224 protein-coding genes, 5 tRNA genes, 2 pseudogenes and 2 riboswitches (2 of these 233 cut by a window edge) are annotated in these 219445 nt (G+C 68.8%); of the genes and pseudogenes, 125 read left to right on the forward strand and 106 right to left on the reverse strand.

Annotation, left to right across the window (positions count from 1 at the left end; translation table 11 throughout):
• The 3 genes from KBZ08_RS08770 to KBZ08_RS08780 all read left to right on the forward strand — a co-directional run.
• A protein-coding gene (locus KBZ08_RS08770) for a DUF86 domain-containing protein (protein WP_254972453.1) crosses the window boundary here: on the forward strand, positions 1-83 show its final stretch. It extends 217 nt beyond the left edge of the window; 83 of the gene's 300 nt are visible here — the last part of the coding sequence; the start codon falls outside the window, past its left edge; the stop codon is at positions 81-83.
• Positions 84-264: 181 nt separating this feature from the next.
• A complete protein-coding gene (locus KBZ08_RS08775) occupies positions 265-510 on the forward strand; it encodes a FitA-like ribbon-helix-helix domain-containing protein (protein ID WP_254972454.1) in 246 nt (81 codons plus the stop codon).
• Positions 510-902, forward strand: a complete 393-nt coding sequence (locus KBZ08_RS08780; protein ID WP_254972455.1) for a type II toxin-antitoxin system VapC family toxin — start codon at positions 510-512, stop codon at positions 900-902. Before KBZ08_RS08775 ends, KBZ08_RS08780 begins: the two co-directional genes overlap by 1 nt.
• A gap of 8 nt (positions 903-910) precedes the next feature.
• Here KBZ08_RS08780 and KBZ08_RS08785 read toward each other — a convergent pair whose 3' ends face one another.
• A complete protein-coding gene (locus KBZ08_RS08785) occupies positions 911-2608 on the reverse strand; it encodes a YdiU family protein (RefSeq protein WP_254972456.1) in 1698 nt (565 codons plus the stop codon).
• A gap of 229 nt (positions 2609-2837) precedes the next feature.
• Here KBZ08_RS08785 and KBZ08_RS08790 point away from each other — a divergent pair, with 229 nt between their 5' ends.
• Both KBZ08_RS08790 and KBZ08_RS08795 read left to right on the forward strand, forming a co-directional pair.
• Positions 2838-3044, forward strand: coding sequence for a type II toxin-antitoxin system HicB family antitoxin (locus KBZ08_RS08790; RefSeq protein WP_254972457.1), 207 nt, complete (start codon positions 2838-2840; stop codon positions 3042-3044).
• The gene (locus tag KBZ08_RS08795) at positions 3037-3252 is read left to right on the forward strand and encodes a type II toxin-antitoxin system HicA family toxin (RefSeq protein ID WP_254972458.1); all 216 of its coding nucleotides are present in this window, start codon (positions 3037-3039) and stop codon (positions 3250-3252) included. Before KBZ08_RS08790 ends, KBZ08_RS08795 begins: the two co-directional genes overlap by 8 nt.
• Before the next feature lie 77 nt (positions 3253-3329).
• On the opposite strand, the gene KBZ08_RS08800 is transcribed toward KBZ08_RS08795, so the two are convergent.
• The gene (locus KBZ08_RS08800; protein ID WP_254972459.1) at positions 3330-4889 is read right to left on the reverse strand and encodes an FAD-dependent monooxygenase; all 1560 of its coding nucleotides are present in this window, start codon (positions 4887-4889) and stop codon (positions 3330-3332) included.
• A gap of 133 nt (positions 4890-5022) precedes the next feature.
• Here KBZ08_RS08800 and KBZ08_RS08805 point away from each other — a divergent pair, with 133 nt between their 5' ends.
• On the forward strand, positions 5023-5631 hold the full coding sequence (locus tag KBZ08_RS08805) for a hypothetical protein (protein WP_254972460.1): 609 nt from the start codon (positions 5023-5025) through the stop codon (positions 5629-5631).
• Here the strand turns inward: KBZ08_RS08805 and KBZ08_RS08810 are convergent.
• A complete protein-coding gene (locus tag KBZ08_RS08810) occupies positions 5603-6865 on the reverse strand; it encodes a serine hydrolase (protein WP_254972747.1) in 1263 nt (420 codons plus the stop codon). The two genes, KBZ08_RS08805 and KBZ08_RS08810, sit on opposite strands and share 29 nt — an antisense overlap.
• A 90-nt stretch (positions 6866-6955) precedes the next feature.
• On the opposite strand from KBZ08_RS08810, the gene KBZ08_RS08815 reads away from it, so the two are divergent.
• Entirely contained in the window at positions 6956-7549 is a 594-nt protein-coding gene (locus KBZ08_RS08815; protein ID WP_254972461.1) for a hypothetical protein, read from the forward strand.
• Positions 7550-7555: 6 nt separating this feature from the next.
• Here the strand turns inward: KBZ08_RS08815 and KBZ08_RS08820 are convergent, their stop codons facing one another.
• Positions 7556-8107, reverse strand: a complete 552-nt coding sequence (locus KBZ08_RS08820) for a PadR family transcriptional regulator (RefSeq protein ID WP_106221716.1) — start codon at positions 8105-8107, stop codon at positions 7556-7558.
• A 150-nt stretch (positions 8108-8257) separates the two neighbouring features.
• Here KBZ08_RS08820 and KBZ08_RS08825 point away from each other — a divergent pair, with 150 nt between their 5' ends.
• The 7 genes from KBZ08_RS08825 (at position 8258) to KBZ08_RS08855 (ending at position 16341) form a co-directional block, all read left to right on the forward strand.
• Positions 8258-9472, forward strand: a complete 1215-nt coding sequence (locus KBZ08_RS08825) for an efflux RND transporter periplasmic adaptor subunit (RefSeq protein ID WP_254972462.1) — start codon at positions 8258-8260, stop codon at positions 9470-9472.
• Entirely contained in the window at positions 9472-12588 is a 3117-nt protein-coding gene (locus KBZ08_RS08830; protein ID WP_254972463.1) for an efflux RND transporter permease subunit, read from the forward strand. The genes KBZ08_RS08825 and KBZ08_RS08830 overlap by 1 nt, the downstream gene beginning before the upstream one ends.
• 24 nt (positions 12589-12612) lie before the next feature.
• A complete protein-coding gene (locus KBZ08_RS08835) occupies positions 12613-13665 on the forward strand; it encodes a metallophosphoesterase (RefSeq protein WP_254972464.1) in 1053 nt (350 codons plus the stop codon).
• 54 nt (positions 13666-13719) lie between these two features.
• Positions 13720-13869 (forward strand): hypothetical protein, encoded by a 150-nt coding sequence (locus KBZ08_RS08840; protein ID WP_181280145.1) that lies wholly within the window; start codon positions 13720-13722, stop codon positions 13867-13869.
• A gap of 10 nt (positions 13870-13879) precedes the next feature.
• Complete coding sequence (locus KBZ08_RS08845; protein WP_254972465.1) at positions 13880-14689, forward strand: META domain-containing protein; 810 nt, start codon at positions 13880-13882, stop codon at positions 14687-14689.
• Positions 14690-14781: 92 nt separating this feature from the next.
• The gene (locus KBZ08_RS08850) at positions 14782-15495 is read left to right on the forward strand and encodes a hypothetical protein (RefSeq protein WP_254972466.1); all 714 of its coding nucleotides are present in this window, start codon (positions 14782-14784) and stop codon (positions 15493-15495) included.
• 135 nt (positions 15496-15630) lie between these two features.
• Entirely contained in the window at positions 15631-16341 is a 711-nt protein-coding gene (locus tag KBZ08_RS08855; protein ID WP_254972467.1) for a hypothetical protein, read from the forward strand.
• Here KBZ08_RS08855 and KBZ08_RS08860 read toward each other — a convergent pair.
• The 4 genes from KBZ08_RS08860 to KBZ08_RS08875 form a co-directional block, all read right to left on the reverse strand.
• The gene (locus KBZ08_RS08860; RefSeq protein ID WP_254972468.1) at positions 16293-17288 is read right to left on the reverse strand and encodes a RimK family alpha-L-glutamate ligase; all 996 of its coding nucleotides are present in this window, start codon (positions 17286-17288) and stop codon (positions 16293-16295) included. The two genes, KBZ08_RS08855 and KBZ08_RS08860, sit on opposite strands and share 49 nt — an antisense overlap.
• Positions 17267-17644 (reverse strand): hypothetical protein, encoded by a 378-nt coding sequence (locus tag KBZ08_RS08865; protein WP_106221700.1) that lies wholly within the window; start codon positions 17642-17644, stop codon positions 17267-17269. Before KBZ08_RS08865 ends, KBZ08_RS08860 begins: the two co-directional genes overlap by 22 nt.
• 170 nt (positions 17645-17814) lie before the next feature.
• Positions 17815-18918, reverse strand: a complete 1104-nt coding sequence (gene corA / locus KBZ08_RS08870; protein WP_254972469.1) for a magnesium/cobalt transporter CorA — start codon at positions 18916-18918, stop codon at positions 17815-17817.
• A 51-nt stretch (positions 18919-18969) separates the two neighbouring features.
• A complete protein-coding gene (locus KBZ08_RS08875; protein WP_106221696.1) occupies positions 18970-19872 on the reverse strand; it encodes a prephenate/arogenate dehydrogenase in 903 nt (300 codons plus the stop codon).
• Between the two features lie 43 nt (positions 19873-19915).
• Here KBZ08_RS08875 and KBZ08_RS08880 point away from each other — a divergent pair, with 43 nt between their 5' ends.
• The 3 genes from KBZ08_RS08880 to KBZ08_RS08890 all read left to right on the forward strand — a co-directional run bounded on the left by KBZ08_RS08880 (position 19916) and on the right by KBZ08_RS08890 (position 22119).
• A complete protein-coding gene (locus tag KBZ08_RS08880; RefSeq protein WP_254972470.1) occupies positions 19916-21373 on the forward strand; it encodes a helicase in 1458 nt (485 codons plus the stop codon).
• Positions 21374-21403: 30 nt separating this feature from the next.
• Positions 21404-21655 carry a DUF2839 domain-containing protein gene (locus KBZ08_RS08885; protein ID WP_254972471.1) on the forward strand — a complete coding sequence of 84 codons (252 nt, stop codon included), beginning with the start codon at positions 21404-21406 and terminating at the stop codon, positions 21653-21655.
• Between the two features lie 98 nt (positions 21656-21753).
• Positions 21754-22119, forward strand: a complete 366-nt coding sequence (locus KBZ08_RS08890; protein WP_106221690.1) for a DUF1815 family protein — start codon at positions 21754-21756, stop codon at positions 22117-22119.
• Between the two features lie 48 nt (positions 22120-22167).
• Here the strand turns inward: KBZ08_RS08890 and recA are convergent, their stop codons facing one another.
• The 7 genes from recA to KBZ08_RS08925 form a co-directional block, all read right to left on the reverse strand.
• The gene (gene recA / locus KBZ08_RS08895) at positions 22168-23370 is read right to left on the reverse strand and encodes a recombinase RecA (RefSeq protein ID WP_219904282.1); all 1203 of its coding nucleotides are present in this window, start codon (positions 23368-23370) and stop codon (positions 22168-22170) included.
• Between the two features lie 164 nt (positions 23371-23534).
• Entirely contained in the window at positions 23535-24341 is an 807-nt protein-coding gene (locus KBZ08_RS08900) for an HAD family hydrolase (RefSeq protein ID WP_254972472.1), read from the reverse strand.
• A 21-nt stretch (positions 24342-24362) separates the two neighbouring features.
• Positions 24363-24434, reverse strand: a tRNA-Gln gene (locus tag KBZ08_RS08905).
• A gap of 114 nt (positions 24435-24548) precedes the next feature.
• On the reverse strand, positions 24549-26150 hold the full coding sequence (locus tag KBZ08_RS08910; RefSeq protein ID WP_254972473.1) for an AAA family ATPase: 1602 nt from the start codon (positions 26148-26150) through the stop codon (positions 24549-24551).
• 98 nt (positions 26151-26248) lie between these two features.
• Entirely contained in the window at positions 26249-27310 is a 1062-nt protein-coding gene (locus KBZ08_RS08915) for an LdpA C-terminal domain-containing domain (RefSeq protein WP_254972749.1), read from the reverse strand.
• A gap of 73 nt (positions 27311-27383) precedes the next feature.
• Positions 27384-28643, reverse strand: a complete 1260-nt coding sequence (locus tag KBZ08_RS08920) for a sodium:proton antiporter (RefSeq protein WP_254972474.1) — start codon at positions 28641-28643, stop codon at positions 27384-27386.
• A 47-nt stretch (positions 28644-28690) separates the two neighbouring features.
• Entirely contained in the window at positions 28691-29152 is a 462-nt protein-coding gene (locus KBZ08_RS08925; RefSeq protein WP_254972475.1) for an NAD(P)H-quinone oxidoreductase subunit N, read from the reverse strand.
• Between the two features lie 412 nt (positions 29153-29564).
• Here KBZ08_RS08925 and rplC point away from each other — a divergent pair, with 412 nt between their 5' ends.
• The 30 genes from rplC to prfA all read left to right on the forward strand — a co-directional run bounded on the left by rplC (position 29565) and on the right by prfA (position 46304).
• Positions 29565-30212: a 50S ribosomal protein L3 gene (rplC, locus tag KBZ08_RS08930; RefSeq protein ID WP_106221677.1), complete on the forward strand. Its 648-nt coding sequence runs from the start codon at positions 29565-29567 to the stop codon at positions 30210-30212.
• Positions 30213-30223: 11 nt separating this feature from the next.
• Positions 30224-30859 carry a 50S ribosomal protein L4 gene (gene rplD, locus KBZ08_RS08935; RefSeq protein ID WP_106221675.1) on the forward strand — a complete coding sequence of 212 codons (636 nt, stop codon included), beginning with the start codon at positions 30224-30226 and terminating at the stop codon, positions 30857-30859.
• Entirely contained in the window at positions 30852-31154 is a 303-nt protein-coding gene (locus KBZ08_RS08940; RefSeq protein WP_015109402.1) for a 50S ribosomal protein L23, read from the forward strand. Before rplD ends, KBZ08_RS08940 begins: the two co-directional genes overlap by 8 nt.
• 15 nt (positions 31155-31169) lie before the next feature.
• Positions 31170-32033, forward strand: coding sequence for a 50S ribosomal protein L2 (rplB, locus tag KBZ08_RS08945; RefSeq protein WP_094586022.1), 864 nt, complete (start codon positions 31170-31172; stop codon positions 32031-32033).
• Positions 32034-32068: 35 nt separating this feature from the next.
• On the forward strand, positions 32069-32344 hold the full coding sequence (gene rpsS, locus KBZ08_RS08950) for a 30S ribosomal protein S19 (RefSeq protein ID WP_015109404.1): 276 nt from the start codon (positions 32069-32071) through the stop codon (positions 32342-32344).
• A gap of 4 nt (positions 32345-32348) precedes the next feature.
• The gene (gene rplV, locus KBZ08_RS08955) at positions 32349-32708 is read left to right on the forward strand and encodes a 50S ribosomal protein L22 (RefSeq protein ID WP_015109405.1); all 360 of its coding nucleotides are present in this window, start codon (positions 32349-32351) and stop codon (positions 32706-32708) included.
• Between the two features lie 19 nt (positions 32709-32727).
• Positions 32728-33456: a 30S ribosomal protein S3 gene (gene rpsC / locus KBZ08_RS08960; RefSeq protein ID WP_015109406.1), complete on the forward strand. Its 729-nt coding sequence runs from the start codon at positions 32728-32730 to the stop codon at positions 33454-33456.
• 16 nt (positions 33457-33472) lie between these two features.
• Entirely contained in the window at positions 33473-33931 is a 459-nt protein-coding gene (gene rplP, locus KBZ08_RS08965; protein ID WP_106221673.1) for a 50S ribosomal protein L16, read from the forward strand.
• Between the two features lie 2 nt (positions 33932-33933).
• Entirely contained in the window at positions 33934-34146 is a 213-nt protein-coding gene (gene rpmC, locus KBZ08_RS08970) for a 50S ribosomal protein L29 (RefSeq protein WP_015109408.1), read from the forward strand.
• Between the two features lie 16 nt (positions 34147-34162).
• Positions 34163-34414 (forward strand): 30S ribosomal protein S17, encoded by a 252-nt coding sequence (gene rpsQ, locus KBZ08_RS08975; RefSeq protein WP_015109409.1) that lies wholly within the window; start codon positions 34163-34165, stop codon positions 34412-34414.
• A gap of 10 nt (positions 34415-34424) precedes the next feature.
• On the forward strand, positions 34425-34790 hold the full coding sequence (gene rplN, locus KBZ08_RS08980) for a 50S ribosomal protein L14 (RefSeq protein ID WP_015109410.1): 366 nt from the start codon (positions 34425-34427) through the stop codon (positions 34788-34790).
• A gap of 1 nt (position 34791) precedes the next feature.
• Positions 34792-35148, forward strand: a complete 357-nt coding sequence (gene rplX, locus KBZ08_RS08985) for a 50S ribosomal protein L24 (RefSeq protein WP_106221671.1) — start codon at positions 34792-34794, stop codon at positions 35146-35148.
• Between the two features lie 122 nt (positions 35149-35270).
• Positions 35271-35810 (forward strand): 50S ribosomal protein L5, encoded by a 540-nt coding sequence (rplE, locus tag KBZ08_RS08990; RefSeq protein WP_015109412.1) that lies wholly within the window; start codon positions 35271-35273, stop codon positions 35808-35810.
• A 20-nt stretch (positions 35811-35830) separates the two neighbouring features.
• On the forward strand, positions 35831-36232 hold the full coding sequence (rpsH, locus tag KBZ08_RS08995) for a 30S ribosomal protein S8 (RefSeq protein WP_106221669.1): 402 nt from the start codon (positions 35831-35833) through the stop codon (positions 36230-36232).
• A 16-nt stretch (positions 36233-36248) separates the two neighbouring features.
• A complete protein-coding gene (rplF, locus tag KBZ08_RS09000; RefSeq protein WP_094586015.1) occupies positions 36249-36788 on the forward strand; it encodes a 50S ribosomal protein L6 in 540 nt (179 codons plus the stop codon).
• 32 nt (positions 36789-36820) lie between these two features.
• The gene (gene rplR, locus KBZ08_RS09005) at positions 36821-37186 is read left to right on the forward strand and encodes a 50S ribosomal protein L18 (protein WP_106221667.1); all 366 of its coding nucleotides are present in this window, start codon (positions 36821-36823) and stop codon (positions 37184-37186) included.
• A gap of 14 nt (positions 37187-37200) precedes the next feature.
• A complete protein-coding gene (gene rpsE / locus KBZ08_RS09010; protein ID WP_254972476.1) occupies positions 37201-37863 on the forward strand; it encodes a 30S ribosomal protein S5 in 663 nt (220 codons plus the stop codon).
• 8 nt (positions 37864-37871) lie between these two features.
• Entirely contained in the window at positions 37872-38327 is a 456-nt protein-coding gene (gene rplO / locus KBZ08_RS09015; RefSeq protein WP_254972477.1) for a 50S ribosomal protein L15, read from the forward strand.
• Positions 38328-38434: 107 nt separating this feature from the next.
• Positions 38435-39754: a preprotein translocase subunit SecY gene (gene secY / locus KBZ08_RS09020; RefSeq protein WP_015109418.1), complete on the forward strand. Its 1320-nt coding sequence runs from the start codon at positions 38435-38437 to the stop codon at positions 39752-39754.
• A gap of 24 nt (positions 39755-39778) precedes the next feature.
• The gene (locus KBZ08_RS09025; RefSeq protein WP_106221663.1) at positions 39779-40330 is read left to right on the forward strand and encodes an adenylate kinase; all 552 of its coding nucleotides are present in this window, start codon (positions 39779-39781) and stop codon (positions 40328-40330) included.
• 43 nt (positions 40331-40373) lie between these two features.
• The gene (rpmJ, locus tag KBZ08_RS09030; RefSeq protein ID WP_006173336.1) at positions 40374-40487 is read left to right on the forward strand and encodes a 50S ribosomal protein L36; all 114 of its coding nucleotides are present in this window, start codon (positions 40374-40376) and stop codon (positions 40485-40487) included.
• Positions 40488-40553: 66 nt separating this feature from the next.
• A complete protein-coding gene (gene rpsM, locus KBZ08_RS09035; protein WP_015109420.1) occupies positions 40554-40919 on the forward strand; it encodes a 30S ribosomal protein S13 in 366 nt (121 codons plus the stop codon).
• A gap of 183 nt (positions 40920-41102) precedes the next feature.
• Positions 41103-41495, forward strand: coding sequence for a 30S ribosomal protein S11 (gene rpsK / locus KBZ08_RS09040; RefSeq protein WP_015109421.1), 393 nt, complete (start codon positions 41103-41105; stop codon positions 41493-41495).
• Between the two features lie 82 nt (positions 41496-41577).
• Positions 41578-42516: a DNA-directed RNA polymerase subunit alpha gene (locus KBZ08_RS09045; protein WP_094586008.1), complete on the forward strand. Its 939-nt coding sequence runs from the start codon at positions 41578-41580 to the stop codon at positions 42514-42516.
• Between the two features lie 46 nt (positions 42517-42562).
• Complete coding sequence (gene rplQ, locus KBZ08_RS09050; RefSeq protein ID WP_015109423.1) at positions 42563-42913, forward strand: 50S ribosomal protein L17; 351 nt, start codon at positions 42563-42565, stop codon at positions 42911-42913.
• Positions 42914-42923: 10 nt separating this feature from the next.
• Positions 42924-43769: a tRNA pseudouridine(38-40) synthase TruA gene (truA, locus tag KBZ08_RS09055; RefSeq protein WP_254972750.1), complete on the forward strand. Its 846-nt coding sequence runs from the start codon at positions 42924-42926 to the stop codon at positions 43767-43769.
• 146 nt (positions 43770-43915) lie between these two features.
• Complete coding sequence (gene rplM, locus KBZ08_RS09060) at positions 43916-44368, forward strand: 50S ribosomal protein L13 (protein ID WP_015109425.1); 453 nt, start codon at positions 43916-43918, stop codon at positions 44366-44368.
• The gene (gene rpsI / locus KBZ08_RS09065) at positions 44365-44772 is read left to right on the forward strand and encodes a 30S ribosomal protein S9 (RefSeq protein ID WP_015109426.1); all 408 of its coding nucleotides are present in this window, start codon (positions 44365-44367) and stop codon (positions 44770-44772) included. Before rplM ends, rpsI begins: the two co-directional genes overlap by 4 nt.
• An 8-nt stretch (positions 44773-44780) precedes the next feature.
• Complete coding sequence (rpmE, locus tag KBZ08_RS09070; RefSeq protein ID WP_254972478.1) at positions 44781-45077, forward strand: 50S ribosomal protein L31; 297 nt, start codon at positions 44781-44783, stop codon at positions 45075-45077.
• A gap of 111 nt (positions 45078-45188) precedes the next feature.
• Positions 45189-46304: a peptide chain release factor 1 gene (prfA, locus tag KBZ08_RS09075; protein ID WP_106221659.1), complete on the forward strand. Its 1116-nt coding sequence runs from the start codon at positions 45189-45191 to the stop codon at positions 46302-46304.
• 61 nt (positions 46305-46365) lie between these two features.
• Here prfA and KBZ08_RS09080 read toward each other — a convergent pair whose 3' ends face one another.
• Positions 46366-46866 carry an HNH endonuclease gene (locus KBZ08_RS09080; RefSeq protein WP_106221656.1) on the reverse strand — a complete coding sequence of 167 codons (501 nt, stop codon included), beginning with the start codon at positions 46864-46866 and terminating at the stop codon, positions 46366-46368.
• Positions 46867-46940: 74 nt separating this feature from the next.
• Between KBZ08_RS09080 and alr the strand changes: the two genes are divergently transcribed.
• Both alr and KBZ08_RS09090 read left to right on the forward strand, forming a co-directional pair.
• Complete coding sequence (gene alr / locus KBZ08_RS09085) at positions 46941-48164, forward strand: alanine racemase (RefSeq protein ID WP_254972479.1); 1224 nt, start codon at positions 46941-46943, stop codon at positions 48162-48164.
• An 18-nt stretch (positions 48165-48182) separates the two neighbouring features.
• Positions 48183-48271 (forward strand) — tRNA-Ser (locus KBZ08_RS09090).
• A gap of 86 nt (positions 48272-48357) precedes the next feature.
• Here the strand turns inward: KBZ08_RS09090 and KBZ08_RS09095 are convergent.
• Positions 48358-49008 (reverse strand): GAP family protein, encoded by a 651-nt coding sequence (locus KBZ08_RS09095; RefSeq protein WP_254972480.1) that lies wholly within the window; start codon positions 49006-49008, stop codon positions 48358-48360.
• 5 nt (positions 49009-49013) lie between these two features.
• On the reverse strand, positions 49014-49934 hold the full coding sequence (locus tag KBZ08_RS09100) for a serine hydrolase (RefSeq protein WP_254972481.1): 921 nt from the start codon (positions 49932-49934) through the stop codon (positions 49014-49016).
• 18 nt (positions 49935-49952) lie between these two features.
• Here KBZ08_RS09100 and KBZ08_RS09105 point away from each other — a divergent pair, with 18 nt between their 5' ends.
• The 4 genes from KBZ08_RS09105 to KBZ08_RS09120 all read left to right on the forward strand — a co-directional run bounded on the left by KBZ08_RS09105 (position 49953) and on the right by KBZ08_RS09120 (position 52491).
• Positions 49953-50687, forward strand: a complete 735-nt coding sequence (locus KBZ08_RS09105) for a C40 family peptidase (RefSeq protein ID WP_254972482.1) — start codon at positions 49953-49955, stop codon at positions 50685-50687.
• A gap of 73 nt (positions 50688-50760) precedes the next feature.
• Complete coding sequence (locus KBZ08_RS09110; protein ID WP_254972483.1) at positions 50761-51729, forward strand: glycosyltransferase family 2 protein; 969 nt, start codon at positions 50761-50763, stop codon at positions 51727-51729.
• An 83-nt stretch (positions 51730-51812) separates the two neighbouring features.
• The gene (locus KBZ08_RS09115) at positions 51813-51929 is read left to right on the forward strand and encodes a photosystem I reaction center subunit VIII (RefSeq protein ID WP_015109434.1); all 117 of its coding nucleotides are present in this window, start codon (positions 51813-51815) and stop codon (positions 51927-51929) included.
• Positions 51930-51999: 70 nt separating this feature from the next.
• A complete protein-coding gene (locus KBZ08_RS09120) occupies positions 52000-52491 on the forward strand; it encodes a photosystem I reaction center subunit XI (protein ID WP_106221645.1) in 492 nt (163 codons plus the stop codon).
• A 143-nt stretch (positions 52492-52634) separates the two neighbouring features.
• Here the strand turns inward: KBZ08_RS09120 and KBZ08_RS09125 are convergent, their stop codons facing one another.
• The 6 genes from KBZ08_RS09125 to psaA form a co-directional block, all read right to left on the reverse strand.
• Positions 52635-53759: a hypothetical protein gene (locus KBZ08_RS09125; RefSeq protein WP_106221643.1), complete on the reverse strand. Its 1125-nt coding sequence runs from the start codon at positions 53757-53759 to the stop codon at positions 52635-52637.
• A gap of 235 nt (positions 53760-53994) precedes the next feature.
• Complete coding sequence (locus tag KBZ08_RS09130; RefSeq protein WP_254972484.1) at positions 53995-60966, reverse strand: ExeM/NucH family extracellular endonuclease; 6972 nt, start codon at positions 60964-60966, stop codon at positions 53995-53997.
• Positions 60967-61077: 111 nt separating this feature from the next.
• Positions 61078-64467, reverse strand: a complete 3390-nt coding sequence (locus KBZ08_RS09135) for an alkaline phosphatase (RefSeq protein WP_254972485.1) — start codon at positions 64465-64467, stop codon at positions 61078-61080.
• A 402-nt stretch (positions 64468-64869) separates the two neighbouring features.
• Complete coding sequence (locus KBZ08_RS09140) at positions 64870-71034, reverse strand: choice-of-anchor I domain-containing protein (RefSeq protein ID WP_396122398.1); 6165 nt, start codon at positions 71032-71034, stop codon at positions 64870-64872.
• Positions 71035-71298: 264 nt separating this feature from the next.
• Positions 71299-73521 carry a photosystem I core protein PsaB gene (psaB, locus tag KBZ08_RS09145; RefSeq protein WP_254972488.1) on the reverse strand — a complete coding sequence of 741 codons (2223 nt, stop codon included), beginning with the start codon at positions 73519-73521 and terminating at the stop codon, positions 71299-71301.
• A 20-nt stretch (positions 73522-73541) separates the two neighbouring features.
• Positions 73542-75845 (reverse strand): photosystem I core protein PsaA, encoded by a 2304-nt coding sequence (gene psaA / locus KBZ08_RS09150; protein ID WP_106221632.1) that lies wholly within the window; start codon positions 75843-75845, stop codon positions 73542-73544.
• 423 nt (positions 75846-76268) lie between these two features.
• Here psaA and KBZ08_RS09155 point away from each other — a divergent pair, with 423 nt between their 5' ends.
• Together KBZ08_RS09155 and cobJ are read left to right on the forward strand one after the other, a co-directional pair.
• A complete protein-coding gene (locus KBZ08_RS09155; RefSeq protein WP_254972490.1) occupies positions 76269-77594 on the forward strand; it encodes a hypothetical protein in 1326 nt (441 codons plus the stop codon).
• Positions 77595-77650: 56 nt separating this feature from the next.
• Complete coding sequence (gene cobJ, locus KBZ08_RS09160) at positions 77651-79438, forward strand: precorrin-3B C(17)-methyltransferase (protein WP_396122406.1); 1788 nt, start codon at positions 77651-77653, stop codon at positions 79436-79438.
• Positions 79439-79998: 560 nt separating this feature from the next.
• Here cobJ and KBZ08_RS09165 read toward each other — a convergent pair.
• The 3 genes from KBZ08_RS09165 to KBZ08_RS09175 all read right to left on the reverse strand — a co-directional run bounded on the left by KBZ08_RS09165 (position 79999) and on the right by KBZ08_RS09175 (position 81535).
• Positions 79999-80358, reverse strand: a complete 360-nt coding sequence (locus KBZ08_RS09165) for a DUF302 domain-containing protein (protein ID WP_254947889.1) — start codon at positions 80356-80358, stop codon at positions 79999-80001.
• 8 nt (positions 80359-80366) lie between these two features.
• Positions 80367-80873, reverse strand: coding sequence for a DUF305 domain-containing protein (locus KBZ08_RS09170; RefSeq protein WP_254947890.1), 507 nt, complete (start codon positions 80871-80873; stop codon positions 80367-80369).
• A gap of 245 nt (positions 80874-81118) precedes the next feature.
• On the reverse strand, positions 81119-81535 hold the full coding sequence (locus tag KBZ08_RS09175; RefSeq protein ID WP_254947891.1) for a heavy metal-responsive transcriptional regulator: 417 nt from the start codon (positions 81533-81535) through the stop codon (positions 81119-81121).
• A gap of 63 nt (positions 81536-81598) precedes the next feature.
• Here KBZ08_RS09175 and KBZ08_RS09180 point away from each other — a divergent pair, with 63 nt between their 5' ends.
• The 3 genes from KBZ08_RS09180 to KBZ08_RS09190 are packed head-to-tail and all read left to right on the forward strand — an operon-like array spanning position 81599 to position 82406.
• The gene (locus KBZ08_RS09180) at positions 81599-81814 is read left to right on the forward strand and encodes a DUF3721 domain-containing protein (protein ID WP_254947892.1); all 216 of its coding nucleotides are present in this window, start codon (positions 81599-81601) and stop codon (positions 81812-81814) included.
• A gap of 53 nt (positions 81815-81867) precedes the next feature.
• On the forward strand, positions 81868-82122 hold the full coding sequence (locus KBZ08_RS09185) for a DUF3721 domain-containing protein (RefSeq protein WP_254947893.1): 255 nt from the start codon (positions 81868-81870) through the stop codon (positions 82120-82122).
• Between the two features lie 44 nt (positions 82123-82166).
• A complete protein-coding gene (locus tag KBZ08_RS09190) occupies positions 82167-82406 on the forward strand; it encodes a hypothetical protein (RefSeq protein WP_396122399.1) in 240 nt (79 codons plus the stop codon).
• Here the strand turns inward: KBZ08_RS09190 and KBZ08_RS09195 are convergent, their stop codons facing one another.
• The gene (locus tag KBZ08_RS09195; RefSeq protein ID WP_254972494.1) at positions 82407-84515 is read right to left on the reverse strand and encodes a heavy metal translocating P-type ATPase; all 2109 of its coding nucleotides are present in this window, start codon (positions 84513-84515) and stop codon (positions 82407-82409) included.
• 148 nt (positions 84516-84663) lie between these two features.
• Entirely contained in the window at positions 84664-85401 is a 738-nt protein-coding gene (locus KBZ08_RS09200) for a DUF305 domain-containing protein (protein WP_254947896.1), read from the reverse strand.
• 283 nt (positions 85402-85684) lie between these two features.
• Here KBZ08_RS09200 and KBZ08_RS09205 point away from each other — a divergent pair, with 283 nt between their 5' ends.
• The 5 genes from KBZ08_RS09205 to KBZ08_RS09225 all read left to right on the forward strand — a co-directional run bounded on the left by KBZ08_RS09205 (position 85685) and on the right by KBZ08_RS09225 (position 90337).
• Entirely contained in the window at positions 85685-86059 is a 375-nt protein-coding gene (locus KBZ08_RS09205) for a DUF411 domain-containing protein (protein WP_254947897.1), read from the forward strand.
• 10 nt (positions 86060-86069) lie between these two features.
• Positions 86070-86444 (forward strand): multicopper oxidase domain-containing protein, encoded by a 375-nt coding sequence (locus KBZ08_RS09210; RefSeq protein WP_254972495.1) that lies wholly within the window; start codon positions 86070-86072, stop codon positions 86442-86444.
• Positions 86445-86446: 2 nt separating this feature from the next.
• Complete coding sequence (locus KBZ08_RS09215) at positions 86447-87553, forward strand: multicopper oxidase family protein (protein WP_254972496.1); 1107 nt, start codon at positions 86447-86449, stop codon at positions 87551-87553.
• 73 nt (positions 87554-87626) lie between these two features.
• Positions 87627-88037: a hypothetical protein gene (locus KBZ08_RS09220; protein WP_254947899.1), complete on the forward strand. Its 411-nt coding sequence runs from the start codon at positions 87627-87629 to the stop codon at positions 88035-88037.
• 197 nt (positions 88038-88234) lie between these two features.
• Positions 88235-90337, forward strand: a complete 2103-nt coding sequence (locus tag KBZ08_RS09225; protein WP_254947900.1) for a cation-translocating P-type ATPase — start codon at positions 88235-88237, stop codon at positions 90335-90337.
• Between the two features lie 350 nt (positions 90338-90687).
• Here KBZ08_RS09225 and cadR read toward each other — a convergent pair whose 3' ends face one another.
• Positions 90688-91104 (reverse strand): Cd(II)/Pb(II)-responsive transcriptional regulator, encoded by a 417-nt coding sequence (gene cadR, locus KBZ08_RS09230; RefSeq protein ID WP_254947901.1) that lies wholly within the window; start codon positions 91102-91104, stop codon positions 90688-90690.
• A 91-nt stretch (positions 91105-91195) separates the two neighbouring features.
• On the opposite strand from cadR, the gene KBZ08_RS09235 reads away from it, so the two are divergent.
• The 4 genes from KBZ08_RS09235 (at position 91196) to KBZ08_RS09250 (ending at position 97082) form a co-directional block, all read left to right on the forward strand.
• Positions 91196-92149, forward strand: a complete 954-nt coding sequence (locus KBZ08_RS09235) for a vitamin K epoxide reductase family protein (protein WP_261351628.1) — start codon at positions 91196-91198, stop codon at positions 92147-92149.
• Between the two features lie 89 nt (positions 92150-92238).
• On the forward strand, positions 92239-93549 hold the full coding sequence (locus KBZ08_RS09240) for an Nramp family divalent metal transporter (protein ID WP_254947903.1): 1311 nt from the start codon (positions 92239-92241) through the stop codon (positions 93547-93549).
• A gap of 114 nt (positions 93550-93663) precedes the next feature.
• Positions 93664-93990 carry a hypothetical protein gene (locus KBZ08_RS09245; protein ID WP_254947904.1) on the forward strand — a complete coding sequence of 109 codons (327 nt, stop codon included), beginning with the start codon at positions 93664-93666 and terminating at the stop codon, positions 93988-93990.
• 365 nt (positions 93991-94355) lie between these two features.
• Positions 94356-97082, forward strand: coding sequence for a DUF3854 domain-containing protein (locus KBZ08_RS09250; protein WP_254947905.1), 2727 nt, complete (start codon positions 94356-94358; stop codon positions 97080-97082).
• Positions 97083-97297: 215 nt separating this feature from the next.
• Here the strand turns inward: KBZ08_RS09250 and KBZ08_RS09255 are convergent, their stop codons facing one another.
• The 4 genes from KBZ08_RS09255 to KBZ08_RS09270 form a co-directional block, all read right to left on the reverse strand.
• Entirely contained in the window at positions 97298-98017 is a 720-nt protein-coding gene (locus KBZ08_RS09255; RefSeq protein WP_254972497.1) for a hypothetical protein, read from the reverse strand.
• Between the two features lie 116 nt (positions 98018-98133).
• A complete protein-coding gene (locus KBZ08_RS09260; RefSeq protein WP_254947907.1) occupies positions 98134-98709 on the reverse strand; it encodes a hypothetical protein in 576 nt (191 codons plus the stop codon).
• A gap of 5 nt (positions 98710-98714) precedes the next feature.
• Positions 98715-99905, reverse strand: coding sequence for a hypothetical protein (locus tag KBZ08_RS09265; protein WP_254947908.1), 1191 nt, complete (start codon positions 99903-99905; stop codon positions 98715-98717).
• Positions 99906-100031: 126 nt separating this feature from the next.
• A tRNA-Pro gene (locus KBZ08_RS09270) sits at positions 100032-100105 on the reverse strand.
• A gap of 85 nt (positions 100106-100190) precedes the next feature.
• Here KBZ08_RS09270 and lipA point away from each other — a divergent pair.
• Together lipA and KBZ08_RS09280 are read left to right on the forward strand one after the other, a co-directional pair.
• The gene (lipA, locus tag KBZ08_RS09275) at positions 100191-101093 is read left to right on the forward strand and encodes a lipoyl synthase (RefSeq protein WP_106221628.1); all 903 of its coding nucleotides are present in this window, start codon (positions 100191-100193) and stop codon (positions 101091-101093) included.
• Between the two features lie 53 nt (positions 101094-101146).
• Positions 101147-101488, forward strand: a complete 342-nt coding sequence (locus tag KBZ08_RS09280) for a hypothetical protein (protein WP_106221626.1) — start codon at positions 101147-101149, stop codon at positions 101486-101488.
• 27 nt (positions 101489-101515) lie between these two features.
• On the opposite strand, the gene gltB is transcribed toward KBZ08_RS09280, so the two are convergent.
• Entirely contained in the window at positions 101516-106120 is a 4605-nt protein-coding gene (gene gltB, locus KBZ08_RS09285) for a glutamate synthase large subunit (RefSeq protein WP_254972500.1), read from the reverse strand.
• Positions 106121-106331: 211 nt separating this feature from the next.
• Here gltB and KBZ08_RS09290 point away from each other — a divergent pair, with 211 nt between their 5' ends.
• From KBZ08_RS09290 to KBZ08_RS09330, 9 genes are all read left to right on the forward strand, one after another.
• Positions 106332-108185 (forward strand): phosphodiester glycosidase family protein, encoded by a 1854-nt coding sequence (locus KBZ08_RS09290; protein ID WP_254972502.1) that lies wholly within the window; start codon positions 106332-106334, stop codon positions 108183-108185.
• 53 nt (positions 108186-108238) lie between these two features.
• Entirely contained in the window at positions 108239-108574 is a 336-nt protein-coding gene (locus KBZ08_RS09295; RefSeq protein ID WP_106221620.1) for an AIR synthase, read from the forward strand.
• 96 nt (positions 108575-108670) lie between these two features.
• Entirely contained in the window at positions 108671-109045 is a 375-nt protein-coding gene (gene rpsL / locus KBZ08_RS09300) for a 30S ribosomal protein S12 (RefSeq protein ID WP_015109448.1), read from the forward strand.
• A gap of 64 nt (positions 109046-109109) precedes the next feature.
• Positions 109110-109580, forward strand: a complete 471-nt coding sequence (rpsG, locus tag KBZ08_RS09305; RefSeq protein ID WP_015109449.1) for a 30S ribosomal protein S7 — start codon at positions 109110-109112, stop codon at positions 109578-109580.
• Positions 109581-109692: 112 nt separating this feature from the next.
• Positions 109693-111768 (forward strand): elongation factor G, encoded by a 2076-nt coding sequence (gene fusA, locus KBZ08_RS09310; protein WP_015109450.1) that lies wholly within the window; start codon positions 109693-109695, stop codon positions 111766-111768.
• Between the two features lie 42 nt (positions 111769-111810).
• Positions 111811-113040 carry an elongation factor Tu gene (gene tuf, locus KBZ08_RS09315; RefSeq protein ID WP_106221619.1) on the forward strand — a complete coding sequence of 410 codons (1230 nt, stop codon included), beginning with the start codon at positions 111811-111813 and terminating at the stop codon, positions 113038-113040.
• A gap of 142 nt (positions 113041-113182) precedes the next feature.
• A complete protein-coding gene (rpsJ, locus tag KBZ08_RS09320) occupies positions 113183-113503 on the forward strand; it encodes a 30S ribosomal protein S10 (protein WP_015109452.1) in 321 nt (106 codons plus the stop codon).
• Between the two features lie 139 nt (positions 113504-113642).
• Positions 113643-114311 carry an LON peptidase substrate-binding domain-containing protein gene (locus KBZ08_RS09325; protein ID WP_015109453.1) on the forward strand — a complete coding sequence of 223 codons (669 nt, stop codon included), beginning with the start codon at positions 113643-113645 and terminating at the stop codon, positions 114309-114311.
• A gap of 3 nt (positions 114312-114314) precedes the next feature.
• Positions 114315-115319 carry a methyltransferase domain-containing protein gene (locus KBZ08_RS09330; protein ID WP_254972506.1) on the forward strand — a complete coding sequence of 335 codons (1005 nt, stop codon included), beginning with the start codon at positions 114315-114317 and terminating at the stop codon, positions 115317-115319.
• A 1-nt stretch (position 115320) separates the two neighbouring features.
• On the opposite strand, the gene pheA is transcribed toward KBZ08_RS09330, so the two are convergent.
• On the reverse strand, positions 115321-116166 hold the full coding sequence (gene pheA, locus KBZ08_RS09335; protein WP_254972507.1) for a prephenate dehydratase: 846 nt from the start codon (positions 116164-116166) through the stop codon (positions 115321-115323).
• Positions 116167-116222: 56 nt separating this feature from the next.
• Between pheA and KBZ08_RS09340 the strand changes: the two genes are divergently transcribed.
• Entirely contained in the window at positions 116223-116735 is a 513-nt protein-coding gene (locus KBZ08_RS09340) for a DUF1997 domain-containing protein (protein WP_254972509.1), read from the forward strand.
• On the opposite strand, the gene KBZ08_RS09345 is transcribed toward KBZ08_RS09340, so the two are convergent.
• The 3 genes and pseudogenes from KBZ08_RS09345 to KBZ08_RS09355 form a co-directional block, all read right to left on the reverse strand.
• The gene (locus KBZ08_RS09345) at positions 116674-117270 is read right to left on the reverse strand and encodes a ribonuclease HII (protein ID WP_181280161.1); all 597 of its coding nucleotides are present in this window, start codon (positions 117268-117270) and stop codon (positions 116674-116676) included. The two genes, KBZ08_RS09340 and KBZ08_RS09345, sit on opposite strands and share 62 nt — an antisense overlap.
• A 100-nt stretch (positions 117271-117370) precedes the next feature.
• The gene (locus KBZ08_RS09350) at positions 117371-119413 is read right to left on the reverse strand and encodes an Rne/Rng family ribonuclease (protein ID WP_254972511.1); all 2043 of its coding nucleotides are present in this window, start codon (positions 119411-119413) and stop codon (positions 117371-117373) included.
• Positions 119414-119789: 376 nt separating this feature from the next.
• Positions 119790-122481, reverse strand: a pseudogene (locus KBZ08_RS09355) (TIGR03960 family B12-binding radical SAM protein).
• 99 nt (positions 122482-122580) lie between these two features.
• On the opposite strand from KBZ08_RS09355, the gene KBZ08_RS09360 reads away from it, so the two are divergent.
• From KBZ08_RS09360 to KBZ08_RS09370, 3 genes are read left to right on the forward strand one after another with little or no spacing between them, the layout of a single operon-like run.
• The gene (locus KBZ08_RS09360; RefSeq protein ID WP_254972513.1) at positions 122581-123807 is read left to right on the forward strand and encodes an LL-diaminopimelate aminotransferase; all 1227 of its coding nucleotides are present in this window, start codon (positions 122581-122583) and stop codon (positions 123805-123807) included.
• 29 nt (positions 123808-123836) lie between these two features.
• A complete protein-coding gene (clpS, locus tag KBZ08_RS09365) occupies positions 123837-124196 on the forward strand; it encodes an ATP-dependent Clp protease adapter ClpS (RefSeq protein ID WP_015109461.1) in 360 nt (119 codons plus the stop codon).
• Entirely contained in the window at positions 124197-125000 is an 804-nt protein-coding gene (locus KBZ08_RS09370; protein ID WP_254972515.1) for a CPBP family intramembrane glutamic endopeptidase, read from the forward strand.
• A 34-nt stretch (positions 125001-125034) separates the two neighbouring features.
• On the opposite strand, the gene KBZ08_RS16340 is transcribed toward KBZ08_RS09370, so the two are convergent.
• Both KBZ08_RS16340 and KBZ08_RS09385 read right to left on the reverse strand, forming a co-directional pair.
• A complete protein-coding gene (locus KBZ08_RS16340; RefSeq protein ID WP_261359256.1) occupies positions 125035-126996 on the reverse strand; it encodes a calcium-binding protein in 1962 nt (653 codons plus the stop codon).
• 151 nt (positions 126997-127147) lie between these two features.
• Positions 127148-128719 carry a photosystem II high light acclimation radical SAM protein gene (locus KBZ08_RS09385; protein WP_254972517.1) on the reverse strand — a complete coding sequence of 524 codons (1572 nt, stop codon included), beginning with the start codon at positions 128717-128719 and terminating at the stop codon, positions 127148-127150.
• Between the two features lie 276 nt (positions 128720-128995).
• Between KBZ08_RS09385 and psbA (KBZ08_RS09390) the strand changes: the two genes are divergently transcribed.
• Entirely contained in the window at positions 128996-130075 is a 1080-nt protein-coding gene (gene psbA, locus KBZ08_RS09390) for a photosystem II q(b) protein (RefSeq protein ID WP_015109068.1), read from the forward strand.
• Positions 130076-130213: 138 nt separating this feature from the next.
• Positions 130214-131302 (forward strand): chorismate synthase, encoded by a 1089-nt coding sequence (gene aroC, locus KBZ08_RS09395; RefSeq protein ID WP_106220761.1) that lies wholly within the window; start codon positions 130214-130216, stop codon positions 131300-131302.
• A gap of 9 nt (positions 131303-131311) precedes the next feature.
• On the opposite strand, the gene KBZ08_RS09400 is transcribed toward aroC, so the two are convergent.
• The 4 genes from KBZ08_RS09400 to psbO all read right to left on the reverse strand — a co-directional run bounded on the left by KBZ08_RS09400 (position 131312) and on the right by psbO (position 135980).
• Positions 131312-131881, reverse strand: coding sequence for a bifunctional 4-hydroxy-2-oxoglutarate aldolase/2-dehydro-3-deoxy-phosphogluconate aldolase (locus tag KBZ08_RS09400; RefSeq protein WP_396122400.1), 570 nt, complete (start codon positions 131879-131881; stop codon positions 131312-131314).
• Positions 131882-131930: 49 nt separating this feature from the next.
• The gene (ftsH3, locus tag KBZ08_RS09405; RefSeq protein ID WP_015109466.1) at positions 131931-133775 is read right to left on the reverse strand and encodes an ATP-dependent zinc metalloprotease FtsH3; all 1845 of its coding nucleotides are present in this window, start codon (positions 133773-133775) and stop codon (positions 131931-131933) included.
• A gap of 66 nt (positions 133776-133841) precedes the next feature.
• Positions 133842-135023, reverse strand: coding sequence for a sulfate adenylyltransferase (gene sat / locus KBZ08_RS09410; RefSeq protein WP_254972519.1), 1182 nt, complete (start codon positions 135021-135023; stop codon positions 133842-133844).
• Between the two features lie 144 nt (positions 135024-135167).
• Complete coding sequence (gene psbO, locus KBZ08_RS09415) at positions 135168-135980, reverse strand: photosystem II manganese-stabilizing polypeptide (protein ID WP_254972521.1); 813 nt, start codon at positions 135978-135980, stop codon at positions 135168-135170.
• 112 nt (positions 135981-136092) lie between these two features.
• Between psbO and KBZ08_RS09420 the strand changes: the two genes are divergently transcribed.
• Positions 136093-136467: a hypothetical protein gene (locus tag KBZ08_RS09420; RefSeq protein ID WP_106220765.1), complete on the forward strand. Its 375-nt coding sequence runs from the start codon at positions 136093-136095 to the stop codon at positions 136465-136467.
• On the opposite strand, the gene coaBC is transcribed toward KBZ08_RS09420, so the two are convergent.
• Both coaBC and KBZ08_RS09430 read right to left on the reverse strand, forming a co-directional pair.
• A complete protein-coding gene (coaBC, locus tag KBZ08_RS09425) occupies positions 136433-137704 on the reverse strand; it encodes a bifunctional phosphopantothenoylcysteine decarboxylase/phosphopantothenate--cysteine ligase CoaBC (protein ID WP_254972524.1) in 1272 nt (423 codons plus the stop codon). The genes KBZ08_RS09420 and coaBC overlap by 35 nt on opposite strands.
• The gene (locus KBZ08_RS09430) at positions 137694-137912 is read right to left on the reverse strand and encodes a DUF2555 domain-containing protein (protein WP_106220767.1); all 219 of its coding nucleotides are present in this window, start codon (positions 137910-137912) and stop codon (positions 137694-137696) included. Before KBZ08_RS09430 ends, coaBC begins: the two co-directional genes overlap by 11 nt.
• A 46-nt stretch (positions 137913-137958) precedes the next feature.
• Between KBZ08_RS09430 and KBZ08_RS09435 the strand changes: the two genes are divergently transcribed.
• The 4 genes from KBZ08_RS09435 to KBZ08_RS09450 all read left to right on the forward strand — a co-directional run bounded on the left by KBZ08_RS09435 (position 137959) and on the right by KBZ08_RS09450 (position 139150).
• A tRNA-Ala gene (locus KBZ08_RS09435) sits at positions 137959-138031 on the forward strand.
• Positions 138032-138088: 57 nt separating this feature from the next.
• Positions 138089-138250, forward strand: coding sequence for a PCP reductase family protein (locus KBZ08_RS09440; RefSeq protein ID WP_106220768.1), 162 nt, complete (start codon positions 138089-138091; stop codon positions 138248-138250).
• Positions 138251-138294: 44 nt separating this feature from the next.
• A complete protein-coding gene (locus tag KBZ08_RS09445) occupies positions 138295-138492 on the forward strand; it encodes a hypothetical protein (RefSeq protein WP_015109473.1) in 198 nt (65 codons plus the stop codon).
• A gap of 319 nt (positions 138493-138811) precedes the next feature.
• A complete protein-coding gene (locus KBZ08_RS09450) occupies positions 138812-139150 on the forward strand; it encodes a DUF565 domain-containing protein (RefSeq protein ID WP_106220769.1) in 339 nt (112 codons plus the stop codon).
• A 33-nt stretch (positions 139151-139183) separates the two neighbouring features.
• On the opposite strand, the gene KBZ08_RS09455 is transcribed toward KBZ08_RS09450, so the two are convergent.
• Together KBZ08_RS09455 and KBZ08_RS09460 are read right to left on the reverse strand one after the other, a co-directional pair.
• Entirely contained in the window at positions 139184-140194 is a 1011-nt protein-coding gene (locus tag KBZ08_RS09455) for an aspartate carbamoyltransferase catalytic subunit (RefSeq protein WP_106220770.1), read from the reverse strand.
• Positions 140191-140883, reverse strand: coding sequence for a DNA-3-methyladenine glycosylase (locus KBZ08_RS09460; protein WP_254972527.1), 693 nt, complete (start codon positions 140881-140883; stop codon positions 140191-140193). Before KBZ08_RS09460 ends, KBZ08_RS09455 begins: the two co-directional genes overlap by 4 nt.
• 136 nt (positions 140884-141019) lie before the next feature.
• Here KBZ08_RS09460 and KBZ08_RS09465 point away from each other — a divergent pair, with 136 nt between their 5' ends.
• On the forward strand, positions 141020-141676 hold the full coding sequence (locus KBZ08_RS09465; RefSeq protein ID WP_254972529.1) for a hypothetical protein: 657 nt from the start codon (positions 141020-141022) through the stop codon (positions 141674-141676).
• Positions 141677-141802: 126 nt separating this feature from the next.
• Positions 141803-141940, forward strand: coding sequence for a hypothetical protein (locus tag KBZ08_RS09470; protein WP_015109478.1), 138 nt, complete (start codon positions 141803-141805; stop codon positions 141938-141940).
• A gap of 32 nt (positions 141941-141972) precedes the next feature.
• Here KBZ08_RS09470 and KBZ08_RS09475 read toward each other — a convergent pair whose 3' ends face one another.
• Positions 141973-142269: a DUF6679 family protein gene (locus KBZ08_RS09475; protein WP_015109479.1), complete on the reverse strand. Its 297-nt coding sequence runs from the start codon at positions 142267-142269 to the stop codon at positions 141973-141975.
• Between the two features lie 70 nt (positions 142270-142339).
• On the opposite strand from KBZ08_RS09475, the gene KBZ08_RS09480 reads away from it, so the two are divergent.
• Both KBZ08_RS09480 and gatC read left to right on the forward strand, forming a co-directional pair.
• Entirely contained in the window at positions 142340-143158 is an 819-nt protein-coding gene (locus KBZ08_RS09480) for a creatininase family protein (RefSeq protein ID WP_106221102.1), read from the forward strand.
• Between the two features lie 48 nt (positions 143159-143206).
• Positions 143207-143500: an Asp-tRNA(Asn)/Glu-tRNA(Gln) amidotransferase subunit GatC gene (gatC, locus tag KBZ08_RS09485; protein WP_106220773.1), complete on the forward strand. Its 294-nt coding sequence runs from the start codon at positions 143207-143209 to the stop codon at positions 143498-143500.
• Positions 143501-143524: 24 nt separating this feature from the next.
• Here the strand turns inward: gatC and crtR are convergent, their stop codons facing one another.
• The 3 genes from crtR to KBZ08_RS09500 all read right to left on the reverse strand — a co-directional run bounded on the left by crtR (position 143525) and on the right by KBZ08_RS09500 (position 146341).
• The gene (gene crtR, locus KBZ08_RS09490; protein WP_106220774.1) at positions 143525-144544 is read right to left on the reverse strand and encodes a beta-carotene hydroxylase; all 1020 of its coding nucleotides are present in this window, start codon (positions 144542-144544) and stop codon (positions 143525-143527) included.
• An 88-nt stretch (positions 144545-144632) separates the two neighbouring features.
• The gene (locus KBZ08_RS09495; RefSeq protein WP_106220775.1) at positions 144633-146183 is read right to left on the reverse strand and encodes an alpha/beta hydrolase; all 1551 of its coding nucleotides are present in this window, start codon (positions 146181-146183) and stop codon (positions 144633-144635) included.
• A 76-nt stretch (positions 146184-146259) separates the two neighbouring features.
• A tRNA-Leu gene (locus KBZ08_RS09500) sits at positions 146260-146341 on the reverse strand.
• Positions 146342-146435: 94 nt separating this feature from the next.
• On the opposite strand from KBZ08_RS09500, the gene KBZ08_RS16345 reads away from it, so the two are divergent.
• Positions 146436-147188, forward strand: coding sequence for a Ycf66 family protein (locus KBZ08_RS16345; RefSeq protein ID WP_261359257.1), 753 nt, complete (start codon positions 146436-146438; stop codon positions 147186-147188).
• A 25-nt stretch (positions 147189-147213) separates the two neighbouring features.
• Positions 147214-150153, forward strand: coding sequence for an isoleucine--tRNA ligase (gene ileS / locus KBZ08_RS09510; protein ID WP_315861251.1), 2940 nt, complete (start codon positions 147214-147216; stop codon positions 150151-150153).
• A 31-nt stretch (positions 150154-150184) separates the two neighbouring features.
• Here ileS and KBZ08_RS09515 read toward each other — a convergent pair whose 3' ends face one another.
• Positions 150185-151969 (reverse strand): glycosyltransferase family 2 protein, encoded by a 1785-nt coding sequence (locus KBZ08_RS09515; protein ID WP_254972533.1) that lies wholly within the window; start codon positions 151967-151969, stop codon positions 150185-150187.
• A 99-nt stretch (positions 151970-152068) separates the two neighbouring features.
• Here KBZ08_RS09515 and KBZ08_RS09520 point away from each other — a divergent pair, with 99 nt between their 5' ends.
• Entirely contained in the window at positions 152069-152908 is an 840-nt protein-coding gene (locus tag KBZ08_RS09520; RefSeq protein ID WP_254972534.1) for a glycosyltransferase family 25 protein, read from the forward strand.
• Here the strand turns inward: KBZ08_RS09520 and KBZ08_RS09525 are convergent.
• A complete protein-coding gene (locus KBZ08_RS09525; RefSeq protein WP_254972536.1) occupies positions 152878-153636 on the reverse strand; it encodes a hypothetical protein in 759 nt (252 codons plus the stop codon). The genes KBZ08_RS09520 and KBZ08_RS09525 overlap by 31 nt on opposite strands.
• Before the next feature lie 94 nt (positions 153637-153730).
• Positions 153731-154213: a nuclear transport factor 2 family protein gene (locus KBZ08_RS09530; RefSeq protein ID WP_254972537.1), complete on the reverse strand. Its 483-nt coding sequence runs from the start codon at positions 154211-154213 to the stop codon at positions 153731-153733.
• 159 nt (positions 154214-154372) lie between these two features.
• Between KBZ08_RS09530 and KBZ08_RS09535 the strand changes: the two genes are divergently transcribed.
• Positions 154373-154942 (forward strand): HPP family protein, encoded by a 570-nt coding sequence (locus KBZ08_RS09535; protein WP_254972539.1) that lies wholly within the window; start codon positions 154373-154375, stop codon positions 154940-154942.
• 16 nt (positions 154943-154958) lie between these two features.
• Here the strand turns inward: KBZ08_RS09535 and KBZ08_RS09540 are convergent, their stop codons facing one another.
• On the reverse strand, positions 154959-155255 hold the full coding sequence (locus tag KBZ08_RS09540; RefSeq protein ID WP_106221106.1) for a DUF2442 domain-containing protein: 297 nt from the start codon (positions 155253-155255) through the stop codon (positions 154959-154961).
• A gap of 166 nt (positions 155256-155421) precedes the next feature.
• Positions 155422-155778, reverse strand: coding sequence for a hypothetical protein (locus KBZ08_RS09545; RefSeq protein ID WP_254972542.1), 357 nt, complete (start codon positions 155776-155778; stop codon positions 155422-155424).
• A gap of 532 nt (positions 155779-156310) precedes the next feature.
• Between KBZ08_RS09545 and KBZ08_RS09550 the strand changes: the two genes are divergently transcribed.
• The gene (locus tag KBZ08_RS09550; protein ID WP_254972544.1) at positions 156311-158080 is read left to right on the forward strand and encodes a hypothetical protein; all 1770 of its coding nucleotides are present in this window, start codon (positions 156311-156313) and stop codon (positions 158078-158080) included.
• A 78-nt stretch (positions 158081-158158) separates the two neighbouring features.
• Here the strand turns inward: KBZ08_RS09550 and KBZ08_RS09555 are convergent, their stop codons facing one another.
• The 11 genes from KBZ08_RS09555 to KBZ08_RS09605 form a co-directional block, all read right to left on the reverse strand.
• On the reverse strand, positions 158159-158566 hold the full coding sequence (locus tag KBZ08_RS09555; RefSeq protein WP_106220783.1) for a type II toxin-antitoxin system VapC family toxin: 408 nt from the start codon (positions 158564-158566) through the stop codon (positions 158159-158161).
• A complete protein-coding gene (locus KBZ08_RS09560; RefSeq protein WP_106220784.1) occupies positions 158563-158826 on the reverse strand; it encodes a ribbon-helix-helix protein, CopG family in 264 nt (87 codons plus the stop codon). The genes KBZ08_RS09555 and KBZ08_RS09560 overlap by 4 nt, the downstream gene beginning before the upstream one ends.
• Before the next feature lie 57 nt (positions 158827-158883).
• Positions 158884-159972 carry a M14 family metallopeptidase gene (locus KBZ08_RS09565; protein ID WP_254972546.1) on the reverse strand — a complete coding sequence of 363 codons (1089 nt, stop codon included), beginning with the start codon at positions 159970-159972 and terminating at the stop codon, positions 158884-158886.
• A 26-nt stretch (positions 159973-159998) separates the two neighbouring features.
• Positions 159999-160280, reverse strand: coding sequence for a hypothetical protein (locus KBZ08_RS09570; protein ID WP_254972547.1), 282 nt, complete (start codon positions 160278-160280; stop codon positions 159999-160001).
• Between the two features lie 246 nt (positions 160281-160526).
• Positions 160527-161408 (reverse strand): restriction endonuclease, encoded by an 882-nt coding sequence (locus KBZ08_RS09575; protein WP_254972549.1) that lies wholly within the window; start codon positions 161406-161408, stop codon positions 160527-160529.
• A gap of 138 nt (positions 161409-161546) precedes the next feature.
• Positions 161547-162260, reverse strand: coding sequence for an endonuclease/exonuclease/phosphatase family protein (locus KBZ08_RS09580; RefSeq protein ID WP_396122401.1), 714 nt, complete (start codon positions 162258-162260; stop codon positions 161547-161549).
• 108 nt (positions 162261-162368) lie between these two features.
• Positions 162369-163016: a hypothetical protein gene (locus KBZ08_RS09585; protein ID WP_254972553.1), complete on the reverse strand. Its 648-nt coding sequence runs from the start codon at positions 163014-163016 to the stop codon at positions 162369-162371.
• Between the two features lie 270 nt (positions 163017-163286).
• A complete protein-coding gene (locus KBZ08_RS09590) occupies positions 163287-163481 on the reverse strand; it encodes a hypothetical protein (RefSeq protein ID WP_254972555.1) in 195 nt (64 codons plus the stop codon).
• A gap of 291 nt (positions 163482-163772) precedes the next feature.
• Complete coding sequence (locus KBZ08_RS09595) at positions 163773-164513, reverse strand: sulfite exporter TauE/SafE family protein (protein WP_254972557.1); 741 nt, start codon at positions 164511-164513, stop codon at positions 163773-163775.
• Positions 164514-164575: 62 nt separating this feature from the next.
• Positions 164576-165433, reverse strand: a complete 858-nt coding sequence (locus KBZ08_RS09600; RefSeq protein WP_254972558.1) for an NAD(P)H-binding protein — start codon at positions 165431-165433, stop codon at positions 164576-164578.
• A gap of 170 nt (positions 165434-165603) precedes the next feature.
• Positions 165604-166074, reverse strand: a complete 471-nt coding sequence (locus KBZ08_RS09605) for an HAD family hydrolase (RefSeq protein ID WP_254972560.1) — start codon at positions 166072-166074, stop codon at positions 165604-165606.
• A gap of 1013 nt (positions 166075-167087) precedes the next feature.
• Between KBZ08_RS09605 and KBZ08_RS09610 the strand changes: the two genes are divergently transcribed.
• Complete coding sequence (locus tag KBZ08_RS09610) at positions 167088-167852, forward strand: DUF3598 family protein (RefSeq protein ID WP_254972562.1); 765 nt, start codon at positions 167088-167090, stop codon at positions 167850-167852.
• A gap of 98 nt (positions 167853-167950) precedes the next feature.
• Here the strand turns inward: KBZ08_RS09610 and KBZ08_RS09615 are convergent, their stop codons facing one another.
• The 3 genes from KBZ08_RS09615 to KBZ08_RS16515 form a co-directional block, all read right to left on the reverse strand.
• Entirely contained in the window at positions 167951-168958 is a 1008-nt protein-coding gene (locus KBZ08_RS09615; RefSeq protein WP_254972564.1) for an ATP-binding protein, read from the reverse strand.
• Complete coding sequence (locus KBZ08_RS09620; protein WP_254972565.1) at positions 168882-169316, reverse strand: helix-turn-helix domain-containing protein; 435 nt, start codon at positions 169314-169316, stop codon at positions 168882-168884. Before KBZ08_RS09620 ends, KBZ08_RS09615 begins: the two co-directional genes overlap by 77 nt.
• A 175-nt stretch (positions 169317-169491) precedes the next feature.
• Positions 169492-170526, reverse strand: a complete 1035-nt coding sequence (locus tag KBZ08_RS16515) for an STAS-like domain-containing protein (protein ID WP_254972566.1) — start codon at positions 170524-170526, stop codon at positions 169492-169494.
• A 128-nt stretch (positions 170527-170654) separates the two neighbouring features.
• Between KBZ08_RS16515 and KBZ08_RS09630 the strand changes: the two genes are divergently transcribed.
• Both KBZ08_RS09630 and KBZ08_RS16630 read left to right on the forward strand, forming a co-directional pair.
• Positions 170655-170990 carry a hypothetical protein gene (locus KBZ08_RS09630; RefSeq protein WP_396122402.1) on the forward strand — a complete coding sequence of 112 codons (336 nt, stop codon included), beginning with the start codon at positions 170655-170657 and terminating at the stop codon, positions 170988-170990.
• Positions 170965-171042, forward strand: coding sequence for a hypothetical protein (locus KBZ08_RS16630; protein WP_396122407.1), 78 nt, complete (start codon positions 170965-170967; stop codon positions 171040-171042). Before KBZ08_RS09630 ends, KBZ08_RS16630 begins: the two co-directional genes overlap by 26 nt.
• A gap of 212 nt (positions 171043-171254) precedes the next feature.
• Here KBZ08_RS16630 and KBZ08_RS09635 read toward each other — a convergent pair whose 3' ends face one another.
• From KBZ08_RS09635 to KBZ08_RS16355, 7 genes are all read right to left on the reverse strand, one after another.
• A complete protein-coding gene (locus KBZ08_RS09635; RefSeq protein ID WP_254972568.1) occupies positions 171255-172340 on the reverse strand; it encodes a M14 family metallopeptidase in 1086 nt (361 codons plus the stop codon).
• Positions 172341-172452: 112 nt separating this feature from the next.
• Complete coding sequence (locus KBZ08_RS09640; RefSeq protein WP_254972570.1) at positions 172453-172959, reverse strand: hypothetical protein; 507 nt, start codon at positions 172957-172959, stop codon at positions 172453-172455.
• Between the two features lie 158 nt (positions 172960-173117).
• A complete protein-coding gene (locus tag KBZ08_RS09645) occupies positions 173118-174248 on the reverse strand; it encodes an NYN domain-containing protein (protein WP_254972572.1) in 1131 nt (376 codons plus the stop codon).
• Between the two features lie 3 nt (positions 174249-174251).
• Positions 174252-175418: a hypothetical protein gene (locus KBZ08_RS09650; RefSeq protein WP_254972574.1), complete on the reverse strand. Its 1167-nt coding sequence runs from the start codon at positions 175416-175418 to the stop codon at positions 174252-174254.
• A 173-nt stretch (positions 175419-175591) separates the two neighbouring features.
• Positions 175592-178108, reverse strand: a complete 2517-nt coding sequence (locus KBZ08_RS09655) for a DEAD/DEAH box helicase family protein (protein ID WP_254972576.1) — start codon at positions 178106-178108, stop codon at positions 175592-175594.
• 115 nt (positions 178109-178223) lie between these two features.
• Positions 178224-179531 (reverse strand): MFS transporter, encoded by a 1308-nt coding sequence (locus KBZ08_RS09660; RefSeq protein WP_254972578.1) that lies wholly within the window; start codon positions 179529-179531, stop codon positions 178224-178226.
• An 11-nt stretch (positions 179532-179542) separates the two neighbouring features.
• Positions 179543-180262: a Coq4 family protein gene (locus KBZ08_RS16355; protein WP_261359258.1), complete on the reverse strand. Its 720-nt coding sequence runs from the start codon at positions 180260-180262 to the stop codon at positions 179543-179545.
• A gap of 118 nt (positions 180263-180380) precedes the next feature.
• Between KBZ08_RS16355 and KBZ08_RS09670 the strand changes: the two genes are divergently transcribed.
• On the forward strand, positions 180381-181055 hold the full coding sequence (locus KBZ08_RS09670) for a TetR/AcrR family transcriptional regulator (protein WP_254972580.1): 675 nt from the start codon (positions 180381-180383) through the stop codon (positions 181053-181055).
• Here KBZ08_RS09670 and KBZ08_RS09675 read toward each other — a convergent pair whose 3' ends face one another.
• The 7 genes from KBZ08_RS09675 to KBZ08_RS09705 all read right to left on the reverse strand — a co-directional run bounded on the left by KBZ08_RS09675 (position 181056) and on the right by KBZ08_RS09705 (position 185762).
• Positions 181056-182006 carry an aldo/keto reductase gene (locus KBZ08_RS09675; RefSeq protein WP_254972582.1) on the reverse strand — a complete coding sequence of 317 codons (951 nt, stop codon included), beginning with the start codon at positions 182004-182006 and terminating at the stop codon, positions 181056-181058. It abuts the gene before it with no gap.
• 22 nt (positions 182007-182028) lie between these two features.
• The gene (locus KBZ08_RS09680; RefSeq protein WP_254972584.1) at positions 182029-182616 is read right to left on the reverse strand and encodes a hypothetical protein; all 588 of its coding nucleotides are present in this window, start codon (positions 182614-182616) and stop codon (positions 182029-182031) included.
• The gene (locus tag KBZ08_RS09685) at positions 182564-183079 is read right to left on the reverse strand and encodes a hypothetical protein (protein WP_254972587.1); all 516 of its coding nucleotides are present in this window, start codon (positions 183077-183079) and stop codon (positions 182564-182566) included. The genes KBZ08_RS09680 and KBZ08_RS09685 overlap by 53 nt, the downstream gene beginning before the upstream one ends.
• A gap of 61 nt (positions 183080-183140) precedes the next feature.
• The gene (locus KBZ08_RS09690) at positions 183141-183974 is read right to left on the reverse strand and encodes a hypothetical protein (protein WP_254972589.1); all 834 of its coding nucleotides are present in this window, start codon (positions 183972-183974) and stop codon (positions 183141-183143) included.
• A gap of 134 nt (positions 183975-184108) precedes the next feature.
• Positions 184109-184699, reverse strand: a complete 591-nt coding sequence (locus KBZ08_RS09695) for a phosphatase PAP2 family protein (RefSeq protein WP_254972590.1) — start codon at positions 184697-184699, stop codon at positions 184109-184111.
• A gap of 104 nt (positions 184700-184803) precedes the next feature.
• On the reverse strand, positions 184804-185127 hold the full coding sequence (locus tag KBZ08_RS09700; protein ID WP_254972592.1) for a hypothetical protein: 324 nt from the start codon (positions 185125-185127) through the stop codon (positions 184804-184806).
• Between the two features lie 23 nt (positions 185128-185150).
• Entirely contained in the window at positions 185151-185762 is a 612-nt protein-coding gene (locus tag KBZ08_RS09705) for a DUF3177 family protein (RefSeq protein ID WP_106220804.1), read from the reverse strand.
• 60 nt (positions 185763-185822) lie between these two features.
• Here KBZ08_RS09705 and KBZ08_RS09710 point away from each other — a divergent pair, with 60 nt between their 5' ends.
• From KBZ08_RS09710 to KBZ08_RS09725, 4 genes are read left to right on the forward strand one after another with little or no spacing between them, the layout of a single operon-like run.
• Positions 185823-187148 carry an FIST N-terminal domain-containing protein gene (locus tag KBZ08_RS09710; protein WP_106220805.1) on the forward strand — a complete coding sequence of 442 codons (1326 nt, stop codon included), beginning with the start codon at positions 185823-185825 and terminating at the stop codon, positions 187146-187148.
• Positions 187149-187150: 2 nt separating this feature from the next.
• A complete protein-coding gene (trmB, locus tag KBZ08_RS09715; protein ID WP_254972757.1) occupies positions 187151-187876 on the forward strand; it encodes a tRNA (guanosine(46)-N7)-methyltransferase TrmB in 726 nt (241 codons plus the stop codon).
• A complete protein-coding gene (locus tag KBZ08_RS09720) occupies positions 187876-189201 on the forward strand; it encodes an IctB family putative bicarbonate transporter (protein ID WP_254972595.1) in 1326 nt (441 codons plus the stop codon). The genes trmB and KBZ08_RS09720 overlap by 1 nt, the downstream gene beginning before the upstream one ends.
• Positions 189192-190196, forward strand: coding sequence for a BadF/BadG/BcrA/BcrD ATPase family protein (locus KBZ08_RS09725; protein ID WP_254972598.1), 1005 nt, complete (start codon positions 189192-189194; stop codon positions 190194-190196). Before KBZ08_RS09720 ends, KBZ08_RS09725 begins: the two co-directional genes overlap by 10 nt.
• A 4-nt stretch (positions 190197-190200) precedes the next feature.
• Here the strand turns inward: KBZ08_RS09725 and KBZ08_RS09730 are convergent, their stop codons facing one another.
• A complete protein-coding gene (locus tag KBZ08_RS09730) occupies positions 190201-190809 on the reverse strand; it encodes a HupE/UreJ family protein (RefSeq protein WP_106220809.1) in 609 nt (202 codons plus the stop codon).
• A 24-nt stretch (positions 190810-190833) separates the two neighbouring features.
• A riboswitch (cobalamin riboswitch) is annotated at positions 190834-190993 on the reverse strand.
• A gap of 50 nt (positions 190994-191043) precedes the next feature.
• A riboswitch (cobalamin riboswitch) is annotated at positions 191044-191209 on the forward strand.
• A 24-nt stretch (positions 191210-191233) separates the two neighbouring features.
• On the opposite strand from KBZ08_RS09730, the gene KBZ08_RS09735 reads away from it, so the two are divergent.
• Complete coding sequence (locus KBZ08_RS09735) at positions 191234-191869, forward strand: HupE/UreJ family protein (protein ID WP_254972600.1); 636 nt, start codon at positions 191234-191236, stop codon at positions 191867-191869.
• A 4-nt stretch (positions 191870-191873) separates the two neighbouring features.
• Here KBZ08_RS09735 and KBZ08_RS09740 read toward each other — a convergent pair whose 3' ends face one another.
• The gene (locus KBZ08_RS09740) at positions 191874-193172 is read right to left on the reverse strand and encodes an MSMEG_0569 family flavin-dependent oxidoreductase (RefSeq protein WP_254972601.1); all 1299 of its coding nucleotides are present in this window, start codon (positions 193170-193172) and stop codon (positions 191874-191876) included.
• A gap of 186 nt (positions 193173-193358) precedes the next feature.
• Between KBZ08_RS09740 and KBZ08_RS09745 the strand changes: the two genes are divergently transcribed.
• The 6 genes from KBZ08_RS09745 to KBZ08_RS09770 all read left to right on the forward strand — a co-directional run bounded on the left by KBZ08_RS09745 (position 193359) and on the right by KBZ08_RS09770 (position 198006).
• Positions 193359-193841 (forward strand): MSMEG_0572/Sll0783 family nitrogen starvation response protein, encoded by a 483-nt coding sequence (locus KBZ08_RS09745; protein ID WP_035833359.1) that lies wholly within the window; start codon positions 193359-193361, stop codon positions 193839-193841.
• Entirely contained in the window at positions 193842-194861 is a 1020-nt protein-coding gene (locus tag KBZ08_RS09750; protein WP_254972603.1) for a Nit6803 family nitrilase, read from the forward strand.
• Positions 194854-195978, forward strand: coding sequence for an MSMEG_0568 family radical SAM protein (locus tag KBZ08_RS09755; protein WP_254972605.1), 1125 nt, complete (start codon positions 194854-194856; stop codon positions 195976-195978). The genes KBZ08_RS09750 and KBZ08_RS09755 overlap by 8 nt, the downstream gene beginning before the upstream one ends.
• Positions 195979-195986: 8 nt before the next feature.
• Positions 195987-196646: an MSMEG_0567/Sll0786 family nitrogen starvation N-acetyltransferase gene (locus KBZ08_RS09760; protein ID WP_254972608.1), complete on the forward strand. Its 660-nt coding sequence runs from the start codon at positions 195987-195989 to the stop codon at positions 196644-196646.
• Positions 196643-197641: a sll0787 family AIR synthase-like protein gene (locus KBZ08_RS09765; RefSeq protein ID WP_254972610.1), complete on the forward strand. Its 999-nt coding sequence runs from the start codon at positions 196643-196645 to the stop codon at positions 197639-197641. Before KBZ08_RS09760 ends, KBZ08_RS09765 begins: the two co-directional genes overlap by 4 nt.
• An 89-nt stretch (positions 197642-197730) precedes the next feature.
• A complete protein-coding gene (locus KBZ08_RS09770; protein ID WP_254972612.1) occupies positions 197731-198006 on the forward strand; it encodes an MSMEG_0570 family nitrogen starvation response protein in 276 nt (91 codons plus the stop codon).
• On the opposite strand, the gene KBZ08_RS09775 is transcribed toward KBZ08_RS09770, so the two are convergent.
• Entirely contained in the window at positions 198003-198578 is a 576-nt protein-coding gene (locus tag KBZ08_RS09775; RefSeq protein WP_254972614.1) for a TMEM175 family protein, read from the reverse strand. The genes KBZ08_RS09770 and KBZ08_RS09775 overlap by 4 nt on opposite strands.
• 209 nt (positions 198579-198787) lie before the next feature.
• On the opposite strand from KBZ08_RS09775, the gene KBZ08_RS09780 reads away from it, so the two are divergent.
• Together KBZ08_RS09780 and KBZ08_RS09785 are read left to right on the forward strand one after the other, a co-directional pair.
• Positions 198788-199141 carry a CsbD family protein gene (locus tag KBZ08_RS09780; RefSeq protein WP_254972616.1) on the forward strand — a complete coding sequence of 118 codons (354 nt, stop codon included), beginning with the start codon at positions 198788-198790 and terminating at the stop codon, positions 199139-199141.
• A 30-nt stretch (positions 199142-199171) separates the two neighbouring features.
• A complete protein-coding gene (locus KBZ08_RS09785) occupies positions 199172-199318 on the forward strand; it encodes a lmo0937 family membrane protein (protein ID WP_106220816.1) in 147 nt (48 codons plus the stop codon).
• A 19-nt stretch (positions 199319-199337) separates the two neighbouring features.
• Here the strand turns inward: KBZ08_RS09785 and KBZ08_RS09790 are convergent, their stop codons facing one another.
• Together KBZ08_RS09790 and KBZ08_RS16635 are read right to left on the reverse strand one after the other, a co-directional pair.
• On the reverse strand, positions 199338-200009 hold the full coding sequence (locus tag KBZ08_RS09790; RefSeq protein WP_254972618.1) for a sigma-70 family RNA polymerase sigma factor: 672 nt from the start codon (positions 200007-200009) through the stop codon (positions 199338-199340).
• A gap of 72 nt (positions 200010-200081) precedes the next feature.
• Positions 200082-200168: pseudogene (locus tag KBZ08_RS16635) on the reverse strand (sigma-70 factor domain-containing protein); the annotation flags it as partial.
• Between the two features lie 159 nt (positions 200169-200327).
• Between KBZ08_RS16635 and KBZ08_RS09795 the strand changes: the two are divergent.
• Positions 200328-200519 carry a Thivi_2564 family membrane protein gene (locus KBZ08_RS09795; protein WP_106220818.1) on the forward strand — a complete coding sequence of 64 codons (192 nt, stop codon included), beginning with the start codon at positions 200328-200330 and terminating at the stop codon, positions 200517-200519.
• A gap of 41 nt (positions 200520-200560) precedes the next feature.
• Here KBZ08_RS09795 and KBZ08_RS09800 read toward each other — a convergent pair whose 3' ends face one another.
• Positions 200561-201088 (reverse strand): DUF3122 domain-containing protein, encoded by a 528-nt coding sequence (locus KBZ08_RS09800; protein WP_106220819.1) that lies wholly within the window; start codon positions 201086-201088, stop codon positions 200561-200563.
• A 127-nt stretch (positions 201089-201215) separates the two neighbouring features.
• Between KBZ08_RS09800 and psbA (KBZ08_RS09805) the strand changes: the two genes are divergently transcribed.
• From psbA (KBZ08_RS09805) to KBZ08_RS09815, 3 genes are all read left to right on the forward strand, one after another.
• Complete coding sequence (gene psbA, locus KBZ08_RS09805; RefSeq protein WP_254972621.1) at positions 201216-202295, forward strand: photosystem II q(b) protein; 1080 nt, start codon at positions 201216-201218, stop codon at positions 202293-202295.
• Between the two features lie 125 nt (positions 202296-202420).
• Positions 202421-203071 (forward strand): DUF3365 domain-containing protein, encoded by a 651-nt coding sequence (locus KBZ08_RS09810; protein WP_254972623.1) that lies wholly within the window; start codon positions 202421-202423, stop codon positions 203069-203071.
• A gap of 4 nt (positions 203072-203075) precedes the next feature.
• On the forward strand, positions 203076-203609 hold the full coding sequence (locus KBZ08_RS09815) for a cytochrome b/b6 domain-containing protein (protein ID WP_106220822.1): 534 nt from the start codon (positions 203076-203078) through the stop codon (positions 203607-203609).
• On the opposite strand, the gene KBZ08_RS09820 is transcribed toward KBZ08_RS09815, so the two are convergent.
• From KBZ08_RS09820 to KBZ08_RS09840, 5 genes are all read right to left on the reverse strand, one after another.
• Positions 203610-204689, reverse strand: coding sequence for a DUF362 domain-containing protein (locus KBZ08_RS09820; RefSeq protein ID WP_254972626.1), 1080 nt, complete (start codon positions 204687-204689; stop codon positions 203610-203612).
• A 66-nt stretch (positions 204690-204755) separates the two neighbouring features.
• A complete protein-coding gene (locus tag KBZ08_RS09825; RefSeq protein WP_254972627.1) occupies positions 204756-205490 on the reverse strand; it encodes a M23 family metallopeptidase in 735 nt (244 codons plus the stop codon).
• 150 nt (positions 205491-205640) lie between these two features.
• A complete protein-coding gene (locus KBZ08_RS09830) occupies positions 205641-205781 on the reverse strand; it encodes a hypothetical protein (RefSeq protein ID WP_254972629.1) in 141 nt (46 codons plus the stop codon).
• A gap of 429 nt (positions 205782-206210) precedes the next feature.
• Complete coding sequence (locus KBZ08_RS09835; protein ID WP_254972630.1) at positions 206211-206426, reverse strand: hypothetical protein; 216 nt, start codon at positions 206424-206426, stop codon at positions 206211-206213.
• Positions 206427-206835: 409 nt separating this feature from the next.
• On the reverse strand, positions 206836-207045 hold the full coding sequence (locus KBZ08_RS09840) for an antitoxin MazE family protein (protein ID WP_254972632.1): 210 nt from the start codon (positions 207043-207045) through the stop codon (positions 206836-206838).
• 100 nt (positions 207046-207145) lie between these two features.
• Here KBZ08_RS09840 and pdxH point away from each other — a divergent pair, with 100 nt between their 5' ends.
• The 3 genes from pdxH to KBZ08_RS09855 are packed head-to-tail and all read left to right on the forward strand — an operon-like array spanning position 207146 to position 209591.
• Positions 207146-207823 (forward strand): pyridoxamine 5'-phosphate oxidase, encoded by a 678-nt coding sequence (gene pdxH, locus KBZ08_RS09845; RefSeq protein WP_254972759.1) that lies wholly within the window; start codon positions 207146-207148, stop codon positions 207821-207823.
• A 44-nt stretch (positions 207824-207867) separates the two neighbouring features.
• Positions 207868-208989: a rhodanese-like domain-containing protein gene (locus KBZ08_RS09850; RefSeq protein WP_254972633.1), complete on the forward strand. Its 1122-nt coding sequence runs from the start codon at positions 207868-207870 to the stop codon at positions 208987-208989.
• Between the two features lie 41 nt (positions 208990-209030).
• Positions 209031-209591: a rhodanese-like domain-containing protein gene (locus KBZ08_RS09855; RefSeq protein ID WP_254972635.1), complete on the forward strand. Its 561-nt coding sequence runs from the start codon at positions 209031-209033 to the stop codon at positions 209589-209591.
• Here KBZ08_RS09855 and KBZ08_RS09860 read toward each other — a convergent pair.
• Positions 209577-210224: a methyltransferase domain-containing protein gene (locus tag KBZ08_RS09860; RefSeq protein ID WP_254972638.1), complete on the reverse strand. Its 648-nt coding sequence runs from the start codon at positions 210222-210224 to the stop codon at positions 209577-209579. The genes KBZ08_RS09855 and KBZ08_RS09860 overlap by 15 nt on opposite strands.
• Before the next feature lie 47 nt (positions 210225-210271).
• On the opposite strand from KBZ08_RS09860, the gene KBZ08_RS09865 reads away from it, so the two are divergent.
• The gene (locus tag KBZ08_RS09865) at positions 210272-211435 is read left to right on the forward strand and encodes an exonuclease SbcCD subunit D (protein ID WP_254972641.1); all 1164 of its coding nucleotides are present in this window, start codon (positions 210272-210274) and stop codon (positions 211433-211435) included.
• Positions 211432-214464 (forward strand): AAA family ATPase, encoded by a 3033-nt coding sequence (locus tag KBZ08_RS09870; protein ID WP_254972642.1) that lies wholly within the window; start codon positions 211432-211434, stop codon positions 214462-214464. Before KBZ08_RS09865 ends, KBZ08_RS09870 begins: the two co-directional genes overlap by 4 nt.
• 10 nt (positions 214465-214474) lie before the next feature.
• Here KBZ08_RS09870 and KBZ08_RS09875 read toward each other — a convergent pair whose 3' ends face one another.
• The 8 genes from KBZ08_RS09875 to KBZ08_RS09910 all read right to left on the reverse strand — a co-directional run bounded on the left by KBZ08_RS09875 (position 214475) and on the right by KBZ08_RS09910 (position 219121).
• On the reverse strand, positions 214475-215134 hold the full coding sequence (locus KBZ08_RS09875) for a Na(+)/H(+) antiporter subunit B (RefSeq protein WP_254972644.1): 660 nt from the start codon (positions 215132-215134) through the stop codon (positions 214475-214477).
• Positions 215131-215655, reverse strand: a complete 525-nt coding sequence (locus KBZ08_RS09880; RefSeq protein ID WP_254972645.1) for a hydrogenase subunit MbhD domain-containing protein — start codon at positions 215653-215655, stop codon at positions 215131-215133. The genes KBZ08_RS09875 and KBZ08_RS09880 overlap by 4 nt, the downstream gene beginning before the upstream one ends.
• Positions 215652-215951 (reverse strand): monovalent cation/H(+) antiporter subunit G, encoded by a 300-nt coding sequence (locus KBZ08_RS09885; RefSeq protein WP_106220851.1) that lies wholly within the window; start codon positions 215949-215951, stop codon positions 215652-215654. The genes KBZ08_RS09880 and KBZ08_RS09885 overlap by 4 nt, the downstream gene beginning before the upstream one ends.
• Positions 215948-216196, reverse strand: a complete 249-nt coding sequence (locus KBZ08_RS09890; protein ID WP_015109571.1) for a hypothetical protein — start codon at positions 216194-216196, stop codon at positions 215948-215950. Before KBZ08_RS09890 ends, KBZ08_RS09885 begins: the two co-directional genes overlap by 4 nt.
• Entirely contained in the window at positions 216193-216630 is a 438-nt protein-coding gene (locus KBZ08_RS09895) for a Na+/H+ antiporter subunit E (RefSeq protein WP_254972647.1), read from the reverse strand. The genes KBZ08_RS09890 and KBZ08_RS09895 overlap by 4 nt, the downstream gene beginning before the upstream one ends.
• Positions 216627-218093, reverse strand: a complete 1467-nt coding sequence (locus KBZ08_RS09900; RefSeq protein WP_254972649.1) for a proton-conducting transporter membrane subunit — start codon at positions 218091-218093, stop codon at positions 216627-216629. Before KBZ08_RS09900 ends, KBZ08_RS09895 begins: the two co-directional genes overlap by 4 nt.
• Entirely contained in the window at positions 218093-218479 is a 387-nt protein-coding gene (locus KBZ08_RS09905; protein WP_106220853.1) for a cation:proton antiporter subunit C, read from the reverse strand. The genes KBZ08_RS09900 and KBZ08_RS09905 overlap by 1 nt, the downstream gene beginning before the upstream one ends.
• 84 nt (positions 218480-218563) lie before the next feature.
• The gene (locus KBZ08_RS09910) at positions 218564-219121 is read right to left on the reverse strand and encodes a hypothetical protein (RefSeq protein WP_254972652.1); all 558 of its coding nucleotides are present in this window, start codon (positions 219119-219121) and stop codon (positions 218564-218566) included.
• 164 nt (positions 219122-219285) lie between these two features.
• Between KBZ08_RS09910 and KBZ08_RS09915 the strand changes: the two genes are divergently transcribed.
• Positions 219286-219445: the 5' portion of a mechanosensitive ion channel domain-containing protein gene (locus tag KBZ08_RS09915; protein ID WP_254972654.1), read on the forward strand. It continues 1592 nt past the right edge of the window; 160 of the gene's 1752 nt are visible here — the first part of the coding sequence; its start codon is at positions 219286-219288; the stop codon falls past the right edge of the window.

Below are 219445 nucleotides of genomic sequence, written 5' to 3' on the forward strand. Positions count from 1 at the left end.
GGGTCGATCTTGATGTGGTGTGGGATGTGATCCAGGTGGAATTGCCGCTGCTGATCCTTCAGCTGAAGACCGTTCTGTCCTGACGGGCCACCTGGTCGTGAGGGGATCAGGAGCCCCTTGGATCCACCGCGAAGGCGTGCTCGGGCACCAGAGCAGCGCCACCGACCTGCAGTTCATCGCCCTGCGGAAGCGTCACCGATGCGTCGAGCGATACATGCAAAGCGCATGCGCTACGAGTAGCCTAGTTTCACGAGTGGCGTAGCCATGCCATCCCTGCAGATCCGCGACCTGCCTGAACCGCTGCACCGGTTGCTGCAGCACCGCGCCCAGGTGCACAAGCGCAGTCTCAGCCAGCAGGCGCTGGTGGATCTCGAGGCCATCGCCGGCGAGGATGGGCGAGAGCGTCGCCGCCTGGTGCTCGATCGCATCGCCCGGCGCGGGCCCCTGGCCACCGCGCTGGCCGGAGATCAGACGCCGGAAGCGCTGATCCGCGCCGACCGCGAGCGCTGATGGCCCTCGCCTGCGTTCTCGATGCCTCGGCTGCCGTGCGGCTGATCCTTGGGGATCCCGCCGCTGCTGCCGTGGCGGAGCAGATCCGCGAGGCGGCCGTGGTGTTGGCCCCGGAGCTGATGCTCACCGAGCTGGCCAACACCCTCTGGAAACTGCAAAAGGCTGGTCACCTGGCTGATCTCGATCCCCAGCAGCTGCTGGCCGAGGCCCGCGATCTGGTGGATCGGGTGGAAGCCGACCGCCACCTGCAGGCCGAGGCCCTTGCCCTGGCCTGCCATCACGATCACCCCGCCTACGACTGCCTCTATCTGGCATTAGCCCGGCGTGAAGCCGCCACCTTGATCAGCCTCGATCGTCGCCTACAGCAGCTGGCCGAGCGGGTGCTGCCCTGAGCGCCCATTCAGGACGAACAGCTGTAGTGGGACACCCCACCGGCGTTGAAGAACTCCCTGGGCTTCAGACGGTCATAGGTCGCCGCCAGCTCCGCCGGCAGCGCGTCGTAGGGATGGCGGAACACCTCCTGCAGCTCCCTGACCAGGCCGTAATCACCCTGCGCCGCCTGTTCATAGGCCGGGGCGATCAGCCACTCACGCCAGGTGATGGCCGGGTTGACGCGTTGCATTGCGGCGGCTGTCTCGCGGGGGTCTCCGCTGCTCGTCACCTGATGCCGCCAGCGCTGCAGCCACTGCGTCCACTGCCCATCGAGCTCCTCTGAGCAGGGCAGGTAGAAGCTCTCCTGCAGGGCCGAAACCTGCTCGGGGATCTCCGACAGCCTGCGGAAGAAGATCGTGTAGTCGGCCTTGGAGGCCACCATCAGCTGCAGCAGCTCCTGCACCAGCTCGGCGTCGTGGGTGATCAGGCCGAGCTTGCTGGCCCACATCGCGTCGAGCGCCTGGCCCATCGCTTCTGCAAAGCCGTCGCGGATCCCATCCAGCCTTGCCAGCGCCTCGGTGTTGCCCTCGAGCAGGGGCCGCAGGGAGGCCCAGAACATCTGGAAGTTGGCTTCAGCGGCCACCGGTTGGTTGAAGAAGGAGAAATGCTGGCCGCCGCCGGTCCAGGGCTGGAAGCGGGGGTCGAACAGCTCGCAGAAGCCGAAGGGGCCGTAGTCGAGGGTGTAGCCGCCGGCGGCGCAGTTGTCGCTGTTGAAATTGCCCTGGCAGTAGCCCACCCGCATCCAGTTCGCCACCAGGGACGTGAGCCGTCCGCGGAACAACCCCGCCAGTTCCACCACCTGGTCGCTGAACTCCAGCGCAGGATCGATCTCCTGCCGGTAGTTGCGCTCGATCAGGTGCGCCACGATCATCCGCAGTTCGTTCAGCGCCTCCGGATGGGCACCGCTGCGGGCGCGGCGGGCGAACAGCTCCAGCTGGCCGACCCGCAGGAAGGACGGGGCTACCCGGGTGGTGATCGCCGCCGGATTGTCCACCAGGATGTCGGGATCGAACGAGCGGGAGTTCGCCGAATACCAGGGCCGGCGCACGGTTTCCGATCGGGACACATAGAGCGTCAGCGAGCGGGAGGTGGGCACCCCCAGGGCGTGCATCAACTCCTGCGCCAGAAACTCGCGCACGCTGGAGCGCAGTACGGCGCGGCCATCGGCGCCGCGGCAGTAGGGCGTCGGGCCGCCGCCCTTGAGTTGCATCTCCCAGCGCCGGCCATTGAGAACGCCTTCGAACACGGAAATGGCCCGGCCATCGCCGTAGCCGTTGCCGGTGCCGAACGGGCACTGCTGGATGTATTCGCTGCCGTAGATCGAGAGGGCATAACCGGTGGCCCAGCCATAGGGCCGCATCGGCTCCTGCGCCGCCGTGATGTCGCCGGAGAACAGTCGGCGGAACGCTTCGTCGTGGGCCAGCCCATCGCCGAGGCCCAGCTCGGCGAAGAGGGTGTGGCTGTGCGCCACGAGCTCCGGCTCCGGCAGCGGGGTGGGTGTCACCGGCACGAAATGGCCGGAGAACACCTGGCGGGGTCGGTGATCCTGGCCATCCGCTGTGGCCTGGGGATCCGGCCGCAATCCATCCAGCAGCGAGTAGTCGGCCCGCTGGGCGAACGCCGCGAAGGTGGTGGTCGGCACGGTGGTGGGCGCTGCTGTCGGCACGGCTGTCTGCACGAATCTCTGTCGCTGAGGTCACCATCCTGGCGAGGCTGTCGCCATCAGTGGCGACGCTGCGGCCATCACGCCGGTTACGCAGTAGCGGGTGCGGCTTTGCCACGTGTCTTCGCGGGCGACGCGAGCCATGAAGTGGAGAGGCCGAGGGCGATCCACTGGCGGTATGGGGGCCGCAAGGGCCAGGGGCCGCCAGACTGGGATCACTGCACCTGGGCCGATGGAACTCACCGCCGTACTCACACCTGCAGAGGAAGGCGGGTATGTGGCCTTCAACCCTGAAACGGGCACCACAACGGAGGGGGAATCCATCGAGGAAGCCCTCGCCAACCTGCGCGAAGCCACCGCGCTCTATCTGGAGGAGTTCCCCGCCGTGATCAAGGGCCACCCTCTGGTGACCCTTTTCAGCGTTCCGGCGCATGCCTAAGCTCCCGCACGTTTCCGGTCGGGACATCATTCGCACACTGGAGCTCCTGGGATTTGAGGCCGTTCGCCAGAACGGCAGCCATGTGGTGATGCGTTGCGGCAGCCGCGGCTGCGTCGTTCCTCTTCACAAATCAGTCAAGATCGTCACTCTGGCTGGCCTGCTGAGGCAGGCGAAGGTGGATGTGAGCGAGTTTCTCGATCGTCTCTGAACCGGATCGCGTCAACTTGAACTGAGGCCTTGACGGACCTGATGTTGATCACCATGAACAAGCACCAGGTCCCCGCCTCAGCGGCCCAACACCAGCCCCCCATACCGCCGCACCGCGCTGCGGTGATCGGTGTCGGCCCTCAGGCCGATGAAGCCATCCGGCCGCACCGCCAGCAGGGTGAGGGGGCCCAGGCCCAGGCTGGACGGCTCCTCCAACCGCACGGGCACCACCGCCTCCACCAGCGCCGGCGGCAGCGAGCCGGCGGCCCGCTCGGCCTCCAGCTCGGCCTGCAGGCCGGCGTGGGCCTGGGGGGGCGCTTCGGGGCCGGCCAGCAGCAACAGCGTGTGGCCGCAGCGGTGGGTAAGCGCGTGCAGCCGATCCGCGCTGGCCCCGGGCGGCAGCGCGATCGTGGTGGACAACCGCTGTTCGGCACCAAAGGGCTGGCCCTCCCCGCCGCCGAGGGTGATCGCCGAGCCGGCGTAGCTGACGTTCATCTCGGTTTCCGCCACCACCTCCTGCTGGCGGGCCACCGGATTGGCGAGCATGGCGGCGATCGCCCGGTCGCGGGCGGCGCGCTCCGCGGGCTCCTGCAGCCCATGGGCCTGCTCGGTGGCATCGCCGGAACGGCAGATCGCCTGCGCCACCGGACGGCGCTCCTGCTCGTAGCTGTCCAGCAGGGCGGGGTCAGCGGCGCCGTGGTGCACCAGGGCCAGCTTCCAGGCCAGGTTGGCGGCATCGTGCAGCCCGCAGTTCATGCCATGCCCCTCGGCCGGGGAGCAGACGTGGGCGGCATCGCCGGCCAGGAACACCGGCCCGGCGCGGAAGGCGCTGGCCACCCGGCTGTGGCAATGGAAGCGGCTGGGGTTCTCCACCCCGGCAAAGCGGGCCTGCGGCAGGTAGCGCTGCAGCACGGCGGCGGCCTCGGCCACCAGGTCCCCCTCCTCGGCTTCGGGCCGCAGGTACACCCGCCAGCGCTCCTCGGGCAGGGCCGTGAGGATCAGGGGCGAGGCGTCCAGATAGGCCGCGTTGACCTCGTGACTGTCGATCCAGCCCTCCACCGCCGCATCGAACACGGCCCAGGGGCGGCTGATGCCATGGCCCACAAAGTCGAGGCCGCTCAGCGCACGGGTGGTGCTGCGCAGGCCGTCGCAGCCCACCACCCAGCGGGCCTGCACGGCGTGCTCCTGCTCACCGCAGGCCACCGTGGCGGTCACCCCGTCCCCATGGGCCTCCAGAGCCACCAGCCGGCAGGAGCGCTGCACCGCGCCGCCCTGGCTCTCGAGATGGTCCGTGAGGATGGTTTCGGTCACCTCTTCGGAGAGGCCGAGGTTGAAGCCGTAGCGGCTGCCGCAGTCGGCCAGATCCAGTTCCCCCAGCCGCTGGCCATCGGCGTGGATGAGGATCCGCCGCTGCCGGCAGCCGGCCTCGAGAAACCGGTCCACCAGCCCCAGCGCCTCGAAGATCTCCAGCGAGAGGGGGTGGATCACCGTGGCCCGGTCCCAGTGCAGGGCCTCGGCCCGGGCGTCGATCAGCAGGTTGGGAACGCCGCGGCGCTGCAGCTCCCCTGCCAGCAGAAGGCCGGTGGGACCGGCTCCCACCACGAGCACGCTGGTCTGGTGGGGAAGGGATGACGGCATGGCGCCCGGGGGGGTCGAGCTGGCGCGGGCCAGTGCCGGGCACACTAAACACACCCCAGGCAGTGTCATGCGTCTGCGCTGCAGGAAACGACCGGGCCTTGCGGGGGGTCGCTCCCTGGCCACCGCCACGCCCATGGGCCTGGCCGCCGCCCTGGTGCTGGGTGCGGCAGCGGGGCAGGCGGCACCCAACGGCACCTGGCTGTCCCAGCCCCAGATCTGGTACTACGCCTCCCGGCAGTCGCTGGACAGTGTGATGGCCGACATCCGTGGCAGCGACTTCAAGGTGGTGTTCCTCGACGTCCGCAAGGTGTCGGAGACGATGCAGCGAGAGGCGGCCCAGGCGGCCCGCCGCCAGGGCCTGATGCCCGTGGTGTGGGTCCAGTCCCCCCAGTACCGGGGGTTGCGGATCGACGAGCTGGTGGCCGAAGCCCGCCACGGCGACGGGATCCAGGTGGACGACCACTTCTTTGCCCACTACTCCCTGGAGGACTTCTACCTGCTGCGTCGGCTGTACCCCAAGCCCATCTTCTGCAGCATCCAGCCGTTCCAGGCCAGCCTGGTGCCCACGGCGGGCTGCAACCAGCTCGATGTGCAGTGCTACAGCGCCAAACAGTTCCAGCCGTGCCTCAAGCTGGCCGACCGGCTCGGCGCCGTGGTGAGTCTTTCGAGCGAGAACACCCTCAGGTACCGGAGCCAGCTGGGCGACCGCTCCTTCAACACCTTTCTCTGGCAGGGGCCCTGACGGGCGGGGCGTCCTGCGGCGCCAGATAGGCGCCGATCGCGCGGAAGATGTCATCGGCGGCATTGCAGTAGTCCCCGTTGGCATCAAAGGCCCCTTCGTCGAAGGTGACCGCCACCGCCACCGCGATCTTCCGGGAGGGCAGGTAGGCCATCACCCCGGCCTGCCCGGAGAACAGCGGGTTCTGCAGCAGCCAGGGGCCCGAGAGGACGATCCCGATCCCGTAGGTGTAGAAGTCGCCCAGGGTGGCGCAGGTGGCACAGCCCTCGATCGGCCGGCCGAAGCCCCGCAGCGTCGGAGCGATCTGCAGCCGGTGGCTCTGGGGCGACAGCAGCCGTCCCGTGCCGATCGCCTCGGCGGAGGTGGCCATGTCGTGGATGGTGGTGAACTGCACCGCCCCGCGGGTGATCGTCCACGACGGATTCCAGTAGGTCGACTCCTCGTAGAAGCGCGTGCCCGCCGGGATGCCGAGGCCTTGGCGCCGTTCCGACGAGAAGGCGTGCAGCACTGGCGGCGCGATCACGGGGGTGCCGCCGGGGTCCCGGGTGTTGCGGAGCTTCAGGGGCCCGAGGATCCGCTCCTGCATCAGCACCGGCATCGTCTGGCCCGTGATCCGCTCCAGCGCCAGGCCCAGCAGGAGGTAGTTCGTGTGGGCGTAGTTCCAGCTCGTGCCGGGCTCGTACCAGAGCGTCTTCAGGTCCGCGTAGGCGAGCAGCTCCTGCACGGAGAACTGGCGGAACGGGTTCTCGAGCAGCGTCTTCTCGAACGCGGCGTTGCCGATCACGTAGTCGCGGTAGCCGGAGGTCATCCGGGCGAGCTGGCCGAGCGTGACCCTCTCCGCGTTCGGAATCTCCGGGAGCCACCTCGCGAGCTTGTCATCGAGGCTCACCCTATTCTCGTCGACCAGCTGCAGCAGCAGCGTCGCCACATAGGAGATGGCGATCGCACCGTTGCGGACGTGCATGTCCTCCGTGGCGGGCACGCCCGTCATCGACTCGCCCATTGCCTCGGTGACCACCTCCTTGCCGTCGATCGTGACGCGCACGATCACCGCCCTCAGGTGGTCGTCGGCCATCCGCTGACGAACGATCCGCAGGATGCCGGCCGCCTGGGGTGAGACCGTCGGCGGGGCCCCGTCAGCGGTCCCGGCCTGAACGGGGCCCGCTCCGCCCAGGCAACCCGCCAGGAGGGCTCCCAGGACCCGTCGTCCCTGTGGGGCGAACCAGCGACCATCCACACTGGCTCGCTCAGCAAGCGGCAACGCTACGCGCCCTGGCGCCTGCCGTCCCCGGTGAGCTTCCTACCCTGCCCCTGGTTGCGACGTGCCATGCCCAGCCCCCATGGCCTGCGTCGCTGGGCCGCCCCGCTGCTGGTGGCTGTTGCGCTGGGTGGAGCGATGGCCACGCCCGCGGCAGCCGGCCCGCCGGCCACCCCTCTGACGCTCACCTTTGCCGGTCAGACCTACCGGCTGCGCTGGTCGTCCCAGCACCAGCACGAGTTCACCCCGGCGGGGCAGGACGACCTCAGCCGCTGGACGGACATGGTCACCATCAACACCTACCCCGGGGTGAGCGATGGGGATGGGCTGGCCGAGATGGCCAACCGGGCCCTCGGCAACTACCGGCGCCACGGGGCCACGGTGCTGCGCACGGCCTCGATTCCCCGCACCGCCGAGCGAGCTGCCGAGCACCTGGTTGTGGCCCTCTTCCCCACCCGGACGTTCAGCGAGGCCGTCTTCGCCCGCTGGCGCCTGGCGGACGGCCGTGGCACCGCCGTGATCGTCAGCCACCGCATTTATGGCCCGAAGACGGGGGACGCCATGGCGGCCTGGTTGCAGGCGAATGGGCCTGCCGTGGAGCGCCGCCTCATGGCCTTCGATCAGGTTCCCTCCCACCGCGTCCTCGAGCCCGCCGGCCCCTGAGCACCCCTACGGCTCCGCTGGCGGTGGCTGCCCCTCCAGGAAGGCGATCACCTCATCGCACCAGCGGATCCACTCCTGCTCGAACAGGATGCCCCGCCGCAGGGTGAGGTAGCGGTACTGCTCCTGCAGCGGCAGCGCCGGATGGCAGCGGACCAGGGCCTCCTTCTCCTGGTAGGAGGCGAGCTGGCCGGCGTGGACGGCGCGGCGGCGGCGCACCTCCGCCAGCAGCTGGGCCGGGTCGGTGTAGGGGCCGCCCAGCACCTTCACCAGCAGGTCCTCGCGGATGGGGGTGGGCTGGGCGGGCTCGGCGGCCCAGTGGCGCAGTTCCTCCCGGCCCGCCTCGGTGATGGCATACACCTTGCGGTCCGGCTTGCCCTGCTGGGGCACCACCTGGCAGCGGACCCAGCCGTTGGCCTCGATCCGGGCCAGCTCCCGGTAGATCTGCTGCTGGCTGGCGGTCCAGTAGCAGGCCATCGTCTCCTCGAACTGCTTGCTGATGTCGTAGCCGCTGGCGTCCTTCTCGCAGAGCACCGTGAGGATCGTGTGCGCCAGGGCCATGGCAGGGAGGGGACGTCACGTCGGCGCGGGAGTTGATCCTGACCCAGCCATCGCCGGGTCCGGTTGGCCTGCCCAACAAGTTGTGCATACACTTTGGCGCATACCCAATCTGTTGCATAACAACTTGGGTCCCGCCGCCGCCCTCCCCCCATGGATTCCGCCACTGCGACGCCACCGGCGACGCCGTCAGCGCTGGCCAGCGCCCTGCGGCGGATCCGCTGGGGCCGGCCCGCCGCCTGGGGTCCGCCCCTCGCGATCGCCGCGGCCGGCGCCGGACTCGCCGTCGCCGTCGTGGCGTTGTCCCGGCGTCCCCGCCCCCCCGCCGCCCGCCCCCTGCCGGTGGCGGTGGTGACCGCCCAGCCGGTGAGCCAGTTCCTCACCAGCCGCGACTACACCGGTGAGGTGGTAGCCGGCCGCAGCAGCAGCCTCGGCTTCGAGCTGCCCGGCACCCTCGAGCGGGTGCTGGTGGAGGAGGGGGACCGGGTGGTGGCCGGCCAGCCGTTGGCCCACCTCGATCGCCGCCGGCTCCGGGCCCAGCGCCAGCAGTCCCTGGCCCAGCGGGATGTGGCGGCGGCCGCCGTGGAGGAGGTGCGTCAGCAGCTGATCCTGGCGGAGCTGCAGCGCGACCGCCGCCGGCAGCTCCATGCCCAGGGGGCGATCTCCCGCGAGGACCTCGACCAGCAGATCCACGGCAGCGCCGCCCTGCGCAGCCGCCTGGTCCAGGCCGAAGGCCAGGTCGAGGAGGCCGAGGCCCGCCTGCGCCAGATCGATGTCGACCTGGCCCGCAGCGTGCTGGTGGCCCCCTTCGACGGCACGGTGAGCCGGCGGCGGCTCGATGAGGGGGTGGTGGTGAGCGGCGGCCAGGCGCTGATCACCCTGGTGGAGTCCGCCCCCCTGGAGCTGCGGGTGGGGGTCCCCCCCGACGCCGCCCGGGGCCTGCGGCCGGGGCAGCGCCATCCCGTGCGCATCGGCGATCGCCGCCTGCAGGCCACCGTCAGCGCCCTGCTGCCGGAACTCGATGCCGGCAGCCGCACCGCCACGGTGGTGCTGAGGCTGCCGGCCGAGGATCTGCCGGTGGGGGCCACGGCCCGCCTCAGCCTGCGGCGCAGCGAGACGGGCGCCGGCTTCTGGCTGCCCACCACCGCCCTGGTGGCCGCCGAACGGGGGCTGTGGTCGGTGTACGTGATGGGCCCCGCCGGCCCCTCGCAGGAGCAGGGCCGCCAGGTGGTCCGGCGCCTGGTGGAGCCGTTGCACAGCGAAGGCGACCGCTCCCTCGTGCGCGGCACCCTGCGCCCGGGCGACCGGGTGATCGCCGCCGGCACCCACCGGGTCGTGCCCGGGGTCCGGGTGACGGAGGCGCCCTGATGTTCGACATCTTTCACCGCAACCGCCAGCTGCAGCTGCTCACCCTGCTGCTGGTGGTGGTCTGGGGGCTGTCGGCCCTGCTCACCCTGCCGCGGCTGGAGGACCCCCTGATCACCCAGCGCAACGCCCTGGTGGTGACCGCCCTGCCGGGGGCCACCCCGGAGCGGGTCGAGTCCCTCGTCACCGAACCCCTCGAGGAGGCCCTGCTCGAGCTGGAGGAGGTGGACCATCTCGACTCCACCTCCTCCACCGGCACCTCGGTGATCGCCGTGAGCCTCAAGGAGTCGATCCGCCAGGTGGCGCCGGTGTGGGGCAAGGTGCGCAGCAAGATCGACGACGCCACCCCCGACCTGCCGCCGGAGGCCACCGACCCGGAGTTCCGCGACGGCAACATCGGCGCCAGCGCCCTGATCGTCGGCCTCACATGGGAGCTCGACACCCCCCCCAACCTGGGCCTGCTGACCCGGCTGGCCGACGACCTGGCCAGCCGCCTGCGCGCCCTCCCCGGCACCGACCGGGTGGAGCTCAGCGGCGAACCGGAGGAGGAGATCCGGGTGGAGATCGGCGCCCGGGAGCTGGCCCGGCTCGGCCTCACCCCGGGCGCGCTCGCCGAACGGATCGCCGCCAGCGACGCCAAGGAGGCCGCGGGCCAGGTGCGGGGCCCCCGCAGCGAGCTGCTGCTGGAGGTGGATGGCGCCCTCGACTCCCTGGAGCGCATCCGCGCCATCCCCCTGCAGACCGGCGCCGATGGGGCCGGCGCCCGCCTGGGACAGGTGGCCGCCGTCAGCCGCGGGGTGCGCCAGCCCGCCGCCCGCCTGGCCCTGGTGGGGGGCCGACCGGCCGTGGTGGTGTCGGCCACGGTGGCCTCCGGCTCCCGGGTCGACCTGTGGGCCCGCCAGGCCCGCGCCCAGCTCGACGCGGTGCGAGCCACCCTGCCCGCGGGCCTGGGGCTGCACACCGTGCTCGACCAGAGCCGCTACGTGCAGGAGCGTCTCGACGGCGTGATCGGCAACCTGATCACCGGCTCGCTGCTGGTGGTGGCGGTGTCGGTGCTGATGCTCGGCGGCCGGGCCGCCCTGGTGGTGGGGGCGGCCCTGCCCCTGTCGGCCCTGATGGTGTTCGGCTGGATGCGGGTGCTGGAGGTGCCCCTGCACCAGATGTCGGCCACCGGCCTGGTGATCGCCCTCGGGCTGCTGATTGACAACGCCATCGTGGTGGTGGATGAGGTGCAGCAGCGGCTCCGCACCGGCGACAGCCCCTCGGCGGCGGTGCGTCGCTCCGTGCAGTACCTGCTGGTGCCGCTGCTGGCCTCTACCCTCACCACCGTGCTGGCCTTCGTGCCCATCGCCACCTCACCGGGGGCCACCGGGGAGTTCATCGGCACGATCGGGCTCACCGTGATCCTGGCCCTGGCCAGCTCCCTGTTCCTCTCCCTCACCGTGATCCCGGCCCTCACCGCCCGGCTGCAGCCCTGGCAGCCCCTGGGGCCGGGCTTGCGCTGGTGGGAGCAGGGGATCAGCCCGGCCCTCCTCGACCGCCCCTACCGCCGCTCCCTGCTCCAGACCCTGCGCCATCCCGGGCGGGGCGTGGCCCTGTCGCTGCTGCTGCCGCTGCTCGGGTTTCTGGCCTTCGGCAGCCTCGAGCAGCAGTTCTTCCCGCCCACCAACCGCGACCAGTTCCAGATCGAGCTGCGGCTGCCCCAGCAGAGCGCCCTGGAGCGCACCGAGGCCCTGGCGATGGCGGTGCGGCAGCGGATCCGTCAGGACGCCCACGTCGATGACGTGCACTGGTTTCTCGGCGAGAGCGCCCCGCCGTTCTTCTACAACGTGATCGCCTCCGAGGAGAACGCGCCGCACTACGCCCAGGGCCTGGTGCAGCTGCGGGGGGCCGAAGGGGTGCGGCCCACGATCCGCTCCCTCCAGCAGGCGCTGGATCGGGAGTTCCCCGAGGCCCAGATCCTGGTGAAGCAGCTGGAGCAGGGGCCCCCCTTCGAGGCGCCGATCGAGCTGCGGCTGGAGGGGGCCGATCTGGAGCAGCTGCGCCGCACCGGCGACGAGCTGCGCCGCCGCCTGGCCCAGCTCGAGCTCGTGACCCACACCGCCGCCAGCCTGAGCGAGGCCGTGCCCCGTCTGGCCCTGGCGGTGGACGAGGAGCAGGCCCGGCGCAGCGGCCTCGACAACCGCGCCATCGCCCGCCAGCTCCAGGGGGGCCTGGAGGGCAGCGTCGGCGGCTCGATCCTGGAGGGGGTCACCACGGTGCCGGTGCGGGTGCGGGTGGCCGAAGCCCAGCGCAGCGATCTGGCACAGGTGGCCTCCCTGGATCTGGTGGCACCCGGCAGCGGTGCACCCATTCCCCTGGGGGCCCTGGCCGGGCTGCGGCTCGAGCCGGAGCTGGCCGCGATCGAACGGCGCGACGGCCAGCGCATCAACACCGTGCAGGCCTTCCTGGCGGCCGGGGCGCTGCCGGAATCGGTGCTGCAGGACTTGCGCCGCCAGCTGGAGCGGCAGGGCTGGCAGCTGCCGGCCGGGGTGAGCCTGGCCTACGGCGGCGAGGCCGATGCCCGCGGCGAGGCGGTCGCCAACCTGCTCTCCACGGTGGGGGTGCTGGCGATCCTGATGACCGCCACCCTGGTGCTCTCCTTCCGCTCCTTCCGGATGGCTGCCCTGATCGCCTCAGTGGCGCTGCTGTCGGTGGGGCTGGCGGCCCTGGCCCTGAGGCTCAGCGGATCACCCTTCGGCTTCACCGCCATCCTCGGCACCCTCGGGCTGATCGGGCTGGCGGTGAACGACTCGATCGTGGTGCTCACCGCCATCCGCACCGATCCGCTGGCCCGCAGCGGTGATCCGGCCGCCACCGCCGCGGTGGTGGAGCACGCCACCCGCCATGTGCTCGCCACCACGATCACCACCGTGGTCGGCTTCCTGCCCCTGATGCTCGATGCCTCAGGTTTCTGGCCGCCGCTGGCGATCGCCGTGTCCGGCGGCCTGGTGGGGGCCACGGCCCTGGCCCTGTACTACGTGCCGGCTGCCCACGGTCTGCTGGCACGGGCCGGACGGGCGCCATCGGGGACCCTGGCGTCGGCTGCCGGCGCCTGGCCCGCTGAGGGTCCATCCTGAGCATCGGATCGCTCCGTTGCCGCCATGCCGCCGACCCTGGGCCGTCGCCAGGTGCTCACGCTCTCCGGCCTCGCCCTGGGGGCGGGGCTCTGGCAGGCAAACCGGCCAGCCCGGGCCCTCGCCGAAGGCCTGGCCGCCTCCGGCCTGGTGGCCCCGCCCCGCGGTGGCACCCGCCTGGTGCTGATCAGCGACCTCAACGCCGCCTACGGCTCCACCACCTACATCGCCGAGGTGCACCGCGGCGTGGCCCTGATCCCCTCGCTGCAACCGGATCTGGTGATCTGCGCCGGCGACATGGTGGCGGGCCAGAAGGCGGGGCTCGGGCGGCAGCGGCTGGCCGCCATGTGGGCGGGCTTCGACCGCAGCGTTCTGGGCCCGCTGCGCCGAGCCGGCCTGCCCTTCGCCCCGGCGATGGGCAACCACGACGCCTCCGGCGCCCGCTCCGGCGGCCGCTTCCTCTTCGAGGACGACCGCCGCGAGGCTTCCCGCTTCTGGCGGGCGCGCCGCGACGCCCTGGGCCTGACGTTCGTCGACAGCGGCGACTTTCCCTTCCACTACGCCATCCGCCAGAAGGAGGCGTTCGTGCTGGTGTGGGACGCCTCCAGCGCAACGGTGCCAGCGGAGCAGCTGCGCTGGGCGGAGCGGGTCCTGGCGGGCCCCGCCGCCCGCTCCGCCGGCCGGCGCCTGGTGGTGGGCCACCTGCCGCTGCGGGCCGTGAGCCAGGGCCGCGACCGGCCGGGGGAGGTGCTGGCCCAGCCGGCGGCCCTGCAGCAGTTGCTGGAGCGCCAAGGGGTGGAGGCCTACGTGAGCGGCCATCAGCACGCCTACTTCCCCGCCCGCCTGGGGCGGCTGGATCTGTTCCACCTCGGGGCCATGGGCAGCGGCCCCCGCCGGCTGCTGGGCCAGGCCACCAACCCCTTCCAGACCCTCACGCTGCTGGATCTGGTCGGCAGCCCGCCCCGACTCGTGGACACCAGCGTCGATCTGCGCACCCTGCGGCGCATCGACCCCAGCCGGCTGCCCCGCACCCTCAGCGATGCCGCCGGCCGGGTCCTGCCCCGGCGCCCCGACGGGTGAGCGGCGGGCCCGACGCCGGCGGATCTATCGTCCCCGCGATCGCAGGCCGACGTCATGAAGCTTCCGGAAGGCTGGCGGATCTACGCCCTGGTCATCGGTCTGAACGTGCTGGCCCTCTCGTTCTGGTGGCTCGACCGCGACGTGGCGCCCCATACCGTCAAAGGGGGCATCGGCGCCTGGATCGCCGCCCGCCTCGGACCCTGAGCCCCCTGTGATGACGATGCAAGCGAACGCGCAGCGCCGCCCCCCCGCCCTTGTGGCCGGCGTCTGGGCGTTGGCACTCCTGCCGGCGGCGCCCCTGACCGCGGCCCTCGCTTCCACTGCGTCAGCCGCCCGGCTGGAGAACACCGCCTGGGTGGTGGAGCGGCTGGGGGACCGCCCCCCTGTGGGGGGCACCAGCCTCACGCTTCGCTTCGAGAACGGCCGGGTGGCCGGCAGCGACGGCTGCAACCGCTATGGCGCCCCCGTCAGCGTGCGGGGGACCACCCTGCAGGTGTCGCCCCGGGGCATGAGCACCAAGATGGCCTGCCCGCCGGCGGTGATGCAGCAGGCCGAGGCCTTCCAGACGGCCCTTCGGAACAGCCGGGGCTTCCGCCTCGGCGGTGAGCGCCTGCGCCTGCTCGCCGCCGACGGCCGGCCCCTGCTGGTGCTGGTGCCCCAGGCACAGCAGCTGGTGGGCAGCAGCTGGCGTGTGGCGGGCTTCAACAACGGCCGCCAGGCCCTGGTGAGTCCGATCCTGGGCACCTCCCTGTCGGTTCGCCTCCTCAAGGGCAACCAGCTGGCCGGCTCGGCGGGCTGCAACCGCTTCACCGCGCCGGTGCGGCTGGAGGGCACTCGCCTGCGCATCGGCACCCCGGTGGCGACCCGCCGCCGCTGTCCGGGCGCCGGGGTGATGGAGCAGGAGCAGCAGTTCCTGGCCGCCCTGCCCACCGCCGTCAGCCTGCGGCTGGAGGGCGATTCCCTTGAACTGCGCCGCGCCGACGGCGCCATCGCCCTGAGCCTGCGCCGCGTTCCGGGGCCCTGAGCCGGGGATGGTCAGCGGCCCCCGGTCCAGCGGCGTCCAGCGGTCCCAATCCCTTCCAGCGGCTAGCGTCTGCAGGGCGATGGTGACCAGCCATGGATCTGCCGAGGGTGGTGTTCTTCGGACGCACCGGGGCTGACGCCCTGGCCTTCTTCAACCTCGATCTGGCGGCCTGGCGCGGCCAGCGGGTCCTCGACTGCCCCGGCGGTCCCGGCTCCTTCACCGCCCTGGCAAGGGCCGCCGGGGTGGAGAGCGTGGCGGCGGACCCCCTCTACGACCTGTCGATGGCGGATCTGGAGCAACGCTGCCGCGACGACGTCGCCTTCACCATGGAACGCCTGGCCCGCAGTGCCTCGGTGCGGCCGGACTTCGACCTGTCCAGGTTCCGCCAGGGAAAGAAGGAGGCCCTGGAGGCGTTCCTGGCCGACCGGCGGGAGCACCCGGAGGCCTACCGGGCGGCGGCGCTGCCTTCCCTTCCCTTCGAGGCGGCCAGCTTCGATCTGGTGCTCTGCGGCCACCTGCTCTTCTGCTACGCACCGATCGCCGACGGCGGGCTCAGCGAACAGCCCGACTTCGACCTGGACTGGCACCGTCTCGCCCTGGCCGAACTGCTGCGGGTGAGCCGGCGGGAGGTGCGCCTCTACCCGGCCCACACGATCGAACGGCGCCCCCGGGTCCATCCCTGGGTGGAGCCCCTGCTGGCCTCCCTGCCCCCTAGCTGGCAGGGCCAGCTGGAGGACACCGCCTACGACGAGGGCTTCGAAGGGGAGACCCCGATGCTGCGGTTGCGCCGTGGGGATGCCGGCTGAGCGGAATCGCCGGATCACGACTTCAACACATTGAACAGTTGTTGTTGCTACAAAAGCCGGGGAATGTAACAGAGCGTGGCTGCATTCCACCGCTGGAGACACACTGAAAAAACATTGCACCCGGAGTGAATCCCCATGACGTATCTGACCTGGAGGCGGGAGCTGGTGCGCTCCGCCATCGATCAGATGCTGGAGGCCACCGATCCCGACCGCGGCCCCTTCGGGGATGGGGGTGTTCTGTTCAACGCCATGATGCAGGAGCTGACCCGGAGCCTGCCGGCGCTGGAGATCGTGGCCGCCGCCGACGACATCCTCACCGCCCATCGGGGGTTCTGCGAGGGCCGCAGCTGCGAGGTGGCCCAGGCCCTCAAGGTGTGTCTGTCGATGCCGGCGGAGAAGCAGGGCCTCGAACGCCGTCTGGTGCTGGATCGCGAACGGGTGGAGCACAACGCCCTCGGCCATGACGCCAACCTGCTGCTCGTCTGGGATGGCCACCGCGGCAGCGCCATCGAGGAGCTGGGCGCCGCCGCCCTCAGTGAGCGCTTCCCCTGCCAGGGCACCGAGGCCCGCTGGAACACCGACGAGTTCGTGGCCCTGCTGGAGGCCCGTGCCCTGCAGTGCCGCCGCACCCGGGTGGCCCTGGAGATCGTGGCGGAGGATCCCGCCACCACCCCCTCGGCCGGCACCGTGGTGCTGGTGTTCCCCGCCGACGCCGGCACCCGCCCCTGGGTGGCCACCGTGGCCGTGGCCCTGCGCTCCGAGGAGCTGCCCGAGAGCGAACCCCCCACCCTCGATGGCTACCAGGCCATGCGGGTGCTGGCGGGGCCGAGCAGGACCTCGGCATAGCGGTCGAAGGCCTCCCCCTCGGCCAGGAACAGGCGCGGAATCACCAGCTCGCACTCCAGCAGCAGCAGGTCCCCCGCCCCATTGCGAATGCCGTCGATGCGGGCGTAGGGCAGCACCCCGAAGCGACGGCGCAGGCGCTCCTCGATCGCCGCGGCCCAGCGTCGCTCCGCCACACTCGCCTGCCGCAGGGTGTTGGTGCCGCCGAAGCGTTCGTGGGCGATCCAGCCACCGGCCGCCACGGTCTTGGCCACCGCGTGGGAGAAACGCCCGCCGAGCATCACGGCACTGAACTCCCCCTCCCGGCAGACCGCACTCAGAAACGGCTGCAGACACACCTCCCCGTGCCGGGTGAGTGCGGCCAGCCAGCCATCGACCGCCCCGGCCGCCACCGGCTGGCTTCCATCGGCCGCGGTGATCGTCAGGCGGGCACCCTCCCGACGCACCCGGTAGGTGTGCCAGCTCTTCGAGCCGATCGCCGGCTTGAGCACCGCCTCCTGCCAGCCGCCGTCCTCCAGCAGCTCCACCAGGGATCCGCACCAGCCCCGCGGCAGCCAGCGGCTGGGGATCAGGGCCACCCCCTCCCGGGCGAGCCTGGGCAGGTAGTCGTTCTTGGCGTTGCCGGCCTCAATCACCGCCAGGGGGTTGGCCAGGGGCACCCCGAGGCTGCCGAGCTGCTGCGCCAGGGCCCGGATCCGGGGCAGGAAATCGGGATGTTGATGGCTGCCGCGGCAGTCGCGCACCGTGACCAGATCGAAGCGGCTCCAGTCATCGTCGCCAGCGGCACGTGGCCCGTCCGCAGCCCGCTCGCAGGCCGCAAGCGGGGGCAGGGGCACCAGCTCACTGGCGATGCCGCGCCGGGCGAGACGGGCCCGCAGCGCCGGCGTCTCGTCGTGGATCCGCCCCAGGTGCAGCAGGGCGATCCGCTTCAGGTGGGCAGGATCCCCCACTCGCGCTTGACTTGCACGCTGGTGATCTCCCAGGCCTCCTCGGCCGCCACCACCGATCCGCGGGGCTCCTCGGGCGTCAGGCCGCGCCGGGCGAACTCGTTCTGCAGCAGCAGCTGGAACAGCACGCTCTGGGACACCAGCCCGCGCAGCCGATCCTCACCGCCCAGCCGCGCCATCAGCACCGGATGGCCCTCGCAGTCCCGCAGGGCCCGCAGCTGCTGCTGCAGCCAGACCCGCTCATACTGCAGCATCGCATCGCTGCAGCGGGAGAGGTTGTCCCGGTAGCAGCCGGCATGGCACTTGATGGCCCCTTCCGACAGGCCGGCCGCCGTGCCGGCGTCCTTCAGGAGCTGCATTGCTTCGCTCAGGAAACTCACGCGTCGTCACCGCATCCAGATCAACGCTAGAAACAGCGGCCGCCACTGCCCACGAAGGGGCTGGTGCGGCAATGATCCGTAGCGGGGAGAAAGAAAAGCCAAAAACTGTGGCTTTGGCTACATCATCGCGTCAGGGGCGGGCGGGGTCCTCAGAGCCACTGCTTGCGGCGGAAGTAGAGGTACAGGGAGACGCTGATCACGATCATCACCGCCCACACCAGGTAATAGCCTCCACGCCACTCCAGCTCGGGCATCTCCTTGAAGTTCATCCCATAGACACCGGCGATGAAGGTGAGGGGGATGAAGATCGTGGAGATGATCGTCAGCACCTTCATCACCTCGTTCATCCGATGGCTGAGGGTCGAGAGGTAGGTGTCGTGCATGCCTCCGAGAATGTCGCGGTGGGTCTCGACCAGATCGATGATCTGGATGCAGTGATCGTAGAGATCGCGCCAGAATACCCGGCTCTCGGCCGTCAGCAGGGGCGATTCGCTCTTGACGATCATGGCCACCTCCTCCCGGATCGGCCAGACGGCCTTGCGCAGGCTGAGAATGGACCGTTTGAGGCCATGGATCTCCTTGATGTCGCCGGGGCGGGGATCCTCCAGCAGGCGGTCGTCCACCTCCTCGATGATGTCGCCCATCCGTTCCACGGCCAGGAAGTAATGATCGACAACGGCATCCAGCAGCGAGTAGGCGAGATAGTCGGCCTTCATCCAGCGGATCCGGCCTCCTGAGGAGCGGATCCGGTCACGCACCCCATCGAAGACATCGCCATCGTCCTCGAGGAAGGAGATCACGAAGTGGTCGCCGAGGATCACGCTGACGTGCTCGATATCAATGGTCTGGGTGTCTTCGTTGAAGGCGATCATCTTCAACACCATGAAGACGTACCCCGGAAACTCCTCCACCTTGGGGCGCTGGGTGGTGTTGGCGATGTCCTCCAGCGTCATCGGATGCAGGCCGAAGCCTTGGCCGAGCCGCTCCACCAGGGCGACGTCATGGACGCCACTGACGTTCATCCAGGTGATGCTGCCCGCCGCCACCGTCTCGGCGCAGCCTTGCACCGAGACATCCTGGTGCTCCGACCAACCCTCAGCGTCGTAGTGGATGACGTCGATCTGCACCTTGGCCAGGCGCCGCTCGCCCACGAACTCCACGGTGCCCGGGGGGGAGCCCGGCCGGATCCGGCGGCTGCGGATACCGCCGGCGCCGCGGCTGCGCTTGGACGATCGCGATGGCCTGGTCTTCATCGCCGGGCCCGGAGGCCTCCATGTGCCGAGGAGCCTATCGGCATCCCCCGGTCAGAGGAAGTCGGGCCGCAGCTGTTGACTGCGCGCCAGCGACCGCTCCAGAGCGCCCCAGTCCTCCGCCCGCACCAGCGCCTCGAGGTCGGCCAGGGAGCGCCGGTAGTGGCCCAGGGCCTCCAGCAGCGCCGCACGGTTGGCCTGGGCCATCAGCCTGCCCAGCTCCGGGTTGCCGCCACCGACCCGGGTCGTGTCGGCGAAGCCGCTGGAGGCCAGGGCCCGCACCAGCCCGGCCCCGACCTCCGGCGCCCCGCCGGCCTCACCGCCTCCCGCATCCGCCGCCTGCAGCAGGGCCGCCCCCACCAGCACCGGCAGATGGGAGATCAGGGCCACGGCCCGGTCGTGGGCCTCGGCGTCGCAGCACAGCCAGCGCGCCCCGAGGGCCTCCGCCAGCTCCCGCACCGCCTCCAGCGCCGCCGGATCCGTGTCCGGCGCCGGGGTCGCCACCCAGGGCCGTCCCCGGAACAGCCCCCGCTCCCCCGCCTCCACCCCGGCCCGGGCCGTGCCCGCCATCGGATGGGAGGCCACGAACCGGGACGGGGCCGGGCCCTCGCCGGCCGCCTGCAGCAGCTGACGCCAACGGCGCAGCACCGGCCCCTTCACCGAGCCCACATCGGTGACCACCGCCGCGGCCGGCAGGGCAGCCAGCAGGGCGGGCTCGGGATCCAGCAGCCGGTCGAGGGGCAGGGCCAGCAGCACCAGTCCGCAGCCCTCGAGCACGGCCGGATCGGTGCTCACCGCACTGGCCAGCCCCCGCTCCCTGGCCCGCTCGGCGGTGGCCGGCCGGTGCACCAGGGCCCGCACCTGGGCACCGGCCGCCAGCAGATCGAGCCCCAGGGAGCCGCCGATCAGCCCCAGGCCCACCACCCCCACCGGTTCGCGCTGCCAGAGGGGTGTCATCGTCGCTGCGGATCGGCTGGGGCCAGCTTCCTACGATCCGGCGATGTTGGAAGCCCGCGCCCACCAGCACCTCAAGGCTCTCCTGCAGCGGGAGGGGGTGGAACACTGGCCCCATCACCTCACCCTCAGCCGGCTGGTGGCCCGCAGCCTGCGCCGGGCCGACCACACCCTGGTGCGCCTGGCCCCCGGCACCGCCCCCAGCTGGTGGATCAGCCTGCTGGTGCCCCTGGCCCTCAGCGACGTTCCCCTGGCCCTGGTGGTGACCCCGGCCCTGCGCCAGCGGCTGCTGCGGGTGGAGTGGCCCCGGCTGCGCAGCGTGGGCCTGGAGCTGGCCTGCTGGGAAGGTCCCGGGGCCCCCGCCGGCACACCGCTCTGGCTGCTCGACCACCGCGAGCTGGTGGCGGCCTGGCGCTGCGGCGAACTGGCGGAACGGCAACTGGTGATCCCCGAGGCCGAGACGCTGGAGACGGCCCTGCGCGAGGCCCTGGAGGTGGAGCTGGAGCCCCGCCACTGGGACCAGCTGCGCCGCGTCCAGCCCAGCGCCGAAGCCTGCCTGCTGGGCCTGCATGAACGGCTCAGCCGCCGGGTGCTCGCCCATCCCCGCTCCCCCCAGCGGCTGGTGGCCCTGGCCGACGATGATGAGGCCCCCCTGCGCCATCTGCTGCGGCTGCTGGAGCCCCTGCCGGAGCCCTGGCCGAGCTGGCTGCGCGCCGGGGCGGGCTGGAGCAGCTGGGCCCGGGTCGATCCCTCCCTGCTGCAGTGGAACCTGCTGCGCCAGCCCCTCGAACCCCTGGGGGAACTGGCCGGCCTGCTGGTGGGTCGGGGGGCGGTGCTGATCGGCGAGCTGGCCACCGGTCGGGCGGCGGAGGGCCAGCCCGCCTCCGGTGCCGCCCTGGGGCTGAAGCCCGCGGTGGTGCTCGATCTGGCCGATCCCCCCCTGTCCGACCCCCTGCCCCTCTACGCCCCCCTGCGCCAGCCCCTGCCCAACAGTCCCCAGTACGCCGAGCACCTGCTGGAGCAGGGCCGGCGGCTGGTGCTGGGCCAGAGCGGCCTGTCGGTGGTGCTGATCGACGATCCGGCCCTTTGCCTGGGCCTGGCCAGCGGCCTGGCTGCCGAGTTCGGCAGCCGGGTGTGCCACCAGAACCTGGCCCCGGAGAGCAACGGGGTGGTGTGCTGCAGCTGGGAGTGGTGGCTGGAGCACCAGCCGCGCCTGCCCCTGCCCTGCCAGGTGGTGGTGGGCCTGCTGCCGATCGCCAGCCTGGAGGATCCGCTCACCGCGGCCCGGGTCGGGGTGCTGCGCCAGCAGGGCCGTGACTGGTTCCGGGAACTGCTGCTGCCGGAGGCCCTCAACCGGCTGCAGCGGGGCGTGGCGGGGCTGCGCCGCAGCGGCGGCCGGCTGGCGGTACTGGATGGTCGCCTGCGGGGCCGCAGCTGGGGCCGGCTGGTGTTCACCGCCCTGGAGCCCTGGGTGGCCCTGACCCGGTTGCGGCCCGACTCCTAGCCTGCCTCCAGTGTTGCGACCGAATCTCCGATGGGGGAAGCCAAACGCCGGGCCGAGCAGGGTCTGCCGCCCCGCGACAAGCCACGCGCCAGCAAGACCAAGACCGTGGACACCTCGCCCCGCATCGCCCCCTGGCTGCCCCTGACCCGCAACCAGGCCTCCCGCTTCGTGGCCATCACCACCAAGGGCGCCTGGATCGGCATCGGTGCCCTGGCCCTGTTCTGGGTGACCGTGCGCTTCATCGGCCCGGCGGCGGGCTGGTGGACCCTGGCCGACGGCTGAGTGCGGCCGCCGCGTGCGGGTCTCCCCACCGGCGCCGCAGCGCCTGGCAAGAATCGGAAGAAATCCTTATGATCTGCGGATCGTGATGGGAACGACCCATGTTTCTCCGGCTGGCCGAGCAGTACCGCTCGGCCGTTGAGGATCTGATCCTGAGCCTCCAGGCCCTGGCAGTGTCCCTGCGGAAACAGGGCCATGTGGCCACCTGCTACACCTGCGGCGACGGCCGCGACGGCCATGGGGCCTCCTTCGTCGCCGACCTGGGCGACAACCACATGGTTCGCCTGCTGGTGTCCGATTTCGGCATCAGCTGGGTGGAGTCCCGCCACGGCCAGGAGCTGGTGAAGCTCGAGGGCGCCGACGCCATCCAGGAACTGCAGCGGGTGGTGCTGGTGCTGCAACCCACGGCCGAGCCGGTCGCGGCCAGCACCAGGGCCCCCGGATCGGCGCTGCCAGCCCAGCCCTGAACCAGGCGCCCCGGTGACCCCGGGTGCCTGGCCCCGGTGCTCCCGGGATCAGCCGGCGGCGGGCAGCTCCTCCGGCTCGGCGGCCTCGGCACCGGCCGAAGGTTTGGCCGCTGCCAGCTTGGCCGCCGCCGCCAGGGGCTTCATCGAGTTGGCGGTGACCTCGGAGCCCTCGGTGAGCTTCTGACGGGTGAGCGTCTCGATCACCTCCTTCGGCGCGGGGTTCTGCTCCAGCCAGGCGATCGTGTTGTCGCGGCCCTGGCCGATGTTGTCGCCCTCGTAGCTGTACCAGGCGCCCTTGCGGGTGACCACGCCCGTTTCCTCGGCCAGATCGAGCAGGCAGCCCAGGGTGCTGATGCCGCGGCCGAACAGGATGTCGAACTCGGCGATGCGGAAGGGGGGGGCCACCTTGTTCTTCGCCACCTTCACCTTGGCCCGGATGCCGTACTCCTCGGTGCCGCGCTTGAGGGTCTGGATGCGACGGATGTCGAGTCGCACCGAGGCATAGAACTTGAGGGCGTTGCCACCGGTGGTGGTTTCCGGGTTGCCGTAGGTGACGCCGATCTTCTGGCGCAGCTGGTTGAGGAAGATCACCGTGCAGCCGGACTTGCCGATGTTGCCGGTGATCTTGCGCATGGCCTGGCTCATCAGCCGGGCCTGGCTGCCCACCGCCAGGTCGCCCATCTCCCCCTCGATCTCGGCCCGGGGCGTGAGGGCCGCCACCGAGTCGACGACGACGATGTCGACGGCGGCCGAGCGCACGAGCTGGTCGACGATCTCCAGGGCCATCTCGCCGGTGTCCGGCTGGGAGACCAGCAGGTTCTCGATGTCGACCCCGAGGGCGGCGGCATAGACCGGATCGAGGGCATGCTCCGCATCCACGAAGGCCGCCACGCCGCCGCGCTTCTGCACCTCGGCGATGGCATGGAGGGTGAGGGTGGTCTTGCCGGAGCTCTCCGGTCCGTAGACCTCCACCACCCGGCCCTTGGGGTAGCCGCCCCCGAGGGCCAGATCGAGGGTGAGCGCCCCGGTGGGAACCGTTTCCACCCGCATGCGGGAGGCATCCCCCAGCCGCATGATCGAGCCCTTGCCGAAGTTGCGCTCGATCTGGGTGAGCACCAGGCCCAGGGCCTTGTCGCGCTCCGCGGCGGCCCGGGGATCGCCGCTGGGGGCGGCGGCGGACACGTAGGAGGTGGACGGGGAGGTGGAGGAAGACGCGGCGGCGGCGGCCGTGGCCCTGGAATCGGCAGGCATGGTGGGGGTGGGTGATGGAACGGGCCGCAGCAGGCCGGAGCCGTGCAGACGGGTGGTGGGAGAGGGGGCCGGAACCAGGCGCCATCCTGCGACCTCTGGACAACCAGTGCCACCCGGAGAGGCCGGCGTATCAATCCCGTGTAGTACGGGCGTACTCTAGCGGTTCATGGCCAGAGCGCCAGGGGGGCCTCGAAGCCGGCGGGCTCCAGCCAGTGGATGCCGAGGGGGGCCAGCCCCTCCCCGTCCCCGGGACCCAGGTACCCCCACGACACCAGACAGCAGCGCACCGCCTCCAGCCCGGGGGTCCGCCGCACCAGCTCCAGGGTGGGGCGGCGATCCTCGATGAACCACAGGGGACGCTCCTCGGGGTCATGCCCGGCCACCAGCTGCGCCAGCACCGACGGCTTGCTGCCCTGTTCGTGGCCGTACAGGGCCAGGGGCGTGAGGCCGGCGGCGGCCAGCAGGCGGGCGGCGAAGGCCCCGCCCTTGGTGGTGAGCACCGCCCAGTCGGCCCCCTCCGCCGCCAGACGGCCCAGGCGCGCCTCGACGCCGGGGTAGAAGCGGTGCAGGGCCAGCCAGGCGTCGAGATCGGTGGCGATGGCCTCGGCCCGCAGCCCCTCGAGCGCCTGCTGCAGCTGGTCGGTCGTCCAGCCCCAGCGCCGCAGGGCCGTTCTGAGGAAGGTGTCGTAATCCGCCAGGGCGGCGGAGAGATCGACGTCGGGCCGTCCCAGCTCGGCGGCCATCAGCACCATCTCCCAGCCCTTGTGGATCAGGGGCCGCAGCAGGGCGAAGCCCGGCGGCGCCTGCTCCGGCAGGTGCCAGCCGGCGGGGGCGGCGCTTCCGGCGGCACCGGCGCCGACAGCCCCGGCGACCAGGGCCAGGGCCGCCCGCCGGGCCGACCACCAGTACTCGGCCATGCCGTCCACCAGCACGCCGTCGAAATCGAACACCAGCAACGGGCGTTCAGGCACCGGTGGAGAAAGGAGAAAAAACTGGGCCGCTAGGATTCGAACCTAGGAATGTCGGGACCAAAACCCGATGCCTTACCGCTTGGCGACGGCCCAATCAAGCCCATGGGATGGGGCAGGCGTCGGTGCGAAACCGGCGCCCTGCTAGTTACCCACAGCGGCTGGTCCTTCGTCAACTCGCCGGCACCCACCCCCCGGCGGCAGGCCCCTTCAGGCGGGGAAGACCCGCAGGCGCTGCTGCAGGCCGCGGCCGAAGACGGCACTGCGCAGCCGGTAGTGGTGCACCAGCTCGGCCTGCAGGGCCCGTACCGCCTCGCTGCGGGGCAGCAGCTCCACCGGCCGTCCCTCGGGGAGCACCACCTGCTCCACCGCCAGCCGGCATTCCTCCAGGGCCGCGTGGGCGTCGTCGAGGCGGGCCGGCGCGGCCGGTTCCCCTCCGTCCGCCCCGTCTCCCCCCCGCCGCCGCTCCAGCAGGCGCTCCATGGCCCGCTGCAGCTGGTGGGGGGTGTCGGATTTGATCACCAGGATCGGCAGGCCGAGGTCGCGGGCCTGGCGGCGCAGCTCCGGGTCGCGCCCCAGCTGGCCCCGCACGCTCAGCACCGCATCAGCCTGCTCCGGGCCCTCCACCACCTGCACCGGCAACTGGCGGCGGCGCACCGCCTCCTCCAGCTGCTGGGCCGCCAGCCCCACCCCGTAGACCCGCAGGGCGGGCAGCGCCGGGGCTGGGGTAGCAGCGGCGGGCCGGGGGGCCGTCGGATCGGGCAGGGGCACCACCGCCAGGGGGGCGGGACCCGGGCGACGGGGGGGCGCAGGGGTGGTGGCCCAGGCGGGCGGCGGGGCGGGGCGGACGGGGCCGTCGTCGCGCAGCACCAGGCGGCCGTCGCCGCCCAGCTCCCGCACCTGGGGGTGGGTGGGCTGGCCGCGCAGCAGCTGGTCGACGGTGCCGGCCACGTCGCGGTGCACCAGCCAGCGGTGGCGGCTGTGCATCTCCACCGCCAGGGGGAAGGTGGGTTCGGCCGCCCGTTCCAGCACCGTCTTCTGGGTACGCCGGCGGCGGGCCTCCTCGTCCCCCAGGGTCACCGACTGGATCCCGCCCACCAGGTCGCTGAGAGTGGGGTTGCGGATCAGGTTGGCCAGTTCGTTGCCGTGGGCCGTGGCCACCAGCATCACGCCCCGTTCGGCGATGGTGCGGGCCGCCTGGGCCTCCAGTTCGGTGCCGATCTCATCGATGACGATGACCTCGGGCATGTGGTTCTCCACCGCCTCGATCATCACCTGGTGCTGCAGCTCCGGGCGGGCCACCTGCATCCGCCGGGCCCGGCCGATCGCCGGGTGGGGGATGTCGCCGTCACCGGCGATCTCGTTGCTGGTGTCGATCACCACCACCCGGCGCTGCAGATCGTCGGCCAGCACCCGGGCGATCTCCCGCAGGGCCGTGGTCTTGCCCACCCCGGGGCGGCCCATCAGCAGCAGCGACTGGCCCGTGTCCAGCAGGTCGCGCACCATCGCCACCGTGCCGAACACCGCCCGGCCCACCCGGCAGGTGAGCCCCACCACGTCGCCGGTGCGGTTGCGGATGGCGCTGATGCGGTGCAGGGTGCGCTCGATGCCGGCCCGGTTGTCACCGCCGAAGGGGCCGAGGCGCTGCAGCACCGCCGCCAGATCGGCGCGCTCGATCGCCTCGGTGCCCAGGGCCAGCACCCGGCCGGGGTAACGGGCCTCCGGCACCCGCCCCAGGTCGAGCACCACCTCCAGCAGGCCCTCCCGCTGCTCGGGCCCGGCCAGGGCCCGCTGCACCACGGGAGGCAGCACGGCCAGCAGACGGTCCAGGTCGTCGGTGACCCGCTGGGGGGAAAGGGAAGGGGGAGGCGAAGGCTCCAGGGGGCGGCGGGGGGAGCTGCCCGTTCGTTCTAGCCGGGCCCGGGGCCCGCCAGACCCCGGGGGGCGGCGACACCGCGGGCCAGCCAGGGGGCCACCAGCGCTTCGGCGAGGGCCAGGGCCCGGGGCCAAAGCAGGGGGAGGTCGAGCAGCCGCCGCCCCTCGGCCTGGGCCTCCTGCAGCAGGGGCTGGAGCTGGCGGCGGGCCACCCCCCCAAAGGCGACCCCAGCCACCCCGGCCGCCCGGGGCCCGGCCGCCGGGGAGCGGGCCAGCACCGCCAGGGTGTGGGCGTTGGTGCCGCCGGCCAGCTGCAGCGGTCCCGGCGGCGCCAGCGGCCCCAGCCGCTCCAGCAGGCCCACCGCCGCATGGGCCGTGCCGGCCCCCACATCGCCGCTCATCGGCCGGCCGTCCAGCTGCCAGAGGGGCCGGAAGCCGGCCCCGCGCAGCAGCCGGAACCGCTGCCAGAGCTCCGCCGCCAGCCCATCCACCGTCGCCCCTCCCTCCAGGGCGGCGCTGACCGCCACCCGGCGCAGCGGCACCCCGCTGGCGGCCAGCTGGGCCACCCGATCACTGAAGGCCTCCAGCCGCCCCGGCCGGGTGTGGAGCTCCACGGCGTCCGGGGCCAGCTGCGCCAGCAGCGGGCCCACGCCGGCCGCCTCCAGCACCTGGCTGCGCTCCTCGATCAGCCCCAGGGGGCAGGCCGGCCGGCAGCGGCCACAGCCGTAGCAGCGCTCCTCCACCACCCCCGTGCCGCCGATCGCCAGGGCGGGGCAGACCCGCTCGCAGGGCCGGGGGCAGGCGAGCGGACAGCGGTCCGGATCGAACCAGGCCTTGCGGAAGTGGGGGTCGAGGCCGTCACTGAGGCTGACCATCAGCCAGGGACGGGTCGCGCCCCTGGCCTCGGCCCAGGCCATGCCCCGCCGCGCCGCGGCCACCACCGCCGGATCGGCGGCCACATCGATGCAGTGGACCCCGGCCAGGGCATGGATGCCGGCCAGGTCCTCGATGGCGGCCAGATCCTGGTTGCTGGCCCCGCCGATCAGCTTCACCCAGCCGCCGGCGGCCAGGGCCTGCTCGGGATCCTGCCGGAGCATCGGCGCAGGGCCCCGGGGCAAGGCACCCATGGCTGGCGCGCGGGGAGCGTCCGATCCTGCCACCGGGGGGCCCTCAGCCGGTCCCGCCGGGCAGCTCCGGCGCAACCTCGGGCTGGGCCAGCCCGAGGCGCTGCACCAGCCAGGGGGCGCTGAACCCCTGCAGGCCCACGGTCATCAGGATGGTCAGGAACACCAGCCCCTTGAGGGTGGCGCCGCCGGGGACCTCGGCCCGGTCGAGCTCGAGGGCGAACAGGCTCACCACCGCCGCGGTGACGATGCCCCGCGGAGCGATCCAGCTGAGCAGGGCCTTCTCCTTCCAGTCGAGGCTGGGGAGCCCGATGCCGGTGAGCTGGATCAGGGGCCAGCGGATCAGCATCAGGCCCAGCACACAGCCCAGGCCGCCCAGGCCGAGGGGGCTCAGCTCGGCCCAGGAGACATCGGCCGCCAGCAGGGGAAACAGCACCGTGATGGCCAGCATGGCCAGCTGGCGGATCAGCTCGTCGAGCTGGCTGGCGGCCGCATCGAGGCGGAGCCCCACCACCACCCCGGCGCTCACCGCCGCCGGCAGGCCCGACTCCGGCAGCAGGGCCTCACAGCCGCTGAACATCAGAAACAGCACGCCGAGGGTGAGCTGCAGCTCCAGCCCGTTCCCTCCGGCGGCGGGCGCCCCCTCGGCCCCGCGGGAGGCCGCGACGGCACCCAGCCGCCGAAGGGCCTCCGAGAGCAGCAGCCCGGCGAGCCCGCCGAGGACCACCCCGCCCCCGAGGCGCAGCAGCAGGCGGGAGGCCACCTCCTGCCAGCTGCCCAGGTCCCCCAGGGTCACCTGGAGCAGCACCAGGCCGAGCACGGCACTGACCGGCTCGAGGATCAGCCCCTCGGCCTCCAGCAGCTGACCCAGCTTCGGCGCCAGGCGCAGCTGGCGCACCATCGGGGTGACCACGGTGGGGCCGGTGGCCAGGGCGATGGCGCCGTAGACCAGCGCCAGGGACCAGGGCAGGCCCGCCAGGAGGTGGGCCAGCAGGGCCGCCAGGGGAAGGCCGAGCACCAGGCGCACCAGCACCAGCTGCAGCACCGACCGCTGCAGATCGCGGCCGGCCAGGCGCAGGTTGAGCCCCCCGTCGAAGAGCACCAGGCTCACCAGCAGGCCGACCAGGGGCTCCAGACCGGCGCCCAGGTTCTCGGGATGGACCAGATCGAAACCGGCATGGCCCGTCAGCAGACCGATCGCCAGCAGAAGCACCACCGCCGGCTGGCCGGTGAGCCAGGCGGTGGCCTGGGCCAGGGAGCCGGCGAAGAAGGCCGAACCCCAGATCAATCCGAGCCGCTCACTCAAGGCCCTGGAGTCCGCGGAACGGGCCCAGGCTATGGGGTGGACTCAGTTCAGGCGGGCAGGAGCTGCTCGAGGGGCTGCCAGCGGAGGGCCCGGGCGCCGCCCATCTCCACCACCAGCTTCAGACGGGGTTCGCGGCGGCAGAGCTCGCAGAGGGCAGCCAGCTCGGAACGGCTGAGCACCTGGCCCTCCAGGAGCCAGAGGAGCACCGGCCCGTCGCTGGCCAGGGCAGGGCCCAGCTGGGGCATGACCCGCTGCACCTCACCCACGGCGGCGGCCCGGCCGACGCTGTGGTGGCCCAGGTGGGGCGGCCGGATGCCGTGCAGCTGCATCAGGTAGGCCTCCGGATCCCCCAGCCCGCGGGCGGAGGTGAGGTGGGCCCGGTAGCCGGCCGCCCGCAGCCGCCGCAGCAGCCGGGTCTCGGCGCCGCCCTCCAGCGGAACGAACAGGGCGAGGGCACCGCAGCGCTCCAGCTCGGTGCGGAAACCACGGCCGGTCATCAGCAGGGGCATCGGGAGCGGCAGGCGAATCGGGGCTGAGTCTGGCAGCCGATGCGGGTCCCAGGGGTGGTGGTGCACACCATGGGGTACTGTTGTCTCTTGTGCCGAAGATCTGTGCCCGTCCGCTAGCCGGGCCTCCAGAGAACGGTACGGGGTCCGTCAGTGGTGACGAACCCTTCCCGGCCCGTACGACTCCTGCAGCGCTCGTCGCTGCCGTGACCGTCGGGATACTGCCAGAGGCCCCACCGCCCCCGGCAAGTCCCAGCCCGCTGATTCGCCTCGCTAGCTCCTGACCCTCGGGTCGATCTGCGATTCCACGAATTCAGCCCCCCCGCCGCCCAGCGGGTCCCCCTCGGATGTCGGGCCTCGGTCCCCATCCCTGGCGGCACGCCGCGGCTGTCCAGCTGGTGTTGTTCTCCCTCCCATGTCCATCGGCATTCTCGGGAAGAAGCTGGGTATGTCCCAGTTCTTCGACGAAGAAGGCAAATCCATTCCGGTCACCCTGATCGAAGCGGGTCCCTGCCGCATCACCCAACTCAAGAGCGAAGCCACCGACGGCTACACCGCGGTGCAGCTCGGCTTCGGCGAGACGCGCGACAAGCTCGTCAACAAGCCCGCCAAGGGCCACCTGGCCAAATCCGGCGAGGCGCCCCTGCGGCACCTCAAGGAGTACCGGCTGGAGGCCATCGACGGCCTTGAGCTCGGGGCCGCCGTCACCGTCGGTGACTTCGCCCCCGGCCAGAAGGTCGACGTCAGCGGCGACACGATCGGCCGCGGCTTCTCGGGCTACCAGAAGCGCCACGGCTTCAGCCGCGGTCCGATGAGCCACGGCTCGAAGAACCACCGCGAACCGGGTTCCACCGGCGCCGGCACCACCCCCGGCCGGGTCTACCCCGGCAAGCGGATGGCCGGCCGTTACGGCGGCAAGCAGATCACCACCCGCGGCCTCACCATCCTCAAGGTGGATGCGGAACGCAATCTGCTCGTGGTCAAGGGCTCGGTTCCCGGCAAGCCCGGCGCCCTGCTCGACATCCGCCCGGCCCGGCGGGTGGGCGTCCCCGCAGCGAACTGAGGAGAACACCCATGACTGACTGTGTGATCCGCGACTGGCAAGGCAAGGAGAGCGGCAAGGCTCCCCTCGACCTCAAGGTCGCCAAGGAGACATCCGCCAACGGCCTGCTGCACCGCGCCGTTGTCCGCCAGCTGGCCCACGCCCGTCAGGGCACCGCCAGCACCCTCACCCGGGCCGAAGTGGCCGGTGGTGGCCGCAAGCCCTACAAGCAGAAGGGCACCGGCCGGGCCCGCCAGGGTTCCATCCGCACCCCCCTGCGCCCCGGCGGCGGCGTGATCTTCGGACCCAAGCCCCGCAGCTACGCGGTGGCGATGAACCGCAAGGAGCGCCGCCTGGCCCTGCGCACCGCCCTGATGAGCCGCGTCGCGGACATCACCGTGGTGAAGGGCTTCGCCGAAGGGCTCGACACCCCCAAGACGAAGGAGATCACCGCCGCCCTGGCCCGCTTCGGCATCGACGCCGGCGCCAAGGTGCTGCTCATCCTCGACGGCGCTTCCGATGTGGTCTCCCGCTCGGTGCGCAACCTCGAGAAGGTGAAGCTGATCGCCGCCGATCAGCTCAACGTGTTCGATCTGCTCCATGCCAACAAGCTGGTGCTCAGCGAAGAGGCACTGGCGAAGATTCAGGAGGTCTACGGCGATGTCTGAGCGTTTTGCAGGCCGGCTGGCGGACGTGATCCGTCGCCCGCTGATCACCGAGAAGGCCACCCGCGCCATCGAGATCAACCAGTACACCTTCGAGGTGGACCATCGGGCCGCCAAGCCCGACATCAAGGCGGCCGTCGAACACCTGTTCGATGTCAAGGTCGTCGGCGTCAGCACCATGAATCCCCCCCGCCGCACCCGTCGGGTGGGGCGCTTCGCCGGCAAACGCGCCCAGGTGAAGAAAGCGGTGGTGCGCCTTGCCGAAGGCAACGCCATCCAGTTGTTCCCTGAGTCCTGAGGGGTCTGAAACGTCATGGCAATCCGCAACTACAGGCCCAACACCCCCGGCACCCGCACGCTGGTCGTCACTGATTTCAGTGACATCACGGGCAAGAACCGGGAACGGGGCCTGGTGGTGTCCAAGCACCGCCACAAGGGCCGCAACAACCGCGGCGTGATCACCTGCCGCCACCGCGGCGGTGGCCACAAGCGCCTCTACCGCATCGTCGACTTCCGTCGCGACAAGCACGGGGTGAGCGCCAAGGTGGCCGCGATCCACTACGACCCGCACCGCAACGCCCGTCTGGCGCTGCTCTATTACACCGACGGCGAGAAGCGCTACATCCTTGCCCCCGCCAACGTGGCGGTGGGTCAGAGCGTCATCTCCGGCCCGGACGCCCCGATCGAGAACGGCAACGCCCTGCCGCTCTCGGCCATCCCCCTCGGCTCGAGCGTCCACAACGTGGAGCTCTACGCCGGTCGCGGCGGTCAGATGGTCCGCACCGCCGGGGCCAGCGCCCAGGTGGTGGCCAAGGAAGGGGACTACGTCGCCCTCAAGCTGCCCTCCACCGAGGTGCGGCTGGTGCGCCGCGAGTGCTACGCCACCCTCGGTGAAGTGGGCAACGCCGAGCAGCGCAACACCAGCCTGGGCAAGGCCGGCCGCAAGCGCTGGCTGGGCCGCCGTCCGGAAGTGCGCGGCAGCGTGATGAACCCCTGCGACCACCCCCACGGTGGTGGTGAAGGCCGGGCACCGATCGGCCGTTCCGGTCCGGTCACGCCCTGGGGCAAACCCGCCCTGGGCCTCAAGACCCGCAAGCGCAACAAGCCGAGCAACCGGTTCGTGCTGCGGAAACGACGCCGCACCTCCAAACGGAGCCGTGGCGGACGCGACTCCTGATGACCCACACCGCTCTGCTGTTCGCCTGATCCGCCATGGGACGCTCACTCAAGAAAGGCCCGTTCGTCGCCGACCACCTGCTCCGCAAGGTGGAGAAGCAGAACGCTGCCGACGACAAGACCGTGATCAAGACCTGGTCACGGGCCTCCACCATCCTGCCGATGATGATCGGCCACACCATTGCCGTTCACAACGGCAAGGCCCACGTGCCCGTCTACGTGACGGAGCAGATGGTGGGCCACAAGCTGGGCGAATTCGCCCCCACCCGCACGTTCCGCGGTCACATCAAAGACAAGAAGGGAGGCCGCTGATCCGATGGCAACCACCACACCCGACACCCAGGCCCTGGCCCACGGCCGCTTCATCCGCGGTTCCGTGTCCAAGGTGCGCCGGGTTCTCGATCAGATCCGGGGTCGCACCTACCGCGACGCCCTGATCATGCTCGAGTTCATGCCCTACCGCTCCACGGGCCCGATCACCAAGGTGCTCCGCTCCGCGGTCGCCAATGCCGAGCACAACCTCGGCCTCGATCCGGCCACCCTGGTCATCAGCCAGGCCAGCGCCGACATGGGACCCTCCCTGAAGCGGTTCCGGCCCCGGGCCCAGGGCCGCGCCTACGCCATCAAAAAGCAAACCTGCCACATCAGCATTGCTGTGGCAGCGCCCACCGCCTGACCCCCGAGGACACCGCCCGATGGGACACAAGATCCATCCAACCGGCCTGCGCCTGGGGATCACCCAGGACCACCGCTCCCGCTGGTACGCCCCAAGCAAGACCTACCCCGTCCTCCTTCAGGAGGACGACCGGATCCGGTCGTTCATCAACAAGAAGTACGCCGCCGCCGGCATCAGCGACGTGCTGATCGCCCGTAAGGCCGACCAGCTCGAAGTGGAACTCAAGACCGCCCGTCCGGGCGTTCTCGTGGGCCGCCAGGGCAGCGGCATCGAGGAGCTGCGCACCGGCATCCAGAAGACCCTCGGCGACGCCCACCGTCAGGTGCGCATCAATGTGGTCGAGGTGGAACGGGTCGACGCCGACGCCTTCCTGCTGGCCGAGTACATCGCCCAGCAGCTGGAGAAGCGGGTGGCCTTCCGGCGCGTCATGCGCATGGCGGTGCAGCGCGCCCAGCGGGCCGGGGTGCTGGGTCTCAAGCTCCAGGTGAGCGGCCGCCTCAACGGCGCCGAGATCGCCCGGACGGAGTGGACCCGCGAGGGTCGCGTGCCCCTGCACACGCTCCGCGCCGACATCGACTACGCCACCAAGGTGGCCACCACCACGTACGGGGTGCTGGGCATCAAGGTCTGGGTGTTCAAAGGGGAGGTGCTTCCCGGTCAGCAGGACCAGCTGCCCGTGGGTGGAGCACCGAAACGCCGCGCCAACCGCCGGCCGCAACAGTTCGAAGACCGCTCCAACGAGGAGTGATCAGGAGGCCTGAACCATGCTGAGTCCAAAACGCGTCAAGTTCCGAAAGCAGCAGCGAGGCCGCATGCGCGGCATCGCCACGCGCGGCAACACCATCGCCTTCGGCGATTTCGCCCTGCAGGCCCAGGAGTGCGGGTGGATCACCTCCCGCCAGATCGAGGCCAGCCGCCGCGCCATGACCCGCTACGTCAAGCGGGGCGGGAAGATCTGGATCCGGATCTTCCCCGACAAGCCCGTCACCATGCGGCCGGCCGAAACCCGCATGGGTTCCGGTAAGGGCAACCCGGAATTCTGGGTGGCCGTGATCAAGCCGGGCCGCATTCTCTTCGAGATGGGCGGTCCGGAGATCACCCCCCAGATCGCCAAGGAAGCCATGCGTCTGGCCCAGTACAAACTGCCGGTCAAGACGAAGTTCCTCGCCCTGGCCGATCAGGAGGCAGCCGCCCCCGAACCCGCCCTCGCCGTCGAGTCCTGACCATGGCCCGTCCCACCATCACCGACGTGCGCTCGCTCAGCGACGCCCAGATCGGCGAACAGATCGACGGCGTCCGTCGCGAACTGTTCGACCTCCGCTTCCAGCAGGCCACCCGCCGTCTGGAGCACCCGCACCGCTTCAAGGAGGCCCGCATCAAGCTGGCCCACCTGCTGACGGTGCAGCAGGAGCGCCAGCGCTCCACCGTCGCCTCCTGATTCCCCCTCGATCCCCATGGCACTCAAGGAAAGGGTCGGCACCGTCGTCAGCGACAAGATGGACAAAACGGTGGTGGTGGCGGTGGAAAACCGCTTCCCCCATCCCATCTATCAGAAGACCGTCCGCCGCACCACCCGCTACAAAGCCCACGACGAAGCCAACAGCTGCCGCGTGGGTGACCGGGTCCGGATCACCGAGACCCGCCCCCTCAGCCGCACCAAACGTTGGGCCGTCGCTGAGGTTCTCTCCACCACCAGCGCCGGCTGAGGAACTCCCCATGATTCAGCAGGAAACCTTCCTCAACGTCGCTGACAACAGCGGCGCCAAGCGCATCCAGTGCATCCGGGTGCTCGGCACCAACCGTCGCTACGCCCACGTGGGTGATGTGATCGTGGCCGCCGTCAAGGACGCCATGCCCAACATGGGCGTCAAGAAGTCGGATGTGGTCAAGGCCGTGGTGGTGCGCACCCGGGCCACGCTGCGCCGGGACACCGGCAACGCGATCCGCTTCGACGACAACGCCGCGGTGATCTTGGGCAACGACAACAACCCCAAGGGCACCCGCGTCTTCGGCCCGGTCGCCCGGGAGCTGCGCGAGCGCAACTTCACCAAGATCGTGTCCCTCGCCCCGGAGGTGATCTGAGATGGCCACCGCAACCCCCAAGGCCCGGCCCGTTCAGCGCATCAAGATGCGCATCCGCAAAGGTGACACCGTCCAGGTGATCGCCGGCAAGGACAAGGGCAAGACCGGCGAGGTGCTGCGCACCCTGCCCAACGAGAACCGTGTCGTCGTGCAGGGCGTCAACCTGCGCACCCGCCACGTCAAGCCCACCCAGGAGGGCGAGACCGGCCGCATCGTCACCGAAGAGGCGTCCCTGCATGCCTCCAACGTGATGCTGTACTCCACCGCCAACAAGGTGGCCAGCCGGGTGGAGATCGTCGTCCAGGAGGACGGCAGCAAGAAGCGCCGGCTGAAGAAGACCGGGGAGGTGCTCGACTGACCGCCCCCCACCACGTCGCTCCCCCCACCCCAGCCCGCGACGTCCCCCACGCTCCGCGTCCCTGCCTCCCTCCCCCGTCCGCCTTCTGACCACGTCCAGAAGCGCCCCCCCATCCCCCCGTCATGTCACTCAAACAGCGCTACCGGGAGACGATCCAGCCCAAGCTGCTGAAGGATCTCAACCTCTCCAACGTCCACGAGGTTCCCAAGGTGGTCAAGGTCACCGTCAACCGGGGCCTCGGTGAAGCCGCCCAGAACGCCAAGGCCCTCGAGGCCTCGATCACCGAACTTGCGACCATCACCGGTCAGAAGGTGGTGGTGACTCGCGCCAAGAAGGCCATCGCCGGCTTCAAGATCCGCCAGGGCATGCCGATCGGCGTGGCCGTCACCCTGCGGGGCGAGCGGATGTATGCCTTCCTCGAGCGACTCATCCACCTGGCGCTGCCGCGCATCCGCGACTTCCGCGGCGTGAGCCCGAAGAGCTTCGACGGCCGGGGCAACTACACCCTGGGGATCCGGGAGCAGATCATCTTCCCCGAGATCTCCTTCGACAAGATCGATGCCATCCGGGGGATGGACGTCACGATCGTGACCAACGCCCGTAACGACGAAGAGGGCCGGGCCCTCCTCCGCGAAATGGGAATGCCGTTCCGCAATACCTGAGCCCCCTCCCGGACACGACCATGGCCAACCACGACCCGATCTCAGACATGCTCACTCGCCTTCGCAATGCGAGTGAGAAGCGCCACGAGCGCACCAGGATTCCCGCCTCCCGGCTCTCCCGCAGCATCGCCAACGTGCTGCAGCAGGAAGGCTTCATCGCCGCCATCGCCGAGGAAGGCGAAGGTGTGCAGCGCCACCTGGTGCTCGAGCTGAAGTACAGCGGCAAGCACCGCCAGCCCACCATCCGCTCCGTGCAGCGGGTGAGCAAACCCGGCCTGCGCATCTACAAGAACACCCGCCAGCTGCCCAAGGTGCTGGGCGGCCTCGGCGTGGCGATCATCTCCACCTCCCGGGGTGTGATGAGCGACCGTGATGCCCGCAAGCAGGGCGTCGGCGGCGAAGTGCTCTGCTACGTCTACTGATCCCAGGAGTTGTTCCATGTCTCGTATCGGTAAAGCCCCGATCCCCATCCCCGACAAGGTCACCGTCAGCCTCGATGGCCTGGCGGTCACCGTGAAGGGTCCCAAGGGGGAACTCAGCCGCGTTCTCCCGGAGGGCGTCAGCGTCAGCCAGGAAGGCGGCACGGTGGTGGTGAGTCCCACCAGCAGCCACCGTCGCTCCCGGGAGCGCCACGGCCTCAGCCGCACCCTCGTCGCCAACATGGTGGAAGGGGTCAGCCAGGGCTTCACCCGCAAGCTCGAGATCGTCGGCGTGGGATACCGCGCCCAGGTCCAGGGGCGCAAGCTCGTGGTCAGCGCCGGCTACAGCCACCCGGTGGAGATGGTTCCCCCCGAAGGGGTGACCTTCTCGGTCGAGAACAACACCTCGGTCTTCGTCTCCGGCCCCGACAAGGAGCTGGTGGGCAACGAGGCGGCCAAGATCCGCGGCATCCGTCCGCCCGAGCCCTACAAGGGCAAGGGCATCAAGTACGAAGGTGAGCGGATTCTGCGCAAGGCCGGCAAGACCGGCAAGAAATGAGGTCTGCTCGAGCGTCATCCGTCTGATCCCCCATGTCTTCCCTCTCCCGCAAACAGCAGACCCAGAAGCGTCACCGCCGCCTGCGTCGTCTGCTCTCCGGCACCGCCGACCGTCCCAGGCTGGCCGTGTTCCGCTCCAACAACCACATCTACGCCCAGGTCATCGACGACGACGCCCAGAACACCCTCTGTGCCGCGTCCACCCTCGACAAGGACCTGCGCACCAGCGTCACGGCGGGCGCCAACTGCGAGGCGTCCATCGCGGTGGGCCAGCTCGTCGCCCAGCGCGCCCTCGCCAAGGGCATCCAGCAGGTGGTCTTCGATCGCGGCGGCAACCTGTACCACGGCAGGGTCAAGGCCCTTGCTGACGCCGCCCGGGAAGCGGGCCTTCAGTTCTGATCCCTGCTCTCACCATGACCGAAACCAACGACCAGATCCAGACCGGCGCCGTGCCTGCGGCCTCCGACGTCCCCGCCGCTGCCGAAGGCCAGCAGGAGCAGCGCCGGGGCGGCGGCGGTGGCCGCGGCGATGCCAAGGGTGACCGCCGCGGTGGCGGCGGCCGCGGCCGCGACAACCGCCGCGGCCAGGAACGCGACTCCGAGTGGCAGGAGCGGGTGGTTCAGATCCGCCGCGTCTCCAAGACCGTCAAGGGCGGCAAGAAGATGAGCTTCCGGGCCATCGTCGTCGTCGGCAACGAACGGGGCCAGGTGGGCGTGGGCGTCGGCAAGGCCGGCGATGTCATCGGCGCCGTCCGCAAGGGCGTGGCCGACGGCAAGAAGCATCTGGTCAAGGTGCCCCTCACCCGCACCAGCTCGATCCCCACCCTCAGCAACGGCCGCGACGGCGCCGCCAGCGTGCTGATCCGGCCGGCCGCCCCCGGTACCGGGGTGATCGCGGGCGGTTCGATCCGCACCGTGCTCGAACTGGCCGGCATCAAGAACGTGCTGGCGAAACGGCTGGGCTCCAAGACCCCGCTGAACAACGCCCGCGCCGCCATGCAGGCCCTGGAAGGCCTGCGCACCCACAAGGAGACCGCCAAGGAGCGGGGCATCTCCCTCGAGCAGATCTACTCCTGAGGCCCGCCATGACGTCCTTCTCTCTCAACAATCTCCAGCCCCAGACGGGCTCCCGCCGGCGCAAGCTGCGCAAGGGTCGCGGCATCGCCGCCGGCCAGGGCGCCAGCTGCGGCTTCGGCATGCGCGGCCAGAAGTCCCGCTCCGGCCGGCCCACCCGCCCCGGCTTCGAGGGCGGCCAGATGCCCCTCTACCGCCGGATCCCGAAGCTCAAGCACTTCCCGGTCATCAACCCCACCCACTACACCGTGATCAACGTGTCGCGGCTGGGTGAGCTGAAGGCCGGCAGCACGGTCAGCCTCGAGTCCCTCGAGCAGGCGGGTCTGGTCACCAGCCCCCGCTACCCCCTGAAGGTGCTCGGCAACGGCGAACTGACGGTGAAACTGACGGTCCAGGCCGCCGCCTTCACCGCCTCGGCCCGCGCCAAGATCGAAGCCGCCGGCGGCACCTGCGAGATCATCGACTGAGGCCGGGCCCTGCCCCGCCCCCAGCCGCGAGCCGCCTGCCCGTAGCCTTGTGCTGCGGCAGGCGGCTCCGGTCGTAGCGACCCGTTCCCTCCACTCCCGATATCACCATGCTCCTCAGCCGGGGGCGCAATCCGAGCGCCGCTGAAATCCTCGTCCAGCTCGTCCAGTCGAAGGGCCTGCGGGATCGGGTGCTCACCACCCTGGGCCTGCTGCTGCTGGTGCGACTCGGCATCTACATCCCGGTGCCCGGCATCGACCGGGTCGCCTTCCAGGACTTCATCCGCCAGGGGGGCCAGCTGATCGGCTTCCTCGACATCTTCACCGGCGGCGGCCTCTCCACCCTGGGCGTGTTCGCCCTGGGCATCCTGCCCTTCATCAACGCCTCGATCATCATCCAGCTGATGACGGCGGCCCTGCCCCAGCTCGAGGAGCTGCAGAAGAACGAAGGGGAGGCCGGGCGCCGCAAGCTGGCCCAGATCACGCGCTACGTCGCCCTGGGCTGGGGCATCCTTCAGAGCATCGTCTTCGCCCTGATCCTTCGGCAGTACGCCCTGCCGGGCCTGCCGGAATGGCTGTTCGTCGTCCAGACCAGCCTGGCCCTGGTGACCGGGTCGATGGTGGTGATGTGGATCAGCGAGGTGATCACCGAGCGGGGCATCGGCCAGGGAGCCTCCCTGGTGATCTTCATCAACATCGTCGCCACCCTGCCCAAGGCCCTCGGCTCCACCATCCAGCTGGCCCAGAGCGGCGACCGCGCCACGGTGGGCGGCATCGTCGTGCTGGTGCTGGTCTTCCTGGTGACGATCGTGAGCATCATCTTCCTGCAGGAGGGCAGCCGCCGCATCCCGATCGTCAGCGCCAAGCGCCAGGTGGGCGGCGCCAGCACCCTGGCCTCCCGCCAGAGCTACCTGCCGCTGAAGCTCAACGCCGGCGGCGTGATGCCGATCATCTTCGCCTCGGCGGTGGTCTTCCTGCCCCTGACGATCGCCAACCTCACCAAGAGCCCCTGGCTGATCCGGGTGGCGGGCTACCTCAACCCCACCAGCAGCACCCCCTGGCTCTACGCCCTGGTGTACTTCGCCCTGATCTGCGGCTTCGCCTTCTTCTACGCCTCCCTCACCGTCAACCCGGTGGACATCGCCACCAACCTGAAACGCTCGGGCGTCGCCATCCCCGGCGTGAGGCCCGGATCGGCCACCGCCGACTACCTCTCGGGGGTGTCCAACCGGCTCACCCTGCTGGGGGGCGTGTTCCTGGGTGCCATCGCCATCATCCCCTCGGCGGTGGAGGGGGCCACCCAGGTGCGCACGTTCCAGGGGCTCGGGGCCACCTCCCTGCTGATCCTGGTGGGCGTGGCCATCGACACCGCCAAGCAGGTCCAGACCTACGTGATCTCCCAGCGCTACGAAGGACTGGTCCGCCAGTAGGCCCCTTCTCCCGTTTCCCAACCCATGAAACAGCGACTCCTCTTCCTTGGTCCCCCCGGCGCCGGCAAGGGCACCCAGGCCGAACTCCTGGCCGAACGCCACCAGCTGCTGCATCTCTCCACCGGTGAACTGCTGCGGGCGGAAGTCAAGGCGGGCACGGCCCTGGGTCAGGAGGCGGAGGCGGTGATGGCCCGCGGCGAGCTGGTGAGCGATGCCCTGGTGCTGGCGATCGTGCGCAGCCGCCTGGAGGGGCACACGGGCGGCTGGCTGCTCGACGGCTTCCCGCGCAACCTCGCCCAGGCCGAGGCCCTCGACGGCCTGCTGGCGGAGCTCGACCAGCGCATCGAGCGGGTGCTGCTGCTGGAGCTGGAGGACGGCGTGCTGATCCAGCGCCTGCTCTCCCGGGGCCGGGCCGACGACAACGAAGCCGTGATCCGCAACCGCCTGGTGGTGTACCAGGAGCAGACCGCGCCCCTGATCGACCACTACCGCCAGCTTGGCCTGCTCTGCAGTGTCGAGGCCTCCGGCACGGTGGAGGAGATCGCGGGCAGGATCGTAGCCAGCTTGACGGACTGATGTGATAAGGTAGCTGTTTGCAAATTCGGAGAGCACAACGCCCATGAAGGTGCGTGCCTCAGTCAAGAAGATGTGCGACAAGTGCCGGGTGATCCGTCGCCACGGCCGGGTCATGGTGATCTGCACCAACCCGAAGCACAAGCAGCGTCAGGGTTGACCCCTCACGCCTTCACGGCGGCCGCCGTCGGCCGCCACCCCCTTTGCCCTCTGATCGTTTCCTGACGTGGCTCGGATCGCCGGTGTCGATATCCCTCGTGACAAGAGGGTTGAGATCTCACTCACTTACGTGTACGGGATCGGGCTCACCAGGGCCCGCAAGATTCTCGCCAAATCGGGGGTCAACCCCGACATCCGGGTGAAGGACCTCAGCGACGGCGACGTGCAGAAGCTGCGCGGCGCCGCCGACTCCTTCGTCCTCGAGGGCGACCTTCGGCGCGAAGAGGGCATGGCCCTCAAGCGCCTCCAGGACATCGGCTGCCTGCGGGGTCGCCGCCACCGCATGGGCCTGCCCGTGCGCGGCCAGCGCACCCGCACCAACGCCCGCACCCGTCGCGGCGCCCGCAAGACCGTCGCCGGCAAGAAGAAGTGAGCTCCGGGCCTGCGGGCCCGTCCTCCCTTCCCTGCCTGCACCGCCCTGCGGACCAGGGCTTCCCGCTGCAGCCCACGCCCCCAGCCTCCCGGCCCCAGCCCCGCCGCCCTCCCCTTGCGGAGGTCGTCACCGGGGCTCCCCCCAGTCCTCCGATCACCTCCCCGCCACCGCGGGGTCACCGCCATGGCCAAGCCCACCAAGAAGACCGGCCCCAAGAAGGCCAAGCGCAACGTCCCCAACGGCGTGGCGCACATCCAGAGCACCTTCAACAACACGATCGTCTCGATCACCGACACCGCCGGTGAAGTAGTGAGCTGGTCGTCGGCGGGCGCCAGCGGCTTCAAGGGAGCCCGCAAGGGCACCCCCTTCGCCGCCCAGACCGCCGCCGAGGCCGCCGCCCGCCGTGCCCTCGAGCAGGGCATGCGTCAGATCGAAGTGCTGGTGCGCGGTCCCGGCTCCGGCCGGGAAACCGCCATCCGCGCCCTCCAGGTGGCCGGTCTCGAGATCACCCTGATCCGCGACGTCACCCCCCTGCCCCACAACGGCTGCCGCCGGGCCAAGCGCCGCCGGGTCTGAGCCCCCGGAGATCCTCCGGCCTCCGTCCCGCCTTCCCCGGGCCGCCATCGCGGCCACCGTTCCCTTTTCACCTCCTCAGACCGTGTTGCACTACCAGATCGATCGGGTCGAGCACCAGGTCGCCGACGACCGTTCCCAGACGGGCGTCTTCCTGATCGGCCCCCTGGACCGGGGTCAGGCGACCACCCTCGGCAACGCCCTGCGGCGCGTGCTGATCGGTGGTCTCGAGGGAAGCGCCATCACGGCGGTTCGTCTCTCCGGCGTGAACCACGAGTACGCCACGGTGCCCGGGGTGCGCGAGGACGTGCTCGACATCCTGCTGAACTGCAAGTCGGTGCCGGTCAACAGCCGCAGCCGCGACCTGGAGATCGGCCGTCTGATGGTCAACGGCCCGGCCAGGGTCACCGCCTCGGATCTGCAGTTCTCCCCCCAGGTGCAGGTGATCGACGGCGACCGGGAGATCGCCACCGTGGCCGAGGGCCACAGCCTGGAGATGGAGGTGCACGTCGAGCGCGGCGTCGGCTACCGGCCGGTGGATCGCCACAACGAGGACACCTCCGCCATCGATCTGCTGCAGATCGATGCGGTGTTCATGCCCGTCCGCCGGGTCAACTACACCGTCGATGAGACGGCGGTCGGCGAGGGCGGTTCGGCCCACGAGCGCCTGCGCATCGAGATCGAGACCAACGGCAGCGTCACCCCCGACGACGCCATGGCCCAGGCCGCCAACCAGCTGATCAGCCTGTTCCAGCCCCTGGCCACCCTCACCATGACCGAGGAGCCCGGCCTGGAGCCCGAGCCTTCGGCCGAGGCTCAGATTCCCCTGGAAGAGCTGAACCTCTCGGTGCGCGCCTACAACTGCCTCAAGCGCGCCCAGGTCAACTCCGTCTCCGACCTCATGGGCTTCAGCTACGAAGACCTGCTGGAGATCAAGAACTTCGGTTCCAAGTCCGCCGACGAGGTGATCGAGGCTCTCGAGAGGATCGGCATCTCCCTGCCCCAGAGCCGCACCAGCGGCTGATCGGCGGTTTTCCCTTCCCCGTTTCGCCACCCGCCCCGTCCCCACCATGCGACACCAGTGCCGAGTCCCCCTGCTGGGACGCCCCGCCGACCAACGCAAGGCCATGCTGCGTGGTCTCACCACCCAGCTCATCCGCGAAGGCCGCGTCACCACCACCAAGGCCCGTGCCAAGGCCCTGCGTGATGAAGCCGAGCGCATGATCACCCTGGCCAAGGACGGCACCCTCGCCGCCCGTCGCCGCGCCATCGGCTACATCTACGACAAGCAGCTGGTGCACGCCCTGTTCGACAAGGCCCAGGACCGCTACGGCGACCGCCAGGGTGGCTACACCCGCATCATCCGCACGGTGCGCCGCCGGGGCGACAACGCCGAGATGGCCATCATCGAGCTGGTCTGAGCGAGCGGGTCTGAAACGGATCGCCCTCTCGCTCCAGTACGACGGAGCCGCCCACCACGGCTGGCAACGGCAGGCCGATCACTGCAGCGTCCAGGAAACCCTGGAGGCCGCCATCGAGGCCCTCGACCCGCAGCGTCCCGTGCGGGCGGTGGCGGCGGGTCGCACCGACACCGGGGTCCATGCCGCCGCCCAGGTGGTGCACTTCGATGCCGCCGGCCCCATCCCCGTGACCCGCTGGGCCAAGGCCCTCAACGGCCGCCTGCCGCCCACGGTCCGGGTGCGGGCCGCCGCCGAGGTGCCGGGCGACTGGCATGCCTGCTTCAGCGCCACCTACCGGCGCTATCGCTACACGATCTTCAACGCCCGCACCCCCAACCTCTTCCTGGCCCCCTGGAGCTGGCACCGCTACCAGTGGCGCCTGGATGAGGCCCTGATGGCCCGGTGCCTCGAGGCCCTCCTCGGCGAGCACGATTTCTCCGCCTTCCAGCGGGCGGGCAGCCGCCGCGCCCATGCCCGTACCACCCTGCAGGAGGTGCGGGTGGAGCGTTGCGGCGATCTGCTGGTCACCGAGGTGCAGGCCAGCGGCTTCCTCTACGGCATGGTGCGCCTGCTGATGGGCCAGCTGGTGGCGGTGGGGGAAGGCCGCCTCGGGGCCGAAGAGTTCCTGCACCGCTGGCGCAGCGGCGCCCGCCACGCCGTGAAGGAAGCCGCCCCGCCCCAGGGCCTCTGCCTGCTGCGGGTGGGCTACCCGGAGCCGGTGTTCCCTGAGGCCGCCTGGTATGATTGTCAACCGCGATTTCTGTTGGAATCGCGCGATCCTCCGGCCGATCCCTTCGGCGACGATCCGATCGGTTGAGTGCCCTGCAGGGAGCCCCGTCCGGTGGCCCCAGGCAGCTGGTGGCTCTCCGAATTCGCCGGATCCGGCGACACGGTAGGGTCGAATCTTCCTGTCCCGACCCATCCGGCTGCGATGGGCTCACCCCAAACCGGCCCGCCGGCGCGATGAACAAGACAACCCCACCCTCCATCGATTCGCTCGAGCGCCAGTGGTATCTGGTCGACGCAGCGGACCAGACCCTCGGCCGTCTCGCCAGTGAAGTGGCGCAGGTGCTGCGCGGCAAGAACAAGCCCACCTTCACGCCCCACCTCGACACGGGTGACTTCGTGGTGGTGATCAACGCCGACAAGGTGCGCGTCAGCGGCAACAAGGCCACCCAGAAGATCTACCGGCGCCACTCCGGCCGTCCCGGCGGCATGAAGACCGAAACCTTCGAGCACCTGCAGGCCCGCCTGCCGGAGCGCATCATCGAGAAGGCCATCAAGGGCATGCTTCCCCACAACGCCCTGGGCCGCCAGCTGTTCCGCAAGCTGAAGGTCTACAAGGGTGCCGAGCATCCCCATGCCGCCCAGCAGCCCCAGCCCCTCGCCCTCGATCCCGCCGCCGCCGCCCAATGACCAGCACCTCCAACCGCGTCGTCTACTGGGGCACCGGCCGTCGCAAGACCGCCGTCGCCCGTGTGCGGGTGGTCCCCGGCAGCGGCAGCGTCACCATCAACGGCCGCCCCGGTGACAACTACCTCAACTACAACCCCGTCTACCTGGCGGCGGTCAAGGCTCCCCTGCAGACCCTGGGTCTGGAAGCCCAGTACGACCTCCTGGTCAACGTGCGCGGCGGCGGCCTCACCGGCCAAGCCGATGCCATCAAGCAGGGTGCGGCCCGCGCCCTCTGCGATCTCTCCCCGGACAACCGCAAGCCCCTCAAGATCGAAGGTCACCTGAGCCGCGATCCCCGGGCCAAGGAGCGTCGCAAGTACGGCCTCAAGAAAGCCCGCAAGGCTCCCCAGTTCTCCAAGCGCTGATTTCCGTCATGCCGAAAGCCGACATCCATCCCACCTGGTATCCGGACGCCAAGGTGATCTGCAACGGAGAGGTGGTGATGACCACCGGCTCCACCCAGCCGGAGATCACGGTCGACGTGTGGAGCGGCAACCACCCCTTCTACACGGGCACCCAGAAGATCCTCGACACCGAGGGCCGGGTCGACCGCTTCATGCGCAAGTACGGCATGGGCAGCGCCGATTCCGCCTCCGGTGCCAAGAAGGCCGCCAAGGCCACCGAAGCCACCGCCACCCCGGTGGAAGAGCCGGCCGCCTCCGAAGCCTGACCCGTCTCTCCACCTGACGCGTCCTTCGGACCCCCGGATCGCGCGACGGTCCGGTTCTGCCTTGGCCGGGTGCCCGTCGCACCCGGCCCTTTTTGTTGCCGGTGCCGCCCCATGGATTCCGAGCTGCTGCAATCCCGGCTGGACACCGCCTGCCGCACCTTCCAGACCCTGGAGCGCCAGCTGGCCGATCCGGCGGTGGCCTCCGATCCGGCCCGGCTGCAGGCGATCGCCCGGGAACGGGCGCGCCTGGAGCCGCTGGTCAACGACTACCAGCGGCTGCGCAAGCTGGAGCAGGAACGGGAGGAGGCCCGCGCCCTGGTGCGGGCCCACCGCGACGACCCCGCCGCGGAGGAACTGGCGGCCCTGGCCAGCGAAGAGCTGGTCAGCCTCGAGGGTCTGATCGGCGCCCTCAACGACCGCCTCACCCTCAGCCTGCTGCCTTCCGATCCCCGCGACGAGCGCAGTGTGATGCTGGAGATCCGCGCCGGTGCCGGCGGCGATGAGGCCAGCCTCTGGGCAGGGGATCTGGCCCGCATGTACGAGCGCTACGCCCAGGGCCAGGGCTGGCAGGTGCAGCCGGTGAGCGCCTCGGAGGCCGATCTCGGCGGCTACAAGGAGCTGATCCTCGCCATCCGCGGCGACGGGGTCTACAGCCGCCTGAAATTCGAGGCGGGCGTGCATCGCGTCCAGCGGGTCCCGGCCACCGAATCCCAGGGGCGGGTCCACACCTCCACCGCCACCGTGGCGGTGATGCCCGAGGCCGATCCGGTGGAGGTGCAGATCGACCCGGGGGATCTGGAGATCAGCACGGCCCGCTCGGGCGGCGCCGGGGGCCAGAACGTCAACAAGGTGGAGACGGCCGTCGACCTGCTGCACAAGCCGACGGGCATCCGGGTGTTCTGCACCCAGGAACGCTCCCAGCTGCAGAACCGGGAGCGGGCCATGGAGATCCTGCGGGCCAAGCTCTACGAGCGCCAGCTGGCGGAAGCGAACGCCGCCGAGCGTTCCGTGCGCCGCGCCCAGGTGGGCAGCGGCGACCGCAGCGAGAAGATCCGCACCTACAACGCCAAGGACAACCGGGTGACCGACCACCGGCTGGGGCGGAACTTCTCCCTCGAGCCCGTGCTGGCCGGCCAGATCGAGGACCTGATCGGGGCCTGCATCGCCGAGGAGCAGCGCCAGGGTCTGGAGGCCCTCGCCCTCGAAGCCACCGGGACCGGCAGCTGAGGGGCCGGAGCAGGAGATGGGGCCGATGGGGGAAATGGGGCCGGCGACGAGGCGGGGCGGATCAGGCGCCGATGACGTATTTGGCCCACTCCTGGTGCTGGCCGGAGCGGATGCGGCGGTTGGCCTCGAAGCTCAGGCTGCCCAGGGGCCGGCGGGGCTCCCGGGCCAGGGGCATGCCCGCCTCCCGCGGGGTGCGGTTGCCCTTGCGCACGTTGCAGGGCAGGCAGGCGGTGGTGACGTTCTCCCAGACATCGGTGCCGCCCCGGCTGCGGGGCACCACATGGTCGATGGAGAGCTGCTCACCGCTGTAGCCGCAGTACTGGCAGGCGTGGCCATCGCGGTGGAAGACGTTGCGGCGGGTGAGGGGGAGCGGCTTGTAGGGCACCCGCACAAACTGACGCAGCCGGATCACCGTGGGCAGGAAATGGTCCGGACGGATCGCGCGTTCGGGGTCGTGCTCGAGCCCCTCGGCCTTCCCCTTGAGCAGCATCACCATGGCGCGCCGCCAGGTGGTGATGTTCAGCGGTTCGTAGGACGCATTCAGAACGAGTACGTGGCCCATTCCCGTCCGCTGGATACGCGGCATGCTAACGGGATTCCCATGAATTCCATGGTTCACCTTCTCCCGCGGCGCCCATGACCAGCTCTTCGCTCGCCACCGCCAGTGCGACGGAGGAGACCCAGCCCTCGCGGCAACGGGCCTGGGTGGAGGTGAACACCGCGGCCATCCAGGCCAACGTGCGGGCCCTGCGGCGCCACATCGGTCCGTCCACCCAGCTGATGGCGGTGGTCAAGGCCGACGCCTACGGCCACGGCGCCCTGGCGGTGGCCCGTGCCTCCCTGGAGGCGGGGGCGGCCTGCTTCGGGGTCGCCACCCTGGGCGAAGGGGTGCAGCTGCGCCGTGCCGGCATCTCCGCCCCGGTGCTGGTGCTCGGCAACCTCACCCAGCCCGAGGAACTGCGCAGCTGCCTGCGCTGGCAGCTGATGCCGACCCTCAGCAGCATGCGGGAAGCCCTGCTCTGCCAGAACCTGGCCAGCGGCAGCGGCCGCCCCATGACCGTGCAGCTGAAGCTGGACACCGGCATGGCCCGGCTCGGCGCCGACTGGCGCGAGGGACCGCGGCTGGTGGCGGCCCTGCAGGGCATGGAGGCGATCGAGCTGGCGGGGGTCTACTCCCATCTGGCCTGCGCCGATGCCGCCCCCGGAGAGGACGACGGCCTCAACGCGCTCCAGCAGCAGCGCTTCGAGACGGTCCTCACCAGCCTGGCCGAACAGGGCCTGGCGGCCGGTTGCCGCCACCTGGCCAATTCGGCGGCCACCCTGCGGGGGCACGCTCAGCACTACGACCTGGTCCGGGTGGGGCTGGCCCTCTACGGCCAGTCGCCGGCGGTCCACCTGGCCGGGGTGGTGCCGCTGCGGCCGGCCCTGCAGATCCACGCCCGCGTCACCCTGCTGCGCCAGGTGGGGGCGGGGGTCGGCGTCAGCTACGGCCACCGCTTCCGCACCAGTCGGCCCAGCCGGCTGGCGGTGGTGTCGATCGGCTACGCCGACGGGGTGCCCCGCCAGCTCTCCAACCGCATGGACGTCCTCTTCGACGGCCGGCGCCTGCCCCAGGTGGGCGCCATCACCATGGACCAGCTGGTGATCGACGCCACCGACGCCCCCGGCATCGAGGTGGGCAGCATGGTCACCCTGCTGGGGGAGCAGGAGGGGGAGACGATCAGCCCCCTCGACTGGAGCGAGCGCTGCGGCACCATCCCCTGGGAGATCCTCTGCGGCTTCAAGCACCGCCTGCCGCGCCTGGCCGTGCCCCCGGACCCGGGGGCGCCCCTGCCGCCGGGGCCCGAGTCCGAGCCCTGATAAGCTCGCTGGGCCACTGGAGAGGTGGCTGAGTGGTTGAAAGCGGCTCCCTGCTAAGGAGTTACAGGAGGCAACTTCTGTCGAGGGTTCGAATCCCTCCCTCTCCGTTCCAGGCCCTGCCATGGGCCGACCCCAAGGCCCATCCATGGGCCCGACCCCCAGGCCCTTCCCGGGCCCCCGTCGTCAGGTCCGCTCAGAGCCTGGCGACACCGCTCCAGCCGAGATAGGCCGCGAACAGAAAGCACAGGCCCCCGTTGATCCGGCCCTGGTGGGCCAGGGTCCAGTGGCAGAGCTGCTCGAGGCGGGATCGCCCCCAGGCCCCCGTGAGCCCCAGGAGCACCGGCGGCAGCAGCGACGGTGCCAAGGTGACAAGGCTCACCAGCAGCACCAGGGCGACCAGGGGACCCGCCGCCAAACCGGAACGGGCCAGGTCCTGCAGCGCCGGCAGATAGAGCACCAGGGAGGTGAGGTTGCCGGCCATCAGGGCGATCCCCAGCCCGAAGGATCGGGCCAGGGAGTGGCCCCCCGGGGCTGGGGACGCCGCTCCGCCCTCACGCTGCAGGGTCCGGGCGCCGATGGCGAGCAGCACGGCGGCCAGCACCAGGCGAAGGCCGGCGGACACCGGATCGGCGCCGGCGGCGGAGCGGGCCGGCAGGGATCCCCCCGAGCCCAGCCCCACCAGCGCCCAGCCGGCCACCACCACAGCGTTGCCGGCGACGTAGGCCCAGCTCTGGCGCAGGCCCGACCCCGGAGCGGTGAGGGTGCGCATCTGCCCCACCAGCAGCATCGGGCTCACCGCCGCCCCCAGGGCGAGGGGAACCACATCGAGGGGCGGGGACGTCACTGGGGTCAGGCGTCCAGCAGGGCGGAAGCGATGGCCGGCAGCAGGGTCTCATCAGCCGCCCGGACCCGGCCTTCGCTGAACACCACCAGCAGCATCGGCGCCCTGCCCTCCACCTCCACATAGGCGGCGTCATGGCGCGCCTGGCTCATCCAGCCGGCCTTGCTCCACAGCCGGGCCCCCTCGGGCAGGCCGGCCCCGAGGAAGCCATCCACCTGGTTCTCCGGATCGGCCGCCCGGGCCTGGAGATCGAGGGAGCGGCGCAGCAGCGCCGTCATGCGCCGACAGGCCGGCGGTGAGACCGCCGCACCGGCCATCACGGCGTGCAGCACGCGGGCTGTGACATCGGTGCTGAGGCGGTTGCGGTTCTCCAGCTGGGCGCCGTAGAAGTCCCGTTCGCGGCCGTAGGGCCCCTCCGCCCAGGTCTTCTGGCAGGCGTTCACCCCCGCCACCTCGCTCCAGCCGAGGCGGGCCAGCCAGCCATTGACCAGCTGGCGCTGGCGGCACCAGGCGGCATGGCGCTCCGGCGGCAGCGATGGACCGCTGGTGGTGCCGCTGAGCAGATCCACCACCAGGCTGGTGGCATCGTTGCCCGAGTCGCGCACCATGTCGGCCAGGGCGCGACGCAGCTCGGGTCCGTCCTCGATCAGCTGGCGCTGCAGCCAGGCTTCAGCCGCCACCAGATACACCAGCTTCACGACGCTGGCGGGATAGCGAAGCGTCGGGCCGGCCCAGGAAGCGCCGCTCACCATCCGGCCCCAGAACTCCTCCTGACCCAGGCCCTCGGCCGCCCCCACCAGGGAGTCGCCGTAGCGGAGCCACGTAACGGAGACCTGCTCCCCCAGGCCCGGGCGTCCTTCCGCCTCCAGTCGGCCGATCAGCTGGCGGAGGGCCTCGCCCATGGCCGGATCCTGGCTGTAGAACGCCATCAGCGGCGGCACCTTGCGATGGCGACCTTAGGCACCCTGCCGGCGCCAGGCCGTCTCTGGACCCTGACCCGGCCGCTGCCGGCCTACAGCCGTCCGCAGGGGCCGGGGCTGGCCACCGAGATCCATGCGGGCCGGTGCCTGAGGGTCCTGGGGGCAGCCGGGGCCAGCGGCACCGAGACCCGCCTGCGGGTCCGCCTGCACGGGGACGGCTACCCCTGCTGGGTGGACGCCGCGGCCCTGGAACACCACGGGCAGCCCGTACCGTCGCCGCCGCCCCTGCCCCGCCTCGATCGCGACCGGATCGCCGCCCGCCTGGAGGCGGTGCTGGCCTTCGCCGAGGCCGCCCGCCAGCGCCCCAACCGCTACCTCTGGGGGGGCACCCTGGGGCCCGATTTCGACTGCTCGGGACTCGTGCAGACCGCCTTTGCCCAGGCCGGCATCTGGCTGCCCCGGGATGCCTACCTGCAGGAGCGCTTCTGCCGCCCGGTGGCCGTGGCCAGCGGTGTCACCAGCCTGCTGCTGCCGGGCGACCTGATCTTCTTCGGCACCCCGCGGCGCTGCACCCACGTGGCCCTGCACCTGGGCGGCGGCCGCTACCTGCACAGCTCCGGGCGCCAGCACGGCCGTGACGGCATCGGCATCGACGACCTGAACCCCCGCAACCGGGATCCGGTGGCCTGCCATTACCGGACCGAACTGCGGGGCGCGGGGCGGGTGATGCACAGCCACGACGGCAGCCCCCTGCCCCCCTGAGGTAAGTTCAGGCCACGACTTTCGGGCAACGGTCATGGCGCGGGCAGCCCTGGCCCACGGTTCCGAACCCCCGTTGGTCGGACGCAACCCCGAACTCTCCGTGGTCGTCCCCCTCTACAACGAGGAGGAAAGCCTTCCCCATCTGGTGGAGAAACTGCTGGCGGCCCTGCGGCCGCTGGGCCGCAGCTTCGAGCTGGTCCTGGTGGATGACGGGTCGAAGGACGGCACCGCGGTCGTACTCCGGGATCTGGCCGGCCGGGTGCCCGAGCTGGTGGCCGTGCTGCTGCGGCGCAACTACGGGCAGACGGCCGCCATGGCCGCCGGCTTCGACGCCAGCGGCGGCGGGGTGATCGTCACCCTGGACGGGGACCTCCAGAACGATCCCGCCGACATCCCGATGCTGCTGGCCCGGCTGGAGCAGGACGAGCTGGACCTGGTGAGCGGCTGGCGGCACCAGCGCCAGGACGGGGCCCTGGACCGGCTGCTGCCCTCCCTGCTGGCCAACCGCCTGATCGCCCGGGTCACCGGGGTGCGGCTGCACGACTACGGCTGCTCCCTCAAGGCCTACCGGCGCGAGGTGGTCAGCGACATGAACCTCTACGGGGAACTGCACCGCTTTCTGCCGGCCCTGGCCTTCATCGAAGGGGCCCGGATCGGTGAGGTGAGGGTGTCCCACCAGGCCCGCCGCTACGGCCGCAGCAAGTACGGCATCGACCGCACCTTCCGGGTGCTGATGGACCTGCTGACGGTCTGGTTCATGAAGCGGTTCCTGACCCGGCCGATGCATGTGTTCGGCTTCGCCGGACTGCTGGCCCTGCTGGTGGGGCTGGCCATCGCCGCCTGGCTGGTGGGCGAGAAACTGCTGCTGGGGGCCGACATCGGCAACCGCCCCCTGCTGCTGATGGCGGTGCTGGCGATTCTCACCGGCGTGCAGCTGTTCAGTTTCGGGCTGCTGGCGGAGCTGCAGATGCGCACGTATCACGAAAGCCAGGGCCGGCCGATCTACCGGGTGCGCGCCACCGTGCGCGGCGAGCCTGGCTGAACTTTTATGTCGCCCCCCGGGTCCCCGAGAAGCCCCACAGGGCCTTGTCCTTACAGTACCGGCGGTTCCTATTGGCCCAAGCCATGACTGGTGAATTTGCCGTTGCCTGGATGCCGTCCGTGATGGTTCCCCTGGTGGGAATCCTCGGCGCGGCGGTGGCCATGGCCCTGCTGTTCAACGTGATCGAGGCGACCGACTGACGACGGCCCCAGGCCCCAGCGTCCTTCGCCACCTCCACCCCCGATCCGCCGACCCCCCGATCCGCTTCCCATGACCGTGACCCCCGTGGCCGACCCGACCGTCGGCAATCTGGCCACCCCCGTCAACAGCAGCTATTTCACCAAGGCGTTCCTGAACGCCCTGCCGGCCTACCGGCCCTCCCTCTCACCCAACCGTCGCGGTCTCGAGGTGGGCATGGCCCACGGCTACCTGCTCTACGGCCCCTTCGCCTACACCGGCCCCCTGCGCGCCACCGAGTTCGCCAGCACCGCCGGCCTGCTGGCCGCCATCGGCCTGGTGTCGATCCTCACCATCTGCCTGTCGATCTACGGCACCGCCGGCAGCGGCCCCAACGTCCAGCCCCCCGACGCCACCATCGACAATCCCCCGGCCGACCTGTTCACCAAAGCCGGCTGGGCGGAATTCGCCAGCGGTTTCTGGCTGGGAGGCTGCGGCGGCGCCGCCTTCGCCTGGTTCCTGTGCAGCACCGCCATCCAGTCCCCGCTGGCCAACATCGCCGGTGGCGTCTGGAGCGCCGGCTGAGTTCAGCGATGGCCAGCCATCCCCGGGTCCCGAACCCTGGGATGGTCGTCCAACCCTTTCCTGCAAGCCCTGCCTCGGCAGGGTTTTTTTCATGGTCCTGCTCCGGCCCTCGATCGCCCAGGCTGGAGCCCGGTGCCGATCCCTCAACCGAAGGGCATCAGCGGTGATCGAACGAGGCGCTCGCTGAACACGGCCAGATTCAGGGCAAGGGTCAGCAGGGAACAGATCAGGAATGTGATCTTCAGGGACCGTGGCGCCTCGGAGGATCCGGCGGCAGCGGCGGACAGAACCACCAGCGGGATGAAGACCACGGCGAGATACCGGGGACTGATGAATCTCAGCAGCAGCGGCGGCACCAGGGAAAAGAAGGCCGCCGCCGCGAGAAACCTCAGACTCAGCTGGGTGACAACAGGGAAGGCCCCGAGGCGCAAGGCCCGAAAAAAGGGAATCAGCATCAATCCCATCGTCTGCAACACGGAAAACACTCCGTAGGCGCCCGCCACCAGCAGATAGTCAAGGTACTTCTTCGGATACCGAAGGATCACATCGCTCACGGTGCGGGCTCCCGGGAACACCGATCGCATCACATCCTGCCAACTGGTGGAACTGCCAGCGAGCGTTTCCGGGCTGGGGGCAAACTGATGGGGGCTGAACATAAACACATAGGACGAGGCAAAGGTTCGCAGCCCCTTGACCGTCCTGACCATCTCAATGCCATAGAGCTTGAAGCCGGGAGCCATCAGCAGCACCAGCCAGAAGGCCATCCCCACGGGGATCTGCCAGCGCATCCGGTTCTCCCGCACATCCCACCAGTACCAGACGGCACCCACCCCCAGGGAGCAGACGAGTAACTGGATCTTGGACACGCCGAAAAGAATCAGCAGGCCGGAGGAGATCAGCCGCGGCCACCCCAGTCGCACGGACAGCATGAACAGGGCGAAGAACGCCGCCGCGATGATGTCACTGGAAGGTTCAGCAAACTGAAGGGCGGAACTGGCGATGACGGAGAAGGCCAGCGCCTGGAAGATCCAGTGGCGGATGAACAGCCGACAAAGGGAATACGCCGATCCCAGAAAGAGCAGGGTGGTGATGCACTTGGCATGCCAGTTCAGAGTCTCCGGAGCAGGAGAAACCACTAACTTATAGAGACCGATCAGCAGGCTGGCCGCTACGCCACCGGACCAGTTGAAGCGGGGATACTGAAAGACCCAGCCCGTCGGCAGTCGATACAGGCGAAGATCAGCCCGCGTCACAAAGGACTGGTCCATGGGCCATTCGGACACCTGCCCGCTCTGACTCAGGATGCCGGCAAACGAGACGACAAGGGCAACAACGAGAAGGATTGGCAGGCAACTCTTTCGGAGCAGATCTGGAAAGTCCTGGGACTTTCTATTCATTTCCAACCGGCAACCACCCGAGCGTAGCAGGCAAAAATGCAGCCATCCCAGCCCCGGACCGGGTGGCGGGGTTTGCCCGCACCCGGAGCTGATCACCCCGACGGAGTCAGACGATCTGGCTGAAGTTGAAGCCGATCACGTGGTCGTCAAAATCGCGGTCGCCGCCGCCGAATGTGTCTTCCAACCCGAACAGATTGGTGCCCAGGGTGCGGAAGTGGCTCAGGCCGTCGGCATTGGCCCCGGCATAGGCGAAGAAGGTGCGGCCCCTCACCTGGGCAAAGGGCGCCAGCAGCGTGGATTCCGAGATGGTGACGGCCGTGGCGCTGGATTGATTGTCACCGACCCGCAGGCCCTGCAGCTCCGTGACGAGGTTGTCGGCGCGCAGGGCGGCTTCGCGGTAGCCGGCCTGCCCGGGGCGCACCAGGTTACCGGCAGCGTCGCGCACGGTGCCCTGGGCATCGAGGGTGCGGTAGAAGCCGGTGATGGCATCGAAATCGGCCTCGCGGCTGAGCAGCAGCGTGCCCTGGACCGCCTGGTCGGCGGAGAAGGCGGTGAAGTCCAGGATCGGGGCCAGACCCTGCTCCTGGCCGATCAGCGCATCGAGTCCCTGATCGGTGTCGAGCAGATCGAGGACGAGGCTCACGCCGCTGGCGGAGCCGAGACCCACCGAACGCTCCGAGCCCGCAGGGGCATCGGGGCGGAAGAAGCGCAGACGTGCGTCGGCGGCACTGCCGAGATCCGCGAGCCCGGAGTCGACCACTTCGAAGAAGCGCACCGACTGGCCGTTGACCAGCAGGATCTCGCGGTCGAACGTGGTGCCCGCCGCCAGGGTGACGTCGCTGCTCTCCAGGGTGGAGAACAGGGTCTGGGCGCGGGAGCGGATGGCCGCCAGATCGGCCAGGAGCCCATCGGCGCCGGCCAATTCATCGGCCTCGAGCACCACATAACCGATCTGGTTGGAGCTGGCCGGCCGGCCGGTGAGGCTGGCCCGCAGCACCAGGCTGGCGGCGGCGCTGCCTTTGGAGGGATCCGCCACCGTGAGGGTGAGCGGGTCGACGCGACGGAAGACGGGCTGGAGATCCACCGTCCCGACGGTCAGCGACTGCAGGATCTCACCATCCGCCGCCGGTCCCTGGTCGCCGGGGCCGCCATCGCCCAGGGAGAGGTGCAGGAACTCGGCGGAACCATCGGCGTCCAGGTCATAGAAACGGGCACCGCCGCCCTGGCGCGGGTTGTAGGTCAGCGGTGTGGTCACGCCGGAGGCGGCGTCGGTGGAGACGGCGACCCAGCGGCTGGAGGGGGTGTCGGCGAAGGGGGCCCCGACCGTCAGGGCGGCGAGATCGAAGCTGACCGTGGCCCGCTCCAGCCCCGGGTCCAGGTCGATGCCGACCTCCACGGAGCTCTCACCGAGAACGACACCAGGGCCGGTGATCAACGCGGCATGGCTCGGATCCTGGGGATCGACCAGGGAGCTGGTTGGAACCACCTGGAAGGGCCGATCGACCTGGACGGTCCCGCCGGTGATGGTCACGGGGATGGGTGTCACGTCGCCCCCAGGCGTGATCACCACCACGACCGGGTTGCCCGGATCGGACGGGGGCACCGCACCGATCGTCAGCGCCGGCGAGAAGGACGTGATCGCCGTTCCATCGAAGAAGCCCAGCCGCAGGTTGAGGCTGGCCAGGTCGGCGGGGCCGAAGCCGGCGGGGGCCGTGAGGCTGAGGGTCGTGCGGTCGGCGTGGATCCAGTCGGGGCCTTCGAGGACCACCAGCTGGAGGTTGTCCCCATCGGCATCGAGGCCGAGGGGGGCCAGGTTCTGAAGCACCTGGACCCCGGGAATCAAGGTGAGGCCCGGAGGGGTCGAGGGCGTGGCCAGGTCCGGCGCCGCATTGGCCTGGACCCCGGCCGCGGCCAAGGCCTGCCTGATCTGGGCCCAGCTGCCCTGGAGCTGCTGGCCATCGAGGAAGGCCGTGTCCCTGCCCACTTCGAAGTCGTTGATCCGCAGGGGCGGGGCCGTCGCCACGGCGGCGGAGCTGTCGATCAGGAACTGGTCGGCCTCCCGGTCCGCCAGGGCCGTGGCGGGGGCCAGCCCAGGGGTGGCGGCAGGGTCGATCAGGCGGCCGCCGATGACCACATCCCTGGCCTGGCCCAGGAAGAACTGGTCGCCGCCGCCGCCGCCCACAAGGACGTTGCCGCCCAGGCTTTCAGTGTTGAAGAACTGGTCGCTGCCGCCGCGGCCCTCGATGCGGGAGCCGACGCCGACGTAGACGGTGTCCGCCGCCTCGGAGCCGATCACCGTCACATTGGCGAGCTGGATGCCCTGCTCGGGGACGGCCTCGTAGGCGGCCGGATCGAGCAGCAGGACGTTGTCGCTGCTGTCCACCGCGGCGCCGAACACCAGATCGAGTTCCTTCCAGCCGGCCTGCCAGAGGATCGGGCCGCCCCGTTCGGGCGCCAGCGTCAGGCTGAGATCGGCCGAACCGGTCACCGTCTCGATGGCCCAGGCCGGCTGGTTGGTGATCGGGTCGGTGCCGGAGAGCAGGTGGAAGGCACCGTCGACCTTGTCAGTGGTGACAGTGAGGTCGAGGAAGCCGCGCCGGTTCACATCGGCGTAGGCCAGCCCGTTGATGTAGCCCATGAACAGACCGTCGAGACCATCGACGGCGGGGTAGTTCGCCCGGATGTAGGCATCGGCGCCGGGGAGATACTTCTCCAGCCCGGGCGAGGTGACCCCGGGGGTGGCGAACTCCAGGCCGGCCAGGCTGCCGGCGGGGCGGGTGCCCTCCGTCATCGTGTCGAGCACGCCGGCCCAGGCGTTGTGGGTGTCACCGGCCAGGCTGATCAGCCGCTTGCCCAGGGCCAGGGCGCTTTGCAGGATCGTTTCCCGCTCCACCCCGTAGCCGTCCCAGGCATCGAGGTTGTAGGGGATCTTGCCGGCCTCGGCGAACAGGGCTTTCTCCGCCGGGGAGAGCTGGTTGAAGGGGGTCCCGGTGGCGAGCTTCTGCAGGGGGGCGGCGTACCTGTCGAGCAGGGCCGGGTTGCCGGCATCCAGCAGCAGCTCGGCCGGCACCGCCATGGACTGCATCAGCACCTGCTGGCCGAGCACCTGCCAGGCGGCGGAAGAGCCCGCCATCCGTTGCTGCAGCCAGGCCATCTGGCTGTCGCCGAGCAGATCACGGCCGGGATCGCCCCAGGCCTGCTGCACGGTGGCCAGCACCAGTTCCTGGGTGACCCGGGGAGCCAGGGCAGCCGCAAAACCCGGTGCCGCCGCGGGGGAGGCCGGCGGGGTGAGCCCCAGCTGGCTTGCATAGGCCGCCACCAGGGCCGGGTCGGCGAGGATCGCGCCGATGCGGGCCTGCACAGCGGCGGCATCGGGGTACTCCAGCTGCTCATCGCGGGCGGTGAGACGGGTTTCGAGGATGTGCAGCGCCAGCACGTCGCCGAAATCGAACGAGCGGTACCCCTGGGTGAGGGGGGTGAGGGCATTGGCGCCGTCCTCGCTCCGGCGCAGGCCCGGTTCCCGGATCGGCAGCCACTCGTGGTACGCCTTCAGGGCGGCATCACGCCGGGTGATCCAGTCGCCCTCGGTGGCGCTCTGGTGGTTCTGGGCGCCCCCGGCCCAGCTGTCGTTAGCGGTCTCGTGGTCGTCCCAGATGGCGATCAGCGGCGCTGCGGCCCGCAGCGCCTGGAGATTGACATCGGTGTGGTACTGGGCATAGCGGAGCCGGTAGTCATCGAGGCTGACGATCTCGCGGTTGGGCAGGAAGCCACGGTCGCCGGCGGCATCTTCCGCCTCACCGAAGCCACCGGGGCCGTACTCGTAGATGTAATCGCCCACATGCACCAGGGCGTCGTAGGGGTTCACCGCATGGACGGCGGCGGCCCGGCCATAGGCGAGGAATTCCTCGGCGGCGGTGAAGTTGGCGCAGGAGAACACGGCCAGCCGCACCGGGCCGCTGCCCACCGGCAGGGTCTTGGTCTGCCCCACCATCGACTGCGCCGCACCGGCACGGAAGCGGTAGTGGTAGACGGTGTCGGCACTGAGGCCGTCGGCCTCCACCTTCACGGTCCAGTCGCGGGCGACGCTGGTGGTGAACACACCGCTGTCAACGATCGAGCCGGCCTCGAAGCCGGCGCTGGTGGACACCTCCCACTGCACATCCACCAGTCCGGCGAAACCGGCGGGCGGTGTGATCCGGGTCCAGAGGATCACCGAATCGGCATAGGGGTCGCCGGAGGCGACGCCGTGGGAGAAGGCCAGGCCGGCAGGGAGCGCGCGGCCCAGATCCAGGTCCAGCAGCAGGGGGTCGTGGTCGGAGGTGCGGTAGGGATCGGGCGCGAAGAAGTCGCGAGCCGCCGCGTTGCCGTTGCTGTTGGTGTCGAGGTTGTAGTCGCGGAAGGCACCCTCGGCGGCGTTGATGCCCCAGTCGGTGGCAGCCACCGCCTGGCTCACCAGCGAGGGGGAGATCAGCATGTGATCGAGGGCCCCGCTCATGTCGACCGGGTTGAAGAAGGCGTAGCTCGAGGGGGGCTCGGCCGTGAAGGTGGGGAGGGCGTTGCGGAAGCCCGCCGCCTCCAGCACCCGGATCGGGTCCTCCTTGGCGTAGGCGTTGATGTCGCCCAGCACCACCCAGTCGCTGTCGCCGTTGCCGGTGGGGTCGGAGCCGATCCAGCGCACCAGTTCGCTGGCGGCGGCGGTGCGGGTGGCATTGAAGGCCGATTGGCCATCCCGCTGGTCCAGATCAAGGCCGGTGGCACCGCCGCTGCCCTTGGATTTGAGATGGTTGACGGCCACATTCAGCACCTCGCCGCTGGCCAGTTCCCGGAAGCCCTGGGCCAGGGCCGGGCGGTTGAGCGGGCTGCCGGTGGCGAGGGGGTCGGTGAAGCCGGCGTTGTCCAGCACACGGGCCAGACCGGTGGGCTCCACCGCCCGGCTGTCGTAGATCAGCCCCACCTTGATGGCGTCGCTGCCGATCAGGCCCGTGGGCACGAAGCTGTAGAGGCGCCCCGAACCGCTGGGCTGGGCGGCATTGAGCCGCTCCACGATCGCGGCCAGGGTGGCGTCATCGGCATCGTTCTCCAGCTCCATCAGCCCGATCACATCGGCCTGCAGGCCGAGCAGGGCGGCGGTGAGCTTGGTGAGCTGGCGCTCGAGCTCCTCGGCGGTGTTGGCCCCGCGGGGGGCCAGTCCGGTGTCCGTGAGGGCGCCGCCGGCGTTGAGGGTGGTGAAGGTGTTCAGCACGTTGAAGCTGGCCAGCCGCAGCTGGCCGGCCCCGGCCGGCGCCGGTGCCGCGGGGCGGGGGTTGCCGCTCTCGAAGCTGAGCGGCGCCGTGGGCTGCAGCCGGTACTTGCCGAAATCGAACCCGAGCACCCCTTCGGTGGCGGTGATGGTGTCGCCGCGGCGCAGCAGCTGGTCGCGCACCGGCGCTGCGGGTGTGGCCGCCGCCGCGGGCCGGTAGGCCCCATTGCTGCCGTCGTCGAGCACCAGCTCACGGAGGGCCGTGGCCTGCTCGGCGGCGAAGGCCGCCGCCCCCGGCTCCATCACGTTGGTGGGCTGCAGCGGCAGGCCGCCGGAGCTGAGCTCCACCTCCCCGAAGCGGAACTGGCCGAACAGGCCGTTGACGCTGAGGGTTTCCGGGAAGCGCACCCACATGCCCTCGAAGGGCTCCAGATCAAGGGGGCTGCTGCGCTGGGCCAGCAGGTCGGGAATGTCGACCCGTTGGGTGTCGCCCAGGCGGCCCTGCCCCTCCACCGTCAGGGCACTGACAGCCGTGATCGCCGTCTGCCCGAAGCGCTCGGCCACCGTCCCGGTGAGCCGCACCCGGTCGCCGATCACCACATCAACGTTGGAACCCGAGAGGGGGTAGGCCACGTAGAGCCCCTCCGACGTCAGGGCGCTGCTGTCCCAGTCGGCGGTCTCCTCCTGCAGGAAGAAGCCACTGAGCTCGCCGGTGGCCTGGAAATCGCCCACCACCACGGCGCTGAGGGTCACGCTCTGGGCCACCAGGGGGCTGCTGCTGCCGTCGCCCTGCACCGCCGAGATCCGGCTGATGCGGTCGTTGTCGGCGATGGTGATGGTGGCGCTGCCCGCCCCAGCGGCAACCGTGTGGCCGGCCGGTGCGGCCAGCTCGATGCGCAGGGTCTCGGTGCCTTCCTCGAGGGCGTCATCGAGCACCGCAATTGCCAGATCGACGCTGCTGGCCCCGGCGGGGATCAGCACCGAGGCCGGCAGGGGGCTGGTGAGATCACCGGCCTCGGCCAACCCGGGGCCCGCAGCCAGGCTGATCGGCACCGCCAGGGCCGCCAGGGTGGAGCCGGTGCGGCTGATGCGCAGGCTGGCGCCATCGCCGGCTTCGCTCGCCACCGCGTCGATGGCCTGGATCGCGACCTCGGGCAGCGCCGGTGGCGTCGCCACCGACAGGCTCAGATCGTCGATGGCCAGGCCGTGGTCGTTGCCGGGATCGTTGATCTCCGCCCAGCGCAGCCAGAGGGTGGCCCCGGCCGCCCAGGGACTGGCCGAGAGGTCGAGGTTGCCGCCCACGCCAGCCACCCGGCCGGCGCTGTTGCCATCGACGGCACCGGCCGTGCTGCCGGTCACCGGCGAGCTCCAGTTGAACGGGCCGCCCGGCGTGGTCCAGAGGCCCACCTGCTCGAAGCTGGGGCCCACACCCCACTGAAATTCCATCGTGTGGGCACTGGTGTTGCCACCGTTGCGCCACTGCTCACCGTTGAAGGCGAGGTCGAGGCTGGCGATCGCCGCCCCGGTGGTGTTGCGGAGGGCCAGGGCGAACCAGCCGGCCACCGACCCGCTGGCGGGCGAGCCGAAGACGGCACCGCCCGAACCGAGGCCCCCCAGGGCGCGGTCGCTGCTGCCCGTCGCCCCGTAGCTCACGACGGCGCCGGCATTGGCGGTGCCGCTGTCGGCGTTGTAGGTGGCCAGGGCGACGGGGGCGGCCGCCGGCTGGCGGAACAGGTGCCACCCCGGCAGCGTCACGTCGTTCGCCCAGGCGATCCCGGATCCGGAGGCGGCCAGGGCATCGAAGCTCTGGCTGTACAGGCCTGTGAAGAGGGCTGGCATGGTCCGGGGGGTGGGCGAGGGAGGACGACGAAGACGCGAGGGATCCCGGGGAAACCCCAGGGGCTGGTGGAGGCCCATCCCCGGGAAGGGGAATGGGCCTCCAGGACGTGCTCAGACCAGGGCGAAGTTGGCCTGGTTGTTGAGCGCGGAGGCGCTGATGTTCGTGAAATGGCCCACGGCCACCCCCGACACACGCAGCAGGGTGTCGGCGCCCACCTGGGAGAAGCCGAGGTCGGCGAAGGCCACGCCCCGCAGGCCCACCGTGTCCACACCGGCGGTGAAGTCCATCACGTACTGCTTGGCCGCGGGCCGGTCCCCCGGCTCGCTCACCAGCCAGAACTGGTCGGCACCGGCGCCACCGTTGAGATGGTTGGTGCCGGCCCCAGCGAGGATGGTGAAGACGTCGTTGCCCTCACCGCCCAGGGCCCGGTTGCCGCTGCTGCCGATGATGAATTCGTCGTCGCCGGCCATGCCGCTGAGGCGGTTCTGGCCACCGTCGATCGCCCAGATCTCGTCGCTGCCGCTTCCGCCGGTGATCACATCGCGGCTGCCGGCGTACACCACATCGGCCCCGGATCCGGTGAAGATCCGGTTGTCGAAGCCGCCCGCGATCGCCACATCCACCTCGTCGTTACCGGCGCCGGTGAACACGGTGCTGACCCGGCCATCGAAGCCGGGAACCGTGGACTGACCCGGCAGGGTGGTGTCGTTGCCCTCGGTGCCCACCAGCACCTCACCGCGCTGGGCCAGGACCTGGGGATCGATGCCGAAAAGGGTGGTGTACATCAGGCCGTAGATGCCCGTGTTGTCGACCGTGGAGGGCAGCAGATCGGCGTTCATGCCGTAGGTCTTGGTGACGATGCTGCCGGGGAAGTCCGGCGTCCCGGCCCACGCGATCCCGAAGTTGCCCATGGGGCCATCGACGCTGTTCTCCGACCCGAAGGCGGTCCAGGGCTGGCCCGGGGTGGCGGTGCTTCCCTCCGGGCCATCGAGAAAGGCCCTGGAGGTGTTGGTGGTGGTGCGGTTCACGTTGATGAACGGCACCTCGGGCTGGGTGTCGGCGAGGTTGGGGTTAGAGGCATCGACGTTGCCCGTCGGCCGGGTGTACGGCGCGAACTGGAACACCTGCATGCCGCCGGCATCGCTGTCGGCAGCGGTGATCACCAGGGTGTTGGGATCCTTCTGATCGACATAGTTCATGGCCACGCCGATGGCCGCGTCCGCCCGTCGGGTCGCCTCGATCGTGCCGATGGCGTTGTTGTTGTTGGCGAAGTTGTCGGTCCCCTCCTCCTCCACCACCACGAAGAAGCCGTCGTCGCTCTTGCCGACGATCTCCAGGGTGGCTGCCAGCATCTCGGCAACGGTTGGAGCCGTGGACACATACAGGGGCAGGGGAGTGTCCGTGTTCAGGCCAAGGCTCTCTTCGCGGCGATCGTCAAAGGTGTGGTTGGCGGCAAAGATGCCGAGCAGCTTCGTGGCCGGTGTTGCCGTCCGGGCCGCCTCGACCAGTTGATCCTTGGTGTAGATCACCTGGTACCCGAGCGACTGGGCCAGTTCGATCAGGTTCTGGGTCGGGCGGTCTTCGGCGTCCGCGAACTGGGCGTCGATCTCGGCGGTGACGTGGAAGCCCAGCGTCCCCTTCGGCAGCAGGTAGACCTCCCCACCGGCCAGGATCACCTGGGTTCCCGAGCGGATCACCTGCTCGGCAATCTCCGCGGTCTTGTCGCGGGCACGAATGGCATTGCCATCCCGGTTGGTGGTGGCGGCGGCAAAGGCTGCCGTGCCCGGCTCGCCGATATGGCCCGACTGAATCAGGGCCGTGGCCTTCCCTGATTCAATGGCTTCTTCGAGGATGGTGTTGCCCAGCTTGCCGGAAGCCGAGCGGATCGGGGTGTTGTCTTCCTCGAGGCCGAAGGATTCATTGAACACCTTGGTCCCCGTGGCATGGGTGACGGCGCCGGCGTTGGAGGTGCCGGTCAGCTGGTTCTCCATATGGCCGAGGTAGACACCGGCCCGGGTCATCCGGTCCCAGTTCAGGCGACCATCCGGGCCCTTGTCGATGTTCCGCAGGGCCATGAAGCTCGAGGGCGTCGAGCCATCGGGATGGATGAAGATCACATTGCCCGTGTTCTGAGTCGCCGCCGGAGCCGTCTTGACGTGATCCGGGAGGCGCGACGCGATCTCTGTGTCAAACAGAGTCTCATACATCAATTCGTAGATCTTCGTGTTGTCCAAGGTGGCCGGCAGCCGCTCGGCATTGAGGCCGTGGGCCTTGGAGACGATCGAACCACTGAAATCGGGCAGGCCCGCCCAGGCGATGCTCAGGCTGAATTGATCGCCGTTCTGATCAGGAGCCGACAGGAACGGCAGGCTGCCGACGCCCGTGACGCCGTCGGTCGGCAGATTGCGTCCCGACGTGCCGTCGATCGGGTTGTTGGTGATGGTGCCCACCGGCCGATCAGCGGCCAGAGGATCACGCACCTGCAGGCCGCCGGCATCGCTGTCAGCCGCCGTGATCACCAGGGTGTTGGAATGGCGTTCAACGAAATCGAGGGCGACACCAATGGCCGCATCGGCGCGCCGCAGGGCCTCGAGGGTGCCGGCCGCGTTGTTGTTGTTGCCGAAGTTATCGGTGCCTTCTTCTTCCACGATCGCGATCGACCCCTTGTCAAAGTTGGGGTGGGCCTCCATGAGACGCTGCGCTGCCGCCAGCATGTCGGCAATGGCCGGAGCCGTGGGGGAATAGAAGGGCAGACCCGCGGCCGCCAGCTGCTCTTCAGCGCGATCGTTGAACGTATGGACGGGAGCAAAGACGCCGAGAACCTTTTGGGGCAGAACGGCGCCATTGATGAGGCTGTTCAGCTGGTCCCTGGTGTAGACAATGGTGTAGCCAAGGCTCTGGGCCAGCTCGATCAGGTTCTGGCTCGGCCGGACGCTCGAGCTGGTGCTCAGGGCGTCGTACTGGGCGGCCGTGCCATGGAATCCGGCAGCACCGACCGGCAGCAGATTGAGCTCACCGCCACCAAAGATGAAGTTGACGCCCGACTCGATGACCTGCCGGGCGATCTCGGCCGCCTGGGCTCTGGGAACGACGCGCGATCCATCGGGGTTGACGATTTCCTCGGTCTTGGCGACAAAAGCGGCCGTTCCAGGCTCGAAGATCGCTCCGGACTGCACCAGTGCCGTCACCTTGCCAGCCTGGATGGCCGCCTCAACGATCGTGTTGGTGCTGCCGTCCAGCGAGGTGATCGGCAGATTCCCCTGCTCGTAACCGAAGGATTCGGCATAAACCTTGGCGCCCGTTGCATGGGTGACGGCACCGCCATTGGAGGTGCCGCCCAGCTGATCCTCCATGTGTCCGAGATAGACACCTGCGGCCTCCATCCTGTCCCAGTTCAGACGACCATCGGGACCATGGTCGATGAAGCGGGCAAATCCGAAGTGCGATGGACTTGCACCATCCGGATGGATGAAGATGACGTGATTTCCAGAGGTCGTCATGGCTCAAAGCAAGAGGGGACAGGAGGCTGTGAACCCAACCCCGGGGAGGAAGTCGGGTTGACTCAGACGGGAATGAATCCGACGAAGACTGATCTGACTTGGAAGGCTCTGACCGGCCATGCGCTCAGCCGGACTCCCGTATTCTCAAACCACCCGAAGGCCCCTGGAGTGATGCTGCTGACACGGACTCTGTAGCCTGGACTGCCCTCTGAAAAGACGTCCTTAACCAGGGCAATGTTGACCTGATTGATGAATCCCGGTCCCCTGATCTGGTGGCACTGACCGACGGCCACGCCCCGCAGAACCACCGTGTCCAGGGGGGGCGGTGAAGTCCGTCAGATCCCACCGGGCAGCGGCACGGCTGCCCGTGCCGCCGATGCAGAAGACGTCACGACCGTGGTGTCAGGCCAGCAGCTGGATGTCGCCGGCTCCGCCCACGCTCAGCCCCCTCACCCCCTCCAGCAGCACACCCTGACCGGCCTTCCCGGCGAAGCTCAGGAAGGTGCCGTTCTGGTACTCCGTCACCTGGGCCAGCCCCAGGCCACCGAGCACCTGGAGGCGGTCAAGTCCCGCCTCGAAGCCCACGACGCGATCGACACCGCCGCCCTCGAGCCCGTAGATCACGGTGTCGGCCGCCCCATCGCCGCCGCCGCCGGGGGCACGCAGGTCGATGAGGTCGCCGCCGCTCACCACCACCCGGCGGGCCGAGCCCCGCCCCGTGAAGCGGAAGCCGCCGGCGTCGCCGCCGCCGATCAGGGTGTCCTCGCCCAGGCCACCGATCAGGGTGTCGTTGCGCAGCGCACCGATCAGGGTGTCGCGCCCCTCGCCGCCATCGGCCTGCAGCCGCACGCTGCCCTGGGTCTCGATCCGGTCGTCGCCGTCTCCGCCGGAGGCAATGGCCGTGCTGAAGCGGCCGTCGTAGCTGGGGTTCCACTGGGACCCGTTACCGGCCCGGGCGTTGTCCGCCAGCAGCAGGTCGTCGATCCCGGAGCTACCCACGCTGGAGAAGGTCAAGGTGTCGTTGCCCTCGCCGCCCGACACCGTGGCCGTGTTGCTGCGGGCGGCCCCATCGCTGTGGAACAGCCAGCTGAGGGTGTCATCGCCGCCGCCGAAATCGATCGCCCCACGCTTGGCACCCACCACCTGCAGATCGAAGTCCAGGGGCGGTGCCGTGGAGAGATCCCAGCGCACATCGACGAAGTTGGCCACCAGCAGGTTGCTGCCCAGCGAGGGGTTCCAGTAGTCGGCGTCGAGGCTGAGGGTCTTGAGCCCGTTCCAGCGGTCGGTGTTCTCGATCCGGGCCCGGGGGTCGCTCTCCCCAGGCAGGGTGATCGGGCTGGTCTGCACCGCCCCCAGGGAGCCGGTGGCCAGGGGACGACCCGAGGGGGCCGATCCGGGGGGGTTGCCTCCCACCCCCTGGGTGATCGCGAAACCGGGGCCATTGATCACACCCGGCTGCACGGCGGCGCCTTCCGCCAGATCGCCCACCGTGATGGTGAAGGGCCGCTCGTAGCTGATGCCGTCACCGCCGGTGACGCGCAGGGTGAGGCTGCGCGTGGCGCCCGCCTCGAAGTCCAGCGCCGCGGTGGTGAGCAGGCGGTCGCCGTCGAGGCGGAACAGCCCATCCGGGTTGCCGTTCGGCGCGAAGGAGAACACGAACGTGTCGTTCCCATCCGGGTCGGTGGCCGACAGCTGGCCCACGAGCGTGTCGGCGGGCAGGTTCTCCAGCACGGTCCCGCCGGTGAGCGTGAGGACCGGGTCGATCACCGAGTCGCCCCGCACCGCCAGGTTCTGCAGACGGGTGTCCTGGGCCGCCGGGGTGTCGGCCCCCCTGAAGGGGTTGGCAGGCGAGTGGTTGGCCACCAGAAATTCGGCCAGGGCATCCTGTTCGGAGCCATCGGCGGCGAAGGTGGCGACGCCGGTGCGGGGGGCGCCGCCCGACTGGGTGATGTTCAGCCGGTTGGGGTTGGTGAGGCCGGCGAAGGGGTAGCCGTCGCCGCCGCTGGCGAGGAAGTCGAGGGTCACCATGCGGAGGCTGCGGGCCGGATCCCCCACCACGGCGCCATTGCGCACCACGACGTCGAGGTCGTTGCCGGCCTCGTCCTGGATCGCCAGGTTCACCACCCGGGAGCCGGCCGGGCGGCTGAGGTCATAGCTGAAGGCCATGCCGCCCACCTGGGGGAAGCGGCCCTGGTTGATGCCGGCGGCGATGCCGTGCTCGATCAGCGCCTTGAGTTCGCCGGGGGTGACACTGACGATGGAGAGCCCGTTGTTGAAGCTGAGGGCGTTGGCGATGTCGTTGCGGGAGATGCCGCCTTCCGGCTTGACCACATTGCCCTGGGCATCCAGCACCGCCGCGGTGGGCAGCAGCTCCGGGACACCGCTCACCGAGCCGGTGGGAATGACCGACTGGCCGATCGAGTTACGGATGCCGCCGCCGTTCTTGAGCGAGATCACCACGCTGGGATCGATCTGGCGGGCGTAGGCCAGGTTGGCGTCGGCCGTGAGGTTGCCGAGATTGGTCTCCTCGCTGCGTACGCCCGGATTGCGATTGCCGTTGAGGAACACCTCGCTGATGCCGAACCATTCCGATTCCTGGGCAATGATCACTTCCCGCAGGTTGTCGACCACCTGCTGCACCCGGGCGTCGATGAAGGCTTCGGCGTTGAGGGCCGCCACCCCCGCCGCATCGGTGCGGAACGCGCCGCTGATGGTGGGGTCATAGCTCTCGGGGATGATCACACCCTGGCTGTCGAACTCGAGCACCAGACGGCCGAGGTACTTGTAATTGCCATCGGTGTTCACCACCGCCACCGGCCGGCCATCGGCATCGGTCTTGACGATCGGGTAGGGGCCCTGGACGCTGTCGCCGGGGCGGGTCAGATCGTCGCTGTCAAAGAGGCGGGTGTTGGAGCCGCCGGCCACGATGATGTCCACGTGGCGCAGGCGCTCGGCCAGGGCCTGCTCGATGCTGATCTGCTGCATGTGGGCCAGCAGGATGACCTTGTTGAGGCCAGGGTTGGCCGCCAGCAGGGCATCCACGTCGCTCTGAATCTCCGCGGCCAGGGCATCGAGCTCAGCGGCCGTGGGGGTGCCGCCGAAGGGAACGGGGGCCACGCCCACGGCGCCAGGGCTGGAGATGGTGCGCAGGGTTGGGGTGGTGGCGCCGACCACACCCACCTTCTGGCCGTTCACATCGAAGACGACGCTGGCGGTGATGCTGTTGGGGCGGGGCGCCTGGCCGGCGGGCACCACCAGGCCCGCCAGGTTGGCGTCGGTAACGAAGTTGAGGTTACCGCTCAGGTAGGGGAAGGCGGTGCCGGGGTAAGCGGCGGCCGCATTGGCCTGGATCAGGTCCCGCACCACGGCGGTGCCCTGGTCGAACTCGTGGTTGCCGAAGGCGACCGCCTGCACCCCCAGGGCGTTCTGGATCAGCACATCACCGCGACCCACGGCGCCGTAGGCCTGGGCGGAGGCCCCGTAGAAGAGGCCAGGAATCCAGGCGTCGCCGCTGGAGAGGGTGAGGGTGTTGACGAAGCCGGGGATGCCGTCGAGATCGATGTCCTGGGCCCGCAGCGCATTGAGCACTCCCGACAGGCGGGGGGCGTCATCGAGGGCCGCGATGCCCCCCTCCTGGTCAGCCAGGTGGAAGAGCTGCAGGCGGAAGGCCGTGCCGGACGGCAGGGGCGCGGCGCCGGTGACGCTGACCCTGTCGTTGCCCTCGCTGCTGGCGACCAGACCGGCCGGCTCGCCCGCGGGGCTGCGCAGGAAGGTGATCCCCTCGACCCGCTCGGTGCCGGGGAACACCACCGGATCCACCGCCGCCACGTTGTAGGGGTCGGTGACGTCGAACACGGCCGCCACGCTGGTGGTGGTGCGCTCCAGGGCCACGAAGGCGTAGGTGCGGCCGGCCACGGTGGCGATCTCCACCATCTCGGGCTCGGTGCCCTTGTCGTCATCACGGCCACTGGCCATCAGGCCGAGACTGTTGGCCAGCTCCTCCAGGGCGTTGCTGGAATCGAACACCACGTTGCCCTGCACGTCGTAGATGCGCAGCGAGCGGGAGCCGATGCTGAAGGGCTTGTCGATCAGGCCATCGCCGCTGATGTCGCCGTAGTCGTTGAGCAGGTTGAGGCGGGTGCGGCTGATGCCGGTGGCGGCGGCGAAGGCGGCGTTCAGCGATGCCACACCGGGATGGTCCCGGAAGGGGGTGCCACTCACCAGCGCAGCATCGCTGGCCCGCGTGAGATCGACGAACGTGGTGCCCTGGTCCGGCGGGTATTCCCGGGAGTCACCTTCACCCACCGCCAGGAGGAAGCTGCGGCCCTGGGCATCGGTGAAGGCGGCGATGCCATCGGGCATGGTCAGGCCGAAGAGCGGCAGGCCGGAGATCGGCCGGTACAGATTGCTGTTCGAAGGGCCGTCCCGGTCGGAGCTGTCGAAGCCGGCGCCATCGAAGCTGACCACGGTGAAGGCATTGCCACGGGCGCCCTCGGTGCCGAAGTCGTTGTCGTAGTTGATCACCAGCGCGCCGTCATCGCGGATGGTGAGGCCTTCCGGCTTGTCGTAGGCCAGGGTGCCGCCGATCGACGGCAGATTGAACAGCTCGATCTTGTGGGCCAGGCGGATGCCGGCGGCCGCCAGGGCATCGGCACTGGAGGTGCTGAAGATCGTCGGGGTGGCGGGGTTGCTGTCGTGGTCGACGAGGCTGCAGCGGTTGTCGAGCAGCTCGGGGCTGGCCACACCAATCGCGCCCAGCCAGCCGCCCGTGGCCTGGTCGGCGGCGGTGGTGAGCGGCAGGGTGTCAGTGGCGCCGCGCAGATCCACCTCGTAGACATGCTTGAAGCCGGTGAGGCTGCGGCTGCTGTCGCGCTCCATCACCAGGAACACGCCACGGGCGGGGTCAAAGGCAACATCGCCGATCTTGTCCTGGCCGGCACGGCCGCTGAGCAGGTAGAGGTGCTCCTTCACCGGGGCGCCGGTGGCCGGATCGATCGCCAGGATGCGGGTGAGTTCGGAGCGGCTCCGGCCCTCGGTGACGCCGTCGCCGTTGGCGTCCACATCCAGGGGGCTCTGCAGGAAGGCGTACAGCAGGCCGTCGGTGGGGTTGAAGGCCATGCCCTCGATGCCGCGGTTGCTCCAGCGATTGCCGTAGATGGCCGGCAGGCTGTCGATCGTTTCCGCCCCGATCGGCGTGGCACCGCCGACGTTGTGCTGGGCCGCGAGCTGGGCCTTCTGGCCGGCGGGGATGTAGCGCTGGATCAGGTTGCCGCTGACCGCATCGAAGATCGAGATCTGGCCGCGGTATTCATCGCCGACGGCGAACACCTGGCGCGTGCTGCCACCGATGGTGAGGCTGAACAGGGAGATCGTTTCCGAATCGATGCCGAAGGGGTCGTAGGCCAGCGGGGCATTGGCGGCATCAATCGGCACGTCATCCTTGATCGCCAGCTGGGGCAGGCCCGTGAGGGGGGTGCCATCGGGGCGATTGAGACCGAGGCGGCCGAGCTCGGTGACCGCGCCGGTGGCGCGATTCATCCCCAGTTTGTAGATGCTGGGCTGGAAGTCTGGGTCGAGAAACTGACGCTGACCCGCGATCAGATCACCATTGGGGCCGCGATCGGTGATGGAGTAGTAGACATCCAGCTCCGCGCCGTTCAGCGTCTCCTTACCGGCGAAGAACAGACCGGAAAGACCGCCGGCCAGCACACCAGCGGGCTGGTTGGCGGTGCCGGCGGCATACTCCAGCTCGTAGGTGAAGTTCTCTGCGCTGGCGACGCCGCGGGACCAGTCCTTGATGCCAGCGGAGAAGATGGTGCTGATCACCGGCGCCGCACCGCTGAGATCCAGCACGGCGATGGCGTTGTTCTCCTGCAGGGAGATCCAGGCGGTCCTGCCGTCGGCACTGATGGCGATGGCCTCCGGCTCGATGTCCTGGGCCACGGTGGTGGTGACACCCAGTCGGCTGCCGATCCGGACACCGCGGTTGATCAGTTCGGCACGGCGGTTCTCCCAGGCCTCAAAGCCGACACTCCGCACATCGAGGGCCGAGGGGGGCACCGGAACGGTCGCCAGGTAGCCACTGGTATCGATCAGAGAGATCGAACCGACGGGATCAATGGTGTAAGGAGAATTCGGCTCCCCTTCGTTGGTCACCAGCAGCTTGGTGCCATCACCGCTGAACTTCACCATGTCGGGCAGGGCGCCCACGGTCACGGTGCTGATATGGACCGGCAGGGCCGGGTCACTGAGGTCGTAGAACTGAACGAAGCCAGGATCCGTCTTGACGGCGTTCTGCACGGCAATGGCCAGCAGCTGGCCGAAGACCGCCGCGCTCTGGAGGGTTTCCCCATTGCCGGTGGACGTGGCCCGCGCAACGGCGAGCGGGTTGGCGGGATCCCGCAGGTCGGAAACAACAATGGCTCCGGATCCGCCGCCCACGGTATACAGATAACCGCTGGCTGGGTTGTAGGCAGAGATTTCAGCGTTGGCCCCAAGATCTGCCAGAGAGATCACTCCGCTCGTCGCCTGGATGAAAGGATCCAGGGCAGAAAAGGTGAGAGCCATTCAAATCAACTGCAGTCAAGTTCAACTTGACAGCAGCACGTTCATGCCAGGTTAAGCCCAGACAAATGTGTGTTGAAGAGATGGGGCAGGGTCCCGCTGGTCACACCCGCACGTGTCCTGGCCCACGGCTGGTCACGCCGGCTCCGCGTCCCAGTCGAGACCCGCGGGCCATGGGCATGAAAAAACCCCCGGTGTGACCGGGGGTGCAGAGGTCCCTCGAGATTCGAGAAGGGGAGGCGTTGCAGGGGTTCGGGAGCCGGTGGCTCAGCCGAACTTGCCTGAGGTGGACGCGATCAGGAACGCGGCGTACGTGAGGATGTAGCCGATCGTGAAGTGGGCGAGACCCACCACACGGGCCTGAACGATCGAGAGAGCGACGGGCTTGTCGCGCCAGCCCACCAGGTTGGCGAGGGGCGTGCGCTGGTGTGCCCAGACGATGGTTTCGATCAGCTCCTGCCAGTAACCCCTCCAGGAGATCAGGAACATGAAGCCGGTGGCCCACACCAGGTGACCGAAGAGGAACATCCAGGCCCAGACGGCCAGGTTGTTGGACCCCATCGGGTTGTACCCGTTGATCAGCTGGGAGCTGTTGAGCCACAGGTAATCGCGGAACCAGCCCATGAGATAGGTGCTGGATTCGTTGAACTGGGCCACGTTGCCCTGCCAGATGGCGAGGTGCTTCCAGTGCCAGTAGAAGGTGACCCAACCCACGGTGTTCAGGGCCCAGAAGACCGCCAGGTAGAAGGCGTCCCAGGCCGAGATGTCGCAGGTGCCGCCACGGCCGGGGCCGTCGCAGGGGAAGGAATAGCCGAAGTCCTTCTTGTCGGGCATCAGCTTGGAACCCCGGGCATCCAGGGCACCCTTCACCAGGATCAGGGTGGTGGTGTGCAGACCCAGTGCGATCGCGTGGTGCACCAGGAAGTCACCAGGGCCGATCTGCAGGAACAGGGAGTTGTTCCCGGCGTTCACGGCATCCAGCCAGCCCGGCAGCCAGACGGCACCGTTGTTGGGCCACGCCGTGGTGGCGATGCTGTCGGCGTTGGCGAGCAGCACATCCATGCCATAGAGGACTTTGCCACTGGAGGCCTGGACGAACTGGGCGAACACCGGCTCGATGAGGATCTGCTTCTCGGGGGTACCGAAGGCGACCACCACGTCGTTGTGGACGTAGAGACCCAGGGTGTGGAAGCCGAGGAACAGGGAGACCCAGCTCAGGTGGCTGATCAGGGCTTCCTTGTGCTCGAGCATCCGGGCCAGGACGTTGTCCTTGTTGGCTTCCGGGTCGTAGTCACGGATGAAGAAGATCGCACCGTGGGCGAAGGCACCGCACATCAGGAAGATGGCGATGTACTGGTGGTGCGTGTAGAGCGCCGCCTGGGTGGTGTAGTCCTTGGCGATGAACGCATAGGACGGCAGCGCGTACATGTGCTGCGCCACCAGGCTGGTCACGACTCCCAGGGCAGCCAGGGCAAGGCCCAGCTGGAAGTGGAGGGAGTTGTTGACGGTGTCGTAAAGGCCCTTGTGGCCGGCGCCCAGGTCACCGGGGGTGCCCTTGGGAGGGTTGTGGGCGTCGAGGATCTCGCGGATCGAGTGGCCGATACCGAAGTTGGTCCGGTACATGTGGCCGGCGATCACGAAGATGCAGCCGATGGCCAGGTGGTGGTGGGCGATGTCCGTGAGCCACAGCGCTTCGGTCTGGGGGTGGAAGCCACCCAGGAAGGTGAGGATCGCGCTGCCGGCTCCCTCGGAGGTACCGAACACCTGGTTGGCGGTGTCGGGGTTCTGGGCATAGACGCCCCAGTTGCCGGTGAAGAACGGCGCCAGACCGGCGGGGTGGGGCGAGACCGAGAGGAAGTTGTCCCAGCCGACGTGCTGACCCCGGGATTCGGGAATGGCGACGTGGACCAGGTGACCGGTCCAGGCGATGGAACTGAAGCCGAACAGCACAGCCAGGTGATGGTTGAGCCGGGATTCAGCGTTCTTGAACCAGGCCAGGGACGGCAGGAACTTGGGCTGGAGATGGAGCCAGCCGGCGAACAGGGCCCATGCCGAGAGGATCAGCATGAAGATGGAACCCTGGTAGAGCTCCATGTTGGTCGTCATGCCGATCGTGTACCACCAGTGGTACAGACCGGAATAGGCGATGTTCACCGGAGAGGAGGCGCCCGCCTGGGTGAAGGCGTCGATGGCGCCTTGCCCGAAGTGGGGATCCCAGATCGCGTGAGCGATGGGACGGACGTGCAGCGGATCGGCGACCCACTGCTCGAAGTTGCCCTGCCAGGCGATATGGAACAGGTTGCCCGAAACCCAGAGGCCGATGATCGCCAGGTGACCGAAGTGGGTGGAGAACAGCTTTTGGTAAAGCCGCTCCTCCGTCATTCCGTCATGGCTCTCGAAGTCGTGAGCCGTGGCGATGCCGTACCAGATACGGCGGGTTGTCGGGTCCTGTGCCAGACCCTGGCTGAACGAAGGAAATTTCGTTGCCATTGGGAAAGGTCAGGTGGAGGTCAGCCGACCGCGATGAGTCGGGACAGGAAGAAGGCCCAGGTGGTCGCGATACCGCCCAGCAGGTAATGGGCGACACCGACGGCACGGCCTTGGGTGATGGAGAGCGCCCGCGGTTGGATGGCGGGAGCCACCTTCAGCTTGTTGTGAGCCCAGACGATGGACTCGATCAGTTCCTGCCAGTAGCCGCGGCCGCTGAAGAGGAACATGAGGCTGAAGGCCCAGACGAAGTGGGCACCCAGGAACATCAGACCGTAGGCGCTGGAGGACGAGCCGTAGCTGTTCAGCACCTGGGCGGCCTGGGCCCACAGGAAGTCCCGGAGCCAACCATTGATGGTGATGGCGCCTTGGGCGAAGTTGCCGTTGGTGATGTGCTGGACGCTGCCGTCAGCATTGACGGTGCCCCACACGTCGCTCTGCATCTTCCAGCTGAAGTGGAAAATGACGATCGACAGGGAGTTGTACATCCAGAACAGGCCGAGGAACACGTGGTCCCAGGCCGACACCTGACAGGTACCGCCACGGCCGGGGCCGTCGCAGGGGAAGCGGAAGCCCAGGTTCGCCTTGTCGGGGACGAGGCGGGAGCTGCGCGCGTAGAGCACACCCTTCAGCAGGATCAGCACGGTGACATGGATCGTGAAGGCGTGGATGTGGTGGACCATGAAGTCGGCCGTTCCCAGGGGGATCGGCGCAGCGGCCACCTTGCCGCCGACGGCGACGACAGCGCCATTGAACACTTCACTCACACCGGCCAGCGCATTGGGAGCGGTGGTGCCGGCGGCAGCGGCGTGCAGGCCCTGGATCCATTGCGCGAAGACGGGCTTCAGCTGGATCGCGGTGTCGCTGAACATGTCCTGGGGACGTCCCAGGGCACTCATGGTGTCGTTGTGGATGTAGAGGCCGAAGCTGTGGAAGCCCAGGAAAATGCACACCCAGTTCAGGTGGCTGATCAGGGCGTCACGGGCTTTCAGCACCCGATCCAGCACGTTGTCGATGTTCTTGGCCGGGTCGTAGTCGCGGATGAGTGCGATGGCCGCATGGGCACCGGCTCCGACGATCAGGAAGCCGCCGATCCACATGTGGTGGGTGAACAGCGACAGCTGGGTCGGGTAGTCGATACCGATGTAGGGATACGGAGGCATCGCATACATGTGGTGCGCCACGATGATCGTGAGCGAACCGAACAGCGCCAGGTTGAGACCCAGCTGGGCGTGCCAGGAGGTGGTCAGGAACTCATAGAGCCCATCGTGACCTTTGGGCGCGGGGAACAGCAGGGGATCACCCTTCTGGCCCTCGAGAATCTCCTTGATGCTGTGACCGATGCCCCAATTGGTGCGATACATGTGGCCAGCCACGATGAACAGCACCGCAATCGCCAGATGGTGATGGGCGATGTCGGTCATCCAGAGGCTGCCGGTCACAGGATTCAGACCACCTTTGAAGGTGAGGAAATCGCTGTAGGCGGCCCAGTTGCCGGTGAAGAAGGCGGAGATACCCGCACCGAAACCAGGGAAGAGCTGGGCCAGCACGTCCTGGTTGATGAACTCGTGGGGGAGCGGGATGTCGGCCACCGACGCGATGGTCTTGCCGTTGAGCACCAGCGGGTTGCCGGCGTCGATGGCATCCATCAACTGGGTGGTGGGCAGGGACACGTGCAGCAGGTGACCTGTCCAGGACAGGGACCCGAGCCCGAGCAGACCGGCGAGGTGGTGGTTGAGCATGGACTCAACGTTCTGGAACCACTCCAGCTTCGGCGCTGCCTTGTGGTAGTGGAAGACACCGGCGTTGAGCATCAGGCCGGCCATCACCAGGGCACCGATGGCGGTGCAGAGGAGCTGGAACTCGTTGGTGAATCCCCAGGCTCTCCACACATGGAAGAGGCCGGAGGTGATCTGGATGCCGTGGAAGCCGGCACCCACATCGCCATTGAGAATTTCCTGACCGAAGATCGGCCAGACCACCTGGGCACTGGGTTTGACGTGCAGGGGGTCGGCCAGCCAGCCGGTGTAGTTGGAGAAGCGGGCTCCGTGATAGAAGGCGCCGCTCAGCCAGATGAAGATGACGGCCAGATGGCCGAAGTGAGCGCTGAAGATCTTCCGGGAGACCTCTTCAAGATCGCTCGTGTGGCTGTCGAAATCGTGAGCGTTGGCGTGGAGGTTCCAAATCCAGGTGGTGGTTTTGGGACCTTTGGCGAGGGTGCGATCGAAGTGCCCGGGCTTGCCGAGAACATCGAAGTCGACGGGAACGGGGTTCCGGTCAACCATGTCCTTCGCCGTTTTCCCACGCTCTGGTGGGCTGATGGTCATCGAGACGTTCCTCGAGGGACGGGGTCGAGGTGGAGGTCCACCCCTTCGACGGACGCCGGGGACAGGTCATGCGACCGTCCCGGCCCCATCGGTGGGCCCCATGGCCGGGAAGCCCCGACCATGGGCACCAGTCGCGGTGGGGGAGAAATCCCTTGCAGCGACTGGGGCTTTGGGCCCCGAAAGGGGACCGCTGGCGGAAGTATAGGGGTCGAAAACAAGGCGATTCGGTCGCCAGTTACAAAGGTTTAATCCCAGCGGTTCCAAGGCTGCGACTGAGGTCTGGCGACATGTTGTCAACAACGTAACAATCGAGAAAACGACGGGGTTTCTATAATCCCTTGCTGCATTTTGCAGCGATTTCAACAGTCGATCAGCCCGCCCCGGCCCCCGACGCAGAATGGCGCCACGAACGACGGAGAGCGCGTGGGCGACAGGGAAGTGGGGCGTGGCGCCGCGGAACGGGCGGTCCGTAGGTACTTCTGCCGAGCCGGCCTGATCGCGGCCGCCCTGCTGCTGGTGCTCGCCCTGGCGCCGCCCGCCGCCCTCGCCTTCTCCCTGCCGGGCCGACGGTCACCCGCCGCGGCCCCGGCCAGCCCGGCCATGGGACGCTCCAGCCAGCAGGAGGTGGCCCCACCCCTGGCGGTGCAGCAGCTGCAGGAGGCCCTCGAGGCGCGGCGCCCCCGGGTGGAGATCGTCTCCCCCGCCGACGGCGCCCTGCTGCCGGCGGGTCCCTGGACCCTGCAGCTGCGGGTGGAGGACTGGCCCCTGGTGGATGCGGGCCCCCTCGGTCTCGGCCCCCACCTGGTGGCGCAGCTGGATGGGGATGCCCCCCTGCCGCTGACGGCCACCACCACCACGATGCGGCCCCTGGAACCCGGCAGCCATCGCTTAACCGTCTATGCCGCCAGGCCCTGGGGTGAGGCGGTGAAGAGCCCCGGGGCCCAGCGCCAGATCCGGCTGCACAGGGTGGCGGCCAATCCCCTCGGCCAGCCCGCCCCGGGCAGCCCCCAGCTGATCGCCGTCAGTCCCCGGGGAACGGCGGCCAGCACCCCGCTGCTGCTCGACTGGCTGCTGCTGGAGGCCCCCCTGCAGAACCTGCGCAGCGGCGATGCCAGCTGGCGGCTGCGGGTCGGCATCAACGGCGACAGCTTCCTGGTGGATCGCCAGACGCCCCTCTGGCTGGAGGGCTGGCGCACCGGCAGCAACGCGGTCCAGCTCGACCTGCTCGACGGCCTGGGCGAGCCCCTCAACCCTCCCTTCAACAGCCTGGTGGGTGAGGTGGTCCTGGAGCCGGGCGGCGAAACGCCCCGCTGGCAGAAGGGGCGGCTGACCCCTTCGGAGCTGGCGATCCTGCTGGGTGAGGCCCCGCCGCCGCCGGCTCCGGAGCCCGAGCCTGCGGGGGAGTCAGAGCTGGCGGCGGAATCCGACGCGCCCCCCGCGCCGGAGACCGCGGCAATCGCGGAGCCAACACCACCGCAGGAGACGGAGGAGCCGCAGATGGCGGAGCCCCAGGTGGTGGAGCCCGAGCCCGAGCCGGAGCCGGCGCCGGCCGGGGCGGCGGACGCCGCAGGACCGGAGAGCGACCCGGACATCCCCGACCGGACGGAGGAGCCGGCCCCGCAGGGGAGCCCGGTGGCGGCCGGCGATGCAGCCGATGGCATCCCGGTGGATGGCGACGCGGACGCCGGCCCCCAGGACCCCGCAGGCAGCCAGGGGCAGGCCCCCCTCGACGGGGAGGTGGCCCCTTGAGCGACCCGACACGGCGGCGACACATCGGTCTCGGCTTCAGTCCCACGGCCACCCCGATGCTGCAGCGGCTGCGCCAGGCCGGCCTGCTCCACGTGGTGCGGGAGGAGGAGGAGGCCTCCGGCCCGTGGCTGGCGCGGCACTGGGGGACGGCCGACGCGGTGGTGGCCGTTGGGGCCTGTGGGCTGGTGACCCGGCTGATCGCCCCCCTGATCGGCGACAAACAGAGCGATCCCGCCGTGCTGGTGGTGGACCCGCGGGGTCGCTTCGTGGTGCCCCTGCTGGGGGGCCACGGCGCCGGGGGCGAGCGGTTCGCCGAGGAGATCGCCGCCCTGGTGGGTGGCCAGGCCGTGCTCACCGGTGCCGGCGCCGCCCTGGGCCGACTGCCCCTGGATGCCTTCGGCCAGGCCTGGGGCTGGCGCCGCGGCGCCGGGGACTGGAGGGGGCTGATGGTGCAGGCGGCCGGCGGTGGCCGCCCCGTGCTGCGCCAGGAGGCGGGCACGACGCTGTGGCAGGGGCTGGAGGCCGCCGGTGCCGGCAAGAACAAGAGCGGTGAGGGCGACAGCCGCCACGGGGACCGCAGCCAGACCGACGCCGAGGCGGCCCTGGTGATCGGGCCCCGCAACGGCGCGGGCTGCCGCTGGCATCCCCCCTGCCTCTGGCTGGGCATCGGCTGCGAGCGGGACACGAGCCTGCCGGTGCTGGAGCGGCTGGTGGCGGAAGGCCTGGCGCAGCAGGGACTGGCCCCGGAGGCCGTGGCCGGCCTGGCCAGCATCGATCGCAAGGGGGATGAACCCGCCCTGCTGGCCCTGGCGGAGCAGCACGGCTGGCCCCTGCGCCTCTACGACGCCCCCACCCTGGCCGCGGTCGCCGTGCCCCATCCCTCGGAGGCCGTGGCCCGGGAGATGGGCACGTCCAGCGTGGCCGAAGCCGCCGCCCTGCAGGCGGCATCGGAGGCGGACCGGCCGCTGACCGACCTGGCGGGGACGGCGCCCCGCCTGCTGCTGGAGAAGCGGATCGGCCGCGCCGCCAGTGGAGAGCGGGGGGCCGCCACCCTGGCGGTGGCCCTGGCGACCCGCCAGTGGGCCCCGCAGCGGGGCAGCCTGCATCTGGTGGGCAGCGGTCCGGGCCCGATCGACCTGCTCAGCGGCGATGCCCGCCGGGCCCTGGCCGCAACAACGGTGTGGGTGGGCTACGGGCTCTACCTCGACCTGCTGGAACCCCTGCGGCGCCCCGACCAGCTGCGCCGCGAGGGCCGGCTGACGGAGGAGCGGGCCCGCTGCGCCGAGGCCCTCGACCTGGCCCGCCAGGGCCTCGACGTGGCCCTGATCTCCTCCGGGGACAGCGGCATCTACGGCATGGCGGGGCTGGCGCTGGAGCTCTGGCTGCAGCTGCCGGTCCTCGACCGTCCGGCCTTCACGGTGCACCCGGGGCTCTCGGCCCTGCAACTGGCCGCCGCCCGGGCCGGAGCCCCGCTCATGCACGACTTCTGCACCATCAGCCTCAGCGACCGCCTCACCCCCTGGGAGGTGATCGAACGGCGGCTGAAGGGTGCCGCGAGCGGCGATTTCGTCGTGGCCCTCTACAACCCCCGCTCCCTCGGCAGGCCCTGGCAGCTGGGCCGGGCCATCGAACTGCTGGGCGAAGGCCGGCCGGCCACAACGCCGGTGCTGCTGGCCCGCCAGCTGGGGCGCGCCGAAGAGGCGCTCAGCCTCCACACCCTGGGCACCCTGCCCGAGGACCGGGTGGACATGCTGACCCTGGTGCTGGTGGGGAACCGTTCCACCCGGGTCCAGGACGGCCGCATGGTCACCCCGCGGGGCTATCCGGGGGCAGCCCTGGCCTGAGGACCGGGGAAAAAAATCGGGATGACAGGATTGGATCGCCTTGTCATAGAGCCGGATCGAGAAGTACCACCTGAGGGTGATACCTGAGACGGATTAAGGCTCTTTTCATGAGAATAAACGAAGGGGGTTCTTCGTCAACCCTGTGGCCGCGATCAGGCGCGGACCGTTTCAGGCCTTCGCCTCTGGACGCCCCCAGTCACAGGGCTGACTTCCCCGAGCCCCGAGGCCTCGGAATCCCAAGGAAGCCGCCCACGGCCCCTTGGCCTCCTTCCGCAGCGACCTGGACCTCACTTACAAGGCCAAGCGGCCCTCCATCGCCCAGCGGCGCCAGCGACACCGCGAGCAGGTCTGGGAGAACTCGGACCCCCCAGGGACCTGGCTGCTGCCCATGTCAGAGGAGTTGCAGGCCCAGGCACAGCCTCTGACTGTTCAGCACTACATCAGAGACTGACGCAGGGGCCACACCCTGCTCGGCCTGCCACATCTTGCGCTGCTCACCGCAGCATGATCTCCACTCTCAACACGCCTTCGTTGGAACACCATCAGGCCGGGGAATTGCTTCACGGACGCACCGCTCGGGCTACTTCACTCAGGGAGGGGTCATCTGAGGGAGTAGCGAGAATCGCCTCGTGGCGGATCATGCCGAGGCGGGTCTGGCCGGCTTCGGTGTAGAAGGAGATCCGGTAGGGCAGAGCCATGTCGAACGCCATCGTGGTGCTGAGCACCTTGGCGGCCTGCTGGGAGTTGCACACCTCAAAGATGCGGCACTGCTCCGGGAACGGCAGGCCCTTGCTGCGCAGAGTGTTGCCCAGATCATGGACGGCCAGCACGCCGAAGCCCTGGTTCACCACCGCCTCCTGGAGGGCGCTACTGGCGTCCTCAAAGGATTTCGGCGTGTCGCGAATGAAGAACGGATCCATAGCCGACATCAGCTCGTTCCGTACCAGCTTCGATACCACTGCGTCATCTGCTCGATCTCCTGGCTCTGGGCCTTGACCATGGCCTGCTGCATCGCCTTCAGCTGCGGATGCTGGCTGTTGTTCTGGGCCATCGAGGCCATCATCACGCCCATGCGGTGGTGGGGAATCATCTGCTCGATGAAGGCCCGATCGAAGTCGGCGGAGTTCTTCAGGGCGGCCAGGCTGGTGCCCATCATTCCCATTCCGCTGCAGCAGCCCATGCCCATGCCAGGTCCCATGCCGCCACCCATCCCCCCCATGCCCATGGCTCCACCACCCGTCATGGCGGGAACGTCGCCGCCGAACCACTGTCGGTACCAGGTCCGCATCTGTGTGTTTTCACTCGTCTGACTGGCTTTGATGCTCTTGGCCAGCTCTTTGATCTCAGGCCGCTTCGCTCGCGTGAGGGCCAGGTCGGCCATGGCGATCGCCCCGTCATGGTGAGGAATCATCATCACAATGAAGTGCTGATCCATCGAGTGCGAGCCCATCCGCGCCGGACCCATTTGACCCGCTCCCATGCCGCCTGAAGGGGCCGCCACCTGGGGAGCCTGAGACAGAGCAGGAGCTCCCAGCCATAGGACGAGCGCCCCAAGTCCTGCTGTCGTGGCGAGTCGGTGCAGGATCATCAGCGTTGCTCCATGGCGTCTGCCTGTCATCAGCATGGGTAGGCAGCAGGACGCTGGACGCAACTCCGGGTCATTGCTTCACCTGGTAGCCGTCACACATGCAGATTGGGGCAGATCACAGCGTCGTCCTTGGCGGGATCGCTCTGCCAGCCAGCCAGCAGGTCCTGCAGTTCCTTTCTGAGTTGCCGCAGCTCTTTGATCTGGCCATCAATACGCTCGATCTGGCGCCCCAGCTGGATCTCGATGTCGCCGCAGGGCAGCTCACCGGCATCGTGCACCGCCAGGCAACCCTGGATCTCCTCCAGACTGAGACCAAGGGTCTTGAGGCGGCGGATGAACTCCAGGCGCCGGAGACTTTCATCAGAGAAGAGGCGGTAGCCGCCTTCGCTGCGGCCGATCGCCGGTAGCAGGCCCAGGTCCTCGTAGTACCGCAGGGTCTTGACCGGCAGGCCGCTGCGCGAGGCCAGCACGCCGATCTTCATTCCTGCTGCGAGGCTGATGACCGTCATGGGCTTGACTCTCCACTGGTGGGGAGACTCTAAGCTGTTTACCGGCTTTGTCTCTGGCTTCCCATGAACCGCCTTGTCTTTGCTGCTCTGCTCCTGACAGGCGTTGTGCTCGCGCCCACAGCCGCCAGCGCTCAGGACTACGACATGTTCCCGAGCAAGGCCGCTGCGGAAAAGCGTGCCAAGGAGCTGAAGTGCACCGGTGTCTTTGCGATGGGCAAAGACTGGATGCCCTGTCAGAACTTTGAGGCCTATCAAAAGGCGGTCTCCAAGGAGAAGTGACTCCATCGTTCCGCTCTACTTCTTTGACCTTTGACCCACGCCGCCACCACCCGATGAACCAGCCCCACACCAGCCGCCTGCTGTCCTACCAACGCTGGGCCCTGCTGGCTGCCCTGGCAGCGGCAGCCACCTCCCCACTTCTCACCACCGCACCGGCTGAGGCCCACATGAAGGGCATGTTCAAGACCAAGCAGGAAGCCGAAAAGCGTGCTGACGAGCTCAAGTGCAAGGGTGTTTTCGCGATGGGCTCCCTGTGGATGCCCTGTGCCAATGAACAGCAGTTGCACAAGGCGCTACAGAACGAATGAACCGACCACACCAGTTGCGACGGCTGCACCGCACCCTGGTGCCAATGGCCGCCTTACCTCTGCTGGTGACGGCCCTGTCCGGTTCGCTCTATGGCGCTCTTTCGGCCCGGGACATTGAAGCCTTCTGGTTAATCAAGCTGCATACGGGCAACTTCGGGGTCATCAATCTTCAGCCCTATTACTCCACTGTCCTCGGCGTGCTCACCCTGTTCATTGCCGGCTCAGGGATTGGTTTGTTTTTGGGCAGTCGAAGTGGACGGAAGTCGGCACCACCGTCAGCTTGATCAAGCGGCCCGGAAGCGACGCAGCAAGGAGGAATTTACGATCACCGACAGCGAACTCAGGGCCATTGCCGCACCGGCGATCATCGGGTTGAGCCATCCGAGGGCAGCAATCGGGATGCCGATCCCGTTGTAGATGAAGGCCCAGAAGAGGTTCTGGCGGATCTTGCGCATGGTGGCCCGCGACAGGCCGATGGCGGTCACGACCAGCCGCACGTCGTTGCCCATCAAGATGATGTCACCGGCTTCCTTGGCCACATCCGAACCGGAGCCGATGGCGATGCCGATGTTGGCGGTGGCCAGGGCTGGGGCGTCATTGACGCCATCGCCCACCATGGCCACGTTCTGCCCATCCAACTGCAGGGACTTGATCGTTCCGGCCTTATCAGCAGGCCGCACCTCTGCGATCACCTCGGTGATCCCCACCTGGGCGGCAATCGCTTCTGCGGTGGTGCGGTTGTCGCCGCTGAGCATGATCACCCGCACGCCACGGCGCAGCAGCAGGGCCACGGCCTGCTCGGCCTCGGGCCGCACCGTATCGGCCACGGCGATCACCCCCAGGATCTGATCGGCGCGCCCCAGCAGCATGGCCGTTTTCCCCTGGGCCTCGAGCCCAGCGAGCTGGCCCTCCACTGGCTCGGGAAGCCGGGACAGGAAGCGGCTTGCCAGGGAACGGCTGCCGAGCCAGACGACGCTGCCGCCCTCTCTGGCCGTGATGCCCTCACCCACCTGGGCCTCGAACTGCTCCAGCGACAACAGCTCCAGATGACGTGATGCAACGGCCTCGGCGATCGCCGCCGCCAGGGGATGTTCGGAGCCATGCTCCAGGGAACCTGCGAGCTGAAGCACCTCCTGCTCCGAAAGGCTCGCCAGGGGCTCCAGATCGGTGAGCATCGGCTTGCCCAGGGTGAGGGTGCCGGTCTTGTCGAAGATCACGGTGGTGAGCTTCTCCACCCGCTCCAGCACCTCGCCGCTGCGGATCAGGATGCCAAGTTCGGCGCCCTTGCCCACCCCCACCATCAGGGCCGCTGGGGTGGCGATGCCCAGGGCGCAGGGGCAGGAGATCACGAGCACGGCGATGAAGGCCAGCAAACCACTGCTGAACTGCCCCGCCAGTGTCCAGAGGGCGAAGGCAGCGATCGCGATCAGCACCGCGGCCGGAACGAACCAGCCCGTGACCTGATCGGCCAGGCGTTGCACGCTGGCGGTGCTGGCCTGGGCCTCTTCCACAATGCGCACGATCTGGGCCAGCGAGGTGTCGGATCCCACCCGGCTGGCCTGAAAACGGAGCAGCCCCGACCCATTCACGGTGCCACCGATCAGTTCGGCGCCGGCCTGTTTGGCCACCGGCAGGGATTCACCGGTGAGCAAGGATTCGTCCACCGAGGAGCTGCCATCCAGCACCACCCCATCGGCGGGGATCTTCTCGCCCGGTCGCACCAGCACCGTCTCGCCTGTGTCGATAGCATCAGCCGGCACGGTCATCTCCATGCCGTCGCGAATCACCGTGGCCGTGGCGGGCTGGAGATCGAGCAACTTACGCACGGCGGCTGAGGAGCGTTTCTTGATGATCTCCTCCATGTATTTGCCCATCAGCACGAAGGCGATCACCACCGCCGAGACTTCGAAGTAGACGTCCCGTTCACTGACGCCAACCGGCAGCCAGGTGGGCGCAAAGACCACCACCACGCTGTAGAAGTAGGCGACGGAGGTGCCCAGGGCGATCAGCACATCCATGTTGAGGGCGCGGCGTTTGAGAGCAGCCCAGGCGCCGGTGTAGAACGACCAGCCACCGATGAACTGCACGGGGGTGGCGAGCGCGAACAGCCATTTCCCCCAGCTCATCCAGGGCAGGAAGGACACAGGCGCCCAGGACACCAGACTCACCCCAGCGGCCAGGGCGATGAAGGCCCCGGCACGCAACAGGGCCAGGGCCAGCACCCCGCCGATCACGAAGCCCACGCGACGGCGCATGACGCGCAGTTCGCGGTCGGGATTCTGGAAGGTCTGCAGGCAGGTCTGGCTGCAGAAGTAGTAGTCGCGGCCGCCGCGCTGGGTGCTGAGGGCTGTGGCCTTGGGAACCACCATGCCGCAGATGGGATCCTTGGCCATGCCCTTTTTGCCGACGCCGGTGGGTGGCGGGCCGTGGCTTCCGGGCTTCCCGTGGGAATGGCCAGGGTTCGGGCTGACTGTCGTCGGGTTCATCCTGGCTGCTCCAGATCCATGGGGCTTGCTAAAGGTGGTCTAAACAGGTTTTCGCTTAAAGACGGAACAGCGCGTCGTACTTGAAGTACTCCGGCTTGCGCAATCCCTCCACCGCCAGCATCCTGCGCAGTTCGATGATCTCGGCGCGCTGGGCCACGATCACGCCGCGAGCAAAGCGCCGGATTGTGGTGTTTGTGCTCTTGGCCAGGGCGTCGTGGGCCATCATCAGTGCCCCGGCGTGGTGCTCAAGCATGCCCTCGAGGAACCACACCACCCTGTTCTCCTTGGTGGGGAGCTCGCCCATCATTCGCATGCCATCGATCTGGGCCTGGCTCATGCGCGTGAGGCCGGAGAGGCTGTTCGGATCACCGCCGCTCGCCAGGGCCACCGGGTAAACGGGCGCCTGGGGGTACCAGGCCTTGCGCCAGAGGCCCATGGCCCGGATCTCGTTGGCCTGGTCGCGCCAGATCGTTTTGCCGAGCGCTCCCACGCCGGGCTGGCCGATGTTGAAGACGAATTCGCTCATCCGAAGGGCGCCGGTGTGGTGCTGCACCATGCCGTCGATGAAGCGCAGGTCGTAGGTGGCACCGGCCGGGCCCACGTCGTGGGCGTGGGCGGCATGGGCCGGGGCGGATCCGGCCGGAGCAGACATCCCAGGCATGTTCATCATCCCTGGCATGCCCTGGTGCCCTTCGTGATTCATGCCACCGGGCATCTGGGCCAGGGCAGGAGCCGCAACGGAGAGGGCAGAGGCCAGACCGATCAGGGTGGCGGTGAAGCGGAATGGGTACATGGCGGCAAGGTGAGACCTCCCAACGGTATGGTCTCCCCTTGACAGGAGAGTCAAGGGCCAAGGGCGCAGCAAATCTGCGCCGGTCGATGCCGGTCATCACGGGCTTGACTCTCCACCTGAGTGGAGGCACTACGGTTGAGACATTCCCGCATCGCAGGCCATGGACTCGACATCTTTCCGCGGTCATTCGCGGTTCTTTGGGCTGCTGCTGGGGGTCGGCGCTGTTGCTGCCGTTGTCTCGGGGGGCGGGTCGCTCGCGGCACGCGCCAGTGCTCCAGCCCTGATGCCGGTCACCTCCTATCGATCCGCCAGCTGCGGGTGCTGCAAGGGCTGGGTGCAGCACATGCGCGCCAATGGCTTCGCAGTGCGCGATGTCGTGGTGGCCGATGTCGGCGTCGTCAAGCGGCGCCTGGGGGTCCCCGCCCGCCTGGCCTCGTGCCACACCGCCGAAGTGGCTGGATTTGCCCTTGAGGGTCACGTCCCTGCCGCCGATGTGAAACGGCTGCTGCAGAAACGGCCGCAGGTGGCGGGCCTCGCCCTTCCGGGGATGCCCCTGGGCTCCCCTGGCATGGAATCGGCCTACGGCAAGGAGGCGTTCACGGTGATGGCCTTCACACGGACCGGAGCCATCAGCAGCTTCTCCCAGCACGCCAAGTAAGGACCCAACCATGACCACTCCCCTTCGGCGACGGCAGGTGCTCGGCCTGGGGCTCGCCGGCCTCGGCACGGCCGTGGTCGGGCCGATTCTTTGGGACCGGGTGCAGCGCTCCGCCGCCCGGGCCCAGCCGGCCGGTGCGGCGCGGCTGGGCTCCCGCGGCGGCGTGGCCGATCTGGAGCTGGTGGCCCAGGCCACGCGGGGAAGCCTTCCGGGTGGCCCCGCCGAGCTGCTCACCTACAACGGCCGCTCACCCGGTCCGCTGCTGGAGGTGAACGCCGGCGATCGGGTGCGCCTGCGACTGCGCAATGAACTCAAGCAACCCACCAATCTCCACTTCCACGGGCTCCACATCCCCCCACCGGCACGGCCGACAACGTCTTCCTGAGCGTGCCGCCCGGTGGCTCCTTTTCCTATGAGTTCACGCTCGCCAAAGACCACCCGGCCGGCCTCTTCTACGTCCACCCCCACCAGCACGGCCTCTCGGCCGATCAGGTGTTCGGCGGCCTCAGCAGCGCCCTGGTGGTACGCGGCGATCTGGACAGGATTCCTGAAGTGGCGGCCGCCAGCGAAACCGTACTGGTGCTGAAGGATTTCGCCAGTGCCTCCGGCCAGGAAGCCGCCATGGGTATCGGGCGCATGCTCGGCCGGGAAGGCCCCCTGCTGACGGTGAACGGGGAGCTCAATCCCGGCCTGGCTATCCCCAGCGGCGGCCTGCTGCGGCTCCGCCTGCTCAATGCCTCCAATGCCCGCATCTACCGCCTCGCCCTCGAGGGCCACCGGATGGTGCTGATCGCCACCGATGGCGGCGCCATCGCCACGCCTGAGTCCCTAGAGGAACTGCTGCTGGCCCCCGGCGAGCGGGCCGATGTGCTGGTGCAGGGGGACCAGACCCCCGGGACCTACCGGCTACTCAACCTGCCCTACCAGCGCAGCGGCCACATGGGCATGACCGCCGCCGAGGAAGACCCCAGGACACTGGCCACCTTTCGCTACGCCGGATCAGTGGCGACGCTGCCACTCCCAACAACCCTGATTCCCGTGCCGGCCCTGCCGAAGCCGGAGCGCACCCGCCGTTTCGTCATGGCCCATGCCATGGGAACGGGCATGGGTGGGATGAAGCACGACATGGGCGCCATGGGCGGTGGCGGCATGGCCATGGGCGGCATGGGCATGGGATTTCAGATCAATGGCCAGGCCTTCGATCCCGATCGCATCGACACTCGGGTTGCCCTCGGGAGCACGGAAGACTGGCTGATCGTCAATGACGACGTGATGGATCACCCCTTCCACTTGCACGTCAATCCCTTCCAGGTGATCAGCCGCGCCGGCCGCCCCGAAGCCCAGCGCCGCTGGAAGGACACCGTGCTGGTGAAGGCGGGCGAGGAGGTGCGGATCCGCGTCACGTTCAGAGATTTCACGGGCCGCACCGTCTATCACTGCCACAACCTCGACCACGAGGATCTGGGGCTGATGGGGGTACTGCAGATCGACTAGTGGATGGTCTGACTCAGCTCAAGATGATCACGCCCGTAGCCGCCAAAGACACAGGACTCGAATTGATCCGTGAATGCGCCACGTCCTGACCCTCTCGCTGGCCTGCTGCTGGCTGACAGCTCCGGTGATGGCGGCTGAAGTGGAGGCGTGCCGGAACCTGCTGGAGCAACGCCATGCCCTGGCCGAGCAGGCCATGAAGGCCGAAATCGCCCTGGTTCGCACCACCCGCGAACGGATCTGCCCGGTCCTCAGCCAGCAGGCCGATGGGGCCAATGCCAACGACCGCAACGAGCAGACCATCGACTACCAGGCCCTGATTGAGTGCCGCCACAAGGCGGAAGAACAGCTGCTGCGCAGCCGGCGGGTTCTCTACGTCAACATCCAGCAGTTCAGGTTCTACACGGCGGCTGGAGCCAAGCTGGCCCGGCAAGCCGATGGGCTGATGCAGCCGTTGCGGGATCAGGAGTGTCCCCAGCTGCGTTGATCAACAGCCCGCGGACACACAGCCCCAACCCACCCTTGACCCTGGAGTGACTACAGGCTGTTTGATGGGGCCTGGATGACCTGACCATGGCGGAACATTGCTGCAACAGCGGAACCAGCGGGCAGAAGGCCGGAGCCACCATGGAGCCGCAGCCGGAGCTGGCATGCGCCAGAGAAGCGCGGTTTCGGATCAGCGCCATGGATTGCGCCACCGAAGAAACCGAGATCCGCCATGCCCTCGCAGGTGTCGACGGCATCCACGGCCTGAGGTTCCTGCTGGCCGAGCGCGTTCTGGCGATCGATGCCGAAGCAGCAGCGCTCAACTCCGCCCTTGCCGCGATCCGCCGGCTGGGATTCAACCCGGAGCCGATCAGCTCCGATCACCGGCCTTCTGCCGCCCAGACCCGCGCCGAACGGCGCCTTGAACGGCTCCGCCTGGCGGGCTCCCTGGCACTGGCGCTCACGGCGGAGCTGCTGCATCTGGTCGTTCCCGCCTACCCGGGCGATGAGCTGGTGGAGATCGGGATCGCCATCACCGCGATCGCCCTGGCAGGCTTCTCCGTGTTTCGCAAGGGCCTGGCCGCCCTGCGCCAGGGCCGGCTCAACATCAATGCGCTGATGAGCGTGGCGGTCACGGGCGCCTTCCTGATCGGCCGCTTCCCGGAGGCCGCCATGGTGATGGCGCTCTATGCCGTGGCTGAGGCGATCGAAGCGCGGGCCGTGGAGCGGGCCCGCCAGGCGATCACCAGCCTGATGGCCCTGGCTCCCGATGAGGCGGAGATCCGCCAGAGCGATGGCCGTTGGCAACGCGTGGCCGCCATTGCCGTGGCCATCGGAGATGTGGTGCGTGTCCGCCCAGGTGAACGGCTGCCGCTTGATGGCACGGTGCTCAGCGGCGAGAGTGCGATCGACCAGGCCCCGATCACCGGCGAAAGCCTGCCGGTCGACAAAGGCCCTGGTGATGAAGTGTTTGCGGGCACGATCAACCAGGGCGGCGCCCTGGAGATCCTGGTGACGGCACCTGCCTCGCTCAGCACCCTGGCGCGCATCATCCAGGCCGTGGAGGAAGCCCAGGCCTCCCGTGCCCCGATCCAGCGCTTCGTGGATCGCTTTGCGGCCCGCTACACCCCGGCGGTGTTCGTGGTCGCCCTGGCCATTGCCCTGCTGGCGCCGCCCGTGCTGGGGTTCACACCCATGCAGGCGATCTACAAGGCCCTGGTGCTGTTGGTGATCGCCTGCCCCTGCGCGCTGGTGATCGCCACCCCGGTCACGGTGGTGAGCGGCCTGGCCACCGCCGCCCGTCGCGGCATCATCATCAAAGGCGGCCTCTACATCGAAGAGGCCCGCAAGATCAAGGCGCTGGCCCTCGACAAGACCGGCACGATCACCCTGGGCAAGCCCAAGCTGGTGGCGTTCTCTCCACAGCAAGAAGGAGCAGACGCTGACGCGCTCAAACAGTGGGCCAGCAGCTTGGCGGAGCGCTCCGACCATCCGGTCTCGCGGGCGGTGGCCACAGGCCTTGATGGCGAGCGGCTGGCCGTGGAGGCCTTTGAGGCCCTCCCCGGAAGGGGGGTGCGCGGCGTGGTCGCGGGGCGGCCGTTGATGCTGGCCAACCACCGCTGGATCGAGGAGCTTGGGCTTTGCTCCAGTGAACTGGAAGCATCGATGCAGGTCCACGAGCGCCAGGGCCGCTCGCTCAGCCTGCTGGCGGATGACAGCGGCGTGCTCGCCCTGATCGCCGTCGCCGACACCGTTCGGCCCAGCTCGGCGGCGGCCATGGAAGCCCTGCGAGCCCTGGGCGTCACCCCGGTGATGCTCACGGGTGACAACGCAGCTACCGCCAGTGCGATTGCGGCCCTGGCCGGCATCGAGCAGGTGAAGAGCAACCTGCTGCCGCAGGAGAAGCTCGAGGCGGTGGCCGATCTGCAGGCCCGCTATGGATTCGCGGCCATGGCCGGCGATGGCATCAACGATGCGCCGGCTCTGGCCCAGGCGGACATCGGTTTCGCGATGGGGGCCGCGGGCACCCACATCGCCATCGAAGCGGCCGATGTGGTGATCATGAACGACGATCTGATGCGCGTACCGGAAACGATCGCCCTCTCTCGCCGCACCTTCACCATCCTGCGCCAGAACATCGCGCTGGCACTGGGAATCAAGGCCCTTTTCCTTGTGCTCACCGTGGCCGGAAATGCCACGATGTGGATGGCGGTCTTCGCGGACATGGGCACCAGCCTGATCGTGATCGCCAATGGCCTGCGGCTGCTCCGCAGGCCCAATCTCCTGACCCTTCGCGGCTAAGCAGCCCTGGATCTCACAGGTCTTGACTCTCCCCCTAGATGGAGAGTGTATGGTGAGGTTGTCCTTTAATGACTGTGCGATGAAAATCACTCCTCTAGCTTTTTTGCTTTTTGCTGGGATCACCTTCGGTTCGATGGCCGCTCCTGCCAAGGCGATTGAATCCTCCAGGCCAACAAGTACCGAGCGGAATCGCGATTCCAATAAAGCTCTCCCGGTTGTCGCACAACAACCGGGAGGTGGCACACCTTCCACGGGGGGATGTTGCTGCTGTAGGTAGTCCAAGATCGTCATGAACTGACATCGCCAGATTTGTGAGTTCTGCCAGTCTTCTGATCAACCACTGCGGGTTTTCAGACGACTGGCTTTCTGCTTTCGGTGCAGCGATTCAGCTCGGCGAGAATACCGCAGATCTCCTCCTGATCTGGTTGCCGGCAGAGCCCTCTGAGCCGCCGTAGCTGATCCTGGAGTTTATGCAATTCATTCACGCGGGCATCGACCTCGGCGATCTTCTCGTCCAGCAGGGCATTCACCGTCAGACAGCTTCCGGCTGGGGCGTCCCGCGCCTCGATGAGGAGGCGCACCTCCTCCAGGCTCATGCCAAGGCTGCGGCAGTAGCGGATGAAGCGCAACTGCTCCACATGCCGCGGCGAATAGAGGCGGTAGTTGCCATCCGTGCGTTGCGGCGGCGTCAGCAAGTGCTCGCGTTCGTAATAGCGGATGGTTTCGATCTTGACCCCGGTGGACCGTGCCAACTCGCCGATCTGCATGGATTCATCCCCTTGGGTAGGCATGTCGGGCGGACAAGCCTCCCTGGCGCAACGCTAGGCCCTTGACCCTGAAGCCACTTCAGGCTTTTCAATGACCGCATCTCCACCCTTCTCTCAGTCTGTGAGCAGCGCTACACCATCCAAGCTCCTGTCCAGTCGTCGGGCCGCCCAGGAGCCAGGCCGGCCCTGGGTGCGCCTCACCATGGCCGTGCTCGCCACGATCGGCATGATCGATACCGGCTCGATCACCGCCAAGCGTTGGGGTTGGATCGGCAGCCTGTCCTGTCCGGGCGGTAGCGATGGCTGCGACAAGGTGCTCGGCAGCGCCTGGGGCACGCTGCTGGGCCAGCCACTATCTCTGTTTGGATTCCTGGCCTACGGCACGGTGCTCCTACTGGCCCTGATGCCGTTGCTGCGAGGGGGTCGGCGGGCCCCTGCCTCGGAGGGCAACTGGTGGGCTCTGTTCCTCGTCAGCTGCGGCATGGCCGTCTTCAGCCTGGTGCTCATGGGGCTCCTGGTCTTCGAGATCAAGGCCTTCTGCACCTTCTGTGTGGTGTCAGCCGCCCTCAGCCTGGCGCTGTTCCTGTTGAGCCTTGTTGGAGGTCGCTGGATCGACCTCGGCCAGCTGATCTTTCGCGGAGTGATGACAGCCCTCCTTGTCGGTCTGATGGGGCTGGGCTGGGCAGCCTCGGCGGACCAGCCTGTCGCCGCAAGCGGACGGGCGGCTCCCGCTGTGGTCAGCGCCAGTTCGCCGGCCAAGATTGCCCTGGCAGAGCATCTGAGCAGCGTCGGTGCCCGGGTGTTCACGGCGTACTGGTGCCCCCACTGCCATGACCAGAAGGAGGCCTTCGGCAAGGAGGCCGCGGCCAAGCTCCAGGTGATCGAATGTGCCGAAGACGGCGCAAACAGCCAGGCGCAGCTGTGCAAGCAGCAGGGGGTTCAGGGCTATCCCAGCTGGCAGATCAAGGGCGTTATGGATTCGGGCGTCAAGCCGCTGGATACCCTCGCCGATCTCAGTGGCTACACGGGTCCGCGTGACTTCTGAACAGGCAATCACCCTGCCAGGCCAGCCATTCTCCGATAAGGGACCAACGCCATCCTCGCCCTAACCTCCAGCTCCGCTGGCATCGCTTCATGCCTACTGCACCGCTCGGCACCGCCTCTCGCATCGACACTCAGGCCGTGGAGGTGCCTGCCGGCCTGGGCACGTTGCGCACGTTTCTGCGGGTGCTCGGTCCCGGGTACCTGGTGGCCGTCGGCTACATGGATCCGGGCAACTGGGCCACCGATCTGGCGGCCGGGTCCCAGTTCGGGTACCGCCTGCTGTGGGTGATCGGGCTCTCCAGCCTGATGGCGATGGTGCTCCAGTCGCTCTGCTGCCGGCTAGGCATCGCGACGCGGTTGGATCTGGCCCAGGCCTGCAGCCAGCTCCTGCCGAGGTTCTGCCGGATTCCCCTCTGGCTGCTGGCCGAGGTGGCGATCATTGCCTGTGACCTGGCCGAGCTGGTGGGCAGCGCCATTGCCCTGCAGCTGCTTTTCGGTCTTCCTTTGCCCTGGGGGGTGGGCCTCACGGCCGCCGACACCCTGTTGCTACTGGCCCTGCAGCGCTTCGGGATCCGCCGACTGGAGGCCCTGGTAATTGCCCTTGTGGCCCTTGTGGGCGGTTGTTTCGCGGTGGAGATGTTCTTGCTGCAGCCCAATTGGAGCCAGGTGGGCCTGGGCTTTCTTCCCCAGGCCGCCAGCCTCAGGGACGGCCAGCAGTTGTTTCTGGCCGCCGGCATTCTCGGGGCCACTGTGATGCCCCACAACCTCTATCTGCATTCCTCACTGGTGCAGACCCGCCTCTGGGCCGGCGGCCGCGGGACGCAGCGCAGGGCGCTGGCCTTCAGCACCTGGGACACCCTGATCGCCCTCAGCCTGGCCTTTCTGATCAATGTCTCGATCCTGGTGCTGGCCGCCGGTAGCTTCTACGGACGACTGCCGCAGCCGGTGACGGACCTGAGCGAGGCCTACCGGTTGCTGACGCCGATGTTGGGCACCTCGCTAGCGAGCGTGCTGTTCGGCGTGGCCCTGCTGGCGGCGGGCCAGAGTTCGACGCTCACCGCCACGATGGCCGGCCAGATCGTGATGGAGGGGTTCCTTCAGATCCGTCTGCCGGACTGGAAGCGGCGGCTGTTGACCCGCGGTCTCGCCCTGATTCCGGCGATGGCCACGGTGATCCTGTTCGGGGAACGGGCCACCACGAATCTGCTGGTGCTGAGCCAGGTGGTGCTGTCGCTGCAGTTGCCATTCGCGGTGATCCCGTTGGTCTGGTTCTGCGGGCGGCGCGGTCTGATGGGCGCGCTCAGAGCACCGCTATGGCTTCAGGCAGCAGGCTGGCTGTGCGCCAGTGTGATTGTGATGATCAACCTGTCGTTGCTCAGCACGGTGCTGCGGGGCGGCTGAACTGTTGAGTTGTGGCGCTCCGCTGTAGATGACGGGCCCGTCGCCCAGTTCGACGGCGTTGAGCAGCTCCGCGGCAATGGGATCCTGTAAGTCCAGGACGCCGGAGGCGTTGACGTGACGCCCTACTGGAGTGACCTCCCCGACGACCTGCGCCTTCAGGTCGAACGACAGGAACCCGAACGCCAAGCCCTGTGGGCGAAGCTGCGCGCCTCGGCTGACTCACCCGCCGAGTTCGTGGAGCTGCTGCGCCTCAGGCTCGACAACGACGCCATCGCGGCCGCAGTCGCCGGCACGGCTCCACTGAGCCCACAGGAGGAGGCAATGAGCGAGGACGAGTTCTTCACTGCCATCGTCAAGACCAGCCAGGCGAATCACGCGGCGGCGAAGGCCCGGCAAGCCCCCAGGGCTTCGACGGTGGGGGTGATCCTCGGCGGGCGCTGACAATCAGGCCTCGGCACAGGGTTCAGTGACTATCCCCTCTAGCTTGCGGTGCCGGAATGTCACTTCACCCCCCTCATCGGTCAGACACTTACCCCCTACTTGACGCGGCCAGGGCCAGCAGTTCAGACCAGCCCGGTGCTGCTCAGCTCTCGGGCGATGGCGGCGATCTGCTCCAGCTCGGGTGGCGGCGGTGGGCCTGGGGGCAGGGCCCAGGTCGACGGCATCAGGGGGTGGCGGCTCAGGGGCGTAGCCATTCCCTCGACCGTCATTGGCTTGGTGATTTAATCCCCCCACGTATGGGGGTGGCCGCGCCCAGTTATGCCTGGGTCTCATCCCTAGGTTGTGGGGTGTGATCTTGCAGGGTCTTGAAGTCCGACCTAACCCACTCGCTGCCGTTGCAGACCCAGGGTGAGCTGGTAGCTGAGCACGGTATCGACCCGATCCTGTTCGCTCCCGAGGCGCTGATTCTTGGCCCTTCGCTGCACTACGAGTCTGGTCTGGAAGCGTGGGCGAGGGAAAAGGCCGCCGGAACCGTGCCAGGGCAGACAGGTGCTCGTAGCGGTCACCAGAGGCATGTGCGAGAGGTCCTCGCTCGTGCCGAGGGTGGCTGGTCGTTGGTTTCCGTGAAGGTGAACAAGAAGGGCTGGCCCACCTCAGGCGAAGCGTTCCTTGGGCACAGGATCCATCCCAACCGACGCAGGCCAGGCGATCGGATGAAGATCGACGTCCGGGGGTGGGATGCCATCAACCATGGCCTGGCACTGCCTCCGTTCAGCTACCAGGGGGCGGTGGAACACCTCGCTGACTACGGCTTCTCGATGCCGGCGCAGGACTACTTGCCTTGGAAGGCCTGGGACTTCATTGCGCGCCACCAGGAGATTCCAATCTGGATCGAGGAGTCGGCCCTGAAGGCGATGGCGGCCTGCTCGATCGGCCAGATCGCTGTTGGCGTCAACGGGATCAACGGAGCCGGACAGCCGGGTAGAAGTGATCGGCTGCATCCGACCCTCAAACTCCTTGCTCGCCACGGCCGATCGATCACGGTCCGATTCGATCGGCCCGAGAAGGTAACGAGCAAGTCTGCGCAGGTCGCTCAGTACTTGGCCCGGAAGCTGGAGAAAGAAGGGGCGAGTTCCTCGTGGTGGTGCTGGCTCCCAGCGATGCCGGCCAAGACAGACGACTTCATCGCCGCGATGATCCGGGGTGAGCTGGCTGCTGACCAAAAGGTCTTTCTCGACACGAAGGTCTCAACCGCCGTGAAGATAGGTAGTTACCGCAGGCTCACCGGAGCCTGGCCGAGGCACCGTATCGATCGAGAGTTCCAGGCCGCGGATGTTCTGGGCATTGCGGGTCGTGTGGTCGTCCTCAAAGGTGCGACAGGAACGGCGAAGTCGAAGGCGTTTGTCGATGCCATCACCCAGCTCGAAGCCGCGACAGGCCAGAAGCAGATTGTGCTCGGCGCGTATCACCGGGCCTCGCTCGTTCATAAGGGCGCTGCCGAGTTCGGTGTCTGTGATCTCAGCGCCCTCGCAGGCTCTGCGGAACGCGAGGGCCTCCACGGAGCGGTAGGGCGGGCGGGCCTGTTCTGTTGCGGCGAAAGCGCCTACAAGGACAGCTCCGAGATGACCCTCTGGCGGTGGTTCTGGGAACTCAAGGAGAAACCCAGGCCTGCGGTACTGATCCTCGACGAGATATCTCAAGTCCTGGCGAACTGGGTGATGGGCGGAACTGATGCCCTGCGGTCGATCAGAGGCAAGGCCCTGGATGCCTTGGAGGGATTGGTTGGGTTGGAATGCGTGAAGGTCTGGGCCGCCGACGCCCTCGTAGGTGACGTGGAGATGGAGTGGCTGAAGGGGCTGACAGGAGAGACACCTGCATTGGTGGAGAGTTCTTTTACCCGTCCTCGGCCCCTCTACCTCGCAGAGCCAACAAAGCACTCGGAGCAGACCGTGGTGCAGGCACTAACGGCCGCGGCCAACAAGGGCAGCCGGTTCTGGCTGGGCTGCGGCACTCCAACCACCCTGCACCGCCTTCTCGATGCGTTGCCCGAGGCGGCCGAAGGCACCGAGCTGCGGATAACAGGTGAGGACAAGAGCCGGGCGGACCCCAGAGTGATGCGCCTCATGGCCGACACAGAAGCCGAGGGTGCGACGTACCAGAGGGTCGGGTTCAGCCCGGCCGTATCTTGCGGAATCTCGATGGCGGAGACTCCGGTGAACCTGACGGCTGTGGTGCAGGAGTTCTGCTGGGCCGCCGAGGACGTGCTCCAGGCCCTGAACCGGGCCCGGAACACCAGGGAACGGATCCTCCTGGCCCCCAAGGCTGTGCCTGAAGCGGCAGGGATCACCAAGGAGACCTCGGCCTTCCGTGCGGCCAAGGCGCTGAAGGAGAGCATGGAAGCAGGGTCCCTGAAGGACTACGCGGCCCTCATTGAGCAAAGGCATCCCGCCACCCGGAAGGCCGTTGCCGAATTGGAAGCGCGTAGGAATTTAGAGGCGCTCGCGAACCAGTGGTGCCTGAGGGGCCTTCTGGCCGAGGAGGGCTACATCATCGAGCCGCTCGACAAGCTGATCCTCGAAGGAGCGGGGCCAGACCAGAACGACCTGGCGAATGAGCGCAAGGCACTACGCACTCCGGAGGGCATCGAGCGACACCGGTTGACTGCTCTGCAGCGACTGGTGGCCGGCACGACTTCGATCGATGCCGAGCAGCATTTGGCCAAGCGCCTGATTGAGGGGGGCACCTTCCTTGACCTGAAGCAGGTCGATGTCAGCGAGGCCTGGGCTGTAGCTCAGGAACTCCAGCTCGACATTCTTGCCGGTGCCGGCATCGTCCACGCCACAAGTGAAGAGGTAGTTGCGGTCTGGGAACAGTTGAGTCAGCTCGACAGGCAGAGCGCAAAGCGAGCGAGCAGGGCCCTCGGGGTGCGGTCCGATCGGTTGCCGGGGCCGCTGGACACTCTCGACGTCAGGAAGGTCTGGCCCTTGCTGAAGCGGATCGGGTACGGCAAAGGGAAGCCCGTCGGGGAGACGCGGGCCGAAGGGAAGAAGTGGGAGATCACCCCGATCTGCCTGGATCCCCCAAAACCATAGATCCGTCGTCGATCTGACATGGCGTGCTATGGACCCGTCGTGACAGATCGAGGACGGCCTCGCAGCGGTACCCAGTAACTCCGGGCCTCTTATTAAGAATCGGGAATTGCTGGATACCGGCTCATCCCCCAAGTGGCGACGGCGTAGAAGGGCCAGCAGGTGAAAGCCCCCAGCCGGGAGGCCAGGGGCGAAGGGGTCGGCCGCTGCTTTGGGGGTCAGGCGCTGGCGCCAAGCAGGTCGTCGTAGGCCTTGCGGGCGCTGGCGGCGCGTTGCGCTCGGGCCTCGGCCTGTCGGGCCTGGGCGTCGGCATCGAGGGGCGGCAGCTCCAGCAGGACGGCCCAGGTATCAGGGCGGCCGGGCTTCTCCCAGCCGCCGGTCACGGGGGAAACGTCCCGCTCCTCCTCCAGGTCCTCAAGGGCGGGCACGGGGTAGGCCTCCCCGTTGACGGTCACCATCGGCCAGCCCAACTCCGGCCGATCGTCATGGCTGAGGGCGTCCCAGGCGGTGGCAGGGCGAGGGCTGAGGGCCGCAGGGATGGCGCGGGGATCCATGGCGCCGGCCGGCAGCTCAGGGACGGCCGCGGCCTCCAGGACGTCAAACATTGCACCACGCAGGGAGCCCCCCATTTCGGCCAGATGTTCAGGGGGCATCTTCTCCGCCAGCAGGGCCGCAGGGTCGTCAACGTCCTCCAGCACCACGGACAGCGACTCCAGCAGGATGGCGCCGGCCTCCAGGCTCAGTCCGGGCACGCTGCCGGCCAGCACTTGGGCGGTGTGGGGGTGCTCCACGAAGTCCGCCCAGTGGTGAACGGCAACGGTCAGGCAGGCATCTAGAACAGCCTGCAGGGCCTTGCTGGGCATGTCGAGGGCAGCCGGCAGGTGGGGCAGGTTGTCGGGGTCGATCAGCTCGGCCCAGGGGGAAGCGGTGGCGGTCATGGCGTCAAAGGAGGAATGAGGTAGGTGATTGGGTCAGAGCGGAGCGGCAACCTGCTCCTCGGTCAGCACAGTTGGCAACTGCTCGGTAGCCATTCGCGAGAGGCTGGTCCGCAGCATCACCTGTGGACATCGAGAGGCGCCGCAGCGGTGCTCGGCCGAGTCCCGAGTGCTGTCAGATACGCGAGGCCTTCATCAGGCGAAGCGGTGCTCGGTGGGAGCCCCTCTAGACCCGCTGCAAATGCGGCGGACTGTTCAGCCTGTGTCGCCCTCATGTCGTGCGGTATTTGCCCGTCATAGGCCTGTGCCGTTACCACGGCAGTGCCAAAGGGTGAGCCCCCAGACCTCCCAAGGCGCTCGACACCGACACCGAGATCGGACACCACCCTCTCCGCCCAGCCCGGGCCCTCCGGATCTCTGCTGGCCGTCAGCCTCTGCACCTGCTCCTGGAGGTCACTGACTCGCTCGACCAAGGCCTCGATCGCGCGGCGAGCATCACGATCGACAGCCGCGCCGGATGCTGGCTGAGGCTTCACGACGTCGAACTGAAGAGGGTCCGGGCCGCCTCCCTGGAGCCAGCTCTCGATCAAGGCCACCAACACGCCCTGCATGGATCGCTGATGCCGGCCAGCGGCCTCCTGAATCCCGGCGTGCGCCTCGGGCGAAACCTTGAGAAGAATGCTTTTGACCGCCATGGCTATCAGACCGCTTGAACAACGCTAGCAAACCGCTGGATACCTGCAAGTGCCTGGCGTCGCTCGCCATGGCGCAGGTAGACCTCGGCGGCCATCCGCTCGCTGTGCGCCTGGGCCAGCGCAGCTGTCTTGCGGTCCAGGCCATCGGCTTGGGCTCGGATCGTCCACAAGTGCCGCAGATCCGTCCACGTCGGCAGGCAGGTGAACCCTGCCGCGGCCAGATCCTTGTGGACAAGCTTGAGCAGCCGCGAGGAATGGCGGGTGTTCCGCTCCGCCACTTCCTCGCTAGTAGACCGGTCCGTTGGGTCGATTCCAGGAACGCGCAACAGGGAGTGGTCCAGATCGGCGAGCCACCGACGGGGATGCACGGCGGCGACGAACTCCTTTTTGACCTTCGGCGAAAACCCCTGCAGCCGCATGGGTCGTTGCTCTCGATCCCATGCCTCCCAGTCGAAGAAGGGCACCTCGCTGGGGCGGCAACCGGTGGCGGCGACCACCCGGCAGAACGCTTGAGCGACGGGGTCGCTGATCAACGTGAAGATCGCCTCGACATCGCTGTCGGTGGCCGCCTCCGTGAACGCGCGCTTGACCTTGGGGGTCAGGGCACGTCGATGCTTCGGCACGACCCAGGCCTGGCCGTTCAGCTCGATCGCCCACTGGCCGACGAAGAGCCGATCGGAGTAGTTGGCCGTATCCCGGCGCACGCCATCCACCGCCCAGGCCAGGACATTGGGGCTGTCGAGGGTCAGGCCTCTTAGGTCCAGCCACTCAAAGAGGGCCTGGCCATGACGCAGCAACTTGCGCTTGCGGGCGAACCCGCAGGAGCGAGCGCGGACGTGATCGAAGAGAACCCGGTGTTGCCGGTCCAGGAGGGCATGGCAGGGCTGGCAGGTTGGACGACGCCGCTGGCGGGTGTCGCCGCCATCCAGCCACGTGCGCACCAGCCTCAGGCCTGCGGCCAGGGCCAGTTGCCGCTCGGTGGTGCTCAAGGGTCCTGGGCCTTTGCGGATCGGCACCCCATCGACCCCGTGGATCGTGCGGGTCGTGTGGGTCCGGCGCCGGCTCCAGTCGCCGCTGAGCAGCAACTTGAGGCCCTGGCGGGCGTTGCTCCACTCGTAGCGGAAGACGCAAGGGGAGATGGACTGGCGCAGCTCGTGCGTGAGCCAGCCCAGCTCGCTGGAAGGGGTCGAAGCCATGTCGGGATTGGCACCTGAGCCAGGCACCTGAGCTATAGGATCAGTATAGCGACCCGCTATAGCCGTCCCGACTGACTTTGTGCCATGCGCACTAGCGGTTTGCTAGTGGTGCAGGCAGGTGTTGAATCGGGATGACAGGATTCGAACCTGCGGCCCCTTCGTCCCGAACGAAGTGCGCTACCAAGCTGCGCCACATCCCGATGGCCAGACTTTAGGGGATGGGCTGCAGCCGGCCGGTGCCCCGGGCGTCCGGAGTGTCCTGCCTACAGTCCGCACAGCCCCGCGATGCCCGTGACCGTCAGCGACCCCCGGCCCGCCCCCGCCAAGCCCCCCTGGCTGCGGGTCAAGGCACCGCAGCGGGAGCGGATCGGCGCGGTGGCGGATCTGCTGGTCGACCTCAGGCTCAACACGGTCTGCCAGGAGGCCAGCTGCCCGAACATCGGCGAGTGTTTCGCCGGCGGCACCGCCACCTTCCTGATCATGGGGCCGGGCTGCACCCGGGCCTGCCCCTACTGCGACATCGACTTCGACCGCAGCGTGCGGGCCCTGGACCCCACCGAACCCGAGCGCCTCGGGGAGGCGGTGCGGCGCATGGGCCTGAGCCATGTGGTGATCACCTCGGTCAACCGGGACGACCTGGCCGACGGCGGCGCCAGCCAGTTCGTGGCCTGCATCGAGGCGGTGCGGCGCACGTCCCCCCTCACCACGATCGAGATCCTGCTGCCCGATCTGTGCGGTGCCTGGGAGGCCCTGGCGGCGGTGATGGCGGCGGCACCGGAGGTGCTCAACCACAACATCGAGACCGTGCCCCGGCTCTACCGGCAGGTGCGGCCCCAGGGGGTGTACGGACGCTCGCTGGAGCTGCTGCGCCGGGTCCGTGAGGGCTGGCCGCGCACCTACACCAAGTCAGGGCTGATGGTGGGCCTGGGCGAAAGCGACGACGAGGTCCGCGCCGTGATGGCCGATCTGCGCGCCCACGCCGTCGACATCGTCACCATCGGCCAGTACCTCTCCCCCGGCCCGAAACATCTGCCGGTCCAGCGCTTCGCGTCGCCGGAGGTGTTCGAAAGCTTCCGCCGTCACGGGGAAGGCGACCTGGGCTTCCTCCAGGTGGTGAGCAGTCCGCTCACCCGCAGCAGCTACCACGCCGGCGAGGTCCGTCGCCTGATGCAGGAGCACCCCCGCTGAGACCAAGGGGATCCCGATGCAGGATTGGGATTCCGCCGCCCCGTGGTCCGGTCATGAGCAAACTCGCCTCCGTCGGCCTCCTGCTGGCCCTGCTCGCACCGGCGGAGCCGGCCCTGGCCGTGCCCCACGTGTACACGGATGTGGTGCTGGGGGTGGACAACCTGATGGCCTGCGTGGAGAACGCCAAGACCGTGGCCAGCAAGAACGGCTTCACCGACGACGTGCAGGTGACCGGCACCGGCAAGAGCCGCTCTCTCTACGCCGACCACGCCAGCCTGCCCATGGCCCTGTCGATCAGCTGCAGCAGCCAGCTGGGTGCCGTGTCGATCGCCGTGGCCGGCATGAACAACGACGACACCTTCGCCGCCTTCCAGAAGGTCTACGACGACTTCTGAGCCTGGCCCGCTGAACCGCAGACCTGCTCAGGCCGCCACGACTTCCCGTTCCGCCAGACCCACCGTGGCCTTCTCGCTGGGGGGGACCAGCACCCGGAAGCGGGCCTTCCAGGTGGGCCAGTCAGCCAGGATCGCCGCCGCCCTGGCGCTGCCGGTGGCCTGCAGATGGGCCTCCAGCAGGGGCAGCAGCAGCCCCTCCTGTTCGGGGGTGGTGAGGGGCACCAGCGCCACCGACTCGGGGTTGAGGCGGGCCGCCAGACCTCCGGTCTCGTCGAGCAGGAAGGCCACACCGCCGGTCATGCCGGCAGCCACGTTGCGGCCGGTGCTGCCCAGCACCACCACCACGCCGCCGGTCATGTACTCGCAGCAGTGGTCACCGACGCCCTCCACCACGGTGCGGGCGCCGCTGTTGCGCACGGCGAAGCGCTCGCCGGCCCGGCCGAGGGCGAACAGCTCCCCGCCCGTGGCGCCGTAGAGGCAGGTGTTGCCGAGGATCACCTGGGCACCGGGGTCACGGACGGCGGCCGGCGGCACCACGGTGATGCGGCCGCCGTTGAGCCCCTTGCCCACGTAGTCGTTGGCCTCGCCCACCAGGCGCAGGTCCATGCCCTGGAGCACGAAGGCGCCGAAGCTCTGGCCCGCGGCACCCTGGAACGTGAGGGAGAGGCCCCCCTGGAAGCCGGTGTTGCCATGCAGGGCGGCGATTTCGCCGGACAGCCGGGCCCCCACGCTGCGGTCGGTGTTGACGATCGTCAGCTGGCGCACGACATGGCCGTGGGCGTCGATCGCGGCGCGCACCTCCGGGTCGGCAAGCAGGGCGTCCTCCAGCACGGGGCCATTGCCGTGGGCCTCGTCGTCGTGCCGCAGCCAGCCGCGGTCTGCGGCGGCGGGGATGGGATCGAGCAGGCAGGAGAGATCGAGGGCGCTGGTCTTGGTGAGGCGGATGGCACGGGGCGCCAGCAGATCGGTGCGGCCGATCAGGTCCTCGAGCCGGGCCACCCCCAGCACGCTCAGGAGCTGGCGCACCTCCTCGGCCACGAAGACGAAGAAATTGACCACGTGCTCGGGCAGCCCGGTGAAGCGCTTGCGCAGGGCCTCCTTCTGGGTGGCGACCCCCACCGGGCAGTTGTTGGTGTGGCAGACGCGGGCCATGATGCAGCCCTCGGCGATCATGGCCACCGAGCCGAAGCCGAACTCCTCGGCCCCCAGCAGGGCGGCGATCAGCACGTCCCAGCCGCTCTTGAGGCCGCCGTCGGCCCGCAGCAGCACCCGGTCCCTCAGACCGTTCTCCAGCAGGCTCCGGTGCACCTCGGTGAGCCCCAGCTCCCAGGGGCTGCCGGCGTGCTTGATCGAGCTCAGCGGCGAGGCGCCGGTGCCGCCGTCGTGGCCGGAGATCTGGATCACATCGGCGTTGGCCTTGGCCACACCGGCGGCGATGGTGCCGATGCCGATCTCGGCCACCAGCTTCACCGAGACCCGGGCGGCGGGGTTCACCTGGTGCAGGTCGTGGATCAGCTGGGCCAGATCCTCGATCGAATAGATGTCGTGGTGGGGCGGCGGTGAGATCAGCGGCACGCCCGCCTTGCTGTTGCGCAGCCAGGCGATGTAGGCGTCCACCTTGGGGCCGGGCAGCTGGCCGCCCTCGCCGGGCTTGGCGCCCTGGGCCACCTTGATCTCCAGCTGGCGGCCGCTGCGCAGGTAGGCCGGGGTGACGCCGAAGCGGCCCGAGGCGATCTGCTTGATGGCGGAACAGGCGCTGTCGCCGTTGCGGAGTCCGCGCAGGGTGGGAAGCGTGGGGGAATGGCCCTCGCCGTCGACGTCGTGGAGGGGGTGGTACCGGGCGGGATCCTCACCGCCCTCGCCGCAGTTGCTCTTGCCGCCGATGCGGTTCATCGCCACCGCCAGCACCTCGTGGGCCTCCCGGGAGAGGGCCCCCAGGCTCATGCCGCCGGTGCAGAAGCGGCTACAGATGCTCTCCACGCTCTCCACCTGCTCGATCGGCAGGGGGACCGGGGCCGGGCGCAGTTTGAGCAGATCCCGCAGCGCTGTCACCGGACGGTTCTCCAGCAGGGTGCGGTAGGTGGAGAAATGGTCGTAGCCGGGGCCCGCCGCCACGGCGGCGTGCAGGGCCTTGGACATCTCCGGGTTGTTGAGGTGGAACTCCCCGCCGGTGCGGTACTGCACGAAGCCCATGAACTCCAGCTTGGTGCGGTTGAGCTCCGGGTAGGCCTTGGCGTGGAACGCCAGGGTTTCGCTGGCCAGATCCTGCAGGCTGAGGCCGGCCACCCGGCTGGTGGTGCCGGTGAAGGCCCGATCGATCAGATCGGCGCCGATGCCGATGGCTTCGAAGATCTGGGCGCCGTGGTAGCTGGCGAGCAGGGAGATGCCGATCTTGGAGAGGATCTTGCGCAGCCCCTCCTCCAGGGCCTTGCGCACGTTGGCCTGGGCCGTGTCGGCGTCGAGGCGGGGGAGCTTGCCCCGCTCGATCATCGACTGGGTGCGGGGATGGACCAGCCAGTGGCGGGTGGTCTCCCAGGTGAGCCATGGGCAGACCGCGCTGGCGCCGTAGCCGATCAGGCAGGCGAGGTGGTGGGTGCTCCAGCACTGGGCGGTGTCGACCACCAGGGAGCACTGCAGACGCAGGCCGAGCCGCAGCAGGTGGTGATGCACGGCCCCCACCCCCAGCAGGGGGGGGATGGCCATGGTGCCGGCACTGATGCCGCCGCCGGTGCGGTCGGAGAGGACCAGGATCTGGGAGCCGCTGCGCACGGCCGCCTCCGCCTCGAAGCAAAGCCGATGCAGGGCCTGCTCGAGGCCCTCGGGCCCGCTGGCCACGGTCAGAAGCGTGGAGAGGGTGGTGACGCCGAGACCGTGGGAGCCGAGATCCTCCAGTTCGGCCTCGTTGAGCACCGGGGTGGTGAGGTGCAGCACGGCGGCACCGGAGGCATCGGGCCGCAGGGCCGAACCGCGCCGGCCCAGGTGCATCTCCAGGCTCATGACCAGCTTTTCGCGCAGCGGGTCGATCGGGGGGTTGGTGACCTGGGCGAAGCGCTGCTTGAAGTAGTCGTAGAGGAGGTGGGGCTTGGAGGAGAGCACCGCCAGGGGGATGTCGTCCCCCATGCAGTAGGTGGGCTCCTTGCCCTGGCCGGCCATGTCCTCGATCACCAGATCGAGGTCCTCGGCGGTGAAGCCGAAGGCGGTCTGCTGCTGGAGGAGTTCCAGTTCGCCGAGGGTGCGCTCCTGCTCCCAGACGCCGGGGGACAGGCTGCGGCGATGGTCGAGCAACCAGCCGGCATAGGGGAGACGGGCCGCCGTCTCCTCCTTCACATCCCAGTTGCGCAGCAGCCGGTGCTGCTCCAGGTCGACGGCCAGCATCTGGCCGGGGCCGAGGCGCCCCTTCTCGATGATCCGGGACTCCTCCAGTTCCACCACGCCCGTTTCCGAGCCCATCACCACGTAGCCGTCGCTGGTGATGCAGTAGCGGGCCGGCCGCAGGCCGTTGCGGTCGAGGGTGGCCCCCACCATGCGGCCATCGCTGAAGACCAGCAGGGCGGGGCCGTCCCAGGGCTCCTGCAGGCAGGCGCTGTATTCGTAGAAGGCCTTGATGGCGGGCCGTTCGTCCAGCTCGGGCTGGTCGCGGAAGGCTTCCGGCACCAGGGTGAGCAGGCTGTCGGTGATCGGCCGGCCGCTGCGCACCATCAGCTCGAGGGTGGCGTCGAGGTTCGCCGAATCGCTGAAGGCGGCGTTGACCAGGGGCCGCAGGTCGCGGGCGGCATCCCCCCAGACAGCCTCAAGATGGGATTCGGCGGCCCGGGCCCAGTTGATGTTGCCGAGCAGGGTGTTGATCTCGCCGTTGTGGCCCAGCAGGCGCATCGGCTGGGCCAGGGGCCAGCGGGGCAGGGTGTTGGTGCTGAAGCGGCGGTGGTACACCGCGAAGGCGACGCTGAAGCGCTCGTCCCGGAGGTCGGCGTAGAAGGCATCGAGCACCTCCGAGCGCACCATGCCCTTGTAGACGACGGTGCGGGCGCTGATCGAAGCGAAGTAGAGATCGGTGGTGTCGGCCCCCCAGACCTCCCGCACCCGGTCGACGGCGCGGCGCCGCAGGCGGAACAGCAGGGATTCGAGGGCGTCGACGTCGGCCATGACGCCGGGCACCGCATCGGGGGCGGCCAACAGCCACTGCTCAATGGCCGGGGCGTTCTCCCGCGCCAGGGGACCGAGCACCTCGGGAACCACCGGCACCTCCCGCCAACCCAGGCTGAGCAGCCCGAGGCGCTCGGCCTCCTCATCGCAGATCCGCCGGGCCTGGTCGCGGCGGGCGGGGTCCGCCGGCAGGAACAGCATCCCCAGCCCCCGCACGACCGCCGTGGAGGCCGCAGCCGCCGGCCAGACAGCCTCCAGGTAGGTCCAGGGGATCGCGGTCAGCAGGCCAGCCCCGTCGCCGGAGTCGCCGTCACCGCCGCAGCCGCCCCGGTGCTCCATGCAGCGGAGTCCCCGCAGGGCCTGCTGGAGCACCCAGTGGCTGGGAACCCCTTCGAGGTGGGCCAGGAAACCCACCCCACAGGCATCCGTCTCGCCAGGGCCTGGGGTGGAGCTGTCGCGGTGGGGCCAGACGGGGACGGAGGAGGACATAGGCCAGGTTGGGGCTGCTGAGACGGAGCTGGAACGGGCTTGGAGGGATCAAGCCTAAGGACGCCGGCAGGGGGGGGCCTGCCGAGGAGCTGCCGTGTCACCCGTGCAGCAGCCGTGTCCGCAACGACAGGGCGAGCCATCGATCCTAGGCAGCCGCCCCCACCCGGGAGCGGTGGGACTAACTTTTTGCCTCAGGAGCAGGACGTCATCGATGGCCAGGACTCTGCCGATCACCCTGGCCCTGCTGGCCCTGATCGGAGCTCCCCCGGTCACCAGGGCAGCCCCGCCGCCGATCCCCCCGGCCCTGCCGGAGCTGCCGGCGCCACGCGCCAGCCGGCCCGGGAGCCTGCGGGGGGCCCCCGCTGCGGAGGTCGGCGGCACCGGGCTGACGCTCAACGGCCGCAGCCAGCAGGCCGCCTGGCGCTGGAGCGGCGAGGACCCGCGCCGGCCGGAGGCCCTGTGGCTGCCGCTGGAGGTGCTCGAAGGCCAGCTGGGCTTCAGCAGCCACTCCAGGCCCGATGGCGCCCTGGCCCTGGAGTGGTTCGGCCGGGAACTGCTGGTGCCACCGGCGCAGCAGCGGTCCCTGGCGGATGAGGTGGCCGTCGACGTGGCGGGCCTCCTTCTGGACATGGGCGTGACGGTGGAGCGCCGCGGCGAGCGGCTGGAGCTGCGCCTGCCGGCGCCGCGGCTGCTCCAGGTGCGCAGTTCGGAGCAGGCCGGCGTCCGCCGGGTGGTGCTGGACCTCGACGGACCCACCCTGGTGCGCAGCAGCGAGGGGAGCCTGCAGCTGGCCCTGCTCAGCCGGCCCGACCAGCTGGCCCAGCTCACCGCGCGGGGCCTGCGCAGCGGCGCCGTCGGGGCGGACCTGACCCTGGCGGTGCCGGGCGGCGGCGCCCCGCTGCGCACCTTCACCCTGGGGGGTCCGGCCCGGGTGGTGATCGACCTGCCCCAGGGCGCCGGCAGCGTCGGCACGGCGCCGGAGGCGCCGGCCCCGATCGATCCGCGGCTGCTGGCGATGCTGGGCTCCCAGCTGCGCTGGGACCAGCAGGTGCGCAGCGTGGGCGGCACCCGGGTCCTGGTCAACGCCGTCCGCATCGATCCGCGCAGCGGTCCCCTGGAACTGCGCACCCTCAGCCGCCCCGACGGCATGGCGGGGCTCAGCTCCCTGACGGCCCTGGCCCAGCGCCAGGACGCCCTGGTGGCGATCAACGGCGGCTTCTTCAACCGGGTGCGCCGGCTTCCCCTCGGCGCCCTGCGGGACCAGGGTCGCTGGCTGTCCGGGCCGATCCTCAACCGCGGCGTGGTGGGCTGGGAGCCCCGCAGCCTGCCGCGCTTCGGCCGCCTGCGCCTGGAGGAATGGATCAGCGACGACCGGGGCCAGCGTCTGCCGCTCCTGACCGTGAACAGCGGCCTGGCCCAGCGGGGCCTGAGCCGCTACACGGCCGAGTGGGGTCGGCTGTACCAGGCCCTGACCGGCTCCGAAACGGGTCTGCTGCTGAGCGGCGGCCAGGTGCAGCGCCGGATCGGCAGCGCCGAACTGGCGGCGGGGCTGCCGCTGCGGCCGGAGGAGACCCTGGTGGTCGCCCGGGGCGGGGCCGACCTGCCCTGGAGCGAGGGGGACCGGCTGCGGATCGAGAGCCGGCCCAGCGATCCGGTGGGCAACGCCTCCTCCGTGATGGGGGGCGGACCGCTGCTGCTCCAGAACGGCCGGATCGTGCTCAACGGCGCCGCCGAAGGCTTCGGGGCCGCCTTCCTGGGCCAGGGGGCCCCCCGCACCGTGGTGGGCAGCGACGGCACCCTGCTGTGGCTGGTGACCCTGGAGGGAGCCGGGGGGGGCGCCGGGCCCACCCTCTCCGAGACCGCCTGGCTGCTGCAGCAGATGGGGCTGGTGGACGCCCTCAACCTCGACGGGGGCAGTTCCACCGGCCTGGTGATGGGCGGCAGCCACCGGGTCAAAGGGCGCGGCGTGGCCGGCTCGGTCCACAACGGCCTGGGCCTGGTGCCCATCGGGGGAGGCGAAGCCGCCACCCGCCTGGGGCCGGCCGGCAGGCCGCCGGGCGACTGATTCCTGGGACGGAACGGAACCACTGGCAGAGTGGCCTGAGTCGTTTCGTCGCCGTGCCCAGGGGCCACAGCCTCCGTCTCACCGCCGCCGCCGCCGCCGAGCTCTGCCGGCAGGCGGCCGTGGCGGGCACCCCCGGGCTGATGCACCTGGAGCTGCTCGAGGGTGCCTGTGAGGCCTGGGCTATCCGCCTGCGCCCGGGCCACCTCTCCGGCACCCCCGTGGCCCGGGCCGACGGCATCACCCTCTATTCCCCCGGAGACCAGCTGCCCCTGCTTCAGGGACTGCAGCTCGATTACCGCGGCGACCTCAGCGGCGGGGGTTTCCTGGTGCGCTCCGGCCCGGGGGTGCGCACCTGTGCCTGCGGGGCCGCCTTCAGTCGCGAGACATGAGCGGGACGACGACGAAGTAAGGTGTCGGATTGTCGATACGGTCGGACGTCCGACCTGTCCACCCAGAAGTCCCCACCGAGCAGCACCCGGCCCTCGATGCCCACTATTCAGCAGCTGATCCGCACCGAGCGGCAGCGTCTCACCCGCAAGACGAAGTCGCCCGCCCTGCGCGCCTGCCCCGAACGGCGTGGCGTCTGCACCCGGGTGTACACCTCCACCCCGAAGAAGCCCAACTCGGCGCTGAGGAAGGTGGCCCGTGTGCGCCTCACCTCCGGCTTCGAGGTGACGGCCTACATCCCGGGTATCGGCCACAACCTTCAGGAGCACTCGGTGGTTCTGATCCGCGGCGGCCGCGTCAAGGATCTGCCCGGTGTCCGTTATCACATCATCCGCGGCACCCTCGACACCTCCGGGGTCAAGGACCGGCGCCAGTCCCGCTCCAAGTACGGCGCCAAGACACCGAAGGCCTGAGCCTTCGCGCCCCCGGCTCTCCGCGGCCGACCTCCTCCTCCCCCGCCTTTTCTCCCTCCGTTCCATGTCCCGCCGCAACGCCGCCGAGAAGCGCCCGGTCCTGCCGGATCCCCAGTTCAACAGCCGCCTGGCCTCGATGATCGTGGCCCGGCTGATGAAGCACGGCAAGAAGTCCACGGCCCAGCGCATCTTGTCCGATGCCTTCACCCTGATCAACGAGCGCACCGGCGCTGACCCCCTCGACCTGTTCGAGACGGCGGTCCGCAATGCCACCCCCCTGGTGGAAGTGCGGGCCCGTCGGGTCGGCGGTGCCACCTATCAGGTGCCGATGGAAGTGCGTCAGGAGCGGGGCACCGCCATGGCGCTGCGCTGGCTGGTCAACTTCTCCCGCGCCCGCAACGGCCGCAGCATGGCCCAGAAACTGGCCGGCGAGCTGATGGACGCGGCCAACGAGGCCGGCAGTGCCGTCCGCAAGCGGGAGGAAACCCACAAGATGGCAGAAGCCAACAAGGCTTTCGCCCACTACCGCTACTGAGCTACCCCGGGGGCCGGATCCCTGGGCTGATCCGGTTCCCCCAGACCTGAGCGATCACCGGTCTGTAGAGTTACGCCCGTTTTTTGTCGACCCACCCCCGGAGAACTTTCCCGTGGCCCGCGCCTACCCCCTGGAACGCGTCAGAAATATCGGAATCGCCGCTCACATCGACGCGGGCAAGACCACCACGACCGAACGGATTCTGTTCTATTCCGGCGTGGTCCACAAGATGGGCGAGGTGCACGATGGCGCCGCCGTCACCGACTGGATGGAGCAGGAACGCGAGCGTGGCATCACCATCACCGCGGCCGCCATCTCCACCAGCTGGAAGGACAACCGGATCAACATCATCGACACCCCCGGCCACGTCGATTTCACGATCGAAGTGGAGCGCTCCATGCGCGTGCTCGATGGTGTGGTCGCCGTGTTCTGTGCCGTGGGCGGCGTCCAGCCCCAGTCGGAGACCGTCTGGCGCCAGGCCGACCGCTACAACGTGCCCCGGATCGTGTTCGTCAACAAGATGGACCGCACCGGTGCCAACTTCCTGAAGGTCTACGAGCAGATCAAGGATCGCCTCAAGGCCAACGCCGTGCCGATCCAGCTGCCGATCGGTGCCGAGGGCGATCTCAAGGGCATCATCGACCTGGTGCGCAACAAGGCGATCATCTACACCAATGATCTCGGCACCGACATCCTCGAAGAGGAGATCCCCGCCGACATGCAGGACGAGGCTGCGGAATGGCGCCAGAAGCTGATGGAGTCGGTGGCCGAAACCGACGAAGAGCTGATCGAGGCCTTCCTCGAGAACGGTGAGCTCACCCAGGAGCAGCTGATGCGCGGCATCCGCCTCGGGGTGCTGCAGCACGGCATGGTGCCGATCCTCTGCGGCTCCGCCTTCAAGAACAAGGGTGTCCAGCTGGTGCTCGACGCGGTGGTCGACTACCTGCCCGCCCCCGTCGACGTGCCTCCGATCCATGGCCTGCTGGCCGACGGCAGCGAAGCCACCCGCCCCTGCGACGACAACGCCCCCTTCAGCGCCCTGGCCTTCAAGGTCATGGCCGACCCCTACGGCAAGCTCACCTTCGTGCGCATGTACAGCGGGGTCCTGCAGAAGGGCAGCTACGTGCTCAACTCCACCAAGGACAAGAAGGAGCGCATCTCCCGCCTGATCCTGCTCAAGGCCGACGAACGCGAGGAGGTGGACGAACTGCGGGCCGGTGATCTCGGGGCCGTGCTCGGCCTCAAGGACACCACCACGGGCGACACCCTCTGCGTCGACTCCGACCCGATCATCCTGGAATCCCTGTTCATCCCCGAACCGGTGATCTCCGTGGCCGTGGAGCCCAAGACCAAGGGCGACATGGAGAAGCTCGGCAAGGCCCTGCAGTCCCTCTCCGAGGAGGACCCCACCTTCCGGGTCTCCACCGATCCGGAAACCAACCAGACGGTGATCGCCGGCATGGGCGAACTGCACCTGGAGATCCTGGTCGACCGCATGCTGCGGGAGTTCAAGGTGGAGGCCAACATCGGCGCCCCCCAGGTGTCCTACCGGGAAACCATCCGCGGCAGTGCCAAGGGTGAAGGCAAGTTCGCCCGCCAGACGGGCGGCAAGGGCCAGTACGGCCACGTGGTGATCGAAATGCAGCCCGGCGAGCCGGGTTCAGGGTTCGAGTTCGTCAACAAGATCGTTGGCGGCATCGTTCCCAAGGAGTACATCGGTCCGGCGGAAGCCGGCATGAAGGAAACCTGCCAGTCCGGCGTGATTGCCGGTTTCCCCATGATCGATGTCAAGGTCACCATGGTGGACGGCTCCTATCACGACGTCGACTCTTCGGAGATGGCGTTCAAGATCGCCGGTTCCATGGCCTTCAAGGACGGCGTCAAGAAGTGCAATCCCGTACTGCTTGAGCCGATGATGAAGGTTGAGGTCGAGGTCCCCGAGGATTTCCTCGGTTCGGTCATCGGCGACCTTTCCTCCCGCCGTGGTCAGGTCGAAGGACAGTCCGTCGACGACGGTCAGTCCAAAGTCCAGGCCAAGGTGCCGCTGGCCGAAATGTTCGGCTATGCCACCCAGCTCCGATCCATGACCCAGGGTCGGGGTATTTTCTCGATGGAGTTCAGCCATTACGAGGAAGTTCCTCGCAATGTGGCGGAAGCCATCATTTCCAAGAATCAGGGCAATTCCTGATCTTTCTTTCCATCCAACCCACCCCCCCGATTCTTTCCTTCCATGGCACGCGAGAAGTTCGAGAGGAACAAGCCTCACGTCAACATCGGCACCATCGGTCACGTTGACCACGGCAAGACCACCCTCACCGCCGCCATCACCAACGTGCTGGCGTCCCAGGGCATGGCCAAGGCCCAGGCCTACGACGAGATCGATGGCGCCCCTGAGGAGAAGGAGCGGGGGATCACGATCAACACGGCCCACGTCGAGTACGAGACCGGCAAGCGTCACTACGCCCACGTCGACTGCCCGGGTCACGCCGACTACGTCAAGAACATGATCACCGGTGCCGCCCAGATGGACGGCGCCATCCTGGTGGTGGCCGCCACCGACGGCCCCATGGCCCAGACCAAGGAGCACATCCTCCTGGCCAAGCAGGTGGGCGTGCCGGCGCTGGTCGTGTTCCTCAACAAGAAGGACATGGTCGACGACGAGGAGATCCTCGAGCTCGTCGAACTGGAGATGCGTGAGCTGCTGAGCAGCTACGACTTCCCCGGTGACGACATCCCCGTCATCGCCGGCTCCGCCCTCAAGGCCCTTGAGTACATCCAGGCCGGCAAGAAGGCCGTGCGCGGTGAGGACGAGTGGGTCGACAAGATCCTCGACCTCATGGATGCGGTCGACGAGGCCATCCCCGAGCCCGAGCGTGAGATCGACAAGCCCTTCCTGATGGCCGTCGAAGACGTGTTCTCGATCACCGGTCGGGGCACCGTCGCCACCGGTCGTATCGAGCGCGGCAAGGTGAAGGTGGGCGAGACCGTCCAGATCGTCGGCATCCGCGACACCCGGGAAACCACCGTCACCGGCGTCGAGATGTTCCGCAAGCTGCTCGACGAGGGCATGGCAGGCGACAACGTCGGCCTGCTGCTGCGCGGCATCCAGAAGGAAGACATCGAGCGCGGCATGGTGCTGGTGAAGCCCAACTCCATCAAGCCCCACACCAAGTTCGAGGGTGAGGTCTACGTGCTCAAGAAGGAGGAAGGCGGTCGCCACACCCCCTTCTTCGCCGGCTATCGCCCGCAGTTCTACATCCGCACCACGGACGTGACTGGCCAGATCACCGCCTTCACCGCCGATGACGGCTCCAACGTGGAGATGGTGATGCCCGGCGACCGCATCAAGATGAGCGCCGAGCTGATCTGCCCGGTCGCCATTGAGCAGGGCATGCGCTTCGCCATCCGTGAAGGCGGCCGCACCATCGGTGCCGGCGTGGTGTCCAAGATCGTTCTGTGAGGCTGATCTAGCCTGTTCAAGGGAGCTTCACCTCGGTGGGGCTCCCGCTTCCGGAACCGTCGGTTCCCTCTGCACCTCGACAACCCGTTGCCGCGGCACTCCCGCCGCCCATCTGCCGCCCTTCGACCGCGTTTCCCTTCCGATGACCGCCTCCATCCCCCAGCAGAAGATCCGCATCCGCCTGAAGGCCTTCGATCGCCGCATGCTGGATCTGTCCTGCGAAAAGATCATCGAAACCGCCGATCACACCGCTGCCACGGCCATCGGCCCCATCCCCCTGCCCACCAAGCGCAAGATTTACTGCGTGCTGCGCTCGCCCCACGTCGACAAGGATTCCCGTGAGCACTTCGAGACGCGCACCCACCGCCGCATCATCGATATCTACAGCCCCAGCTCCAAGACCATCGACGCCCTCATGAAGCTCGACCTGCCCAGTGGTGTGGATATCGAAGTCAAGCTCTGATGCCGATGGGGCCACAGGGCTTCGCCGGGCTGGTCGCTCTCTCTAGGATCGCGATACACCCCGAGTTGCCCTGGTTGATCCTTCCGCCGCCGCCCTTCGATCGCCCCTTCCCCCCTGCCGCCAGCGGCATCCTGCTCGCGTGACTGACCTGGCCGTCAGGGAGTTGCCCCTGTTCCCCCTCCCCGATGTGGTGCTCTTCCCCCAGGAAGTGCTGCCGCTCCACATCTTCGAGCCGCGCTATCGCATGATGCTGCGCACGGCGATGTCGGAGGACAGGCGCTTCGGGGTGGTCCGCTGGGATCCCCAGAGCAAGAAGATGGCGGAAGTGGGCTGCTGCGCCGAGATCCTCCACTGCCAGGTGCAGGACGACGACCGCAGCAACATCGTCACCATGGGCCAGCAGCGTTTCCGGGTGCTCGACATCGTGCGCGACACCCCGTTCCGCGTCGGCATGGTCAGCTGGATCGAGGACACGGTGAGCGAAAGCCACGAAGAGCTCGAGACCCTCACCAGCGACGTGACCCGGGCCCTGCGCGACGTCGTCGATCTCACCGGCAAGCTGATCGGCAAGCCCTCCTCCCTGCCCGCCGATCTGCCCGACCTGCCGCGGGAGCTCTCCTTCTGGATCGGTGCCCACCTCGGCGGTCCGGTGGCGGACCACCAGCAGGCCCTGCTGGAGATCACCGACACCGGCGAGCGCCTGCGCCAGGAATTCGAACTGCTCGACCAGACCCGGCGCCAGCTGGCGGCCCGCACGGTCCTCAAGGACACCTTCTCCAGCCTCGGCGACGGCAGCAGCGAGACCTGAGCCATGCCGAGCCTCCTTCCGGGCGGCGCCCTGCTGCCCCTCCTCCTGACGGGGGGTGCCCTGGCCGCGATGCTGGCCGCCCTGGTGTGGCAGCGCCGCTCGCGGGCCTACCTGTCCCCGGCCAGCGTCGCCGCCGCCTATGACCGCTGGACCGACGACCGGCTGCTGGAGCGGCTCTGGGGCGAGCATGTGCACCTGGGCCACTACGGTGCCCCCCCCGCCCCCCGCGACTTCCGCGCCGCCAAGGCCGCCTTCGTCCACGAACTGGTGCGCTGGAGCGGCCTCGACCGCCTGCCCCCCGGCAGCCGCGTGCTGGATGTGGGCTGCGGCATCGGCGGCAGCGCCCGCATCCTGGCTCGCGACTACGGCTTCGAGGTGCTGGGGATCAGCATCAGCCCGGCCCAGATTGCCCGGGCCCGGGAGCTCACCCCCGCCGATCTGCCGAACTGCCGGTTCGCCGTGATGGATGCCCTGGCCCTGGAACTGCCGGACGGGGGCCCTGGGGCGGGCTTCGATGCGGTCTGGAGTGTGGAGGCCGGCCCCCACATGCCCGACAAGCAGCGCTACGCCGATGAGATGCTGCGGGTGCTCCGGCCGGGGGGCTCTCTGGCGGTGGCCGACTGGAACCGCCGCGACCCGAGCGTCGCCCCCATGAATCGGCTGGAGCGCTGGGTGATGCGCCAGCTGCTCGACCAGTGGGCCCATCCGGAATTCGCCAGCATCCCCTCCCTGAAGCGGAATCTGGAGACCAGCCCCTGGAACCGGGGCCTGACGATCAGCACCGCCGACTGGACGGCGGCCACGCTCCCCTCCTGGGTGGATTCGATCCTTGAAGGCGTGCGCCGCCCCGGGGCGGTGCTGGGGCTGGGCCCCCGGGCCGTGCTCCAGGGACTGCGGGAGACGCCGACGCTGCTGCTGATGGACTGGGCCTTCCGTAACGGCCTGATGCAGTTCGGGGTCTTCCGCGGTGAGGCGCCTGAAGCCGAGGCCACGGCGGGGCGCGGCTGACTCAGTCGGCCCTCTCCTCGGCGGCGAGGTTGGTGAGGGGATAGGCCCCGAACAGGGCCAGGTGCTCGCAGAGGGGGCTGAGGTCGGCGATCGCCCCGTCCAGAGGCTCGGCGCCCTCGGGAAGCTCAAGATCGACGAAGAAGATGTACTCGCCCATCTCCCGCTTGGACGGACGCGATTCGATCCGGCTCATGTTGAGCCCCTGGCGCGCGAAGCAGCCCAGCGACTCCAGCAGGGCACCGGGCTGGTTGGAATGGAGCGAGAACGCCAGGCTGGCATGGGGGCCCCGGTGGGAGCGCTCGCCGCGGCGCAGCAGCAGGAAGCGGGTGCAGTTGCCGGGCACATCGTTGATCGGGTGGGCCAGCACCTCCAGGCCGTGCTCGGCCGCCGCCTCCAGGGAGGCGATGGCGCCCCGGAAACGGCTGCCCCGCACCAGCCGGGCCGCCTCGGCCGTGGAGCTGGTGGGCAGCTGCAGGGCCTGGGGCAGGTGCTCCCCCAGCCACAGGCTGCACTGGGCCAGGGCCTGGGGGTGGGAGAGCACCTCACTGATGGCGTCGAGGGGGCCCGTGCCCACCAGGGCGTGGCGGATGGGCAGCACCAGGGCCCGGGCCACCGCCAGGTCAGGGTGCTCCCAGAGGGCATCGAGGCAGCTGGTGACGCCCCCTTCGACGGAGTTCTCCACCGGCACCACCGCCAGATCGCAGTCGCCGTCGGCCAGGGCCCGGATCACGGCGCGGATGCCCTGCTGGGGCACGAAGGCCACCGCCTCGAGGCCCTCGAGGGCCGCCAGTCGCTGCGCCGCCTGCTCACCGTAGGTGCCGACGGGACCGAGAAAGGCGAGGCGCATGGCAGTGGAACGCTCTGGGGTGATCGGTAGGATCATGGCCTGCCGGCCCGCAGGCCATGTCCCTGGCCTTCAGCGCCAGTCAGCAACTCGATCTCCCGGTGGCCAGCGAGGCGGATCGCCTGCCCGCCTACCTCGATGATGAGCAGCGGGTGGTGCAGGCCCTGCTCGACCCCACCCAGCTCGAACCCCTCGGCCCCGGCCGTTACCGCTACACCGTCAGCCAGGTGCGGGTGTTCCAGCTGAAGGTCCAGCCGGTGGTGGAGCTGCAGGTGGTGCGTCGCCATGGCCGACTGGAACTGGAGGCCCTCGACTGCCAGCTGGAGGGACTCGGGCTGGTGGAGGACTTCCGCCTCGGGCTCTGCTCCTGGCTCGCTGCCGCCGACGGCGGCCTCACCGGCGAAGCCAGCCTGTCGGTGACGGTGAGCCGTCCCACCCTGCTGCAGCTGATCCCCCCCACGGTGCTGGAGGCCACGGGCCGCTCGGTGCTCGGCGGCATCCTGCTGGGCATCAGGACCCGGGTGAGTCAGCAGCTGCTGGGGGATTTCCAGCGCTGGTGCCGATCGACCTGAGGAAGCTGCGGCGGTGCAGGGGCGTGGGTCCCAGCCGCTGGATCGCCTCCCGGTGCTGGCGGGTGCCGTAGCCGGCGTGGCGCTCCAGGCCGTAGCCGGGGTTGCGCAGGGCCAGGCGCCGCAGGAGGGCATCCCGCTCCTGCTTGGCGAGCACGCTGGCGGCGGCGATCGCCGCGCAGCGGCCGTCACCGCCCACCAGGGTCGTCTGGGGGCCGTCCCAGCCCCGCAGGGGCAGGACCCCATCCACCAGCAGCAGCCGGGGGGGGCGGGGCAGCCGTTGCAGGGCCCGCAGCATCGCCCATTCGGTGGCCCGTCGCACCCCCCAGCGATCGATCTCGCCAGCGCTGGCCTGCCCCAGGGCCCAGGCCAGGGCCTGGTGGCGCAGCAGGGGAACCAGGGCCTCGCGGCGCCGGGCGCTGAGCTTCTTGCTGTCGTTCAGGCCCGCTGCCGCCAGGGTGGCCAGGGCCGTTGCCGGCAGCACCACCGCCGCGGCGAACACAGGGCCGAACAGGCTGCCCCGGCCGACCTCATCCACCCCGGCACAGTCTGCGGGGTCGAGTCCGCCCCAGACCGATGCGTCGGGGTGACCGAGGGCCTCGGGGCCGGGACGCCGGAAGGCGTCGGGGCCGGGACGATCAGCCAGCGGCGGAGGAGCGGCGGCGGCGGCGGCGGGGCTCACCGGGGTCGGCGGCCGGAGAATCCGTGGCGGGCACAGCGGCGGCGGCGGCCACCGGGACCGGAGCCGCCACCGCGACCGGTGTCGATCGGCCGGAGGAGCGGCGGCTGGGAACGGCCACGGTCACCAGCTCGGACGGGACCGCAGTGGGCAGGGGTTCGAACGGGGCCGGCGTGATCTCGAGAATGGGGATCGCCTCGTGCACCGGGGAGTCGAAGGCCCCGGCAGCAGCGGGGGATTCCACCGCCTCGGGCGCGTCGGCCATGCCGTTGGCGTCGGCCGTGCCGTTGCGGCCCTCGCCGTTACGGCCGCGCCGCCGGCGACGGGAGCCGCTGGCGGCCAGCTGCTGACGGGCTTCCTCGAGGACGGCCTCGGGGTCGGCGTCGGGGCGCACCACACGCACCATCAGGCTGTCGCCGCTGGGGACCGGATCAAGCAGCAAGGCCGGACTCAACCCCATCCAGCCGTAGACCAGCTCCTGTTCAGGATCCATCGGCACGGCCAGCACCTCGGGCTCCTGGCGGCGCTGCGGAGCGTCGCTGGCGACACTCTCCTGGGCCGCCGGCGGGACGACGGCGCTGCCGTTGGCACCGCCCTCGGCGTAGCCGCCCAGGGCCGGGGGCTCGGCCCCATCGGAGCCGCGCCCGCCGCGGCCGCCACGGCGGCGGCGGCCACTGCCGCCGGACTCACCGGCGCCGGTGGAGGGGCTGGCCACTTCGGCCCGGGCCGAGGCCGCCGAGCGCACCAGGCCCGAGACCGTGGCCAGGGGCTGGAGGGTGTCCTTGCCGGGCAGCACCGCCACGTGGCCCAGACCGCCACAGCTGGGGCAGGCTCGGCCGAAAAGTTCGTAGATGTTCTGGCCCTGGCGCTTGCGGGTCAGCTCCACCAGGCCGAGCTCGGTGAGCTGGGCGATCTGGGGACGGGCCGTGTCGTCGCGGCTGGCCTGGGTGAAGTGCTCGAGCAGCTGCAGCTGGTCACGACGGGACTCCATGTCGATGAAGTCGATGATCACGACGCCGCCGATGTTGCGCAGCTTGAGCTGGCGGGCGATCTCCACCGCCGCCTCGCAGTTGGTCCACAGCACCGTCTCGCGGGCGTTGGCCGAGCGGGTGAAGGAGCCGGAGTTGACGTCGATGACCGTGAGCGCCTCGGTGGGCTCGATGATCACGTAGCCGCCGGAGGGCAGATCCACCCGGGGCTTGAGGGCATCACGGATGGCGGCGTTGACCCGGTAGTGCTCCAGGATCTCGGTGGGTTCGCCGTGGTGCTCCACCAGCAGGTTGGCCTGGTCGGCGCCGAGGAAGGCGTTGACGCGCGCCACCGCATCGGGGCTGTCGACCACCACCCGCAGCACCTCGGGGCTGTAGAGATCGCGCAGCACCCGGTGGATGAAGTCCTCATCCCGGTTGAGGAGCACCGGAGGGGAGGCCGTCTCGGCCGCCTGCTGGATCGATTCCCATTGGCGCAGCAGGGCCTCGAGGTCATCGATCAGCATCTCCTCGCTGACGTCCTCGGCCTCGGTGCGGATCAGCAGGCCGGCGCCGGGGGGCTTGATCAGCACACCCAGGGCCCGCAGGCGGTTGCGCTCGTTCTCGCCGTTGATGCGCCGGGAGATGTTGACCCCCTGGCCGTGGGGCTGGAGCACCAGGAAGCGCCCCGGCAGGGACAGGTTGCCGGTGAGACGCGGCCCCTTGGTGCCCGTGGGCTCCTTCATCACCTGGACGAGCACCTTCTGACGGGGCTCGAGCAGCTCGGTGATGCCGGCACCCCCCTTCTTCAGGCGCAGGGGACCCAGATCGGTGATGTGGATGAAGCCGTTCTTCTCGCTTTCGCCGATGTTGACGAAGGCGGCATCGATCCCGGGCAACACGTTCTCGACGGTTCCGAGGTAGACGTCACCGATCTGATAACGACCCTGGGCGACGATCAGTTCATCGACGCGTTCGTCGTTGAGCACTGCGGCGATCCGCAACTGCTCAGCGATGACGATCTGCTGGGGCATGGAAGAGATGGTGGGCTCAGTGGAGCCCTGCCGGGGGGCAGGTGGGGGAAGGAATCGGACGGCGACCGTGACGGCCGCTCAGCCTCTGGAGGAGATCAGGCCAGACCCCGGAAACAAGGGAGTCGGCGGTTGCCTGGTCGGGCCCCCCGTAGCCAGGGGGCCCGGATGGGAGCAGTGACGTCGACGGGCCGGCAGCGTGACGAAAGGAATGTCGTTCCTTCCCGATGCAAAGCAACGAAGACCGAACCAAGCAATGTTGACTGTGATAGCGCTTTCGCCGAGGAGCTTCTAGAAAGCGTCCCTGATGCAGAAGCGTCTGGGCAGAGGAGAAAGTAGGGAGGGAGCCCCGCTATTCCTGTCTCTGTCTAGGGCGAACTTAGCATGCGTCCAGCCGGAGGCAACGGCGCTGGACCGCACCGAGCACCAGCGGTTGGCCGAGGCCGGTGCTCAGCCAGTGGCGCAGATGGTCCGGCCGCAGGCTGCGGCCCTGGGGATCCACGGCGGCCTCCAGATCCAGCACCTGGTCCCCCCCTGCCGCGGAGGGGGTCCTCGGGGGCCACCAGGTGGAGGTCGAGCAGGTAGGGGCGGCACTCGCGCTCCCGGGGGCGGCCCTTCTTGTCCTGGTCCTGCCAGGGCAGGCTGGTGGCCTCCAGCAGTGCCGCGACCGCCGCGGCCCAGCGCTCCGGCGTCAGTGCCGCCCGATCGGGGGCCGCCGGATCCGGGCCCGGCCGGAGGGTGAACCGCCACTGGGCGGAACGGATCTGCTGGGCCAGGCCGGGGGTCTCGAGGGGGACGGCCCGGACCGAGAGCAGGGTCAGCTCGGCGCTGAGCTGCGCCTGCAGGCACTCCCGGGCCGTCTCGGGGTCGACCGGGGCGGCGAAATCAAGGTCGAGCCATTCGTGCAGGCCCTCCACCCCCAGGGGCAGGGGCACGGCCACCTGCAGCCGCGGCAGGGGATGGAAACCGCCCGTGAAGCTCACCGGCAGGCCGCTGCGGCGCAGGGCCCGCTCCATCAGGCGCAGGGTGTCGAGATGGCTGATCAGGGCCAGGGAGCCGGTCTTGGCGAAGGCGAAGCGCAGCCGGCAGACCCGCTCGCTGGCCGGCGCCCGCGGCGGCAGCGGCGGCGGCACGGGCGGTGGCGGGATCACCACGTTGTGCCCCAGCTCCGGGCCGCAGACCCCGCAGCTGCTGCAGCCCTCGAAGGAACAGTCGGGCACGACGGCGGCGGCGAGGGCCCGGCCCAGGTCCTCCGCCAGCCAGGCCTTGTCGACCCCGGAATCGATGTGGTCCCAGGGCAGGGGCTGGCGGCAGAAGGCCTCCAGATCGCCGGTGGCGAAGGCCTCCGCCGCGCTCCAGCCGCCCATCTCCAGGGCCCGGTAGGAGCCCCCCAGGCCGGCGGCCTCGATGGCGCCGGTCCAGGCGGCATGGCTGCGCTCGGCGGATTCGAACCAGGCATCCAACCCCGCGCCGGCCCGCCAGGCCGCCTCGATCACCGGCGCCAGGCGCCGGTCGCCGCGGCCGACGAAGTCCTCCACCGCCGACAGCCGCACGTCGGTGTAGTTGGTCTTGATCCCCCGCAGGGGCCGCAGGGCGTCGCGCAGCAGTTGCTGCCGGCGCCGGAATTCGGCGGTGGACACGCTGTGCCACTGGAACGGCGTGTGGGGCTTGGGGGTGAAGTTGCTGATCGTGAGATTGAGCTGCAGCCGTCCCAGGTCGCGGCACTGCTGCTGCAGCCCCCGGCAGGTGTCGACGATGCCGAGCACGTCGGCGTCGGTCTCGCCCGGCAGGCCGATCATGAAATAGAGCTTCACGCGGTTGTAGCCGTTCTCCATGGCGGTGCGGATGCCGCGCAGCAGCTCCGCATCCGTGAGTCCCTTGTTGACGATGTCCCGCAGGCGCTGGGTGCCGGCCTCGGGGGCGAAGGTGAGCCCGGCCCGGCGGGTGCCGCCGAGGATGTGGGCGATGGAATGGTCGAAGCGATCGACCCGCTGGCTGGGCAGGGTGAGGCTGACGTTGTGCTCCGCCAGCCGGTTGCGCAGCTCCACCCCCACCGCCGGCAGGGAGAGGTAATCGCTGCAGCTGAGCGACAGCAGCGAGAAGTCGCTGTAGCCGGTGCGGAGCATGCCCTCCTCCACCGCTTCGATGACCGCCTCCGGCTCCACGTCCCGGGCCGGGCGGGTCAGCATCCCCGGCTGGCAGAAGCGGCAGCCGCGGGTGCAGCCGCGGCGGATCTCCACCGTGAGTCGGTCGTGGACCGTCTCGATGTGGGGCACCAGGCCCATGGCGTAGTGGGGCATGGGGGTGGCGGTGCGCCGCTGGATGCGGGGCGCCAGGCCCGGCTCCAGCGGCCGCAGGCTCACGCCGTCGGGCCCGGGGGCATACAGGGAGGGCACGTAGACCCCGGGCACCTCAGCCAGATCCCGCAGCAGGGCCCGGCGGCCCAGGCCGGCGGCCCGGCCCTCGGCCACCACCAGGCCGATTTCGGGCAGCAGCTCCTCCCCATCCCCCAGGGCCAGAAAATCGAAGAAGGGTGCGAAGGGCTCGGGGTTGCCCGTGGCGGTGGGGCCGCCGGCGAAGATCAGCGGCGGTGCCGCCGGGTGGTCCAGGGGCAGGTCGCCCCGGTCGGCGGCACGGATCGGGATGCCCGCCAGATCCAGCATCTCGAGGATGTTGGTGCCGCCGAGCTCATAGCTGAGGCTGAAGCCGAGGATGTCGAAGGCGGTCAGGGGCCGATGGCTCTCCACCGCGAACAGGGGCGCCCCCCGCTCCCGCAGCCGGGCCGCCAGATCGGGGGCCGGCAGGTAGGCCCGATCGCACAGCTGGCCCGGAACGGCATTGAGGATCGCGTAGAGCAGCACGTGGCCGAGGTTGCTGGCGCCGACCTCATAGACCTCCGGATAGGTGAGTGCCCAGCGCACCCGGGCCGCCGACCAGTCGCGGGGCTCCACCCCCCGCTCGTTGCCGAGGTAGCGGGCCGGCCGGGCGATGCCGCCGTCGACCAGCTCGGCGAAGGCGACGGGAGCGTCGGCGGTGCGGGCGACGAACGCGTCGGCGGTGGCGGAGGGCACGGCGGCGACCGGCGGGCTGCAGGCCGAGCGTAGGCAGGCCGGCCCGCGCCATAGGAAGATGCCGGCTGGCCCCGCCGCCCCGCCTTCCGCTTCCCACCCATGGTCCAGGTCAACGACAGCTATCTCCGGCTCAAGGCGGGCTACCTGTTCCCCGAGATCGCCCGGCGCGTCAAGGCGTTCACGGAGGCCCATCCCGGGGCGGCCGTGATCCGCCTGGGGATCGGCGACGTCACCGAACCCCTGCCGGCGGCCTGCCGGGAGGCGATGCAACAGGCGATCGAGGCCATGGGCACCCGGGAGGGCTTCCACGGCTACGGCCCCGAGCAGGGCTACGGCTGGCTGCGGGAGGCGATCGCCCGCCACGACTTCCAGTCCCGGGGCTGCGAGGTGAGCGCCGAGGAGATCTTCATCTCCGACGGCTCCAAGTGCGACAGCAGCAACATCCTCGACATCCTCGGGGCCGGCAACCGCATCGCCGTCACCGATCCGGTCTATCCGGTGTACGTCGATAGCAACGTGATGGCGGGCCGCACCGGCGACGCCGACGGGGGCGGCCGCTACGGGGGCCTCACCTACCTGCCGATCACCGCGGCCAACGGTTTCGTGGCCCCCCTGCCGGAGCAGCCGGTCGACCTCATCTACCTCTGCTTCCCCAACAACCCCACCGGCGCGGTCGCCACCCGGGAACAGCTGAAGCAGTGGGTGGACTACGCCCTGGCCCACAACGCCCTGATCCTCTTCGACGCCGCCTACGAGGCGTTCATCTCCGATCCGGAGCTGCCCCACTCCATCTACGAAATCGAGGGGGCACGGCGCTGCGCGATCGAGTTCCGCTCCTTCTCCAAGAACGCCGGCTTCACCGGCACCCGCTGCGCCTTCACCGTGGTGCCCCGGGGACTCACCGGCACCACGGCCGCCGGCGAGCCGGTGGAGCTGTGGGGCCTCTGGAACCGGCGCCAGAGCACCAAGTTCAACGGCGTGAGCTACATCGTGCAGCGGGGCGCCGAAGCCGTGTACTCGCCGGAAGGCAAGGAGCAGGTGCGGGGCCTGATCCGCTTCTACATGGAGAACGCCGCCATCATCCGCCGGGAACTGGAGGCTGCCGGCCTGCAGGTGTACGGGGGCCAGCAGGCCCCGTACGTGTGGATCAAGACCCCCGACGGGCTGGATTCCTGGGGCTTCTTCGACCACCTGCTCAACCAGGCCCATGTGGTGGGCACCCCCGGCAGCGGCTTCGGCGCGGCGGGCGAGGGCTATTTCCGCCTCTCCGCCTTCAACTCCCGCGCCAACGTGGACGAGGCGATGCGCCGGATCCGGGCTCTTTAGAGTTAGCCCCTGTCAGGACCGGAGCGGCCATGCCCATGACCATCCCGCCCTTCGCCACCGTCTCCACCACCCCGGCGGCCACCGAAACCCCCTCCCGTTCGCCGGGGGGGGCCGCCGTGATCGAGAAGGCGCCGGAGCGGGTGCGCAAGACCTCACCCCGCTACAAGGTGCTGCTTCACAACGACCCCGTGAACAGCATGGAGTACGTGGTGAACACCCTGCGCCAGGTGGTGCCCTCCCTCAGTGAGCAGGATGCGATCGCCGTGATGCTGGAGGCCCACAACACGGGCGTGGGACTGGTGATCGTCTGCGATCTGGAACCGGCGGAGTTCTACTGCGAAACCCTCAAGGCCAAGGGCCTGACGAGCACGATCGAGCCGGAGAGCTGAGTGGGCCCCCGCTGGAGCGGCACCCTGCTCTACGTGCCGCTGCTCTACGGCCTGGGCTGGCTGCTGGTGCGGCCCCTGGGCGGTCTCGCCCCGGGGCTGCGCCCTGATCAGGTCGATCTGGCCGGGGCGGTGGTGGCCCTGGTGCTGCTGCTGCTGACCCTGCCGCTGCGGTTACGCAGGGTCTGGGGGGAACCCCATCCATGGCGGAGTCTCGGGGTGCTGGCCCCGCTGCCGGCGGTGCTGGGGGCCTTCGGGAGGGGACTCCTGCGGGCCCTGGCGCTGCTGGCCCTGGTGGCGGTGGCCCTGCTGGCCTCGGGAAGCGCCCGCTGGATCGGCCCGGCCGGCCTGGACGGAGGGGAGCTGCTCAACGCCCTGGCCCTGCTGGTGGGGGTGGGCTTTGCCGAGGAGCTGGTGTTCCGCGGCTGGCTGTGGGGCGAACTGCAACGCCAGATGCCCCCCCGTGGCGCACTGCTGCTGCAGGCGGCCGTGTTCGCCCTCGTCCACCCCTGGAGCCAGGCCGGCGGGCTAGGGGCGGTGGGCCTGCTGGGGGGGCTGCTGCTGCTGGGGCTGAATCTGGCCCTGGTGCGCCGGGACGATGGCGGCGTGCTCTGGGGAGCGGTCGGCCTGCACGGCGGACTGGTGGGGGGCTGGTTCGCCCTGCAGGCGGGCCTGCTGGAACTGCTGCCAGGCGCCCCCCCATGGCTGGCGGGCCCGGGCGGCACCCAGCCCAACCCCATCGGGGGTCTGGTGGGGTGGATCGGGCTGGGGGGACTGCTGGTGCTGCGGCGCTGGCGGAAGACGTAGCGCTCAGCGGAGCCGAGGCCCGCGGCCAGGGAGCCTACAGAACAAAGTCGGCGGCGATAAAGGTATGCAGGCCATTCACCTGGATGGTGAATTCAGCTCCCGTCACGCCAGTGGTGTTGGCTTCCAGAATGGTATTGGTGCCGTCCTGGAAGAAACGCAACTGGCCCGCAGCCGAGAAGGCCGCATTGCCGATGAAGGTGAAGTTCTGGTTGCCACCCGCGCCAGTGTTGGCATCTATCGCATTGACATTGATGAGGTCGCCTCCGGCAACGCCAGCGCCCTCGAAATCCGTGATGCTGTCACGGGTCGCCGCCGTCGTACCGGTTTCAGCGCTGGCAGTGTAGAGGAAGGTGTCATCTCCGGAACCTCCTGTCAGCAGATCCACCCCCAGGCCACCGGTCAGGGTGTCGTTGCCACCGCCACCATCGATGGTGTCGTTGTTTCCGAGTCCGTTGAGCCTGTTGTTCGAGCTGTCGCCGGTGAGTGAGTCAGCTCCACCATTGGACCGCACATTTTCGATCCCTGCGATCGATGAAAAACCACTGGCCGTGCCGAGTGCCAGGTTGACGGTGACACCCCCAGGCGTCGATTCGTAGAGCAGTACATCCCCCGTACCTGCCCCGAGGTTGGCCGTCACCGCCTCCACGTTCGTCAAAGTTCCGCCTTCAAAGGCCGTGATGGACGTTCCGTTGAAGGTGACGTTGAGAATTTGATCGCCCGCACCAGAGGTGAGCGCCAGGGTGTCGGCGTCAGCCCCCCCATCCACTGCATCGGCACCATGGGAATCAACGGTGTAGTTGATGGTGTCATTGCCGGCCCCACCGCGGACGGTGTCGTTACCGGTGCCGCCGGTCAGGGTGTCGTTGCCCGCGCCTCCCAGCAGAACATCGGCCAGGTCGCCGGTGGAAATGGAATCATTGCCATCATCACCGCTCACCCAATCGGCGAAGCCGGCGGCGAGGGAGAGCGTGTCGTTGCCCTGCCCGGCGGCGGTGAGCTTGGTGAAGGCCGTGCCATTGACGGTGCTGGTCCCGGTGAGGCTGATGGACTTGTTATCGCCGGCATCCACATATTTGAGCGCCAGGCCCGGTCCGCTGAAGACGTTGGTGCCGGTCAGGATCGGCAGCACCCCGACAGTGGGGCCAGTGATGCGAAGGCCGAAGCCATTGGCAATGGTCAAAAACGTGTTCGATGTCAGCGTGATGAGCTTGCTGACGTCATAGAGATCAAGATAGGAGCCATTCTCGAAGGTATTGCCGCTCAGCGTCGCAGCCACATTGCCGAGGATATTGCCCGTGGGGCGCACCACGGTCTGGTTGTCAGAGCGGGTGAACAGATTGCCGGAGATCTGAACCGAACCGGCGGCAACGGAACCGGTGAAATTGAGGATGTTGAAGCTGCTCAGAAAGCCGGCTTCATCGAAGAGGCTGTCGCGGATGAGAAGGCTGCCACTGTTGTTCCAGCTGTGAAGGAAGGCGGAACCTCCAGCCCCGGTCAAGGGGTTGAACCCACCCTGCCCCTTGATCGTGACCGCGACATCATCCAGGGTCAGATGCGTCGTGATCGGAGCGGTGGCCGAAAACGAGGTCAACGACATGTAGAGGTTGCCGTTGCCGTTCCAGCCGGTGTGGGTGCCTCGGAAGGTGACATCCTGCACAACGAAGGCGCCGGAGGTGGCCCGCAGCAGGGCGTTGCCATCGGCGAGGCCACCGGCGCTGTAGTCCAGGGTCAGGTTCGCGACCGTGCCGGGCCCGTTGGGGCCATCCGTGTTTCTCTGAAAGATGCGGGTGTCGTTGACGATGGTGCCCGCCTCGGATGTGCCGCTCACGGCGTAGCCGGAGGATCGGACCACCCCGGGGACCGAGGACTGCTTGGCCAGGGACCGGATCGTGTCGTAAGTGCCATCCGCCAGCAGGATCGTGTCCCCTGCCGCTGCAGCATTGATGGCTTCACGCAGCGAGGGGATGCCGGACGGATTGACGTTGATGGTGGCCATGCTGGGGAAGTGCTTGGGGGAGCCTGGGTGGGGGCAGGCTTGCAGGACAGGGGCCTGAAACCACCACTGGACCGCCCCGTAAAGGTAGGCGACCCAAAGAGTCACGACTGTTCGTTGCGTCAATCGTGACTGGGGTCCTGTTGCTTTCCGCTCAGAGCGTCGCCGTGGCCAGGGCCCGGCGCCCCTCCACCGGCGCCCGCAGCGCCTGCTCCAGGGGAGCCACGCCGTACTCCCGCTCGAGCAGGTCCATCACGGTGCGGCCGAAGTCGGCCGGATTGCGCTCAAAGGCCTCCAGGCAGATCCGGCCGAACACCCGACCCATCGGTTCCGGGTTCCACAGCAGCTTGCGGGCCGTCCAGGGCATGAGGCTCATCGGGTCGTAGCCGGGCTTGAGCATCCCCTGGTCGAAGGCGTACTGCTCCAGGTGGGTGTGGGGCTGGAGGCCGATGAAGAAGATCGCCGGCTCCACCAAAGCGGCACCGAAGATGCGCTCCAGTTCCCGGTGATAGGCGATCGTCTGGCGGATGGTCTCGGGCCGTTCGTCGATCACGTTGAACGAATAGTTGACGGAGACATGCTCCCGGAAGCCGGCTGCCGCCAGCATCCGGCAGTTCTCCAGCACCGTGCGCAGGTTGTAGCCCATGCGCATCTTGCGGACGAGCTCCTGGGAGCCCGAGGTGATGCCGATCTCGAAGTAGCTCATCCCCGTGGCCACCATCAGCTCGGCCAGCTCGGCATCGAGATTGTCGGCACGGATGTAGGCCGCCCAGCGGATGTCCGTAAGGCCCTCCGCCTGAATGGCCCGCAGCAGGTCCTTGGCGTCGTCGATGTAGCGCCGGGCTGGGATGAACTGGGCATCGGTGAACCAGAAGCCCCGCACGCCACGGTCATACAGCTGGCGCATCTCCCGCACCACCTCGGCGATCGGGTTGACGCGCACGGCCTTGCCCTCCACCACGGTGTAGACGCAGTAGCAGCAGTTGTGGGGGCAGCCGCGCTTGGTCTGGACGCCGACGTAGAAGTCACCGCCGTCGAGATACCAGTTCAGCTGGGGCCAGATCGCTTCGATGTAGGCGTAGTCGCAGGCGGTCTTCTCCAGGCCCGCCGGCTGCTCGTGGATCAGGCCCGGACGGGGGGCCTCGCCCACCACGTAGCAGCGTTCGCCAGCGAGCGACTGGCGGCGGATCAGTTTCTCCAGCAGCCCTTCCCCCTCCCCCACCGACACCACGGAGCCGATGGGCAGGCCGCGGCCCAGCTGCTCGTAGAAGACGCTCACCGCCCCGCCGCCGATCACCACCCGGGCCCCGGGGTTGTGCCGGCGGGCGCGCCGCAGACCCCGGCGCACCAGCCGCAGGTTGCGCCACAGCTCGCCGTAATAGGAACCCATCAGCCGCAACCCGCCGATCGCCCCCCGCAGGCGCTTGAGGGGATTGGCGGAATAGAACACCTCGAAGGAGTTCTGCAGCGGATTGCCGCCCCGGCCATCGACCGGGGCGTAGATCTGGATGTCCCGCCAGGAGAACACCAGCAGGGTGGGCCGGAACTGGTCGACCACCTCCAGGAGCACCCGCTGCACATCGAGGAGAGGCACAGCCGCCAGATCCAGGATCCGCTGGGGCAGCGTGGGGAAGCACTTGTGCAGGTGATCGGCCAGATAGATCGGGCCGATCGGGAAGATCGGATTACAGGGCAGCCGCACGAGCAGCACCCGTTGATCGCTCACGGCTGACGCGGCTCGAGGGGGTCCCCGGACGCTAACAAGCGCGCCCGGGCCGCCGGTGGGGGGGCGGCCGCCCGGGGGCAGGGGGCCGGCGAGGGGAGCCTGGGAGGGGGGTCGCGGGAGGCGCCCACCTCGAAGCAAAGCTTTTCTTCATGAAGGCGGCCCTCACACTCCGCAACACACTGTTACAGTGCTGCGGGGGACGGAATCCCGCCCCCATCTCCTTCCACCGACGCGGCGTTTGCGCGCCAGTGCTCGGTGTCTTCCTTCTACGCACTCATGACCGCCACTCTCCAGCAGCGCTCCGGCGCTTCGGTGTGGAACCAGTTCTGTGAGTGGGTCACCTCCACCAACAACCGTCTCTATGTCGGTTGGTTCGGTGTGCTGATGATCCCCACCCTCCTGGCCGCCACCATCTGCTTCATCGTCGCCTTCATCGCGGCGCCCCCCGTCGACATCGACGGCATTCGTGAGCCGGTCGCCGGCTCCCTGATGTACGGCAACAACATCATCTCCGGCGCTGTTGTTCCTTCCAGCAACGCCATCGGCCTGCACTTCTACCCCATCTGGGAAGCCGCCAGCCTCGACGAGTGGCTGTACAACGGTGGCCCCTACCAGCTGGTGGTCTTCCACTTCCTGATCGGCGTCTTCGCCTACATGGGCCGCGAGTGGGAACTCTCCTACCGCCTCGGCATGCGCCCCTGGATCTGCGTCGCCTACTCCGCCCCCGTGGCGGCCGCCAGCGCCGTGTTCCTGATCTACCCCTTCGGTCAGGGTTCCTTCTCCGACGGCATGCCCCTCGGCATCAGCGGCACCTTCAACTACATGCTGGTGTTCCAGGCTGAGCACAACATCCTGATGCACCCCTTCCACATGCTGGGTGTGGCCGGTGTGTTCGGTGGCTCCCTGTTCTCCGCCATGCACGGCTCCCTGGTGACCTCCTCCCTGGTGCGTGAAACCACCGAGAGCGAGTCCCAGAACTACGGCTACAAGTTCGGCCAAGAGGAAGAGACCTACAACATCGTGGCCGCCCACGGCTACTTCGGTCGCCTGATCTTCCAGTACGCCTCGTTCAACAACAGCCGCAGCCTGCACTTCTTCCTGGCTGCCTGGCCGGTGATCGGCATCTGGTTCACCGCCCTGGGCGTGAGCACAATGGCCTTCAACCTGAACGGTTTCAACTTCAACCAGTCCATCCTGGATGGCCAGGGCCGGGTGATCAACACCTGGGCCGACGTGCTCAACCGTGCCGGCCTCGGCATGGAAGTGATGCACGAGCGCAACGCGCACAACTTCCCCCTCGACCTGGCCGCTGCCAGCGCCACCCCTGTGGCCCTGACCGCCCCGGCGATCGGCTGATCCAGCCTCTCCAGATTTCTGGAACCTTCCAACCCCCTGCGCGAGCAGGGGGTTTTTTCATGGCGACGCGGTTCATGGCGACGCGGTCCGGCTGGGTAGGCTCCCTGCTTCGGAAAGCCCGATGGGCAGGGCGGTGCGATGGGCAGCAGTTTCGGCGATCTCTTCCGGATCAGCACGTTCGGCGAATCCCACGGCGGTGGCGTGGGGGTGATCATCGATGGCTGTCCCCCCCGGCTGCCGCTGGATCTGGAGCAGATCCAGGCCGATCTCGACCGACGCCGTCCCGGCCAGAGCCGCATCACCACCCCCCGCAAGGAGGAGGACCGGGTCGAGATCCTCAGCGGTCTGCTCGACGGGGTCACGCTCGGAACGCCGATCGCGATGGTGGTCCGCAACAAGGACCAGCGCCCCGGGGACTACCAGGAGATGCAGGTGGCCTTCCGGCCCTCCCACGCCGACGCCACCTACCAGGCCAAGTACGGCATCCAGGCCCGCAGCGGCGGCGGCCGCGCCTCGGCCCGGGAAACGATCGGCCGGGTAGCCGCCGGGGCGGTGGCCAAACAGCTGCTGGCCCGCACCCATGGCACCGAGGTGATCGCCTGGGTGCGCCGGATTCACACCATCGAGGCCACGATCGATCCCGCCGGCGTGAGCCTGGAGGCGGTGGAGGCCAACATCGTGCGCTGCCCCGACGCCGCCACCGCTGAGCGCATGATCGAGCGCATCGAGGCGATCGGGCGCGATGGGGATTCCTGCGGCGGGGTGATCGAATGCCTTGTGCGGCGGCCGCCGGTGGGTCTGGGCATGCCGGTGTTCGACAAACTGGAGGCGGACCTGGCCAAGGCGGTGATGTCGCTGCCGGCCACCAAGGGCTTTGAGATCGGCTCCGGCTTCGGCGGCACCCTGCTGCGCGGCAGCGAGCACAACGACGCCTTCCTGCCCAGCGACGACGGCCGCCTGCGGACCGCCACCAACAACTCGGGCGGCATCCAGGGGGGCATCAGCAACGGGGAGGAGATCCAGCTGCGGGTGGCCTTCAAGCCCACGGCCACGATCCGCAAGGAGCAGCAGACCATCGATGCCACCGGCGCCGCCACCACCCTGGCGGCGAAGGGACGCCACGATCCCTGCGTCCTGCCCCGGGCCGTGCCGATGGTGGAGGCGATGGTGGCCCTCGTGCTGGCCGATCACCTGCTGCGCCAGCAGGGCCAGTGCAGCCTCTGGTGATCCGCCCGATCAGGGCCGTTGCGGCAGGTCAGTCAGCACCTGCCGCAGCAGCTCCGGCCCCTGGGCCACCAGCGACGAGCCCAGGGCGACGGCACCGACCCCGGCCTCGAGCCAGGGACGCACATCGCCGGGACCGAGACCGCCGGCGGCGATGCAGAAGGGGAGCGGTGGGCCGAGGGGATCCCGCAGGCGCCGCCAATGGCCGATGCCGACGCTGGCGGCGGGGAACAGCTTGACGATCGGACAGCCCAGGGAGCGGGCCCGGTTCACCTCCGTGGGGGTCATCACCCCGGGAACCAGGGCGAAGCGGGCCATGGCCGCCGTCTCCAGCAGCTCAGGCTCCAGGACGGGGGAGACGCCGTAGGAGAAACCGGCCTCCAGGGCGGCGGCGAGGGCCGCGGGGGTGCAGATCGAGGCCGCCCCCAGCCGCAGGTCGGGGAACGCTTCGATCAAGGAGCGGCACTCGGGGATCCAGGCCGACCCAGGCCCCCAGGCGATCTCCACATGGCGCACCCCCAGCGCAGCCAGCTGGCCCAGCTGGGGGGCCAGGAGCGCTGGCTGCTCAGCACGAAGCACCACCAGCAGGGGCTGGTGGTGCAGAGACTGGATCAGGGACTCGCAGGGAGGCCTAGACGTAGGCGGCCACCGTCACATCGCGGGAGATGAGCAGCTCCTGGAGCTCCTCGGCGTCCACCGTCTCCTTCTCGACCAGGAGCTCGGCCAGCTCATCAAGCACGGCCCGGTTGGCGAGCAGCACCTCGGTGGCCCGGCGGTAGGCGTCGGCCACCAGCTGGGAGACCTCCTCGTCGATGGCGGCGGCGGTGTCCTCGGAGAAGTCGCGCTCGGCGGCGATGTCGCGGCCGAGGAACATGCCCCCCTGGGCGCGGCCCAGGGCGACAGGGCCGAGACGGTCGCTCATGCCGAAGCGGGTGACCATCTGGCGGGCGACGCGGGCCACCTGCTGGAGGTCGTTGGAAGCCCCGGTGGTGACTTCGTCCTCGCCGTAGACGATCTCCTCGGCGACCCGGCCCCCGAGGGCCACGGCCATCTGGTTCTGCAGGTAGGAGCGGGAGTAGAGGCCCGACTCCATGCGCTCCTCGCTGGGGGTGAAGAAGGTGAGGCCGCCGGCCTGGCCGCGGGGAATGATGCTGATCTTCTGGACGGGGTCGTAATCCGGCATCAGGGCGCCCACCAGGGCGTGGCCGGACTCGTGGTAGGCCACCAGGCGCTTGCGGCGCTCGCTCATCACCCGATCTTTCTTCTCCGGGCCGGCCATGACGCGCTCGATGGCGTCGTTGACCTCATCCATGGACACCTCGGCCAGCTGGCGGCGGGCGGCGAGGATGGCCGCCTCGTTGAGCAGGTTGGCCAGGTCGGCACCGGTGAAGCCGGGGGTACGGCGAGCCACTTTGTCGAGGTCGACGTCCTTGGCGAGGGTCTTGCCGCGGGCGTGGACACCGAGGATCTGGAGGCGGCCGGCGTAATCGGGACGGTCGACCACCACCTGGCGGTCGAAGCGGCCCGGCCGCATCAGGGCCGAATCGAGCACATCGGGACGGTTGGTGGCCGCCACGATGATGATGCCGGTGTTGCCCTCGAAGCCGTCCATCTCGGTGAGCAGCTGGTTGAGGGTCTGCTCCCGCTCGTCGTTGCCACCGCCGAGGCCGGCGCCGCGCTGGCGGCCCACGGCGTCGATCTCATCGATGAAGACGATGCAGGGGGCGTTCTTCTTGGCCTGCTCGAACAGGTCGCGCACGCGGCTGGCGCCGACGCCCACGAACATCTCGACGAACTCCGAGCCGGAGATCGAGAAGAACGGCACGCCCGCCTCGCCGGCCACGGCCTTGGCCAGCAGGGTCTTGCCGGTGCCCGGAGGGCCCACCAGCAGCACACCCTTGGGGATCTTGGCGCCGACGGCGGTGAAGCGATCGGGGTTCTTGAGGAAGTCGACCACCTCGGTGAGCTCGAGCTTGGCGCCCTCGATGCCGGCCACGTCACCGAAGGTGACCTGGGTCTGGGGTTCCATCTGCACCCGGGCCTTGCTCTTGCCGAAGTTCATGGCCGGGTTGCCGCCGCCGCCCTGGGCGCGCCGAAGCAGGAAGAAGAGGCCACCGAGCAGCAGCAGCGGGAAGATCAGGCTGCCGATCGCCTGCTGCCAGGCCGCCGGCTCCCGGTTGGGCTGCACGGCGATGTCGACGTTGTGGTCGGTGAGCAGCTTGAGCAGGTCCTTGTCGGGGGCGAGATTCACCACGGCGCGCTGGCCGTCGTTCTCCACCACCTGGGCGGTGCCGCGGTCGGGGGAGATCAGCACCCGGGAGATCTCGTTGGCCTGAACGGCCTCGACGAAGTCGCTGTAGCGCAGGGTGCGGGGGGCGCGGGCCGGATCGGGCCGCTCCAGGAAGGCGGTGCCCACGGCGATCATCACGATCACCAGGAGCACGTAGAGCCCCGCGTTGCGCCAGCGTTTCTTCACGACCCTGTCTCCTGTGTGAGAATGAAAGTAACAGAATGTTAATCGGCGTCCGGGGTCGGACGGGGCTCAGGCTGCGGCCCTGAGCACCTCCACCACGCTACGGAAGGCGAACCATTCCGGGATCTCTTCGCCGCCGCGCAGCATCTGGCGGAACTGGGTGCCGCTCAGCTTGCGGATGTGCAGCCCCCGGGCCTGGGCGTGCTCGGCGGTCACGTAGCCCTCCTCCTCGGTGTAGACGAGGTTCAGGGAGGGCACTGTCTCCATGCCGAGTTCGGTGGCCTGGTCCCGGGCGAAGTCCTGGGCCTCATAAGGGCCGTAGAAGTCCTCGCCGGTGAGGGACGATTTGCAGCCGGCCATGTCGCGGCCGATGATGAAGTGGGTGCAGCCGTAGTTCTTGCGGATGATCATGTGCTGCAGGGCCTCCCGGGGGCCGGCCATGTGCATGGCGTAGGGCAGGTAGGCCCAGCGGATGCGGGGGTTGTCCACCTCGGCGGCGAGCCGTTCGTAGGTGGCGAAGCGCACCTCACCGGCGATGTCGTCCTCCTGGGTGGGCCCGCAGGTGGGGTGCACCAGCACCACGGCGTCCTTGCTCACGTTGGGGGCCTCGAGGGCGCGGGTGAACAGTTCGTAGTGGGCCCGGTGGATGGGGTTGCGGCACTGGAAGGCCACCACGTCCTGGCCCGCCGGCAGGGTGGCGCGCACCTGCACCGGGGTGCTGCAGGGGAAGACGCGCCGCGGCAGGGCCAGACCCTGGAGCCGTCCGCCCAGGTAATAGCGGCCCCGCTCGGTGGCGATCATGCGCACCGCCGGGTGCTCCAGGGAGGTGGTGCCGTAGCAGCCCTTGGCCTCGACCACCTTGTCGGGCTCCCAGCGGCTCTCCACGGTGAGCACGGCCAGGTCCTGGCCCTGGTAGGTGAGCAGCAGCCGCTGGCCCACGGCGACGGAGGCGTCGTCGGTGTCGAAGACGATCGGCAGGCCGAACAGCAGACCGCTGGTGGTGCGGTGGCCGGCCACCACCGCGTCGTAGTCCTCCTGGTGCATGAAGCCACGCAGGGGCGAGAAGCCACCCACGATCAGCAGTTCCACGTCGCAGGCGTTGCGGTGGCTGCACTCCAGCACCCTGTCCACCGAGGCGCGGGCCTCCTCCACCGCCGCTTCCCGCTGGTCGGGGGGGACCATCAGGTCGACGAGGCTGCCGCCGTGGGGGGCGATCAGATCGGAGCGGGCGGCGGTGTTGGCGAGCGTCATGGCGACGGGCCGGGGCTGCACAGGGAATGGGCCCATCCTCCCAGACCAACCTTCGGCCGTGAAAAGGGCGGCCAAAAAAAAGGGGCCCGCGGGCCCCTGGAATCAACGGGTTGTCGGGGAGCAGGGTAGGGCCCTGCCCTGGACTCAGACCTGCTCGAGGCGGCCGTAGAGCTCGCCGGTGATCTTGACGTCGACGACGGCCTTGGTGCCCATGTCGGTGTCGGAGGGCTGGATGGCGGTGAACACCCCGGCGAACTCGCCGGTGCTGGGATCGACCTTGGTGATCGAGAGGTCCATGGTGCCGGAGCCATCCACGTAGCGCTTGACGGTTTCCCCGGCGAACTCATCGCCGGCGGGCACCAGACCCACGGCGCTGCTGTAGCCGGTGGTCAGGCCGCGGCCCTTGGGATCCAGGAAGTTGCTGGTGCGGTAGCTGGGGGCGCGGTACTCGCCTTTGAGGTCGGTGCTGGTGGAGAAGGCGGTGCCGGCGGCGGAGGCCTTGAGCTCCTTGCTGGAGAACATGAAGGGCACTTCCTCACCGCCGGGCATCAGCACGGTGATCGGCTGGAAGTCGATGCCACCCAGTTCCTTGAAGGTGAGCTTGTCACCGCTGACCTTGAGGTCGCCGTAGACCTGATCAAGGCTGGAGGTGTAGCGGGTGAGGATCTTGCCGGCGACGAACTGGGCTTCCTGGCGCTTGTTGGCGGGCTCCCCCTTCACGAACACCTCGGAGGGGTGCATGCAGATCTCCTTGAGCTGGTAGGTGGCCGAGGGATCCAGGGAGATCGTGCCGCGGGCGGAATCGGGCAAGGTCGGGCAGTCATTCGCCAGACCGGTGTTGTGGATGTCTTCGTAGGTGAGGTTGGCCCGATCAACGGCCTTGGCCCCGCCGCTGCATGCGGACACCAGGGTCAGGCACAGAGCCAGCACGAGGGCCAGCAGGGGACGGAAACGCATGGGGAGAAGCCGCAGAGACGGAACGGGAACTGGGCTGGCCGGGATCCTACCGGTGCAAAACGCCCATTCCAGGTGGCTTGCGTGGGCTCTCAACAACCTGTATGAGAGGGAGATGACCCTGAGCCGCACCCACCCGATCGACGAATCCACGCCCTCCCCGCCGCAGTCCGCAACCGCGTCCGCACCCGCGCCCGACCCAGCCTTCGACCCAGCCGCCGACCCCGAGCTCCAGGGGGCCCTCGACACCCTGCTGAGGATCGCCGAGCAGCGCGCCGAGCAGCCCGAAGCCCTGCTCGATCTGCTCCGCCGCATCGAGCACCTGCACCGCACCATCCAGGACGGCCCCTTCCGCAGCAGCCTCCCCGGCGACCGCAACGGCCTGTTCACCCTGCTCTCCGAGATGGAGAGCAGCGGCGGCTGGCCCTACATCCCCCGGCTGCAGCTGCGCACGTTCATGGATCTGCTGGCGCCCGAACCGGAGTCCTGAGGGTCGCCGCTTCCGCCAGCGCTGAGAGCAGCCGGTGGGCCAGGGCCAGCTTGCCCATGGGCTCCAGGCGGCGCTCCCCGGATCCCGGACCCAGCAGCCAGCCCTCGTTGCCGGCCGACCCGAACCCCGCCCCGGGGCGGTCGATCGGGTTGGCGAACAGGAGATCGCAGCCCTTGCGGGCGAACTTGGCGCGGGCCTCTTCGAGCACCTCACCGCTCTGGGCGGCGAACCCCAGGATCGCCTGGGCCGGCGGCCGGCTCTGCACCAGGGCCGCCAGCAGATCGGGCACCGGCTCCCAGCCACCGGTGAGGGAGGCCTCCAGGGCCTCCTTGGGGAGCTTGTGGCCCTCGGGGCTGCGGCGACGGTGGTCAGCGACGGCGGCGGCCATGGCGATGGCGTCAGCGCCCCCCTGAAGCCGCAGCAGGGCCGATTCCATCTCAGCGGCGGTGACCACGGGGTGGCGCTGGAGACCCTCCAGCCAGGCCGGATCGACCGCCAGCGGGCCATGCACCAGATCGACGCTGGCGCCGCGCAGGCGGGCGGCCTGGGCCAGCAGAACGCCCATGCGTCCGGTGCTGGGGTTGGTGAGGCAGCGGGCCGGATCGAGGGCCTCCCTGGTGGGGCCGGCACTGACCAGCAGGCTGCGCCCGGCCCAGTCGCGGCGGCAGCCGGCCAGCAGCACCGACTCCAGCGCCAGCAGCAGCAGCGCCGGGTCCGCCATGCGCCCATCACCCACCCGGTCGCAGGCCAGCAGGCCGCTGCCCGGCTCCAGGGGCAGCACCCGCCCCCAGTCCTGCAGCTCCCGCCAGTTGCGGCGCACCGCAGGGGCGGCCCACATGGCGCTGTTCATGGCCGGGGCGGCCACCACGGGGGCCTCGCAGGCGATCAGGGTGCTGGCCAGCAGGGTGTCGGCCATGCCGTGCACCCAGCGGGCCAGGCTGGTGGCGCTGAGGGGGGCCAGCAGCACCACCTCGGCCCACTCGGCCAGGGCGATGTGCAGGGGCCGGGCCTCCCGGTGGCTCCACTGGTCGGCCTCGATGTGGCAGGGGGAGCGGCTGAGGCTGGCCAGGGCCACCCCGCTCACCAGCCGCTCGGCGGCGGGGCTGAGCACACAGCGCACCAGGGCCCCCCGCTGCACCAGGGCGCTGACCAGCTGGGGCAGCTTGACGGCGGCGATGCTGCCGCTGATCAGCACCAGCACCCGCCGTCCCGCAAGGGCGTCCTCCTCACTCCTCATCGAAGGGTTCCTGATCCACCAGATGGACATAGGGCCGGATCAGGTCGGGGCGGTGGATGGCCAGGGCCCGCAGCAGGTGCCAGTCGGCCAGGCCCGCGAACGGGGTGGGGTAGTCGTCGTCCTCGAGGCGTCGGGCGAGCTCGGCGATGGACGCCTCATCGAAGGCCGCGAGCCGCTCGGGGGTGATGGACAGGCTGGAATCAACCAAGGGGGCGGCCGGGGAGGGGGACGGGATGGTGATAATGGCGATCGAAGGGGAATTAGCTCAGCTGGTAGAGCGCTGCGATCGCACCGCAGAGGTCAGGGGTTCGAGTCCCCTATTCTCCATCCACCATTCTCCCCGGCCGGGCTCCCGGCAGCCCAGGCCCACGCCCACACCTGCCGATGGACTGGAGCAGCGACGCCGAAACCAGCCTGAAGGAGATCCCGTTCCTGGTGCGGCCGATCATCCGGCGCAAGATCGAATCCCTGGCCCGCGAGGCTGGGCTGGACGGTGTGGATCTCGCCTTCTACCAGCAGGCCAAGGAGCGGTTCGGACGGAAGTGAATCGGCGATGGGGTAAAAGAGGGGGTTGATCAGGGGCCCGCTCAATGTCGCAGTCCAAGCGCGAACAGGTTGTCAGTCATCTGCGCTACATCCGCCAGGAGCTGCGGGAGATGCACCAGGGCGTCATGGAGGACGGCCTGCTGCCGGAGGCCGGTGAGGTGCGGGGGGTGATGGCCCAGATGGAAGCCCTGCTGGAATTGCTGGAAGGCAAGGGATCCCGCAAGAAGGACGGGGACGGCTGAATCGCGACGTCTGAGAACGACCACGCCACCCGTCAAGCCCCTGCAGGGACGCTCCGGTCAGCGGCTGCCCCCCCTTGCCCGACCCGCTGGAGATTGGTTTGCTGGTGTCGTCCCCATCACCCCGCCCGGGCCTCGGCCTCGGGCTTTTTTATTGGCATCCCCTATCGGTGGGGGGAAAATGCTGTCAAGACGCCAGAGATGGTGTAGACAAGAGATCGCAGGGATTGGGCCGGGTGATGGGGATCACCGCCAGTGGCTTTCCACCCTCGGGTGGTGAGCCCCCTGCTCCCCCTTTCCACCCAGCGGCAGGTTCGCACCGTTGCCTCCCCGCTTCCAGCAGACCCGATTTCAGCAGCGGATCACCCAGTCCGGCAACCTGCTGGAGGCCTGGGCTGAAAATCCCTGGCGCCGCCTTTCCCTGCTGCTGATCGTGCTGCTGGGCGGCTTCGTGATCGGCGGCAGCGTCGGCTCCATCACCGGTGCCCTGTCCCTGTTCGATCCCCTCGGCGCCCTGGTGTGCGTGCTGGCCATCGAAGTGGCGGCCCGGCTGCGGGGCCGGCTACTGGCCCAGCCGCTGAAACTGCGGCTGCAGGTGCTGGACATGGCCCGCATGGGCCTTCTCTACGGCCTGCTGCTGGATGGCTTCAAGCTGCTCTGAGGGGCCCGAGACGCCTTCCGACGGGCTGAGCCCTCAGACGGCGGCCAGCAGATAGAGGAGGGCCATCCGGATCGGAATGCCGTTGCGGACCTGCTCCTCCACCAGGCTGCGGCCGGGATCGTCGAGCAGTTCACCGGCGATCTCCACCCCCCGGTTCACCGGGCCGGGGTGCAGCACCGGCACGGCGTCGCCGCAGAGGGCCAGGCGCCGGTGGCTGAGCCCGTACTGGCGGTGGTAGGTGTCCAGGCTGGTGAGCAGGTGCTGCTGCATCCGCTCCTTCTGCAGACGCAGGGTCATGACGGCATCAGCCCCGGGCAGGGCCTCCTCCAGGCGCCGCTCGACCCGCACCCGGCCCCGGGCGGCCACCGGGTCGGCCCCCTGGCCCGGCGGCGGGGCCAGCACGAAGTCGGCGAAGCAGTCGGGCAGCAGGGTGGCCGGCCCGCAGAGCACCACGTCGGCGCCGCAGGCGGTGAGGGCCCAGAGGTTGGAGCGGGCCACCCGGGAATGGAGCACGTCGCCGACGATGACGATGCGGCGGCCCCGCAGGCTGGCGGGGGAGGGGGCTTCGGGTTCGAAGTGGCGCGCCAGGGTGAACAGGTCGAGCAGGCCCTGGCTGGGGTGGCTGTGCAGGCCGTCACCGGCGCTGAGCACCGACACCCGCTCGCCGCAGCGGTCGAGGTCGCGGGCCAGGCTGTGGGGCACCCCGGCACAGCGGTGGCGCACCACCAGGATGTTGGCGCCCATCGCCACGTAGGTGCGGGCGGTGTCCAGCAGGCTCTCCCCCTTGCTGAGGGAGCTCGACGACGGCGAGAAGCTCTGCACCTCCGCCGAGAGCCGTTTGGCGGCCAGCTCGAAGCTGCTGCGGGTGCGGGTGCTGGGCTCGAAGAAGAGGCTGGTCATCAGCCGACCCTGGAGGGCAGGCAGGCGCCGGGCGCCGGCCACCGGCAGGGCCCGGAAGCGCTGGGCCAGTTCGAGAACGGTGGCGAAGTCGTCGACCGAGAAGGATGCCAGGTCGAGCACATGGCGGTGACTCCAGCCGCTCAAGGCGTTCTGCTCCCGTCGAACGCTCCAACCGTAGAGGCCAGCAGGGCGGCGAGCCCATCCTGGCGGGGCGTGCGATCGCCGCGGGCGCGCCGGCTGACGCTGCGGCTGGCGCGCAGGTACCAGCGCCAGGGCAGCTCCTGCCCCTGGGAAACGCCGATGCGCTGGGTCTGCAGCAGCGGCGCCTCCCCCTGGGGCCCTGGCCCCTCCAGCAGCGCCGCCACCTCGGGCGGCCGCGCGGCCAGCCACAGGCCCGAGGCCGGCGCGGCGATCCGGCCGTCCTGTCGGCGGTCGATGGCGAAGCAGCGGGCCAGCAGGCCGGGGCCGGCCGCCGCCCGCTCCGGCTCCCCCGGCAGGGCGGCCGCCCGCAGCAGCACCCCGTTGGCCCAGTCGGGACGGCCGGTGACCACGTTGACGCAGTGGTGCACGCCGTAGGTGAGGTAGACGTAGAACCGGCCGGGCTCCCCGAAGAGGGTGTCGTTGCTCGCCGAGCGGCGGCGGTGGCCGTGGCAGGCCGGCTCGCTCTGGCAGTAGGCCTCGGTTTCGACGATCACGCCCCAGCGCAGGGCGCCCGACGGCTGACGCCGCAGCAGCAGGCAGCCGATGAGCTCCGGGGCCACCACCTCGGCGGGGCGGGCGAAGAAGGACGGGGGGAGGGGAGGAACCGGAGGGGCGTGGCGGCTGGTCACCATGGGGCGGCCTCCGGCCGAGTCTGCAGCCAGGTCGCTGGCTTTTCCGTTGCGTTTTGCATCCCGTGTCCCTTGGTACGGCGGGGAGGGACTCGGCTGGCTTAACCAGGTCTTAACCAAGGGATAACGTTCGGCGGCCATGGCGAAGCGCTACTCCATTCTCGATCGGCTGCGCTTCACCCGGACAGGCCTGAAGGCCCGCCTCGATTACCTGAAGTCCGGGTACATCTTTGTGCACGTCCCCCGGTGCGGGGGCACCTATGCCGCCACCCTGATCCACGGCCGCCCCCTCGGGCACCTCTATGCCGATTTCATCCGGCGCAAGCTGCTGGGCGATCGCCTCTATGCCGCCCGAACCTCCGTCGCCTTCGTTCGCTGTCCCGTCGAGCGACTGATTTCGGCCTACTGCTTCTCGCTTCGCGGCGGTACCGAGCTGGTGTCCCAGTTTCCGCTGCACAGGCCCCCGCGCTGGGCTCTGACGGATTTTCGGACCTTCTGTGAGGACTGGCTGTTTCAGCAGAGCCTGCATCGGGTTGATTTCATCTTCCGGCCCCAGAGCTGGTGGCTGTTCGACGAATCCGGCCACCTGATCGTTGATGAGGTCAGCCATCTGAGCCGGCTGGATTCCTGGCTTCAGGAGAAGGGCTTCGTCAGCGAAGACAGCCCAGTGAAGGTCAACGCCTCGGAGCAGGGCCTGGCCGAGGAAGCGCGCCGGGCGCTGTCTCCGTCCCTGATCGGCTCGATCCGGGATTTCTACGCCCAGGACCTCGAGCTGCTCAGCGCCCACCTCGCCTGACGCCCCACGGAACCGCCGACGGTGCGAGGAAGCGGACCGGAGGCCGCCCCGGGGAGCGGTGGACGCGCCGACGGGCCACACTGGCCTCAGCGCTGAACAGCCCTACCTCCTGATCAACGCCCCACCATGGAAACCGCCAGCTTCAACCTCGGCACCGTGCTTCTGGCCGTCAGCGGCCTGTTCGTGCTGACCACCCTGTTCTTCGGCACCAAGGGGGGCTACTACGACACCGACGACTACGACGGCAACGGCACCGCCCACTGAGTTCCGCCCGCTGGCGGCCGTCGGGCCACCGATCAGGAACTGCCGAGCCGTTCGGCCTCGGGACAGTCGCCGGTGGTGGGCAGGTCGTCGGCATCGGCGGAGCGGCTCACCGAGGCCAGCCGGGTGCTGACGGCCCCGATCGAGGCCAGCCGGACGCTCTCCTCCCAGCTGTGGCGCTCGTCGCCGTCCTCGTCGTCGTAGCGGAGGGTGACCAGATCGCCCTCGATCTCCACCACCAGGGCCCGCTCGATCCAGCGCTGCTGATCCAGCAGGTAGACCCAGACCGGCCGCTGCTCCAGGCGAAAACGGTCGAGCTTGCGATGCAGCATCGTGACGCCGCGGATAGGGTCGATCCTAGGCAGCACGGCGCCGGCCGCCATGTTCACCATGACCCGATCGATGCCCAGCACCGCTCCAGGCCCCAGCACGGTTCCGGGCCCCGTGGCCAGCAACGAGGAGATCCGGCTGCAGCTGCGCAGCTGGCCCGAGGTGGAGGACTACCTCAGCCGCTGCCGGGGGGTGATCGTGCCGCTGGGCTCCACCGAGCAGCACGGGCCCACCGGTGCCATCGGCACCGACGCCCTCACTGCCGAAGCCGTGGCCCTGGAGGTGGGACGCCGCACCGGGGTGCTGGTGACGCCCGCCCAGGCCTTCGGCATGGCCGAGCACCATCTGGGCTTCGCCGGCACCATCAGCCTGCAGCCCTCCACCCTGCTGGCCGTGCTCCATGACGTGGTGCTCTCCCTGGCCCGCCACGGCTTCGAGCGCATCTACGTGATCAACGGCCACGGCGGCAACATCGCCACCGCCCGGGCCGCCTTCGCCCAGGCCTACGGCACCGCCGCCTCCCGGGGGCTGCCGGGCGCCGAGCGGCTGCGCTGCCGTCTGGCCAACTGGTTCACCGCCGGCCCGGTGATGCGGGAGGCGCGCGATCGCTACGGCGAGCGGGAGGGGCACCATGCCACCCCCAGCGAGATCGCCCTCACCCTGCACCTGGAGCCCAGCCTGGGCGCCAAGCAGCGGCCGCTGCCGGAGGCGGCCCCGGCCGGGCCTATCCATGGCCCCGAGGACTTCCGCCGCCGCCATCCCGATGGCCGCATGGGCTCGGACCCATTCCTGGCCAGCGCCGAGCATGGCGCCCGCTTCCTGGAGCTGGCGGCGGCGGCCCTGGCCGACGACCTGGCCGACTTCCTGGGGCCGGACGGGGAAGCGGGCTGAGGCGGCGACGGCCGCGGCTAGGTTCGGACGACGACGACGAGCGCGACGATGGAGCGGATCACGGCCGACGATGTGCGCAAGGTGGCCCAGCTGGCCCGCCTGGCCCTGCCCGAGGAGCGGATCGCCACCTACACCGTTCAGCTGGAGCGGATCCTCGATTACGTCGCCCATCTCGAGCAGGTGGACACCGAAGGGGTGCCCCCCACCACCCGGGCGGTGGAGGTGGTCAACGTCACCCGCCCTGACGCGGTGGATCCCACCCCGGTGCGCGAGGAGCTGCTGTCCCTGGCCCCCCAGCGGGAGGGGGATTTCTTCCGGGTGCCGAAGATTCTGGGCGACTGAAACCGGACGGCGGTGACAAGGCGCTCAGCGCACCGGCGAGATGGCGGTGCGGTGCAGCAGTTCGAGCACCCGCCGGCGGGCATGGCGGGTGGGCATCAACCGGACCAGGGGACGCAGGCGGCTGCGGCGCTTCTTGTGGGAGCGCACGCCCAGAAAGATGTCGTAAAGGAAGTTGAGACTGTCGGCGCGGCTCTCGAACAATCCCAGCCGCTGGGGTGAACCCTTGGCATCGAGAATCGGCTTGGTGGCGTGATACGCCGGCTGGTACTCGAACCAGGGGATCGACGGCCAGAGATGGTGAATCAGGTGGTAGTTCTGGCCCATGATCAGCCAGTTCATCAGCCTGCTCGGGTAGACGCGGGCGTTGTGCCAGCGGTTGCGGGACTGGAAGGGCCGGTGAGGGAGGTAATCGAAGAACAGACCGAGGGTGACGCCCACCATCAGGGCCGGAGCGAACCAGCAGTTGAAGACGAACGGCAGGAAGTTATGCCGGGCGGCCGCCACCACGATCAGCACGAAGATGGTGCGGGCCAGGACCCACTCGAACAGCTCGTTGTGGCGCCAGAGGCGATGGCGGAAGAAGAAGACCTCGTGATAGAAGAAGCGCGGGGCGATCAGCCACAGGGGCCCGAAGGTGCTGACGATGTGGTCGGGATCGAGCTTGGGGTCGTTGACGTGGGCGTGGTGCTGCAGATGCACCCGGGTGAACACCGGGAAGCTGAAGCCGAGCAGCAGGGCCGCCCCATGGCCCATCACCGCGTTCCAGATGCGGTTGGGATGGGCGGCGTTGTGGCAGGCGTCGTGGATGACGGTGCCCTCCAGGTGCAGGGCCAGGAAGCCCAGGGCCAGCAGGGCCGGCAGGGGCCAGCCCCCCACGAACCAGCCCCAGATCGTCAGGGCCGCCAGGCCATAGCCCGCCAGGAACAGGCCCACCGTGGGGTTCCAGGCGGCGGGGGGATCCAGGTACTCCCTGGGGACACTGAGCCGCGGCACGGGCGTGGTCGAAGCCACGGAGGCGGACGTGGGTGCCAGCGTGTCTGTCATGACCTGGGCCAGGTCCGGATCCCCATCGGAGGCCCCAGATTACGGAAGACGCCCGGTGGGCGCGACAGGGCAACCCGGGTCGGCGCGATCACGGCTGGTTGGGGCCGAGCGGCAGGCTGCGCAGGCTGCCGGTGATGTCCACCAGGGGGAACTCGGTGGCTCCCCAGCCATCGGGGGGCAGCAGCGACGGCGCGTCCGGGGCCGGGGCCACCGCGGCGCCGGCGGCGAAGGCGCCGTCGGTCCAGGCGAGCAGCAGCCCCCGCAGGGCGCCGCCGCCGTCAGCGAAGTGGGAGCGCAGGTTGAAGTGGTCGCCATCCTTGGCCAGTACGAGCCGGTGGCCGCCGCCGGCGTTGCGCGCTTCCATCGCCATGGGCCGCAGCGCCTCAGGACCGGAGGGCACCACCCAGTCGCGGCTGCCGCTCACCAGCAGCACCCGGCCGTTCATGGCGCGGCCCGAACCCTGATCGAACAGCAGCGACATCGGCGGGCTGACCGCCACCACCGCCTTGACCCGGGGATCGGCCAGGCCGGCCTGGTCGGCGGAGCTGAGGAAGCTGCACTGCAGCACCCAGCTGACATTGCGGGCCGGATTGGTGACGTCGTCGCAGAAGCGCTTGAGCAGGGCCGCACTGGGCCGGGCCCCGGCCAGCTGCAGCACCGTGGTGGCGCCGTAGGACTGGCCCATGGCCACGACGGCATCGGTGCGCAGACCGGCCGGCAACCCCAGGCTGCCGGCGGCGGCCGCATCGATGGCGGAGGTCATGTCCATCGGCCGCAGCCGCAGGTCCTCCGGCTTGGGGGGCGGCACCTGGCCGGAGAGCATGGCCTGCTGCTGCGACTTGTCGCTGCCGGGGTGGCGGGGCAGCAGCACGGTGTAGCCGTGGCTGGCCAGGTGCCGGCCCCAGCCCTCGAAGCTTTCGGGGTCGTCCCAGAGGCCGTGGGAGATCAGCACCAGACGGCCATTGGAGCCGGTTTCCGGCTGGATGGTGACCACCTGCAGGGGCTTGGGGCGGTGGGTGACGGGGATCGCCAGCTCCTGGCGCTTCACCGCCAGGGGGCCGGCCTGGCTGAGGGCCGGGCTGATCCCGGCGGCCGGCAGGGAGGCCACCAGCTGGTTGCCCAGGCGCTGCTGGCTGGTGAGTCGATCGATGGCGAAGACCACCCGCTGCAGGTCCACCGTGGCGCTCTTGCCGGGCAGGGCCTCCAGCACCTCCAGCAGGTTGAGGCTGCCCTTGGCCTGGCTGCTCTCCAGGGAGGCCGCCAGCTGGCTGGAGTCGAGCGGCTGGCGCACCCCCTCCACCAGCACCACCGAGGAGATCAGCAGCAGCACCTGGTTGACCAGGGGTGAACCCACCGACTGCTCGGCGAGGGCCTTGAGCGGCAGGGGCAGGGGCGTCTGGAAGGCCTCCACCAGCCGGCGGCCGATGGCGCCGTTGGTGGCCCGATCCAGCTCGGCGAGGTCACTGTTGCCGGAGAGCAGGGTGCGCTGATCCTTCAGCTCGCGGATCTGAACCGTGAAGGCCGTCTCGAGCAGGGGCAGGGTGAGCTGGATCTCCTCCAGCGCCCGGACGGGAGCCGCCGCCAGCAGCGGCCCCACGCCCAGGAGCAGCGCCGTGAGCTGGCGGAGAGGGCTCGTCATGCAGGCATTCCCATTGATGGGAAGCGTAGGTGCGCCCTCGAAAGCACACCCCAAGGGGGCCCGGATCCGTCAGGGATGCCCACCGGGGGACTTGAACCCCCACGACCTGAGCCACTGGAACCTAAATCCAGCGCGTCTACCAATTCCGCCAGGTGGGCCTGGATGGACTTTAGACAGACCGGCCGGTGCGATCCGTCGGCGGCGGCGCCCCGGTGGTCACCGCCCAGAATGGGACCAGACGTCGCCCCGGCCATGCTTGCCACCCTCGGAGGCTTCCTGGCCCTGCTGCTCGGCACGCTGCTGCTGCTGCTGCCCCTGCTGGCCTCGGAGCTGAGCCGGGCCAGGGATTCGGTGTGGGGGGCGGTGGTGCTGCTGCTGGGCCTGGTGCTCGTCACCAGCGCCGAGCGGCTCACCGGTGCGCCGATGCTGGCGGTGCTCTGCGGCGGCCTGCTGATCGGCCGGCTCGGGGTGGAGGTGGGCCAGGGCCGCTGGCGCCTGCTCACCGACGAAGAACGCCAACGGCTCTGGTCGTGGGAGCGCTGGCGGACCAGCCTCAGCCAGCTCGGGGCCTCCCTGGGGCGACTGCTGCAACTCGCCGGCGGCCTGGCCAGCGGCCTGGGGGCCTGGCTGGCGGAACGGCGCGCCGCCCGCCCCGCCAGCACCAAGAAGTGGGTGCGTCCCGAGGCGGACGCTGCCGCCCCAGCAGCGGCACCGGAGGCCGCCGCGGTGGCTGTGGCGGCGGAGGTGGCCCAGGAGGAGGTGGCCGCGGTGGAGGAGGTGGCGGCGGTGACGGCGGTGGCCGAGGTGGCCGAGCCGGAGACGACCGGGGCGCCCGAGGCGACCGGCGATGGGCCCCTGGTGGTCAGCGACTTCGAGGCGATCGACGCCCTGCTGGAGCAGGCCATCCCGGAGGCCCCGCCGGAGGCAGCGCCGGAGGCCACACCGGAAGCCCCGCCCGAGCCGACGACGCCGCTGCCGGAGGAGGGTCTCGGCGAGGCGGGATAATCCAGCCTTCTCGCGCCCCGGCGACGTGACGGCAAGCCCGGCGTCCTACAAGGACACGCTCAACCTGCTGCAGACGCCCTTTGCGATGCGGGCGAACGCCCGGGTGCGGGAGCCGGAACTCCAGGCCTTCTGGAAGGAGCACGACCTCTACGGACGCCTCAGCCGCGGCAACCCGGGGGAGCCCTTCACCCTGCATGACGGCCCGCCCTACGCCAACGGCGCCCTGCACGTGGGCCACGCCCTCAACAAGATCCTCAAGGACATCATCAACAAGCACGCCCTGCTGCAGGGGCGCCGGGCCCGCTTCGTGCCGGGCTGGGACTGCCACGGCCTGCCGATCGAGCTGAAGGTGCTGCAGGGGATGGGCAGCGAGGAGCGGCGGCAGCTCACCCCCATCGACCTGCGGCGCCGGGCCCACGCCTACGCCCTCGAGCAGGTGGAGGCCCAGAGGAGCGGCTTCCGGCGCTGGGGCATCTGGGCCGACTGGGAGGAGCCGTACCTCACGCTGCAGAAGTCCTACGAGGCGGCCCAGATCGGCGTCTTCGGAAAGATGGTGCTGGCGGGCCACATCTACCGGGGCCTCAAGCCGGTGCACTGGAGCCCCAGCTCCCGCACCGCCCTGGCCGAGGCCGAGCTCGAGTACCCCGACGGCCACACCTCCCCCAGCGTCTACGTGGCCTTTCCGGTGGTCGACCTGCCGGCGCCGCTGGCCGGGCTGCTGGCCGACGCCGGCATCGCCGGACCCACCGATGCGGCCCACCGGGAGCAGCTGTTCGTGGCCATCTGGACCACCACCCCCTGGACCCTGCCGGCCAACCTGGCGGTGTCGGTGAATGGCCAGCTGGATTACGCCATCTGCCGCGACGGCACCACCAACGGCGGCACCCCCCGCTACCTGGTGGTGGCCGCCCAGCTGGTGGAGTCGCTGCGCACCAGCCTGGAGCGCCCGCTCGAACCGCTGCTCACCCTCAAGGGGGCCCAGCTGGAGGGCATCCTGTACCGCCATCCGCTGCTGGATCGCACCAGCCCGGTGGTGATCGGCGGCGACTACATCACCACCGAAACCGGCACCGGCCTGGTGCACACGGCGCCGGGCCACGGCGTCGACGACTTCCACACCGGCAACAAATACGGCCTGCCGGTGCTCTGCCCGGTGGATGAGGCCGGCACCCTCACCGCCGAGGCGGGCCCCTTCGCCGGGCTGAACGTGCTCAAGGACGCCAACCCGGCGATCATCACCGCCCTGCGGGATGCCGGCCTGCTGCTGGCCGAGCAGCGCTACGAACACCGCTATCCCTACGACTGGCGCACCAAGAAACCGACCATCTTCCGGGCCACCGAGCAGTGGTTCGCCTCCGTCGACGCCTTCCGCGCCCAGGCCCTGGAGGCGATCGCGGCGGTGGAGTGGCTGCCGGCCAGCGGCCGCAACCGGATCGAGGCGATGGTGCGCGACCGGGGCGACTGGTGCATCTCCCGCCAGCGCTCCTGGGGGGTGCCGATCCCGGTCTTCTATCACCGCGAGACGGGCGAGGTGCTGCTCAACGCCGACACCCTGGCCCACGCCGAGGCCCTGATCGCCGAGCACGGCGCCGATGTCTGGTGGGAGCGGGACGAGGCGGGCCTGCTGCCGCCGGCCTGGGCCGACCAGGCCGACCAGTGGCGCAAGGGCACCGACACCATGGATGTGTGGTTCGACTCGGGCTCCTCCTGGGCCGCCGTGCTGCAGGGCCGGGGACTGCGCTACCCCGCCGATCTCTACCTGGAGGGCTCCGACCAGCACCGCGGCTGGTTCCAGAGCAGCCTGCTCACCTCGGTGGCCGTGAACGGGACGGCCCCCTACCGGCGGGTGCTCACCCACGGCTTCACCCTCGATGAGAAGGGCCGCAAGATGAGCAAATCGCTGGGGAACGTGGTGGACCCCGTCGTGCTGGTGGAGGGGGGCAAGAACGAGAAGCAGGAGCCTGCCTACGGCGCCGACGTGCTGCGGCTGTGGGTGAGCTCGGTGGATTACTCCGCCGACGTGCCGCTGGGGCCCGGGATCGTCAAGCAGCTGGCGGATGTGTACCGCAAGGTGCGCAACACGGCCCGCTATCTGCTGGGCAACCTGCACGATTTCGTGCCCGCCGAGCATGCGGTGGCGATCGAGGATCTCCCCCTGCTGGATCGCTGGATGCTGCAGCGCACCGCCAGCCTGATCGAGGCGGTGAACGCCGACTTCGAGCGCTACGAGTTCTACCGCTTCTTCCAGGCCCTGCAGAACTTCTGCGTGGTGGATCTCTCCAACGTCTACCTCGACATCGCCAAGGACCGCCTCTACGTGAGTGCGGCCGGCGACTTCCGGCGCCGCAGCTGCCAGACGGTGCTGCACCTGGTGGTGGAGCGGCTAGCGGGGCTGATCGCGCCGGTGCTCTGCCACATGGCCGAGGACATCTGGCAGAACCTGCCCTACCCGGTGGCCGAGGCCTCGGTGTTCGAGCGGGGCTGGCCCACGGTGCCGGAGAGCTGGGCGGGGCCGGAGCTGCTGGCGCCGATGCAGCGGATCCTGGAGCTGCGCGCCCAGGTGAACCGGGTGCTGGAGGGCTGCCGCGGCCGGGGGGAACTGGGCGCCTCCCTCGAGGCCCAGGTGCAGCTGGAGCTGGTGGCGCCGGCCGCGGATGGGGCGGTGGAGGCGGCCACCCTGCCGGAGGCCCTGGCCCTGGTGGAGGCCAGCCCCCACCCCGAGGTCGACAACCTGGCCGACTGGCTGCTGGTCTCGGCCCTGCGGGTGGGCGGGCCGCCGCCGGCGGAGACCCTCCTGGCGGAGACCGAGGAAGAGGGGGTGCGGGTGCGGATCGCGCGGGCGGCGGGGACGAAGTGCGAGCGCTGCTGGCACCACGAGAGCGACATCGGACAGCACCCGGAGCATCCCAGCCTGTGCGGGCGCTGCGTGGGGGTACTGGAGCGTCAGGGGGCGGGGTCCGCCTGATCTGGCCCCGGGCGGAAGCCAGGGCTCCGGTTCAGAGCACCCCGAAGGGGCTGAGCACTTTCCGGGCCGCCCGTTTGAGCGGCAGGGGGATGCCCCGGCGGGGGAGCTTGCGCACGACGCGGGCCGCCAGCCGCCGCGAGCGCACGGCGAGGGAATGGGACTGCAGCAGGGGATGGGGCGAGCGCTCCCGCAGCAGCTCGATCAGCCAGGCCGCCGCCGCCGGATCCTGCGAGCCCGGCGCCAGGGCCGCCTCGGCCAGGCGGAGGCGCTCGGCGAACTCCGCCACCATGGCGCGGTAGCCGCAGGCCTCGGCGACGGGCCCGTGGGAGGCATGAACCCGGGCGAAGTGCTGGAGCGACTTGCGCTCCAGCAGGGCGGCGTGGTCGAGCAGATCCTCGATGTCGTTGGCGATCCGCACGACGCTGGCCTGGGCGCGGACGATCGGCAGTTCCTCGATCACCGGCGGCGGGGCCATACGGGGGCCCGCGGCGCTGGCGGCCGCATAGGCGTGGGCGATGGCCTCCACCCTGCGGCCCACCAGCTCGCGCAGCAGGGCCCGGTTCCGCTCGGTGGGAGCCAGGTGCCGGCCAGAGCTGGTGTTGGGCATGTAGGCGGCATGCAGCAGGGAGGCCTTGACCAGATCGAAGGGGGCGCCGTGCACCACGAGGACACTGGCGGTGCGCACGACATGCTCCTGGAAGGTTTTCTTGGAGCCCCGGAAGGAGCCGCCGTGCAGCTCGGCAGCCACATCGAACACCCTGTTGAGCTCGGCGATCTCCTGGGGGGAATGGCCGTTCGCCAGACACTGACGTACCAGCAAAGGGAAGGAGTGGACATAGGGATAGGCGTGGTTGTCCACGGCCGCGGCCGCCTCGGCCAGAGGCTCCCGGGGGCGGGGCTGCACCGGCTCCATGCTGCCGATCTGGCGGTTGAGGAAGGAGGTCATGCTCTGAAGGGAGCGCAGCTTCCATTTGCTGGAGAGGTGGGCCACATCCCGGGCCGCCACCTCATGGCTCCAGCGCCTGCGGAAGGGCTCGATGTCGCAGAGCCAGTAGGGGGAGTGTTCGTTGGCGTAGACGTAGCTGACGACGGACTTTGGCTCGAAGATGACCCGGTAGTTCGCCTGCCGGGCCAGCATGGCGATGTCGATGTGCTCATTCACCTGCAGGTAGGCCTCATCAAGGGGGCCCAGCTCCTGGAGCATCGCCATGCTGAGCAGCATGCAATGGAACTCGCCGAAATCGGAGTCGCCCGCCTGCAGGGTTGGGGTGATGCGGGAGGCGGGAGCATTGGCGAACAGATGCTCTTCGTTGTATTCGATCTGGCCGTCTTTCTCCGACAGATGGTTCTTGCCGCCGGCCATGTGGATGCGATCGGCGGCGAACTCACCCATCAGGTAGAGGGGGAAAACGATGCCCGCTCCGGTTCGCTCCGCCGTGGCCACCAGGGTCTCGATCCAGCCCCTGGTGACGAGCACGTCGTTGTCGATGAAGCACACATATTTGGTCGTCACGGCCAGCAGCGCCTGGTTGCGTTGCTGGTTGGGGGTGCCGGGTGCCGCCGGGAACAGGCTCAGCTCGCCGCGGGCCTCGGCCGCCTCAAGCTCCCGGCGCACCGAGGGCGGGGACTGGCTGTCGCGGTAGTGCAGGACGAAGGGGTAGTCCCGGTGCTCGAGGATTGAGTGCAGCGACCGAAGGGCAACGCTGTGCCGCTCGCGGAACACCACGACGACGGTGACCAGGGGATGGGCCGGAGAGCCGCCCGGGCTGACACGTACGGGGGTGTTGCGTACGCCGCGGCGTACGGGGGCGTTCATCAACAGCCAATCGGAAGCCGGATTGTGATGATACCATCCATCTCCATGATGCATCTCAGTATGCCGAAGTCCGCGCCTGCCTGTGCACCGCATTGATGCATGGCCAAACTTTCCTGGCAGGACTTACTGAACACCCCCGCCTTTCTGATCAATCTCGATCGCCGGCCGGATCGCTGGGAGAGCAGCCGCCAGCAGCTGGAATGGGCAGGATTCACGGACACACGTCGCTGGTCGGCCTTTGACGGAGCCACGGGAAACGTCAGGGAGAGTCTGCAACCTTTCGGCATCCAACAACTGCTTGATCGGGAAGACTTTCTCAGCCTGCCCGGCGCCCAGGGTTGCGCCGTGACCCAGGTGACCCTGCTTCAGCACATCATCGAGCAGGGGTATCCACGGGCCTGCATCTTCGAAGATGACATCCGCTTTTCCCGGGGATGGCACCAGCTGGGGCCGGCGTTTCTGAGCCGAACCCCCGGCCATTTCGACCTGCTATTCATGGGCTCCCAGATTCAGTACGACGCCCTGCCCCGCTGGCATCCGGCCCGGCGGCTACATCGATCCCGCAAACTCACCCGCCTGAGCCAGAAAGCCTGGCCCCGGCCGTCGCGTTGGCTGGGCGATGTGGTGCAGGGGCCGCTCTATTGCCTGCATGCCCTCATCCTCACGCGCAAGGGTTGCCAGGAGCTGCTGAGGTTTCTGACCACCCAGCGGGAGGGTTTCTACATGCCGGATTGCATGATTCACGACGCCATGGCCGGACGATCCCATGTGTCGAGGTTTCCGCTGCGGTGGTATGCGTGGAACGGCCATCGCATCCCTTCCCTTGTGGAGGAACGGGGCAGCAATCCCCACTGGATCCGGCGCAACTGCGGCTTGGTGTATCAGGAGGAATCCTTCGGCACGGACGTTCAACCGCGCCCGGAGGTCTCGCCGGCCTGAGGCGCAGCGGCCGGGATGGTCAGCCCTGGCCGAACGCCCTGGGCCGGCGGGGTCGTGTCCTTCAGGGGGGGAACCAGGCGGGCGCCGAGGCTGAAGGCACCGGCCAGCAGGCCGGTCAGGGCGATCACCACACTCCACAGCTGCACCGGCCGGAGGGCACCGAGCAGGTCGGCGATCGAGAGGTCCGCCGGGTTGAGGGCCTGGGGACGGCGCGGTGCCGTGGCGCCAGCCGCCGGCGTCCGGGCCAGCACCTTCTCCTTCCAGTCGGCCAGCACGCCGTTGAATTCGTTGGAGGCCAGCGCCGCCGCCTCCAGGGGCAGGGTCTGGACGTACCAGTCGTAACCGGGCTCCAGCAGGCCCTCAGCCTTGAGCCCTGCCTCGACGATCACGAGCAGGGGCAGGTGCTTGCTGTAGGCCATCGCCGCCTCGATGTGGTTCCAGGGGGTGGGCAGGCGGACGTCGGCGAGGGTGGCCTGGCGCGGGCCACCGCGCTTGTCGAGGCCGGCGGGGAAGTAGGAGCGCTCCAGGGCGATGACGACGATGCCGGAACAGTGCTCCATCAGCTCGGTGATGGCCTTCAGGGGGGCATCGGCGCTGAAAGTGTTGCGGCCGACGGTTTTGGGAACCAGGGATTCCGTGCGCAGGCGATCTTCGATCGATCGCACGAAGGCTTCCTGCTCCGCGGTGGCGGTGCCCCCCACACTCACGAAGACGAGGGTTTCCTCCATGCCGCGCCACGCCACACACTTCAGACCTTAACGATGGCCGCCCAAGCGCGCCCGCTCCGCGTGCTCCCGGCGGATGGCGAGGGGCGGCGGTGGCTCAGAGGCCCAGATCGGACAGACCCGGGTGTTCGTCGGGGCGGCGACCGAGGGGCCAGTGGTACTTGCGATCGCTCTCCTGAATGGGCAGGTCGTTGATGCTGGCGATGCGGGTGTGCATGAAGCCCTGGTCATCAAACTCCCAGTTTTCGTTGCCGTAGGAGCGGAACCAGTGGCCGGAATCGTCGTGCCATTCGTAGGCGAAACGCACGGCGATGCGGTGGCCGTGGAAGGCCCAGAGTTCCTTGATCAGGCGGTAGTCGAGCTCCCGGGCCCATTTGCGGACCAGAAACTGCTCGATGGCCTCGCGGCCGCTGACGAACTCGGCCCGGTTGCGCCAGACGCTGCCCGGGCTGTAGGCCAGCGCCACCCGGGCCGGATCACGGCTGTTCCAGCCATCCTCGGCCAGGCGCACTTTCTTCGCCGCCGTTTCGGCATCAAAGGGCGGAAGGGGAGGCCTGGGGGCTTCCGGAGCGGTGGTCAAGGGAGCGATTCCACGGTGGGGGCAGGCTAGGTCAGGTGTCGGGGAGGTCTGGTGTTGACCGACCCTCACCGCCACGACGGCTCGCGGGTTCGTGGGGGCCCGACCCGTGCCTTGCACGTTTCTCCCTCTACCGTCACCAGCACAGGGCCGCCGCTGCCGATGGGGAGAGTCAGGGCACGCTCCACGGGACTGGGCACCCGGCGGCTGAGGCGTCTGGTGGTGCTCCAGCGCCGGGAACGTCAGCGCGGGCGCCGCGTGCAGCCCCGTTTCCGGCTGAGCCAGATCGGCGTGACGTCCCTGGGTGGCCTCACGGCCGTCGGCCTGATGGCCCTGTTGACGGCCTGGAGCGGGCAGGTGCTGATCGTGGCGCCCCTGGGAGCCTCCTGTGTGCTGCTTTTCGGGTATCCGCGCAGCCCACTGGCTCAGCCGCGCAACGTGGTGCTCGGCAACACGCTGGGGGGGAGCCTGGGGGTGGGGCTGGTGAGTCTGCTGGGCCAGGGGCCCCTGGTGCTGGCGCTGGCCGTGGCGCTCACGATCCTGCTGGGCCAGCAGCTGCGCTGCCTGCATCCCCCCGCCGGAGGGATGGCGTTTCTGGCCGCGTTTCTGGGGATGTCGTGGCCCTTCCTGCTGTTCCCGGTTCTCCTCGGATCACTGCTGCTGGTGGTCCTGGCCTGGGCCTTCAGCCGCTGGGTGCCGGGGGCGATGCCCTACCCCTTGCACTGGCTCTGAGGACGGCCTTATGGCATCAGTGGACTGGAGGTGGCGGCTCAGGTGAGTGGAATGACTTGGACATCGTCTTCGCCCTCAGCGGGAACCTCTCGGGATGGCGTATCGACTCAACGGACAAATCAACGTCTAGATCAGGCCAATAGAGATGGTCGGCCGTGGGTCGCACGACGTTGATGATCTGCTGAATCGTAGCCGCTTTGAACCAAGGAAACTCGGCATAAGGAAGGGCCAGCTCCTCATCATCAATAAGCATCCAGATGCAATGGCCAGAAACATTCGTGACCTCAGCCCCCAAAGTAGTTGTTCCAGGCATCGACAATCTCCTGTTGGTGTAACTCGACTAACCGCGGAAGAAGAAAAACCGAAATTCGCCATCCTGGAAGACGGTTGGTGACAATGGCGCTCCCGAGCTTCATTGACAGAGTAGCCCTGCTGGCACGAGCAGGAGAACTCGACCATGGCCCGATGGCCTACCGCCTTCAATGGGGAATCGAGTAGGTGTTGCCCCGCTCGCTGCGCACCAGGAAGGCGGAGGACGTCTGCCGGTAGGTGGCCAGGGTGGTGCGGCCGTTGCTGGGCTCGGTGATCAGCAACTTGCCGCATTCCTCCTGATCGCCCTGGCCGCAGGTCCAGGGCTCGCCCACCTTCTCCATCTCGATCTGCTTGCCATCGGAGCGGAAGGTGACCGTGAACGAGGTGGAGCCGCCCGCGACCAGGCAGGCTTCGGGGCGGCCGTTGAAGCGGCAGGTCTGCCAGGCGGTCTGGGCGTGGGCCTCGGGGATGGCCGGGGTCAACAGACAGGCAACAGCGCAAAGAGCGGCCAGGGGGGAACGCATCGGGCAGGGGCGCCGGAAGGATCCACTCTCGCCCGCGCAGTGCCCAGAGCTGCCCCGACGATCCCGAGGCGGGTCAACCTGCCGGCCACTCCAGAAATGATCAGGACGGCCTGCGCTTGGCTTGCGACAGGGAGGCATAGGGAAAAGGGTTGCGTACGACGTCCCCACTGGCAAGTGGGCCCACTCGGCCAGCCTGGTTCCAATGTTGTCGGCTTGAAAGCATCCTCTAACGCTCCCACGCACATTGCCTCTGTGCCGTACTCGACGGTGAATTGACGGAGGAAAAATCTTGCGTGAAACTGACATTCGGTGCATCGCCCCGACCTCCCGGAAGGAGCATCTATTCCATTCAGGGGGCGAGAAGTGCCCTTGTCATGCTTTGCGAATTTTCGTATCTGATCAGGACAAAGCAAGGGGGACGCATTCCATCGCTATAGGGTGTTAATAGATAAACTTGAAGAGATGAATTTTGATACGTCATACTCTTTCTGTCGCCTCTGGTCCGAGCCCTCCCTCAGCGCGCCTGTCTCAGATGGTTCAGCACGGCGCAACCGTTGCCGCCTGCATGTCGGTGGCATGGCTGTCCGCTGGGTCGGCGCTTGCGGCGGAGACACTCGACCAATCCAATGCCCCGGCATCCTGGGGCGGCTCAGCGCATCAGGTCACCACTAAGGCGGAGCAGACCGTCTCACCAACGCTGAGCTGCCTCACCCGTGTAGAGATTGGCCTCATGACAGGCAACCGTGGCAGAGGTGGGGATCTGGTGACGTTGAGGGTCCTTGACTGGAGCAATCTTCGTCAACCAAAGCAACTCGCCACCATCGACGCCAGCGTCCAGGATGGTTTTGACGGCTTTTTGAGCTTCAAGATGCCCGGCGGCGGCATTGAAGTGCCACGCAACTGGCTGGCCCTTCAGGTGGAAAGCCGCAAAAACATCTTCTGGTGGAAGTACCAATTAGGCGATCCTTATCCGGGCGGGCTGTACTTCTTCGGGGGTTACGGTGACACCACTCGCGACTATCTGTTCAAGACCTACGGACATTCTGGGAACTGCAAGAAGTTTTCGCTTACGGTCACGCCCAACCCCATTCCCCTGGCGCAGGGCGGAAGCAGCACAGCAACGATTGGCGTGAACCGTCAACCCGGCTTCACGGACCCAGTGAACGTTACGTTCGCACTACCCAGTGGTGTGACGAGCTCACCCTCTACCTTCGCGATCAAAGGTGCCACTGAACAATCGACGCTCTCGGCGAATGCCAAAGCACCTGCTGGCCAGTTCTCCGCGACGGTTTATGGCACCGAATCGGGCGGAACGTCGCCTACACCGACGAGTTTCCAAGTCAATGTGACCCCTGCCACCTTGGCCCAGCCAAAGGTCACCAGCGTCACCCCGACAGTGCAGCAGAAGGGAGGAACGATCACCGTGAAGGGCAGCGGCTTCGACCTGAACTGCAGTTTGAACGACGTGGACTTCGCCGGGGTCAAGGTGAAGGCCAATTCCTCATGCGTTCCTGGCGCTCTCACACTCACGGTGCCGACGCAGGCACTGTATGGCTCGACAACGCTGAAGGTCATCAGCAAAGGGGTTACCAGCAACGGCATCCCCTTCTCGGTCGGACGCCAGGTGGGTGGCTTTTCCGAGATCACGAGTGACGTGCTGTTTAGGACTAAGACCCGTTCCTGCGCAGGCGGCACGGTGAAGGTCGAGGTTCCGACCGGCACGCCGAGTCTGCCCAGCGGCACGCGTTATGTCGCTTCCTACCAGAAGGTTCCGGTGAACAGTCTCGTCGGTAATTCTTCGATCCCCTTTCAGTCCGACTTCTCCTACCTCGACACGTTTCCCAGGACTTCGACGAGGTTCATCATCTCCGGCATTGGGGGCGCAGGGTTCAGCCTCTGCAGCGTGGGGCTGGTGTTCGACGGCGGGAACGGTGGTTCTGCGCGCTTGTTCCTGAGGGACCTCGAGACCGGCGCCAACTTCCGGGGATCGCCGTACAGCGTCGCGATTCGCGTGCCAAGGCTCACCAAGCCCTATTCGCAGAACTACCACCCACGCTTCTTCCGAAGCCCGGACGGAACGATCATCCTCGTCGTCACCGCAGCGGCGGAAAGCGGCACTGGCCATCTCATCGCGACGTTCTACGACACGGTCACCCGCGCGGACCTATCCAACGTGCCCGTCAGTAAGCCCGCCAGTAGTGCGACCATCGGTAATCCAGCCATCAGCGCCATGCTCGGCGCCGACAACCGGATCACGCTCACCGTCGGGCATGAGACGCTGGCGCCCATCCGCATCCCCTGAGCAGGCGCCGATGCTTCACCCCCCATCACGTCAACTCCAGCCCCCTCCCACCCAGGGCTGATTGAAGTGACACAACGTCTACGGCTGTACCAAAGGAATCACTTGCCTTCCATGACGGCGATAGATCTGGAAGTCACTATCCGTCGTGAGAAGCAACGGCGCGTCGTTGATCTCCGCCAGGCGAATCAATGCGGCATCCGCCAGAGAAGCGGGCACATTCTCATACCGCTTGAAAAGTGCACTGACAGAGCCAATCTGCTCCTGGAGCACGAAAGGCAATTGAACGACTCCTCGCTCAATGAACTGCAGGGCCAACGCAGGATCAAAACCGGAGCGCCTGAGCAGAAAGCAGGTCTCAGCGACCACAGCCTCACAGCTCAGCAGTGGAGGCGGCAATCGCCTGAACTGCTCAACAGCCCATTTGTGATGGGTGTCGTTGCGACTCAACAGCGCCACCCAAGGTCCCGTATCAAGCAGAACCGTCATAAACGATTGGCCCCGAAATCAGCCAGATGAGCAGGGTTGGATGACAGATCAGCGGGTCCGCCTTCGCAACAGCCCACGAGGTCAGCCAACAAATCAGCGGCGGAGGGTGGTGCTGCGTCATCCACGCCCTGCTCTGGGGATTGAAGAAACGCTGTCAACGCGCGTCGAACCAACTCAGACTTGCTGAGATGGCGCCGTTGAGCCTGCTCCGTGAGCTGCGCATCAAGGGCCTCGGTCAACTTGAGCGAGATCACCGCCATGGCAAGCACCGAGTCATCGACATGCCGATCCTACCTGCTGACAAGCGGTATTACGGCTCAACCCTCCCCCAACCCCCGACAAGCCCGCAACACCACATCGGCGCAGCGGCCGTACACAGCGGCTTGCCAGGCGGGGCTGTCGATCAGGAAGGCGTCGCGCACCTGGCGGCGGATCGCTTCGCGGTGGGGGGTGGGGCGATCGGGAACGGCGTGCAGCCAGGCATCGGCGCGCAGGGCCGCCAGCACCTGATCGATCGGCCGGGTGCCGAACTCCAGGGCCAGGTAGGTGAGCTCCACCGCAGGGAGCATGCGGCGCAGAAACACCGGCACCGAGCCCGACACCACCGACGAGCTGGAGGGGCCCAGGCCGGGGCGGGTGACCCCTGGGCCATACCAGCGTTGCAGCCGCTCCCAGTCGTCGTTGGTGGCGCCGCTGCCGATCAGCTCCCCGTAGCCCCAGGGGCCCAGGCCGGTGTGCAGGTCGATCACCGCCAGGCGGCGACAGGCCGGGCCCAGGTGCTCGGTGAGGATCTTCTCCAGGGTGGACAGCGACCAGCTGGGGCGGCTGCCGCCGTAGAAGAGGCCGGTGGGATGGGTGTACTGGCCGCGCTGCAGCGCCGCCTGGTAGGCGGCCATCCCCTGCTCACGGATGAAGGCCTCCAGCAGGGCGTCGGCCCGTTGCCGCTCGGGCCCGTCCCAGTCGCTGGGCAGCAGGGCGTCGTGGAGGGCGTCGTAGCCCGGGTTCTCGGGCAGGGGGCCGCGAAAGTCGAGGCCGTTGCGGTTGAGATCGATGTTGTGTTCGTTGCCGCGGCGCAGCCAGGCGAAGCCATGGGGGTTGAGGGCATGGATCAGCAGCGCCCCGCCGCCGGCCGGCAGGGCGCCGTGGAGTTCATCCAGCAGAACCCCCACCTGGCAACCGGATCCGGCCAGGCCCTCCACGCCGTGGGTGCCGGAGATCAGCAGCAGCAGGGACTCGGGCTCGGCGGCGCCCAGGGCCGCCGCATCGATGGCGAGCGGCTCGTCGGCCGGGCCGCGGTGATCGGGCAGGACATGGCTGGTGAGCCGGGCGCCGGCGCCATGGGCGGCGGCCAGGAACGCCTCACGGGCCGAGGGGTAATCGGGGCGGAAGAAGTCGCTGGTGGCCATGGAGGAGGGGGTGGGGCCGTGGGCGATCAGGAGGGGTAGTCGTCGTGGCGAGTCACCGTGCGGATGTTGGCGTCGCTGGTGAAGATCTTCCCAAGTGCTTCGATGATCTGTATCACTTCCTGCGAGCGGTCGATCCACCGGATCCTCGACCAGGACCATTGTCTTGGCTCCCGGATGGACAGCACCAGGGCGCAACGCTCACGATTGGGGTCGGCGTCTGGATCGGAATAGATGCATAGCCCCATCCGGAAGCCAATACCTTCCGTCTGGAGCCACCAGCCCCAGTCTTCGTTGAAGAAGTACGGCACATGGATTCCGACCAGCGGAAGCTTCGTTTGCAGATAGGTGCACAGGGGCTTTTCCTACCATTCCATCATTGACGAGTTCCTCCTTCTATCGCTCGAGAGCAGGAAACTTCGTTCTATCGATCAGCGAGCAGGATTGGGGTGTCATGAATTCACGCCTAAACGGTCGCCATCACCTGAGCACATGGAGAAACCGGGGCATACAACACTTGCATAGGGGCTACACAGGGGAATGGCTATGCATAGAGTTCAGACCTTAAACTTCTCGAAGTACGCCGGATCAACGTCATACACAGTGCGCTTGAATACACCAAGTTCAACCTTCTGGAACATTTCAACTAGTTTGTCGCCGTCGACAAGTTCAACATGAGGCGCTCCTTCTCTGTTCGCTTCCTGGATAGCAGCATTGCTAAACCCAGAAGTGGTAATGATGATGCCCTTTTCAGCCCTCCCAATCATTGTATTGCGAAAATCTCCCACTTGAGCACGCGAGACGAGGTTACCTTTTGCGTAGCGCTTGCATTGGAAGAGAACCCTGAAGCTCACAAAGGAATTAATCTCCAATGTCCCGTAGCCATCAATTCCACCATCAGCAGAGCCCCCAGTGACCTCGACGTTTTCAAAACCTGATTCCCTGAGAAGCTCTCTGCAGACTTTCTCAAAGCCGGAAGGACTGATGGATCTGAGGGTGTTCAATAGATCGAGCTTCTCTTCTTCAGTTGGGTCCTCTGTGTTTGTTCCTAGCGGGTGCATATCCTCTTCAGTCTCCTGAGCCTCTCGCTTTTGCTTTCGATTCTCAGCGTGGATGGCGACCCACTTCAAGAAGATATCTCTAGCCTCCTTGTCATCAAGTTCGGCATTGCGTCCCTTCTCTGTAAGCGTCCATGTTCCATGCTTTGACGAATCCAGCAAGCCTTCCCACACGAGATACTGCCTGGCCCATGCAACCTGGTTATGAAACTTACTTCCTCCCGACTTAAGCGTCTGATCAAGCAATTCATCTGGCAGGTTGAGATTTTTAGCAATGCGTGCAGAGACTTCTCTCGGCCGGCCTGAATCGCCAAGATCCCGAAGTGCAGCAAGCAAGGGTCCAAACCACCTAATGAATTCAGCCTGGGCTTTCTTAGCCATTATCAGAAGGTGACCTCATCATTGTAGATGGACGCTTGCGCATGACAAATGAACTTCTAAGGCTTCTCAAAAGTGGCAGGAAAGTAGTCGAAAACGCAAGTAGAGAATCGATGGTGGCCTGTCCACTCGAGGGTCATGCTAGGCGTCATTAGGAGGATTCAGCCGAACCAATAGAGGCATGTGGTCACTCCATTGCAACCACGTGTCAGATTCACCGACCCAAGCTGAACAGTCACCTAGCCACGCACTAGGCGCGAAGGTGTAATCTATGTGATAAGCCTTGGCAGGATTCCGCTGCAAAAAGAACGTTGGTTCCGGCTCTAAACCCTGCGGGATTCCGCGACAACGATGATAGGCGCTCTCCAGTCCGATTTCCGAGAGCTCTCTGACTACATCAGTGTGGTTCCACCAGCGATCCCATTTATCCCAGCGGACATTACTATTCAGATCCCCCACAATCACCGTTGGCTGAGTTGAAAGCACAGCGCGGTGAGCCTGGATGAACTTCCAGAGCTGTCCAATGTATTGGAAAGTAGGAGAGTTTGCTTGTCGCGTCCAAGCAGCCACGAGCAAGAAGCTACCGTAAACCCGGCACGGAAGAAACGATTCGAGTTGGCCTAAATCAAGATCAACAGGGGCAAGTTCTACTCCGGGAGCAGCGAACACTCCAAGACCCCTATGTTTATTCTTTCCAGCCCACAGGTAGTTCTTCGCCCATGACTTATACGAAGCACTCGTGGAGTAACCGGGATCCTCGCACTCTTGAATGACAGCGATATCAAACCTCAAAGCGTCTAACGCATCGAGCTTGTTGCGCAAGGCGCCGTTGCAGTTCCAGGTTAAAATGTGCATCCTTCAAAATAGAACACTCAGCTGAGACACTTCAGCGGCGTCGGCTGGAGCGAATAGTTACGCGCTCACTTGAGCTTCCCGACATGTTAGTAGTCTCGCATCCCAAAACTAATATGGTTCCTCACTTCGGCTGAAGGACGGCCTACCCTTCATAAAGTTCTGGCGGGAAGGACTATTAATGTCTTCCCAATTCCATTTCCCGTCTAACCAAGTAAGTGTGACGACGGCTAACTCATTTGGGCCGGCTTCAGCAAATTCGACTTGAGCCTCGTAGTCGTTTCTGGCTGCGCCCACATAATGTCGGTAACGCACCTCGCCTAGGTTGCCGTCCCAAGACTGCACCACTTTCGAACGCCAACTAGCATCACCAAAGATCGAACTATATCGCGGGTGACTCTCTCCCTGTTCAGCAAGTTCAACAAAAATCCGCCGGTTGGTCGGGCTTACAAGGCCTGCGAGGGCAATAACGTCCCTCGCACGATAGGCATTCAGTATCGAATACGCTGTTGACTTCGCATCAGTCCGGTCAACTTGAGAAAGAGAAAGGACCGGCACCTGCCCTTTAGAAAGGCTATCTGAAGGCTGTGTCTGCGTTGCGGGAATGCTAACGGGCGGTACTTTCTTCTCTGATGGTGTACCAATGATGCCTGCGGTATACAGAGCGGTGACAAGACCAGCCACCCCCGCAAGCAGACCGCCTAATGCGGTAAGAATGCCAGGCAAAGTCGACCAAAAGGAGCTTTTTTGTTCTGTCATCGGGACCCTTGTGTTCTATCCCAACCACGCCGAACAAGCCATTGGACGGTTCCGAGAACCACTCCTCCGACTTGCTCCCTTTCCGAAAGCCGCCTGACAAGCGGCAGGGAGAATGGTCTGAAGTCCCGATGCCGCATAGCCCTTCGAGAGCAACTTCCGCTTTCTAGCAGTGGTTCACGCGTCAGATAACCATCTGTAACCAGCGCTACGCAAGTCTTGCCAACCCGCCGAACTTGATCAGTTCAAGTCCCCCAAGGACATCCAGCCCATTCACCCCCGCGCACTACGCAGAGCAAACGGCACGGTGAGCAGCAGGCTCCCCCCGGCGATCACGAACAGCCCCGGCAGGGAGATGTCGATCAGCACCCCCGAGAGCGCCTGGGACAGGGGATCGAAGGCGACGCCGGCCAGCATGGCCAGGGCCATCACCTGGCCCTGCAGCGGTGCCGGGATCTCCCGCTGCAACCAGGCCGTGGCAGCACCCCCACCAGGCCGCCGCCGATCCCCATCGCCGCCAGCAGGGCGGCCGCCGTCCACCACTGGCCGGCCACCGCCAGCCCCAGCAGCCCCGCCCCCAGCCCGGCCGACAGCCAGCCCAGCGCGCCCCCCGGAGGTCAGGGGGGCCGAACCGGCCGGCCCACCACACCCCCACAAGGGCGCCCACGCCGTAGGCGGCCTGGAGCCAGCCGTAGGTGGCGGCGTCACTGCGGCGCGCTCAAGGCCTCAGTCGTTACCAAGCACCCCCGGCCACAGCCCTCAGCTGCCGAGGAGCAGCCGCAGGCTGGCCAGCAGCAGCACGCCGCCGAGCAGCCGGCGGATGGCGGTGGCGGAGAGGTGCACGCTGCCGAGCTGGGCGCCGATCGCGCCGCCGCCGATGGCGATCGTCGCCAGCAGCGGCAGGTGGGGGGGCAGGTCGGTGCTGGCGCCCAGGTGCCCCAGCAGGGCGGCGGCGGAGTTGATCAGGATGAACACGCTGGAGAGGCCGGCGGCGGCCTGGGGCCGGGCCCAGCGGCGGTGGATCAGCAGCGGGGCGATCAGCACGCCGCCGCCCATGCCCGTGAGGCCGCTGAGCAGGCCGATGGTGCCGCCGGCGAGCAGCGCGTGCGGCAGCCTCGGCGGCGAGACGGCGAGCTCCGGCCGATCGCGGCGCAGGAACAGCGGCAGGGCGGCGGCCAGCAGCAGGCCACCGAGCAGGCGGTTGAACACCGGAGCCGGCAGGGAGAGGTAGCCGCCGAGGCCGGCCAGCGGCACCGAGGCCAGGGCGAAGGGCCCCACCAGTCGCCACGACACGTGGCCGGCGCGCACGAAACGCTGGGACACCACCAACGACACCAGCACGTTCAGCACCAGGGAGGTGGGCTTGATCGTGGCCGCGGGGAAGCCGAACAGGGCCATGGCCGCGATGGTGCCGGAGGCGCCCGCCTGGCCGACGCTGCCGTAGAGGATCGCGATCGCCGCGAGGGTGACGCAGAACAGCGCCAGGGTGGTTTCAGCCATGGGAGCCGGCGGCAATCATGCGGGGCCGGCAGCCATTCAGCCACGCCTGGAGCCGCGGGACCTCAGGCTGCCTCGAGGCTGGCTTCGGGGGCCAGCTCCCGTTCGGCCCAGGCCGCCAGGGAGCGGGCGGGGCGCCCCAGCACCTGCTCCACGCCGTCGCTGGGGCCGGCGTCGGCGCCGTTGCGGATCAGGGCGAACAGCACCCCCAGCAGCTCGGCGTAGTCGGGGGGGATGCCGGCCGCGATCGCGCCGGCGAGATAGTCGGCCGGCGCCACATCCTCGTAACGCACGGGCCGCCCCAGCCGCTGCCCGATGACCGCGGCGGCCTGGGCAAAGGAGAGGGCCTCCGGGCCGCTCAGGTCGTAGGCCGCTCCACCCAGCGCGGGGCGCTGCAGCAGGGTGGCGGCCACCTCGGCGATGTCCTCGGCGTCGATGAAGGGTTCCAGGCCGTCACCGGCGGGGGCACTCAGCACCCCCTGGCGCACGCCGGCGGCGAAGACCCCTTCGCTGAAGTTCTGGTTGAACCAGCTGGGCCGCACGATCGCCGCCTCCAGGCCGGAGGCCAGCAGCGCCAGCTCCGCCTGCCGCAGGGGCTGGCTGTCATCGGCATCGACGCCCCGGGCGCTGAGCAGCACCGCGCGGGCCACCCCGGCCCGGCGGGCCCGCTCCACGAAGGCGCCGACCGGCGGCGCCACATCGACCACGAAAGCCGGCGGCACGATGTAGACCGCCTCGACGCCGGCCAGGGCATCCTCGTGGCTGCCGGGATCGCTCCAGTCGAAGTGCACCGGCTGGTTGCGGCCACCGGGCGGCTGGGGGCTGCGGGCGGCCGTGCGCACGCTATGGCCGGCCTGCAGCAGCCGGTGGCTGACGCGGCGGCCGGTCTTGCCGGTGGCACCGAGAACCAGGACGGTGGCCATAGGAACTCCTGAGCGGGGCAGCGGCCGGTGGCGCTGCCGGGGTGATTACTCAAGGACGATTCCGCTGGACGGTCGGCACCCGCGGCCACAGGGGGGTGTGGCGAGCTTGGCCGGCGATGGGGGCGCGGGCCGGCCAGGGCCGGAAGGGGCGATGCTCTTCGCCCGCCCGCTCACGATCGAAGGGTCGCCGTCAGGCGCTTCGGATGCTGCAGCAGCGCCAGTGCCTCAAGAACGCTGGTGCAGACGATGTCGGCACTGGCCAGGGACGCGGCCGATCCGCCCTCGCCTTGAATCAGCGCGATCCCCACGGCGGCGGCCTCCAGCATCAGGCGATCATTGCGTCCGTTGCCGATGGCGACGCTGGATGCGGCGCCCAGCCTGGTGATGAACTCCAGCTTCGTCTCGGCCTGGTGTTCCACGGGGGTGATCGTTAGGGACACCGGCAATCCGCTGAGCTGGGATCGGGCCAGACCGAAGGTGTCGGCGGTGATCACATGCACGTCGATGCTGGTGGCGATGTCGGAAAGGGCCTCCGCCACACCCGGGAGAAGCACGCCATCGAGGGCCAGCGTGCCGTTGTAGTCGGACACCAGATAAGCCAGCTCGAGCTGGCCGAAACCGGAGATGTCGATGGAGATCATGACGGCCGTTTGTTGAGAAGGCTACAAGCAACTTTTCCGGAGCCCCGGGATCTTCTTCCGGCCCATACCATGCGTGAGCAGAACCTCATGCCAGTTCTGCTTAGATTTGATGATGGCCAGATCGATCCGCTCTCCAACAGCAGCAACAGGGGACGATTGGCTTCCATTTGTGAAGTTGCCGAACACGGGAACTCCCAAGACGGCAGGACGGGGTGATGGGTCATTCTGTCTCTTCCAAGCGACAGTTTGGGGGCCTGTTCCCATGACGCGATGGTCGCAGGTCATTCCTCGGCAGTCCACTTCTCTGCCCTCGGGAGAAGCTGCATGAGACGGTCCAGTCGTTGGCCCAGGGACCGATGGGGATGGTTCACAAACTCCTCCCACGACGACTTCCAAAGCTTGCGTTGCCGATAGGAGATCAGATCTGTGCCTCCGACGTTGAGAAGACAACCACCGATCTTCGGCGGCCAGCCGCCAAGCAAGGGGGAGCCACGCGTGGCGCTGATGGTGTCGAAACCGGGACAGGCAGGCCTTGGCCAGTCCTGAGGGTTGAGCGGAGCGGGCCGACGCCGGGATGGCGCCTGGGCCGCGAGGTGGAGGTCCGCCTCGATCAAAGGGTTGGCCGCCACAGCTGGGTCCTTGAAGATGGAGCGCTCTGCGTCTAGCGAATGAGCCACCAGAGCAGGACCAGCCAGGCCGCCAAGCCAAGCACGATGCCAACGTCAACGAAGGGCGACCTGCGCCCTGTTCCCCACATCACAACCGCTACCGGTGTGCCAATGGCGGAGTACAGGGCGTAGTCGTAGAAGCAGGCACGCAGAACCCAGATCCACGGACGCGGCGGGCGGTACAGGCTGCTTGAGGAGAGCAAGCCCCAGAAGGGTCTGCCTGCCAGGCCGGGTGGCGCCGCGCGTGGAGGTCTCGGCCATGGGGCCTGGGAACGGCGGTGGTGCGGGGGTGGCTCGCCGGTCGCTGCGGCCTGCCTACCATCGCCCCCTTCGCCGCCCTTCCCCATGGCCAGCCAATGGCAGAACTTTCTGCGCAACCTGGGGGAGTGGCGGGGCAGCTTCACCACGATCAGCGCCGGCGGCGAGGTGCTGGAGAGCCACCCGTCGGTGCTGACGCTGGCAGCGGGCGATGACGACGACCACCTGGTGCGCTTCAGCCTGCAGCGCTGGCCCGCCGGCACGGCGATCGCAACGGGCGGCGGACCGGCGCCGGGGGCGGGCGAGCCCAGCCGCGCCATGGAGCAGGACTACCGGACCCTTGGGCGCCAGGTGGTGTTCTTCGAGTCCGGGGCGTTCAACAAGGGGTCGCTGCAGGTGGCGCCGAACACGGTCTTCGGCGGTGAGTTCGGCTTCATCGCGGCCGACCGGCGCCACCGGATCGTGCAGCTGTACACCCCCGACGGCCGCTTCGACCAGCTGGTGCTGATCCGCGAGTTCCGCGCCAACAGCGACGCCTCCGAAGGCGCGCCCGCCAGTGCCGAGCGACTGCTGGGCCACTGGGAGGGCCAGTCAGCCACGATCAGCGCCGACTGGAGCGAGTCCGACACCAGCGACGTGCGGCTGGAGCTGGGGCCCGCGGAGCTGGCGGAGCTGCGACTGCTGCCCGATGGCGGCTTCGTGCACCTGCCGGAGCAGGTGAGCCACCGGTCGGCCTTCGAGCTGGTGGGTGGCTGGCTGCCGGCCCCGGGCCGGATGGAGCGGCTGATCCGCCGCTACGACGCCACCGGTGCCTGGATCTCCGCCAGCCACGAGGTGCTGGAACGCGTCTGAAGGGCCGCGCAAGTCGAGGCGGTTGTGGTTGATATCAATTTTTGGGTTCGTTGCCGCGGCGCAGCCAGCTGAAGCCATGGGAGTTGAAAGCCTCAGGTTCATGGAGAGCCACCTTCGGCCAGGAAGTATTTTCGCTGGGGATCCTTGGCGCTGGTGCCGATCTCGCGCACCAGCCCGCGATCGATCAGACGGGCCAGCCGCGTGCGCGTGGCCCGGGCCGACAGCCCGATGATGGCCGCAATCTCACGGGTGGCCAACCCCTGGCCTTCGTTCAGGCTGGCGAGGATCGCCTGCTCAGTGGCGTCGACCACTACTGGGCCCACGGGGACGGTGGCAATGGTGACGCGAAAGCGATTGGCGATCTCCTCGAACATCGGCGGCGGCAGGCCCGCGTCTCGACAGACTGCCGTCATCCGCTGGATGCCGCTGCCCCATTGCTCGATCAGCCCCAGCGCCTGGAAGACGCGGCCGATCACGCGGTTGCGCAGCTTGGACACCCCATGGGGCAGATCCTCCACCGTGAGGCCGAAGGGCAGCAGACCGGGATTTTCGATCTCCAGCCGGTCATCGAAGATCCACAGCCGGATCGGTGCGCCCCGCTGGGAATAGTCGGTGTGGACCACCGCATTGATCAGGGCCTCGCGCACGGCCTCGGGCGGCAGACTCCAGCGGTCGGTGCGGCGTACCGCACCGATGGTGGCGCCATGCCAGGAATGCTTCTGCACGAACGCAATCGCTTCCTCCACGGCCTGCACGGGGAAGGAGTGGATCTCGACCCGATCGAGGATGCGGCTCTTGTCGCTGCCGGCGAAGCGCCCGGCCTGGATCCAGGCATCGGGAAAGTGCCGCTCGCGGTCATGGCCGAAGAGGATCATGCCGCCCACGGTCGGCACCGTCTTCCCCTGGTGGTCGCCCACGAGCCGCAGGGTCTCCAGATCGCTGCGGCGGAGTTCGCGGAACGGTGCGAACGACTCGGAAGCCGCTCGGAAGTCGATCGCTTCCGAGCCGAGCCCCGGCGAGGACTGCTCGTCAAAACCTTCTCCCCGGGAGAAACGGCGGAGCTCCTCGATCAGCTCGGCATCGGCGCGTCGGTTGGTGGAGCCCACCCGCAACATACACGCCTGCGGCAGGCCCCTCGCGAATCAGGTGATGGGGACGGCTCGGGCTGGGGTACACCTGCAGGGCCAGCACCTGCGTCTGCCGCCAAGGCAGGATCTCGATCTCCGGCACCAGCCGAGGGCTGATCCGGTCGCTGATCAGGTTGGCGAGCCGCTCCTCCTCATCCAACGGGTCAGCCACGCCGCGCACGTTGCGGCTGCGATCCTCCACCCCGATCAGCAGCGCGCCGCCGGCCGTGTTGGCGAAGGCCACGATCGTTTTCAACGCCCCATCCGGCGAGGAAAGATCACGCTTGAACTCCAGCGTCTTGCCCTCAGGGCGCTTGAGCAGGTCGAGCAGGTCCATCCTGCTCAGAAGTGTACTCGGAAGCAGACAGCCTTGTCATGGATCCGAGCTACTTACTGAGTGCGGGGCATGGGTGGCAAGCCCAACGCTGCCCCTTAGTGGCAGGCTAGAAGTGTAGAGCGCAGGAAGGAAATCGTTGGCGGCCTGTCCACTCGAGGGGCTTGATAGCCATGTTCTATGCATCATGATGCAATGCACGTAGAATCATCTTCATCACTTCTTTATTGGCGTTAAGATGTTGCAAGGCAATATTGGGATGGGCAAGGGGAAAAACTCGGAAGATCTCGTCAGCGAATGCCTGACCGATAGACCTAACCCCTTCAAAATCCAATACCACGACTTTAAATTTATCTATTCGAGCAAGCAATCTTTTGGCTTGAGATCTTGAGACAAGATTGTTATCGCCGTACTGAGCCAACTCCACTGGAACAACTGTCTTTGTAAATCCGTAGTCTTCGCCAGTCGAGAAACGGTCAAACACCTTTTTGGTGGTTCGCGATGTGTGGTTATTCAGCTTCATTGTTACGAATGTCCCTGCACCGCCTTGCTTTGCCTGAAAGATCCAGTCTTCCTTCTTTCCAAAATGATGCGAGAAGATGACTTCCCCTGATAGAATTGCAAAGTCATCAAACATTCTAGAGCTAAAAAAGATTCCTTCTCCCGAGTGGCGCGATGGGTCTGTTGTCAGCTTTCCCTTGGCAAGCTCAAGAACGGCATGTCGCTCGTCGAGAAGCCCTAGAGCGTGCTGAATCTTCTTAAAGATTCCAACGCCATTATCGAGAATTGCGATTTCTGTTTCGGCAGCGGTCTTTGAGATATGCACACTAATATGTGTGCCGCTGGAATGGTCGATGGCGTTGTTAAAAATCTCGGTGAAGCCGTAATACCAGATTGATTTCACATTGTCAGCCATAAGCCCAAGCTTGGGAGCAACTTCCCTATCCCAGACGATATCCTCAGCTAGCTGTGGGTCTATTTCGAAGCTCAAGTCACATTCTACAAGAGGCGCAAGTGCATAGCGCTTGTTACGAGTGGTTCCAGTTTCCGTAACTGCACCCTCCTCAATTAAATGCTGAATGTGCTTATGAATGGCTTGGCGAGAGCATTCAAACTTTGCCATCGCAATCTTTACGATGTCACTTGGGTGCTCCTTTACGTTGGCAAGGATGAAGTTTCTTACCGCTTCCCCGCGGCCGCGGATTTTCGACACGAACCTTTGTCAACCAGCTCAACTCCTATTGTCAATCTCGGCTCGCCCTTTGTCAACCCTGCGATCTCGCTAACACTGTCTTCGGCGGTGAGTTCGGCTTCATCGCGGCCGACCGGCGCCACCGGATCGTGCAGCTGTACAGCCCCGACGGCCGCTTCGATCAGCTGGTGCTGATCCGAGAGTTCCGTGCCGGCAGCGACGCCGCCGAGGCCGCGCCCGCCAGTGCCGAGCAGCTGCTGGGCCGCTGGCAGGGCCAGTCAGCCACGATCAGCGCCGACTGGCACGAGGCCGACACCAGCGACGTGCAGCTGGAGCTGGGGCACGCGGAGCTGGAGGCGCTGCGGCTGCTGCCCGATGGCGGCTTCGTGCGCCTGCCGGAGCAGGTGAGCCAGGGCGGCCTTCGAGCTGGTGGGCGGCTGGCTGCCGGCCCCGGGCCGGATGGAGCGCCTGATCCGCCGTTATGACGCCACCGGCGCCTGGGTCTCCGCCAGCCACGAGGTGCTGGAGCGCGTCTGAAGGGCCGGCACGCCGGCAACGGCCTCACCGCGGCGGCAGCACATCCAACATCTGCCATAGATCTGGAAGTCACTATCTGTCGTGAGAAGCAACGGCGAGTCATTGATCTCCGCCAGGCGGATCAATGCGGCATCCGCCAGAGAAGCGGGCACATTCTCATAGCGCTTGAGAAAGGTCAGCAGGGTTGGATGACAGGGCATCAAGGGCTTCGCTCAACCCCCCAACCCCCGACAAGCCCGCAGCACCACATCGGCGCAGCGCCCGTAGACGGCGGCCCGCCAGGCGGGGCTGTCGATCAGGAAGGCGTCGCGCACCTGGCGGCGGATCGCTTCGCGGTGGGGGGTGGGGCGATCGGGCACGGCGTGCAGCCAGGCATCGGCGCGCAGGGCCGCCAGCACCTGATCGATCGGCCGGGTGCCGAACTCCAGGGCCAGGTAGCTGAGCTCCACAGCAGGGAGCATGCGGCGCAGAAACACCGGCACCGACCCCGACACCACCGATGAGCTGGACGGGCCCTGGCCGGGCCGGGTGACCTCCGGGCCATACCAGCGCTGCAGCCGCTCCCAGTCGTCGTCGCTGCTGCCGCTGCCGATCAGCTCCCCGTAGCCCCAGGGGCCTAGGCCGGTGTGCAGGTCGATCACCGCCAGGCGGCGGCAGGCCGGGCCCAGGTGCTCGGTGAGGATCTTCTTCAGAGTGGACAGCGACCAGCTGGGGCGGTTGCCGCCGTAGAAGAGGCCGGTGGGATGGGTGTACTGGCCGCGCTGCAGCGCCGCCTGGTAGGCGGCCATCCCCTGCCCAGTGATGAAGGCCTCCAGCAGGGTGTCGGCCCGTTGCCGCTCGGGCCCGTCCCAGTCGCCGGGCAGCAGGGCGTCATGGAGGGCGTTGTAGGCCGGGTTCTCGGGCAGGGGGCCGCGGAAGTCGAGGCCGTTGCGGTTGAGATCGATGTTGTGTTCGTTGCCGCGGCGCAGCCAGGCGAAGCCATGGGGGTTGAGGGCATGGATCAGCAGCGCCCCGCCGCCGGCCGGCAGGGCGCCGTGGAGTTCATCCAGCAGAACGCCCACCTGGCAACCGGATCCGGCCAGGCCCTCCACGCCGTGGGTGCCGGAGATCAGCAGCAAGAAGGACTCGGGCTCGACGGGGCCCAGGGCGGCCGCCTCGATGGCGAGCGGCTCGCCGGCCGGGCCGCGGTGATCGGGCAGGACATGGCTGCTGAGCCGGGCGCCGGCGCCACGGGCGGCGGCCAGGAATGCCTCACGGGCCGAGCGGTAATCGGGGCGGAAGTAGTCGCTGGTGGCCATGGGGGAAGCTGCGGGGCCTTGGGCGATCAGAAGGGGGGGTGGGCGTGGAGGGTCACCGCGGGGATGTCGGGGTCGCTGGTGAAGATTTTCTCAAGCGCACCGATGATCGCCATCACATCCTGCGACTGGTCGATCCAGCACCGCCGTCCTCTGATGTGCCTGGTCCGGCGTCTGGGATGCCCTCAACCCGGGGTGGCATAGGAAGCCCGCTATTCAAGCCGGCTGTAGTCGGCAGCAATCGTGGGTCTGGCTCGCCGCACCAGTCGGAATAGGCGACAGGTAGTACCCCACGTTCGGCCAAACCGAGCATCTGGACGTACCAGCCGGCATACGGCCAGTCCGCACCTTGGCCCAGCTGGGCGATGGTGGGGAAGCGATCGAGGAACTTTGAAGCAAGCTTCCGTGCCGTGTCCTTCTGCGCGTCCTCCCAGCCGAAATAGTTATTGTCCTGCCCCGTTGTGTAGTGGGCTGCATCGTCAAAGTCGCACATCATTGCCCCGTGCATGCGCTGGATGTTTCCGACGTGGGTGACTGAGCACCGCCAGTGCATCCCAGACGGTGACATGCCGGGCACGATCCTCAGCCGTTGATAGCCAAGCTTGTGCAGCTCGTGCACCATCAGCAGCACCCGTTGAGAACGACGCACGAGTGGGTCAGAATCGCGATTCATGCCTAAAGACCTCCGACAACCTAACGTTCAAGATCAGCGGCGGGAGTAAACTGTTTGACCCAAAAGGCCTTCTCTGCTCCCGTCCACTGACATCTAACACTAGAATGTTATTCCTCAATAATCTCTACGTTCGACGCCTTGCCGTTCTTCTCGGCATTGTCTTCGCCAATTGGATTCGGCTCCTTGAATACTGAGAATCTTACTTTCGTGCCTTTCCTCAACTTCTTGTCACGAGATTGAGGAAGAATATTTGACAGGGTAAAGAAGTAATTTCCCTTCTCGTTTTCGATGAAGCCAAAGACCCCCATAAACCGTTTTACAATGCCAGTCGAGTCTGCCTCTTCAGACTCGATCTTCTTGATGCCTCGAGCCCAATAGTTTGGCGGCTGGCTTTCATCAGTTCGAATCTCTATGTCTTCCGAAAATGCCTCTACCAATTGAAGAAGGCTTTTGTGATTATAGGATCTAGGGTCAAATCCAGGGTAGCGAGAGCGAATCGACTTTCCCAGATCAGAGAAACTCACCCATCCGTTATTGTCGCTTCTGGAGTTATCCATTGCGAAGTCGAGGAGCTTGCCGACCTCTGGCAATGAGGATTCCAGCGTTGCAAGTGAATGTGCATTTTGCTGAGGCAGACTCACCCTGTTTAAGTTCTCCAGAAAAACGAACTGGTTACATGCATTCTGCCAAATAGGTTTGGAGTTCTCTTTCCCAATTCCCAAAACAAACTTACCGATTTCCCGCAGCCTAAGCGCAAGGCTGTAGTAGTCAGCATCGGTTGAGACGATGCAGATCGCATTGATGTCGTTACTCTGATTACACAGTTCAATGGCATCCATGATAATGCTGTTGTCTGTAGCATTTGGGCCGAAACGGAACTGCTGGAAGATTCGGACAGGAGACTCGAATACTTTGACTTTCCATGATCCCATGTTGGTCGTAGTCCAGTCACCATAGATGCGCTTAACCAGAATCTCACCATCTTGGGATATCTCGGCAAAAATAGAATCAAGATACTGAGGCGAGATATTGTCTCCATCGATAAAGACAGCAAACTTCTTGTCCATTTGTTTTTCTGTAATTCTAACCTTGTAGGTGACCGGCTCGCAGCGGCATTGCGTCGCAAGACTTATGCTCACGAGGTCGGCTTGCGGCGCAATGCCGCTGCTTGTCAGCGTCGAACGACCTGCTATGTCGCCCGACGAACTCCTCAGCCCACCCCATTTCGTTTCCTTCAAATTTCAGAATGTCACCTCCTCTTCTGGCGAGAACCAGTCAAGTGGTCCCATCGCACTTCCGTCGCGGAGCACACTGAAGCCGCTGTAGAAGAAGGCTGTGTCTTCAAACTGCGAAATCTGGGGCGCCTGTCCGGTCCGCGCTCTTGCGAGGCCCACGACTTGCTTGAAAATGCGTTCTTCAACTCCGAAGAAAGTGAGATTTGGTCTGTCGAGCCGCATCCGGGCCGGACGACCGAAGACAATTCGCCCTTTGATATCTCGCAGAACTGGTTCTCGGTCGTCGTCCGAAAAGTATCCTCCGACAAAGCGACGCCCCTCCAGTGGTCCAGCCAGGACCCGCCACGCCATTCCGAGCACGGTAAGTTCTTCCGGAAGCGGGACGCCTGTAGCAAGTGCACTCGCTAACACGGGCTGAGAGAGCTTGTTCGCGATACCGCTGTAGTGGGATACGATCACGGCTCGGCCCAATTCTCCCAGGTCGCCCTCTCCAGCGGGCAGCTCCCCAGGGCTATTCGGGTCCTCCGCCCATATACCGGACTTCACGCGGCTACTACTCTCTTCAGTGGCGAAGCGAGTCGCAACGATATGCCCCTTAATGCTACGCGGAGAGCCCGTTGGATCTAGAAAACTGACGCGTCTGAACTGCTGCCGCCAGGTAGTGAATTCTTGATTGCTAAAGTTGACGGAAGAATAGCGCCCCTTTGCCTCTGCCAAGAACACCCGATTCTCGTTCTCGGCGCAGAAGTAGTCAGGCGTGTCGCCCTTCGCCGTCCGTTCGATCCGGCACCCTTTGAACGCCCTGTGAAGTTGGCGATTAAGTATATGTTCCATGTGAGCAAAGTACGTGATATTCAAGTGATCGTGAAGGAACCAGCGGCAGAACGCTTGCCCTAGTTCTGTTGATCGGCTCCTCTTAATTGCCGGTGAAATACCGAGGCCTCGTCCTTGAAACCTGAACTCGGAACAAGGCAAAAGGAACCGCACATGTTCGAACTGAACTGGGTCTGGCTGCGGCGGAGCTGTCCCGAACGAATCAAGATAGTAGTGATGGAATAGGTTTGCTAAATCGACGGTAATAGAAGCAACGGCTTGATTCTTGGTCAGATCCGCCCTCAGCGTATGGGGGATGACCGCGTATTTGTTCAGCGCGAGACCGAGGGATCGTTCCATGACTAGTGAGGTGCTAAGCCGTCCACTGTGATCGCCAATGCCTTGGCGGTATAACGCTACAGATCAGAAGCGGGCAGGGATCTCGGCATTAGGAGGCAGCCAATGCACCCGTCTTCTGCATCTGGATGTTGGGCTGTTCATGTAAGGGAATGCAGTCATTAAAGAGAGCAAAACTAGCGGTCTGTCCCACTCTGTTGAAAAGGTACCAAATACCTTTCGGCAATATGGTCTGCCTTTAATGATGAGCTCTCAAGCAGCCGTGCGCATTCACCAAGAAGATCATTGCCGCTGACGTGCGTGTTGACCAGCGTAGAAAGCAGTGTCCGCGCCTCAGATATCATCAAAGCAAGCTTCTCATATGTAAGCGCGTGTGAGGCTCCTGCCACTGCCGCACGAGTAGCAACTGAGTGAGGATGAATACTAACCCTTACACATGAATACCCTGGATACTCTTTGGCAAACCATTCGGCAGCGACTAGAAGCTGGCCATGCTGGTCTTTTGTGAGAGCATTCTTTTCTTTCTTACGACTCTTCGCCTCAATTACAAGCCCTGTATTACTCGGTAGTAACCATAGAATATCTGGTCCAACGCCATTGACGTCAAAGCGTTCAGACGGTATCCCGATGTATTTGGCTAGATCAGCAAGAGCTTGCTCGAACTGGTTGGGGGTGGCCTCAGGGGTTAAGTATGACACTGTTTCTTCAAATGATCTTAAATAACCAAGACGCATTTGGTAATCTTCAATCTGCTGGCATATCGCTTCCTCTTGGCCAGAGGGTAGAATTAAGGGTCGATAAGGTGGCCTAGCCAGGGGTCGAGTGAGATTAGGATTAGTTGCAAAAGCCTGCAGTTGATAATTCTGCCCCAGTTCACTATTGCCCCAGTTAAAGGCAACCTTAGCAGATAGTTGTAACAGCCAGCCACGCGATTGACCATCTACTTCATAAGGACCTTCAAGGAACTCACGTAGTTTTGTCAAAGCTTTTTCATGCAACCCGCGGCGCAAGTACTCAAAAGCTTTTCGCTCTACAGCGGCTTGCCTCAACCTAATCTCGTCTGGCTCTTCAGTCGTTACGGAATCTGCAAGTTGCTCAGCATGATATTGAATCCAGTCTCTATCTCTATCTAGGCACTTACCGGCTGTTTCAGCAAGTTCATGCTCATCTTCAACGTCCTTACTTATTGACAGACCCATATCAATCTGGGCTCGTGTTGCGCTCGTCAAAAAGTCAAAATTAGATCTCTTGGCAATCCATGCCAAAAGGTCTTTGCCTGTCAAAATGACTATACAGTGATCACCTGAGCCCCTTGCACCTCTACCAATGCCCTGCTCAATCTTTTGAGCAAGCATTCGCGAGAATGTGCTTCCTCCTTGAAATGCAATCCGCCTATAGGTCTCATACGATGTGGAACCACCTGGCAGGCCATCCATAATTAGGAGCCTACATGAATCACCAGGGAGGTCAATCCCATCATACCGATTTGAAAAGACAATAGGACCTGAGGTAGCGCGCCTCTGCAGTTGGTCAATACACTGCTCAACTAGAACCGAGCCTTCCGCAAATACAGCGCAGTCTATCCACGTCTTAGCTCGATAATCAGATGATGTCAAAATTATGACGCCTAAGTCTTTGCGGGCAATATCTGCTGCCATACGCTTTACTGCCCCAGGTAAATCAATTCTTGAGTTCTTAAGATCAGGTATGAGTATCATTCTTTCGCTAACTCCAGCGAGTGATCGCGAAGCCAGTGGAGAGCTCACCGAAGCTAGATTTGCATCAAATGTGCGAATAATTTCGCTATCATCTGAAATTGTCGCAGACATATAGATCCTTCTTGGTGCTTCCGAAAAAGTCGGAAACATGTTTACAAGTGGAAGAATTGGAGTAATAGTAAACGACCTACGGTTTATGAGCGCATGGCAAAGATGTAGATTATCTCGCAAGAGAGGCCAGTGAAAAGCGAAGTCTTTAGCATTGCCCCTCAATTGCTGTCTTACGGCATCCTGCTTTTCCTGCCAATCCCATGATGGAACTTCCAGTAAGTCGTTCTCGTTCCCAGATACCACATCATCAAACGTCCCTAGGCGATCAATTTGTACGAAGGCCCCCCGAAACAAGGTGCACAAACTCTGATAGAGATTCTTATTTTTTTCCGAACTGATAGTTAATGTGAATGACTCTCGAACTGTCGAGAATGCAACATGTGCATCATCTAGAACTATTGCCGCTGCTTTCTTGATATCAGGCTGTCCGTAAAGACCAAACCTGCTCTGCCCATTGAACAGCGCATTGTAACTAGCTATTAGTATTGCTTGTCCGGTGTCAAAAGCCTGATCTAATAAAGTAGCGCGATCATAGGCTGTGGCATCAATTCCATACTCTCGAGCTTTGTCGACTGCCTGCTTGACAAGCTGCTTAGTTGGAACAAGGTATAATACGGGCTCGCTCGTCTCATTTAAAATTGACTGGCCGATAAGCAAGCCAACTAATGTCTTGCCACCACCAGTATGCAGCTTAATAGCAATATCTCGTTCGCCTCTTCTTTTATTCCACTCATTCAGCACATCTGCCTGGCTAGTATACAGATCGTTAATCTCAGGCGGCTTTGGCTGTCTGCGAAAGATTTCAAGCGGATCAATTGGCTTTTGCCTTGCAGCTTCTGCACGTAGTTTTTTGAAATCAACCATTGCTGAGATGCTTATAGAGAAATGATATCAGCCCAACAATTCATTGGTCGGTTCCGAGAACTACTTCTCCCATTCTCTCCCTTTCCGTGAACCATCCGTAGAGCGGCCGAGAGGATCACCTGAAATCGCAATGCTGCAAAGCCTTTCTAGTGCAGCTTCCACTTTCTAGCGGTGGTTCACGGGTCCGAGAACCACCTGTAGGAGGGGATACCCAAGTCTTGCCCTCCCACCCACCTTCATCCGCCCAAGTCCCCTGAAGAGAATGCCGCCCGCTCACCCCCGCGCACTGCCCAGAGCAAACGGCACAGTGAGCAGCAGGCTCCCTCCGGCAACCACGAACAGCCCCGGCAAGGATATGTCGATCAGCACCCCCGAGAGGGCCTGGGACAGGGGATCGAAGGCGACGCCGGCCAGCATGGCCAGGGCCATCACCCGGCCCTGCAGGGGTGCAGGGGTCTCCCGCTGCAACCAGGCCGTGGCCAGCACCCCCACCAGGCCGCCGCCGATCCCCATCGCCGCCAGCAGGGCGGCCGCCGTCCACCACTGGCCTGCCACCGCCAGCCCCAGCAGGCCCGCCCCCAGCCCGGCCGACAGCCAGCCCAGCGCGCCCCCCGGATGGGCGATGGCGCTGAACCGGCCAGCCCACCAGACCCCCACCAGGGCGGCCACCGCCGAAGCGCAGCGTCACCAGCTCCACCACGCCGATCACCACCGGGCCCAGCACGGCCAGGTTGATCATGGCGATCAGCGTCAGGCCCGTGCGGATCGCCCCGTGGCCCCAGGCGAAGGCGATCCCCTCCCGCAGGCCCTGCCCCAGGCCCCCCGTCGGGGCCGTGTCCGCCGCGGCCAAGCGAGGCCGCACCTGCACGAAGCAGCCCACGGCGAGCAGCAGCAACACGGTGTCGAAGGCCAGGGCCGCCGTCGCCCCGGCCACGGCCAGGGACAGGCCCGCCAGCGCGGGGCCGGCCACGTTGCTGATCTGCTCGCTGCCCTGGAGCCAGGCGTGGGCCCGGCCGAGATGGCGGTCCTCCAGCAGGCGGGGCAGCAGGGCCAGGGCGGCGGGGTAGAGGCAGGCCTCCGCCGCCCCGAACACGGCTGCCAGCACCAGCACCGGGCCCAGGTTGAGGGCGTCGCGGCTGGCCAGCAGGGTGAGCACCCCGGTGGCGATCGCCAGGATCCAGCCGGCCCGTACCGCCATCGTTCGGGGCGGATGGCGGTCGCTGAGCACCCCGCCCAGCAGCAGCAGCAGCCCTCGGGGCAGGGCCGCCGCCATCAGCACCAGGGCCAGGGAGGTGCCCGAGCCCGTGCGCTGCAGCATCAGCCAGGTGACGGCGACGAACCAGAACTGGACGCCGGCGAACAGCAGGGTCTGGCCCAGCCAGAGCCAGCGGAAGCCCGGCCGCCGCAGCAGGGATCCGTTCACAGCCGCCACGCTCACAGCCGCCCCACCCGCTCGGCGAACGGACGCAGCTGCAGCGCCTCGCGCCACTCCACCAGCGGCCGCTCCCAGCCCTCCTCCCAGCGCTGGGCGAACAGGGGCCTGGCCTCCAGGCCCATCTGCAGCCCGGTGCGGATCGTCTCCACCAGCTCCGGCAGCAGTTCGGGGGCGCCGAGGGTGGCCGACACCAGGGCCTGGGCCGTGAGCACGGCCCCCAGGGGGTAGGAGAACTGGGTGAGATGGAAGGCCTGCAGACCGATCTCGCCCGTCACCGTGGTGTCGAAGCCGGTGATCACGTGCCAGAGGTCGTGGGTCTGGCTGAGCCGCAGCTCCACATAGGCCGCATCACTTCCGGGCTCCATGCCGGCGTGCAGGTTGGGGTCGTAGCCCAGCCGGGCCAGCGACGCCGCGTAGGCGTGGCCGAGGCTGCCCTCGGGCAGGGCGGCCAGCTGCTCCAGGTCGTGGGCCGGGGGGATCCAGCGCGCCTCGATCAGCGCGGCGCAGGCCGGATCGCGGCGCAGCTGCTCGGCCATCAGGGCATAGGAGGGCGTCTCCAGCAGAGCGTCGGCCAGGGCGCCCACCAGCTCGAGGTCGGTGTCGCCGCCGCTCATGGCCACGAACGTGCCGAGGACGCGGAACAGCTGGGGCGGCAGCTCCGGGGCCTCGAACGACGCCGCGGTGGGGGCGGGATTGGGGTGGAAAACGGTGGCGGTCATCGGGGTGAATGCGAAAGAACGTGAGCAGTCCTCACGTCCATGAAATTATGAGCATCCCTCGGCTTTGTCAATGGGATGCGAGGATCGCTCAGGTTTTCTGGAGGCGTCGCTTCCCGCCATGGCCGACGCCACAGCCGCCCCCAGCGAGCCCTCGCCCTTGCGCCGCCAGCCGCGCCAGGCCCGCAGCCAGGAACGGGTGCGGCGGATCCTGGCGGCGGCCGAGGAGCTGTTCGTGACCGGCGGCGTCGGCAGCACCACCACCAACGCCATCGCCGCCAGAGCCGGGGTGCCGATCGGCTCCCTCTACCAGTTCTTCCCCGACAAGGGGGCGATCCTGCGCAGCCTCGCCCAGCTCTACGCCGAGCAACTGCACGAGCTGCTCACGGCCTTCTTCGACCGGGGGGACGGCCGCTGCCTCTCCCTGGAGGACTCGATCACCGCCGCCGTGGCCCTCACCGATCGCTTCTTCCGCGACCACCCCGGCTACCCGGCCATCTTCCTGGATGTGCAGAGCGCCACCCCCGAACTGCTGGCCATCGAGGAGGAGGCCGACGTCCGGCTGATCAACGACTGGAGCGGCCTGATCGTCGAGAAGGCCGCCCTCGAAGGCAGCCACCTCAGCGACGAGGAGGGCCACCTGATCGCCTACGTGCTGGTCAAGACCGTCGGCCACCTGCTCTGGCTGGCGGCCACCCAGGAGCAGGGCCGCCGCGACCGGCTGGTGGCCGAATGCGGCGACCTGGCCATCGCCTATCTGCGCCGGCGGCTGACCGCTGGCGGACCGCCAGTCTGATCAGGCCCAGAGGGTCTCCAGGGTGCAGGGGCCGCCCTCCTTCACCCAGAAGGAGCCGTCGATGAAGCGATGGCTGCGGTCGAGGCCGTCGATCGCCTCCATGTCTTCCGCAGCCAGCTCGACCTCGGCGGCGGCGAGGTTCTCGGCCAGGCGCGCCGGCGACACCGACTTGGGGATCACGGCGGTGCCGCGCTGCAGGGCCCAGCCCAGCAGCACCTGGGCCGGCGTGAGGCCGCGTTGTGTGGCGATCGCCGTGATCGTGGGGTCCTCCAGCAGCACCGGCTGGCCGGGGGGCCGCATCTGGGGGGGCAGGCCCGGGGTGCCCAGGGGCGAGTAGCCCGTGAGGTGCACGCCGTGGGCCTCGCAGAAGGCGAACAGCCCCTTCTGCTGCAGGTAGGGATGGAGCTCCACCTGGTTCATGGCCGGCCGGATCCGCGCCTGCCCCAGGAGGCTGCGGAGAGTGACCATGCCGAAGTTGCTGACGCCGATGTGGCGGCACAGGCCCCCGTCCACGGCCGCTTCCAGCGCCGCCCAGGTGGCCGCGATCGGCAGGGTCTCCAGCGACACCAGATCCTCGGCGCCCTCGGGCATCACCACCCCCGGCCGGAAGGCCACGGGCCAGTGGATCAGATACAGATCGAGGTGGTCGAGCTGCAGATCGGCCAGGGTGCGCTCCAGGGCCGGGGCCACGTCCTCGGGGGCATGGGCGTTGTTCCACAGCTTGGAGGTGATCCAGAGCTCCTCCCGCTTCACCAGGCCCGTGCGGATCGCCGCCGCCAGGGCCTCGCCGATCTCGGCCTCGTTGCCGTAGATGGCGGCACAGTCGATGTGGCGGTAGCCCAGCTGCAGGGCCGCCGTCACCGCGGTGCCCACCTCCCCAGGAGGGGCATTCCAGGTGCCCAGGCCGAGCATCGGCATGGCAGCGCCGTCGTCGAAGGGGAGTGTCTTCAAGGCGGTGAACTCCAGATGAGCATCACTCCACCCTGGCGCGGGCGGTGAAGGAGCGCAGCGCAAAGCTTCGGGCCTGCGGCTTATCCGATTCGATCACGAACTGCAGCCGTTCCCCCTGCCGGCCAATCTTGGTTTCCGCCACCTCCCCGATCACCTGGCCCGTGCCGTCGAGCACATCGAACGTCACCTGGATGGTCCCGCAGGGGCGCTCCAGGCAGGCCACCTCCATCACATCGACGATGCCGCCGCCGTAGAGCCGCGGCTTGCGGCAGATCCCCTGGCAGCGGCGGGTGAACACCCCCTGATCCGCCTCCGCCCAGCCATCGGCGAGCAGGTCCTGGCGGGTCTCGCCCCGCCCGCCGGCGGCCGGCTTCTCGGCCAGGGACGCCCGCAGGCCGGCCGCCAGCCAGCCGGCGCCGAAGCCCAGCAGCAGCAGGGCCACCATCAGCAGCCGCTGGAGGATCGGAAACCGGGCGGGTTCAGACGCCGGCGGAAGGGCCGGCGGCGACGGGGGCCGTCCCCCGGGCGGCACCGGCTCCATCTCGACGATCAGGTCCTCAACGCTCTTCCCGGTCGTCGCGCTCCGCTCGGTCTTGCCGGTCCTTGCCATCGTCGTAGGCCATCAGTGAACGGAACATCAGCCCGCCGCCGCTGCCGATCAGGGCGACCATCGTCAGCAGGTTCCAGAGCGAGGTGGGCTGGAAGCTCATGATCAGGGTCTGGAGCACCCCCACTGCCAGGGCCGCCACCGAGGCCAGCACCAGGAACCAGCCCCAGCGCTGGTTGCGCAGGGCGAACAGCAGGCACACCCCGATCGTGAGCGGGATCAGCAGCAGGCCGAAACCGCCACCCAGGCCCTGGGACAGCCCGAAACCGCCGCCCCAGCCGCCGCCCCAGGCCGAGCCATAGCCACCGCCCCAGGCGCCGGCAGCACGCCGGCCGAAGCGCAGGCCCAGGCCCATCGGCACGGAGCTCACCATGACCTGGTTGAAGAACAGGAACGCCCCCATGGTGAAGAGCACGCCCCCCAGCAGGAAGCTGAAGAAGTCCCGGATCGGGTCCCTGGCGGCCATGGCCCTCCTGACGGCCCCGTCATGATGGCCAGCCCGCCTGGGTTTGTCTGTCAGCCGCCCCTCAATCGACAGGCCGGCAGCCCTCGAACCACATGACGTGCCGGGCCGGGTCGTAGTCCTTGTACTGACCCGTCAGCTTTATGCCCTGGCCGGTCCGCAGGGAGAGGGCATAGGCGCCCTGGCCCTTGGCGGCCAGGCAGCTGATCTGGGTGAGGAAGCGGAACTTGCCGAACCGGATGGCCAGATCGTTGGTGGAATTGGGAATGTCGTAGGCGATCCGATAGGCCCCGCCATCCTTGGCGACGTGGGCCACCCGACCCTTGATCGTGAACGTCTTGCCCTGGTAGCGGGAGGGAATCGAGGCGGCGTTGGTGTCGGCTTCCTGGGCGATCTGCTGGGACAGCACCAGAGCATCGATCACCACCGGACCAGCCGAGGACACCGCCCCTTGGCTGCGCTCGGCGGCGGCGATGCCTTCGGGGCCGCCTTTGACGGCGTTCAGCATGGCGCAGAGTTCGGTGCGGGCCCCACCGGCCCCCGCCAGCATCCCCGCCGGCAACTTCGCCTCCAGCTTCACCCGGGCGGCGGCCTGCTCGGCCTGGGCGGTGGCGATGATCGGGAACGGCCGGGCGGAACCCGATCGGGGCTGCTCCAGCAGCATGCTGCCGTCGTCCGCCTCTTCGCTGAGGATGTCATAGCCCCGGGTGGCCGCGATGCCGCGCAGCTGACGAATCGCCACCGGCACGGTCAACGCATCGACCGTGACTTCGGCGCTGAACCGCGTCCCGGACAGGGGGTTCCCCTTCTGCGCGAAGCTCTCTTCACAGCTGGCAGCGCTGGCTGCGGCAGGCAGGGCCAGTGCAGCGACCAGACCGACCAGTGGAACGACTGACATCAGAAGAGCCATGAACGAGCGGAGCGCAGCGAAAGGCAGGTGACTTTACCCAGGACTGCTCTGGGTGACGAGCCCTGGGTTGTAACAGGCACCAGCAAAATGTGAAACGAAGAGAGAATCCTTGTGGGGTCGGTTCATCCCACGACCGACCGCTTCAATCGCTGGGCCTTCAGGGCCTGGAGGCAGACCATCAGCCACAGGCCACCCACGGCATAACCGGCGGCGATATCCGTGGGGTAGTGAACACCCAGGTATAACCGGCTGAGGCCGATGAGAACGACCAGCAGGACGGCGCTCGCATGGATCCAGCGAGCCTGGGTTGGGAAGTGATACGCCAGTACCACAGAGAGATAGCCATAGAGCACCAACGAGCCCATGGCATGGCCACTGGGAAAGCCGTAGGTGGTTTCCTGGATCAGCGGCGGCCAAAGAGCCGGCCTGGCACGGGCGAACAAGAGCTTCATGCCTTGATTCAGCACTACGACGCCAACGCAACTCAACAGCAACATCACGGCGTCCGCCCACCACCGCCGCCAGAGAAACACCCCCAAGGATCCAAGCACCACCGGCACGACCACGTATGGATTCCCCAGGCGAGTCAGCCAGAGCATGAGCGCATCAAGGATGGGGTTGGCCCAACCGTGCAGCCAAAGCAGCGCGTCGGTGTCGAACCGGAGGGATTGCTTCTGCCACACCTCGAGGCACAGCGTGAACAGGCCCGCCAACAGCAGGAGGCCAAGCATCCACTCGCCCCTGTTCCGCAGCCAGGCGCTCGCTTGCTGGGGCCAGGGAACGTCAGGGGATTCGCCCAACGGCGTGGTCTCCGGCTTCACCAGGCCCCTGCATCCAGAAAGGTTTCCACCGGGAGCGGCCCCGCCAGGCAGCGTTCATCGCTGGGGTTGAGCGGCCCGGCCAGCAGCAGGGCCGCGGTGATGCGGGCCGAGGCCGGCAGGGCCGGCTGGTCGGGGTCGAAGGCGGTGGGGTGGGTGACGCTGCTGGAGAAGCCGCGGAAGATCAGCAGCTCGAAGGGTTCGTCCCCCCCGGAGCCCGGCAGGGTGCCCACCAGGCGCAGCACCCGGTCGGGGCGCTCCCGGCTGATCGTTTCCAGCGCGGCCAGCAGGGCGGCAACGGAGGGGGAGGCGGCGTCGGTCATGGGGGCCAGCTCCAAAGCACAGCTCAGAACTCGCCGGCCACCCGGCCCAGCCGGGGCAGACGCACCACCAGCCACTGGAACAGCCCCACCGCGTAGGCCACCAGGGCGGCGTAGCCCACGAAGGCGGCCACACCGGGCGTCCACTCGCCGCCGAACACGAAGGCGAACACCCGGGCCACCACGCCGTGCAGCCCCTGCGGCGCCTCCAGCCAGGCGCGGCAGAGGCGCAGACCGGCGCCGCCCATGCAGGGCAGGGCGGTGACCGCCAGGCTCGCCCCGCCCAGGGAGAGCAGGGTCAGGCTCCAGCGCCAGATGCGCAGGGTGAGCGGCAGGGCCCGCCAGGGGGGCATGTCGGCCAGTTCCTCGTTGAGATCCACCCAGAACCACAGGGTCGCCACCACCAGCAGCGGCGCCAGCACCAGCAACAGGAAGCCGGTGGGGCGGTTGTCGGTGAGCAGCAGCAGGGCGATCAGCTGCAGGCTGGCCACCTTCCAATACAGGCCCATCAGGCGCACCAGGGCCTGCTCCTTGCGGAGCACCGCCCAGACAAGCAGCACCAGCGGCAGCCCCACGGCGAACAGCATCCCCAGCCGCACGTCGAGCCAGACCAGGGAGCGATAGAGCTGTTCCGGCACGTCCGCTCGGTTCGGTAAGGCGCCATTATCCGTGTGCCCCCCAGGCGATAGGGTCCGTCCATGGGTTCCCTCCCCTCCTTTCCCTGGCTGCAGCGTCGTCCCGGCGGCCCCTGGTGCCGCACCGCCCTTGGCCGGGATGCCTCGCTCCAGGAAGCCGTCAACCAGGTGTTCGAGCAGCTCCGGGGCACCGGCGAGGCCGACCTGGCCCTGGTGTTCGCCTCCGCCAGCTACGCCAGCGACCTGCCCCGCCTGCTGCCCCTGCTGCAGCAGAAGCTCAACGCCGCCCACTGGCTGGGCTGTGTCGGCGGCGGCGTGGTGGGCACCGACACGGCGGGGGTTCCCCACGAGATCGAGCACCAGCCGGCCCTGGCCGTCACCCTTCTGCGGCTGCCCGGGGCCCGTCTGCGCCCCTTCGCCATCGACACCACCTCCCTCCCCGACCTCGATGGTCCGGCCGAGCCCTGGCGGGAGCGGGTGGGGGCTGAGCTGGAGGAGGGCCAGTCGATGCTGCTGCTGCTCGATCCCACCGGCACCGCCATCAACGACCTGATCAGCGGCCTGGATTACGCCTACCCCAACACCACCAAGGTGGGGGGCATTGCCGGCCCCCACAGCGCCGCCCACGGCTCGCTGCTCTTCGGCCCGGGTGGCAGTGGCGCCAGCGACGGCGACCCCGCCGACACGGTCCGCACCGGTGCGGTGGGCTGTGTGATCGAGGGGGCCTGGCGGCTCGATCCCCTGGTGGCCCAGGGCTGCCGGCCCATCGGCCCGGTGCTGGAGGTGGAGCAGGCCCAGCGCAACGTGGTGATCGAGGTGAGCTGCGGCAGCACCCGCAACAGCCCCGTCGCCGCCCTGCAGTCGATCCTCACCGACCTCACCCCCGCCGAACGGGAGCAGGTGAAGCATTCCCTGTTCCTCGGCGTCGGCCGCAGCGACTTCAGCCTGCCCACCGCCGACCTCACCCCCGTGCCGGAGGCGCCCGGCTCCTTCTTGGTGCGCAACCTGATCGGCGTCGATCCCCGCAACGGGGCGGTGGCGGTGGGGGAACGGATGCGGGTGGGCCAGAAGGTGCAGTTCCAGCTCCGCGATGCCGATGCCTCCCGGGACGAATCCCGCCAGCTGCTGGCCGGCCAGGCCCGGCGGCGCAGCGAACCCCTGGCCGCTTTCCTGTTCGCCTGCCTGGGCCGGGGTGAAGGCCTCTACGGCCAGGCGGATGGTGACGTGAGCCTCTGCCGGGAGGTGTTCGGCACGGTGCCGATCGCCGGCCTGTTCTGCAACGGCGAGATCGGTCCGGTGGGGGGCACCACCCACCTGCACGGCTACACCGCCAGCTGGGGCTTCCTGGTGCCCAACGACCCGCCCGGGGGCACCGCCGCGCCGCTCTGATGGTGCGTCAGCACGTCAATCCCCTCAGCCGGATCCACCAGCTGGCGCGGCCCCTGCCGCCGCTGATCGAGCTGTTCGCCGATCCCTCCCTGCCCCTCCACCTCGACATCGGCTCCGCCCGGGGGCGCTTCCTACTGGCGATGGCGCCCCTGGCGCCGCAGCGCAACCACCTGGGCCTGGAGATCCGCCGGCCCCTGGTGGAGGCCGCCGAGGCCGACCGCCGCCGGGACGGGCTGACCAACCTGCGCTTCCTCTACGGCAACGCCAACGTCAACCTGCCGGAGTGGCTGGCGCTGCTGAGCCCCGGGCAGCTGGAGCTGGTGACCCTGCAGTTCCCCGACCCCTGGTTCAAGCTGCGCCACCGCAAGCGCCGAGTGCTGCAGCCCGCCCTGCTGCTGGCGATCGCCGCGGCCCTGGCCCCCGGCCGCCGCCTGTTCCTGCAGAGCGATGTGGAGGGCCTGATCACGCCGATGCGCCAGCTGGTGGAGGCCAGCGGCGTGTTCGAGCCCGCCGGGCCCGAGGAGTGCGGCCCCACCGTCAATCCCCTGCCGGTGGCCACCGAGCGCGAAGCCCAGGTGCTGGCCGAGGGCAAGCCGGTGCACCGCAGCCTCTACCGCCGCAGCACCGCCCCGCTGCCGCCACTGGCGGAGCTGGAACGCCATCTGGACACCCGCCTGGAAGCCACGGGCGACGGCACCGATAATCGCGACGACGCCGCCGCGGATTGATGGTGCCTGCCCCAGCTCCCGTGCCCCTGCTGCTGCGCTGGCAGGGGCTGCTGGCCGGCCTGCCCGCCGGCCGCCTCGGCGCCCACCTGCCCCTGCTGGCCGGCTGGATCCTCTGCGCCCTGCTGGCGGGCCTGCCCCTGGTGACCCGCTCCGGCCTCAGCCTGCTGATCGCCGCCTCCGCCCTGCTCTGGGTGGTCTGGGCCCTGCGCACCCCGCCGGGGCGCCTGGGGGCCATCAACACCTGGCTGCTGCTGGTGATCGCGGTGGCGGTGGTGGCCACCGGCTTCTCGCCGGTGCCCAAGGCCGCCCTGGTGGGACTGGTCAAGCTGCTCAGCTACCTGAGCGTCTACGCCCTGATGCGCCAGCTGCTGGCGACCGCGCCGGTGTGGTGGGACCGGCTGGTGGGCGCCCTGCTGGCCGGTGAACTGGTCACCAGCGTGATCGGCATCCGCCAGCTCTACGAGGCCCCCGGGGCCCTGGCCCGCTGGTCGGACAGCAACTCGGTGGCCGAAGGCACGGTGCGCATCTACAGCACCCTGGAGAACCCCAACCTGCTGGGGGGCTACCTGCTGCCGATCCTGCCCCTGGCCGTGGTGGCCCTGCTGCGCTGGCAGGGGCGCGGCCGGCGCCTGTTCGCCCTGGCCAGCCTGGTGCTGGGCCTGGTGGCCCTGGTGCTCACCTACAGCCGCGGTGCCTGGATGGGCATGGTGGCCTCCCTGGGTCTGCTGGCCCTGCTGCTGGTGCTGCGCCAGACCCGCGACTGGCCGCCCCTGTGGCGGCGCCTGTTCCCCCTGCTGCTCCTGGCCGGGGCCACCGTGGTGCTGGTGCTGCTGGTCACCCAGGTGGAGCCGCTGCGGGTGCGGGTGATGAGCCTGCTGGCGGGCCGGGAGGACAGCTCCAACAACTTCCGCATGAACGTCTGGACCTCGGCCCTGGCGATGATCCAGGACCGCCCCTGGATCGGCATCGGCCCCGGCAACAGCGCCTTCAACCTCATCTATCCGCTGTATCAGCAGCCCAAGTTCAACGCCCTCAGCGCCTACTCCATCCCCCTGGAGCTGCTCGTCGAGGCCGGCATTCCGGGGCTGCTGGCGGGGCTGGGCCTGCTGCTGAGCGCCGTGAAGGTGGGCCTGGGCCAGTGGCGCCGCACCGCCCCCCTGGCCCTGCCGAGCCTGGCGGCGGTGGCCGTGTTCGCGGGGCTGGGGGTGCAGGGCCTCACCGACACGATCTTCTTCCGGCCGGAGGTGCAGCTGATCGCCCTGTTCAGCCTCGCCACCCTGGCGGCCTCGGCAGCTCCAGCGGCGGATCCCGTGCCATGCGACTGATCGCCGGCTTCGACGCCGGTCAGACCCACACCACCTGCCGCCTGGCCCTGGCCGGCGATGCCAGTGCGGCCGGGCCGGGTGAAGTGGTGGGCGAAGCGGACGGTCCCGGTGTCTGCCACCTGGCCGCAGCGGAGGGGCCCGAGCGCTTCGGGGCCGCCCTGCGCGAGAGCCTGCGGCGGGCCCTGGCGCCCCTGGCCGCCGGCGAGGCCACGAGCGAGCCCGCCGACGCTGCCGTTCTGGTGGCGGCCGCCGTGGGGGCCAGCGGCATCGAGCAGGGGACAGCGGTGCAGGCGCAGGGGCAGGCCCTGGCGGCGGCCGTTCTGGGGCTGGAGCCGGAGCGGGTGGTGGTCACCGGCGACGAGCGCACCGCCCTGCGGGGAGCCTTCCCAGGCGGTCCGGGCATCGTGGTGATCAGCGGCACCGGCACGATCGCCATCGGCCGAAACGGCGCCGGCCGCGAGCACCGCTGCGCCGGCTGGGGCTGGCTGCTGGATGGGGCCGGTTCGGCCATGGACATCGGCCGGGACGGCCTGGCCCTGAGCCTGCAGATGGCCGATGGCCGCCTCGCCGAGACCCCCCTGCGGCGGGCCCTGTGGCAGGCCCTGGGTCTGGACCCGGACGATCCTGGGGCTCCCCAGCGGCTCAAGGCGCTGGTGGTGGCCGACGGGTTCGGCCCCGCCGGCTTTGCCCGGCTGGCCCCGGTGCTCGATCGCCTCGCCGCCGCGGGGGACCTCCGGGCCGTCGCCGTGATGGAGCACAACGCCGGGGCGCTCTCGGCGATGGTGGCAGGGGTGGCCCGGAGCCTGGATCTGGTGGGGCCGGCGGTGTGCCCGATGGGCGGGGCGCTGCGCCACCTGGAGCAGCTGCGGGGTCCCTTTGCACGGAGCCTGGCTCAGGACCTGCCGGGGAGTCAGCTGGTGGGGGCCGCCGGCGATGCCTGCCAGGGGGCCCTGGCGCTGGCGGCGGCCCTGCTGCAGGGGCCTGTTGAGGCTTAGGGCCTCAGCGAACCAGCACGCCCATCGGGGCGAGGGCCAGGGCGCCGCCGAGCACCGCCAGCAGCAGGGCCAGGCGGGCCGTCCAGACCAGGGGAAGGCGGCGCATCAGCAGGAACGAGCCACCGCTGACCAGCACCGAGGCGGCCAGGGCACCGGCCCACCAGCCGAAGGCCGAAGCATCGACAGGGGCCTCACCGCCGTGCAGGGCGCCATGCAGGGCCACCGCAGCGGCCACCAGGCCGCCACCGAAGGCCAGACCGGGGCTGCGGCCTTCGCGGTGGGAATTCAGGATCAGCAGCGCCACCGCCGAGATCGCCAGGGCGGCGAGCACTTCAGCGAACGGCAGGGTGAAGCCCATGGCCCCGGCCAGGCCCCCCAGCACCGCGCCGGCCAGGCCCCAGAGCAGCAGCTGGGCCGACACGTAGGACGCGGCCGCGCCCACACCGATCAGCAGCAGCAGGTGGTCCACCCCGGTGATCGGGTGGAGGAAGCCGTAGCCGAGGCCGCCGTGGGCCAGGCCATGGGCCTGGGCCGGCTGGCCGACGAGCACGAAACCGAGGGCGGCGGCGCTGCCCAGCAGGGTCCAGGAGCGCAGGCCGGAAAAGTGGGTCATCGAGGGTCCCGGTCCGCGCCGGGGATGGAAGGAACGGTTCACGGCGAGCGTTCTGGCTGAGGGTGACCCCATCACAGCTGCGGGACAGCGCCGGAATGGTGGAAGGGAGAACCCTGCCGTGCACCGGACTTTCCTCGTTTCCTCCCGGAGGTGGACCCCGGGAACCGTCCACCCATTGTGCCCGCAGCCCGTGACGTTGCCGCCCGATGACCGCAGCTTCTGACCAGGGAGGGGGGAGGATGGCGCGCAGGAGGTTCCTCCCCTTCACGGGGAGGACGCAAGGAGGAAAGGCGGTGCGGGGTGACCCAAGTCCGCCGCTGTCCCGCAGCTGTGATGGACGCCGTGGCCTTCGGCCCCGGCGTCCTCAGTCAGAACGCTCACCCCCCACGACACCATTCCTGCCGGCGAGGACCGGAGATCATCCATGAACCTGCCTTCCCTGGCCCAGCGACGCGGCATCCCGCCCATCGCCGCGCCCATCGCCCTGGTCGCTCTGTGCGCCCTGCCCCTGCTGCTGGCCGCCCCGGCCTCAGCGCACCACCTGATGGATCTCACCGGCATGAAGCCCGGCGTGGTGTCCGGCCTGCTGAGCGGCCTGGCCCACCCGATCCTGGGCCCCGATCACCTGCTGTTCCTGCTGGCCATCGGCCTGGTGGGCATCGTCCAGCCCTTCCGCTGGGTGCTGGCCCTGCTGGGCTGCGGGCTGGTGGGCAACGCCCTGGGGCTGGCCCTGCCCGGCTTCCCCTGGATCGAGCCGCTGGTGGCCCTGTCGGTGGCCCTCACGGGCCTGGTGCTGGCCCGGCGCCTGCCCCCGGCCGTGCTGGTGCCCGCCTTCCTGCTGCACGGCTACGCCCTCAGCGGCGCCGTCCTCGGCTGGGAGCCCACCCCGATCGGCTTCTACCTGGTGGGTCTGCTGGTGAGCCAGAGCCTGCTGCTGCTGGTGGCCCTCACGGCCGTCAGGCGCTGGCGCAGCACGGCCTCCAGCGGTGCGGTCAACATCACGGCCGGTCTGCTGATGGGCATCGGCCTGGCCTTCACCTGGTCGACCCTGGTGGCCTGAGGGCTCAGGTGCCCAGCAGGGCTGTGCACTCCAGCCGCTCCTGGCTGGCGGCCTGGCGCGAGGCCCGCAGCCGGATCGCCTCCGCCAGGTACTCGGCGTCCTCGGCGACGCCGCAGAACCGGGCCGAGCCCCAGGTGTGCAGCCAGGGCAGGCCGAGAACGTAGAACCCCGGCACCCGGGTGAGGCCCCGTTCGTGGACCGGATGGCCGGCGCCATCGAAGACGGGCACCTCCACCCAGGAGAAATCCGGCCGGTAGCCCGTGCACCAGATCACGGCCGCCAGCGGCTCGGCGGCCAGGTCGAGGGGCTCCGGCGGACCGGGGGGCGGTGTCCAGCAGGGGACATAGGGGGGCTCCTCGGGGGCGCTGAGCCCCTGGGCGGCGATGTGGTCGTCGATGCTGCGGCAGATGCGGCTGTAGACGGCATCGGCCCCGTCGAGGTTGGCGGCCAGGTCGCCGGCGAACCGGATGCGGTCGTGGCCGAGGTCGGCCAGGCGGCCGTGCAGCACCATCCCCTCGAGGGCCCGGCGCCGCAGGTCGATCTCCCGGCCGCCGTCGCGGCCGGTGAGGTAGTGGTTGGTCTTGCCCCGCACCGCCCTGGGATCGGCGTGCTGGTCGATCGGCATGGCGTAGTAGCCCATGCGATCGAGCCAGTCGACCACGTCGCGGCCGCGGTAGCGGCGGGGGGAGCGGGGGGCACTGCCGACGCTCAGGTGCACCCGGCGGCCGGCCAGGTGCAGGTCTTCGGCGATCTGGCAGCCCGACTGGCCACTGCCCACCACCAGCACCGGCCCGGGGGGGAGCGTGGCGGGGCTGTCGTAGTCACGGGCATCGATCTGCAGGATCCGCTCGGGAAGCCGGGCGGCGAGGGGGTGGCGCTTCGGCCGGTGGTAGCCGCCGGTGGCGATCACCACCTGCTCCGCCTCGATGGCGCCCTCGTCGGTGGAGAGCAGGAACCCGTTGCCGCTGGCCTGGAGGCGGTTCACGGCCACGCCCTCGCGCACCGGCACCTGGATGTGGTCGGCGAAGCGCTGCACGTAGCGGACGATCTCCTCGCGGCCCATGAAGCCCTCGGGATCGTCGCCGTCGTAGGGGAAATCGGGCAGGCGGCACTGCCAGTTGGGCGTCACCAGGCAGAAGGACTCCCAGCGCTGGCGGGCCCAGGAATGGCCGATGCGATGGCGCTCCAGCACCAGGGGACGCACCCCCCGCTTCTGGAGGCAGTGGGCGACCGACAGGCCCGCCTGGCCGCCGCCCACCACCACCACCGCATGCCGCTGCGCCGACTCCGAACCCCTGGCCACGGCCACCCCGGCTGAACACGAAATCCAATGCTGGCCGCCGCGGCCGATACGCCCTGTAACGACCGCCACGGATCGCCCCGCCGACGGCGATGGGCGAGAGGCGGCATTCGGTGGCATCGGCGACACAGAACAAAAGTTCATCCGTGGCACGGTCCCCCATGCCGATTCCACCGACCGCATCTCCCCATGCCCCAGGTCAGCCGTCCCGCCAACCAGACGGGTGAGTTCCTCGTCGACTACGAGGAGAAGGTCTTTCCCGACGTCAAGGCCGAACCCGGTGAGAAGGCCCTGGTCACCTTCCACACCGTGGCCTTCGAGGGCTCCATCGGCCTGGTGAACCTGCTGCAGGCCAGCCGCCTGATCAACAAGGGCTTCGAGACCTCGATCCTGCTCTACGGCCCGGGCGTGACCCTGGGGCTGCAGCGGGGCTTCCCCAAGCTGGGCGACGCCGCCTTCGACGGCCACCTCAACTTCGGCGCCCGCATCCAGAAGTTCATGGACCAGGGCGGCAAGGTCTACGCCTGCCGCTTCGCCCTCCAGGCCCTCTACGGCCACGGCGAAGGCGCCCTGATCCCCGGAATCATCCCGGTCAACCCCCTCGACGTGCTCGACATCGTGCTGCTGCACCGCAAGGAAGGCGCCTTCATCCTCGACACCTGGACGCTCTGAATGCCCGCCACGGTCACCGTCGCCGCCGCCCAGATCCGTCCGGTGCTCTACAGCCTGGACGGCTCGGTGGCGCGGGTGGTCGCGGCCATGGAGGAGGCCGCCGCGGCCGGGGTGGAGCTGATCGTCTTTCCCGAGACGTTCCTGCCCTACTACCCCTATTTCTCCTTCGTGGAGCCGCCGGTGCTGATGGGCAAGTCGCACCTCAAGCTCTACGAGCAGGCGGTGACGGTGCCCGGCGCGGCCCTGGGCCGCATCGCCGCCGCCGCCCGCCAGCTCGGCCTGCACGTGCTGCTGGGCATCAACGAGCGCGACGGGGGCAGCCTCTACAACGCCCAGCTGCTGATCGATGCCGCCGGTGAGCTGGTGCTCAAGCGCCGCAAGCTCACCCCCACCTATCACGAGCGGATGGTCTGGGGCCAGGGGGACGGGGCCGGCCTGCAGGTGGTGCCCACCGCCCTCGGGCGCATCGGCGCCCTGGCCTGCTGGGAGCACTACAACCCCCTGGCCCGCTTCAGCCTGATGGCCCAGGGCGAGGAGATCCACTGCGCCCAGTTCCCCGGCTCGCTGGTGGGGCCGATCTTCGCCGAGCAGACCGCCGTCACCCTGCGCCACCACGCCCTCGAGGCCGGCTGCTTCGTGATCTCCTCCACCGCCTGGCTGGAGCCGGAGGACATCGAGAAGATCACGCCCGATCCGGTGCTGCAGAAGGCCTGCCAGGGGGGCTGCCACACGGCGGTGATCAGCCCGGAGGGCCGCTATCTGGCCGGGCCGCTGCCCGATGGCGAGGGCCTGGCCATCGCCGAACTCGACCTGAGCCTGATCACCAAACGCAAACGCATGATGGACAGCGTCGGCCACTACAGCCGCCCCGACCTGCTGGGGCTGCGGATCGACCGCAGCCCCGCCCGCCAGCTGCATGAGCGGGCTGCTGAGCCCGGACTGAACGGATTCGCCGCGGCCGGCACTCCTGGCGAAGCGTCCCCAGGCCTGCCCCTGCTGGAGGAACTGCACCATGGCTGAGCACGACCGCCGCGCCCTGGGGCGCCGGCTCACCGAACTGCAGGTGCACGGGGTGGTCGACCCGGCGGTGCCCGGCAACCCCGGCCGCCGGGGCGGGGCGGGCCCCTCGGATCACCGCGCCCTCAGCATCGACGGCACCACCGTGATGGTGCCCGTCTACAACGCCGTGGCCGGCACCTCGCCCTACCGGCTGGACACCGCCGCCGGCGGCGGCCTGGAGGTGAGCGGCCCGGCGGCGGCGATGGCCCTCGCCGTGGAAGCGCCGCCGGAGCCGCGCTTCTACGGCCTGACCACCGCCGAGGGCATCCCGTACCGCTCGATCGCCCTGCTGCACGGCCGGGACGTGCTGGCCACCACCCTCCTGCAGACCTGCATCCGCTTCCGCGACCGAACCCAGTCGTGCCAGTTCTGTGCCATCGAGCAGTCGCTGGAGGATGGCCGCACCCTCGTGCGAAAGACGCCGGCCCAGGTGGCGGAGGTGGCCGAGGCGGCGGTGCGTCTCGATGGCGTGCGCCAGCTGGTGCTCACCACCGGCACCCCCAACAGCGACGACCGGGGCGCCCGGCTGATGGCCGAGACCGCCGCCGCCGTCAAGGCCCGGGTGAACCTGCCGATCCAGGCCCAGTGCGAACCCCCCGACGACCCGGCCTGGTACCGGCGCATGAAGGACGCCGGCGTCGACAGCCTCGGCATGCACCTGGAGGTGGTGGAAGAGGAGGTGCGGCGGCGGATCCTGCCGGGCAAGTCGGAGCTGGGGCTGGAGCGCTACATGGAGGCCTTCACCGAGGCCGTGGCGGTGTTCGGCCGCGGCCAGGTGTCCACCTACCTGCTGGCCGGCCTGGGGGACAGCGCCGCCTCCCTCATTGCCGTGAGCGAACGGCTGATCGCCCTGGGGGTCTACCCGTTCGTGGTGCCCTTCGTGCCGATCGCCGGCACCCCCCTGGAGGCCCATCCCGCCCCCTCCACCGACTTCATGGTGGCCGTCTACACGGCGGTGGGCGACCGGTTGCGGGCCTCCGACCTCAGGTCCGAGGCCATGGCGGCCGGATGCGCCAAGTGCGGCGCCTGCTCGGCCCTCTCCCTGTTCGAAGCCGGCCCGAAGCCGGGTACCCCCTGAGCGCGGCCATGTTCTTCATCGACCCCTCCAGCCACGACATCGGCCGGAGCGCCAGCTCGGCGCCGGCCGCCTTCACCCCCTCGGTGCGGCGGGGGGTGGCGATCGAGGCGGAGGACTTCCGCCTCTCGCCCACGGCCAGCTCCCAGCGCTTCTCCTTCCACCTGCTGCGGCGCGGCACGCCCCTGGAGGAGGGCTACTGGCAGCTGCGCAGCGCCATCTTCTGCCAGGAGCAGCACCTGTTCGAGGCCAGCGACCGGGATGAGAAGGATGGCCACGCCTACCCCATCGCCGCCCTCGACCACAGCGCCGGCAGCGGCAGCGGCGTGGTGGGGGTGGTGCGGATCCTGGAGGAGCGGCCCCGCCTCTGGTACGGCGGCCGGCTCGGGGTGCACGGTGACCACCGCCGCCACAACCAGATCGGCAAGGGCCTGATCTGGAAGGCGGTGACGACCGCCAACGGCTGGGGCTGCGACCGCTTCCTGGCCACGGTGCAGCTGCAGAACGTGCGCTTCTTCCAGCGCCTGCACTGGACCTCAATCGACACCCTGGAGATCCGCGGCCTGCCCCACCACCTGATGGAGGCCGACCTCTCCTACTACCGGCCCGGCCACGAACGGCGCCCCCTGGCGGTGGGCGAAGCGGCAGCGGCGGGGGTGGCGGCGGCGTGAGTCGCCCCGGGCCGCAGGATCCTGATCTGGTGGAACTGGCCGGCAGGCTGCGCCAGCTCAGCGGTCTCACCGGCAAGACCGACATCCAGTCCCCGGCGGCCACCTTCCGCCACCAGCCCTTTCCCGCCCTGGGTCCCGCCGCGGCCCTCGGCGACGACGCCGCCCTGCTGCCGGCGGTGGCCACGCCGCTGCTGCTGGCCAGTGAGGGTCTGGACCCGGCCCTGGTGGCCGCCGACCCCTGGTTCGCCGGCTGGTGCGGCGTGCTGGTGAACCTCAGCGACATCGCCGCCATGGGCGGCACGCCGATCGCGGTGGTGAACAGCCTCTGGTGCCGCAGCGCCAGCCGGGCGGAGCCGATCCTGGCGGGCCTGCGCCGGGCCTCGGAGGTGTTCGGGGTGCCGGTGGTGGGGGGCCACACCAACCTGCACAGCCCCTACGACGCCCTGGCGGTGGCGGTGCTGGGCACGGCCGCCGGCCCGGTGCTCTCGGCCCGCGCCGCCCGCCCCGGCGACCACTGCCACCTGCTGATCGACCCCAACGGCGGCTTCCGCGGCGACTCCCTCTGCTGGGATGCGGCCACGGAAGCCGACCCCGCCAGGCTGCGGCGCCAGCTGGCCCTGATGGCGGATCTGGCGGCCGATGGGAGCGTCCACGCCGCCAAGGACATCAGCATGGGCGGCCTGGTGGGCACCGCGGCCATGGTCTGCGAGGCGGCCGGCTGCGGCCTGACCCTGGATCTGGGGGCGATCCAGCCCCCCGCGGGGGTGGCGCTGGAGCCCTGGCTCACCTGCTTTCCCAGCTTCGGCTTCCTGCTGGCCGCCCGCCCCGATCAGGAGGGGCGGCTGGCGGAGCGGGTCGCCGGCTGCGGCGGCCTGCTGCTGGCGCGGATCGGCACGTTCACGGCGGAGCGGCGGCTGGTGCTGGCGGCGGGGGGGCAGCAGCAGGAGATCTGGCGCGGAGAGGCGCCGCTCACCGGCTTCGGGGCGCTGCCCTGATCGGGCGGTCGTGATCAACCTGTCGTGATCGCCACCGCAACCGGAAGCGGCCCGGCACACAATGGCCTCGCTGGGTGGTGGGGGGCGCCATGCCCGAAGTGGAGCTGACACTGGAATGGCCGGACGGGGGCAGGAGTCGCCTCTATTCCCCCTCCACCGTGATCCTCGAGCACCTCGCCCCGGGCCAGACCGTGACGGTGGCGGAGCTGCGGACCAGGGGCACCCTGGCGCTGCGTCAGGCCTCCGAGCGGGTGCGGGCCCGCTACGGCTTCGCCTGCACCCGGGCCGATGAGGAGGAACGGCGCCTGCTGCAGCAGGCGGGAGCCTTCGCCGCCGAGGAGCTGGTGCGCGTTCAGAGCGCTTAGCCGGACAGCACCCGCTCAATGCGGCGATCGGGGATCAGCCACATCAGGGCCACCAGCCCATAGACCGCCTGGCCAACGGCCGGGGAACGCAGGCTCACCAGCATCGCCACCAGATAGAGCGTCAGGGAGGTGTGCCCCTTCCAGTCACGGCCCACGGCCCGGCGCAGCAGGGAGTCGGGGCCCTGGCTGGCGATGATTCGGCCCTGGAGGATGAAATAGGCGAGGGCCGCCATCATCATCACGGCGCCATAAAGGACCGAAGGGGCGATCGCCCTGGGGTTCTGGCCCATCCAGCCGGTGGCGAAGGGCACCAGCGACAACCAGAACAGCAGATGGAGGTTGGCCAGCAGCACCGGGCCACTGACCCGCTGCAGGGTGTGCAGCATGTGGTGGTGATTGTTCCAGTAGATGCCGATATAGATGAAGCTCAGCAGATAGCTCAGAAAGACAGGGATCAGGGGCACCAGGGCCGCCGGTCCGGTGTCGTGGGGCACCTTGATCTCCAGCACCATGATCGTGATCACGATGGCCAGGACACCGTCACTGAAGGCCTCCAGACGGGTGGTTTTCATGGGGCCTGGCCATGGATCTCGCTGCTTATGGCAGAGACGACGCAGACAGCAGCAGAAAAGAGATGAATCGCTACAAAGCCCAGACTGCCTGGCACCACTGAGCCGCGGCAGGACGCCGCCTCCTGGAGTTCCCAGATAGCACCGACCGGACTCTTCGCGGCGCACCGCGCTCAGTAGAGAAGGGTTGGACCACCGCAAAGCAAGATCCGATGACACATCGCATCCGAAAACGTCTGTTCAGCCTCGCCTCCATGGCGGCGCTGGTGATCTCCCTGATGATCCAGTGGCCTGCCATGGCGATGGCCAGCCAAGCACGCACCATCTCACCGGTCGCCTTCGCCAGCATGACCGACAAGATGGGCGCCAAAGCCAAGGAAGCCGAAGGCAAGATGGAATCGGCCTACGGCGAAATCACCGGCGACACGGGTCGCCAGGTGAAGGGCAAAGCCAAGCAGGTGCAGGCCTCCGCCATGAACGCGAAAGAAGCCGTGAAGGACGGCTCCAGGGACGTGGCCCGCAAGGCCAGTGATGCCGCCGACAAACTGGCGAACAAGATCAAGTAACCGGCCCATCACCACCCAAAGGAGGACCCCATGCTGGAATCCATTGCCGTCGTTCTGGTGGTTCTCTGGCTGCTCGGTCTGGTGACGTCCACCTCCCTGGGCGGCCTGATCCACCTGCTTCTGGTGATCGCCCTGATCGTGATCGCGGCCCGACTGATCAGTGGTCGGACCGTATGACGTGCCAGCGGCGGGGGGATCAGCGTTCCTCCGCCAGGCAACGGCGCAGCGTCAGCAGGGCCTTGCGCTCCAGATGCTGCACCTTGTGCTTGGACAGGCCGATGCCCTCGCCGATCTTCGCCAGCGACGGGGACTCCGCACCGCCGTAGCGAAGACGCAGCACCCGGCGCTCCAAGGGGGACAGCTGGACGAGGGCGCGGTGCAGCCAGCGGTAATCGTCCCGAAGGCCGGGCTCGGAGGGATCGCCGATCAGATCCTTCAGACTCACCTCCCCGTCCGTGTTCCCCAGGGCCTGATCGAGAGAGAGGGTCTGCAGGTCATGGGAGGCCTGAAGCACGGTTTCCAGCCGTCGCGGGCTCTCCCCCAGCTGGATGCCGATCGCGGCCAGCGTCAGGGGCTCCGGGGAGGCATGGCGCAGGGCATGCACCTTGCGGGCCAGGGCCGCCATCTGGGGCGGCACCCGGATCAGACCGGCCGTTTCCTGGAGATGGCGATGCACCGCCTGGCGGATCCACCAGGAGCCATAGGTGGAGAACCTGTAGCCGCGCTCGGGCAGGTAACGCTCCACCGCATGGATCAGGCCGAGGTTGCCGGCCTGCACCACATCCATCGGATCCAGATGCATCTGCCGGATGCGGTTGTGCTGCTGCTTGCAGAGCGACACCACCAGACGCAGATTGCCCGTCACCATGCGCGCGAAAGCCCGGCGCCCTCGCCGTTCCTGACTGGGGGCCGGCGCTGGCTGAGAGCGCCAGTCCTGCACCAGGGCTCCGAGGTGCAATTCCTCGGAAGGCGTCAGCAAAGGGATACGACCGATGCTGCGCAAATAGTCCCCAAAACAATCTGACATGGTGACCAGAAAAGAGGGACATCAGCGAGCCTAGGGATGGCGAAATCTGCGCCACGAGCGATGTTCACCTTTGCGGCTGATCTGCAGCATCGCGGTGCAGAAAACCACCGCAGAACGACCTAATTTCTGTATCCGATTCAACCAACAGGAGAACGCATCATGTCGCTGATTTCGCTCATCATCACCCTGATCGTCGTCGGGGTCCTGCTGTGGCTCGTCAACAACTACATCCCCATGGACGGGAAGATCAAACGCATCCTGAACATCGTCGTGGTGGTCGCCGTCGTGGTGTGGCTCCTCAACATCCTTGGTCTGATGGATTCGTTGCGCAGCATCCGCCTGGGCCGCTGACGGCCGGCCGCCGTCAGCGGGCTCGCTCCCCCGTGGGGGCCTCAGCCACCGGCCCCGGGGCCAGGCATCGCATGCAGGGCCTGGGTTTCCTCCGGCCCCAGCACCAGCTCTGCCGATGCGTCACCCGCCAGGGGCAGGCTGAGGACGAGGGGCAGGGCGTCACTGGGGCGGGGCAGCAGGTCGGCCATGTCGAACTGGGCCGAGCTTTCCGGCAGGGGCCCGGCCCCGACCGCCACCAGCTCCTCGCTGCGGTTGGCCAGGGTCCAGGAGCCGCCGACCCCGTCGCTGAGCCGCAGGGGCCGGCTGTGGTCGACGGCGATGCCCGGGGTGAGGGCGCTGAGGCGCAGGCGCTCGCCGCTGGGGTAGGCGGGATCGGGCTGGGCGAAGACCCGCAGCGACCAGCGGTTGTCGTCCCGGTCGCGCAGGCTCCAGCGCTGGCCCTCGTCGGCCCCGGCCAGACCGGGCGCCAGGGTCAGCAGCAGCACCAGCAGCAGGGCCGCCAGCGCCGCCGCCCCTGGCCAGGCGCGGCTGACAGGGGAGCCCGGAACAGGTTGAGCAGAAGCACGCATGGTGGGAAGCCCCGATCCAGGGTCATTCAACGCTATCGTTTTATCGTCTGGCAGCAGCAAGCGGCATGGTCGCAAGACGTTGTCGCTGCCCGTCGCGCCCGGTCTGTCCATCTTCGGATGTCCTGTCATGACTCTCACCACCCTGTCGCGTTCCGGGGTCCATCCCTGGGATCGCTTCAAGAACTGGGTCACCAGCACCGAGAACCGTCTCTACGTGGGCTGGTTCGGCGTGCTGATGATCCCCACCCTGCTCACGGCCACCGTCTGTTTCGTGATCGCCTTCGTCGGCGCCCCGCCCGTCGACATCGACGGCATCCGTGAGCCCGTCTCCGGCGGCCTGCTCTACGGCAACAACATCATCACCGCCGCCGTGGTGCCCTCCAGCAACGCCATCGGCCTGCACTTCTACCCCATCTGGGAAGCCGCCAGCCTCGACGAGTGGCTCTACAACGGCGGCCCCTACCAGCTGATCATCTTCCACTTCCTGATCGGCATCTTCTGCTGGATGGGGCGGGAGTGGGAGCTCAGCTACCGCCTGGGCATGCGCCCCTGGATCGCCGTGGCCTACAGCGCCCCGGTGGCTGCCGCCACCGCCGTGCTGCTGATCTACGCCATCGGCCAGGGCTCCTTCTCCGACGCCCTGCCCCTGGGGATCTCCGGCACCTTCAACTTCATGCTGGTGCTGCAGGCGGAGCACAACGTGCTCATGCATCCCTTCCACATGCTCGGCGTGGCCGGCGTGTTCGGCGGTTCTCTGTTCTCGGCCATGCACGGCTCACTGGTCACCAGCTCCCTGGTGCGGGAGACCACCGAAACCGAGTCCCAGAACCGGGGCTACAAGTTCGGCCAGGAGGAGGAGACCTACAACATCGTGGCCGCCCACGGCTACTTCGGGCGCCTCATCTTCCAGTACGCCTCCTTCAACAACAGCCGCAGCCTGCACTTCTTCCTGGCGGCCTGGCCGGTGATCGGCATCTGGTTCGCCGCCCTGGCGGTGGTGAGCTTCTCGTTCAACCTCAACGGGCTGAACTTCAACCACTCGGTCCTGGATCACCAGGGCCGTGTGGTCGACACCTGGGCCGACATCCTCAACCGCGGCGGCCTGGGCATCGAGGCGATGCACGAGCGCAACGTGCACAACTTTCCCCTCGATCTGGCGGCCACCGCCAGCACCCCCGTGGCCCTCACGGCACCGTCGATCGGTTAGTGGGGCTTTGAACCCCGCCCAGCCATCGAGGCCCTGAGCGCCTGCCGGGCCCGGAGACATCCGGGCCCTTTTGCCATTCCCGCCGGTCCGTCCGTCCCACCCCTTGCCTCCGGAGCCACCGACCCATGGCCCAGATCCTGTTTCCCAGCCTGCGGCGCCTGGCGCTGACGGCCCTCGCCTCAGTCGTGATGGTGCTGCTCGGCGCCCTGCTGCTCACCGTCGCCCCACCGGCGGCCCAGGCCGTTGCTCCGGTGGATCCGGCCGCCCTGGCCAAGGCCGTGGTGGCCGTGGAGGATCTCGATCGGATGCGCATCGCCCTGGCCTCCACCCTGGAGGGCCGCAGCGAGGAACCCACCCTGCAGACCATGAAGGAGGTCTGCAAGCCGGTGGGGATGAAGGCCGCCGCGATCGGCCAGGAGAACGGCTGGCAGGTGCGCCAGGTGGCGGCCAAGTTCCGCAACCCCGACCACGCCCCCACCAGTGCCCAGGAGCGGCAGGTGATCGACCTGTTCCACCGCCAGCCGGCGATCACCGGCCTGTGGCAACCGGCCACGGCCGAGCAGGGCACGGGCGTGACCTACTACCGCCGCATCAACGTGGAGCCCAGCTGTCTGGCCTGCCACGGCACCAAGGCCAGCCGGCCCGCCTTCGTGACGGAGAACTACCCCGCCGACCGGGCCTTCGATTTCCAGCCGGGGGACCTGCGGGGGATGTACGCGGTGTTCATCCCCGAGGCGCCCCAGGCCCGTGAGACGCTGGGCGAAACCCCCGGCTGACGCCATGGCGCGCCCCCCCTACCAACCCTCCCTGCTGCGGCTGACCCATGGCCTCACGGCGCTGGTGGTGCTGGCCGCCTGGCTGAGCGGGCTGTTCGTCTACAGCCGCTACGACGGCCGCTGGGGGCGGCTGCCCTTCACCCCCGACGGCAACTGGATCGACCTGCACGGCCAGGCGGGCTTCCTGCTGCTGCCCCTGGGCCTGGTCTTCGCCGCCTACGCCCTCACCCTGGGGCGGGCGCGCCTGAAGCGCGTCACCAACAGCATGGCCCTGGGGGCCCTGGTGCTGGCGGTGGCCACCGGCAAGCTGATGCAGGAGGACTGGCTGCGGGACGGCCAGCTGCACCACCTGGCCTACAGCCTGCACCTGGTGGCCTGGCTGCTGATGGGCCTGGCCGTGGTGCTGCACGTGGGCGACAGCCTGCGGCTGGGGGGCACGCCGCTGCTGGCCTCCATGGCCAGCACGAGCCTGCGCCAAGGCGACCGACCAGGGGACTGGCCCGGCCAGGTGCGGCGGTTCCTCCAACGAGGGCGGTGATCAGGCGGCGATGCGGCGACGCAGGTCGTCGGCCATGGCGCGGCCGGCCGCGTCGGCGGTGACGATCTCGATCTGATCGGCGCCGGCGGCCCCGAGGCCCAGCTCGACCGCCCGGCGGATCTGCTCCAGCTGCCACAGCGGCCCGCGGGCCACGGCGTCGGTGGTGCCGAGCGACCGCAGCAGGGCCACGGCCACCACGTCCACCGCCACCCGGTCGCTGCCCGCCAGGATCACCCCCGGCCGGACCTTGCGGCCCGCTTCCGGCCCACCGTCGACGAAGGCCTCCACCCCGTCGAGCAGCACGAGGGCGGGGCTGTAGGCCTGGTTGATCTCGGCGATCATCAGCCGCTGGTGGGGTGAGCTGTGCAGATCGCCCATGTAGTTGTGGGGGTCGCCGGGCACGACCTTGGCCACCAGTCCCACCGAGTTCTTCAGCGAGAGGGTGAAGTCCCCCCCGAAGCGATGGGTCTTGAGGCAGCAGGTGTTGACCACCGCGCCGACCTCCAGGGCCGGCCGGGCGAAGGCGAAGCCCTTGGGCCAGTGGGTGCCCTCGGCGGCCACGCGCTGCCAGCCGTCGCGGTCGAGTTCGTCGAGCACCAGGGCCTGCAGGCCGAGGCGATCAGCCAGCGCGAACACCCCCTTGGCCTCCATCGCCCGGCGGGTGTCGGCCATGCCGGAGCGATCGCCCACGGTGATGGCGCCGGCGCCGGCATTGCGCAGTTCGGCCACCAGCGCCTCCAGCAGCGGCGTGTCGGTGGCGGCCGGAGCCGGATCAGCGGTGTTGTAGTTGGGCTTGAGGAAAACCGAGCGGTCCTTCAGGCCGGTGGGTTGCAGCAGGTCGATCGCCGCGCGGGTGCCGGCCACCCGGTCGTCGCTGCGGATCAGCGCCACCCGGCTGACGCCGGCGGAGGAGGCGCCGGAGGTGGGGGCGGCCGCCGGTGCCGCCCCGGCGGCCGCTCGCGACCCTGGAGACGCCTGCGATCCGCAGGCCGCCGAGAGGGCGGCGCTGCCGGCGGCCAGGCTCGCCAGCCACAGCACCCCCCGCCGACTGAGGCACTGGCGGGGATCGGAACCGTCCATGGGCGCCCGGCCGCGGTGCGGTTTCAAGCTATCGCCGTTCGCCGGCGCGTCGATCAAAGGCCAGGCTCAGGGCCGGAAGTCTCCAGCGATGGCGCCGCCCGCCGGCGGCACCGGCAGCAGGGGGGTGGGGTCCACCGCCACCAGCCCCCGGGGCTGCCGCTGGCGCAGTTCCAGGTGCAGGTGGGGCGTGCTGGCGTTGCCGCTCTGACCCACCTCGCCGATGGGCTGGCCGTTCCCCACGCTGGCGCCCTCGGCCACGGAGGCCCTGCGCAGATGGGCATAGAGGCTCGACCAGCCGCCGCCGTGATCGATCAGCACCGTGAGGCCGTAGCCGCTGATCTCGTCCACCCGTTGCACCCGGCCGGCCTGCAGCGCCAGCACGGCCGTGCCCTCGGGCACGATCAGGTCGAGCCCGGTGTGCATGCGCCAGGCGCCGCGGGCCTCCGAAAACCGCCAGCCCCAGGGGTCCTGCTCCGTGGCCGCCACGGCGAGAGGGTAGTGCAGCGGCGGCGGCCCCGCCGCGGGCTCAGCGGCCCCGGACACCCGGGCCTGGAGGGCGAGGTCGCCCACCGGCACCTCCCGGGGCACCAGCGCCGGCTGCTCGGGCCTGGTGGCCGTCGGCGCCGGGGTGGGGGTGACCCGGGCGGGCGGAGGGACGGGCGGCAGCAGCTCGGCCGGCCAGGGCGACGCTTCCGCCCCAGCCCCGGTGGCCGAATCGGGGATCGGTGGCTCCCCGGGGGGCCCTGGCGGGTCGATCCCCGCCGCACCGGCGGCGCCGGGGAGCAGCAGAAGCAGCAGCATCAGCGGCACCGAAGCCCGCCGGGGAGATGCAGGGGCCATCGAGGGGGCGCAGGGCAAGCGCGTTGTACCGCCTCTGCGCGGGGGAGGCCCACTGGGCGGCACCGGGGTCGTCGTCATCGGGCCCCGGCTGCTCAGTGCATTGAGCACGGATCAAAGGGGATCACCGGGCAGAAAGCGCCGGATGAACAGCTCCAGGGCCATCGGCCCGCAGCGGGGCTGCCAGGTGGTGCCGCCCGGCAGTCGCCGCCAGCAGGCCACCTGGAGCGCGTCGCCGCCGGCCAGCAGCTGCACCCGGTAGCGGTACTCGGCATCGGCGGCCTGGGCGGGGGCGGCCAGGGGTTCGGCGCCGGGCTGGCTGGCCAGGAAGGCCGCCGCGAAGGCCTCGGGCTCCGGCCGCTGGCGCAGGGCCGTGGCGAACCTCCAGGCGGCGCCGGTGGGCTAGCCATCGTGGTGGAGATAGAGGTGGCGCTCCGGGACGCCGGGAAAGCCGGAGAAGGAATAGACGGCGCGGGTGGCCAAGGGGCTGGGGCGGCTGCACAGGGAAGTGCCACCGGTGTCTCAGGCGCTGATGGGATTCGAACCGGCCGCAACTGGCCAAACGACTGCAAGCAAGTGCTGGTCAAGGGAGTTCCCTCTGCATCTGGTGCAGCTGATGAAGGACATCCTGCGAACGCTGGGGTGAGCTCCCTACGCTCGGGAGAGATCAAGGAACGGATTCTGTCAATGAGAACCGTGAAAAGCCTGATTGAGGAACTGGCCAGGTTCCCTGACGAAGCGCTCTGCCATGCCTACGAAGGAGAGATCATCGGGATCGTTGTTCGGCTCGGCGGACGCGAGGGAGTGATTCACTGCGGTGAAGGTGAAGGGCCTGAGCCGGAAACACAGCCACTCAAAGCCTTCTAAATCCCGCGGCAGATCAGATGGCCTGGAGGTCATTGCTGGAGTCGCGGAAGCTGATCCTCTGGTCTTTCAAGTCCGTGGCTACGCTCCGCCAATCACGGGCCTTGAGGTAAGCGAGAAGTTGCTGAGTTTCAGGATCCAGTGATGCCGGAAGGCTCAGGCCAGCCTCTCGGTGCATGGGGCCAGGACTGAATTCCCCGTCCAGCTGGCCGGCCTATCACCTGTGCCGGGGCCTGTCATCGAAGCCGCAACCGAGACCTGTGGCCATAGCTTCACCGAAGACACTCACCGGGCCAGACCCAGAAAGACCAGGATGGAGCGATTCATCCGCACCAGAAGCGCGTCATCGAGGATCCCGATCCTTCGCCCTAGCCGTGCGCGGGGCACTGTGGTGAGCTTGCCCGCGTCAGCCGGCCCCCCGCCACGGTCCAGATCTCACCACGATTCATTCCTGAGCCTGATCCGGCCAGAGGAAGATGGCGTCCACGAAGGCCTGGTCTTCGGCCTCCAGGGAGCCGGCATTGGCCAGCAGGGTCTGGCGACGGGCCTCGGTAGTGAACCGGGGCGAGCGCACGTCGGGCGCCCAGATCTGGATCGGCCGCAACCCCTGGGCACGCAGCCGCTGGTGGACGTCGCCGTCCATCGCAAGATCCATGGACTCCCTCCTCCGGTTAGATGTAACCCGATAGGAGGGCTGACCCATGGCTCTGCAGGTCCCAGGCTGGGGCCAGCACGACGCCGCGCGACGGCTGACCATGGGCGATCCAGCCACCCCCACCGACCCCGCCCAGCTACGCCGCGACTACCGGCGCCAGGACCTGCGGCGGGGCGATCTGGCGGCCGATCCGGTGGAGCAGTTCCGCCGCTGGTTCGATCAGGCGGTGGCCGCCGCTCTGGACGAGCCCAACGCCATGGTGTTGGGCACCAGCAATGGGGTGCGCCCCAGCGCCCGCACGGTGCTGCTCAAGGCCTTCGACGAACGGGGCTTCGTCTTCTTCACCCACTACGAAAGCCGCAAGGCCAGCGAGATCGCCGCCCATCCGGAGGTGAGCCTGCTGTTTCCCTGGTACGGGCTGGAGCGGCAGGTGGCCATCCTGGGCCGGGCCGAGCTCATCAGCGCCGCCGAATCGCTGGCCTACTTCCTCTCGCGCCCCGTCGGCAGCCGGCTGGGGGCCTGGGTCTCGCAGCAGAGCGCCGTGATCGGCTCCCGCTCGATCCTGGAGATGCAGTGGGACGCCATGAAGCGCCGCTTCGCCGATGGCGAGGTGCCGCTGCCGCCGGCCTGGGGCGGCCTGCGGGTGGTGCCGTTCGAGTTCGAGTTCTGGCAGGGACGCAGCAACCGCCTGCACGATCGCTTCCGCTACCGGCCCGCCGAGCCGGCGGGGGAGGGGGGCGGCGGCGGCGCCTGGGCCATCGAGCGGCTGGCGCCCTGAGGCACTATGCGGCTATGCTCATAACAGTTGATGGTTGATCGCCCATGGCTGTCGCACCCGCGCCTTCCCTGTCCCTCGCCGCCGCCGCCGGGGGCGGCCCGCTGCTGTTCCGCCAGCTGTTCGACGCCGACACCGGCACCTTCACCTATCTGCTGGCGGATGTGGCCAGCCGCCAGGCCCTGCTGATCGATTCGGTCTTCGAGCAGCACGACCGCGACCTCTCCCTGATCCGGGAGCTGGGCGTCGAGCTGGTGGCCTCGATCGACACCCACGCCCATGCCGACCATGTCACGGGCAGCTGGCTGATGCACAAGGCCACCGGCTGCGCCATCGGCCTGGCCGCCTGCGTCGGCGCCGAGAACGTCACCCGCCCCCTGAAGCACGGCGATCGCGTCCTCTTCGGCGGCCGCCACGTGGAGGTGCGCGCCACCCCCGGCCACACCGACGGCTGCCTCAGCTTCGTTCTCGACGACCACACGATGGCCTTCACCGGCGACGCCCTGCTGGTGCGGGGCTGCGGCCGCTGCGACTTCCAGCAGGGCAACGCCCACACCCTCTGGGCCTCGATCACCGGGCAGATCCTCACCCTCCCCGACCACTGCCTGCTCTACCCCGGCCACGACTACACCGGCCGCAGCGTCACCTCCGTCACCGAGGAGAAGGCCTTCAACGCCCGCCTCGGCGGCCACGCCACCGAGCGGGACTTCGTCGGCCACATGGAGAACATGCGGCTGCCCCATCCCCACCGGATCGCCCAGGCCCTGCCCGGCAACATGCGCTCCGGCAAGCCCCGCGAGGCCAGCGCCGCACCGGCCTGGGCGCCCATGGCCCGCAGCTACGCCGGGCTGCCCGAACTCAGCCCCGCCTGGGTGGCCGCCCATCGCGGCGATGTCACCGTGCTCGATGTGCGCTCCGCCGAGGAATACGACGGACCGGACGGGCACGTGGGCGGCAGCCTGCTGATCCCCCTGCCGGAGCTGGAGAACCGTGCCGGCGAGATCCCCACCGATCGCCCCCTGGTGGTGGTCTGCCATTCGGGCAGCCGCTCGGCCCTGGCCACCCAGCAGCTGCTCAAGGCCGGCCGGACGCAGGTGGCCAACCTCCATGGCGGCCTGAGCCGCTGGGCCGCCGAAGGCTTCCCGCTGGAGGGCGTCCTCCAGGCCTGAAGCGCCGCCAAGTGAATGCCATCCCCTTGCTTGCTTGCTCCATGACCACCACGACCATGACCACCACAGCCACCCCCAGCCGCATCAGCGCCCACGACCTCGCCGACCAGCTGGCGGCCGGTGCGGTCACCGTGATCGATGTGCGCGAGCCGATGGAGTTCGTCACCGGCCACATCGCCGGCAGCCTCAACGTCCCCCTCTCGCGCCTGGCCCAGGCCGACCTGCCCCGCGGCCCGCTGGTGCTGGTCTGCCAGAGCGGCAACCGCAGCGGCAAGGGCCTCGCCCAGCTGCTCCAGCAGGGCCATCCCCACCCCGTCGCCGACCTCCTCGGTGGCGTGCCCGCCTGGCAGCAGGCCGGCTTCCCGGTGCGCCAGCTCAAGGGGGCGCCGCTGCCGCTGATGCGCCAGGTGCAGATCGTCGCCGGCAGCCTGGTGCTGCTGGGGGTGATCCTGTCCCAGGCCGTGGCCCCCGGCTGGATCTGGCTGAGCGGCTTCGTGGGCGCCGGGCTCACCTTCGCGGGCATCTCAGGCTTCTGCGGCATGGCCAGGCTGCTGGCCGTGATGCCCTGGAACCGGGTGTCGCTCGGCTCAGCCCGGGGCTGAGCTCCGGCGCCACAGGCCCAGCCATTCGTCCGGGCGCTGGTCCACCGATCCTGTAGCCGGCTCCCAGAGCTCGGCCACCAGGCCCGCCCGGCTCAGCTGGGCGGCCACCACCTTGGGGTCACTGCCCCAGGGCGGACCCCCTGGCCGGGGGTGGCACCAGAACAGTCCCAGCAGCCAGCCGCCCGGAGCCAGCAAGCGGCACACGGTGGCGATGTAGGCGTCGCGGCGGCCCGGATCGATGGCGCAGAAGCAGGTGTGCTCCACCACCCCACCGAGGCTGCCGGGCGCCAGCCCCGCCGCCTCCAGGGCCGGCCGGTCGAACAGGTCGGCCTGCAGCCAGCGCAGGTCGGGCCGGTCGTCGCCGTGCCGTGCCCGTGCTTCGGCCACCGCCTCGCCGCTGAAATCCAGGCCGATGGCCGCGAAGCCCAGCTGCTCGAGCAGGGCGGCCTCATGGCCGCGGCCACAGCCCGGTACCAGCACCTGGCCGGGGGGCCGGGGGGCCAGCGGATGGCTGCGCAGAAATGCCTCCAGCGGCGGAGCCGGCCGGCCCAGTTCCCAGCCGTCGGTGCCCTGGCGGTAGCGCTGGTCCCAGTGGCCTGGCTCAGCGGTGGAGGCCGGCGTGGAGGGGTTCATGGCTCCAGCATGGCCCCCGGCGCCGGGTGTCTCCCTAGCCTGGCCCGATGCGCCTGCTGCACACCTCCGACTGGCACCTGGGCCGCAGTTTTCACGGCGCTTCGCTGCTGGAGGAGCAGGAGGCGGCGATCGACCGGATCGCCCAACTGGCCCGGGAGCATGCCGTCGATGCGGTGCTGATCGCCGGCGACCTCTACGACCGGGCCATCCCACCGTCCGAGGCAGTGGACCTGTTCAACCGGGCCCTGGCCCAGCTGAGCCGTGATGGCACCGCCGTGGTGGCCATCGCCGGCAACCACGATTCCCATGTGCGGGTGTCGGTGTACGACCCGCTGCTCTCGGCCTTCGGGGTCACGGTGCGGGGCGACGTGGCCCGGGCCAGCGAGCCGGTGCTGGTGACACCCCGCGACGGCGGCACGCCGGTGGCCATCTATCCCCTGCCCTACCTGGAGCCGGCGGTGGTCGGGCCCGTCCTGGCCGGGGCTCCCGTGCGCCTCCGCCACGAGGAGGTGACCCGGCTGGCCATCGAGCGGATCCACGCCGATCGCCGCGAACGGCCGCCGCACCGTTCGGTGCTGGTGGCCCACACCTTCGTGGCGGGCGGCGAGACGTCGGAGTCGGAGCGGGAGCTCACCATCGGCAACGTCGACCGGGTGAGCGTGGCCGCCTTCGAGGGCTTCGATTACGTGGCCCTCGGGCACCTGCACCGCTCCCAGCAGCTGGACGGCCCCCGGGTGGCCTATTCAGGCACCCCGCTGGCCTATTCCTTCTCCGAGGAGCGGCACGTCAAGTCGGTGCGGATCGTGGAGCTGGCCGCCGACGGGACGCCCTCCGTGGCGGTGGTGCCCCTGGGGGTGGGCCGGCGCCTGTGCACCCTGCGGGGGCCGATCGAGGAGCTCTGCTCAGACCCTGCCCACGCCGGCGCCAGCGAGGCGCGGGTGCGGGCGATCCTCACCGACGACACCCTGCCCCTGCAGGCCATGGCCCGGTTGCGGGCCCGCTTTCCCCACATCGCCGAGCTGCGCCACGAGCCCCCCGACGTGGCCCGCGCCGGCGAGGCCGAGCGCCACCGCCAGGTGCGCCAGGCCCGCTCGCCGCTGGAGCTGGCCACCGCCTTCTTCACCGACCAGCAGGGCCAGCCCCCAGGCGAGGCGGAAGCCGGGCTGCTGGAGGCCGCCCTGCAGGCGGCGGAACGGGGAGGGGAGCGGTGAAGCCCCACCGGCTGGCGATCGAGGCCTTCGGGCCCTATGCCGATCCGGTGGCGGTCGACTTCGACGCCCTGGCCACCGAGGGGCTGTTCCTGATCCACGGCACCACCGGCGCCGGCAAGACCTTCCTGCTCGATGCCCTCTGCTTCGCCCTCTACGGCGAAGTGTCGGGCGACCGCAGCGTCAAGGGGCTGCGCTCCGACCACGCCGCCCCCGGCGCCGTGCCCCGGGTGAGCCTGGAGTTCTCCTGCGGCGCCGCCCGCTACCGGGTGGAGCGCACCCCGGCCCACACCGCCGTGAAAGCCCGGGGCCAGGGCACCACCGAGAAGCCAGCCCAGGCGGTCCTGTTCCGGCTCGACGCCGGGTCGCCGGAGCGGGCCGTGGCGGCGAAGACCACCGAGGTGACCCGGGAGGTGGAGCACCTGGTGGGGCTCAGCGCCGCTCAGTTCCGCCAGGTGATCCTGCTGCCCCAGGGGCGCTTCGCCGAGGTGCTGCGGGCCAGGGCCGAGGAGCGTGAAGCCCTGCTCAAGACCCTCTTCGACACGGAGATCTACGAGCGGGCCGGCTGGTGGCTGGAGGAGCGGGCCCGGGAGGCGCGCCAGCTGGCGCTGGAGCAGGCCCGGGAGCAGGAGGTGCGGCGGCGCCGGGCGGCTGATGCCTGGGCCCCCCACGCGCCCGAGCCGCCGGACGGGGCCGAACCCTCCCAGGAGCCGCCGCCGCCCCCCGCCGACCAGGCCGGCCTCGAGGCGCTGGTGGCGGACATCACCGCAGTGGTGCAGGGCACCGAGGCCTCCCTGCGGGAGGCCACCGCCGGCCTGCAGGCGGCCCAGACGACCCAGGCGACGCTGGCGGCCGAGGCCGACCGCTGGGACCGGCGCGCCGCCGCCGCCGCCCGGTTGGGGGAGCTGGAGGCCAAACAGGAGACGGTGGAGGCGTACCGCCAGAAGCTGGCCCTGGCGGAGCAGGCCGAACGGCTGCGCTCCAGCCTGGGGGCCGAACAGGAGGCCCGCCGCGCCCTCGCCCTGGTGGAGCGGGACCTGGGGCAGCAGCTGGGGGCGGCGGTACGGGCCCGCGATGGCGCCCGGGCCCTGCCGGAGTCCGTGCGACGGCTCGACCTGACGGCCCTGCCGTCCGCCGAAGCCCTCGCCGCGGCCGGTGCTGATCTGGCCGCCCGCGGGGCCGAAGTGCGCGAGCTGGCCCGCAAGGCCGAGGAGGCCGCCCAGGCCGGGGGGGCGGCGGCCGCCGCCAGCCAGCGGGCCGGCGAGGCCGAAGCCGGGCGGGCCACCGCCGTCGCGCGGCAGGAGCGGCTGGCGGCGGAGCAGGAGCGGGAGCTGGCCCTGCTCGTCCAGGCCCGCAGCGCCCGCGACCAGCTCGAAGGCCTGCAGCGGGCCGCCCGGGAGGCCGAAGGCCGTGCCGTTGCCGCCGAAGCCATCGCCCCGGCCCGGGAGCGGCAGATCGCGGCCGAGGTCGTCAGGAACGCCGCCGATCGCGACGTCAACACGGCGGCCGCCGGCCTCAACGAGCTGCGCCGACGCCAGATCGAGGGCATGGCCGCCCGGCTCGCCGGGGCTCTGGCCACCGGAGCCCCCTGCCCGGTCTGCGGCGCCACCGACCACCCGGCGCCGGCCCGGCCCTCGGCGGACGCGGTGGGGGACGGGGCGATCGCCGCCGCCGAACGCACCCTGGCCGCGGCCACCCAGGCCGCGCAGGCGGCCGCAGTGGCCGTGGCCAACGCCCAGGCCGCCCTCGCCGCGGTGCTGGAGAAGGCGAGCGACGGCCCCGATCCGCTCGCCGCCCGCCAGGCCGCCGTTTCCGCCGCCGCAGCCCAGCTGGCGGCCCAGGCCCTGGCCGACGGTCTGCCGGCCCTGGAGCAGCGCACCGCTGATCGGGAGCAGCAACGCCAGCGGCTGGCCCAGGCCATCGAGGCGGCCGCCACCGCGATCGCCCTGGAGAGCCGGGCCGCCGCCGAGGCCAGCCAGCGGCAGCGGGCCCTGGCGGAGCAGGTGACGCGGGAGCTGGGGGAGGGGCTGGAGCCGGGCGTGGTGCTGCGGGGCTTCGGGCCCCTGGAGGCGGCCCTCCAGGCCCTGGTGGCCGGGGCCGGCGCCCACACCCGCGCCACCAGCGCGCTGGAGCAGGCGGCCCGGCGACTGGGCCAGGAACTGGCCGCCTCGCCATTCGCCACGGCGGCGGACGCCGCCGCCGCCCTGCAGGAGGAGAGCTGGCGGCAGAAACTGGTGGAGCGGATCGCCGCCTTTGAGGCGGAGGTGATCGAGCAGCGCAACCTCCTGGCGGCCCCCGATCTGGCGGACCTGCCGGAGACCCGGCCCGACACTGCCGCCGCCCTTGAGGCCGTGACCCACGCCGATGCGGCCCGCACCCGGGCGGTGGAGTGCCACAGCGAAGCCCGAGCCGCCCAGCGGGAGATCACCCGCCTCGCCGCAGACCACCGGGCCGGCGACGCCGATCTGGCGGCGAAGCAGGAGCGGGCCGATCGGATCAGCGCCGTGGCCAGCCGCTGCCAGGGCAAGGCGGCCCCCTGGATCTCCCTGCAGCGCTGGGTGCTCTCGGCCTACCTCGCCGACATCTGCGGCTTCGCCAACCAGCGGCTCACCCTGATGACCTCCGGCCGCTACCAGCTGCGGCTTACCGACGAGGGGGGCCACGGCGGCCGCAAGGCGGGACTGGGCCTGCGGGTGCTGGACGCCTACACCGGCGAGGAACGGGAGGTAAGCAGCCTCTCGGGCGGCGAAACCTTCCAGGCCTCCCTGGCCCTGGCCCTGGGGGTGGCCGACACGGTGCAGGCCCACGCCGGCGGTGTGCCCCTGGAGGCCCTGTTCATCGACGAGGGCTTCGGCAGCCTCGACCCCGACAACCTGCAGCTCGCCATGGACGAACTCGACCGGCTGCGGGAAGGGGGCCGCATGATCGGCCTGATCAGCCATGTCGGCGCCCTGCGGGAGCGCATCCGCGGCGGCATCGAGGTGATCGCCGGCGATCGGGGCTCCAGCCTGCGGGTGGGGGTCACGGCCTGACGCGACCTGCCTAGAGCAGCCCCCGGTGGCGCACGAACAGCTGCACCATCGCCCAGGAGCCCAGGGTCACCTTGACGGCCACCAGCCCGTTGAGCAGGGGGATCCAGCCCCCCGAGGCCAGGGTGCCGAAAGTGCCGGCGGGCAGGGGGACGCCCTCGAGGGCGAAGGCGGAGAGGACCACGAAGGCGATCACGGCGGCCTTCTCCCAGAGGTCGGCCCGCCAGCGGCGGTAGAGGCGGTCGGAGAGGCGGGCCGAGCCGCTGATCAGCACCAGGCCGATGGCGGTGCCGCCGGCCACCCCCGCCGCGAACCCGCCCCCCGGGGACAGGTGGCCGCGCAGGGCCAGCTCCACCCCGATCAGGGTGGCCATGGTGGCGCCGAGCTGGCAGAGCACCACCGAGGGGGCATCCTCGATGGCCCGGATGCTCGTCTTGGTGGGCTCCCCCGCCAGCAGGAAGCGCACCCCGATCGAGGCCAGGGTGAACACCACCACTTCGGCGATCGTGTCGTAGAGGCGCGTGTGCAGGATCACCCCCGACACCAGGTTGGGAACGTCGGTGGTGGCGGCCAGCGAGGCGATCATCGGCCCGATGGGGGGCGGCGGCGGCAGGGCCGCGGCCAGCGGGGCCAGGCACAGGGCGGTGGCGGCCAGCAGGTAGAGCCAGGTCATGGCCGCTCCCCCGGCAGCAGCTCACCACCGCTGCTCTGCCAGCGGCGAAAGCCCTCCAGGGCCCGCAGCCGCTCCGCCAACCCGGGGTTGGCCAGCTGCAGCCGCAGGCCCGGGCCCAGCTGGCCGTGACTGGCGTCGGCCTCGCCGGGCTCCGCCGGCTCCGGCGGCAGCAGCCGCAGCCGCAGCGACAGGGGGCCCAGCCAGTCGCGCAGCAGCGCCTGGGTGGCCTCGCTGGGGGGATCGTCGGCCGGGTAGGTCAACCGCAGCGCCATCGAGGAGCGCAGAGCCACCGCATAGAGGGTGGTGGAGAGCAGGGTGCCCACCAGGGCTTCGGTGATCGCCACGTCCGGGGCGCCCAGCAGGGCATAGATCAGGGTGGACACGGACCCGAGGATGCCCCGCAGCACCAGGGTCTGGTAAGGGTTCGACTGGCTCACCAGCAGCACGGCGGTGAGGGGCAGCAGGGCGGTGATCGGCAGGAGCAGATCCAGCTCGCCCACCAGGGACACGCTGCCGCTCATGGCTCCGGCTCCCGGCGGGAGGCCAGCGAGCAGTTGGCCAGCACATAGCCGAAGATCGTGTTCCACAGGATCAGCGCCAGCAGGGCCAGCACCAGCAGGGGCCACTGGCCGGGGATGCGCAGCAGCAGGCCCAGCAGCATCAGGACCGAGCCGAGGGTGTCGGCCACCGAGAGGGCGTGCAGCTTGCTCAGGTAGCTGCGGCTCTCCAGCAGGGGCCAGGTGCCCCAGAACCAGAGCAGCAGCCCGGCCCCGAGCAGCAACAGGCTGGCGTGATCGGCGAAGGACGCGAGGGTCATCGCTCCGTCCCCCGCAGCAGGTTGGCCAGCAGCAGCAGCCCGGCGTTACCGGCGCAGAGGACGATCACGCCGGCCAGGCCCAGCATCCGGTCGCCCCGGACTGCCGACACCACCAGGATGATCAGGGCCACCTTGCTGGCGACGCTGGAGAAGGCCGCCAGGCGGTGCCACACGTCGCTGGGCCGGCAGGCCACCGCGATCGGGATCAGCAGGGCCAGCACCATGCCCCAGAGCAGCACCGTCATGGGGTCGGCCCTCCGGTGGCGGGGTCGGCGGCCGGGGGCCGGCGGAGGCACAGGGCGTGGATGCGGTAGCGGCGACCGCCGTCCTCCAGGCCGAGCACGATCGTGAAGGGGGTGAGGGTGATGCGGAACACGTCCAGGAAGACGAGCAGGGGAATGGTGCTGTCGGTGGTGGCCTCGCTGATCTCCTCCTCCTGCGGCTCACGGCCGACGATCAGCCGCAGGGCCTCCAGGTAGGCCTGGGGCACGGCCAGCAGGCTGCGCCCCAGGGCCCGCAGCAGGGCCCGCAGGGGCAGGGGCCGGGAGTGGGCGCGGGGCAGCAGCAGGGCCACCACCAGGCCGATCAGCAGGTTGAGGCGGCTCAGGTCGGCGGTCAGCAGGCACCAGACCGCCAGCCGGAAGGCGGTGGTGAGCAGCAGGGGCAGCAGGCGTCTCATCGGATCCACACCAGCAGGCCGGCCCCCACTACCCCTATGCCGCCCACCAGATCGGGGAAGGCCTCCAGATCCGGCAGGCGGAACCAGGGACGGTGCCGCAGGGGCTGCAGCAGCCGATGCAGCCCCACCCCGGCCGCCAGCACCAGGGTCGCCTTGGCGGCCGCGGGGAGCAGCTCCGGACTCCAGCTGCGGCTGGCCTCGGCGGCACCAAGCAGCACCAGCGCCGCCAGCAGCAGCAGCACCCCGGGCGACCAGGCGGGCTCCGCCGGGGCCGGCGCGGCTGCCTCCTGCAGGGGGGCGCCCCAGAGACGCGCATAGACCGCCGCGGTGCCGACGGTGAGCAGGCTGAGCAGCAGGCCCGTGGGCCCCGGCAGGGTCCGATCCAGGCCGGCCTTGGCGAAGAAGCCCAGCAGCGGCGGCACCCCCACGATCGAGAGGGAACCGATCCACAGCGGGACCCACACCCCGGCGGCCAGGGGCCGGCGGGCCCAGCCGGCCAGGTCGCGGCCGGGGAAGCGGCGGGCCACCAGGAACAGGGCGGCCTTCGCCAACCCGTGGCCGAGGGCATAGAGCCCTCCGGCGGCCGGCGCCAGCACCACCAGTCCCATCTGGGAGAGGGTGCTCCAGGCCAGCAGCCGCTTGGCATCCGCCTCCACCAGGGCGAACACCAGGCCCAGGCCGGCGCTGGCCAGACCGATCACCGGCAGCACGGCCGCCAGGGCCGGCACGACGCCGCTCAGCCGCAGCAGGGGAACGATCCCGGCGGCGACCACCACGCCGGAGAGCAGGGCGGACACCTCCGCCGGCGCCTCGGCGTGGGTGCGGGGCAGCCACAGGCCCGAGAGGAACAGCCCGGCCTTGGTGAGCAGCCCGACCAGCAGCAGGGCCAGGGCGGCCGCACCGGCTCCGGCGACGGCCTCGAGCCGGAAACTGCCCTGGGCCAGGTAGACGACGGCGGCACCGACCAGGTAGAGGGTCATGACCGTGTTGCCGATCAGCAGGTAGCGCAGCGCCAGCCAGAGGGAGCGCTCGGAGCGGCTGCCCAGGATCAGCAGGAAGGCGCTGATCCCCACCACTTCAAGCGTCACGTAGAGGCTCACCAGGTCCACCGCCACGAAGGCGGAGGCCAGGCCGCCGTGCAGCACCATCAGCAGCAGCAGGAACGGCCCGGGCAGGGTCCGGCGCCAGCTGTCCAGCACCACCGCGCCGCACACCAGGGCATTGAGGATCAGGAACGGCGCCGCCAGGCCATCGGGCTGCAGCGACACTCCGTAGGGGCCGAGCAGGCTGAGGCTGGCCGGCAGGGCACCGGCCTGGATCGCAAGGGCCACCGCGCCGGTGGCCAGGCAGCAGAGCAGGGCCAGCCCGCGGGCGAGGGGGGGCAGCAGGGCGGCCAGAAACGCCGCGGTGTAAGGCAGCAGCAGCCAGCCGATCAGCAGGGTCTCGCCGGAGGGTGGCGCCATCAGCGCCGCTCCCCGGCGTCGAGGCGACCCGCATCGAAGCTGGCCAGATCAAGGCTGGGGTCGACGCGGGCCAGACGGGTGATCACCACCAGCAGCAGGGCCTGGATCGAGAGGCCGATCACGATGGCCGTGAGGATCACGGCCTGGGGGATCGGGTCGGCCATGGGCAGCGGAGCCGCGACGGCCCCGGGGGCGAGGGGGGCCGCCAGGATCGGGCTCCGCAGGCCGGCGCGCGCCGCCACGAGCACGAAGAGGGCGACCACGGCGGACCCCATCACGTCCATGGCCAGCACCTTGAGGAACAGGTTGCGGCGCAGCAGCAGCCCGACGAAACCCACCAGCACAGCCACCAGGATCAGGAGCTCAAGCAGGCGGAACGGATCCATTGGACCTTCCTTCCCGGAGGACGGCCGGGACACGGAGCGGGATGGTAGCCGTTGCTGCCAGAGGCCGACGGGCCAGGCCGGGCCTCAGGCGGAGGCCTGGAACTGCTCCGCGAGCAGGCGGCGCTGGTACTCCAGCGACAGGGCCTCCAGGTGGGAACGGGCCTGCTCCTGCAGGGCGGGATCCAGCTGGTCGAACACCAGACCCTGGGGCACCTGCATGCGCAGAACGAGGGCCAGGGCATCGAAGATGCGCACCTGGTCGCCCTGCCAGCCCTGGTACTCGGCGGCAAGGGCCATCAGCGCCTCACCGGAGGCCTGGCCTGCCATGACCCGCGGCCGCAGCTCCTGCACCTGGGCCAGGCGCGCCGAGCTCACCAGGGCATGGGCCGCGCCCAGGGCCGCCAGGGAATCGGCCGCTTCCCGCTTGAGCACGGTCATGTCGCGGCTGAGCACCACCGCCTCCACCGAGAGGGGCTCCCGCATGCCGGGCAGCAGCGCCGCACCGGGATCGGCCGCGGGCGCCTTGGCCAGGGCCGGGGCCAGGGCCGGTGGCGGCGCCGGCGGCTCCTGCCACAGGACCGCCGCCATGGCGCGCAGACGCCGGGCCAGCCACTGTCTGACGCGTCGGACCTGTACCGCCATGGGTCGCAAGGGATCGGATGTTCCCAATGTGGCCGCTCCGCCCGGGAGAGCGTGACGGCCCTCCCCCCAGCCGTCCGGTCGGATAGCCGTCCAGGCTCCGGATCAGCGGCGGTCATGCCAGTGATCGCTTGCCAGAGTCGGCCCAGAGTGCCGCGGCGCCGCCGATGACCCCAGCCCAGCGACGCGTCTTCCTCTGGCGGCGTGCCCTGGCCCTGGTGGTGGTCCTGGTGCTGGTCGCGGCCGTGGGCATCGGCGCCAGCCGGCCCGCGGGGGCCCTGGCGGCCACCGCCGCGGCCGAGGCACCGGCCCGCAGCATCACCGGCA

Source organism: Cyanobium sp. Candia 9D4 (assembly GCF_024346155.1).
GTDB classification, from domain to species: Bacteria; Cyanobacteriota; Cyanobacteriia; order PCC-6307; family Cyanobiaceae; genus Cyanobium; species Cyanobium minutissimum.

Excerpts from the sequence above, each read along its gene's own strand:
- KBZ08_RS08775 (WP_254972454.1), top strand. The coding sequence starts at position 265 with ATGCCATCCCTGCAGATCCGCGACCTGCCTGAACCGCTGCACCGGTTG.
- KBZ08_RS08780 (WP_254972455.1), top strand. The coding sequence starts at position 510 with ATGGCCCTCGCCTGCGTTCTCGATGCCTCGGCTGCCGTGCGGCTGATC.
- KBZ08_RS08790 (WP_254972457.1), top strand. The coding sequence starts at position 2,838 with ATGGAACTCACCGCCGTACTCACACCTGCAGAGGAAGGCGGGTATGTG.
- KBZ08_RS08795 (WP_254972458.1), top strand. The coding sequence starts at position 3,037 with ATGCCTAAGCTCCCGCACGTTTCCGGTCGGGACATCATTCGCACACTG.
- KBZ08_RS08800 (WP_254972459.1), bottom strand. The coding sequence starts at position 4,889 with ATGCCGTCATCCCTTCCCCACCAGACCAGCGTGCTCGTGGTGGGAGCC.
- KBZ08_RS08805 (WP_254972460.1), top strand. The coding sequence starts at position 5,023 with ATGGGCCTGGCCGCCGCCCTGGTGCTGGGTGCGGCAGCGGGGCAGGCG.
- KBZ08_RS08815 (WP_254972461.1), top strand. The coding sequence starts at position 6,956 with ATGCCCAGCCCCCATGGCCTGCGTCGCTGGGCCGCCCCGCTGCTGGTG.
- KBZ08_RS08820 (WP_106221716.1), bottom strand. The coding sequence starts at position 8,107 with ATGGCCCTGGCGCACACGATCCTCACGGTGCTCTGCGAGAAGGACGCC.
- KBZ08_RS08825 (WP_254972462.1), top strand. The coding sequence starts at position 8,258 with ATGGATTCCGCCACTGCGACGCCACCGGCGACGCCGTCAGCGCTGGCC.
- KBZ08_RS08830 (WP_254972463.1), top strand. The coding sequence starts at position 9,472 with ATGTTCGACATCTTTCACCGCAACCGCCAGCTGCAGCTGCTCACCCTG.
- KBZ08_RS08835 (WP_254972464.1), top strand. The coding sequence starts at position 12,613 with ATGCCGCCGACCCTGGGCCGTCGCCAGGTGCTCACGCTCTCCGGCCTC.
- KBZ08_RS08840 (WP_181280145.1), top strand. The coding sequence starts at position 13,720 with ATGAAGCTTCCGGAAGGCTGGCGGATCTACGCCCTGGTCATCGGTCTG.
- KBZ08_RS08845 (WP_254972465.1), top strand. The coding sequence starts at position 13,880 with ATGACGATGCAAGCGAACGCGCAGCGCCGCCCCCCCGCCCTTGTGGCC.
- KBZ08_RS08850 (WP_254972466.1), top strand. The coding sequence starts at position 14,782 with ATGGATCTGCCGAGGGTGGTGTTCTTCGGACGCACCGGGGCTGACGCC.
- KBZ08_RS08855 (WP_254972467.1), top strand. The coding sequence starts at position 15,631 with ATGACGTATCTGACCTGGAGGCGGGAGCTGGTGCGCTCCGCCATCGAT.
- KBZ08_RS08865 (WP_106221700.1), bottom strand. The coding sequence starts at position 17,644 with ATGCAGCTCCTGAAGGACGCCGGCACGGCGGCCGGCCTGTCGGAAGGG.
- corA (WP_254972469.1), bottom strand. The coding sequence starts at position 18,918 with ATGAAGACCAGGCCATCGCGATCGTCCAAGCGCAGCCGCGGCGCCGGC.
- KBZ08_RS08875 (WP_106221696.1), bottom strand. The coding sequence starts at position 19,872 with ATGACACCCCTCTGGCAGCGCGAACCGGTGGGGGTGGTGGGCCTGGGG.
- KBZ08_RS08880 (WP_254972470.1), top strand. The coding sequence starts at position 19,916 with ATGTTGGAAGCCCGCGCCCACCAGCACCTCAAGGCTCTCCTGCAGCGG.
- KBZ08_RS08885 (WP_254972471.1), top strand. The coding sequence starts at position 21,404 with ATGGGGGAAGCCAAACGCCGGGCCGAGCAGGGTCTGCCGCCCCGCGAC.
- KBZ08_RS08890 (WP_106221690.1), top strand. The coding sequence starts at position 21,754 with ATGTTTCTCCGGCTGGCCGAGCAGTACCGCTCGGCCGTTGAGGATCTG.
- recA (WP_219904282.1), bottom strand. The coding sequence starts at position 23,370 with ATGCCTGCCGATTCCAGGGCCACGGCCGCCGCCGCCGCGTCTTCCTCC.
- KBZ08_RS08915 (WP_254972749.1), bottom strand. The coding sequence starts at position 27,310 with ATGCTCCGGCAGGATCCCGAGCAGGCCCTGGCCGCCGGCGGCTGGGTG.
- KBZ08_RS08925 (WP_254972475.1), bottom strand. The coding sequence starts at position 29,152 with ATGCCCCTGCTGATGACCGGCCGTGGTTTCCGCACCGAGCTGGAGCGC.
- rplC (WP_106221677.1), top strand. The coding sequence starts at position 29,565 with ATGTCCATCGGCATTCTCGGGAAGAAGCTGGGTATGTCCCAGTTCTTC.
- rplD (WP_106221675.1), top strand. The coding sequence starts at position 30,224 with ATGACTGACTGTGTGATCCGCGACTGGCAAGGCAAGGAGAGCGGCAAG.
- KBZ08_RS08940 (WP_015109402.1), top strand. The coding sequence starts at position 30,852 with ATGTCTGAGCGTTTTGCAGGCCGGCTGGCGGACGTGATCCGTCGCCCG.
- rplB (WP_094586022.1), top strand. The coding sequence starts at position 31,170 with ATGGCAATCCGCAACTACAGGCCCAACACCCCCGGCACCCGCACGCTG.
- rpsS (WP_015109404.1), top strand. The coding sequence starts at position 32,069 with ATGGGACGCTCACTCAAGAAAGGCCCGTTCGTCGCCGACCACCTGCTC.
- rplV (WP_015109405.1), top strand. The coding sequence starts at position 32,349 with ATGGCAACCACCACACCCGACACCCAGGCCCTGGCCCACGGCCGCTTC.
- rpsC (WP_015109406.1), top strand. The coding sequence starts at position 32,728 with ATGGGACACAAGATCCATCCAACCGGCCTGCGCCTGGGGATCACCCAG.
- rplP (WP_106221673.1), top strand. The coding sequence starts at position 33,473 with ATGCTGAGTCCAAAACGCGTCAAGTTCCGAAAGCAGCAGCGAGGCCGC.
- rpmC (WP_015109408.1), top strand. The coding sequence starts at position 33,934 with ATGGCCCGTCCCACCATCACCGACGTGCGCTCGCTCAGCGACGCCCAG.
- rpsQ (WP_015109409.1), top strand. The coding sequence starts at position 34,163 with ATGGCACTCAAGGAAAGGGTCGGCACCGTCGTCAGCGACAAGATGGAC.
- rplN (WP_015109410.1), top strand. The coding sequence starts at position 34,425 with ATGATTCAGCAGGAAACCTTCCTCAACGTCGCTGACAACAGCGGCGCC.
- rplX (WP_106221671.1), top strand. The coding sequence starts at position 34,792 with ATGGCCACCGCAACCCCCAAGGCCCGGCCCGTTCAGCGCATCAAGATG.
- rplE (WP_015109412.1), top strand. The coding sequence starts at position 35,271 with ATGTCACTCAAACAGCGCTACCGGGAGACGATCCAGCCCAAGCTGCTG.
- rpsH (WP_106221669.1), top strand. The coding sequence starts at position 35,831 with ATGGCCAACCACGACCCGATCTCAGACATGCTCACTCGCCTTCGCAAT.
- rplF (WP_094586015.1), top strand. The coding sequence starts at position 36,249 with ATGTCTCGTATCGGTAAAGCCCCGATCCCCATCCCCGACAAGGTCACC.
- rplR (WP_106221667.1), top strand. The coding sequence starts at position 36,821 with ATGTCTTCCCTCTCCCGCAAACAGCAGACCCAGAAGCGTCACCGCCGC.
- rpsE (WP_254972476.1), top strand. The coding sequence starts at position 37,201 with ATGACCGAAACCAACGACCAGATCCAGACCGGCGCCGTGCCTGCGGCC.
- rplO (WP_254972477.1), top strand. The coding sequence starts at position 37,872 with ATGACGTCCTTCTCTCTCAACAATCTCCAGCCCCAGACGGGCTCCCGC.
- secY (WP_015109418.1), top strand. The coding sequence starts at position 38,435 with ATGCTCCTCAGCCGGGGGCGCAATCCGAGCGCCGCTGAAATCCTCGTC.
- KBZ08_RS09025 (WP_106221663.1), top strand. The coding sequence starts at position 39,779 with ATGAAACAGCGACTCCTCTTCCTTGGTCCCCCCGGCGCCGGCAAGGGC.
- rpmJ (WP_006173336.1), top strand. The coding sequence starts at position 40,374 with ATGAAGGTGCGTGCCTCAGTCAAGAAGATGTGCGACAAGTGCCGGGTG.
- rpsK (WP_015109421.1), top strand. The coding sequence starts at position 41,103 with ATGGCCAAGCCCACCAAGAAGACCGGCCCCAAGAAGGCCAAGCGCAAC.
- rplQ (WP_015109423.1), top strand. The coding sequence starts at position 42,563 with ATGCGACACCAGTGCCGAGTCCCCCTGCTGGGACGCCCCGCCGACCAA.
- rplM (WP_015109425.1), top strand. The coding sequence starts at position 43,916 with ATGAACAAGACAACCCCACCCTCCATCGATTCGCTCGAGCGCCAGTGG.
- rpsI (WP_015109426.1), top strand. The coding sequence starts at position 44,365 with ATGACCAGCACCTCCAACCGCGTCGTCTACTGGGGCACCGGCCGTCGC.
- rpmE (WP_254972478.1), top strand. The coding sequence starts at position 44,781 with ATGCCGAAAGCCGACATCCATCCCACCTGGTATCCGGACGCCAAGGTG.
- prfA (WP_106221659.1), top strand. The coding sequence starts at position 45,189 with ATGGATTCCGAGCTGCTGCAATCCCGGCTGGACACCGCCTGCCGCACC.
- KBZ08_RS09080 (WP_106221656.1), bottom strand. The coding sequence starts at position 46,866 with ATGGGCCACGTACTCGTTCTGAATGCGTCCTACGAACCGCTGAACATC.
- alr (WP_254972479.1), top strand. The coding sequence starts at position 46,941 with ATGACCAGCTCTTCGCTCGCCACCGCCAGTGCGACGGAGGAGACCCAG.
- KBZ08_RS09100 (WP_254972481.1), bottom strand. The coding sequence starts at position 49,934 with ATGGCGTTCTACAGCCAGGATCCGGCCATGGGCGAGGCCCTCCGCCAG.
- KBZ08_RS09105 (WP_254972482.1), top strand. The coding sequence starts at position 49,953 with ATGGCGACCTTAGGCACCCTGCCGGCGCCAGGCCGTCTCTGGACCCTG.
- KBZ08_RS09115 (WP_015109434.1), top strand. The coding sequence starts at position 51,813 with ATGACTGGTGAATTTGCCGTTGCCTGGATGCCGTCCGTGATGGTTCCC.
- KBZ08_RS09120 (WP_106221645.1), top strand. The coding sequence starts at position 52,000 with ATGACCGTGACCCCCGTGGCCGACCCGACCGTCGGCAATCTGGCCACC.
- KBZ08_RS09125 (WP_106221643.1), bottom strand. The coding sequence starts at position 53,759 with ATGGACCAGTCCTTTGTGACGCGGGCTGATCTTCGCCTGTATCGACTG.
- KBZ08_RS09130 (WP_254972484.1), bottom strand. The coding sequence starts at position 60,966 with ATGCCAGCCCTCTTCACAGGCCTGTACAGCCAGAGCTTCGATGCCCTG.
- KBZ08_RS09135 (WP_254972485.1), bottom strand. The coding sequence starts at position 64,467 with ATGACGACCTCTGGAAATCACGTCATCTTCATCCATCCGGATGGTGCA.
- KBZ08_RS09140 (WP_396122398.1), bottom strand. The coding sequence starts at position 71,034 with ATGGCTCTCACCTTTTCTGCCCTGGATCCTTTCATCCAGGCGACGAGC.
- psaB (WP_254972488.1), bottom strand. The coding sequence starts at position 73,521 with ATGGCAACGAAATTTCCTTCGTTCAGCCAGGGTCTGGCACAGGACCCG.
- psaA (WP_106221632.1), bottom strand. The coding sequence starts at position 75,845 with ATGACCATCAGCCCACCAGAGCGTGGGAAAACGGCGAAGGACATGGTT.
- cobJ (WP_396122406.1), top strand. The coding sequence starts at position 77,651 with ATGCTGCAGCGGCTGCGCCAGGCCGGCCTGCTCCACGTGGTGCGGGAG.
- KBZ08_RS09165 (WP_254947889.1), bottom strand. The coding sequence starts at position 80,358 with ATGGATCCGTTCTTCATTCGCGACACGCCGAAATCCTTTGAGGACGCC.
- KBZ08_RS09170 (WP_254947890.1), bottom strand. The coding sequence starts at position 80,873 with ATGGATCAGCACTTCATTGTGATGATGATTCCTCACCATGACGGGGCG.
- KBZ08_RS09175 (WP_254947891.1), bottom strand. The coding sequence starts at position 81,535 with ATGACGGTCATCAGCCTCGCAGCAGGAATGAAGATCGGCGTGCTGGCC.
- KBZ08_RS09180 (WP_254947892.1), top strand. The coding sequence starts at position 81,599 with ATGAACCGCCTTGTCTTTGCTGCTCTGCTCCTGACAGGCGTTGTGCTC.
- KBZ08_RS09185 (WP_254947893.1), top strand. The coding sequence starts at position 81,868 with ATGAACCAGCCCCACACCAGCCGCCTGCTGTCCTACCAACGCTGGGCC.
- KBZ08_RS09190 (WP_396122399.1), top strand. The coding sequence starts at position 82,167 with ATGGCCGCCTTACCTCTGCTGGTGACGGCCCTGTCCGGTTCGCTCTAT.
- KBZ08_RS09195 (WP_254972494.1), bottom strand. The coding sequence starts at position 84,515 with ATGGCCAAGGATCCCATCTGCGGCATGGTGGTTCCCAAGGCCACAGCC.
- KBZ08_RS09200 (WP_254947896.1), bottom strand. The coding sequence starts at position 85,401 with ATGTACCCATTCCGCTTCACCGCCACCCTGATCGGTCTGGCCTCTGCC.
- KBZ08_RS09205 (WP_254947897.1), top strand. The coding sequence starts at position 85,685 with ATGCCGGTCACCTCCTATCGATCCGCCAGCTGCGGGTGCTGCAAGGGC.
- KBZ08_RS09210 (WP_254972495.1), top strand. The coding sequence starts at position 86,070 with ATGACCACTCCCCTTCGGCGACGGCAGGTGCTCGGCCTGGGGCTCGCC.
- KBZ08_RS09220 (WP_254947899.1), top strand. The coding sequence starts at position 87,627 with ATGCGCCACGTCCTGACCCTCTCGCTGGCCTGCTGCTGGCTGACAGCT.
- KBZ08_RS09225 (WP_254947900.1), top strand. The coding sequence starts at position 88,235 with ATGGATTGCGCCACCGAAGAAACCGAGATCCGCCATGCCCTCGCAGGT.
- cadR (WP_254947901.1), bottom strand. The coding sequence starts at position 91,104 with ATGCAGATCGGCGAGTTGGCACGGTCCACCGGGGTCAAGATCGAAACC.
- KBZ08_RS09235 (WP_261351628.1), top strand. The coding sequence starts at position 91,196 with ATGACCGCATCTCCACCCTTCTCTCAGTCTGTGAGCAGCGCTACACCA.
- KBZ08_RS09240 (WP_254947903.1), top strand. The coding sequence starts at position 92,239 with ATGCCTACTGCACCGCTCGGCACCGCCTCTCGCATCGACACTCAGGCC.
- KBZ08_RS09255 (WP_254972497.1), bottom strand. The coding sequence starts at position 98,017 with ATGACCGCCACCGCTTCCCCCTGGGCCGAGCTGATCGACCCCGACAAC.
- KBZ08_RS09260 (WP_254947907.1), bottom strand. The coding sequence starts at position 98,709 with ATGGCGGTCAAAAGCATTCTTCTCAAGGTTTCGCCCGAGGCGCACGCC.
- KBZ08_RS09265 (WP_254947908.1), bottom strand. The coding sequence starts at position 99,905 with ATGGCTTCGACCCCTTCCAGCGAGCTGGGCTGGCTCACGCACGAGCTG.
- lipA (WP_106221628.1), top strand. The coding sequence starts at position 100,191 with ATGCCCGTGACCGTCAGCGACCCCCGGCCCGCCCCCGCCAAGCCCCCC.
- KBZ08_RS09280 (WP_106221626.1), top strand. The coding sequence starts at position 101,147 with ATGAGCAAACTCGCCTCCGTCGGCCTCCTGCTGGCCCTGCTCGCACCG.
- gltB (WP_254972500.1), bottom strand. The coding sequence starts at position 106,120 with ATGTCCTCCTCCGTCCCCGTCTGGCCCCACCGCGACAGCTCCACCCCA.
- KBZ08_RS09290 (WP_254972502.1), top strand. The coding sequence starts at position 106,332 with ATGGCCAGGACTCTGCCGATCACCCTGGCCCTGCTGGCCCTGATCGGA.
- rpsL (WP_015109448.1), top strand. The coding sequence starts at position 108,671 with ATGCCCACTATTCAGCAGCTGATCCGCACCGAGCGGCAGCGTCTCACC.
- rpsG (WP_015109449.1), top strand. The coding sequence starts at position 109,110 with ATGTCCCGCCGCAACGCCGCCGAGAAGCGCCCGGTCCTGCCGGATCCC.
- tuf (WP_106221619.1), top strand. The coding sequence starts at position 111,811 with ATGGCACGCGAGAAGTTCGAGAGGAACAAGCCTCACGTCAACATCGGC.
- rpsJ (WP_015109452.1), top strand. The coding sequence starts at position 113,183 with ATGACCGCCTCCATCCCCCAGCAGAAGATCCGCATCCGCCTGAAGGCC.
- KBZ08_RS09330 (WP_254972506.1), top strand. The coding sequence starts at position 114,315 with ATGCCGAGCCTCCTTCCGGGCGGCGCCCTGCTGCCCCTCCTCCTGACG.
- pheA (WP_254972507.1), bottom strand. The coding sequence starts at position 116,166 with ATGCGCCTCGCCTTTCTCGGTCCCGTCGGCACCTACGGTGAGCAGGCG.
- KBZ08_RS09340 (WP_254972509.1), top strand. The coding sequence starts at position 116,223 with ATGTCCCTGGCCTTCAGCGCCAGTCAGCAACTCGATCTCCCGGTGGCC.
- KBZ08_RS09350 (WP_254972511.1), bottom strand. The coding sequence starts at position 119,413 with ATGCCCCAGCAGATCGTCATCGCTGAGCAGTTGCGGATCGCCGCAGTG.
- KBZ08_RS09360 (WP_254972513.1), top strand. The coding sequence starts at position 122,581 with ATGGTCCAGGTCAACGACAGCTATCTCCGGCTCAAGGCGGGCTACCTG.
- clpS (WP_015109461.1), top strand. The coding sequence starts at position 123,837 with ATGCCCATGACCATCCCGCCCTTCGCCACCGTCTCCACCACCCCGGCG.
- KBZ08_RS16340 (WP_261359256.1), bottom strand. The coding sequence starts at position 126,996 with ATGGCCACCATCAACGTCAATCCGTCCGGCATCCCCTCGCTGCGTGAA.
- psbA (WP_015109068.1), top strand. The coding sequence starts at position 128,996 with ATGACCGCCACTCTCCAGCAGCGCTCCGGCGCTTCGGTGTGGAACCAG.
- aroC (WP_106220761.1), top strand. The coding sequence starts at position 130,214 with ATGGGCAGCAGTTTCGGCGATCTCTTCCGGATCAGCACGTTCGGCGAA.
- sat (WP_254972519.1), bottom strand. The coding sequence starts at position 135,023 with ATGACGCTCGCCAACACCGCCGCCCGCTCCGATCTGATCGCCCCCCAC.
- psbO (WP_254972521.1), bottom strand. The coding sequence starts at position 135,980 with ATGCGTTTCCGTCCCCTGCTGGCCCTCGTGCTGGCTCTGTGCCTGACC.
- KBZ08_RS09420 (WP_106220765.1), top strand. The coding sequence starts at position 136,093 with ATGACCCTGAGCCGCACCCACCCGATCGACGAATCCACGCCCTCCCCG.
- coaBC (WP_254972524.1), bottom strand. The coding sequence starts at position 137,704 with ATGAGGAGTGAGGAGGACGCCCTTGCGGGACGGCGGGTGCTGGTGCTG.
- KBZ08_RS09440 (WP_106220768.1), top strand. The coding sequence starts at position 138,089 with ATGGACTGGAGCAGCGACGCCGAAACCAGCCTGAAGGAGATCCCGTTC.
- KBZ08_RS09445 (WP_015109473.1), top strand. The coding sequence starts at position 138,295 with ATGTCGCAGTCCAAGCGCGAACAGGTTGTCAGTCATCTGCGCTACATC.
- KBZ08_RS09460 (WP_254972527.1), bottom strand. The coding sequence starts at position 140,883 with ATGGTGACCAGCCGCCACGCCCCTCCGGTTCCTCCCCTCCCCCCGTCC.
- KBZ08_RS09465 (WP_254972529.1), top strand. The coding sequence starts at position 141,020 with ATGGCGAAGCGCTACTCCATTCTCGATCGGCTGCGCTTCACCCGGACA.
- KBZ08_RS09470 (WP_015109478.1), top strand. The coding sequence starts at position 141,803 with ATGGAAACCGCCAGCTTCAACCTCGGCACCGTGCTTCTGGCCGTCAGC.
- KBZ08_RS09475 (WP_015109479.1), bottom strand. The coding sequence starts at position 142,269 with ATGCTGCATCGCAAGCTCGACCGTTTTCGCCTGGAGCAGCGGCCGGTC.
- KBZ08_RS09480 (WP_106221102.1), top strand. The coding sequence starts at position 142,340 with ATGCCCAGCACCGCTCCAGGCCCCAGCACGGTTCCGGGCCCCGTGGCC.
- gatC (WP_106220773.1), top strand. The coding sequence starts at position 143,207 with ATGGAGCGGATCACGGCCGACGATGTGCGCAAGGTGGCCCAGCTGGCC.
- crtR (WP_106220774.1), bottom strand. The coding sequence starts at position 144,544 with ATGACAGACACGCTGGCACCCACGTCCGCCTCCGTGGCTTCGACCACG.
- KBZ08_RS09495 (WP_106220775.1), bottom strand. The coding sequence starts at position 146,183 with ATGACGAGCCCTCTCCGCCAGCTCACGGCGCTGCTCCTGGGCGTGGGG.
- KBZ08_RS16345 (WP_261359257.1), top strand. The coding sequence starts at position 146,436 with ATGCTTGCCACCCTCGGAGGCTTCCTGGCCCTGCTGCTCGGCACGCTG.
- KBZ08_RS09515 (WP_254972533.1), bottom strand. The coding sequence starts at position 151,969 with ATGAACGCCCCCGTACGCCGCGGCGTACGCAACACCCCCGTACGTGTC.
- KBZ08_RS09520 (WP_254972534.1), top strand. The coding sequence starts at position 152,069 with ATGGCCAAACTTTCCTGGCAGGACTTACTGAACACCCCCGCCTTTCTG.
- KBZ08_RS09525 (WP_254972536.1), bottom strand. The coding sequence starts at position 153,636 with ATGGAGGAAACCCTCGTCTTCGTGAGTGTGGGGGGCACCGCCACCGCG.
- KBZ08_RS09535 (WP_254972539.1), top strand. The coding sequence starts at position 154,373 with ATGGGGAGAGTCAGGGCACGCTCCACGGGACTGGGCACCCGGCGGCTG.
- KBZ08_RS09540 (WP_106221106.1), bottom strand. The coding sequence starts at position 155,255 with ATGCCTGGAACAACTACTTTGGGGGCTGAGGTCACGAATGTTTCTGGC.
- KBZ08_RS09545 (WP_254972542.1), bottom strand. The coding sequence starts at position 155,778 with ATGCGTTCCCCCCTGGCCGCTCTTTGCGCTGTTGCCTGTCTGTTGACC.
- KBZ08_RS09550 (WP_254972544.1), top strand. The coding sequence starts at position 156,311 with ATGGTTCAGCACGGCGCAACCGTTGCCGCCTGCATGTCGGTGGCATGG.
- KBZ08_RS09555 (WP_106220783.1), bottom strand. The coding sequence starts at position 158,566 with ATGACGGTTCTGCTTGATACGGGACCTTGGGTGGCGCTGTTGAGTCGC.
- KBZ08_RS09560 (WP_106220784.1), bottom strand. The coding sequence starts at position 158,826 with ATGGCGGTGATCTCGCTCAAGTTGACCGAGGCCCTTGATGCGCAGCTC.
- KBZ08_RS09565 (WP_254972546.1), bottom strand. The coding sequence starts at position 159,972 with ATGGCCACCAGCGACTTCTTCCGCCCCGATTACCCCTCGGCCCGTGAG.
- KBZ08_RS09575 (WP_254972549.1), bottom strand. The coding sequence starts at position 161,408 with ATGGCTAAGAAAGCCCAGGCTGAATTCATTAGGTGGTTTGGACCCTTG.
- KBZ08_RS09580 (WP_396122401.1), bottom strand. The coding sequence starts at position 162,260 with ATGCACATTTTAACCTGGAACTGCAACGGCGCCTTGCGCAACAAGCTC.
- KBZ08_RS09585 (WP_254972553.1), bottom strand. The coding sequence starts at position 163,016 with ATGACAGAACAAAAAAGCTCCTTTTGGTCGACTTTGCCTGGCATTCTT.
- KBZ08_RS09595 (WP_254972557.1), bottom strand. The coding sequence starts at position 164,513 with ATGGCTGAAACCACCCTGGCGCTGTTCTGCGTCACCCTCGCGGCGATC.
- KBZ08_RS09600 (WP_254972558.1), bottom strand. The coding sequence starts at position 165,433 with ATGGCCACCGTCCTGGTTCTCGGTGCCACCGGCAAGACCGGCCGCCGC.
- KBZ08_RS09605 (WP_254972560.1), bottom strand. The coding sequence starts at position 166,074 with ATGATCTCCATCGACATCTCCGGTTTCGGCCAGCTCGAGCTGGCTTAT.
- KBZ08_RS09610 (WP_254972562.1), top strand. The coding sequence starts at position 167,088 with ATGGCCAGCCAATGGCAGAACTTTCTGCGCAACCTGGGGGAGTGGCGG.
- KBZ08_RS09620 (WP_254972565.1), bottom strand. The coding sequence starts at position 169,316 with ATGGACCTGCTCGACCTGCTCAAGCGCCCTGAGGGCAAGACGCTGGAG.
- KBZ08_RS16630 (WP_396122407.1), top strand. The coding sequence starts at position 170,965 with ATGGAGCGCCTGATCCGCCGTTATGACGCCACCGGCGCCTGGGTCTCC.
- KBZ08_RS09635 (WP_254972568.1), bottom strand. The coding sequence starts at position 172,340 with ATGGCCACCAGCGACTACTTCCGCCCCGATTACCGCTCGGCCCGTGAG.
- KBZ08_RS09640 (WP_254972570.1), bottom strand. The coding sequence starts at position 172,959 with ATGGTGCACGAGCTGCACAAGCTTGGCTATCAACGGCTGAGGATCGTG.
- KBZ08_RS09650 (WP_254972574.1), bottom strand. The coding sequence starts at position 175,418 with ATGGAACGATCCCTCGGTCTCGCGCTGAACAAATACGCGGTCATCCCC.
- KBZ08_RS09655 (WP_254972576.1), bottom strand. The coding sequence starts at position 178,108 with ATGGTTGATTTCAAAAAACTACGTGCAGAAGCTGCAAGGCAAAAGCCA.
- KBZ08_RS16355 (WP_261359258.1), bottom strand. The coding sequence starts at position 180,262 with ATGACCGCCACCGTTTTCCACCCCAATCCCGCCCCCACCGCGGCGTCG.
- KBZ08_RS09670 (WP_254972580.1), top strand. The coding sequence starts at position 180,381 with ATGGCCGACGCCACAGCCGCCCCCAGCGAGCCCTCGCCCTTGCGCCGC.
- KBZ08_RS09680 (WP_254972584.1), bottom strand. The coding sequence starts at position 182,616 with ATGGCAAGGACCGGCAAGACCGAGCGGAGCGCGACGACCGGGAAGAGC.
- KBZ08_RS09685 (WP_254972587.1), bottom strand. The coding sequence starts at position 183,079 with ATGGCCGCCAGGGACCCGATCCGGGACTTCTTCAGCTTCCTGCTGGGG.
- KBZ08_RS09690 (WP_254972589.1), bottom strand. The coding sequence starts at position 183,974 with ATGTCAGTCGTTCCACTGGTCGGTCTGGTCGCTGCACTGGCCCTGCCT.
- KBZ08_RS09700 (WP_254972592.1), bottom strand. The coding sequence starts at position 185,127 with ATGACCGACGCCGCCTCCCCCTCCGTTGCCGCCCTGCTGGCCGCGCTG.
- KBZ08_RS09710 (WP_106220805.1), top strand. The coding sequence starts at position 185,823 with ATGGGTTCCCTCCCCTCCTTTCCCTGGCTGCAGCGTCGTCCCGGCGGC.
- KBZ08_RS09720 (WP_254972595.1), top strand. The coding sequence starts at position 187,876 with ATGGTGCCTGCCCCAGCTCCCGTGCCCCTGCTGCTGCGCTGGCAGGGG.
- KBZ08_RS09725 (WP_254972598.1), top strand. The coding sequence starts at position 189,192 with ATGCGACTGATCGCCGGCTTCGACGCCGGTCAGACCCACACCACCTGC.
- KBZ08_RS09730 (WP_106220809.1), bottom strand. The coding sequence starts at position 190,809 with ATGACCCACTTTTCCGGCCTGCGCTCCTGGACCCTGCTGGGCAGCGCC.
- KBZ08_RS09735 (WP_254972600.1), top strand. The coding sequence starts at position 191,234 with ATGAACCTGCCTTCCCTGGCCCAGCGACGCGGCATCCCGCCCATCGCC.
- KBZ08_RS09745 (WP_035833359.1), top strand. The coding sequence starts at position 193,359 with ATGCCCCAGGTCAGCCGTCCCGCCAACCAGACGGGTGAGTTCCTCGTC.
- KBZ08_RS09750 (WP_254972603.1), top strand. The coding sequence starts at position 193,842 with ATGCCCGCCACGGTCACCGTCGCCGCCGCCCAGATCCGTCCGGTGCTC.
- KBZ08_RS09755 (WP_254972605.1), top strand. The coding sequence starts at position 194,854 with ATGGCTGAGCACGACCGCCGCGCCCTGGGGCGCCGGCTCACCGAACTG.
- KBZ08_RS09760 (WP_254972608.1), top strand. The coding sequence starts at position 195,987 with ATGTTCTTCATCGACCCCTCCAGCCACGACATCGGCCGGAGCGCCAGC.
- KBZ08_RS09770 (WP_254972612.1), top strand. The coding sequence starts at position 197,731 with ATGCCCGAAGTGGAGCTGACACTGGAATGGCCGGACGGGGGCAGGAGT.
- KBZ08_RS09775 (WP_254972614.1), bottom strand. The coding sequence starts at position 198,578 with ATGAAAACCACCCGTCTGGAGGCCTTCAGTGACGGTGTCCTGGCCATC.
- KBZ08_RS09780 (WP_254972616.1), top strand. The coding sequence starts at position 198,788 with ATGACACATCGCATCCGAAAACGTCTGTTCAGCCTCGCCTCCATGGCG.
- KBZ08_RS09785 (WP_106220816.1), top strand. The coding sequence starts at position 199,172 with ATGCTGGAATCCATTGCCGTCGTTCTGGTGGTTCTCTGGCTGCTCGGT.
- KBZ08_RS09790 (WP_254972618.1), bottom strand. The coding sequence starts at position 200,009 with ATGGTGACGGGCAATCTGCGTCTGGTGGTGTCGCTCTGCAAGCAGCAG.
- KBZ08_RS09795 (WP_106220818.1), top strand. The coding sequence starts at position 200,328 with ATGTCGCTGATTTCGCTCATCATCACCCTGATCGTCGTCGGGGTCCTG.
- KBZ08_RS09800 (WP_106220819.1), bottom strand. The coding sequence starts at position 201,088 with ATGCGTGCTTCTGCTCAACCTGTTCCGGGCTCCCCTGTCAGCCGCGCC.
- psbA (WP_254972621.1), top strand. The coding sequence starts at position 201,216 with ATGACTCTCACCACCCTGTCGCGTTCCGGGGTCCATCCCTGGGATCGC.
- KBZ08_RS09810 (WP_254972623.1), top strand. The coding sequence starts at position 202,421 with ATGGCCCAGATCCTGTTTCCCAGCCTGCGGCGCCTGGCGCTGACGGCC.
- KBZ08_RS09815 (WP_106220822.1), top strand. The coding sequence starts at position 203,076 with ATGGCGCGCCCCCCCTACCAACCCTCCCTGCTGCGGCTGACCCATGGC.
- KBZ08_RS09820 (WP_254972626.1), bottom strand. The coding sequence starts at position 204,689 with ATGGACGGTTCCGATCCCCGCCAGTGCCTCAGTCGGCGGGGGGTGCTG.
- KBZ08_RS09825 (WP_254972627.1), bottom strand. The coding sequence starts at position 205,490 with ATGCTGCTGCTTCTGCTGCTCCCCGGCGCCGCCGGTGCGGCGGGGATC.
- KBZ08_RS09835 (WP_254972630.1), bottom strand. The coding sequence starts at position 206,426 with ATGACCTCCAGGCCATCTGATCTGCCGCGGGATTTAGAAGGCTTTGAG.
- KBZ08_RS09840 (WP_254972632.1), bottom strand. The coding sequence starts at position 207,045 with ATGGATCTTGCGATGGACGGCGACGTCCACCAGCGGCTGCGTGCCCAG.
- pdxH (WP_254972759.1), top strand. The coding sequence starts at position 207,146 with ATGGGCGATCCAGCCACCCCCACCGACCCCGCCCAGCTACGCCGCGAC.
- KBZ08_RS09850 (WP_254972633.1), top strand. The coding sequence starts at position 207,868 with ATGGCTGTCGCACCCGCGCCTTCCCTGTCCCTCGCCGCCGCCGCCGGG.
- KBZ08_RS09855 (WP_254972635.1), top strand. The coding sequence starts at position 209,031 with ATGACCACCACGACCATGACCACCACAGCCACCCCCAGCCGCATCAGC.
- KBZ08_RS09860 (WP_254972638.1), bottom strand. The coding sequence starts at position 210,224 with ATGAACCCCTCCACGCCGGCCTCCACCGCTGAGCCAGGCCACTGGGAC.
- KBZ08_RS09865 (WP_254972641.1), top strand. The coding sequence starts at position 210,272 with ATGCGCCTGCTGCACACCTCCGACTGGCACCTGGGCCGCAGTTTTCAC.
- KBZ08_RS09875 (WP_254972644.1), bottom strand. The coding sequence starts at position 215,134 with ATGACCTGGCTCTACCTGCTGGCCGCCACCGCCCTGTGCCTGGCCCCG.
- KBZ08_RS09880 (WP_254972645.1), bottom strand. The coding sequence starts at position 215,655 with ATGAGCGGCAGCGTGTCCCTGGTGGGCGAGCTGGATCTGCTCCTGCCG.
- KBZ08_RS09885 (WP_106220851.1), bottom strand. The coding sequence starts at position 215,951 with ATGACCCTCGCGTCCTTCGCCGATCACGCCAGCCTGTTGCTGCTCGGG.
- KBZ08_RS09890 (WP_015109571.1), bottom strand. The coding sequence starts at position 216,196 with ATGACGGTGCTGCTCTGGGGCATGGTGCTGGCCCTGCTGATCCCGATC.
- KBZ08_RS09895 (WP_254972647.1), bottom strand. The coding sequence starts at position 216,630 with ATGAGACGCCTGCTGCCCCTGCTGCTCACCACCGCCTTCCGGCTGGCG.
- KBZ08_RS09900 (WP_254972649.1), bottom strand. The coding sequence starts at position 218,093 with ATGGCGCCACCCTCCGGCGAGACCCTGCTGATCGGCTGGCTGCTGCTG.
- KBZ08_RS09905 (WP_106220853.1), bottom strand. The coding sequence starts at position 218,479 with ATGGATCCGTTCCGCCTGCTTGAGCTCCTGATCCTGGTGGCTGTGCTG.
- KBZ08_RS09910 (WP_254972652.1), bottom strand. The coding sequence starts at position 219,121 with ATGGCGGTACAGGTCCGACGCGTCAGACAGTGGCTGGCCCGGCGTCTG.